We start from the raw sequence: 229117 nt of genomic DNA, 5'->3' as shown, positions 1-229117 counted from the left end.
AGGTGCGCCGCAGCCTGGCTCTGGACGTCACGCGCCATCTGGCCATCGCCGGCCGCCATCCGAAGTGGATGACCCTGCCTGACCGCTGGCAGACCTGGGCACTCAGTGCGATCCCGGCCGGACTGTCCATGATCCGCCGCCACCGTCCCCAGGTGATCTGGAGTACCTACCCGATCGCCACGGCCCACTGGATCGGCTATGCCCTGCATCGCCTGTCGGGCGTGCCCTGGGTCGCAGATTTCCGCGATCCCATGGTCGAGAAGGATGTGCGCACCGGCGTCATGACGCCGCATTGGCCGGCCCTGCTGCGCGCCCGGCTGGCCATCGAAAGGCGCGCCGCCGCCCATGCCGATGCCCTCAGCTTTTGCACCGAGGGCGCCCGCAAGATCTGCATGGACCGCTATCCGGACGCAAGGCACGAGCGCTGGCGCGTCATGCCCAACGGCTTCGACGAGACCGCTTTCGCGGCCGCTGCCAGCGGCATGCCGGCATCGGGTCTGGCTGCCTCGCAAGCCGCTGATGCGCCCATCGTGCTGCTGCACAGCGGCACCATCTATCCCTCGCCGGACCGCGACCCTTCGCATTTCTTCAGGGCCCTGCGCCGGATGCTGGACAGCCGCCCGGCCGGCAGCCGTCCGCTCAGGGTGGTGCTGCGGGCTTCGGGCGTCGAGCAGGTCTATGCCGGTTTGGTCGGCGAGCTGGGCCTGCAGCAGGTGGTCGACTTCCAGCCCGGCCTGCCCTACGAGGCGGCGCTGCGCGAGATGCTGGCCGCCGACGGCCTGCTGATCTTCCAGGGCTACACCTCGAACCCGGCGGTCCCGGCCAAGCTGTATGAATACTTCAGGGCCCGGCGGCCCATCCTCGCGCTGGCCGATGCCGACGGTGATACCGCCGGCCTGATACGCCAGGAAAACGTGGGCACGCTGGCGCCGCTGGACGACGAAGCCGCCATCACCCAGGCCCTGGCAAGCTTCATCACCGGCATCGAATCAGACACCGCGACCGTGATGAGCCTGGACCGGGTCGCCGAGTTCGAGCGGACCCGCACCGTCGAGAAATTCGCCGCGCTGTTCGACAGCCTGGCGCTGGGCTGAACCTGGGCAAGAGACAACATGCAGCCCTTCTTCCTGGACAGTCCTTCCGGCGGCCACCGCTACTGCCTCTACCACCCGGCGAGGCGCAGCGAAGGCTCGCTCGGCAAGATCCTCTACCTGGCGCCGTTCGCCGACGAGATGAACAAGGCGCGGCGGATGGCCGCCCTGCAGGCTCGCGCCTTCGCCGCCGAAGGCTATGAGGTGCTGCAGCTGGATCCGCTCGGCTGTGGCGACAGCAGCGGCGATTTCGGCGATGCGAGCTGGCAGGCCTGGCTGGACGACGTGAAGCAGGCGAGCGACTGGCTGATGGCCCAGCCTGGTGGCCGGACGCTCTGGCTCTGGGGTCTGCGTGCCGGTTGCCTGCTTGCGGTCGAAGCGCACAAGACCCTGCCCTATCCGAGCCAGCTGTTGCTGGTGCAGCCGCCGGCCTCCGGCAAGACCTTGATGCAGCAGTTCCTGCGGCTCAAGGTGGCCGGAGAAATGCTGGACAGCGGCAGCAAGGGCCTGATGGCCAGCCTGCGCAGCGAGCTGGACCAGGGCCGTTCGGTCGAGGTGGCCGGCTACCTGCTGCCGGCTGCACTGGCCAAGGGACTGGAAGCCGCGCCGCTGACGCCCCCCGAAGGAGACGGAGCCGGCCGCCGCCTGGTCTGGATCGAGGTGAGTTCGCGCGAAGCGCCCGAATGGACACCGGTGGCCCTGCAAGCCCAGCAACGCTGGCGCGATGCGGGCTATGCGGTCCAGAACGGCTTCGCCCAGGGCCCGGCGTTCTGGCAGACCACCGAGATCGAGGAACTGCCCGACCTTGTGCAGACCGGCTGCCGGCTGCTGCGGGAGGCTGGTGCATGAGCGTTACCGAACGTGCCGTCAGCTTCGACTGCCAGGGCGAACAGTTGCTTGGCATTCTTGCCGAGCCGGCCCAGCCCAGTGGCGTGGGCGTGGTCGTCATCGTCGGCGGCCCGCAGTACCGGGTCGGCAGCCACCGGCAGTTCACCCTGCTGTCGCGCGCGCTGGCCGCGCAAGGTCACCACTGCCTGCGTTTCGACTACCGGGGCATGGGCGACAGCGAAGGCCCCCTGCGCTCGTTCGAGGACGTGGGCAAAGACATCGCGGCCGCGGTCCGCAGCCTGCGCGAGCAATGCCCGGCGGTCCGCCAGGTCGTGCTCTGGGGCCTGTGCGACGGCGCTTCGGCCGCCCTGCTCTACGTCGATGGGCAAGCAGCCGACGGCGACATCGCCGGCCTGGTCCTGCTCAACCCCTGGGTCCGCTCCACCGAAAGCCTGGCCAAGACCCAGGTCAAGCATTACTACGCCCAGCGACTGATGCAGAAGGAGTTCTGGCTCAAGCTGCTGAGCGGGCGCACCGGCTTGAAGGCGCTGAAGGAATTCCTGGCCAAGCTGCGCACGGCATCGCGCGCCAAACCCGCCAGCGCCGACCGCCTGGGCTTCCAGGCCCGCATGGCGCGCGCCTGGAAGCGCTTCCCCGGTCCGGTGCTGCTGCTGCTCAGCGGCACCGACTATGTGGCCAAGGAGTTCCTCGACCATGTCAAGGCCAGCCGCGAATGGCAAGGCCTGATCGATCGCCCCACCACGACCCGGCGAGACTTCGCCGAGGCCGACCACACCTTTTCGTCCGCGCCCTGGCGGGCCGAGGTCGAGCAGGCGACGAACCACTGGCTGGCCACTGCCCTCCGGCCATCCGCTTCAACACAGGCTGAGCTGATGCGATGAGTTGGACCCTTCATCCGCTGCAGGGCAGCCTTGGTGAACACGCGACGGCCTGGGACACCCTGCGGCGCCGCCTGTTCGCCCCCAACCCCATGCTCAGCAGCCGTTTCGTCAATGCGCTGCTCGGCAATTTCGCCACCGGCGGCGAATACCTTTGCGTGCTGACGCTCGAGGACCAGGTGGAAGGCATGTGCGTGGTGCAGCAGCACGGCAGCTTCTCCTGGCGCAGCTTCCTGCCGGAGCAGGCGCAGTTGGGTCCGACGCTGCTGCATGACGCGAGCCATGTCGAGGACCTGGTCCGCAGCCTGCCGGGCCTGGCGGCCGAGCTCGACCTGCTTTGCTGCGACCCGCATTTCGGCGACCTGGCTTCGACCGGCCTGTTCTCCAGCGACAGCGTCGACCAGGCCCTCACCATGGACATCGCGCTGACCGGCAGCTTCGACGATTACTGGCGGTCCCGCCCCAAGAAGCTGACACAGAACCTGGAACGCTACCGGCGCCGCGCCCAGGCCGACGGGCTGAGCGAGCGTTTCGTAACCATCACCGAACCGGAGCAGATCGCCACGGCCGTGGCGCGCTACGCGGCGCTTGAAGCCGCCGGCTGGAAGGGGTCGCGCGGCACGGCGGTGGGCAGCAGCCCTGTCCAGGAACGTTTCTACCGCGACGTCATGTGCCAGCATGCAAAGGACGGTCTAGCGGTCGCCTGGGAGCTGTGGCTGGACGATCAACTGGTGGCCGCGCGCCTGGCCATCATCGAAGACCGCATGCTGGTGATGCTCAAGACAACCTACCTTGAAAGCGCCGCCTCGTATGCGCCGGGCCGCGTTCTGTTGCGGCTGGCCATCGAGCACTGCTTCGGCCTGCTGCCGGAGGGCCGCATCGAGTTCTATACCGATGCCAGCGATGAGCAGCTGAAGTGGTCCTCCGGCCATCGCTGGATCAGACACCTGGGCTTCTATCGCAACGCCGTCGCGAGGACGACGGCCCGGGCGACGCGATCCGGCCTGCGACTGATCCGCGGCTCGCGCGCCCGCGGCGACGCGACCGGTCCGGTCGGCGTGCGCTGCTACAGGCATCCTTCGGAGTTTCCGGCCGAACTGGTCCGCTTCCTGACCGAGGCCGAGGACGACTCGATGCAGTTCGGCGTCGGTTGGTACACCAACCTGGTCGACCAGGTCTTCCCCGAGCATGCCGGGGTCATGTTCTACGTGCTGGAGCACGATGGCCGTCCCATGGCCGTGCTGCCGCTGCTGCTGACGGCCCGAACCCTTGACGCCAAGGTCCAGTCGCTGGCGAACTACTACACGGCCCTGTACGCACCGGTGCTGGCGCCCGGACTGACCGATGTGCAGCTGTCGACCCTGATCCGCGCCATCCAGCGCGACCACCGTGGGCTGAGCTCGTTCCAGTTCTTCCCCATGGCCATCGAGGCGGCCAGCTTCCGGACGTTGCAATCGGCCCTGCGCCTGGCCAATCTGATCAGCTTCCCTTACTTCTGTTTCGGCAACTGGTATCTGGCGCAACAGGAGAGCTGGGCCGCGTATCTGGCGCAGCGCAGCAGCAAGCAGCGCAACACCATTTCCCGGATGACCAAGAAGCTGCAGGCCGATGGGGGCCGGGTGGAAATCATCATCGAGGACGACATCGAGCGCGGCATCGCGGCCTACGAAGTGGTCTACGCGGCAAGCTGGAAGCAACCGGAGCCCTACCTGGGCTTCGTGCCCGGCCTGATCAATTTCTGCCGCAGCCGCGGCTGGCTGCGCCTGGGCGTGGTCTGGCTGGGCGACAAGCCGATCGCCGCGCAGATCTGGATCGTCGCCAATGGCCGGGCCGACATCTACAAGGTGGCCTACGACGAGGGCTACAAGAGCTATTCGCCGGGCACCGTGCTGACCGCCGCGCTGATGCAGCACGCACTGGACGTGGACCGCGTCCACGAGGTGGACTACCTGATAGGCGACGACCCCTACAAGCAGACCTGGATGTCGCACCGGCGCGAGCGCTGGGGTCTGGTGGCCTACAACCCGCTGTCGCTCATCGGACTCAAGGACTTGTGCGTCGAGGGCTGCCGCCGCGGCATCAAGGCCCTGGTCCTGAAGTTGCGCGCCGCGCGGCCGGCCAACGCAGACCCCCATGAATAGCGCGGCGGGCCGGGCCAGCCAAAAACCCTGCTGCACAATTCATCCAGCAGACCATCTTCGGAGCACGCCATGAAGTCGACTTCCCTTGCCGCCCTCGCGCTGATGGCGCTGAGTTCCGGTCTGCAGGCCCAGACGCTGCCGGCCGGTTGCGGCCATTTCGAGATGGCCTGGGGGCCCTTCGACTACCGGCCCGACCACTACATTCCCGAGAACACCTACCGCTCCCACAAGGCCTTGCTGCATGTGGTCGAGGTCGAGCATTTCACGCCCGAAGTCGAAGCCGGGCTGCGCGGCAAGCTGGTCAAGAACCCCGGCAAGGACCTGGCCTACACGCTGGCCGTGTTTCCCAACCACCACCGTGCCCTGGTCTCGCTGTCCAACCTGGCGATCCGCCTGAAGACGACCCAGCCGGTGGAGACCAAGTACTCGGTCGACTGCTACTTCATGCGCGGGGTGGCCTTCCGTCCCGACGACACGCTGGTCAAGCTGCTGTTCGCCAACCACCTGGTGCAGACCGGCCGGCCGGCCGAGGCAGAAGCGCAGATCGATGCCGCCGCGGCCCAGGTCAAGGACAACCCTTTCACCCAGCGCAACATTGCCGCCCTGTACCTTGACGTGGGCAAAACCGACAAGGCCCTGACGCATGCGCACAAGGCCCAGGAACTGGGCCTGAAGATCGACGGCCTGGTCGAGCGCCTGCAGAAGCTGGGCGCCTGGCGTGACGCTGCCGCTCCAGTGGCTGCGGCGGCCTCGGCCCCATGACCGTCGAGCGCCAGTTCCTGCAAGGGCTGCGTTGGACCGCAGCCAGCCGCTTGGGCTCCCAGATCATTTCCTGGGTCGGCACCATCTATGTGATGCGGACGCTGTCGCCGCAGGACTATGGCCTGTCGGCAATCTGCACCGCCGTACTCTCCATCGTCGCCATGGCGGCCGAGTTCGGCATAGGCGCCGGCATCGTGCAGGCCGAGCGGCTGGACAAGGCCCAGATGCGCAGCATCTTTGGCGCGTCCATCTTGTTTTCGCTCAGCGGCGCCGCCCTGGTCGCTCTGCTGGCGCCGGCACTTGCCGCCTTCTACCAGGCGCCCGAAGCCGCGCCGCTGATCCAGATCGCGGCCCTTCAGCTGGTGATGGCGCCGCTGTCGGCCATGTCCGATGCCCAGCTGCGCCGCGACCTGCGATTCCGCGGCAGCTCGGTGATCGAGGTGGTGGTGGCCCTCGCCGCAACGCTCACCACGGCCGGCATGGCCTGGAAGGGTTACGGCGTCTGGTCGCTGATCATCGGACCGCTGGCCGGCACGCTGGCTCGCGTCGTGCTGTTGAACCTGCTGGTGCCGCTGAACCTGTGGCCCAGCTTCAAGCTGGGCGCCGCCAAGGGCCTGATCGGCTTCGGCTTCAAGGTCGCCCTGTCACGGGTGGCCAGCTATGTGTTCGGCCAGAGCGACGTGCTGATCGCCGGCCGCATGCTGTCCAAGAATGCTCTCGGTGAATACTCGGTCGCCATGCATCTGGCCATGCTGCCGGTCAGCCGGGTGATGTCCGTGGTCAACCAGGTGACCTACCCGGTGATCGCCCAGCTCCACCGCGAGGCTGCGCCGCTGAGGCCGGCGCTGCTGATGGGGCTGCGTCTCGTTGCGTATGTCGTGGTGCCAGTGCTCTGGGGCTTGGCGGCGCTGTCGCCCTGGCTGATCCCGGCCCTGCTCGGCCCCAACTGGGGCGGCGCGGTTGCACCGCTGCAGATCGTCTCCGTGGCCCTGCCGCTGCGCCTGCTCAGCGTGCTGCAGTCCAGCGCCATCCAAGGCACGGGCCATGCCGGCATCGACCTGCGCAACAGCATCACCGGCGTGATCCTGATGCCCTGCTGCTTCCTGATCGGCGGCTATTTCGGCGCCCAGGGCCTGGCGCTGGCCTGGCTGATCGGTCTGCCGCTGCTGGTGGGACAAAACATCCAGCGTTCGTCGGCGGTGCTTGGCATCGGCATTGGCGATGCCTTGGGTGCGCTGGCCAAACCGGCGGCCTTCAGTGCCGCCATGGCCGCGGCGGTCGTGGCCACCGGCACTGGCTGTGACGCCATCGGCCTCCCGGCCTGGCCCAGCATTGTCCTGATGATGGGCGTGGCCAGCCTGGTCTACCTGGGCCTGCTGTTCGGCCTGGACCGCGACAGCGCCCGGCAATTGCTGAAGCTGGTCCGACCTTCGTCGGCGCCGGACTCGCCGGCCGCGTGACGCGCGCAGCAATGCAATACGCCACTTTCGACGCAAAACTGTCGGGCCCTGGCGTCGTGGGCTGTAGAACAATCGCGCCATCCACGCCATCGATGCGGAATACCCAATGACTGTCTTCGCCGGTGCTTATTGTTTGGACGCTGCGGCCCGGATACCGGCGGCCCTGGCGGACGACCTCCGCCGAAACCTGCGCAGCCGCGATGACGAACGTGGCGAGCGACAGCGCTACGAAGCCCCCGGCTTCTGCCTTGAAAGCTGGGACTCCGGTGCCTTCGCCGAACGCAGCTGGAGCGAGGGCCCGCAAGGCGTGCTGAAGCTGGCCGGCGACCCGCTGCTCCAGGATGCCCCGCCCTCGCGGGCCGAACAGACCGCCCGGCTGGGCCAGGCCCTGAGGCAGGGCAATCTCGAGCTGCTGGCCGGCTGCCGCGGCTCCTTTGCCCTGGTGGACTACGAGCCCGGCAAGCACGCGCTGACCCTGGCCACCGACCATATAGGCCTGCGCTCGCTCTACTACGCGGTGCAGGATGGCGTGCTGGTGTTCGCCACCGCGCAGCGCATCCTCGAGAACCTCGGCTGGCTGCGGCGCAGCCTGTCGCCGCTGGGCATGGCCGAACTGAGCGCCTTCGCCTTCCCACTGGCCGAACGCACGCCTTACCGCGAAATCAGCATCCTGCGTGAGTGCGAGGTGCTGAGTGCCCGCTCGGGCAAGACGAGATTGCAGCGCTACTACGACTGGTCGCAGGCCGAGCCGCCACCGAGCACCACCGAGCTGTACCAGCTGTTCCAGCAGGCCGTGTCCCTTCGAGCTGGCCAGGACCGCAATGTCTACAGCTTCCTCAGCGGCGGCATGGACTCGCGCTCCATCGTGGCGACGCTGCTGGAAGGTGACAGGCACATAGAGGCGCTGAACTTCTCCGCCAGCGCCTCGCAGGACCAGATCTTTGCCCAGCAACTGGCCGCGACCATCGGCCCGCGCTTGAGCCTGCACTGCCTGGCCGGCGGCAACTTCCCCAATTTCTCGTTCCTGGCCCTGGCCGCCAAGACCGGGCTGGAGCAGCGCGAATCCCTGGACGTCGACCGCCGGCAGTTCATCTGGTCGGGCGACGGCGGCAGCGTGGGCCTGGGCCATGTCTACATGGACGAGGCCATGCTCGACATCGCCGAGCAACAGGGCCTGGACGCGGCAACGCGCTACTTCATGACGTTCAACCGCATCGCCCTGCCCACCAAGGCGATGTCACGTTTGGCGGCCCGCGAGCTGCCAGCTCAGCTGCATGCGGCCGTGCTGGCCGAGATGCAGCGCTACCCGCGCAAGGACGTGGGACGGCAGATCTATCTGTTCCTGCTGTTCAACGACCAGCGCCGTCACCTGTTCAAGCATTTCGAGACCATAGACCAGCATGGCCTGGAGCTGCTGACGCCGTTCTACGACGCGGCCTTCCTGAAGGCCATTGCGGCGACGCCGGCCCGCCAGGGCATCCTGCACCGCCTGTACGCCGAGTGGTTCGAATGCCTGCCGGCGTTTGCGCGCAGCACGCCCTGGCAGACCTACCCCGGACACGTGCCCTGCCCGATCAGCTCGGCCGATGTCGGCAGCTACCAATGGGCCGCCAAGGACAGCAGCCACCGCGTGCCCTTGGGCGAAAGGCTGTCGGTGGCCGGCAAGCTGGTCCAGGCGCTGGCCGCCGCCAAGCCGTCAGAGGCCTTCTCGACCACCGGCGTGGGCCTGGCCGCGCTCTCGCATGCCACCGGCCTGCGCGACTGCCAGCATGTGCTGGCGGTGCTTGAGACCTATGCGCGGCATGTGGGCCTGGTGAACCCGGGCACCGCCTGAGGCGGCAGCGGCCCGCCGGCCGGCGGGCAGGCTCAGGCCGAGCGCCGCGCCTGCTGCAGCATCAGTGCATCCAGGAAGTACTTGGTCGCCCAGTTCGGATAGCCGGCGCGCATGTAGGCGCCGAACAGCGGGAAGGAGCCGGCGATGGCGCCAACCACGTTCGGATCCTCCGAGCGGGTCAGCTGCAGGTCCTTCAGATAGTCCACCAGCTTGTCGGCGGCCTCCGCATAGCGGGCCTCGCCCAGGTGCTGGCTGAGGCGGTAGGCGACAACAGCGACCTGTGCCGAACCGGTGAGGCAGGACCAGAGCGCGGTCGGCGCCCAGGTCGCGTCGAAGCGCCCGGCCAGGAAGCCGTCGGCCTTCATCTGGGGCAGCAGGCTGTCGAGGGTGCGCCGCACCGAGTCCACCAGATCGGAACGACCGGCCAACAGGCCCACCTCGAGCACGCCTTGCAGCGTGTAGCCGATGGTGTGGGTCAGCGGCGCCTCGGAATGCGTCAGGCAGTTGTGGGCGAACCAGCCATTGGCCTGCTGCTGCTTGAGCGCCGCCTCGATCGAGCGCAAGGCCGCTGCCTTGTAGCCTTCCTCGCCGCTCAACACGCCGAAGCGGTAGACCGCCCAGGCGCAGAGGCAGGTGTAGGTCTTGATCTCGCCGCTGCTGACGAAGGCGCCGTTGGTCTTGTAGTAGCCCTCTTCATCCAGGTCATTGACCAGGAAGTCGGCCGCGCGACGCGCCGCGTCGAAAAGTCTCTTGTCGCCCGTCTGCTCGGCGGCCGAGCACCAGCCGTCCAGCACCATGCCGGTGTTGAAGGCCGCCGCCGTCTGCTTGTCGGGGGCGCAGACCGGGCCGCCCTGCACCGCGCCCGAGGCCATCTGCACGTCGACCTCCCAGTGGGCCATGCGCAGGGCCGCCTCGGCCGCGGCCGGGTCACCGTTCAGCTTCGAGTAGGCCAGCAGCGAGGTGATGATGTAACCCGTGGTCTCGGGATAGGACACGCGCCAGCCGGTACCGCTGCCGCCGTTGTCGCAGGGAAAGTAGCCCAGGGCCACGCCGTGGTCCGGCGTCGCCGCCTGGCCGCGCAGGATCCAGTCCACGGCAGCACGGGCGCGCTCTTCGGTCTCTCCATTGACCGGTCGGACAGCGCCGGTCATGAAGCGCCATTGATTGCGCCAAACCTCGGTCCGGAAGGCGCCGCGGCCGGGTGCCCAGAGCGAGCTCAGTTCGGCGAACAGGTGGGAGGCGGCCCAGTAGCGGGCTCGCAGCTTGTTCTTGATGGAAGTGTTGCCGGTGCTCAATCGCCGCCCCTTGCTCAGATCATGGTTTGTCCGCCGGTCACGAACACGTTCACGCCCGTCATGAACGCGCTGTCGTCGCCGGCCAGGTAGGCCACGCTGTTGGCCACATCGGCCGTCGTGGCAATGCGCTTGAGCGGCGTGCGGGCCGCTTCCATCTTGAAGATGCGCTCGTGGTAATGCTGGGTCATCTCGGTCCGCGTCAGTCCCGGCGACACCATGTTGACCCGCACGCCGTCGTCGGCCCATTCGGCCGCCATGGCCTTGGACAGGCCCAGCAGTGCGGTCTTGGCGCTGACGTAGTCGGCCAGGCCGGTGGCCGGCGCCCCACCGACGACCTGGGACAGCAGGTTGACGATGGCACCGCCGCCGGCCGCCTTCATCAGCGGCTGCAGGCTCTGGCAGGTGTTGAGCACGGCCTTGAGCTGGTAGTCCAGGTGGGCCTCGAAGTCGGCCCAGCGCAGCTCGGTGATAGGCCGGTTGGCGAATTCACCGACGGCGGAATTCACCAGCACGGTCGGCGTGCCAAGCTGCTCCACCACCTGGGCGGTCATGGCCTGCACCGCCGCGGCATCGCGCACATCGGCCTGGAAGGCCGCGGCCACGCCGCCGGCCTGCACGATCTCGCTCACCACGGCCTCGGCCCGGTCGGCGCTGCTGAAGTAGTTCACCGCCACCGCATAGCCGCGGCGGGCCAGCGTGCGGGCGATCTCGGCACCCATGCCGCGCGAGGCGCCGGTGACCAGGGCGACCCGGCGCACCTGTCCCGGTTCCACGGGAGCGGCAACCACCGGCGCGGCGGCAGGCTCGCGAACCTGGTCGCGCACCTTGACCTTGGCCGTGCCCATCACCACGACCTTGTCATCGGCGCTGCGGATCTCGGTGTTCAGCACCAGGGTGCTGGTGGCCTCGCTCTTGGCCGTGACCTTGGCGATGGCGCGGATGCTCTCGCCCACCAGCACCGGCCGGCGGAAGGTCAGGTCCTGGCCCAGGTAGAGCGCATGCTTGCCCGGCACCCGCATGCCCACCAGCTGCGAGAACAGCGAGGACAGCAGGATGCCGTGAACCACGCAGCGGCCGAACTCGGTCCCGGAGGCGTACTCGGCGTCCACGTGCAGCGGGCTGTGGTCGCCACTGACCGCGGCAAAGGCCTGGACGTCCTCTGCGCTGAAGCTGCGCTCCAGCTCGAAGACCTGGCCGATCTCTATGTCGTCGAAGCCGAGCTCGGCGGCCTGGGGCCGGCTGCTGCTCACAGCTTGGCTCCGACCACGCCGACGATGTCGAAATAGCTGCGCATCAGCTCGAACTCCGCCACCTCGAAGGAAATGCTGAACTCGTCCTCGAGGGCCAGCACCAGGTTGATGTGGTTGGCCGAGTCCCAGCCCGGCGTGTTGTCCATCGAGGTGTCGTCGTTGATCGCGTTGGCGTCGATGTTCAGCACCACGGCCATCACTTCCTTGATGGTCTGCTCGACGTTCTTAGACATGCTTCAGGACTCCGATTGAGAAATTCATTGATGCGGCCATTTCCTCAGCCACGGACAAACCAGTCCGGAAAGGCGATGGGCGAGATGCCCAGGTCCAGCTGCCAGCGGCTGTTGCCTTCGGCGTCCTCGGACTGCTTGCTGAAGCCGTGGCGCTCGAACAGGTCGCGCGCCGGCTGGTTCTTGGCCGTGGGCCGCAGCTGGCCGCTCAGGCGCGCCAGGCCGCGCTGGGCCGCCGCCTCGCAGAGCTGGGCCAGCATGGCGGTCTCGACGGTGCGACCGATCACGCGACAGCTCAGCAGGAAGGTGTCTATCTCCAGCCGGTCGCCCTGCTGCTGGGCCATCACGATGCCGACGATGCCGTTGTCGCCGAAGCGGTCGCGCACGCCCACGGTGAGCAGCAGCCAGCCCTCGTCGGCCATGCGCTCGGCGACATCGGCCTCGGAATAGCGGAAGGTGGTGAGGTTGAACTGGTTGGTCTTCTGCGTCAGCTGGGCGGTTCGGGCCATGCTCGCGGCGTCTACCGGGGCAACGTTGAGCACCATGTCCAGGCTGCGGTAGTAGTCCTCGAGGCTGCCGCCGCTGGCCGCACGCATGCTCTCGGCCTGGGCGCGCTGCTGGTAGAGCGCGCCGCGGCGGCGATCCTCGTCGGACAGGCCCAGCGTGTCGAACAGGCCCTCTTCGAGCAGCGCGTCGACATAGGCCTCGGGCCGCTTGGGCAGCTGGATCACGGTGACCATGGGCAGCTCGAGCCGCACCTGCTCGCATTCGACCGGGTTGTCGTCGACAAAGACCATGTGCTCCAGGCCGATGTTCAGCTGGCTGGCGATGCGCTTCAGCGATTCGGCCTTGGGCTCCCAATGCACCTGCGAGGCCGCGAACTGCTCAGGCTTGAGCTGCATGAAGGAATGCTGGGCGAACACGGCATCGACATCGGCCGCATTGTTCTTGCTGGCCAGCGCCAGGATCACGCCGCGCTGGGCCAGCGAGCGCACGGCGCGCTGGAATTCGACGAAGGCACTGCCCGGGTAGTTGGCACCGAGCTGGATGCCGTCCAGGCCGTCCTCGCCGATGACGCCACCCCACAGCGTGTTGTCCAGGTCCAGGACCAGGCATTTCTTGCTCAGGCCGGTGAAGGCCCGGGCGTATTTCATGTACTCGCGGCTCAGAGCGCCCAGCATGGCCGAGGCGATGGGCGCCTTGGCGTACAGGCGCATCCGGGCGTCGTACCAGTGGCGGGCGCCCTGCTGGCTGACCAGGGCGGCGTAGTCGAACACATAGCAGTCGACCACCTCGGTCAGCGCCTGGGCCAGGCCCTGGTTGAAGCCGGCCAGCAGGGCCTGCTGCGAAGCCGCCAGGCGGCCGTCGGCGATGCCGGCGCTGCGATGGGCCGGCTGGGCAAAGTTGTGCACCAGCAGCGGCTTGCTGGCGCGGCTGCGGAACTGACGGGCCAGCTCGGCAATCTCATCGCGGCAGCGCGTCGTGGCCTGGGCAAGCTGGTCGGAGCCGGGATCGGCGTCCATGAAACCGGCATAGAGCTCGGGCAGCCAGTCCTCGCCTTCGACAGCCAGCACGGTCAGGTCGGGCGCAAAGGCATAGAGGCCGCTGGCCGGGTTCAGGATCTCCTGCCGCACCTGGCCGAAGCCGCTCTGGTAGATCTCGACCGCCAGGCCGTTTGCAAAGCCCTGGGCGATCAAGGCATCGTGAATGAACTCGATCGAGAACGAGGACAGCAGGGCCAGCTTGAACGGCTTGAGGCCGGGCGTGGTCACGGCCTGGGCCTGCTGGCGCACGAAGCGCTGGTTCAGCGGCGTGCCCTGCTCGTTGAGCAGCAGCCGGGCAGCTTCAACAGCCGCCTGCAGGCGGCCCTCGGCCAGCAAGGCCTGGATCTGGCCCCGCCCCTCGGGCCTGGCAGCGGGTGCGGCCGGCGCGGGACGTGCTGCGGCTTCAGTCATAGCAGTAGATACCTTGGTCGGTCAGTTCGCCCACGGCCGCATCGACTGCCGGCACGTCAAGCAGGATCAGCTGCAGGCGGCCAATGCGCGCTTCGCGCCAACCACCAGGCTGGCGGCGGATCGCCGGCTCCAGCTTCTGCAGATTGCGCCGGCGCGACATCGCGGGTTCGTAAAGGCGGTTGCGGGTCTCGAGCACCTGCCCGTCGGCCGTCCTGGACTTGAATTCGAAGACTTCCTGCGTGAACGGACTCTGCGGCCAGCGCGGCTCGAAGATTTCCTCGAGGTGGTGGTAGTAGGTCAGCACGCCCAGGCCGGTGCCCAGCAGCAGGATCTTGCCGCGCTGGTGCGACAGGAATTCGAAAGGCGTGCCGCGGCCGCAGGGCGTGCGGCTGAGGTGGTGGTCCTGCGCAGCCAGGCCGGCGTCGCGGCCCCAGCAGGCGATGGGATGGGTGGGATGGACGCTTCGCACCACGCCGGGCGTGCGCCGGAACAGCTCGCTGACCAGGCCCATGCGCGAAGGCGTGCGCTTGACGTCGAACAGCGTGCCGGAACGGGCCCATTCGATGGCCGAACCGGTGAAGCCCATGGTCGGCATCAGCAGCAGACCGTCGGGGCCGACCCGGGCCTGCAAGGCCGTGATCACGTCATTGGCCTTGCCCTGGAAACCCTCGAAGGCATCGAAGGAGCTGTGCACCAGCACCGCATCGCCGGTTGCCACGCCCAGCCCTGCCAGGGCGGCCTGGAACTGCTCCGGCGTGAACGCGTGGAAGCGGTCCATGTACCGGCGCCGGAGGGACTTCAGTTCTTTCTTGACGGTGTTCTTGAGGCGGGCGGTCAGGGCCATCCCCGCACTATAACGAGCGCCCATGGCCGCCCTGGAGCCCGGGACAGGCGACGCGGGCCCCGGCCGCCATCCCCGTGCGATGGTTCTCGCTTCGCCGCCAGCCGCCTCAGCGAGAAGGCGACAGCGCCACTTCCTCGAACAGGCGCGCCATGGCCTCGGCGCGCCCCAGGCGCGAAGCCGCCTTCACCGCTTCGGGCCGCGGCAGCGGCAGCAAGCCGGCGCGCCAGCGATCCACCAGCCCGGGCAAAGCCGCGGCAATCGCCTCGGCCGAGTCCAGCGGCACGATGTCCGGAACGGCCGCCTCGCGCAGCACGCCGGCGGTGTCGCCCGCTGGGTCGGTCAGGCCGACGATGGGCCGGCCAGCCCGCAGGTATTCGTAGATCTTGGCCGGGATCTGGGCATTGCAATTGGCCGCCTGCATCACCAGCAGCACATCGGTGCCGACCATTTCCGTCAGGGCATCGCGATAGGGAATCGCCGGGCAGATCTCGATGAACTCGCTCGCACCCTGCTGCTGGGCCAGGTCGCGCAGCATGCTTTCGTTCACCGCGGCACGGAAGCGGATGCGCAGGTCTTGCGGGCCCAGTCGGCCGCTCTGGCGCAGCCGGCCCAGTGCGGTGAACAGCGGAGTCGGATCCCGTTCCGTCGCATAGACGACGCCGCTGTGCAGCATCACCATCGGCCGACCGGCCGACGGCGCAAGGCCGGTGACCGGCAGCCGGGCGAAGCTGTCCTCGTCGTAGCCGTTCTCAATCACGCGCATGCGATCGGCGGTGTCCGGGTAGCGCTCACGGTACAGCGCGGCAGCGCCCGGTGCGGTGAACACGCAGCGACTGGCCTGGCGCACCACGTCCTGCTCGACTTCCAGGAAGCGCTGCCAGGTCTTGGGGTCTTCGGGATAGCCGTCGTGCGCCATCGGGTCGCGGAAATCGGCCACCCAGGGCAGGCCGGTCCTGCGATGCAGGGCGCTGCCGATCACATGGGCGCTGGCAATGGGGTAGGTGGACCAGATCAGGTCGGGCTTGAACTCGCGCGCCAGCCTCAGGCCCTGGCGCAGGCCGTCGAAGCGCCAGCTGATCCAGCGGTCGGGCCGGGCCATCCAGCCCAGGTAGCGGCCACCGAGCTGCAGGTGGCGGGCCGTGTCCAGCGCAAACGCGCGGCGCACCGGGGTGCCGGCGGGAATCTCGTTGGCCGGGTCCTCGCTGATGCGTTCGTAGGCCCGCAGGTCGGTGCTGAGCACGGCAGCCTGCCAGCCGAAACGCGGCAGGTCCTGCACGAGGCGCAGCGTGCGCTGGATCCCACTGCTGCCCGCCAATGGCGGAAAGTGGTAGGCGATCATCAACACGCGCTTCATGCGGTTTCGTTTTCCGTGGCTTTGCCCGCAGGAGGCGCCAGCGGTGCGGCATGCTATCACCGCCAGTTGCAGCACTCAGGCGTAGCCCGCAGAATCGCCCGCTGCGCGCCGAGCCTCGGTGCTCATATGTGCATCACCGGGTCCATGTCGCCGCGATTTCTCCGCTCCTCCCTTGTTCTGATCGGCAGCCTGCTCTGGGCGGCGACCTGGGCCCGCAACGAATCTGGCCGGCTTCAGGTGGGGCCCGGCCGAGAGCTGACCACACTGGCCCAGGCGGCCGAGGTCGCCAGTGAAGGCGAGCTGATCGAGGTCGACGCCGGCGAGTATTTCGGCGACACCGCCGTCTGGACCCAGAAGAATCTGCGCCTGGTGGCCGTGGGTGGGCGGGTCCGCCTGAACGCCGGCGGCCAGGCGGCCGAGGGCAAGGCGCTGTGGGTGGTGCGGGCCGAGGGCCTGCAGGTGCGCGGCTTCGACTTCATAGGCACACGCGTGCCCGACCGCAACGGCGCCGGCATCCGGCTGGAGCGCGGCAGCCTGCTGGTCGAGGACTGCCTGTTCATCGCCAACGAGAACGGCATCATGACCAGCAACGACCCCACGCTGGAGCTGGAGGTGCGCGACAGCGAGTTCGCCTACAACGGCGCCGGCGACGGACTTTCACACCATCTCTACGCCGGCGCCATCGCGAGGCTGACCGTGCGCGGCAGCTACTTCCACCATGCCAATGTCGGCCACCTGCTCAAGAGCCGGGCCCAGCTCAACGACATCCGCTACAACCGGCTGACCGACGAGGTCGGCGGCCGGGCCAGCTACGAGTTGAACCTGCCCAATGGCGGACTGGCCTATGTGATCGGCAACCTGATCCAGCAGAGCGCCAGCACCGAGAACCCGACCCTGGTCAGCTATGGCGAGGAAGGCTACCGCTGGCCGCGCAACGAGCTCTACCTGATCAACAACACCCTGGTGGACCAGCGGCGCAGCGGTGGCAGCCTGCTGCGGGTGGCGCCAGGCAACACCCAGGTGACGGCGGCCAACAACCTGCTGGCCGGCCTGCAGCCACTGGATGCCGCGGCCAGTGGAAATTTCCGCAACAACACGGTGATCGTGTCGGCGGAACTGGTGTCACCCGGCTCCGGCGACTACCGACTCAGGCGACACTCGCGCCTGCGCGGCACGGCCGTGCAAGTTCCACCGCAGGACGGCGTCGTGCTGATGCCCGAAGGCGAGTACAGCCACCCGCACCACTGGATTCCCCTCAAGGGCCCGGCGCGCCAGCCCGGTGCCCTGCAAGCCACGGAATGACACCCCTCGCCTACCCGATGTCCGACCCCATGCAAGCACAAGACCCGTCTTTCGCCACCGGCGCGCCGCGCTTTGCGGACGCTCGCCTCGCAAGCCTCGCGGCCAGCGAAGGCGTGCTGGCCACATGGAAGCAGGCCTTCTCCGCCGGCCGCTCGCCGGCCGAGGTGCTCAAGGCCGTCAGCGGCCGCTTCTCGGTCGGCCTGCGCCTGCCGGATGGCCGCTGCGTGCTGGCGGTCGACCGCTTCGCGGTGGACAGCGTCTGCTACCGCGCCGAAGCCGGCGGCTTGAGCTTCGCGCCGCGCGCCGATGCGCTGGCCGGCGCCGAGCCGGACCTGGATCCGCAGGCGATCTTCGATTACCTGTACTTCCACGTCATCCCGGCGCCGCGCACCATCTACCGCGGCATCCAGCGCCTGCCGGCCGGCCATGTGGCGGTGTTCGAGCAAGGCCAGCTGCGCGTGGAGCCCTACTGGGTGCCGACCTTCCAGGAGGGCGGTCGCGATTCGTTCGACAGCCTGGCGCAGGAATTCCGCGGCCTGCTGCGCGAGGCCGTGGCCTCGCAGCTGGACGGCAGCAAGCCGGCCTGCTTCCTCAGCGGCGGCACCGACAGCTCCACCGTGGCCGGCATGCTCGGCCAGGTGGCGAACCGGCCCGCCGCCAGCTACTCAATAGGCTTCGACGCCGAAGGCTATGACGAGATGGAGTACGCCCGTCTGGCGGCCCGCCATTTCAAGACCGAGCACCACGAGTACTACGTGACGCCGGCCGACCTGGTGGCCAGCATCCCGGCGGTGGCGGCGCATTACGACCAGCCCTTCGGCAACTCCTCCGCCCTGCCCGCCTTCTACTGCGCCAAGATGGCCCGCGAGGATGGCGTCAACCACATCCTGGCCGGCGATGGCGGCGACGAGCTTTTCGGCGGCAACACCCGCTACGCCAAGCAGAAGGTGTTCGGCTGGTACGGCAGCATTCCCGCGGTCTTGCGCCAAGGCTTGCTGGAGCCCATCAGCAGCCTGGGCCTGGTGCGCAGCATCCCTCTGATCAAGAAGGGCGCCAGCTATGTGAACCAGGCCAAGGTGCCCATGCCCGACCGCCTGATGACCTACAACCTGCTGTTCCATCTGGGCCTGCATGATGTGCTGACACCGCAGCTGCTGGCAGCGGTCAACATCGAGGGGCCGGCCGAGCAGCAGCGCGCGCTCTGGCCCCAGGCCCAGGGCAAGGACCTGGTCAACCGCATGCTGGCCTTCGACTGGCGCTACACCTTGGCCGACTGCGACTTGCCCAAGGTCGTAGGCACGACCGGCCTGGCCGGCCTCAGCGTCGGTTTCCCCATGCTGGACGACGGCCTGCTGGCGTTCTCCGAACGGCTGCGCCCGGACTTCAAGCTCAAGGGCCTGCGCCTGCGCTGGTTCTTCAAGGAAGCGCTGCGCGGCTTCCTGCCGGACGAGATCCTCACCAAGAAGAAGCAGGGCTTCGGCCTGCCCTTCGGCGTCTGGACCGCCCGACACGACGGCCTCAAGGCCCTGGCGGGCAAGTCTTTGCACGGCCTGGCCGACCGCGGCATCGTGAGGCGCGAATTCGTGGGCAGCCTGCTCGACGAACGGCTCAGCCAGCACGCCGGCTACTTCGGCGAGATGGTCTGGATCCTGATGATGCTGGAGCAGTGGCTCGCGGCCAAGGCGCCGAACTACCGCATGGCCTGAGCTGCGGGCCTGGAACTCAGGCCCGGCGCAGGTTGGCCAGCATGCGCCAGCCGAAGCGGCTCAACGACCGGTCCCAGGGCGTGAAGCGGTAGATCTGCATCAGGTCGTCGCCCTGGCGGCTGGCGCCCCAGGCGGTGCTGACCGCCGCATCGAAACCCAGGCGGCGCGTCAGCTCGACATTGGCCGGCGAGTAGTCCTCGCCCGGCTTGCCGTTCGGATAGGCGAACAGGCCGACCCGCTCGCCGAGCAATTCTTCCAGGCGCTGCTTGCTGCCCAGGATCTCGGCCTCGGCCGCCGGCTCATCCAGCTTGGCCAGGATGGGATGGGACAGGGTGTGGGCGCCGATCTGCATGCCGGCACGGCGCAGTTCGACCACCTGTTCGGAACTCATCATCAGATCGGTCGGCAGCTCGACCTGCGCCAGCTGGGCGATCTGCCCGCACAGCTCCAGGCGCCGCGCCACCGGCTGGTACTTGACCTGGCCGACCAGGCTGCGGACCGCCGCGCGACGGTCCTCGATGCTGGCGAGCGGATGGCGGCCCAGGTCCAGCGAGCTGAGGTCCAGCTCGGCCAGGCGGCAGGCCCGTACCGTCTCGATCAGGCTGTCGTTCCACATGCGGCCACCGTCCAGGAACCCGGTGGAGATGAAGAAGGTGGCGGTCAGGCCATGCTTCTGCAGGATGGGCAGGGCCACCTCGCGGTTGTCGGCGTAGCCGTCGTCGAAGGTGATGCTGAGCGGGCGGCTCGGCAGGCTGCCATCGGCCAGGCGGCGCGCCGCCTCGTCCAGCGGCAGCACATGGAACCAGCGGGCGAGCCGGCCGCACAGCTCGTCGAAGCGGGCCGCGTGCATCTCGTCGGGGAACAGCGGGTCCACCTCGGGCACGACCCGGTGGAACATCAGCACCGACAGGCGCGAGCGCGGGCCGGCGGGCGCCGCCCAGGCGAGCAGGTTGCGAAGCAGCATCAGCCTATCCTCAAGCCGAACAGCGTCTTGCGCTTGCCGACGGTTGCCGGGTCGGCCGCCTCGGCAGCCTCCTCCATCCAGGCCTTGCGGGCCATCCAGCGGCGCGCCAGCACCACCAGCACCATGATGTTGTATGGCAGGTCGTAGTAGGACAGGCTCAGGAAAGCCCCCCCCACCGCATAGCCGGCCAGGCTCACCTGGGCCATGGCGCCCAGCGGCGCCAGCCAGGCGGTCTCGGCCTGCCTGGCCGCCTCGACACGCAGCTTGCCCGCCGAGCGCCAGACCAGGAACCAGAAGACCAGGAACAGGATGAGGCCGATGAAGCCATGCTCGCCCAGCACCATGAAGTAGATGCTGTGGGCCGCCCGGCAGTCGGTGGGGATCGGCGAATACACGGCGCAGACCTCGGGCACCGAGACCATGAAGCCGGCGCCGAAAAGGCGGTCCTTGGCGATGTTCCAGGCCATCATCCAGGCGTTCAATCGCTGGTTCGCCGAATCATCCTGGTCATAGGTCTTGATCGTGGACATGCGCTCGGTCCACGAATCGGGCATGAAGATGATCACGAGCACGCCCAGGGCCAGCATGACCAGGCCGGCACGGGCCCGGTGTGGGCCACGCCACCACATGACCAGGGCCATGGCCGTGATCGCCAGCAGAGCCCCCCGGGACTGACTGCCGATGGCGGCCACCGCGCAGAGCACCATCGAGGCCACCAGGCCGCGGCGCACCCACAACTTGTCGCTGGTCATCTGCAGGAAGCGCATCAGCGGGATGACCATCACCAGCGCCAGCGCCACCTCGTTGTTGCCATAGATGTAGGTGCCGTCCGGACCCCACACGCGGTACGTACCCCCGGTAGCCAGGGTGAAAAGACCGCCCTTGACGCCGTAGATGCCGACCGAACCCACCATCACCCAGGCCAGCGCCACGATGTGCTGGCGCGAATACAGGACGAACAGCGCGACCAGGATCATCAGGTCGATCTTCATCACGCGGTTCCACAGCGCGAAGCTGGGATCGAAGCGCATCGAGAACGGCAGCGTGATGCACATCCAGGCCATGAACATCGACAGCACCACCATCTCGGGGCTGAAGCGGAAGTTGCGCCGGTCACTGGTCGCCAGCAGGCCGATCAGCGTCGACACCGCCATGATGGCGGCCACCGGCGCATCGGCCAGCCGCCAGGTCAGCGCATGCGGGTTCATCAGGCTGATCCAGGTCCAGCCCAGCACACCCAGGGCAGGATGGCGCAGGCCCAGGAAGGCCAGCGTCGCGATGGCGGCCACCACGGCCAGGGTGAACATGGCTTAGCGGCCTATCGGCAGGTATTCGATACCCATGGCGCGGACCAGTTCGGGCTCGTACAGATTGCGCCCGTCAAAGATCACAGGGGTACTCAGCTCTTGCTGGATCGCATCGAAATCCGGGCTGCGGAACTCCTTCCACTCGGTCACGATCAACAAGGCATCGGCGCCCTTGATCGCGTCCATGGCGCTCTCCACGATGCTCAGCCGCGGCGTGCCTTCCAGCACACGGGCGGCTTCCTGCTGCGCCACCGGGTCATAGGCCCGGACCGCGGCGCCGCGGCGCACCAGCTCGTCGATGATGACGCGGCTCGGAGCCTCGCGCATGTCGTCGGTATCGGGCTTGAAGGCCAGGCCCCACAGCGCAAAGGTCTTGCCTTGGAGGTCCTCGCCGAAGCGGCGCACCACCTTGTCCACCAGCAGGCGCTTCTGCGTCTCGTTGACCGATTCGACCGCGCTCAGCAGTTCCAGCGGCATGCCGCAATCGGCGGCGGTGCGGACCAGGGCCTTGACGTCCTTGGGGAAGCAGGAACCGCCGTAGCCGACGCCGGGATAGAGGAACTGCGTGCCGATGCGCGGGTCGCTGCCAATGCCCTGGCGCACCAGCTCGATGTCGGCGCCCAGGCGCTCGGCCAGGCGCGACAGCTCGTTCATGAAGCTGATGCGCGTGGCCAGCATGGCGTTGGCGGCGTACTTGGTGAATTCGGCGCTGCGCGGATCCATGACCAGCAGGCGGTCGCGGTTGCGCACGAAGGGGGAGTACAAGGCTCGCATCAGCAGGGTCGCACGCTCGTCGTTGCTGCCGACGATGACGCGGTCCGGCCGCATGAAGTCGGCCACGGCCGCGCCCTCTTTCAGGAACTCCGGGTTGGACACCACGGCGAAGTCGAGCTTGACGCCGCGCTTGTCCAGCTCGGCCTGGATGGCGGCCTGAACCTTGTCGGCCGTGCCCACCGGCACCGTGCTCTTGTCGACCACGACCTTGTAGTCGGTCATCAGGCGACCGAGGCTGCTGGCCGCGGCCAGCACGTATTTCATGTCGGCCGAGCCGTCTTCGTCCGGCGGCGTGCCGACGGCGATGAACTGCAGCGTGCCATGGGCCACGGCGCGCTCGGCCTCGGTGGTGAAGTCCAGGCGGCCGGCAGCCATGTTCCGCTGCACCAGCTCATGCAGGCCGGGCTCATGGATGGGGATGCCCCCTTCCTTGAGGATCTTGATCTTGGCCGGGTCGACGTCCAGGCACAGCACATGGTTGCCCATCTCCGCGAGGCAGGCGCCGGTCACCAAGCCCACATAGCCTGAACCAATGACGGTAACTTTCATCTTGCTCGATCCGGTTCTTTGTTCCCGCGCGAGTATCGCGCCTCGGGCCGCCTGGCTCGCCCAGGAAGCTCACGGCAGGTCGCTGTGTCGCTGCCCAGCGTGAAATCCTTCAGGCGCGCCCTGCCCTGGCCAGGCGCGTAAACAACTCGCGCTGGGCGTCACTGGTCGCCTGCCAGCTGAATCCTTCGGCATAGCGGCGCACCAGGCCGCGGTCCGTGGCCTTGGCCAACTGGGCCGCAATGCCCTCGGCAAAGGCCGGGCCGGTGCGTTGCTCGACCAACTGCCCGACCCGAGGATCGGTCACGACTTCGGGCGTGCCCCAGATGCTGCTGGCCACCACCGGCGTTCCGCAGGCCATGGATTCCAGCAGCACATTGGCCCAGCCCTCGCGACTGCTCGCCAGCACGAACAGGTCAGCTGCGCTGTACCAGCGGTAGAGCTCGGTATTGGGCTGCGGGCCGGCGAAGATCACGCGGTCGGCCACGCCCAGCTGCTGGGCCAGCGCCCGCAAGGCACCCTCTTCCTCGCCCTGGCCGACAAAGACCAGGCGGGCCTCCGGCAGCCGGGGCGCGAGCTGGGCCAGCGCCTCTATCGTCAGGTGATGGCCCTTGCGCTCTATCAGGTAGCCGACGCTGATGATCCAGGGCCCCGGTCCCTTGAGGCCCAGCGCTTCGCGGGCCTCCTGGGAATCGACCGGCCGGAAGCGCTCGAGGTCCACGCCGTTGCGGAACACATTGAGCTTCTGCTCGGGCAGGCCCCAGCCGCGCAGCACGTCCATCAGCGCATTGCAGACGCCGATGGAGGCATCGGCCTGCAAGGCCGCCTCATGGATGCGGCGCTTGGCGCGTGGGTACGCGGGGATGAGGTTCAGGTCGGTGCCGCGGGCCGTGATCGTCAACGGTTTGCCGTAGCGCTTTGCCAGCTGGGCCGCCGCCACGCCATCGGGGTAGTAGTAGTGGGCGTCGATGACGTCGAAGTCGAAGCCCTCGTCGAGCAGCTGGTCGATGGCGCGGATCGCGGCACGGGCCAGCGAATCCGGCGCCATGTACATGCCGACCTTGGGCGGCAGCAGGTAGCGCGGATGCAGCACGTCCAGGCCGTTGCGCTGCTCGCGCCTGGGCGTGGCCGCCATCTTGGCGTACTCGCCGAAGCGCGGATGGGTGAACGGAAACCAGGGCACGGGCGCCACCACCTTGGCCTCGATGCCACCGCCCTTGAGCAGCTCGCGCAACCGGGTCTCGACGAAGATGCCGTGGCCCGGCCTCACGCTGCTCGGGTAGAGCGTGGAGAAGGTCAGCAGACGCAGCGGACGGTTGCTCATGATGCTTTGACAGCCCGCAGGCCGTCGAACAGGCCGACGACGCGGCGGGCATGCTGGCTCCAGGTCAGGCCGCGGCGAGTGATGACCGCGCTCGCGTTTGCTGCCACCTTCTCGCGCAGGCCGGCATCGGCCAGCAGCGCGTCCAGCGCCTTCTCTATGCCCTGGTCGTCGTCGGGACGGTAGAGCACCGCATCCTCGCCGTCGCTCAGGATCTCGTGGTGGTTGGGCTGGTCCGGCGCCACGATGGCCTTGCCCAGCGCCAGGTACTCGAACAGGCACAGCGGCGAGGCATATGGCACCAGGGCCGTCTGCAGCGCAATGTCGAAGGCCATGGACAGGGCCGGCACGCGCTCGCGCGGCACGGCGCCGGTGAAGCTCAGCTGCTGCGGCACTCCCAGCTCGGCCGCGCAGGCCTCGATTTCCGCGCGGGCCGGACCGTCGCCTATCACCAGCAGATGCACGTTCTGCCTGGGGTCCTGGGCCGCCACCCATTTCATGATGCGGTCCAGGCGGTCCCATTCACGGACGAAGCCGGTGAAGCCCACGACCAGGCGGCCCTCCAGGCCCAGCTCGGCCTTGGCAGCAGCCGACGTGGGCAAATGCTCGAAGTGCGCCGGGTTGATGCCGTTGGGGATCACATGGATGCGGGCGGGATCGACACCGATGCTGACCATGTAGTCGGCCAGCACCTGGGTCACGGGCAGGATGCAGTCAGCCTGGCGCCAGACATAGCGCTCGATGCGGTGAGCCAGGCCCGGCATGGCCAGGCCGCCGTACTGTGCGCGCTCCACGGCCATGGGCGCATTGACCTCCAGCACCAGCGGAATGCCGAAGCGCTTCTTCGCCCAGACGCCCGCCAGCAGGAACAGGTTGTAGCGCTCGTACAGGCCCTCGGGCTTGTGCTCGCGGATGACCTGCGCGAGGCGGCGGTAGGCGACGAAGGAATAGGCGATCTCGGCCAGCTCGTAGACCGGTCGGGGCAGCCAGGTCTTGAGCCGGCCGACCCAGCCGGCGCTGCCACCGCTGGCCGAGGCCGCCGCGGCATGGACGGCCGGCGCGCTCTCGACCACGGTATGGCCGTTGGCCCGCAGGCCGCGGATCATCTCCTCGATGTGGGTCGACTGGCCGTCGCGCGACGCGGTGCGGTGGTGATAGACGATTCTCATGGGGTCGGTGCCGGGCTCAGGCCGCGCGCGAGACATTGCGCAGGAAGGCGTCGAACATCAGCAGCGTCCACAGCGGCGTGCTGTGGTCGTGCAGGCCGCTCTCGTGCTGCTCGACCAGGCGGGTGATCTCCTGGCGGTTGAACCAGCCGGTCTGGACCAGTTCGCCGCCGTCGTCCAGCAAGGCGCTGCGCACACGCTGTCGCAGCGGACCGCGCAGCCAGCGGGCCAGCGGCACGGCAAAGCCCATCTTGGGCCGGTACAGCACGTCGTTCGGCAGCAGCGGCTCCATGGCCTTCTTGAAGAACATCTTGCCCTCGCCGTTGCGCAGCTTCAGGTCCGAGGGCAGCGTGGCCAGCCATTCGATCAGGTGGTGGTCCATCAGCGGCTCGCGCACTTCCAGGCTGTGGGCCATGCTGGCGCGGTCGACCTTGGTGTTGATGTCGCCGACCAGGTAGGTCTTGTAGTCGATGTACTGGATCAGGGCCAGCGGATCGTCGGTGCCGGCCTTGGCCGCATGCCGCTCGAACAGTTCGATGGCGTTGTAGCCCTGCAATTCGCGGTGCAGCTCGGGGCTGAACAGGCGCTGGCGCGCGGGCTCGCGCACCAGGCCCATGGTGTTGAAGTAGGCCTGTACCGAGTTGCGCGCCATGGCCTGGAAGGTGGTCTTGGCGCGGAACATGCGCGGCGCCCAGTCGGCCTTGGGATAGATCTGGCCCAGCATGCCGAACAGCGGGCGGCGCAGCCCGGCCGGCAGGCTGCTGCGCATGCGCTCTTCCATCATGTGCAGCTTGTAGCGGCGGTAGCCGCCCATGCTCTCGTCCCCGCCGTCGCCGCTCAGGGCCACCGTCACATGCTTGCGCGCCAGCTGGCAGACCCGGTAGGTCGGAATGGCCGAGCTGTCGGCATAGGGCTCGTCGTACAGATGGGCCAGCGTGTCTATCAGGTCGAAGTCGTCGCTGCCGACGATCTCCAGCCGGTGATTGGTGCGGTAGCGGTCGGCCACCATCTTGGCGAATTCCGACTCGTTGAACTGCGGATCGTCGAAGCCGATGGAGCAGGTGTTGACCGGGTCGTCCATCAGCCCTGCCATCGCCGCGACCACGGCGCTGGAATCGACTCCGCCGGACAGGAAGGCGCCCAGCGGCACTTCCGACTTGAGACGCACCTTGACCGCCTCGGTGACCCGGTCGCGCAGCTCGGCGCTGGCATCGGCCAGGCCGATCTGGCGGTCCAGCGTGAAGCGCACATCCCAGTAGGCCCGCGGCGTCGGTGCCGACTTGCCGCGCTCGAACAGGATGCAGTGGCCGGGCTCCAGCTTGCGCGCCTGCTTGAACACACAGCGCGGCTCGGCCACATAGCCCAGCGCGAAATACTCTTCAAGGGCCAGCGGGTCGATGGTGCGCGGCAGGCCGCCATGCGCCATCAGGCTCTTGAGCTCGGAACCGAACAGCAGCCAGCCGTCGTCCAGCAGCGCGTAGTGCATGGGCTTGACGCCCATGCGGTCGCGGGCCATGAACAAGCAGCCGCGGCGCCGGTCGTGGATGGCGAAGGCGAACATGCCGCGCAGGTGCTGCACGCAGTCTTCGCCCCAGCGCTCCCAGGCGCGGACGATGGTCTCGCTATCGCTCTTGGTGCGGAAGCGGAAGCCCTCGGCCTGCAGCTCGGCCATCAGCTCCTGGTAGTTGTAGATCTCGCCGTTGAAGACCAGGCTGACCGAGCGGTCGTCGTTGAAGATCGGTTGCTGGCCGGTAGCGATGTCGATCACCGACAGGCGGCGGTGGCCAAAGCCCAGGCCCGGCTCCAGGTGCAGGTCGCCTTCGTCCGGGCCGCGGTGGTGCTGCGACTCGTTCATCCGGTGCAGTCGCTCCCGCTCCGGCAGGCGCGACTCACGCGTATCGAAAAGCCCGGTAATGCCACACATGTCTTGGGTCCTCAGCGGCGCGGCGCGCCGTCGTAAATCGCCTGGTAGGCCGCCACCATGCGGCCCAGGCTGAACTGTTCCTGGACACGGCGATGGGCGGCCTGCCCAAGCGCCGCTGCCCGCTCGGGACGGCTGAGCAGGGATTCCAGCGCCTCGGCCAGCGCCTCGGCATCGGCCGGCGGCACCAGCAGGCCCTCCTGGCCGCTTTCAAGCAGCTCCGGCGTACCGCCGACGGCCGTGGCCACGATGGGCCGGGCGCAGGCCATGGCCTCCAGCACCGTGTTGCTGATGCCCTCGGCACGCGAAGGCAGGGCATAGATGTCGAACCAGCGCATCAGCCGCGCCACGTCGCTGCGGTCGCCCGGCAGCCAGCACAGCTCGGCCAGGCCGGCCTCGGCCAGGCGCTGCCGCGCGGCTTCGAGCTGCACACCGCCGCCCAGCATGGCCAGGCGGACCCGGCCCGCCAGTTCAGGCGCGCGCTGCAACAGCAGGATGAAGGCCTCGACGAGGTTGAGCGGATCCTTGATCGGATGCATGCGGCCGACCGCGCCGATGACCAGATGTTCGCCCGGCTTGAACGGCCAGTCGGCCGGCGGTGTTTCGCCCGGGTCGCGCGGGGCGAACTTGGCGGTGTCCACGCCGTTGTAGAGCTGATGGACTCGCTTGGGCGCCACGCCCACGCGCTCGGTCAGGTAGCGCTGCAGGTCCTTGGACAGGGCGATGAAGCCGTGGACAAATGGTGCGTACAGGCGCCGCCAGCGACGCGGGCCGGCCGCCTTGCCGTCGGGGTCGGAGATGTCGTAGCCATGCTCGCCATGAAGCCGCAGCGGCACACGCGCGGCCCAGGCCGGCACAGCGAATTCCAGCGCTCCCAGGTTGCGCGTGTGGACCACGGTGGGCCGCAGCTCACGCAGCAGGCGGTACAGACGCGGATAGAGCCAGAAGCCCTGCCCCGGCTGCTTGCCCAGGCCGAAGAACTGGGTGCCCGGCGCGGTCACGCGCTCCTTGAAGGCCGTGACCTCGGTCAGCGCCACGACCGCGTGGCGGTAGGCCGTCATCCCGTTGATCAGGTTGACGACCCCGTTCTCCAGGCCACCGGTATCGAATCGATGCAGCACATGGACAACCAGCGGGCGCGTATCGACCGACACCACCATTGCCGCTGCCTCAGAGGCGCCACACCTTGTAGCCTGCCTCGCCCAGGGCCTTGGCGTCGAACGCCGCCTTCACGTCGATGAAGGCGCCGCCCTTGACCAGCTTCTTGCCAATGTCTTCCATCGACAGGCCGGCGTATTCCTTGTGCGAGACCGCGGCCACGATGGCGTCGGCGCGCGGCAGCTCGTCCCAGGACAGCAGGCGCACACCGTACTCGTGCATCGCTTCCTCGGCTTCGGCTTGGGCGTCGGTCACGCAGACCTCGACGCCATAGCTCTGCAGTTCCTTGATGATGTCGATCACCTTGGAGTTGCGCAGGTCGCCGCAGTTCTCCTTGAAGGTCAGGCCCAGCACATTGACCTTGGCGCCCTTGATGTAGCTGCCGGCGGCGATCATGTGCTTGATGGTCTGCTCGGCGATGAACTTGCCCATGCCGTCATTGATGCGGCGGCCGGCCAGGATGACCTGCGGGTGGTAGCCCAGCATGTCGGCCTTGTGGGTCAGGTAATACGGGTCCACGCCGATGCAGTGGCCGCCCACCAGGCCCGGCTTGAACTTCAGGAAGTTCCACTTGGTGCCGGCGGCTTCCAGCACCTCGGAGGTGTCGATGCCAATCTTGTCGAAGATGATGGCCAGCTCGTTCATCAGCGCGATGTTGAGGTCGCGCTGGGTGTTCTCGATCACCTTGGCGGCCTCGGCGGCCTTGATGCTGGAGGCGCGGTGCACGCCGGGGATGATGATGGTCTCGTAGAGCTTGGCCACCTTGTCCAGCGTCTCGGCCGTGTCGCCGGAGACGATCTTCAGGATCTTGGTCAGCGTGTGTTCCTTGTCGCCCGGGTTGATGCGCTCGGGGCTGTAGCCGACGTTGAAGTCCTGCTTCCACTTCAGGCCCGACTCGCGCTCCAGCACCGGGATGCAGACCTCTTCGGTGGCGCCCGGATAGACCGTCGATTCATAGACGACGGTGACGCCCTTCTTCATGTGTCGGCCGACGCTGGTGCTCGATCCGATCAGCGGCTTGAAATCGGGGATATGGGCCTCGTCCACCGGCGTGGGCACGGCCACGATGATCATGTCGGCCTCGGCCAGCAGGGCCGGGTCGGCGGTGTAGACCGCGTGCTTGGCTTCCTGCACCTGCTCGTCGGTCAGCTCGCGCGAAGGGTCGGTGCCGCGCTGGCAAGCCTCCACCTTGGGCACCGAGATATCGAAGCCGATGGTGCGCATGTGCTTGCCGAATTCCACCACCAGGGGCAGGCCCACATAGCCCAGGCCGATCACTGCAACCGTCGTCGTCATCTTGAATCCTCTATCTCAACTTCTGTTCTTGCAAAACTTTGAGCCCGGCGCCGGGCACTTCAGGGTCGGCTGCCGCGCGACGCCTGCAACTGCCGTTCGATGGCCGGCCAGTTCTCGCTCAGGAACTGCCGCAGGCGCTGCTCGGAACGGCCGCTATTTTCTTCGTCCTTGTCGGTATACACGGTGACAGCGGCCGAATCGTCACCGCGTCCCAACAAACGGGAGGCCGCCGTGTAAAGCTTGACGCGGATGTCGCTGCTGGTCACATGGCCGTCGACCCAGAAAAACTGCCAGACCACCAGGCGGGAGTCGCCGAGCTGGGCCAGCGGACGCAGCTCACCGGTGCGCACGGCCGTGCTGCCGGAAAGAGGCAGTTCAAGGCGCGTGGCCGATTCGCTGACCCGGGCCCATTGCTTGTCGTAGGACAGGACCAGCATGTTCTGCGAATTGGCCAGCTTGCTGTCGTAGCCCTGCTGCCGGTAGTAGGCCAGGTGCAGGCCGACACGCTCGCTGCCGCGGCCATAGACCGTCTGCAGCGTACCGGCCGGCTTCTGGAATACCGGTGACCAGTCGCCCAGCGCGGCGGCGCCGGATCGCCAACCGGCCAGGGCTGGGGCGCTCAGCAAAATGTCCCGCGGACCGGTCTGGCGGTTCAGCCAATCCAGCGCCAAGCGGGTGCCCAGCAGCCCCAGCAGGGCCGCCAGCATCCAGGGCCAGATCGACGCGGCAGCCCCGGCTGGCACGACGGGCAGGTCCGAGGCGGTCACCAGTTGCTCGTCCGGGTCGCTGAAGCGGGCGCCGATCGAGAACATGGCCAGCATGACGATGCCGAAGAACACCCAGCCGTAGATCAGGTGGTCCACGCCCACCGCCAGCTTGTTGCCCGAGACATGGCCCAGCATGACGATGCCGTAGGCCCGCATCCAGTTGGCGACGATGGGCAGCAGGATGGCCACGCCGATGAAGATCAGGCGCTTGCGCATCGAGCGGTAGTTCAGGTACGCGAACAGCGTGCCGACCATCAGCGAGGCAATCAGGTAGCGCACGCCGCTGCAGGCCTCGACCACCGACCAGTTGCCCGATGGGATCACGAACTGCAGGCCTTCACGGTAGACCGGAATGCCGGTGAATCGCAGGGCCGCCACGGTGAAGTCGGCCGTGCTCTCCATCAGCATGGGCATCATGAATTCGCCGATGGGCACGCAGAAGAACAGGAAGCCCAGCGGGAACGCGATGTGCCAGGCGACCTCGCGGCCCAGCACCAGCGGCACGGCCATCACGATCATGGCCACCACGGCCAGTTGCGTCACCGAATTGGTCGACACCAGCTCGCCCAGCAGCCAGCCCACGGCCAAGAGGGCGAGCGGCAACACCATCAGTGGCCAGGCCTTGGGCACCAGGGCAGCCAGCGATTGGCGGCGGCGCCAGATCAGCCACAGCGAGATGGGCGGCACGACGAAGGCATGGGCGAAGGTCTCGGAGCGCTCCCAGATCACGACCATGGCCATCAGCGTGTCACGGAACAGCCAGCCCAGTCCCAGCAGCAGCACGAGCAGCGCTGCCAGGGGCTGGCGCCAATGCGGCGGAATCCCGGCAATGGCGGGCTTGGGCATCACACGGCTCATAGGGCCATTTCCTCGGGCGAGCGGTTCAGATAGGAATCCAGGCCGGACAGCTGTGCGGTCCAGGCATAGGACTGCAGCACGCGCTGGCGTCCGGCGGCGCCCACGGCGACGGCTTCGGCACGGGCGTCAAGCAGCCGCTCGACCTCGCGGACATAGTCCTCGGTCGTTTCGGCAGCAATCAGTTCGCGACCTTCAACGACGTCCAGCGCCTCGACACAGCTGCGCGCAGCAACCACCGGGCGGGCCATGGCCATGGCCTCGAGCACCTTGTTCTGAACGCCGCGCGCCAGCCGCAGCGGCGCGACCACCACGGCCGCATGCTGCAACCAGGGCCGCACATCGGGCACGGTGCCGGTCACGTTGACATGCTCGCCGGCCAGGGCCTGGACCGCGGGCGTGGGGCTGCGGCCGACGATATGGAAGCGCAGCTGTGGCCGGCGTTCGCGCAGCCGCGGCAGCACCTCGGTGGCGAACCACTGGACCGCGTCCACATTGGGCCAGTAGTCCATGGCGCCGGTGAACACCACCGGCGTCTCGCCCGCGGCATAGGGCGACTCGCGGCCCTCGGCCGGCTCGAAGAACTGGGCATCGACGCCATTGCACAGGGCCTTGACCGGGGCCTGGGCCGATTGCGGCGAAAGGCGGCGGAACAAGGCCACTTCCTTGTCGGTCACGAAGAAGGAGCAGCGCGCCTTGGCGGCGACGGCCGACTCGTAGGCCAGCAATCGCTCGCCTTCGCGGCGATACAGCCAGGACATCGGCCAGGCATGGGCGGCGCCGTAGTCGGTCCACTTGGCCGAATCGACGTCGACGAAGTCCACCAGCATGGGCAGCTGCGGCAGCAGCTCGGCGTACTGGGCCATGGACGAGGAGAACACGACGACAGAATCGATCTTGCCGCTGGCGCCCAGCTCGCGCACCCATTGGGCGAGGCCGGCATCTCGGTAGTACGGCAGGCTCAGCGCCTCGCCCGACAGCAGTCCGCGCAGGCTGGCCAGCTTGGCACGCGAGGGGTGCAGCCGGGCCACGTGCAGGCCGGCGCACATGGCACGCAGCGTGTCCACATGCTGCTCGTCTTCCGGGTCGTCGACGAAGGTGCCCAGATAGACCTGGTGGCCGGCCAGCAGGTGCTTGAGCAGGTGGAAGGAGCGCACCTTGTCGCCCTTGTTGGGCGGGTAAGGCAGGCGGTGGACTAGCAGCAGGACGTTGGCCATGACTATGCGGGCGTCAGCCGAGGCTGCGCACGATCTTGGGCCCCAGCCAGTTGGCCACGCCAATGGGCAGGCGGCGCCAGGTCTTGATCAGGAGCTGGTACTTGGCGTTGTTGGGGTTGTTCTGCGGAATCGCCTCGCGCTTGTAGAGGCGGTATTCGTAGACCAGGGGCGTGGGCTCGAAGCCCCAGTTCTTCTTGAACGAATAGGAACCCGTGCCCTGCTTGCTGCGGCCATAGTCGAACAGCTTGAGGCCGCGCTCGCAGGCGCGGCGCATCAGCTCCCAGTACTTGAAGTCGTTGGCCGCCAGGTCGCGCGCCGCCTCGTCGTCACCGGCGTAGTAAGGCAGGACCTCATCGCGGAAGTAAAAGCTCAGCACCGAGCTGAGCGGCCGCCCGTTCGCGTCGCTGACGGTCAGCACCTCGGCGTCGGCGCCGAATTCCTTCAGCAGCGCCTCGAACCAGCGGCGTGGCATGGCCGGCGTGCCGTGGCGGTGGACGTTGTCGGCATAGAGGGCGAAGAAGCGGCCGGCGTCGGAGTCGACCTGGCTCTGCAGGCCGTTCTTGATGCCCTTGCGCACCATTGCGCGCTGCTTGCGCGGGATGGCATTCATATTGGCCTCCTCGGTATCGAGGATGGGCTTGCGGAAGGTGACGTAGAGGTCCTGGCGCGGCCAGTCGTCGTGACGGCCCTGCATCTGGCGCATCTCCAGATGCTCGGCACCCACCCCGCGAGCAATCCTGTCGGCCTCGGCCTCCAGCGCAGCGGCGGCTTCGTCGTCCAGGGCCAGCACGCCGCCATAGACCGCAAACGGCAGGCTCGCGACCGAATGGCCGAACAGCCGGCTCTTGACCTCGGCCAGCGGCAGCACGCCCACCACCTGCCCTGCCCTTTCGGCGAACAGGAAGAAGCAGGCATGGCCCCAGACCTCGCTGATCACCTGCTGCCAGCCGCCGCGGTGGAAGAAGGTGGCTTGAGGCTGGGCAAGCACGAACTCGTCCCAGCGACGCAGGCTCTCAGCGTCCTGCAGCGGCAGGCGCTTGACGACCGTGGCGGTGCTCATGTCGCCGCCGCGGGGCTCAGCGACTCGGCGCGACGACCCAGGAAGATCTCATCCATGCGCCCCCACTCGAAGTCGCGCAGCAGCCGGGCGATGCGGCCTTCCATGCGATCGATGTTGACGTAGTGGCGGAAGCGGGTCTTGGCGTCAATGCCGGCGACACGCGGCTGGCCGGCGTCGATCTCCCAAGGATGGAAGTAGAAGATCGCCGACTGCTGCTCGCCCTCGTTGACGCGACCCACCATCCAGCGCGACAGGGCGTAGGGCAGCAGGCGGAAATAGCCGCCGCCGCTGGACGGCAGGTTGCGGCCGGCCAGGCGCAGCGTGGTGGGAGGAATCTCGAGCAGGCCTTCGCGCACCGGATAGGCGAAGCGCGGGGCGTCGGGCATGCCGTAGTGGTCGTGTCGGACCGGGTAGACGCTGGAGCTGTAGCGGTAGCCTTCTTCCAGCAGCACGTCGAAGGCCCAGAGATTGGCCTCGCCGATGGAAAAGCTCGGCGCGCGATAGCCCAGCACCTGCACGCCGCCAATGTCTTCCAGCAGCTTCTTGGCGCGACCGACATCGTCGGAGAAGGCCGCGCGGTCCAGGTCGCTGGCGCGCTGGTGGCCATAGCCGTGGCTGGCCAGCTCGTGGCCGCCCGCCACGATGTCCCGCACCAGCTGCGGATAGCGTTCCGCCACCCAGCCCAGGGTGAAGAACGTGGCCTGCCGACCGGTTTCGGCCAGCAGGGCCAGGATGCGCTGCACGTTGCGCTCGACGCGGCATTCGCGGGCGTCCCATTCGCTGCGGGCGATGTAGGGCGCCATGGCAGACACCTGGAAGTAGTCCTCCACGTCAACGGTCATCGCATTGCGCACTCGGGCGCCATGCTGGGTGGGCATCAACATCTCGACAGCCTTGTGGTTTGTGCTCTGGGCCGGGCCAACCACTGCCACAGGTCGGCAGCGATGCGTTCGGCCGTGTGACCGTCCCAGTACTCGGGCACGCGGCCGCGCTTGCCCTGGCCGGCCAGGATCTCGGCCACGCCCCGCAGGATGGCCTCGCGGTCCAGGCCGACCATGGTGTTGGTGCCCTGCTCCACCGTGATCGGGCGCTCGGTGTTCTCGCGCGCGGTCAGGCAGGGCACGCCCAGGGCGGTGGTTTCTTCCTGCAGGCCTCCGGAGTCGGTCAGCACCAGGGTGGCGCCGGCCATCAGGCCCAGCATCTCCAGGTAGCCCTGCGGCGGCAGCACGGCCACGCGGGTCGGATCGAGCAGGCCCTTGAGACCGAATTTCTCGATGTTGCTGCGGGTGCGTGGATGCATGGCGAACACGATGGGCAGGTCGCGCGACACCGTGTCCAGCACCTCCAGCAGATGCGTCAGCGACTCGGCCGTGTCCACGTTGGACGGCCGGTGCAGCGTGACCACGGCATAGCCCTTGGGATGCTGCAGGAGGCCCGGATCCAGGTGGTGCGCGGCCAGGGTCTCGGCCGGCGGACGGGCATGGGGACGGCTGGCCTCCAGTGAATCGATCATCACGTTGCCGGCGAAGACCACGCGCTCCTCGGCAATGCCTTCGCGGACTAGGTTGGCCAGGGCGCTGCGCTCGGTGGTGTACAGCCGATCCGCGACCTGGTCGGTCAGCAGGCGGTTGATCTCCTCCGGCATCTTGCGGTCGTAGCTGCGCAGGCCCGCTTCGACATGCGCGACCGGGATGTCCTTCTTGACCGCCACCAGCGTGCAGGCCAGCGTGGAGTTCACATCGCCGACCACCAGCACGCAGCTGGGCTTGTGTTCGTCCAGCGCCGGCTCGAAGCGCTTCATCACCTCGGCCGTCTGCACCGCATGGCTGCCCGAGCCCACTTCCAGGTTGATGTCCGGCGTCGGCAGGCCCAGGTCGACGAAGAGCTTCTTGCTCATGTCGGTGTCGTAGTGCTGGCCGGTGTGAACCAGCAGCGCCGGGATGGGCGGCTGGTGCTGGGCCAGCGCGCGCAAGATCGGCGCCATCTTCATGAAATTGGGACGGGCACCGACGATGCACATCACCGGGGCCATCGTCAGGCGGCTCGCTTGCTGCTCGCTCATTCGCGTGTCTCGGTCGTGGTGGGCCGCACGGCCTTCACCAGCTTCTGCAACAGACCCAGGGTCTGCAGATTGATCTTCTCCAGCCGTTGCAGGCTGGCCTCCAGCCGCTGGAATCGCTCCAGTTGCTGGCTTTGGCTCATGGCCGCCAGCTCGCCGTCCAGCCGGCTCATCTCGCTGTCGCGCAGATCCAGGTCGAGCTCGATGTCGCCGGTCAGCGACTCGACCTCGTCCAGCTTGCTGGACAGCGATTTCTTGGGCGTGGCAGTTTCGGCTTCGATGTCGCGCAGCACTTCCTGCACATCGCCGGCTTCCAGGTGGGTCTTGCCGGCCATGAAACCCAGCAGCAGCAGCCGGTCGCACAGCGAGTTGATACGGCGCGGAATGCCCTGGCTGGCCTTGTATATGGCCGGGAACGCCTCGGGTTCGAACGAAGGCTTGCCGGTGCTGCCGGCGCATTTGAGGCGGTGCTCGATGTAGCGCTGGGTCTCATCCTCGTCCAGCGGCCCGATGTGGCAGGTCGCCGCCACACGCTGGCGGAACTGCTCCATTTCGGGTCGCTGCAGGATGCCTCGGAATTCGGGTTGGCCGACCAGGAAGGTCTGCAAGAGCGACTGGTTGCTGAACTGGAAGTTGGACAGCATGCGCAGTTCCTCGACCGCGCGTGCGCTGAGGTTCTGCGCCTCGTCGACGATCAGCAGGCAGCGCTTGCCCTGGCTGACCTGGCTGACGAAGAAGGCCTCCAGCGTCATCAGCAGCTCGGACTTGGGCAGGTCCTTGACCCGCACGCCGAAGGCCGCGCCGACCATGCGCAGCGTGTCCTCGGCGTCGAGCTGCGTCGTGACCAGATTGCCTATCACCACGTTGCTGCGGTTGAGGCTGTCCAGCAGGCCGCGCAGCAGCGTGGTCTTGCCGGCACCGATCTCGCCGGTGATGACGATGAACCCGTCGTTGCGCAGCACGCCATAGTCCAGATAGGCCTTGGCCCGGCGGTGCTGCTTGCTGCCGAAATAGAAGTTCGGATCCGGGCTCAGCTGGAAGGGCTTGCTGCTGAGGCCGTAGAAGGCTTCGTACATGGACGGCTAGAACTGCTGAGTGAGGGTGGCGGTGGCGGCGTTCTCGCGGTAGGCCCGGAGATTGCTGTTGAACCGTGAATGCCGCAGGCCCAGCGAATAGGACAGGCGCTGGTTCAGGCGGCCGGTGAAGTTCCCGAGCAGGCTCTTGAGATCGCTCGACTGGCTGCCCGAGGCATTGTCGTTGCGCTGGTCGGCGAGGGTCAGGCTGATCGAGTTCGAGGTCGTCAGCTTGTGGGCCAGGCTGAGGCTGGCCGAGCGCAAGCGGACATTGCCGAAGCGGCCGAGGTCGTCGGTCGCCTGGCTGAGCGGGTCCAGGCGGCGGGTCTTGGACTGATTGATCGACACCGTCACCGTGCTGCGCAGCCCCATCAGCGAGAAGGCGGCCGACTGGGCTCGCGTCATCGTGGCCGAGGCAGCCAGGAAGCCTTCGTTGGAAATCGCGTCGGCATTCAGGCCCACGGCCTGCAGGTAGGCACGCACCAGCAGGTCCCGCTTGACCGGATCCGCTTCCAGCGCCGTGAAGATCGCGTCGTAAAGAGCGTAGTTCGTCTGCCTGGCACTGGCCCCCACCGCGCCCGGACCGTTGACAGCCTGGGTGTCGGTGAATCGCCATGAGGAGCGTGCCATGCGGTGCGTGAAGCTCAGCGTGTGTGAATTGCCATAGCTGTGCTTGCGCCAATCGGCGTTCAGCTGCGTCCGCGGCGAGGGCGTCCAGTCCATGGCCACCGTGTAGGTGCTGCTGGTGACCGGATCGATGGTGACGAAATTGGTGCGCTCGGCGCCGGCCTGAGCCTGGAAGGACCAGTCCACATCCGGACGGTAGCTCAGACCCAGCAACGCATATTCCGTGGTCAGACGACGGGTCTGCCCACCGGTCTGCCGCTGGGCTTGGCCGGTCAGGTTCCAGTTCAGCAGTCGTTGGGAACCGCCCAGTCCAGACAGGTGCAGGCCGATCTGGGCCGATTTGCTGTCTCCAACCACGGAATCCTTGACCCGGTTCTCGGTGCCAGTCGCATTCAGCTGGTAGCTGGCAATGCCGCCCAATTGCCCCATCAGCCGCGGGCTGATGGTCAGCGTGGCCAGCTGCGAACGATTGGTTTCGGTCAGCGAGGTACTGCCGGACTGGGCGACACCGAAGGCAGACTGAGCCTGCTGGCCCAGCGTGGCCCGCATGTCGACCGCGAACCGCCCATCCCACAGCGCCACGGTGCCCTGCGACGACAGACGGTGCTGAGCACGGTCGCCATACGAGGTCTTGTAGTACATCAGCCCGTCCATCGCGTAGTCCAGCGATCCCCGCAGCAGCCCGGTATTGGCTCGCAGGCTCAGACCCGGCGACAGGATGCCGACGACGGCCTTGTCCTTGCCGGCATTGACGTCATCAAGGCGCAGGTTGTCCGTCGCTGTCGTGCTGACACTCAGCGAGGGCTGGATGCTGAAGCTGCGGCGATCGTTGCCGCCACCGTCGCTTTGGGCGCAGGCGGTGCCGGCGATGCCGATCAGGCAGACCGCCCGGGCCAGCCGCGTCAACAGGTGAAAAGGGCCGAATTCACTCTTGCTTGGGCTCATTGCCATATCCATAGCCATAGCCATAGCCGTAGCCATAGCCGTAGCCGTAGCTGCCTTCAGAGCTGGCATGAGCCTGGTTCAACAGCATCATCTTGACCGGGCAGGTCTCGATGCTGGCCAGGGCCTGCTGAATGGCGCCTTGCAGCGTCTTGTCGGCGTGCACGACCACCACGATCTGGCCCATGTGCGAAGCCAGCGCCCGGGACTCGGTGGTCAGCAGCAGCGGTGGCGAATCGAAGATGATGATCCGGTCGGCATAGCGCTTGGCCATGTTCTCCAGCAGGGCCGTCATGGCGTCGCTGGCCAACAGCTCGGTCGCGCGAGGATGCGGCGTGCCACTGGGCAGGATGGTCAGCTTGTCGACGTTGGTGCGCATCAGCACGTCGGCCATGTCGACCTGGTTCTCGAGCACGTCCAGCAGGCCCGGTCCCTGCGGCAGGCCCAGCATGCGCAGAACCGAGGGACGCGCGACGTCGGCATCCACCAGCATCACCGTGTTGTCCAGCTCGGCGGCAATGCTCAGCGCCAGGTTCAACGAGGTGAAGCTCTTGCCCTCGCCTGCGAGCGCGCTGGTCACCATGATCAGGTTGCCGTGCGGCAAGGCTTCCGTGCCCTTGCCCATCGCGTTGCGAATCAGCGGCCGCTTGATCACTCGGTATTGGTCGGCAATGACGGTACGCGGCGCGGTGGGGACCAGGAATCCCTGGGCCGCCAGCGCCACGAGATCCAGGTCGACCCGCTTGGACTGGGCATGCGAGACGTCGGCTGGCGCAGCTTGCACGGGCACCGGTTGCGCTGCCACGTGCTGCGGAGGCACCTCCGGCGACTCCGCCGGACGGGCGGATGCATCCGGCAGCACGACGCCGGCTTGTCTCAGCTGCTCGAGCCGCTGGGCTGCTTGTTCGATCAGGCTGCTCATCTCAACTCACCTGCTTGCTCATCAGAATGGCCATGATCGACAGGCCGACCGCAAAGATCGCGACCAGACCGCCACTTGCTACGCCGAACCGCACCAGGTCCAGGCGGTCGCGCCGCCTCTCGGCGTCACTGACCAGCTTGGACACCACGCCGAGCACCGGCAATTCCGTACGCAAGCGCAATTCACCGGCATCATGGAAGACCGGTCGCAGCTGCGAGCCCACGAACGCGGTGAACAGGCCGGCCACCAGGGTCAGCGCCAGCACGGCAGCCAGCAACAGCAGTCGGTTCGGCGCCACCGGCTTGGGATTCGCCCGCGGCGGATCGATCAGCTTGAAGTCGGCTACGCCGCTGGCCACATCCAGCTCGCCCGAGATCGAAGCCGACTCGCGACGGGCCACCAGGTCTTCATAGTTCTTCTTGTGAATCGCATAGTCGCGATTCAGCTGGGCCTGTTCTGCTTCGAGCTGCGGTGCGGTCTTGACCGCCGCCAGCGCCGTGGCATACCGGGCCGAGTACTCGTCCACACGGGCGCGCAGTCCCGCCACCTGCACTTCGGCCGCCGCCAGCATGCGACTCATCTCCTGCTGTGCCAGCGAAGCATTGCTGCCACCGGCGCCTGCGGCCGGCGCATTGATGGCCTGCTTGCGCAATTCAGCGACTTCCTTGCGCTTCTGCTCTTCGAGGTCCTTGAGCAGCTTGCGACCGGCGACGATGTCGGGATGCTGCTCCGTATAGCGTTGCAGCAGGCCGTCGAGAGCGCGCTTGACGTTCTCGATCCGGCCATCCAGTTCGGGCGTTGACACCGACTGCGAGGATTCCTGCAGCAGGCTGGCCGTGGTCGAGCTGGCATTGCGCGAACGCTCGGCGTCGAGCTGCGTGCGGGCGGCATCACGGGCCTGCACCGCCTCGCGCAACTCCAGCCTGGAGCGCTCCAGTTGCCCGCTGATCTCGGCCAGGCGGCCGGCGGAGTCCTTGCCGTCGGCGCTCATCAGCTTCAGATTGCGCAGGCGGAATTCCTTGAGCCGGCCTTCGGCCTCTTCAAGCTTGGCCTCGTAGTTCTTGATCTGGTCGGTGATGAAGCTGGCGGCCGTCGCGGTGTCCTTGCGCTGGGCGCCCAGGCTGGACTCGACGAAGATCGTGACCAGCGACTGGACCGCGCGCTTGGCCGTCTCGGGATCGGCATCACGATAGGTCAGCGTAAACAGGTTGTCGCGGCCGGCGCTGACGATCTTCAGTTCGGTGGACACCTTGTCGATCAGCGCCTCCACCTCGGCCTTGGTCTGGTTCTGCCCCTTGAGGTCCAGATCGGCCATGCGAACCAGCTTCTCGACATTGGGTCGGCTGATCAGCGTCTTGCTCAGCATGCCGACCTGCATGTCCACGTTGGGTTGCACGGCCATGCCTGCCATCAGCGGCTTCAGTATGGATTGGGTATCGACGTAGATCCGCGCGCTCGCCTCATAGCGGTCCGGCATCATGAAGACAAGCAGCGCGCCCACCACGCCGGTTGCCCAGGCCACCACGAGGCCGTACCAGCGGTACTTCCACATGCGCCTGGCAATTGAGAAGAACTGAGCAAGCAGCAAATCCATGGGTCGGACTTCAATCGTTAGGCGCGTGGCGCCAGTAGCAGGACGCCGACCCCGAGGCCGGCAGCAGGTCCATCTCTAGAACACGGACCGTCGTCGTATCAGAAGAAGCTCTGCGGAATGATCAGGATGTCGCCCGGACGCATCTCGACATTGGCCGACACGTCACCGCGCTTGATCAGGTCCTTCAGGCGCACCGAATATTGCTTGTTGCCTTCAGACGAGCGCAGGATGGTGGCGCTGTTGCCGGCCGCAAAATCGGTCAGACCGCCGACGGCGATCATCACGTCCAGCAAGGTCATCTTCTGCTTGAACGGCAGGAACTGCGGCTTGGCGGCTTCGCCGACCACGCGAATCTGCTCGCTGAACGGACCCACGAAACTCGTGACGATCACGGTGACGACCGGGTCGCGGATGTATTTGCTGAGCTGCTTCTCAATATCCCGGGCAATTTCAACCGAATTCTTGCCCTGCGCCACCATCTCGTCGATCAGCGGCGCCGAAATCTTGCCATCGGGCCGCACCGGCACCGACATCGACAATTCAGGGTTGCGCCACACCAGGATATTCAGGTTGTCCCCCGAACCGATGATGTAGCTGTAGTCCTGGTTGCCCGCCGTGGCCGGGGCCGGCGGGATGCCGCCCTGGCTGGCACAGCCGGCCAGCACCGCCGCAAGCAAGGCGGCAAAGCCGATGCGGATGAGTTTCGATATTCCGATATAGCTTTTGTTCACGTCGAACTCCTCTAGATTTCCGACACTCACGCCATCGCATCCAGCCCGTCGTGACGTGCCCTGACTGTCGAGCGGCATCATGCCATAGCGACATGGCGCCACAGCCCCTGCGAACAGGGGACTTTGCCGGGCCTGCGCAAGCGGTCACGAAATCTGGCATGGCCACCGGCCCAGGTACAACAACTCAATGAAAAGCGCCGACGGACGGCATCACAACGGGCAAAAAAAAACCCGCCGGAGGCGGGTTTTTACTGAGACCGGACAAGCCGGCTGTCAGATGTCTTTAGGCAGCTTGCTTGCGGCGGCGGATGACACCGGCACCGATCAGGCCCAGACCGACCAGAGCCAGCGAGGCAGGCTCAGGAACGCTGAACGTAGCGCTACCGTCATGCTGAGCACCGTCGATCAGGAAGGTCGCGTTGCCGTCAGCATCGAAGCCGTTGAAGCCGACCGAACCCAGAATGTCCGGATCGGTGTTGAAGTCGCCACGGAAGCTGATGGCCAGGTCACCCGGGGGGTTCGAACCACAGGTGCTCCACAGCGAGTAGAAGCCGGACTGACCACCGCACGAGTACGTGGCCGAGTGGAACAGGTTCTCGTAACCGGTCAGAGCCAGACCCGTGAAGTCGACCTTGCCGTTCAGGATGGTGCCGCCGGTACCCGACTGGCCACCGGTGATGTTGATGTTCATGAAGTTGATCGGCGAAGTGAAGCCGTCAGCATCGGTGAACAGGTACATCTTCAGGACCGAACCACTGTTGTAGGTGATTTCCGGGCCCGTGCCGAAGCTGGAGACCTTGCCGGTCAGGTTCTCGATGCCGAACGACAGGTACCAGTGATTGACGTAGCCGTTGTTGCTGTTGTTGGCGCCAATCTGGTTCGGCGAAAAGCCCGTCACGTTGTTCAGGCTGGTATCCGTGTGGAACGGATTGGCCGAGGTCGGGATGTAGCCGGCGCTGGTGTTCGTGGTGTCACCGACACTGATGCCGAACGAAGTGTCCTTGTCCGTGAACACGGTCGACGACACGTATTGGAACGTCATCTGCTTCTTCACCGAGGTGGAGTTCGCATTGACCTGACCACCGGCCGGACCATACGAAGCGCCGATGTCCATATAGAACATGCCGGCATTGGCCGTAGCGGAGGCAGCAACGACGGCTGCTGCGCAGATCGCCTTCAGTGCAACTTTGATAGACATGTGGATTTCTCCTGCGTGTTGAATATCGCGTCGCTGCATCTGCTTGCGATCGCTCGACACATCATTCGCAAGGGCCGTGCCAGGTTTGTTAACTTGTTGATTCACAACGGATTCAGTCGCAACCTCAGGCCCTGGCATCAGCGACTGTAAAAGCTCCCGACAAGGTTCCGGGGGGCCTGTCAGCCCTTGGCCTGTGCCCGGGCCCGGTCCAGCATGCGGCGGATGTACCAGAACATGAAGCGCTGGAGCGGATTGCGGTTGCCGAATGGACGCCAGGTCTTGACCAGTGAATTGCGGTAGGCGTCAAAGTGCAGGCCCCGCGGCGCCACTACCACATCGCCTCGCTTGAGCATCAGCTTGATCCCATTGGCGCAGGCAACGCCGGCCGCCATTTCAATACCGACTGCGGTCGACGGGACCTTTTTCTTGAACAGGTCGACTGAACTGCGATCGACCAAGTAATGCCTTTGCGACATCGACGGCGAAACTCCGACGATGAATTTCAGGACCTTGTCCTCGAATCCATAGCCATCGAGCGCGAAATACTCTTCGAAACTCATGCCGGTAGGGCTGAAGGCCAGAAAGGCCGTCCCCATGCCCATGGGGGCGGCTGTCACTGCAGGAATCCCCAGCTCACGACAGCGTGCAAACACCTTGCGGCGCAGTTCCAGCGCGAAGATGTCGAGGCTGTCCACGTAGAGGTTGGCACCACTCAGGAACTCGTCGATGTTGGCCTCGTTGATGCCGCCGGGCATCAGGTGCAGTTGCACTTCCGGATTGATGTCGGCCAACATCTCTGCCGTGGTGTCCAGCTTGGGCTGGCCAATCGTCGATGCAAATGCGCCGGCCTGGCGGTTCATGTTGGGCCAGTCGAAGGTATCGAGGTCCGAAATCGTGAACCGGCCGACGCCCAGCCGCGCCAGCGTCAGCGCGTGGGCACCGCCCACGCCACCCAGGCCACCGATGGCGACCCGGCAATTCTTCAACTGTGCCTGCTCGGCCTCGGTCACCCATCCAATGTTCCGGGAGAAGGCGAGGTTGTAGTCAAAGACCCCGATGTCCGGCATGAGCGACTCCTTGAATGCGACGGCAGTCCCGGACGATAACTCGCTCAAGCGGTCTGCGCGGCGATTCCGTGCAGGCCGTTGACAAAGCTCGACATCAGAGCTTGGCGCGCAGTTCCTTCACCTTGTCCTGCTGCGGGAAGGCGGGGCCCAGCTTGGCCAGCACGTCAAGGTGCTTGCGTGCCTCCACGGGCTGTTTGGCGGCCACGTAATACTGGGCCAGCTTCATCCGGAATGGATGGGCCGTGGGCTCCGCATCGACGGCGGCCAGTTCCGATGCGATGGCCCCGGTCAGGTCGCCCCGTCCGGCCAGGATTTCGGCCTGCGTGTCCAGCAGCGTGGGCTGGTTCGGCGCCAGCTTGAGGGCGCGGCGGATGGTATCGAGTGCCTCTGGCTTGCCCTGGCGGGCCAGCACCCAGGCCAGGTTGTTCAGCACAACCGGGAGGTCGGTCCGGACGCCCAGCGCCTTTTCATACATCTGCTGGGCCTGACCCAGTTCGTTTCGCCGCACAAGGGTGTCCCCCAGATGCTGGATGAATGGCACGTCTTTCGGATTGCGCGAAAGCCATTCCCTCGCATGCCGGTCGGCCTCAGCCCCCTGCCCTGCGCCGAGGAGCGCCGTATGGAGCTTGATGCTGACGGCCGAACCCGGTGTCTTCGCCAGGGCCATCTGCAAGACCTTGACAGCACCCGTCCAATTCTTCTGGTGCATCAGCAGGTCGCCCTCGAACACATGGCCGATGGCTTCGCCGGGGTACTGGGCTTGCACGTTCCTGGCAATGACCAAGGCCTCGCCGAAACGCCCGTCGTCGTCGGCCATGGCAATGAGCTGACTCTGGGCCTGGACGTTCCTGGGATCGATTGCCACTGCCTTCTTGTAGGACTGGATGGCAGCGGCCCGATCACCCTTGTTCAGCTGCAACTGCGCCATTTCCAGATGGGGCAAGGGCGACTTGGGCGCACTCAGGGCCAGGCGGCCAAAGCTTGCAATGGCCTGATTCAGGTCCCCGGTCAGCGCCTGCGTGCGGCCCAGGGCCGTCAGCATCTCCAGGCTGTCAGGCAAGGCAGCAACGCCCTGCTGTGCGGCCTCGAATGCCAGCTTGTAGTCTCGCTTGGCCACCAGTTCCTGGATCTGGGCCAGGCGAAGTTCGGCATTGGTCGGCACTGCCTTGATCGATTGCTCAAGCAGTTCCAGCAGTTCGGCCTGCGACGCGCCGGCCAGGCGGCGGATCGAGATCAGGGCCAGCCGGGCCCGCCCGTCAGCCGGATCAGCGGCGATCACCTTCTTGATGCGGTCGACCGCCGCGTCCGCCTTGCCCTCGGCCACATCCAGATTGGTCAGGTGCAGTTGTGCCTGCGCATTGCCAGGCTCCAGCGTCACCGCCTTCTCAAACGCAGCTCTGGCCTTGGCCAGGTTGCCGGACTGGAGTTCGATCTGTCCGCGCAGCATCGCGGCCAACGCCAGCTTCGGCTGCTTGCGCTCCAGGCCCTCGAGGGCCTTGGATGCAGCCGCCAAATCCTTGCGGCGCAGATGCGCGGCGATCAGGGTGAGATCGGCCAGTGGCTGAGGATCGTTGGCCGCCGCTGCACGCAGCTCCTCCATCCCCTTCTCGACCTGCCCCTTGTCCATCAGCGCGACGGCCAGGCCGGCCTTCACTCGCGAATCATTGGGGTCGATGGCCTTGGCCTTCGCAAAAAGGGTCTCGGCCTTGCCGGCATTGCCCTGCAAGAGCTCGGCCTCGGCGAGCAAGGAGATGGCTTCGGCGTTGGGAGGTTCGACCGAGGTCAACGGTTGCAGCGTCTTGGCCGCCTTGGCGCCCTCCCCCATGCGCAACTGGGTGCGCGCGAGCATCAGGCGCGGCCGAGGATTGTCGCCAGACAGCGCGGTCGCCTTGCCGAACGCCGCCTCGGCCGACACCAGCTTGCCAAGGCGCAGATCGACCGAGCCGCCGAGTATCAGGGCCGGCGGATTGTCAGGCGCCAACTTGAGCAGTTGCTGGACCGACTCGTTGGCCTTCTTCAGGTCACCCTTGTCCAGGGCCAAGAGGGCGGTCAGGTAGCGCGAGGTCGGATGCCGGGACGCCACCTTGTTCAGCCCGGCAACCAGCGCCTCGGCCGCCGGGATGTCTTTCTTGCCGAGGGCGAGCCAGATCTGCGCCACATAGCCAGGTACATACTTGGGATCGACCTTTACGGACTCCGCATAGGCCGCCTGCGCCGCGGCCAGGTCAGGTCCCTTGGCCATCCACAGGTCACCCTGCAGCTTGCGAACCTCGGCGACCTGAGGACCTGCGTCGGCAGCAATGACCAACAGGGCGAAGGCCTCGTCGAGCTTCTTCTGTGCGCCCAGCAGGCGCGCCTTCAGCATCAGCGCGTCGACCTGTCGCGGATTGGCCGCCAGGGCTGCATTGACCAATTCCATGGCCGCGTCCGGCTTGTCCTGTGCCACGTGGGCCAACGCCACTGTGGTCTTCAGCGCAGCAATGGCCGGCTTGGTCACGAGCTTGCGCTCGGAATAAGTGGCGATCACCTTGGCGGCATCGCCATTGAGGTAGACCGCATGGGCCAGGGCGGGCACAACCTGCTCGGGGTCGTATGCGAGGTCGTAGGCCTTCTGCAACTCGATCAGCGCGCCCTTGGCGTCACCCGAATCGGCCAACAGGCGCCCCAGAAGATACCTAGCTTCCGCGTGCGTGCCGTCCTTCTGCAGTGCGCTCTTGAGCTGGACAAAGGCGGTCCTGGTATCGCGACTTGCAATGGCGGTCTTGGCATTGGCCACCAGCGTGTCCGGCGAATCGCCCAAGCACCCGGCCAGAGCCAGGGTGAGAACTGCTGCGTAGGCGGGCTTGAACCTGAGGAACTTCATCTGCGCGTCCTGTGATTTGTCTGGCTGCCGCATGGCCGGTCGGCCGAATCCGCCACCATAGGTCGGTATTGCAGCCCTGCATCGGCATTACTGCTCGATGCCTCCGGTCTGCACGGCCCTGGTTGCACTTCGGAGACACGCCGGGTCTCGCGCGGCATTGTCATGGATTGCCCTTGGCATCGGGGGCGGTGTTCAGCAACGCCTGCAGAGCCGCTACGGGAATCGCATAGGAGATACCCGAGGGTTGGCTCAACGCCGACTCATGGCCGGCCTTGACGAGCACCATGTTGACTATGCCTATCACCTCGCCGCTCTGGGCATCGAGCAGCGGGCCGCCGCTATTGCCCGGATAGGCCACGGCATCGAGCTGCAGCAGGTCGATGGCTTCGCCGCGCAGGGCTGCCACGGCACTGCTGCTGAGCCCCCGTCCACTGGCCGCGGGAATGGCCATGCGGGTGCGGGCGGAGATCATGCCGCGATGGGTCACCAGCGAGTAGCCAAGTGCACCCGCCAGCGGGTAGCCCATCAGCAACACTTCCTGCCCCGCACGCGGCTCGCGCGCACTGGCCAGCGACAGCCGGTTCTCCAGCGACGGGCCATCGAGCAGGCGCAGCACCGCCAGGTCGCGCGCGCGGTCCATGGTCTGCAGTTCCAGCACGCGGATCCGCCCTTCGCCGGCCGGCTCGCGGACCAGCACCGCCATGCGTCGCCCCGCCTCCAGCGATGGAGGCAGCACATGCACGTTGGTGACGACCTGGCGACCGTCGCCGATGGCAAAGCCGGTCCCGCGGAACTGGAAGCGAGGGCTGTCAGTAGCGGCGAAAGTGCCCACCGGCAACACCGCCGACGAAGCCCGCTCGATCAGTGCCTCGCGACTTGACTGCGCACTGGCCAAGACAGGGACGGCAAGCGACAGCGCCAGCAGATCGCGCCGGCGCATCAGCCCAGATCCTGGTAGGTCTGACCCATCTCCAGTGCGGCAATGCAGTCGCGCCAGTTCTTGTCCGATTCGTCGAAGGCAAAGCCGTAGAAGACTCCGGTGTCGGTCTGCTTGCGGCGTACGGCCTTGGCACGCAGCATCGAGGTGGTCGCATCTCCCAGCTCGATCGTGGCATCGCCCTCGGTCTGCAAGGGCAGCTCCGAATCGCATTCGGCCTGGAAGCCAGCGAAGGAAATCTCGATCACGTCCAGGAAATAGTCGTGCGGCCCGGCCCCGTTCATCAGGACGACCTTGCCGGGGCAACGCATCGAGAACCGGCGATGCCGGCGAAGCGGATGGTGGTCAGGGTCGGCCACACCGCCCAGCAGGGGCAGCACGGCCCGGTACTCGGGTTGGTCGTAGATGGACCACAGCAAGGCCTTCTTGCGGTTGTCCATGCGCTCGAAGACGTTGCTGGCCTTGCTGAAGAAATGATCCAGCAACTGCGGCGTCATCACCGGATCGTTGGTGGTGTGGTACCGCCGCTGCGGCCAGCGGAAATTGGACATGGTCACTTCAAAGAAGAAGTGGTGCAGGTTCTTGCTGGCCTTGCGCTTGCCATAGCTGCTCCTGAACAGCTGCGGTGCCCGGTCCAGGTCCAGCGAGGCGCCGACGGCCGGCGCACCGTTGGCAAAGTCGTAGTTCTCCACATGCACCTCGGTCAGGCGCTCGAAGCTCAGCAGGGCCTCGTAGAGCTCGATGCGATCCGGGTTGACCGCGATCACCAGGTGGCGCGTATCGAAGTACCGATGGCAGTACTCGTGCATGTACTTCATCATCGGGAACAACACCGCACCGCCGGTCTTGCGGAACGTGGGAGCCACGGCCAGCGCTGAGATCTCGGCGATCTGGCCACCGCGCGCGCGCACAGGCTCCAGGTCAAAGATCGCCTGCAGCGGAAAACCGAATACACCCTCGCGGATGATGGAGATGGTGCCAACGACCTGGCCGTCGAACTTGGCGCACAGCGTGGTCGTGGTGGGCAGCGCGTGATAGACCGTCACCCGCATGCCCGAAGGATCAGGCTGCATGAAACCTGCCCCGACGTAGGCGTCGTGGAGGATGCGGAAGCAGGCTTCCAGTTCCTCCTGGGTTTCGGCAATCTTGAATTCCAGCCGCGGATCGGGCTTGGGGTCGCACGACACCATGTTCCGGATCAGGCCGAACCTGAGCCTGCGCGGCAGCACAGAGAACAAGCGGCGCAGCAGCACGTGGAGGCGCTTGCGTGCACCGGATCGCTGGATTTTGCTCATGAACTGCTGGACCTGGCCCCGACCATCAAGACCTTCACGAGGCTAACAGAGCCTCCCGGGCAAGCAAAGCCCGAATGCAGGAGAAACGAGTGACGGCCGCCGACCGACGGCCATCGCCGGTTCAGCGAGACTTGCCGCCCACTTGCTCCAGCAGGCGCTGGACCTCGGCTTGCTGGGCGAAATCCTTGCCCAGGTCCGCCAGCTGACTCAGCTCGCGACGAGCTTCGTCCTTCTTGCCGCCAGCGAGTAGGAACTGAGCCAGATGCAGGCGATGCAGATGCAGGTCAGGCGCCAGGGCAACGGCCTTTCGCTGGAGCTCGAGCGCCTTGTCCTTCTGCCCGCCACCGGCATAGACGCCGGCCACGGTGTCCAGCACGGCCGGCGCGTTGGGCGCCAGAGCCAGCAGCTTGTCAGCCTGAGCCTTGGTCTCCGGATCCTTGAGGCGATCCATCACCCAGACCAGGTTGTTGAGCGCCAGCAGGCTGCCCGGCTGCGACTCCAGCACCTTGCGGTAAAGGGCTGCAGCCTGCTTGAGGTCGCCGGTGGTCATCGCCCGTTCAGCCACGACCGACAGGAAGCCGGCGTCGCTGGGATGCTTGGCAAGCCAGCTCGACTCCAGGGCCTGAGCTTCCTTGTCCCTGCCGAGCAGGCGGTAGCTGTGATAGAGCTTGGCCGCCAACTCACTGGACTCCTGCTTGGCCAGGCCCGCCTTGTAGGCGTCAGCGGCGGCGGCAAAGTTGCGGGCAGCGGTCTCGACGTCTCCGGCCAGGGTCAAGCCGACGACCTCGGTCTGCGGCTGTTGCTGCAGGCTCTTGGCGATCTGGCGCGCCTCGGCCGACTGACCGGCGGAGGTGAGCAAGGATGCCAGCAGCGTCTTGGCCGGCAGGTAGTCGGCCTTCAGCGCCAAGGCCTTGCGCAGCAGCGAAATGGCACCCGGGTTGTCCTTGAGCCGCACTTGCACCTCCGCTTGGCGCAACAGCGGCACCGGCGACTGAGGTTGCATGCGAGCATGTTCGGCAAATGCGCTCACCGCCTGGTTCAAGTCCTTGTTGGCCACCTGAGCGCGGCCGAGCAGATCCAGGAAGGACGCATTGCCCGGAAAGGTCTGGCGCCCCTTCTGGGCGACGGCAATCGCATCGCCCGCCCGCCCTGCTTCCACCAGGGTCGCCCCCTGAGCCAGCAAGGGCGCGGCCTCTTTCGGAAACTCCTTGACCAGGGCTTCCAGGTCAGCGATCTGCTTGTCGCGCGTGCCACCGTTCTGCATGCGCAGGCCGATGACCGCCAACCTGGCGTCGACCGACGAAGGGTTGGCCTTGGCCACCCCCTCGAAGCGCTTGAGCGCGTCCTCGCGCTTCTTCTCCAGCAGATCGAACCCGGCCAGCGCCGTGGCCGCCGGAAGATTGGCCGGGTCCAGCTTGAGCGCCTGCTCATAGGCCAGCTTGGCCTTGTCGGGATGGCCACTGGCCGCCTCGACACGCCCACGCAGCATCAGCGGCAGCGGCTTGCCTGGCTGCTTGCGCTCGAGTTGGTCGATGGCCTGCAGTGCCGGACCGAATTCCTTGCGGTGCAACAGCGCGTTGATCAGCGCCATGTCCGCCTTCACATCAGTGGCTTGGTCCTTGGCCATCGCACGCAAGGCGTCCAGGCCTTGCTGCACATTGCCACGCTCGATCTGCGTCTGGGCCACGGCAATGCGTCCCTGGGCGTTCTTGGGGTCCAGCTTGAGCAGCTTGGCATAGAGCGCCTGTGCCGCGGCCGGGTCACCCGACTGCTGATAGGCCTCGGCGGCCAGCGCAAAGGCCTCGGGCACGCCATTGGATTCAGACAGCAGCGGTTCCAGCGTCTGCAAGGCCTTGGCCGGGTCGCCCGTATGCAGCTGGGACTGGGCCAGCAACATGCGGACCGCGGGATTGGCGCCGCCGCCCTGCAAGGCCATGCCCAACTCGGTCGTGGCCTTCTGGTAGGCGCCCAGCTGGAAATCGACCATGCCGGCCAGGTGCAAGGCCTGCGGGCTGTCCGGCACGGCCTTCAACAGCAGCTGAGCCTGCTCCTCCGCCGCCTTGAGGTCGCGCTTCTCCAGCGCAATCATCGCCGCGTGGTAACGGGTCTGGGGATGGTTGGGCGCCACCTTCTGCATGGCTTCGAGCTGCTTGGCCGCACCTGCGGCATCGCGCTGCTGCATCAGCAAGCCGACCAGGCCTGCATGCGCCGCCACATCCTTGCCGTCCAGGTTGAGCGCCTGCCGATAGGCTTCCATGGCCTCCTTGCGATGGTCACCCGGCTGCACCTGGAGCAGTTCAGCCTTGGAGCGCCAAGCCTGGACATTCTTGGGCTGCTGCTTCAGCAGGTCGTCCAGCGCTTGCAACGCACCGGGCAAATCCTTCTCGGCGACCAGCAGCCTGGCCTTGGCCAGGCCGGCCGAGGCACTGCGCGGATCGTCGCGCAGCGCTGCCTCGACCAGGCGACGCGCCGATTCCAGGTCACGCTTGGCCATGTGGGCGCCTGCCTGCACGACCGACAATTCGGCGCGCTGGACCGGGTCCTGCAGGGTCTTGGGGTCGAACTCGGTCAACACCCGATCGACCTCGCCCTTGGCCAGCAGGGCCCTGGCCATCAGGGCCTTCAGCTCGTCGCTGTCATAGCCGCCTTGCTTGGCCTTGGCCAGTTCGATCAGAGCACCGGGAACGTCGCCACCCAACATCAGAGCCTTGCCAAGCAGGAAGCGGGCCTCGGCCAGCGAGTTCTTCTGCTGCAGCGCATTCTTCAACTGGATGATCGCCGCCTTGGGATCATTCTTTTCGAGCAACTTCTTGGCCGAGACCACCTGCTGCTCGGGCGATTCGCCGAAGCAGCCGCTGAGCAAGCTGGTCGCGACCGTCACGCTGGCAATCAGCGTCGCGGACTTGCGGTATAGGGGCTGCTTGGCAGCATTCGTCGAGGTCTTGTTCATTTGATTTGCAGTCGATTCATCAGGTCGTACAGCGTCGGTCGGCTGACGCCGAGCAGCTCGGAGGCCTTCACGATATTGCCGTCGGTGCGTGACAGGGCCGCGATCACGGCGGCCCGCTCGGCCCGCTCGCGCACGGTACGCAGGTCCAGCGACGGCTCCTCGCCCTCGCCTCGATCAGGAACCGCCAGGTTCAGGTCTTCGGCGGTGATGCGGTCGCCGTCGGCCATGATGGAGGCCCGCTTCACCAGGTTCTGCAACTCGCGCACATTGCCCGGCCAGCCGTGGGCCTCGATGGCGCGCACCGCGTCGTCGGCCAGTGACGGCACCGGACGACGCATCTCGGAGGCGTAGCGCCGCAGCATCGCGTGGGTCAGCAGCACCGCATCGCCGGCTCGGTCGCGCAGCGGTGGTATCTCCACCACGATCTCGGCCAGTCGGTAGAACAAGTCTTCACGGAAGCGCCCTTCCGCGATCAGGCCCTTGAGGTTCTGGTGCGTGGCACCGACGATGCGGACGTCGACCGGAATCTCCTGGCGGCCACCCAGCCGCTCAATCGAGCGCTCCTGCAGGAATCGCAGCAGCTTGGCCTGAAGCGGCATCGGCAGGTCGCCGATTTCGTCCAGCATCAGCGTGCCGCCATTGGCAGTCTCGATCTTGCCGACCGTGGTCTTGGTGGCGCCGGTGAAGGCGCCGCGCTCGTAGCCGAACAGCTCGCTCTCGAGCAGGGTCTCGGGAATGGCGGCGCAATTGATCGCAATGAAGCGGCCCTTGCGGCGCGAGGCGTCGTGCAGGCCCTGGGCCAGCAACTCCTTGCCGGTACCGCTCTCGCCGAGCAGCAGCACCGTAGCGTCGCTCGGCGCCACCTTCTCGACGGTGCGGCAGATCCGTTGCATGCCCGGGTCGCGGGTCACCAGGCCACCCAGGGCCTCGGCGTGTTGCTGCATCTGCAGTCGGCGGTTTTCCTGTTGCAGCTCATGCAGGCGGAAGGCCCGCTCCACCGTCAGGGCGAGCACATCGGGATCGACCGGCTTGGCAAGAAAGTCATAGGCACCCAGGCGTATTGCACGCAGGGCGTTGTCCTGGTCGTTCTGGCCGGTCAGCACGATGACCTTGACGCTGGGGTTGAGCTCGATCAGCTTCTCCAGCAGCGCGAATCCTTCAGTGACCGAATCCTGGTCGGGCGGCAGACCCAGGTCCATGGTGACCACGGCCGGGCTGTGGCGCCGGAACTGCAGCAGGGCGCTGGGCGCATCGCTGGCCAAGGCAGATTCGAAACGATCGAGCGACCACTTGAGCTGCTTCTGTAGAGCCAGATCGTCCTCGACGATCAACAGCGTAGGCAGGCGTTCGGCACTCATCGGGCGTTCATCAGGCCAAGGTCGGAGGCGGCGCTGGCATGGAACAGCGGCAGCAGCAGCGTGATGCGCGTGCCACGACCGGGCTCGCTGGCTACATCGATCTTGCCGCCCAATTCCTGCAGGTATTGGTAGCTCTCGTAGGCGCCTATGCCCATGCCGCTGGACTTGGTGGTGCTGAAAGGCTTGAACAGCTTGTTCTCTATGAAATCGCGCGTCATACCGCAGCCAGTATCTCCCACTTCAACCCGGGCATTGCTGCCACTGGCTTCCAGAGTCAGCCAGACGCGACCTTGTACCGGAGTTGCGTCGAAGGCGTTCTGAACCATGTGGCCGATCACACGTTCCACGCGCTCTTCATGTCCTCGCGTCGAGACACCGGCCTGCACCCGCAGCTCGAGTTCGCGGCCCTTGCCGGCAGCCGCAGCGGCCAGTCGTCCTGCAATCGCGCTCAGGTCCACACCGCCTGCCACGCCGTGGGGACTCGCTCCTTCGCGCAGCTGCAGCATCAGCTGGCGCATCTTCTCGAGCGAGTTCTCGACCGTGTCCAGCATGTCCTGCTGGAACTCCGGGTTGTCGCGCAGGCGCTTGGCGTTCTTCATCATCAGCGACAGCTGGGTGATGATGTTCTTCAGGTCGTGCACCACGAAGGCCGACATCTTGTTGAAGGCATCGAACTTGCGCGACTCCAGCAACGCTTCGGTCGCCTGCATCTGGGCCAGAAAGGTCGCGGCCTGGCTACCGGCGGTCTTGAGCAGGTCGCGCACTTCCCAGTTCAGCTCAACCTGGGTCCGCGGACGGCCAAGTACCACAAAGCCCGTCAGCTGCCCGGCTGCCAGCAGAGGCACGACGAGCCAGTAGCGCACGTCCGCGACCAACCATTCGGGCAAGACCAGGCCCTGATAGGAGGTCGAACCGCGCCGGAATTCGTCCAGGTCGATGATCCAGGCCCGCTCGCGCAAGTACGCACAGAGCTTGGACTCCGCACCCTCGGGCTGGTGTTGCTCAGGCAGGTTCCAGCTCAGCGCCTGCCGCCAGTCGCCCCGGTCGCTGCGGGGCAGCCACAGCGCGCCTGCCGGACTCTCGACGAGGTCAGCCAATGCCCGCACCACCGACTCCCCCATCTCCTCGGGTGTCGTCGCCGACAGCATGGCGGTGAAGCGCAGCCACTCCTCGCGATAGTCATAGCGGTAGCTGAAGAAGTTCTTGCTGATGTAGACCCGCAGCTTGGAGCGCAGCGCTCCGGACAACAGCAGCATCGCCAGCATGACCAGGGCGACGAACACCAGCGCCACCTGCAAGGCGCGGCCCCAATCGCCGCCTGTGTAGCGGACGTAGTAGCCGACCGCCGATACCAGCAGCAGGTAGACACCAACCAGCAGCAGCGTGGCCGAATGGAAGACCGCCGCACGGGAGACGTGCAGCTTGCCCAGCCAGTTCTGGTCGCGGCGGGCCGCGAGGTAGAGCAAGGGAACGGCCACGGCATGCGCGGCCGCACGGATGTCCAGCGCGTCACTGTCGAAGCGCTGGAACAGCGCCGCCTGCGAGTAGATGAACAAGTCGAACACGAAAATCGCGCTCAGGCCCAAGCAGACCGGCTTGGCATTCCAACGCGCGTCGGTCCGGGAGTTGCGCAACAACTGCTCGACCAGGACCAGGCCGCAGACCGCCATTGCCAGCGAGGCAAAAGCCATCTGCTGCTGGAAAGCCAGGGGCTGGTAACCCAACAATTCCCGCAGCAGCAGCAGCGCCGGCAGGCTAAGGCTGGTCAGGCAGGCCCAGATCCGCAGCCTGCCGGGCTCGGCTCGGCCCGGAATGACCAGCAAGCCGAGAATGAAGAGGAACAACAGGCCATAGCGCGTTGCATCGGCAAGCGGCAACAGCACCGAGCCCAGGCGGGGTGAGCCCGGACCACGGAAATAGAAGCTGAGCAGGGCCCAGACCAGCGAGGCGGTCAGGGCAGCCAGCAGCCGTCCCGTCAGGCCGATAGCCTCGGGTTCCCTGGGGCGGACCAGCATGGTCGCGACCACCAAGGCGAAAGCGCCATAGGAAAGCGCTGCGAGCAGATCGCTCGCCGCAGCAAGATTGAGCATGCGCTATTCGATCATCGGGCCGGCGCCGACGACTATCGGCGCAAACGCTAGGCCCGGGACGGCGGCCCGCCGCAGTGTCTTAGCGGGCGCCCTTGCCGGTCAGCACCACGGCCACGGTCTCGAGCAGGATCAGCAGATCCAGGAACAGCGTGTGGTTCTTGACGTAGTACAGGTCGTACTGCAGCTTCTCGACCGAATCCTCGATGGTCGAGCCATACTCGTAGCGCACCTGGGCCCAGCCGGTGACACCCGGCTTCACGCTGTGGCGCACGGCGTAGTAGGGAATCTTGGTGACCAGGTCGTCCACGAAGAACTGGCGCTCCGGACGCGGGCCAACCAGGCTCATCTCGCCGCGCAGCACGTTGAGCAGCTGGGGCAGCTCGTCGATGCGGACCTTGCGGATGAACTTGCCGACGCGGGTGACGCGGTCGTCGTTCAGCGTGGCCCAGCGGGGCTTGCCGTCCTTCTCGGCGTCGGTGCGCATCGAGCGGAACTTGATCACCTCGAAGACCTCGCCGTTCAGGCCGACGCGCTCCTGGCGGTACAGCACCGGACCACGAGATTCAAAGCGGATGGCCAGTGCAGTGACCAGCATCAGCGGCAGGCTCAGCAGGAGGATGGCCGACGAGAACAGCACGTCGAAAATGCGCTTGACGACGGTGCGGACCACGCCTTGGTTGAAGCCGTCGCCGAAGATCAGCCAGCCGGCGTTGACGTGGCTGACCTTGATCTGGGCCAGGGTCTTCTCGAAATAGGTCGCGATGTCGACGACGCGGATACCGTAAAGCTTGCAGTCCAGCAGCTGACGCAGCGGCATGCTGCCACCACGGCGCTCGGACAGGGCCACGACGATCTCGTCCACGCCCAGGGCCAGGGCAGTTTCGGTCAGCGAGCCGCGCGGCTCGACCAGCGAGGCACGGGCCACTTCGGGATGCTCTTCATTGGGGCCGGCGAAGTAGCCAATGATCTCGGCATGCGGATCGGCTGCGGCCAGGGTACTGCCCACGGCCTTGGCGGCGGCGCCAGAACCGAAGATCAGGATCTTGGTGCGATTGCGCGACTGGGAAACCGTATGGGCGGCGTAGACGCGATGGGCGAGCACGGCAGCCACGGCGCCCATGGCAGCGTAGGTCACCAGCTCACGGTTGGCGGCGTCGGTGGGCAGCAGGCCGAAGATGGCGTAGGCCAGCGGCAGACCCAGCAGCAGAGCCAGCAGGGCACGGGCACAGGACTCGGTGACCGACCGGTTGTGCACATGTTGATAGAAGCCGGTGGCGGAGTTGATGACGAACATGCCGCCAGCCAGCGACAGGCCGTGCGAGGCCGCGAACGGGATCACCTGCTGCGCAGTGCCACCCTGGCTCAGCACGACGGCAATGACGGCGAAGACGATCAGGCCGACGTCGAAGAAGACCTGTAGCAAGGTCTGCTTATGCAGGTAGTGATTGAAAATCCGAATCATGCTGTTCCCCGCTCAGGGCCTTGGCTGGGTCGGTCACACCCGCCGCGGTCTGAAGTCGATACTGCCGAACACATCTGCAATGTCTGTTTGGCCGAGCCTGCGAGCCTGCCCGCCTGCGAAATCCTGCAACCTTGAGCTCCGCACCGCTGAGGTGCCTCTCTCTCGGAGGGTGCTTCGTTATGGGTCCGGATCATGCCCGCCCCCCCTGCTCTTGAAAGCCCCCTGTTTGGAGGGGCGCCAGAGCTTGAAACGTGCATTCCGAACGCTCCGTTACACAGTCTCCGCTTGCCATATTTCTTGCCGATGAACGAGCCGCGAGTAGATATCAAGCGGGCACGGTTCGCGCAGCAATAGCCAGCCCGCCCCGTGCGCTTTTCAACGGGGATTCAAGAATGCTGGACCAAACCCCGGCGGGTGGTTATTCGCGGTGGCCGCGCGACCATGAAAAACGCCCACCGAGGTGGGCGTTGCAGAGGAAGAACGGGGGTCCCGCGGCCTATCGCACGACGGCAATTTGTTCACGTTTTCCGGCCTTGTAGGTAAACAAGGTCAGGGCGCCATTCTTGATATCGCCCTTGGCATCAAAGGTGATATTGCCGGTAATCCCCTTGTAATCGGTGGTCTTGGCCAGCACCGGCAGATATTTGGCCGGCTCGGCCGAACCGGCCTTGACCATGGCAGCGACCAGCACATTGACCGCGTCATAGACATAGGGGGCATAGATCTGCACCTCGACGTCGTACTTCTTCTTGAAGGCGGCCTTGAAGGCGTCGGTGGACTTCTTGGCTTCGCCCTCGACACCGCCGGCTTCCGCACAGACCACCTGGCCGTCGCTCATGGCGCCGACCGACAGCTCGGGCAGCTTGGCCGAGCAGATGCCGTCGCCGCCCATGAACTTGGCTTCTATGCCCAGCTTCTTCATGCCCAGCAGCAGGGGGCCGGCCACGGCGTCCATGCCACCGAAGAAGATCAGGTCCGGCTTCTTGGCCTTCAGCTTGGTCAGGATGATGGAGAAATCGGTGGACTTGTCGGTGGTGAACTCATGGCCGACCACCTTGCCGCCGGCGGCCTTGACCGACTTCTCGAATTCCTTGGCCACGCCCTGGCCGTAGGCCGTGCGGTCATCGATCACGGCGATGGACTTGGCCTGCACCGTGCCGACGGCGTACTTGCCGAGGGCGCCGCCCAGCAACGTGTCGTTGGCCACCACGCGGAACGCGGTCTTGTAGCCCTTCTGCGTGTAGGCCGGATCGGTGGCCGAAGGCGAGACCTGCGGGATGCCGGCGTCGAAATAGATCTTGGAGGCCGGGATCGATGTGCCCGAGTTGAGGTGGCCGATCACGCCGTTGACCTTGGAGTCCACCAGCTTCTGGGCGGCCGCCGTGCCCTGCTTCGGGTCACTGGCGTCGTCTTCGGGCAGCAGCACCAGCTTGACCTTCTTGCCGCCGATGACCACGCCCTTGGCGTTCAGCTCGTCGATGGCGAAGCGGGCGCCGAGCTCGTTGTCCTTGCCCAGGTGGGCGCCCGTGCCGCTGATGGGGGCGACATGGCCGATCTTGACTTCCTGCTCCTGTGCCAGGGCGGCACCACCCAGTGACAGGGCGGCGGCGGCAACGATCAGCTTCGTCTTGGCTTGCATCTTCTATGACCTCCGAATTGGGGAAACAGCCCAGGAAATAGGGCTGCAACGGCGCCGGACCTTAACCGAATTGGCGGCGGCGCTCCAGCGAAACAAACCCTGTGCCCTGGCCCAGTGGGACCACGGCTCAGGCGTCCTTGACTTCGTGGTGATCGAGCGCGTGGCCCAGCTCCTTGTAGCGCCGAAAACGCTGACGCCCCAGCTGGACCTGCTCCGGGTCGCGCGACAGCACTTCCAGCACCCGCTCGAAGGCCTCGATGTCGACCGGCAGGTCGGGCCCGAGGTTGAGCAGCACCGGCCAGCCGCGCAGCTGCTCGGCCCGCTCGGCCAGCAGCAGCGGCGTGGCTGCCATCTGCGCCTGCTTGCCGGCCTGGTAGCGCATATGGGGCACGAATTCGGTGGCCTCGAAGCTCCACAGGGCCGCATCCAGGCGCTCCAGCAGAGCCGAAGGCGCCAGCACGCCGACCCTGGCGCCGTTCTGCTGTGCCTTGCGCAGCAGCCGGCAGCAGTAGGCCAGCCGGTCCGGCACCCCGGTGTAGAAGCTGACCTGGGTCATGAGCAGAACCGGCTTATTTCGCCTGCGACAGCACGAAGTGGGTCAGCAGGCCGACCGGACGGCCGGTAGCGCCCTTGGCCGCGCCGCCCTTCCAGGCGGTACCGGCGATGTCAAGGTGGCCCCAGCGGTACTTGCTTGCATAGCGCTGCAGGAACTTGGCGGCGGTGATGGAACCACCGGCACGCGAACCCACGTTCGCCATGTCGGCGAAGTTGCTCTTGAGGCCTTCGTCGTAATCCTCGTCCAGCGGCAGGCGCCAGCAGGGGTCGAGCGCCGCGTCGCCGGCCGCCGACAGCGCGGCCGCCAGTTCATCGTCGCTGGCATACATGCCGCTGCGCACGCCGCCCAGGGCGATCACGCAGGCACCGGTCAGCGTGGCCACGTCGACCACCACGGCCGGCTTGAAGCGCTCCACATAGGTCAGCGCGTCGCACAGGATCAGGCGGCCTTCGGCGTCGGTATTCAGGATCTCGATGGTCTGGCCCGACATCGAGGTGACCACGTCGCCCGGCTTGACCGCGCGGCCGCTGGGCATGTTCTCGCAGGCCGCAATCACCACCACCAGGTTCAGTTTGGGCTTGAGCTCGGCCACGGCACGCAGCGTGCCCAACACCGAGGCGGCGCCGCCCATGTCGAACTTCATCTCGTCCATCTCGGCGCCCGGCTTCAGCGAGATGCCGCCCGAGTCGAAAGTGATGCCCTTGCCGACCAGCACCACCGGCGCCACCGCCTTGGCCGCGCCTTCGTAGCGGGCCACGATGAAGCGCAGCGGCTCGTCCGAGCCCTTGGCCACGGCCAGGAAGGAACCCATGCCCAGCTTCTCGACCGCCTTCTGGTCCAGCACCTCGACCTTGATGCCATGGTCCTTGCCCAGGGCCTTGACCTGCTCGGCCAGGAAGGTCGGCGTGGCGCAGTTGCCCGGACGGTTGGCGCATTCGCGGGCCAGCTCGATGCCGGCCGAGATCGCTTCGCCGCGGGCCAGGCCGGCCTTGGCGGCCTTGGCTTCATCCTTGCTCGCCACCAGGCTCAGCTTGCTGAGCGCACCGGCCGCCGGGGCGCTGGGCTTGGTGTGGCGGTAGACATAGACCGATTCAGCGGTGGCCTGCACGGCCTGCTCGGCCAGGGCCTCGATGCCTGCATCGAAACCGACGAAGGCCACGGCCGCATGGGCAGCACCACGGCCCTTGAGCTGGCCCAGGGCCGCGTTCAGCGCAGCGCGTGCCGCCTTGAGCGAGCCCTTGCCGGCCGCAGCCAGCACCAGGCGCGTGGCCTTGACGCCGGCCGGACGATGCAACGTCAGCGCGCGGCCGCCCTTGAAGTCGAAATCGCCCAGCTTGACCGCATCGGCAGCCAGGGCCGCGAGGGTCTTGTCGAAGCCTGCCGGCAGCTTGTCGCCGGCCACGACCAGCAGCAGCGCGTCGGCACTGATGCCGGCCAGGGCGTCCTGCGACGCCGCCAGGGTACGGAAGTCCATAATGTCTTGCTGTAGAAGATAAAAAGTGAGCGGATGTTATTCGATTCCACTCTGCGCAAAGAGCTGGCCCGCAGCTTCGGCGTGACCCTCGTCGTGATCCTCACCATCGTCCTGACCATCATGCTGATACGCACGATAGGCCAGGCGGCCGTGGGCACCGTGGCGCCGCAGGACGTGCTGCTGATGATGGGCTACCTCGCGCTCGGCCACTTGCCGACCATGCTGACGCTGTCGCTGTTCGTGGCCATCGTGGCCACGCTGGGGCGCATGTACCGCGAGTCCGAAATGACGATCTGGTTCGCCAGCGGCATTGGCCTGGTGCGCTTCGTCAAGCCGGTGCTGCGCCTGGCCATCCCGGTGATCCTGGCGGTGATCGTGCTGGAGCTGGTCGTCTGGCCCTGGGGCAACCGCAACAGCGCCCAGCTGAAGGAACGCTATGAGCGCCGCTCCGACCTGTCGCGCGTAGCACCGGGCAAGTTCCAGAGCTCGCGTGACGGCTCCAAGGTCTTCTTCATCGAGCGCGGCGGCGACGACCAGCAGACCGGCCGCAACGTCTTCATCCTGGCCGAGCAGTCCAGCCGTGAATCGGTGACCACCTCCCACCAGGGACACATCGAAGTCGCTGACGAAGACCGCTATCTGGTGCTGGACAAGGGCCAGCGCAACGAGATCAACCGCGACAACGGCGAGAAGACCCTGGCCCGTTTCGACCAGTACCGCGTGCTGACCGACCGCAAGGTCGTGCGGCCCACCGACCAACTGCCGCCCAAGGCGCGCGGCACGCTGGAACTGCTGGCCGAGCCGACCCCCAAGAACCGCGGCGAGCTGACCTGGCGCCTGGGCCTGATCCTGGGCTGCGTCAACATGACGCTGCTGGGTATTGGCATGTCGGCCACCAACCCCAGGCGTCCCAGCAACTGGAGCATGCTGTTCGCGCTCTTGAGCTTCGTCGTCTACTTCAACCTGATCAATCTGAGCCAGTCCTGGGTCGGCAGCGGCAAGGCCAGCATGGGCGGTGCCCTGCTGGGCGTGCATGGCGGCGCCCTGCTGCTGGCGCTGAGCCTGATCTGGCTGCGTGAGCAGGGCAACCGCCTGGGCATGGTCCGCCGTGCCAAGGGGGCCACGGCATGAGGACCGTCCGTCGCCTGCTCTACCGCGACATCGTCGGCTCGGTGCTGTTTGTCGCCCTCGCCTTCCTGTCACTGTTCTATTTCATCGACTTCGTCGAGGAGCTCGACCGCATGAGCCGGGCCGGCGCCGGTGCCGGCCGCGCGGCGCTGCTGGCCCTGCTGGAACTGCCGGGCCATTTCTACGAGCTGTTCCCCATCGCGGTCCTGATCGGCAGCATCTACGCGCTGGCTCGCATGGCCCAGTCCAGCGAATTCACCATCCTGCGCACCGGTGGCCTCGGCCCCGGTCGCGCGCTGATGCTGCTGGCCACGCTGGGTCTGGGTTTTGCCGCCCTGACCTTCTTCGTCGGCGACTATGCCGCGCCCTGGTTCGAGCGCCAGGCCGAGCTGACCCGGGCCAAGGCCAGCGGCGGCATCGCGCCCAGCCGGGCCGGCGCGTGGCTGAAGGACCGCGAGGGCAATGGCGAGCACAGCTACTCGGTCCATGTGCGCCAGGCCAGCGCCAACGGTGAACTGCGCCAGGTTCGCATCTTCGAGTTCGACGCCAGCGGCGGCCTGCTCAGCCGCCTGGCCGCGACCACCGCCACTGTGGATGGCAAGGGTCTCTGGCAGCTGCGCGACGTGCAGCGAACCCGCTGGAGCAAGGATGCGGTGCAGGAGGATCGCCTGCGTGAGCTGACATGGCAGAGCACGCTGAATTCCGGCGTGGTCGCCGCGGCCGTGCTGCCACCCAACACAATGACGACGACCGAGCTGTACCGCTACACCCAGCACCTGTCCGCCCAGGAGCAGTCGGCCCAGGCCTACCAGATCCAGTTCTGGCAGCGCGCCTTCAAGCCGCTGGCCTGCCTGGTGATGGTGGCCCTGGCCCTGCCCTTCGCCTATCTGCATGCGCGTGGCGGTGGCATCAGCTTCAAGGTCTTCGGCGGCATCATGCTGGGCATCAGCTTCTCGCTCTTGAACAGCCTGGCCGGTCACCTGGGCCTCTTGCAAGACCTGACCCCCTGGGCCGTGGCCGGTGCGCCCAGCCTGCTGTATCTGCTGATGTCGCTGGCGGCCTTCGGCTGGCTGGTGCGCTACCGATGAGTGCCGGCCTGCTGCTGTTCGCCCACGGCGCGCGGGACCCGGCCTGGGCCGGCCCGTTCCAGGCCGTCGTTGCCTCGCTGGCGGCGCAGCAGCCTGGCCTGGTGACGCGGCTGGCTTTTCTCGAATTCATGTCGCCCGGCCTGGAGGAAGCGGCCCGCCAGCTGGTGGCGGCCGGCTGCTCCCGCATAGACGTGGTGCCCCTCTTCCTGGGCTCCAGCGGCCATGTGCGCCGCGAGGTGCCGCCGCTGGTCGAGGCGCTGCGCCAGCAGCATGGCCCTGCCGTGCGGTGGCGGTTGCACGAGGCGATAGGCGAGCACCCGCTGGTCGTAGCGGCGATGGCCACGGCCACGCTGGACTGGCTAAAAAACTGAAGACGGCAAGACCATGAACCTGCACCAGTTCCGTTTCGTCCAGGAGGCGGCGCGCCGCAACCTCAACCTGACCGAGACGGCCAAGGCCCTGTTCACCTCGCAGCCGGGCGTCTCCAAGGCCATCCTCGAACTCGAGGAAGAGCTGGGCATCGATATCTTCTCGCGCCACGGCAAGCGGCTGCGCCGCATCACCGAGCCGGGCCTGCAGGTGCTGAAGTCGGTCGAGATCATCATGCGCGAGGTCAACAATCTGAAGCGCATCGGCGAGGAATATTCCAAGCAGGACACCGGCACGCTGTCCATCGCCACCACCCATACCCAGGCCCGCTACGTGCTGCCCGGTCCGGTGGCCCAGCTGCGTCGCCAGCTGCCCCTGGTCAAGGTCAGCCTGCACCAGGGCACGCCCGACCAGGTCGCCCGCATGCTGCTCGACGACAGCGCCGACGTGGGCCTGGCCACCGAGTCGCTGGCCCAGGTCGACGAGCTGGTCACCCTGCCCTGCTACGAATGGCAGCATGTGCTGGTGCTGCCGGCCGGCCATCCGCTGGCCCAGGAGAGCCATGTCTCGCTGGAACAGCTGGCGGCCGAACCGCTGGTGACCTACCACCCGACCTTCACCGGCCGCACCCGCATCGACAAGGCCTTTGCCGCGCGCGGCCTGCATCCGCAGATCGTGCTGGAGGCCATCGACTCGGACGTGATCAAGACCTATGTCCGCCTCGGCATGGGCGTGGGCATAGTCGCCGAGATGGCGGTGCGCGAAGACCCGCCGGGCGGCGACCTGGTGTCGCGGCCGCTGGGTCATTTGTTCGGCCAGAACGTGACCCGCATCGCCTTCAAGCGCGGCGCGTACCTTAGAAATTATGTTTATGCTTTCGCCGAACTGCTGTCCGACCGTTTGAACCGCCCGCTGCTGGAGCGTGCGATGAGCGGCGAGGCCAGCGACTACGGACTCTGACCCCCGCCATGCCCCTGAGCCTGCAAAGCCGATTGCCCCATGTGGGCACCACCATCTTCTCCACCATGTCGGCCCTGGCCACGCAGCATGGCGCCGTCAACCTGGGCCAGGGCTTCCCGGACTTCGGCTGCGATCCGAAGCTGATCGAGGCGGTGGACGCAGCCATGCGGGCCGGCCACAACCAGTACCCGCTGATGAACGGCGTGCCGGCGCTGCGCCAGGCCGTGGCCGACAAGATCGAGCGCCTGTACGGCCACCGCTATGACGCCGACCGCGAGGTCACCATCACCGCTGGCGCCACGCAGGCCATCTTCACCGCCCTGCTGGCCGTGGTCCATCCGGGCGACGAGGTGATCGTGCTGGAGCCCTGCTACGACAGCTATTCACCCAACATCGACCTGGCCGGTGGCCGCGTCGTGCGCGTGCCGCTGGACCCGGACAGCTACCGCCCCGATTTCGAGCGCATAGCCGCTGCGCTGTCACCCGACACCCGGGCCATCGTCATCAATACGCCGCACAACCCCAGCGCCACGGTCTGGACCGAGGCCGAGATGCGCCAGCTGGAAGCGCTGCTGGATGGCAGCGAGGTGATCGTGGTCAGCGACGAGGTCTACGAGCACATGGTGTTCGACGGCGCGGCGCACCAGAGCGCTGCCCGGTTTCCGGGCCTGGCCGAGCGGACCTTCATCGTGTCCAGCTTCGGCAAGACCTATCACGTGACCGGCTGGAAGGTCGGCTATGTGGCCGCGCCGGCCGGCCTGATGGCCGAGTTCCGCAAGGTCCACCAGTACAACGTGTTCACGGTCAATACGCCGATGCAGCACGGCCTGGCAGCCTACATGGCCGATCCGGCTCCTTACCTGGACCTGCCGGCCTTCTACCAGGCCAAGCGCGACCTGTTCCGCCAGGGCCTGGCCGGCTCGCGGCTGCGCCTGCTGCCTTCCGAAGGCAGCTACTTCCAGTGCGTGGACCATTCGGCCATCAGCGATCTCAGCGACGCCGAGTTCTGCGGCTGGCTGGTGCGTGAAGTGGGCGTGGCCGCGATTCCCATGTCGGCCTTCAGCGTGGAAGCACCAAGGCGGCAGGTGATCCGCTTCTGCTTCGCCAAGACCAAGGCAACGCTTGAGAAGGCGCTGGAGAAGCTGGCGCGACTCTGACCGAGCGCCGCTGTTACTGGCTGGTGGTGTCGCTGGTCAGGTCCAGGTCCAGTCCACCCAGATCACCGCCACCATCCAGCGGGAGGATCAGGTCCACCGCCTCGGCGGCCGAACGGGCCGGATGCTCGGCCAGGTCTCGCGCCACCAGGAACAGCGACAGCATGTCGCGCATCAAGGCCAGGTCATGCAGCACTTCGGCCGGCAGCTCGACACGGCCGCCCTGCCATTCGCCGTCACGCACCAGCATGCCGCGCAGATAGTCCATGCTGGCGGCGTTGTCGATCCAGATCTTCTGCAGCGTGTGCAGCAACTCCGGGCAGGCCGCGAGGCCGGGGCCGTCGCCCAGCGGCATTTCCCAGGCTGGCGGGGCCACATTGAACTGGTGGGCATAGGTTTCGCCGACCAGCTCGAAGGCCGCCATGTCGCCCTGGCGCTGGTAGACCTCAAGCAGCAGCAGATAGGGCCAGGGGCTGCTGGCGCCCTGCAGCTTGCCGGACAACAGCTCGATGGCCGCATCGTCCTGGCCCAGCAACATGAAGAACTCGGCCTGCTGCTCCAGATCGACCAGGGTGCTGACCGACAGCGGCGCTGCGGGCCTGACCGCCCGGATGTCCAGCGGCTGGGTCTGCTCGACCAATTGCACCGACAGCGGTTCTCCGGCGAAACCGCCGCGGATGGCCGGCGACGCCGGCATCAGCATGGAGTCACTGACGAAATCGCCCAGCTGCGGAATCGCCACGGTGGAATGGCCGCCGTTGTCTTCTTCCGGCGTCTCGACGGCGCGCAGCAGATCGGTCTGGTCCAGCTCGGCGCTGACACGCTCGGCCAGGCTGGGCGTCGCCACGGCCGGCGTCGAACGCGCTATGGTCGGTATCTCGTCGTCCTCAAGCGGCATGGGCACGCTGACGCCGGCCATGCCCATGGTTTCAGGCTCCCGGGTCACGCGGCGGCTGTGCGGCAGTTGCTCGCGGGCATCCTCCCACCAGGCCGCCTCATGCATGGCCCGGTCGCGGGCGCGGGCGCGCCAGAGGTAGACACAGAACGCGGCCAGGCCGGCCAGCAGCACGGCCAGCACATAGACCACCGGATTCTGGAAGCGGGCCGAATGCTCCTGCTCCAACTGGCCGCGCAGCAGGCTCAGCTTGTCGCTGGTCTCGCGGTTCTGGGCCTGCATGCGCTGCAGGCTTTCTTCCAGGCGCTTGATACGGTCGGACTCGGGATCGGGCACGGCAACGCTCGCTGCTGGCAGCGGAGCCGAGGCGGCGGCCTGCAAGGTATCGAGCGCTTCGGGCGGTTCCAGCTGCAGTCGCGGCCGGGCCACAGCCGCGGGCTTGGCAGCCGGCTCCGGCGCTGCGTTGGCGACGGTCGCGGGCGGCTGCTTGCGCGCAGGCTTGGGGCTGGTCGGCTTGGCCGACGAGGCCGGCCTTTCCGGCGCGCTGGCCGCTTCGGGGCTGCCGGCGGCGGCCACGGTCGTTTCGACCGGGCGGGTCGGCCGGCGCGGCGGCTTGGGCGCCGGGGAGGGTGTCGGTGCCGAGGCCGCCTCGTTCGGCAGCTGAGCCAGCTGCGGGGCCGGTTGGGCCGGCTGGGCCAGCAACTGCGCCGGCTTGGCTTCGGCCGTTGACAGCGCGGCCCGCAGCTGCGGCGAATAGTTCTTGACCGTGGGCTCGGGCAGCGGCGCCTGTTGCGCCAGCTCGGGCCGCAGGCTGGGCGGATCGATGAAGGCGGTGAACTGGCGGGTGAAGCGCGAGGGGCAGCCAAGGCTCAGGCTCACGGTCACCAGCGGCTCGTCGATCTGCACCAGGCTTTGCACACGCACGGCGCGCACCGTGGTGTCGCTCTCGCCTTCCAGTTGCACCTGCACCAGGCTGGGCGGAACACGGGACTCGCCGGCAATGACCTCGGCCCGCGCGCAATCCGGCGACAGCGACTCATCGCCGGAGAGCTGGACAGGGAAGACAAGGTTCAGCGGCTGGCCCAGCGCGGAAAGCGTCAGCGGGCGCCCTACTCCCAGGGCCTGGGCCTCGCTCTGCGCGCCCAGTAGCAAGACGCCCAGCGCCAGCGGGGCGAGTCGGGGAAGCTCGAAATGGCTTGTATGCGCGCGGATGACGGGCTCCATGCCAAGGGGCAATGCCGGAATGCCGGGCACTCTATCACGCCCGGTTACAGCTTCCGTGCGAGCTGTGGCGTGTTCAGCAGTCGTAGCCGGGCAGCCGCCTGTCCAGGCGACGCAAGAGGCCCGGCCAGGCCAGCGCACTGCCCTGGCCCTTGGTCGCCTGCCTGGCCTGTTCCTGGGCCGTGGCGATGATCTCGGGTGCGATGGCAGTCAGTTCGCCACCACCGGCCTGAGCCCGGACCTGGATGGTGCAACTGGCCTCGAAGAAGTACATCGCCTGCACCGCGTCCGCCACGCTGCGGCCCACGGTCAGCAGGCCGTGATTGCGCAGCATCAGGTAGTTGTTGCTACCCAGGTCGCGCACCAGGCGCGGCTTCTCGTCGTCACGCAGCGCGACGCCCTCGTAGTCGTGATAGCCGAGGCTGGACAGCACGAAGATCGAATGCTGGGAGATCGGCAGCAGGCCGGCGGGTTGGGCCGACACCGCAATGCCGTTGAGCGAATGCGTGTGCAGCACGCATTGCGCATCGGGCCGCGCCGCATGGACGGCGCTGTGAATGGTGAAGCCGGCCGGGTTGACCGGGAACGGCGAGTCTTCCAGCTTGTTGCCCTGCATGTCGATCTTCACCAGGCTGGAGGCTGTGATCTCCTCGAACATCAGGCCGTAGGGATTGATCAGGAACTCGTCATGCCGGTCCGGCAGCCGGGCGCTGATGTGAGTGAAGACCAGATCGTCCCAGCCGAACAGCGCAACCAGGCGGTAGGCCGCGGCCAGGTCGACCCGCAGCGCCCATTCCTCGGGGCTGACCGATTCGCGGCGGCAGGGGATTTCTGGCAAAGCATGGGACATGGGTCGCTCCGTGACAACGGGCCTGAGGATGGACGAGGAAGGGCTCATGGACAATAGGCAAGGACGGCAAGCCCTTGCTGTCACGTCAGCGACAAAGCATGAACAGCACGGCTCTTACCGCATCCGAACGCGCCAACATCGAAGCAGGCTCGTGGTTCTCCAAGCTATCGCCGGCCCTGCGCGGCGACATCCTCTCGCGCGCCAGCGTGCGGCGGCTGAACGACGACGCCCTGCTCTCCTGCCGCGGCGAGCCGGCCGAGGAATGGTGCGGCGTGGCCAAGGGGGCGGTGCGCATCAGCTCGGTCTCGCTGTCGGGCAAGCAAATCACCCTGACCTATGTGGAGCCCGGCACCTGGTTCGGCGACATTGCCCTGTTCGACGGCCTGCCCCGCACCCACGACGCCGCCGCCCATGGCGAGACCACGCTGCTGGTGATACGCAAGCCCGATTTCAAGGACCTGCTGGCCAAGCATTCCGAGCTCTACGAAGCGTTGCTGCGGCTCAACTGCCGCCGGCTGCGCCTGATGTTCGACGTGGTCGAGGACCTGAACACCCGCCCGCTGGCCGCCCGCCTGGCCAAGCAGATCCTGCTGCTGGCCCGCTCCTACGGCATCGCCCAGGGCGAGGAAGAAATCCGCATCGGCCTGCAGCTGGCCCAGGAAGACCTGGCCCAGATGCTAGGCGCTTCGCGCCAGCGAGTGAACCAGGAACTCAAGGGCTTTGAACGCGACGGCGCCGTGCGGGTGGAGCCGACCCGGCTGGTCGTGCTGAACAAGGACAAGCTGCTGGCCATCGCCAGCAAGTAGCCGGTAGGGCCGGCCGTCGCCGACGCGACTGACCGGCGTCAAGGCCGCTGCCCACAATCGCCAACCGATTGGAGTTGCATTCGAGATGGACGAGAACACCGGCACCCGCGCCCCTTCCCAAGCCCTGGACACCGAGGCCCTGGCGGCCTGGCTCACGGCCCAGGTGCCCGGCTTTGCCGGCCCGCTAAGCATCGAGCAGTTCAAGGGCGGCCAGTCCAACCCGACCTACAAGCTGATCACTCCGACGCGCAGCTACGTGATGCGGGCCAAGCCCGGCCCGGTCGCCAAGCTGCTGCCCTCGGCCCATGCCATCGAACGCGAATACGCCGTGATGAAGGCGCTGCGCGGCACGGCCGTGCCGGTGCCCGAGATGCTGGCCTTGTGCGAGGACGAATCGGTCATAGGCCGCGCCTTCTACCTGATGGAGTTTCTCGAGGGCCGGGTGCTGTGGGACCAGTCCCTGCCCGGCATGAGCCGCGAGGACCGCGGCGCCCACTACGCCGAGATGAACCGCGTGATCGCGGCCCTGCACCAGGTCGATTTCGCCGCCATTGGCCTGGCCGGCTATGGCAAGCCCGGCAACTACTTCGAACGCCAGATCGGGCGCTGGAGCAAGCAGTACCAGGCCTCGATCACGCAGCCGAACGAGGCCATGGACAAGCTGATCGAATGGCTGCCCGCCCACATCCCGGCCTCGGCCCGGGACGAGGCCGAAGTTTCCATCGTCCATGGCGACTTCCGGCTGGACAACCTGATGTTCCATCCCACCGAGCCGCGGGTGATCGCGGTGCTCGACTGGGAGCTGTCAACACTGGGCCATCCGCTGGCCGACTTCAGCTATCACTGCATGTCCTGGCATATCCAGACCAAGGGCGCGGCGCGCGGCATTGGCGGGCGCGACCTGGCCGAGCTGGGCATTCCCGACGAGCTCAGCTATGTGCGGCAGTACTGCGAGCGCACCGGCCGAAGCGACGTGCAGGCCGTGATGCGCGACTGGAACTTCTACCTGGCCTACAACCTGTTTCGCATTGCCGCCATCCTGCAAGGCATTGCCAAGCGCGTTGAGGCCGGCACGGCCTCGAGCGAGAAGGCCCGCGAAGCCGGCGCCGGCGCCCGGCCCATGGCCGAGCTGGGCTGGCAGTTCGCGCAGGCGGCCGGCGCCTAGGCCGGATCACTGGGCGGCGGCGGGCTGGTGGGCTCGTCTTCCGGCGGCTGGCTCTGCCAGGCGATGGACGAGGTGGTCTGCCAGGCGCCGGTCTCGCTCAGCCGGTTGTTGACCTGCCTGGCCTCACGGGCGGCGGCCTCCATCAATTTGACGAAGGACTGGATCTCGTCCAGGTCCGGCACTTCCATGGCGGTACGCAGGTAGGCATTGCCCCGCATGGTCAGCATCACGAAGGGTCGGCCCTGGGGCAGCAGATCCTGGCTGGCCTGGGCCAGGGCCGTACTCAGGTCGCCGTCAATCCAGGCCGCGGTCAAGTCCTTGTTGACGCCGACGGCACCGAAGCGCGAGCGAACCAGCTTGGAGGCGATAGGACCCGGCTTGGGAAACATCACCAGCCAGCGCATCTCTTCCGGCGTGTCGGTATCGACGCGGGTCTTGAGCGTGTCGGTATAGGCCTCGAACACCGTGGTCTCGAGCTGCTCCATCAGGTCGCGCGCCAGCACCATCATCTGCAGTTCCGGGCTGAGCTTGAGCTCGCAGCGCAGGCGCAGCTCGCTGCCGCTGATGTAGCTGCGCTGTGAAGGCCCCCATTCCACGCGCAGCGGTCCGACCGAGGTCTTGGGCAGCTCGATCACGAAGCCGCGGCCGTCGCGGATCTGTTTGAACAGACCGTTGCGGGTATCGGCCCAGTCCGCGATGCCGCGCCAGCGGGCTGCATTGGCACGGGCGACGAACCAGCTTTTGACTTGCTTAATTACCATGAGTCGGGACAATGCATTGGCCAGGCTTGAACCGCTGGTGAAGGAGCCGCGCAGCAGGTTTGCCGGACCGGATGGAGACCGCCAAATGATCGAAGTTTATTCGTGGGCCACGCCCAATGGACACAAGGTCCACATCATGTTGGAAGAATGCGGCCTGCCCTACCGGGTGATCCCTGTGGACATAGGCACCGGTGCGCAGTTCGACCCGGGGTTTCTCGCCATCAGCCCGAACAACAAGATCCCGGCCATCGTCGACCCGGCCGGACCGGACGGCAAGCCCATGTCGATGTTCGAATCCGGCGCCATCCTGCTGTACCTGGCCGGCAAGACGGGTCAGCTCTTGCCTGCCGACACCCGCGGCAAGTACGAGGTGCTGCAGTGGCTGATGTTCCAGATGGGCAGCGTGGGCCCCATGCTGGGCCAGGCCCATCATTTCCGCATCTATGCGCCCGAGAAGATCGCCTACGCGGTGGACCGATACACCAACGAGGCACACCGCATTTACAACGTCATCAACAAGCGGCTGGGCCTGAGCCCCTACATCGCCGGCAAGCAGTACAGCATTGCCGACATCGCCGTCTTCCCCTGGCTGCGCTCCTGGAAGAACCAGGGCGTCGACATGAAGGACTATCCGCACCTGAAGGGCTGGTTCGACGAAGTCGCCTCACGGCCGGCCGTGCAGCGCGGCGTCGAGGTGCTGGCAGACCGTCGCAAGCAGTTGCTGGACGAACGCGCCCGCGAGGTGCTGTTCGGGGAGACGCAGTACAAGCGTCACTGAGGGATGCGGGGTTGGCCTGCCCGGAGGGACTCGAACCCCCGACCTGCTGCTTAGAAGGCAGCTGCTCTATCCAGTTGAGCTACGGGCAGCGCGAGCGGAATTCTCGCATGGGGCCGCCTCCCGGCAGCCCCTGCTTCATGCTCAGATCAGCACGTTGAGGATGGCGTTGCCAATGCCCATCAGCGCAGCGCCCGAGATCAGGCCGGCACAGATAGGCTCGCAGCATTCGACCCAGATGCGGTGGCCCATCGAGCCCTTGTTCTTGCCGTGGCGCAGGCCCATCAGCCAGAACAGCAAGGCGCCGGCGAACATGGCGAACACCGACTCGGGCGGCAGCACCACGCCGAGGCCAATGGCCACGGACGAGAGCTTGAACCTGCCCTTGCTGACGATGCGGGTCACTTCCATCACCAAAGCCACGACGGCGGCGATGGCCATGGCGACCACGGCCGAGCTCGGCAGGCCCTTGACGCCCTTGGCGATCAGCTCGGCCACGCCCTTCCACTGCATCACGGCCGGCATCGCGAACTGGTCGGAAATCATCGAAGCCGTGCTGCGCACGCCATTGGCATCCGGCTGCAGGAACAGCAGGAAGAACAGCGGCACGCAGGCCATCACGCCGGCAAAGATGCCGATGATGTGGCCCACGACCTGGTGGCGCGGCTTGCCGCCGAGCATGTAGCCGGCCTTGATGTCCGACAGCAGATTGCTGGCGTTGGTGGCCACCTCGGCCGTCATCGCAGCAGGCAGCAGGTTGCTGGCCGGGTTGCTGCTGTCGATCGCGCCCATCGAGAACTGGGTGATCTTGGACAGCGAGCCGGTCGGCGTCCACGAGGTCAGAGCCATCGAGTTCACGCAGATCACGGTCAGGATGAAGATCAGCGGCAGCGAAACAAAGCACAGCAGCCAGGGCACGCCGAAGAACTCGTGGGTCAGCCAGACGCCGATCACGCTGAAGATGGGCACGCCGACGTAGGAGATCCACAGCGGCACCTCGACGCCGGCCAGCACGTCCGACTTGGAGGTGGCGGCGGCGCCGTCCTTCTTGCCCATGATGGACTTGAAGGCGCCGGTGAACAGCTCGGGCTTGGCGGCCAGGCTGACCATGGCGCCGACCACCATCATGGTGACGCCCCACCACAGCGACCACTGGTTGACGATCTCGACCCGGTTCAGCGGCACCAGCTTGCCGCTGGGTGCGATGCGCGGTGCGATGTCGCCGAGCTGGATCATCAGCGGCGCCAGCAGAACGAAGTTGACGACCGCGCCGATCATGCAGCTGGTGGCCACGGCGATGCCCATCAGGCCGCCGGTGCCTATCATGGCTACGTCCAGCGTCAGGCGCAGGCCCAGCACGCGAAAGTCGGTGCCCAGGATCTTGGGGATGGCCCATTCCAGCTTGGCGGCCGCCTGGTAGTAGTAGGTGTCGATGCGCTCATGCAGCACCCAGGCGGCCTGGGCGCCGAAGGCCTTGACCTGCAGCAGCTTCATCCAGCCGTCGCTGATGATGGCCTGGTAGATCGCGGCACCGAGGGCGGTGAAGCCCAGGATGCGGGCCTTGAACATGCCTTCGCCGGCATCGCCGGTGTAGAGCGAGTCCAGCACCACGCCGCTGGCACGGCCTTCGGGGAAAGGCAACTGCTCCTCGTTGATGAAGCGGCGCTTCATGGGGAACGCGACCAGCACGCCCAGGATGGCCACGATGATCATCCAGGCCATGATCTGCCACCAGGGCGGGATGTTGCCGGTGACCAGCATGTAGGCACCGAGGCCGGCGTACAGCGGGCTCACCACATAGCCCGAGGCCGTGGCGATGGACTGGGTGCAGTTGTTCTCGAGGATGCTGAAGTCCGATCCCAGGCCAGCGCCGTGCAGGATGCGGAAGAAGGCAAAGGCCAGAATCACCGAGGTCAGGCCCACGCCCAACGTGATACCGGTCTTGGCGCCTATGTAGAGGCCGGTGGCGGACAGGATGCCGCCCAGCAGGAAACCCATGATGGCCGAGCGCAGCGTCAGCTGGGCCATGTCGGCACGGTAGACGGTCGAATGCCACCACTGATCCTTTTGCGCCCGGGTCCAGGTGCGGATCTGTTCATCACTCAGCTGATGGATTGCCATGGGTCTCGCCTTTCGAGGCTTTTGAAACAGCTCTTATCAAAAGCAAAAGCCCGCACCGGACGAACCGGTGCGGGCTTGGCAAAAAGGTCTTGGTCGGGGCGGCGGGATTCGAACTCGCGACCCTCTGCTCCCAAAGCAGATGCGCTACCAGGCTGCGCTACGCCCCGACGAAGCTGCGCATTCTAGCCGGTTTCGAGCAGCTTCCCTTCGGCCGTGATGAAAGCGGTGCGGACACGCTCGCCCGGCTGCAGGGTTTGCACCGCGCGGCGGTAGCGATCCAGCTGCGCGAGGTACTCGGGCTTGCGCTGCGGCGCCGGGTTGAGCTTGTAGTCCAGCACCCACCAGACCGGCTGGCCCTGCTCCTGCAGACAGACCAGGCGGTCGATGCGCTGGTCCAGGCCATCGACGCTGACGGCCACCTCGTTGCCGGCCCACTGCAATTGGTCGGCAGCGAAGAAGCGCGCGCAATCGCTGCTGCCCAAGATGGCCGCCACGCTGCGCTCCAGCAACTCGGTGCGCTTGGCATCGAGGCCGTACATCTGCGCGGCGCTTGCCATCAGGCGTGGCAAGGGCTGGGACGCTGGCCCGCTCGCCCATTCCAGTACCCGGTGCAGGGCCTCGCCGAGCTGGGCACTGGCGGCGTCGTCGGCCTCGCCGGTGCTCGAGGCGGCACGCGGGGGCGGCAGTGGTGGCGCCGACGGGAGGTCGAGCCAGCGCGCAGCCGAAGTCGCGCTCGCCTGGACAGGAGTCGGAGCGGTCTGCCATGGCGTTGCCAGCGGCCCCAGGCGCGACCACCAGGTGGCCCGGCTGCTGGTTTTCAGGGCCGGCGTGCGGCTGATGACCAGGCGCGCCCGGGCTCGCGTCAACGCCACGTAGAGCGCATTGAGCTCTTCACGCTGGCGCTGCAGCTTTTCCTCGTCCAGCAAGGGCTGCAGCGCCGGTGGCGCCTTGCTCTCTGAAGCAAGAAAAGCGACCCGCGAAGGACGCTCGGCCTGCACAGGCCAGTCGATCAGCAGCGTGGCGCTCTCGGCGCGGGCCGAACCGGCCTCGCAATCGAGCAGGAACACGACCTCGGCCTCCAGGCCCTTGGCGCCGTGCACCGTCAGCAGTTGCACCGCCTCACTCTCAACCGGCGCCGACAGCTTCAGCGCCCGGCTCTTGAGCGCGCGCACGAAGCCGTAGAGATTGGCATAGCGGCCACCATCGAGATCCAGTGCCAGCGCCAACAAGGCCTCGACGGCATGGACCCGCGTGCGGCGCTCAGATGGCGGCACCACGGCCAGCATCCGCGGCACCAGCTCGCCCTGATGAACGACGCGATCCAGCAGCTCGTGAGGGCTGCAGCGACCGACTTGCAGCAACCAATCGGCCAGCAGACGACGGGCCCTGGGCAGGCTGCCCTCCGGCAGGTCGTCAGACTGCAGCGCCCGCCACCAATCGCCCTCCAGTGTTTCGGCCCGCGCAGCCAGCCACAGCAACTCGTCCTCGCTGGCACCTAGCAGCGGGCTGCGCAGGGCATGGGCCAAGGAGAGCTTGTGGCTCGGCGATGCCAGCGCATCGAGCAGGGCCAGCAGGTCGCGGACATCGGGCGCATCCAGCAGGGCCTGGTCCTCGGGCGCCGCATGGGCGATACCGGCCGCCTTGAGCGCCTGGGCCAGCACCCGCAAGGGCTCGCGCTTGCGTGCCAGCACGAAGATCTGGCCCGGCCGCAAGCCGTGTCGACCCAGCAGTTCGGCGATGGCCGCCACCACGGCCTGGGCCTCGGCCGCGCGCCTGTGCAGTTCGGGTTCGCGCCGCGGCTCGCTCAGCGAAGGGCGCCAGCGCTGGTCGTCCGGCTCTTGCGCCTCGACAGACTCGGGCTGAATCACCTCCAGCTGGAACAGCCCATCCAGAGCACCGGGCTCGCCGACCTCGGTCGTGTGGATCCGGAAGTCCGGGTACTGCTGGGCCGCACGCGCCGATTCGAAAACCTCATTGACCGCCGCCAGCACCGGCGCCGCATTGCGCCGGGTGTGGTCGCAGGCCAGCACCGCGCCGGCCAGCGCTTGCTGGACGAAATCACGGGCCGCCGCGAACACCCTTGGCTCGGCCCGCCGGAAACGGTAGATGCTCTGCTTGGGATCGCCAACGATGAACACCGAAGGCGCATCGGCACCAGCACCGGCATAGGAAGACAACCAGCCGTACAGCGCATGCCACTGCAGCGGGCTGGTGTCCTGGAATTCATCGATCAGCAGATGGCGCACCTGCGCGTCCAACCGTTGCTGCACCCAACCCGACAGCTGCGGGTCGGCCAGCAGGGCCAGGGCACCGCGCTCCAGGTCGTTCATGTCGACCAGGCCACGCTGGCGTTTGAGCTGCTCGAACTGGGCGATCAGGACCAGGGCCAGGCGCGCCATTCGCCGATGGTCATCGCACGCGCGCTGCTGGGCGCAGGCACGCCAGAGCTTGTCAAGCTCGTCGAGGCAGGCCGACAGCTCGGCGTCGTCGCCCAGGTTCTTGCGAGGCTCGCCCCTGGCCGTGAACAATGCAGCGCGAACCGCGTCGAAGGCGGCGGCATCGTCGGCACACGACAGCCCTTGCTCCATCGATGTTGCCGCCTTGCGCGGGGTCGCCGCCTTGGCGCCACCCAGGCTCACCGCCAGCGCAGCCAGCCTGGACCTGAGCGACGGGAAATACTCGAGCGGATGGGTGAGGCTCACGAACTCGGGGCCGATGGATTCGGCGCCGGGCATGCCCTCCATCAGCTGAGCCTCGCCGAGCCGGATCTCGACCCGCTTCTCGAAGGCCGATTCAAGCCAGCGCTGCAGCGTGTTGCGCCCGCGTTCGGCCACCAGCTGGCGGTAGTCGGCCAGCAAGGCCTCGTCAGCCAGGACCGCTGCATGGAAGCGCTGCCAGAGCTGAGGCAGCAGATCGGCCTCGTCTTCCAGCAGCTGCAGTTCGGCCGAGATACCTTGGCGCTGAAGCAGCTCCAGCGGCGCGACGCGCAAGAGCTGGGCGAACCAGGCGTGAAAGGTACGGATCTCGACGGATCGGCCCTGCCCCAACAGGCGCTCCTGCAGGCCGGCCAGCAGCGGCTCTGCTGTTCTCGCCTGCTCAAGCGTCATGCCGCGGGCTTGCAGCTCATCGATGCGACGCTCGGCACTGCAACGCGCGAACTCATGCAGCCATTCCGACAGGCGCTGCCGCATCTCGCCCGCAGCCTTGCGGGTGAAGGTGATGGCCACGATGTCTTGCGGGGCCACGCCGTCCAGCAGCGCACGCAGGATGCGCGAGACCAGCATCCAGGTCTTGCCGGCACCGGCACAGGCCTCGACCACCACGCTGCGCCGCGGATTGCAGGCGATGGCATAGAAGCGGCCGCGCTCGACCAGGGCGCCATCGACGGTGTAGGCGGCCCGGCTCACAGCGCCACCTCCTGCCAGTCGTCGCGCCGGCACAGGCCGCGCATCTCGCAATAGCCACAGGCGCGGCCTTCGCCCAGGGCCGGCATCTCGGCGCCACCCTCTATGGCGAGCAGGTCCTGCTCAAGTCCCAACAGCAGCAAAGCGGCGCTGTGCTCGACGTCGGCATGCGGCACGGCGATCACGGCTTCGCGTTCGTCCAGGGCCAGGTATTGCGCGTGGATCGCGGCCTCGCCCTTCTCAGGCTGAACCAGCGCCGCATAGACGGCCAGCTGCGTGTCCTCGACCGGGTGCGCGACCTTGTCCTTCAGGCCGGTCAGGCTGCCGGTCTTGTAGTCGATCAGCAGCAAGCTGCCGTCGGGCTGGCGGTCCATGCGGTCCAGCCGCCCCTTGAGCTTGAGCGGTGCCAACGCATGGCCCGAGTCGGCCCAAGGTCGGGATTCGCGATCCTGCTCGCCGGCCTCGTAGCGCGCGCCCTCGGCCTCATGGCCGGCCAACCAGGCCAGGTAGCGCTGGACGAAGCCATCGAAGCCGGCCCGGAACGGCAGGAACTCGGCCGGCGACAACTGCTTGGCCAGCTCATCGGCCAGCTCGACCAGCAACTCGGCATCGGGACGCTCACCACGGCGGTCGTGGAAGTCATGCAGCAAGGCGTGCAGCCAGCTGCCGTAGTCGCTTTTGTCGAGTTCAGCTTCGAGTTCGGGCGCCTCGCGCAGCTTGAGCAGGGCGCGTGCGAAGAACTGATAGGGGCAGTCGCGGAGCGATTCGATGGCGCTGGCCGAAAGCGTTGCCGGCAACTGTCCAGGTGCTTTCGCAGCGGAGCGATGCTGAGGCCGGCTCGGCACTTGGGAAGCGATTCGGGCATCGGTCCAGGCCTGCAAGCCCGGTTGCCCTGCACGTTGCAGCGCCAGGGCAAGCCTATCCAGCAAGGGGCTTGCGGCCAGCGGCTCGCTGCCTTGGCGTGTGCAGCGCAAAAGGGTCAGGGCATCGGCCCTCAGCAGCTGCGTGAATGCCAGGGTATGGGCCTCGCGCCGCTGCTGCAGCGTGGGCAGACCGAGCCGGGCGGCCAGGCGGTCGCTGATCAAGGCGGGCGGCGCTGTCACAGCGCCAAGCTGGGCATCGGCACCGGGCAGCACGATGGCCCCAAAGGGCCGCAGCATCGCACGGGCCAGTGGCGTCACCAGCACCTGCGGCTGCTCGGGCGCCGGGGGCAGGTATTGCTGGGCTTCCAGGGTCTGGTCGACCCAGGACAGGAAGCCCGCCTGGTCCAGCCGGGTCTGCTGCAGCATGTATTCATGAGCGCTGCCCGGCCAGGGCTGGCGCTGCAGCCACAGCACATCCAGCAGGGCCTGGCCGGCATCGAGCTGCAGCAAGGGCTCTTCGGCCTGCAGGCGCTGCAGCACTTGCTTGAGGGCATCGATCCACTCCTGCAGGCTGCGTTCGGAGGCACCCTCGTTGAACTGGCGCACAGCACTGCGAGCCAGGCGCCAGAGGCTGAGGCTGGCCACGTGGAGCTCCTCGAATCGCACCGACTGCGGGCTCCGCCATCCCTTTCTGCGGCAGACGGCTTCCAGGGCCGGCAAGGCTTCCGTAGCGAGGTGGCCGCGCAGGGTCTGGCACAGGCCGCTTTTCAGCAGGGCCAGCCATTCATCCAGCGTGGATTGCGGAGCGCAGGCCTTGAGCAGGCCCATCAGCTGCGCGGCGGCCGGCGAGGTGGCCAGGGTCCAGCCGGTTTCGTCCAACAGACCCACACCGCGACGCTCAAGCAGGGCCCGCACCCGACGCAGCAAAACGCGGTCCTGCGCGATCAGTGCGACCGGCGCACGGCCGGCATTCAGGTGGGCGAGCACGGCCGCCGAGCTGCACTGGGCCTGGTCTTCGAAGTCCTCGCACAGCGCCTGTTCCAGCAGCGCCGGCGCATGGCCGACCTGGTCAAGCTCAACGTCAGCCCTCAGCTTCAGCACAGGCACCTGCCGCTGCTCTGCCCTGGCAAGCAGGGCTTGGGCCAGCGGATCCGGACCACCGGCCTCCAGCACCAGCCAGGCGCTGGGCTGCCAGTCGAACAGCACGTCGGTGGCCGCCGGTCGGTGGTCGGAGGAGGCCCAGGCCAGGGCGACCTGGCTCAGCGCTGCCTCCAGGCGGCCCGGCGATTCGGCGGCGAACGCCGCACGGGCCTCGGTCCAGAAACCATCCCGGTCCTCGGGCACCCGCTGATGGGCGGCCCGCAAGAGTTGCTGGGCCGCTTCGACCAGCCTACCCACGGCCAGCTCGTAGGCCCTAGGGTCCTGGCGTCGGAGGGCCTGGGCCCAGGTCTGCTGAACAAGCAGGGCCTTGGCGCTGAGCGAGTCCATCGCGGCATCGAAGCTGATCTGCAAAGCCTCCGCCAGGCCGGCCGGCGCCAGGGCCGAAGCCAGGCTGTGGGTGGTTTCAATCCTCGGCAGCCAGCGTCCCAGTTGCATCCAGGCTCGCCGCGCCGGGGCCAGATGCTGGGCAAACGGCAGGATCAGCACGGCATCACGCGCCTCTAGGCCCTGGCCCTCCAACCATTGGCCGGCCTGCTCGGCCACGCGGGTCCAGACCTGACCCGCCCCGTGCCGCCCGTCCAGCGGCAAGCTCACCGTATGCATGAATCCCCTTGCCCCGCCTGCCCTGAGGGCTTGAAACCTTGTGTCAGAATCATTGTGCATTGAACCCCGGCCGGCTCGGCCCGCCCAAGGACCTTCCATGAGCAGCGAACTGATCAAACATATTTCCGACGCCTCTTTCGACGCCGACGTACTGCAGGCCGACAAGGCAGTGCTGGTCGACTACTGGGCCGAATGGTGCGGCCCCTGCAAGATGATCGCCCCCATCCTGGACGAGGTCTCCAAGGACTACCAGGACAAGCTGCAGATCACCAAGTTGAACGTGGACGAGAACCGCGAAGTCCCGGCCAAGTTCGGTATCCGCGGCATCCCGACCCTGATGCTGTTCAAGGGCGGCCAGCTGGCCGCCACCAAGGTCGGCGCCCTCTCCAAGGCGCAGTTGACGGCCTTCCTGGACGCCAATCTATAATCCGCCCCAACCTGTCGCCGCGGGGCGCTTTCTTTCCACAGTAGGCCCCGCAGTGACAGCAGAATTGCCAACACGCCCCTCGCGGCGCGTGGACTCGGCTCCCAAGCTTCCCGTGTTCTTGTACTGAAGGTTCGTGCCGCGCATCTGCCGGCTTGAGTCCTTGCAGCGCTGGTGGCCGAGTGATCCAGCCCCCGGTTCTTGGCAGAACCCGCGGGCCACCCATTAGGGTTAATCCATGCATCTTTCCGAACTGAAAGCGCTTCACGTCTCGGCCCTGATCAAGATGGGCGAAGAGCTCGAGATCGACAACGTCGCCCGCCTGCGCAAGCAGGAGCTGATGTTCGCGATCATGAAGAAGCGCGCCAAGGCCGGCGAACAAGTGTTCGGCGACGGCGTGCTCGAAGTGCTGCCCGACGGCTTCGGCTTCCTGCGCTCGATCGAAGCCAGCTACATGGCCTCGACCGACGACATCTATCTGTCGCCGAGCCAGATCCGCCGCTTCAACCTCCACACCGGCGACATGATCGAAGGTGAAGTGCGCGTGCCCAAGGACGGCGAGCGCTACTTCGCGCTGGTCAAGGTCGACCGCGTGAACGGCATGACGCCCGAGGAGAGCAAGCACAAGATCATGTTCGAGAACCTGACGCCGCTGTTCCCCAAGGAACAGTTCAGGCTCGAGCGCGACATCAAGGGCGACGAGAACACGGTCGGTCGCATCATCGACCTGATCGCCCCCATAGGCAAAGGCCAGCGCGCCCTGCTGGTGGCTCAGCCCAAGACCGGCAAGACGGTGATGATGCAGCACCTGGCGCACGCGCTGGTGGCCAACCATCCCGACTGCCACCTGATCGTGCTGCTGGTCGACGAGCGTCCGGAAGAAGTTACCGAAATGCTGCGCACGGTGCGCGGCGAGGTCATCTCCTCGACCTTCGACGAGCCCGCCGCCCGCCACGTGCAGGTCGCCGAAATGGTGATCGAGCGCGCCAAGCGCCTGGTGGAGCTGAAGAAGGACGTGATCATCCTGCTGGACTCGATCACCCGCCTGGCCCGCGCCTACAACAACGTCCTGCCCTCGTCAGGCAAGGTGCTGACCGGTGGCGTGGACGCCAACGCCCTGCAGCGCCCCAAGCGCTTCTTCGGCGCGGCCCGCAATGTGGAAGAAGGCGGCTCGCTGACCATCATCGGCACGGCGCTGATCGACACGGGCAGCCGCATGGACGAAGTCATCTACGAAGAGTTCAAGGGCACCGGCAACTGCGAAATCCACCTGGATCGCCGCATGGCCGAGAAGCGTGTCTATCCGTCGATCCTGATCAACAAGTCCGGTACCCGCCGCGAAGAGCTGCTGCTCAAGCCCGAGATCCTGCAAAAGAGCTGGATCCTGCGCAAGCTGCTCTACAACATGGACGAGATCGAGGCGATGGAGTTCATCCTCGACAAGATGAAGGCCTCCAAGAACAACCTCGACTTCTTCGACATGATGCGTCGAGGGGGCTGATCTTGAAGGCCTCTGCGCCGGCCCTGCCGGCGCCTCGGAAGCGCCCCATGGGGCGCTTCTTGCGTTTCTGGCTATAATCGCCGTTTTTCCGCCGCCAGAAAGTGCGCTTGCGTGGTGCGAGCGTGGCTCCCGGCACTGAAACAGCTACGGCGAGAGGTTCCCATGAAAGACGGCATTCACCCCAATTACCGCGACGTGGTCTTCATTGACCAGTCCAACGGTTTCCAGTTCGTGACGCGTTCGACCGTCCAGACCAAGGACTCGATCGAGATCGACGGCAAGACCATGCCCCTGGTCAAGCTGGAAACCACCAGCGAATCGCACCCCTTCTACACCGGCCAGCAAAAGAGCGTGGACAACCTCGGCGGCCGCGTCGAGAAGTTCCGCAACAAGTTTGCTCACCTCAAGAAGTAATCCGGCGCTGCCTGCGGGCAGTCGAGGATTCCTCGCAAAAAGGCAGCCCCGGCTGCCTTTTTTTGTGCCCGCCCGATCTGCGGCATGATGCCGACCACAAACACAAGAGCCGTCGTCCCGTGAACCTGCCGACCCCTGCCATCGTGGCCGAGCGTGGCGCCCAGCGCCTGCCGCGCCTGGCCCTGCTGCTGCTGGGTGCCGCCTATGTGCTGCCCGGCGTCTTCGGCCGCGATCCCTGGCGCAATGCCGACCTGACGGCCTTCGGCTTCATGGCCAGCATCGCCCAGGGGCACGCTCCCTGGTGGCAGCCTGCCATCGGAGGCATTCCCGCCGACGGCGGCCCGCTGCCGTTCTGGCTGGGAGCGCTGGCGATCAAGGTCCTGCCCTTCCTGGACCCGGCCCTCGCGGCCCGCCTGCCCTTCGCCCTGGTGCTGCTCGGCGTGTTCGTACTGGTCTGGTACAGCAGCTTCCATCTCGCCCGCACCGAAGCGGCCCAGCCCGTGGCCTTCGCCTTTGGCGGCGAGGCCCAGACGACGGACTATGCCCGCGCCATGGCCGATGGCGCCCTGCTCGCCCTGATGGCCAGCCTTGGCCTGCTGATGCTGGGCCATGAGACCACGCCGGAACTGCTGCAGTTGCTGGCTTGCTCGGCCTATCTTTATGGCCTGGCGGCCGCGCCATTCCGTGCAGTGAAGTCGAGAGTCGCGGTGCTGCTGTCCCTGCCCATGCTGGCCGCCAGCGGCGCCCCGGCGGTGGCCATGCTGTTCGCTGGTCTGGGTGCCTGGCTGTGCCAGCGCTCCAGCTACGACGACGTGCGCGGCCTGACGATGTGGGTGCTGGTCGCGGGCCTGCTGGGCGCGCTGTCAGCCTGGACCTTTGATGCGTGGGCCTGGCGAGTCCATGTGCCGTTCGGCGCGGACTATGTGCTGCAGCAACTGAGCCAGTTCAGCTGGTTCTGCTGGCCGGCCTGGCCGCTGGCTTTCTGGACACTGTGGCGCTGGCGCCAGCACTGGCCGCGCCGCCACATCCTGCTGCCGCTGATCGTGTTCACCGTGCCGCTGGTGGCCTCGGTAGCCATGAACGGCTCGGACCGCGCCTTGCTGCTGACCTTGCCCCCGCTGGCCGTGCTCGCCGCATTCGCCCTGCCCACGCTCAAGCGCAGCTTTGCGGCCGCGGTCGACTGGTTCTCGGTCTTCTTCTTCAGCGCCGTGGCCCTGTTCTTCTGGGCCTATTACCTGTCCATGCAGCAGGGCTGGCCTCCCAAGCTGCTGGCGAATCTGCAGCGACTGGCCCAGGGCTTCCAGCCCAGCTTCCATCCACTGGCCTTGCTGATAGCAGCACTGGCGACGCTTGCCTGGCTGGCCCTGGTCCGCTGGCGCACGGCCCGCCATCAACATGCGCTGTGGAAAAGCCTGGCCCTGCCAGCCGGGGGCGTGACGCTGGCCTGGCTCCTAGCCATGACACTGATGCTGCCGCCGCTGGACTACGCCCGCAGCAACCGGGCCCTGGTGGAACGCCTGAAGACCCAGGTGCCGGCCGGGATGAATTGCCTGGCCGTCCCGGGTCAGGCGATGTCGCTGATCGCCTCGCTGGAGTTCCAGGGCGGATGGCGTGTCGACGGCCGCCTGCCGCTCTCGCACACGAAGTGCAATCACGCCTTGCGCTATGTACAGGGCCAGGAGGCCTCGCCGGCCGGTTGGCGCCTGATCGCACTGGTCAAGCGACCGACCGACCGCGGCGATCAGGGCTACCAGCTGCTGGCGCGCTGAACCGGATCAGGCTTGCTCGGCCGGCTGGGCTTGTTCCAGCTGACGGGTGCGGACCCGCGCCGCCGGAAACTGCAGCTTGAAGCGGCTGCCCTTGCCGACCTCGCTCTCGATCTGCAACTCGCCGCCGTGGCGCTGCACCACGTGCTTGACGATGGAAAGCCCCAGGCCCGTGCCACCGCTCTCGCGTGAGCGGCTGCCGTCGACGCGATAGAAGCGCTCGGTCAGACGCGGGAGATGCTCGCGGGCAATGCCGGGCCCGGTATCGGCCACGCAGAGCTCCCCCGAACCATCCGCCAGCTCGCGCCAATGGACGTCGATGCCGCCGCCTTCCGGCGTGTAGCGCACCGCGTTCGACAGCAGATTGCCGATGGCGCTTAGCAGTTCGCCCTCCACGCCGGCGAGTTCAATCTGGGTGTCGGCTATGACCGTGATCCTGTGCCTACCCGTCGAGAGCGCCGTGGCGTCGCTGCGAACCCGCTGCAGCAGGTTGTCCAGTGGCACCCAGCGATCCGGCGCCGGACGCGGGCTGCCTTCCAGCTGCGCCAGTGTCAGCAGATCGGCCACCAGGGTCTGCATGCGCTGCGTCTGCTGCTGCATCAAGCTAAGCACGCGGCGGCGCTCCGGCTCGGTGAGCGGCAGGTTGTCCATGGTCTCGATGAAGCCGGCCAGCACGGTCAGCGGCGTACGGATTTCGTGCGAGACGTTGGCCACGAAGTCGCGCCGCATCGCATCGGCCCGCTCGCGCTCGGTCACATCGACCGACAGGATGAGCTTGCGGCCATCGCCGTAGCCGCGGACCACCACCGACAGGCTGCCCCGCCCCCGCGCGCCAATGGTCAGCATCAGCGGCTCTTGGTACTCGCCGGCCTGAAGGTAGGCGACGAAACTCGGCGCTCGCACGAGGTTGGTGATGCGTTGCTGCAGATCGCGCTGGGGATCCAGCGAGAAGTGATCGGCCGCCACCCGGTTGCACCACTGGATCTGGTCGTTGTCGTCCAGCATCAGCACGCCATTGGGCGAAGCCTCGATGGCGGACAGGAACTGTTCCAGCCAGAGGCGCTCCCGGGCCAGGGCCTGTTCGCGCTGGCGCAGTGCACGCTCGACGCGATAGCCGATCTCACCCCAGAACCCGCGGTCACGCGGTGCTGCCTCCTGCTGCGAACCGCGCAGCCATTCCATCAGGCGGTGGGCACGGAGCGAATCAAAAAGTGCGAACAAGCCAACGGCCGTGCCGGCGCCCATCAGCTCGGCCACCAGTGGCGTGGCGAACTCGCGTCCTGCCCACCAGCCCACCGCCGCGCCCACCAGCAAGGCCAGGGCGATCAGCAACAGGCGCGCAAGAAACCAGGTCAATGCAGCGTCCTCGTCAGCTGGACAGCGCCGCCTGCTGCTGCGTCAGCCGGTACCCGGCGCCGCGCACCGTTTCGATCATGCGCTGGCAATGCACCTTTTCCAGGGCCTCACGCAGGCGCTTGACGTGGACATCGACCGTGCGCTCCTCGATGAACACATGGTCGCCCCAGACACGGTCCAGCAGCTGCGAGCGGCTGTGCACCCGCTCGGGATGGGTCATGAAGAAGTGCAGCAGGCGGAACTCGGTCGGGCCCAGCTTGACCTCGGTGCCGTCGCGGCTGACGCGACGGGTGCCGGGGTCGATGCTCAGGCCCCCGACTTCGACCACCGAGTCCAGCGCCTCGGGGGCACGACGGCGCAGCACGGCGCGAATACGCGCCAGCAACTCGTTGGTCGAGAACGGCTTGCTCAGATAGTCGTCGGCACCGGCGTCCAGGCCCGCGATCTTGTCGCTCTCGTCGGCCCGCGCGGTCAGCATGATGATGGGCAGCTCCTTGGTCCGGGCCGCACCACGCCATTGGCGGGCCAGAGCCACACCGCTCTGACCGGGAAGCATCCAGTCGAGCACCACCAGATCGGGCAGCACGCGGTCCACCTCGTACTGGGCCTGGTCGCTGCTGGCCGCCAGCGTGACCTCGAAGCCTGCATGACGCAGGTTGATGGAGATCAGCTCGGCAATTGCCGATTCGTCTTCCACCACCAGGATTCGACTCATTCCTCTCTCCTCATTCTTGCTTCAACTGCTTTTCGCCGGTCCGTTCAGCGGACCATGGTCTCGACTTCCTCGGGCGTGTTGTGTCGCACGTCGGTGCCCTTGACCACGTAGATGATGACCTCGGCCAGATTCTTGGCATGGTCGCCCACGCGCTCGATGGCCTTGGCCACGAAGACCAGGTCGATGGAGGCCGAGATGGTGCGCGGGTCTTCCATCATGTAGGTGATCAGCTTGCGCAGCAGGCCGTCGAACTCCTTGTCGATCTGGTCGTCCTGCTTCAGCACCTCAAGCGCGCGCTCAACGTCCAGACGCGCAAAGGCGTCCAGCGCCTTGCGCAGCAGGGCCACGGCCAGCTCGGATTCGAAGGCCAGGTCCGACATCGGAAGGCGCAGCCGGCTGGACACGCCGGCATTGATCAGTCGCTGCACGGTGCGCGCCACGCGAGCCGCCTCGTCGCCGACCCGCTCCAGATTGGCGATCGTCTTGGAGATCGCGATCAGCAGGCGCAGGTCGCGCGCCGTGGGCTGGCGCCGGGCGATGATGGTCGAGAGATCGCGATCGATCTCGACCTCCATCGCATTGACCCGCTCCTCGGTCTGCAGCACGCTGGTGGCCAGCTCTCCGCTGAATTGCACCAGGGCCTCGACCGCCTGGGCCACCTGGGCCTCGACGATGCCGCCCATCTCCAGCACGCGAGTCGAGATGCCGCTCAGCTCGGCGTCGAATTGGGTGGACAGATGCTTGTCGCTCATTGCTTGTGCTCCCCGCTCAGCCGAATCGGCCGGTGATGTAGTCTTCCGTATCCTTGCGCTTGGGCTTCATGAACAGCTCGCCCGTGGGGCCGAACTCGATCAGGTCGCCCAGGTACATGTAAGCCGTGTAGTCCGAGCAGCGCGCCGCCTGCTGCATGTTGTGGGTGACGATGGCCACGGTGTAGTCGCTCTTGAGCTCGTGGATCAGTTCCTCGATCTTGCCGGTCGAGATCGGGTCCAACGCCGAGCAGGGCTCGTCCAGCAGCAGCACCTCGGGCTTGATCGCAATGCCGCGGGCGATGCAAAGACGCTGTTGCTGGCCACCGGAGAGGCCGGAGCCGCTCTGGTTCAGCTTGTCCTTGACCTCGTTCCACAGTGCCGCCTTCTTCAGCGCCCATTCCACGCGCTCGTCCATCTCCACCCGCGGCAGCGTCTCGAACAGGCGCACGCCAAAGGCGATGTTGTCGTAGATCGACATCGGGAACGGCGTCGGCTTCTGGAACACCATGCCGACCTTGGCGCGTATCAGCGAGACGTCTTCGCGGCTGGACAGGATGTCTTCGCCGTCCAGCAGAATCTGGCCTTCGGCGCGCTGCTCAGGGTAGAGCTCGAACATGCGGTTCAGCGTGCGCAGCAGTGTGGACTTGCCGCAGCCCGACGGGCCGATGAAGGCGGTGACCTTGTTCTCGGGAATGTCCAGGTTGATGTTCTTCAGCGCGTGGAAGCTGCCGTAGTAGAAGTTCAGGTTGCGCACCGAGAGCTTGGCGCGCTCGGTGATGGGCATGTCGACTTTCGCGTCCATGGTCGTTCTCTCGCTTGTTCAGTGCTTGTTCTTGAAAAACACGCGCGCCAGGATGTTCAGCAACAGCACGCCTATGGTGATGATGAAGACGCCCGCCCAGGCCAGCTTCTGCCAGTTCTCGTAGGGGCTCATCGCGAACTTGAAGATGGTCACCGGCAGGCTGGCCATGGGCTCGCCCAGCGACGAGGTCCAGAACTGGTTGGACAGCGCGGTGAAAAGCAGCGGCGCGGTCTCGCCCGAGATGCGGGCCAGGGCCAGCAGCACGCCGGTGATCACGCCGGAGCGGGCCGCCTTCAGCGTCACCGCCATGATGACCTTCCACTTGGGCGTGCCCAGCGCGTAGGCCGCCTCGCGCAGCGCATTGGGCACCAGGCTCAGCATGTTCTCGGTCGTGCGGATGACCACCGGAATCACGATCAGGGCCAGGGCCAGGATGCCGGCGAAGCCCGAGAAGCTCTTCATCCGCGTGACCACCACGGCGTAGATGAAGAGGCCCACCACGATGGATGGTGCCGACAGCAGGATGTCGTTGATGAAGCGCACCGAGCTGCCGAGCCAGGTCTTCTGGCCGTACTCGGCCAGGTAGACGCCAGCCAGGATGCCGATAGGCGTGCCGACCAGGGTGGCAAGGCCGACCATCATGGCCGAGCCGAAGATCGCGTTGGCCAGGCCACCACCCTCGGCCTGCGGAGGCGGGGTCATCTGGGTGAAGGTGGCGAGGTTCAGGCCACCGAGGCCCAGGCGTACGGTCTCGACCAGGATCCAGATCAGCCAGAACACGCCAAACGCCATGGCGGCCAGCGACAACGCCAAGGCAATCTGGTTCACGCGCTTGCGGCGCGCATGCATGGCCTGGCGGGCCGTTGAAGTCGCGCTCATGCCTTGGCTCCTTCGTTCTTCTTGAGCTTGTTCAGCAGCAGCTTGGAGCAGGCCAGCACCACAAAGGTGATGAAGAACAGCACCAGACCCAGGTAAATCAGCGAGGCCTGGTGCAGGCCTTCGGCCGCCTCGGCGAACTCGTTGGCCAGTGCCGAGGTGATGCTGTTCGCCGCCTCGAAGACCGACAGCGAATTCAGCTGGTTCATGTTGCCGATCACGAAGGTGACCGCCATGGTCTCGCCCAGCGCACGGCCCAGTCCCAGCATCACGCCGCCGACCACGCCGGTCTTGGTGTAGGGCAGCACCACCTTCCAGACCACCTCCCAGGTGGTCGAGCCGAGGCCGTAGGCCGATTCCTTCAGCATCGGCGGGGTGACCTCGAACACGTCACGCATCACCGAGGCGATGAAGGGGATGATCATGATGGCCAGGATGATGCCGGCCGACAGGATGCCTATGCCCACGGGCGGGCCCGACACCAGGGCGCCCAGGTAGGCCACGCCGTTCAGCGCAGCCTGCAGCGGCTGCTGCACATAGGTAGCCAGGATGGGCCCGAACACCAGCAGGCCCCACATGCCATAGACGATGGAGGGCACGGCAGCCAGCAGTTCGACCGCAATGCCCAGCGGGCGCTTCAGCCAGTTCGGCGACAGCTCGGTCAGGAACAGGGCAATGCCGAAACTGACCGGCACGGCGATCAGCAAGGCGATGAACGAGGTGGCCAGCGTGCCGTAGATCATCACCAGGCCGCCGAACTTCTCCTGCACCGGATCCCAGTCGGTCGACAGCAGAAAGCCCAGGCCGAACTTCTGGATGGCCGGTGCGGCGCCGAACAGCAGCGAGACGATGATGCCGGCCAGCAGCAGCAAGGTCAGCCAGGCCGCGCCATGGGCCAGCAGCGAGAACAGCGTGTCGGCCCAGGGGGCCACGCGACGGCGTGCCGGTGGCCCACCTTGCGGGCGGGACAGCTCGGCGGCGCGGCCGGCCAGGGGTTCAGCGGGAAGAATGGCTGCCATGGTGCTTGTTCGGTGGGTGGTTTCTTGTAGCCAGTCTGTTCTTGCAAGAAAGCCCGGCGAGGTCTCGCCGGGCTGCTTGCCTTTGCGTCAGTCGCAGGTCACTTGTAGCCAACTGCCTTGCCGTCGGCGCCCTTGATCTCGCCCCATTGCTTGCGGATCAGGTCCTTGACGGCAACCGGCAGGGCCACGTAGTCGAGGTCGTCGGCCATCTTGTCGCCGCCTGCCGCATAGGCCCAATCGAAGAACTTAAGGGCAGCAGCCGCGGAACCGGGCTTCTCCTGGGCCTTGTGCATCAGGATGAAGGTGGCGCCGGTGATGGGCCAGCTGTCCTTGCCGGCCTGCTCGGTCAGCACCTGGTAGAAGCTCTTGGCCCATTCCGCACCAGCGGCGGCAGCCTTGAAGGCGTCATCGCTGGGAGCGACGAAGTTGCCGGCCTGGTTCTTCAGCAGCACATGGGACATCTTGTTCTGCTTGGCGTAGGCGTACTCGACGTAGCCGATGGAGTTCGGCAGGCGTTGCACATAGGACGAGACGCCCTCGTTGCCCTTGCCGCCGGCACCGGTCGGCCAGTTCACGGCCGTGCCTTCACCGACCTTGGACTTCCACTCGGCGTTGACCTTGCTCAGGTAATTGGTGAACAGGAAGCTGGTGCCCGAGCCGTCGGCGCGGCGCACCGGGGCGATGGCGGCGTCAGGCAGGGTCAGGCCGGGGTTCAGCGCAGCGATGACGGGGTCACTCCACTTGGCGATCTTGCCCAGGTAGATATCCCCCAGCACCTGGCCGGTCAGCTTCAGCTGGCCCGGGGCCACACCCTTGACGTTGACCACCGGCACCACGCCGCCGATCACGGTGGGGAACTGGACCAGGCCGTCCTTGGCCAGCTCGTCGTCCTTCAGCGGCGCGTCCGAAGCGCCGAAGTCGACCGTCTTGGCCTTGATCTGGCGGATACCGGCACCGGAGCCGACCGATTGGTAGTTGATGCGAGCACCCGTGGCCTTGTGATAGGCGTCGGCCCACTTGGCATAGATGGGGGCGGGGAACGAGGCGCCGGCGCCGGTCACGTCCTGGGCCGAGGCGGCCGTCGTGGCGGCCAGGGCGGCGGCGAACAGAAGACCTTGAGCGAGACGGGTGAGATTCATGGCTTGGCCTGTCACTGTGCTTTGGTTGACGATGCCCGGCATGCTAGGAAGCCAATGTGACAGCGTAGTGACATCAGAAGACAAGTTCCAGCGCCATGTCCGGCCGTCACCCGGACTGTCACATGAAGTTCACCGGTCTGTCACATCGACTTTCTACAGTCCACGGCACCGGGCGCTGGCGCCCTGCTTTCCTGGAGAACCCCCATGTTTGACCGAGCCCTGATCCGCTGGACCGGCAGCGCCCTGCTGGCCCTGACCCTGGCGGCCTGTGCCAGTGCCCCGGCGCCGGCCCCTCTGACCGAAACCCTGGCCCGCGCGCCGCAGCTGAGCACCTTCAACCGCCTGGTGGCCGAAGCCGGCCTCAGCGAAGAACTGCGCGCCGCCGGGCCGCTGACCGTGTTCGCTCCTAGCGACGAAGCCTTCGAGGCCGTGCCAGCCAAGACCATGGAAGCCCTGCTGGCCGACAAGGCCCAGCTCAAGGCCGTGCTGAGCTACCACATCGTGGCCGGCAAGCTGCCGGCAGCCGAGGTGCGCAACAGCAACCAGAAGACCCTGCAGGGCGCCAGCCTGGCCCTGGCACGCGCCGGCGACTTCGTCACCGTCGAGGAAGCCATGGTCCAGCAGGCCGACATCAGCGCTACCAACGGCGTGGCCCATGTGGTCGACCGCGTGCTGATGCCGCCGAAGAAGTAAGCCGAGCTGGCCTTCGACAGGCCTCGCCAATGCAAAAGGCCGCCAGTGCTCACGCACGGGCGGCCTTGATCTTTTGCGGGGACCAGCTCAGGCGCGCACGGCCTCGGCCAAGCGCTGGGCACAGGTTTCAGCCAAACCAGCGTCGCTGGCCTCGACCATGACCCGCAGCAGCGGTTCAGTGCCCGAGGCACGGATCAGCACGCGGCCGCGCTGACCCAGCTCGGCGGTCACCTCGGCCTGCTCTTGTGCCAGGCGGGCATTGCCCTTCCAGTCCTGGCCCGGCTGCAGCCGCACATTGATCAGGGTCTGCGGGAACAGGTCCACGCCGGCCAGTTGCTCGGACAGGCTGCGGCCGCTGCGGCTGATCGCCTGCAGCACCAGCAGGGCACTGACGATGCCATCGCCGGTCGTGTGCTTGTCCAGCGCCAGCAGGTGGCCCGAGCCTTCGCCACCCAGCTCCCAGCCGCGCGCGACCAGCTCTTCCAGCACATAGCGGTCGCCGACCTTGGCGCGGACGAAGTCCACGTCACGCGAACGCAGAGCCAGCTCGACCGCCATATTGGTCATCAGGGTGCCGACGGCGCCCGGTACGCGCAGGCCCTGGCTCAGGCGGTCGGCCACCATCACGTAGAGCAGCTCGTCACCGTTGTAGAGACGGCCCTGGGCATCGACCAGCTGCAGGCGGTCGGCATCGCCGTCCAGGGCGACGCCATAGTGAGCGCCATGCTTCTTGACCGCCTCGACCAGTGCCCCTGGCGAGGTGGCACCGAATCCGGCATTGATGTTGTAGCCGTCGGGGCTGCAGCCAATGGCGATGACCTCGGCACCCAGCTCATGGAAGACGTCCGGAGCGACGTGATAGCCGGCGCCGTTGGCCGCATCGACGACGACCTTCATGCCCTTTAACGTCAGGTCCGAACCAAAGCAGTTCTTGCAGAACTCGATGTAGCGCCCGCGGGCATCTTCCAGACGCCGGGCGCGGCCCAGATTGGCCGAGTCGACCCAGACCGGCGGTTCTTCCAGGGCGGCCTCGACGTCCAGTTCCCAGGCATCGGGCAGCTTTTCGCCCTTGCTGGAGAAGAACTTGATGCCGTTGTCGGCGAAGGGGTTGTGTGAAGCCGAGATCACCACGCCCAGATCCTGGCGCAGGGCCCGGGTCAGGTAGGCCACGCCCGGTGTGGGCAGCGGGCCGGTGAGCTTGACGTCTACCCCGGCCGAGGCGAAGCCGGCTTCCAGCGAGGATTCCAGCATGTAGCCCGAAATGCGGGTGTCCTTGCCGATCAGCACACTGGGGCGCGCCACCTGGCGCTTGAGCACGCGGCCCACGGCATGGCCCAGGCGCAGCATGAAGTCGGGGGTGATCGGCGACTGGCCCACGGTGCCGCGGATGCCATCGGTTCCGAAATAGGTACGGCTCATCGAGAGCTGCCTCCAGATTCTTAGATGCCGCTATTGTCGGCGAACAGCGCACCACGCCCGCCGCCAGCGACCCAGACCTTGATCGCGTCGCTTGTCGCCGCGACATCGTGCACACGCAGGATGCGGGCGCCATGCGACAAGGCGAGCAAGGCCGCGGCCACGCTGGCGTGCACGCGTTGGTCGACCGGCCGGCCGGTCAGGTCGCCCAGCGTCCGCTTGCGCGACAACCCGACCAGCAGCGGATAGCCCAGCGCCAGCAATTCGCGCTGTCGCCTCAGTAGTTCGAGGTTGTGCTCGGAAGTCTTCGCAAAACCGTAGCCGGGATCGAGCGCGATGCGTTCCGGAGCAACGCCCGCTGTACGCAGCACGTTTGCGCGATCAGCCAGGAAGGTGCCGACCTCGCGCACCACGTCTGCATAGTCGGCCAGCGCCTGCATGGTGGATGGGTCGCCCCGCATGTGCATCAGGCAGATGCCGGCATCTGGATGGGCCAGCAAGACCTCCAGCGCACCAGCTCGCTGCAGGGCCTGGACGTCGTTGACGATGTCCACGCCCGCATCGAGGGCACGAGCCATGACCGAAGGCTTGCAGGTATCGACCGAGACCGGCACGCCCAGCTTGACCGCGGCCTTGATGACTGGCGCAATGCGGCGCCACTCCTCGTCGTCCGGCAGAACGGCTGCGCCCGGTCGAGTTGATTCGCCGCCGATATCGAGGATGTCGACCCCCTCCTCCACCAGCCGCTCGCAATGGGCGATGGCGCTGATAGCTTCGCCGTGCTGGCCGCCATCGGAGAAGGAATCCGGCGTGACGTTGACGATGCCCATCAACCTGGGCCTGGCAAGGTCCAGGCGGAAGCGGCGGGTCTGCCAATGTTGCTGCATCGCGAGTCGAGTAAGGCTGTGTCAAAGAGAAACGGGGCCAGTCCTGAGACTGGCCCCGCTGCGGAAGCTAACCAGGGCCTCAGGCCGTGGCAGGCGCTCCATCGGTGCTGACCGAGGGACCGCCATCGGTGCGGCCCCCAGCCGGCGGTGTCCAGTCCTTGGGCGGACGCGGCGGCCGGCCGTCCATGATGTCGTCGATCTGCTCGCCGTCTATGGTTTCCCATTCGAGCAGGGCCTTGGCCATGACGTGCATCTTGTCCTGGTTGTCTTCGATCAGCTTGCGGGCGATCGAGTACTGCTCGTCGATGATCTTGCGGATCTGCTGGTCGACCTTGCGCATGGTCTCTTCGGACATGTTCGTGGTCTTGGTAACCGAACGGCCGAGGAAGACTTCGCCTTCGTTGTCGGCATAGACCATGGGGCCCAGTTCGTCGGTCATGCCGTAGCGGGTGACCATGTCACGGGCGATGGCCGTGGCGCGCTCGAAGTCGTTGCTGGCGCCGGTGGTCATCTGGTTCATGAACACTTCTTCGGCAATGCGGCCGCCGAACAGCACCGAAATCGTGCTCAGCATGCGGTCCTTGTCCATGCTGTAGCGGTCGCCTTCCGGCAGTTGCATGGTCACGCCGAGTGCACGACCACGCGGGATCACCGTGACCTTGTGGACCGGATCGGTCTTGGGCATCAGCTTGGCCACCAGGGCATGGCCGGCCTCGTGATAGGCGGTGTTCTTGCGCTCTTCCTCGGGCATGACCATGGACTTGCGCTCGGGGCCCATCATGATCTTGTCCTTGGCCTTTTCGAAGTCCTGCATCTCGACCACGCGGGCATTGCGGCGCGCGGCGAAAAGGGCGGCTTCGTTGACCAGGTTGGCCAGGTCGGCACCGGAGAAGCCCGGCGTGCCGCGAGCCAGGATGTCGGCCTTGATGTCTTGGCCCACCGGCACCTTGCGCATGTGGACGTTCAGGATCTGCTCGCGGCCACGCACATCGGGCAGGGTCACATAGACCTGGCGGTCAAAGCGGCCAGGACGCAGCAGGGCCGGGTCCAGGATGTCCGGACGGTTGGTCGCGGCCATCACGATCACGCCGAGGTTGGTCTCGAAGCCATCCATCTCGACCAGCATCTGGTTCAGCGTCTGCTCGCGCTCGTCGTTGCCACCGCCCAGGCCCGCGCCGCGATGGCGACCGACCGCGTCGATTTCGTCGACGAAGATGATGCAAGGAGCGCTCTTCTTGGCCTGCTCGAACATGTCCCGCACCCGGGCGGCGCCGACGCCGACAAACATCTCGACGAAGTCGGAGCCCGAGATCGAGAAGAACGGCACCTTAGCTTCGCCGGCAATCGCCTTGGCCAGCAGCGTTTTGCCGGTGCCCGGAGGGCCGACCAGCAGTACGCCACGGGGGATGCGGCCGCCCAGCTTCTGGAATTTCTGCGGATCCTTCAGGAAGTCGACCAATTCCTTGACCTCTTCCTTGGCCTCGTCGCAACCAGCCACGTCGGCAAAGGTGGTCGAGTTGTTGGCCTCGTCCAGCATGCGGGCCTTGCTCTTGCCGAAGCTGAAGGCACCGCCCTTGCCACCGCCCTGCATCTGGCGCATGAAATAGATCCAGACGCCGATCAGCAGCAGCATCGGGCCCCAGCTGATCAGGAGGCCAAGCAGCATGCTCTGCTCCTCGCGCTGCTTGACGCTGAACTTGACGCCGTTGTTCAGCAGGTCGCCATAGAGGCCGCGGTCGTACGGCGGCGCGATGGTCTTGACCGCCTTGTCGTCGGTGCCCAAGGCCACGATCTCGGTGCCGCTGGCCGTTTCCTGCAAGGTAACCTGCTTGATGCGGCGAGCCCGGACTTCGTCGATGAAGTCGGAGTAGCCGATCTGGTTGCCCTGGCTCGTGCCTCGATCGAACTGCTTGACGACGGTGAACAGCACCAGGGCGATCACCATCCAAACAGCTATCTTCGAGAACCACTGATTGTTCACCGCGACTCCTTCAATTCGATTCCATTGGCCCGACCCGGTTGGGCGGGCGATGCACGGCAGTTGGGGTTGATTCTAGGTCAGTCAAGTCCCCATCCATGATTGGCAATCCCATTCACAGCGATAGAGATTTGACGCAAATCGTCACTTCAGGCCGATGCCGACCAGGAAAGTCTCAGAGGAACGGTCCCGGGAGGCCTTGGGCTTGATCGGCTTGACCTTCTTGAAACTTTGCTTGAAAAGCTCGACCAGCTCGTTGTAGCCGCTGCCGTGGAAGACCTTTGCCACCAGGGCCCCGTCCGGCTTCAGGTGATGCTGGGCGAAATCTATTGCCAGCTCGATCAGGTGCTCGATACGGGCGGCGTCCGTAGTCGCGATCCCGGAAAGATTGGGCGCCATGTCCGAGACCACCACATCCACCGGCCGCCCGGCCAGCGCGTCCTCCAGTTGCTTGAGCACGGCTTCCTCGCGGAAGTCGCCCTGGATGAACTGAACCCCTTCGATGGGCTCGAACTCCAGCAGGTCCAGCGCAATGATGGTGCCGTTTAGCGCGCCGACGCCAGCGCCTTCGGGTGCAAAGCGGCGCCGCAGGTATTGGCTCCAGGCACCGGGCGCGGCCCCCAGATCCACCACCACCTGCCCGGGCCGGATCAGCTTCAGCTCCTCGTCGATCTCCTTGAGCTTGTAGGCGGCGCGGGCCCGATAGCCCTCTTTCTGGGCCAATTTCACATAGGTATCGGAGACATGGTCATGCAGCCAGGCCTTGTTGACTTTCTTGCTCTTGGTTTGAGTTTTCATGTTGCACTGATAATGCGCGAATGCCTGCGATTCAATTGACCCCTGCCCAGCGCAAGGAAAGACGTGCCGACGCCCACCATCTCGACCCGGTCGTGATGATAGGCGGGGACGGCCTGACGCCCGCCGTCGTCAAGGAAACCGACGCCGCCCTGAAGGCCCATGGCCTGATCAAGGTGCGCGTACTGTCCGACGACCGCGAGAACCGCGAGTCCATCCTTGCCGCGCTGGCCGACCAGCTCGACGCGGCCCCAATCCAGCACATTGGCAAATTGCTGGTGCTGTGGCGCCCGATGCCCGAGAAGGTCAAGGCCGAACGTGAAGACGCCCGGCCGGGCCCCAGGGAAGTCAAGATCGTCAAGTTCTCCAAGAGCGGCAACAACCGCCCGCAGATCAAGAAGGTCCAGGTGCTGGGCAACCAGCGCGTCGCCCAGGGTGGCGAAATCAAGCGCGCCAAGCGCAAGATGACCAGTACCAAGAAATCCAGCCAGAACAACTGAGCCGGCAGCAGCCCGCCCGCTCAGGCCTTGGGCGCACCACCGGCGCGCCAGGCCAGCAACAGCACGGCGAGCAGCTTGATCACAAAGAAACCGCTCGAAATGGCGTGCAGGGCACCGAAAGACAAGCTGCCCTGCCCCACTCGAGCCGCCTCCATGGCGGGTTGCACCCCATAGAACCCGGCAGCAGTGCAGAAGAGCGCTAGCAGCGGGAGCAGCAGTCCAACACTCATGACCTGGCCGCCCTGATCGCGCTGCAGGCGACGTTCCATCATCACCAGCAACAGACCCGCCGCCAGCGAGACCTGGGCATCCAGCTCGAACAAGCCCCCGACATACTTGCCGGCCTGGGCCCGCTCCAGCACCGCAAAAGCTATGGGCGCGGCCGTGGTGGCGACGCACAAGAGAAAGCCGCCCCAGAGGGCGGCCAGCAAGAATCGGGCTCGGGCCAGTGTGTCCACGTCAGACGTAGCGGACTTCGACGATTTCGTAGCGCTTGACGCCGCCGGGCGCCTGCACCTCGGCCACGTCGCCGGCTTCCTTGCCGATCAGGGCGCGGGCGATCGGCGAGCTGATCGAGATCAGGCCCAGCTTCAGGTCGGCCTCGTCGTCGCCGACGATCTGGTAGGTCACCTCGTTGCCGCTGGCTTCTTCTTCAAGATCGACCGTGGTGCCGAACACCACCTTGCCGCCGGCGTCGACAGCCGACGGGTCGATGACCTGGGCGGCCGCCAGCTTGCTTTCGATCTCGAGGATGCGGCCTTCGATAAAGCCTTGCTTGTCCTTCGCCGCCTCGTATTCGGCGTTCTCGGACAAGTCGCCCTGGGCGCGGGCTTCTGCGATGGCCTGGATCACGGCATGGCGTTCGACCGACTTCAGTCGTTGCAGTTCTTCCTTGAGCTTTTCAGCGCCGCGCTTGGTCAATGGGATCGTGGCCATGAGTCTAGAAACCTTGAATCACAAAATGAATCCGCCGCTGCGGCCCGGGAGGCCCCCAGGCTGCTGCGGCGGAATCGTGTAGGCCTGGATTTTAGGCGAGTTCGGCGTGCAGTTCCTGCAGGGATTGCACCAACAGCCCCTCCTGGTGCTTCATGCCTTCCACCGCCGCCTCACAACCGGCCATGGTCGTGTAGTAGGTGATGCGGTTGGCCAGGGCGGCCTGGCGGATGTAGCGACTATCGGCGATCGCAGTGCGGGTTTCGTCCACGGTGGTGAACACCAGCTGGATTTCGCCGCCCTTGATCATGTCGACGATGTGCGGCCGGCCGTCCTTGATCTTGTTGACGAACTGGGCCGGCACGCCGGCTTCCTGGATGGCTGCCGCGGTGCCACGGGTAGCCACGATGCCGAAGCCCAGCGCGTGCAGGTCCTTGGCCACCTTGATGGCGCGGGCCTTGTCGGCGTTCTTCACCGTGATCAGCACATTGCCCTGGCGCGGCAGGCGCGAACCGGCGCCCAGCTGGCTCTTCAGCATCGCTTCGCCGAAGGTGCGGCCGGCACCCATCACCTCGCCGGTCGAACGCATTTCCGGGCTCAGGATCGGGTCCACGCCAGGGAACTTGTTGAACGGGAAGACGGCTTCCTTGACGCTGTAGTACGGCGGCACGACCTCGCGCGGCACTTCACCCTTGCGATCCTTCTGGTCCTTCAGCTTGACGCCAGCCATGCAGCGCGCGGCGATCTTGGCCAGTTGCTGGCCGGTGGCCTTGGAAACGAAAGGCACGGTCCGCGAGGCCCGCGGGTTCACTTCCAGCACGTAGACGGTGCAGGCCGACAAGCCCTTGGTCACGTCGCCCTGGATGGCGAACTGCACATTCATCAGGCCGACGACCTTCAGGGCCTTGGCCATGGCGGCCGTCTGGCGGCGCAACTCGTCCTGGATGTCCGCAGCCAATGTGTACGGCGGCAGCGAGCAAGCCGAGTCGCCGGAGTGGATGCCGGCCGCCTCGATGTGCTCCATGATGCCGCCGATCATCACGTCGGTCCCGTCGCTGATGCAGTCGGCGTCGACTTCAACGGCGTCTTCCAGGAAGCGGTCCAGCAGCACTGGAGACTTCTCGGAGACGCGCACGGCTTCGCGCATATAGCGCTCCAGGTCCTTGTCGCCGTGCACGATTTCCATCGCGCGGCCGCCCAGCACATAGCTCGGGCGCACGACCAGCGGATAGCCGATTTCGTTGGCCAGGGACACGGCCTGCTCTTCCGTGCGCGCCGTCCGGTTCGGCGGCTGCTTCAGACCCAGCTCATGCAAGAGCTTCTGGAAGCGCTCGCGGTCTTCGGCCATGTCAATGGAGTCAGGGCTGGTGCCGATGATGGGCACACCAGCGCGCTCCAGGTCCAGCGCGAGCTTGAGCGGCGTCTGGCCACCGTACTGCACGATCACGCCGACCGGCTTTTCCTTGTCAACGATCTCGAGCACATCTTCCAGCGTCACCGGCTCGAAGTAGAGGCGGTCGCTGGTGTCGTAGTCGGTCGACACGGTTTCGGGGTTGCAGTTGACCATGATGGTCTCGTAGCCGTCTTCGCGCATGGCGAGAGCGGCGTGGACGCAGCAGTAGTCGAACTCGATGCCCTGGCCGATGCGGTTCGGGCCGCCGCCCAGCACCATGATCTTCTTCTTGTTCGTTGGCTCGGCTTCGCATTCCTCGTCATACGTGGAATACATATAGGCCGTCTCGGTGGCGAACTCGGCGGCGCAGGTGTCCACGCGCTTGTAGACCGGGCGCACGCCCTGGGCCCAGCGTGCATTGCGGATCTCGTGCTGGTTCGTGCCCAGGAGCTTGGCCAGGCGCTTGTCCGAGAAGCCCTTCTGCTTCAGGAGGCGCAGCTCTTCGGTCGAGAGGCTCGCCAGCGTGCGGCCGACCAGCGACTTCTCGATCTTCACCAGCTGTTCGATCTGGGCCAGGAACCAGGGGTCCACGGCCGTCTCCTCGAACACTTCTTCGAGGCTCATGCCGATGCGGAAGGCGTCGGCCAGGAAAAGGATGCGCTCGGGGCCGGGCTCGCCGATTTCCTGGATGATTTCCTCGCGGTCGCTGGAGCGCTCGGTCAGGCCGTCGATGCCGGTCTCCAGGCCGCGCAGCGCCTTCTGGAACGATTCCTGGAAGCTGCGGCCCATGGCCATCACTTCGCCCACCGACTTCATCTGCGTCGTCAGACGCGAATCGGCCATCGGGAACTTCTCGAAGGCGAAGCGCGGGATCTTGGTGACGACGTAGTCGATCGAGGGCTCGAACGAAGCCGGGGTCACGCCGCCGGTGATGTCGTTCTTCAGCTCGTCCAGCGTGTAGCCCACGGCCAGCTTGGCCGCGATCTTGGCGATAGGGAAGCCGGTGGCCTTGGAGGCCAGCGCCGAGGAACGCGAGACGCGCGGGTTCATCTCGATCACGACCATGCGACCGTCGCGCGGGTTGATCGAGAACTGCACGTTGGAGCCGCCGGTGTCCACGCCAATTTCGCGCAGGATGGCGATCGAGGCGTTGCGCAGCAGCTGGTATTCCTTGTCGGTCAGCGTCTGGGCCGGGGCCACGGTGATCGAGTCACCGGTGTGGATGCCCATCGGGTCCAGGTTCTCGATCGAACAGACGATGATGCAGTTGTCGGCGCGGTCGCGCACGACTTCCATCTCGTACTCTTTCCAGCCGATCAGCGATTCTTCGATCAGCAGCTCGTTGGTCGGCGAGAGGTCCAGGCCGCGCTTGCAGATCTCTTCGAACTCTTCCGGGTTGTAGGCGATGCCGCCGCCTGTGCCGCCCAGCGTGAAGCTGGGACGGATCACCATCGGGAAGCCGCTGCCGCCGATATCGGCATGGATGCGCTTTTGCACGCCCCAGGCTTCTTCCAGCGAATGTGCGATGCCGGAGCGGGCCGAGCCCAGTCCGATCTTGGTCATCGCGTCCTTGAACTTCAGGCGGTCTTCGGCCTTCTCGATCGCGTGCTCATTGGCACCGATCATCTCGACCTTGTACTTCTCCAGCACGCCGTGCTTGTGCAGGTCCAGCGCGCAGTTCAGCGCGGTCTGGCCGCCCATGGTGGGCAGCACCGCGTCCGGGCGCTCCTTGGCGATGATCTTCTCGACCACCTGCCAGGTGATGGGCTCGATATAGGTGACGTCGGCCGTGTCCGGGTCCGTCATGATCGTGGCCGGGTTGCTGTTGACCAGGATGACGCGGTAGCCCTCTTCGCGCAGCGCCTTGCAGGCCTGGGCGCCGGAATAGTCGAACTCGCAGGCCTGGCCGATGATGATGGGGCCGGCGCCGATGATGAGGACGCTCTTGATGTCGGTACGTTTTGGCATGGTGTGCTCCCGTTCAGGCCTTGCTCATCAGACCGATGAAGCGGTCGAACAGGTAGGAAATGTCGTGCGGGCCGGGGCTGGCTTCCGGGTGCCCCTGGAAGCAGAAGGCGGGCTTGTCAGTGCGGGCCAGGCCCTGCAGCGTGCCGTCGAACAGGCTGATGTGCGTGGGGCGCAGATTGGCGGGCAGCGAGTCGGCGTCGACCGCGAAGCCGTGGTTCTGGCTTGTGATCGAGACGCGGCCGTTGTCCAGGTCCTTCACCGGATGGTTGGCGCCGTGGTGGCCGAACTTCATCTTGAAGGTCTTGGCGCCGCTGGCCAGGGCCATGATCTGGTGGCCCAGGCAGATACCGAAGGTCGGGATGCCCGATTCGATCAGCTGGGCTGCGGCCTTGATCGCGTAGTCGCAAGGTTCCGGATCGCCGGGGCCGTTGGAAAGGAACACGCCATCGGGTTCCAGGTCGAACACGGCGCTCGCCGGCGTCTGCGCCGGCACCACGGTGATCTTGCAGCCGCGCGAAGCCAGCATTCGCAGGATGTTGCTCTTGACGCCGAAGTCGTAGGCCACGACGTGGAACTTCGGAGCGGTCTGCTCGTCATAACCTTTGCCGAGCGTCCATTCGGTCTGCGTCCAGCGTTCGCTGTCGGTACGGCTTACTACCTTGGCCAGATCCAGGCCGGCCATGCTCGGAGCGGCCTTGGCCTTGGCAATCGCATCGGCAATGTGGGCTTCGGTGATCTTCTCGCCGGCCGGCAGCGCCAGGATGCAGCCGTTCTGTGCGCCGGTCGTGCGCAGCACGCGGGTCAGGCGGCGGGTGTCGATGTCGGCGATGGCGACCGTGCCCTCGTCCTTCAGGTACTGGACCAGGCTGCGCGACTTGCGGAAGTTGGAATCAAGGACCGGTGCTTCCTTGATGATCAGGCCAGCGGCATGGATCTTCTTGGCCTCGACGTCCTCGTCATTGACGCCGTAGTTGCCAATGTGCGGATACGTCAACGTGACGATCTGCCTGCAGTAGCTGGGGTCGGTGAGGATTTCCTGATAGCCGGTCAGCGAGGTGTTGAACACCACTTCGCCAACCGTGTGGCCAGCGGCGCCGATGGCGCTGCCCTTGAAGACCGTGCCGTCTGCCAGGGCAAGAATCGCGGGGGGATGATTGAGCAGATCGGGCAGCACGGGTAACTCCGTTATTGTGCGCGCGCCCAGCTCTGCTCCGAGATCGACCGCAGCGCGGCCGAGGAGCCTGAATCCGGTAGGGGAAACGGGGGGAGTTTCGCTTGGGTGCGGTGGGTTTCGGGTAAACCTGTGGAGTATATCCGAGCAGGGTTATCCCCGAGCCCCGCGGCCTGGTAAAACTTTCGTCAAACGAGCGCCGCAACACCAGCTCGGGCGACCTGCGCATCCTCGATGGACTTGACACCACTGACACCAACGGCACCAGCACAATGGCCTTCGACCAGGATAGGAACACCACCTTCAAGAAGGCCGTTCAAGCCGGGCGCGCTGAGGAAGGAAACGCGTCCCTGGTTGATCATGTCCTCGTAGACCTTGGACTCCCGACGCCCCAAAGCCGCAGCATGGGCCTTGGCCGGCGCAATCTGGGCCGAAGCCGGCGAGGCACCGTCCAGACGCTGCATCCACAGCAGATGGCCACCATCATCGACGATGGCAATGGTCACCGCCCAGCGGTTGGCCAGAGCCTCGGCCTCGGCTGCAGCGGCGATCCGCTTGACGTCATCCAGGCTGAGATAGGGTTTCTGGTTCATGAGGTGCTCTTGAATTCCGAGGGAAAGCGCGCACTTTAGCCGGGCGGATCCACGCGCGCGAGCTTTGTTCGTGCGCCTAGAATTTCAGCATCCAGTTCCCTGTGGAGGAATCATGAACGAAAGCCTGCAAACTCAATACGGCCAAGGCTATGACACTGACCTTGCCGCCCAGCAGCAGCGCGTGCTGCGCAACACCTATTGGCTGCTGGCCCTGTCCATGGTGCCGACCGTTTTGGGCGCCTGGGTGGGCGTCAGCACTGGCATCGTGGCCAGCCTGGGCATGGGCATCAGCACCCTGGTGTTCTTCGTCGGCGCCTTCGGCCTGATGTACGTGATCGAACGCACCAAGGAGTCAGGCGCTGGCGTGGTCGCTCTGCTCGGCTTCACCTTCTTCATGGGCCTGATGCTGTCGCGCCTGTTGATCCCGATTCTCGGCTTCCGCAACGGCGCGTCGTTGATCATGACCGCTTTCGGCGGCACGGGCGTCATCTTCGCCGTCATGGCCTCGCTCGCCACCGTGGTCAAGCGCGACCTTTCGGCCATGGGCAAGTTCCTGTTCGTCGGCGTGCTGCTGATGATCGTGGCCGGCCTGGTCAACCTGTTCCTGCAGTCCAGTGCCCTGATGCTGACCTTGATGGTGCTGTCCATAGCGATCTTCTCAGCCTTCATGCTCTACGACATCAAACGCGTGATCGATGGCGGCGAGACCAACTACATCAGCGCAACACTGGCTATCTACCTGGACCTGTACAACGTGTTCCAGAGCCTGCTGTCGCTGCTGGGCATTTTCGGCGGCGAGCGCGACTGAACGTCTCGCCCATGGAATGAAGAACGGGGCCCTAGCGCCCCGTTTTGCTTTTCAGTCCCGCTCGAAGACCGCAATGCTCTCAACATGCGACGTGTGCGGGAACATGTTCACCGCACCGGCTGAAGTACAGCGATAGCCGCCCACGTTGACCAGCAAACCCGCATCGCGCGCCAGCGTGGCCGGGTTGCACGATACGTAGACGATTCGTCGTGGCGGCATCCAGCCAGCGGCCAGCGACGGATCCTCGTGGATGTCGGCCAAGGCCTTGGCCAGCGCAAACGCGCCTTCGCGCGGTGGATCGACCAGCCAGCGGTCGGCATTGCCGTCAGCCGCCAGCAACTGCGGCGTCATCTCGAACAGGTTGCGGGCCACGAAGCTGGTCTTGTGGTCCAACCCGTTGCGCTTGGCGTTCTCTCGAGAACGCTGCACGAGCGCCTCACTGCCCTCGATGCCCAGGACTTCACGGGCCTGCGTCGCCAGCGGCAGCGTGAAGTTACCCAGACCGCAGAACCAGTCGATCACCCGCTCGCCCGGCTGCACGTCGAGCAGCCGCAGCGCGCGCCCGACCAGCACCGTGTTGATCTTGTGATTGACCTGAGTGAAGTCGGTCGGCTTGAAGGGCATGAGCACACCGAACTCGGGCAGCTGATAGGCCAGTTCGGGCCCGCCTTCGTCCAGCAGATGGACCGTATCCGGCCCCTTGGGCTGCAGCCACCACTGCACCCCATGCTTGGCAGCGAAAGCGCGAAGCCTCTCTTTGTCGGTGTCCGGCAGCGGGTTCAGGTGACGTAGCACCAGGGCGATCACCAGACCTTCGTTGCGTTCCCCTATGGCCAGCTCGATCTGAGGCAGCCGATCACGCTCGTCCATCGAGGCGATCAGCTCGCGCAGCGGCATCAGCATTGCGCTGACGACCTCGGGCAGCACCTTGCAGACCTGCATGTCTGCCACATAGCGGCTCTTGCGCTCGTGGAAGCCAACCAGCACCACACCCTTCTTGGCCACGTAGCGAACCGACAGGCGAGCTCGGTAGCGATAGCCCCAGGCAGGGCCTTCAATAGGCCGCAGCAGCGTCTCTGCCTTGACCTTGCCCAGGTGCCAGAGGTTGTCTTCCAGTACCCGCTGCTTGATGGCCACCTGGCCGGCCGGATGCAGATGCTGCATCTTGCAGCCGCCACAGGCGCCTGCATGAAGACCGAAATGGGGGCAGCCCGGCTGAACGCGCTGCGAGCTTTCGCGCCGCATCGCCGTCATCTGGGCCTGCTCCCAGTTGTTCTTCTTTCGGCCGGCCTGCTGGACCTGGACCTCTTCACCGGGGAGAGCACCTTCGATGAAGACGACCTTGCCTTCGCTGTTTCGAGCAACGCCCTGCGCTTCCAGGTCGAGCGCATCGACCTTGAGCCATTCCAAACTTTGAGTCATGCGGGCAATTATCTCTTTGGCCGCCAGGCCGACTTTGGGCTTGGCCCAGCAAGCAAAGCCCGCCGCCTAGAAGATCGCGTCCCGATTGATGCCGTGGCGCATCATGTTTCGCTTGAGCTTGCCCAGCGCTTCGATCTGGATCTGGCGGATGCGCTCCCGCGTCAGCCCCAGGCGAATCGCCAGCACGTCCAGCGTCTCGGGCTCGCGGTCGCTGAGTCCGTAACGCCCGGCCAGCACCTCACGCTCGCGATCATTAAGGGTCGCCAGGCCATGAGCCAGCAACTCCTCCAGCTCATGACTCAGGCGCAGGCCCATGGGATCGATGGCCTGCTCGTCGGCCACCAGGTCCATCATCGACTCACCGCCCTCGCCATTGCGGTCCACCGGCGAATCGAGCGAGCTCGGAAGCTCGGCATAGGCCAGCAGTTCGGCCACCTCATCGATGGGTCGACCCAGGGCCGTGGCGATGTCTTCTGCCCGGACCACGCCCTCACCGCCGCGCTGGCTCTGCAGGGCCTCAAGCGCCCTTCGAGCCTTCAGCACATGGTTGAGTTCGCGGACGATGTGGACAGGCAGGCGCACCAGCCGCGCCTGATGCATCAGCGCGCGCTCGATGCTCTGACGTATCCACCAGCTCGCATAGGTCGAAAAGCGAAACCCACGCTCGGGCTCGAACTTGCCAATGGCGTGCATCAGGCCCAGGTTGCCTTCCTCGATCAGGTCGCTCATGGGCAGACCGCGTCCGAGGTAGTTCTTCGCGATGCTGACCACCAGCCGCAGGTTGTGCTTGATCATCGCCTGCCGGGCGTCAAAGTCACCGGCGCGGGCGCGACTCGCGGTTTCAAATTCCTGCTGAGAGCTCAGCAGCGGTGTACGACGGATGTCGCGCAAGTAAGCCTGCAGCGCGTTGCCCAATTCCACGTCGCCCATCGTCGCCGCACCGTTGCGAAGCAACTGGGCATCTTCGTCTTCGCCGTTGGGTTCGCGCGCGAGTCCTTCAGGAATGGGTTCCGGCGGCGCGACAGCGTGGTTCTGGTGCGGCGCGGCGGGCTTCATCGAGGCATCCCATCGTGATCGCGCGCCGCATCGCTCTAGCGAGAGGGCAGCAGCTTGGCCGGGTCGAGCGGCTTGCCCTGCTTGCGGATTTCGAAATGCAGCTTGACCTGGTCTGCTTCCGTATTGCCCATCTCGGCAATGCGCTGACCCTTGCGAACGAACTGCTGCTCCTTGACCAGAAGACTCTGGTTGTGAGCATAGGCCGTCAGATAGTTGGTGCCGTGCTTGATGACGATCATGTTGCCGTAGCCTCGAACGCCGCCTGCGCCAGCATACACCACCTGTCCGTCGGCAGAGGCGTAGATCGGGTCCCCTGCCTTGCCACCAATGTCTATGCCTTTGTTGCGCGGCTCGTCGAAGCCGCCGACCACCGGACCGAAGGCCGGCCAGGCCCAGACGAAGTCTTCTTCGGGATTGCTGGCCACAGCTTGCGATGGCGTCGCCGCCGCTGACGCGGCAGACGCTGCGGGGGCCGCTGGATCAGGCTTGCCGTTGGAGGCTTTGCCCTCCAACGGACGGCGCTCGACCTTGGCCGTCGTCACCGGACGCGTCGTCACGCCGGGAGCGTCGGGCACGGCGCCAGGCGGGATCACACGCAAGACCTGACCCACCTCGATGCGATCAGGGTTGTCGATGCTGTTCCAGCGTGCGATGTCGCGGTAGTTCTGCCCGTAGTCCATCGCAATACGGATCAGGGCATCGCCTGGTTTGACCGTGTAATAGCCCGGCTTGCCCGCGTTCTCCGCTCCTTGCTTGGGCGCTTCGGGCGCCGAAGCTGCCGATGCCGGAGCGACTGGCCCGGCGGCCACGGGGGCAGGTCTTGACTGCGAGACCGGTCTGTCTTCGACCGGTGCGCGATGCACGGTCGACGAGCAACCGCTCAGCACGGCCAGAAGCAGGCCAGACATGGCCAGCAGGGCTGCGCGGATCGATGGGGAAGCAATGGAATTCTGGTGCATGCGCTCTCAGCAGGGCTAAGGAGGGACCGCTTGTTTCTGTAGCGGACGTCGCTTACATGACGCCGGATTTTAGGGGCACGAACTGCACAGCCTCCTGGGTGCTGCGCAGGAACTGACTGTGCCCGCCGATCAGCACATGATCAACCACCACGAGCACCTGGCCCCGACCCCCTGGCGCCGCCATAGGAGCCACCAAGCGACCACCCGGCGCAAGCTGCGCCAGCCAGGCGCCCGGCACGTCTTCTCCGCCCGCAGCCGCCACGATGCTGTCGTACGGCGCTTGAGGCGCATGGCCCAATTTGCCATCGCCGTAGAGCAGGCGGATCCGGTGGCCTCGCAGGGCCGCCAGGTTGAGCACAGCCTTGTCATGAAGGGGCTTGAGCCGCTCTATGGAGACCACCTGGCGCGAAAGCTCAGCCAGCACCGCCGCCTGGTAGCCGCAGCCAGTGCCGATCTCGAGCACACGTCCCAGTTCGCCGCGCTCACGCGCACCAGCGCCAGCAAACAGCAACTCGAGCATGCGTCCGACGACCGAGGGCTTGGAAATCGTCTGACCATGTCCGATAGGCAAGCTGGTGTCTTCGTAGGCCTGTATGGCCAGGGCCGTATCGACGAACTGATGACGAGGTACGTGGGCCAGAGCCTGCAGCACTCGCTCGTCAGAGAGGCCTTCTTGCTTGAGCCGCTGAACCATGCGCTGACGCACGCCGGCCGAGTCCAGCCCCAGGCCGCTGGGCGCCGCCTGCCGGGCCGCGTCCTCTGCAGCAAGTTGCAGATGTCGCTGGGGTCTTAGCACCTCACCACGAACCGCACCGCCCTGCCGTGTCGCCGGCAGCGCTTTGTCCAGCGACAGCGGGAAGCGTTTGCCTCCCTTGGGCGCACCTTCGCTCATCAGCGGCGGTCCAGGCGCGCCGCCCAGGTCGGCAGCGAGGCATGGTCACTGAGGTCAACCTGCAAGGGCGTGATCGAGACCATGCCCTGGTTGGTCGCATGAAAGTCCGTGCCCTCGCCGGCTTCGCGAGCATCGCCGGCCGGGCCGATCCAGTAGATGGGTTCGCCGCGCGGACTGGTCTGCTGGATCACCGGCTCGCTGGCATGGCGTCGGCCCAGGCGCGTGACCCGCAGAGGCAACGAAGCGGCATCGGCACGGTTCGGAATGTTGACGTTCAGCAGAAAGGCCTGTTTCAGGCCGTCTGCAATCACTTGCTCGACCAGTTGACGCGCCAGTTGAGCCGCCGCGTCCAGTTCGCCCCAGCCCTTGTCGACCTGGGAGAACGCAATCGAGGGTATGCCGAACAGGAAGCCTTCGGTAGCCGCAGCGACGGTGCCCGAATAGAGCGTGTCGTCACCCATGTTGGCGCCATTGTTGATACCCGACAGCACCAGGTCTGGCTTGTAGTCCAGCAAGCCCGTCAAGGCCACATGGACGCAGTCCGAGGGCGTGCCGTTCACGTAACGGAAGCCGTTCTGGGCGCGAAACACCGACAAGGGCCGGCTGAGGGTCAGCGCGTTGGAGGTACCGCTGGCGTTCTGCTCCGGGGCGATCACTTCGATCTCGCCCAACCCTTCGCAGGCCTTGACCAGCGCATGTAGGCCGGGAGCCAGGTAACCGTCGTCGTTGGCAATCAGAATTCGCATGGCGGCATTGTAGGCAGGCACGTCGCCTTGGCGACCGCTGGGCCTGCCCTGCCTGCCTATCATCCGCCCACCCGAGAGACCCGAAATAGGAGCGCTGCGATGAAAGCCTGGCTGTGCGAGAACCCCGCCGGTGTCGCTGCCCTGCAGTGGAAGGAGCTGGCAACACCCGAGCCTGCGGCCGGCCAGATCCGCATCGCGATCAAGGCTGCCAGCTTGAACTTCCCGGACCTGCTGATCATCGAGAACAAGTACCAGATGAAGCCGCCCCTGCCCTTTGTCCCGGGCACGGAGTTCGCCGGCGTCGTCGATGCGGTCGGCGAAGGGGTCAAGGGATTCAAGCCAGGTGACGCGGTGGCAGCATTCGCCGGGACCGGCGGCTTTGCGAGCCACGCCTGCATTCCGGCAGCGCTGGCGATGCCGCTACCGCCTGGCTTTGCTTTCGAAGATGCCGCCGCTTTCATCTGCACTTATGCCACCAGCCACCACGCGTTGATCGACCGGGCCGCACTGAAGCCAGGAGAAACAGTTCTGATCCTGGGGGCTGCCGGCGGCGTGGGCACGGCCGCGATCCAGATTGCAAAGACAGCCGGCGCACGCGTGATCGCGGCGGCGAGCTCCGACGACAAATGCCAGCGCTGCTTGCAACTGGGCGCGGATGCGACCATCAACTACAGCGGCGGCAATCTGCGCGAAGAGCTGAAGACCTTGACCGAGGGACGAGGACCTGACGTGATCTACGACCCTGTGGGCGGCGACCTGGCCGAACCGGCCTTCCGCTCCATTGCCTGGCGTGGTCGCTACCTGGTGGTGGGCTTCGCCCAGGGGCAGATCCCCAACCTGCAGCTAAACCTGGCCCTACTCAAGGGGGCCTCGCTGGTCGGCGTGTTCTGGGGGGAGTTCGCCAAGCGCGAGCCCAAGCACAATGCGGCCATGCTGGGTGAACTGGCAGGCTGGTACGCCCAGGGCAAGATCAAACCGGTGCTGGACCAGGTGCTTCCCATGGAACAGCTGCCGGCCGCCTTCGAGCGCATGGCAAGCCGGCAGGTGATCGGAAAGCTGGTGCTCCGCTACACCTGAGGCCGACAAGCCACAAAGCCGAACCGACGATCACATGCCCTGCTTTCGCGGGGCATTTGAGGCCCCCGACGTGCGCTAGGATGGACGCGACAGCGAATCCTCCTCCCCATGGCCGTCAAAGTACTGATCGTTGAAGACAACCCGGTGGCGCGCAGCTTCCTCTGCCGCGTCGTGCGTGAGAGTTTCAGCGATGCGATGGAAGTCACCGAGGCCGGTGATCTTGAGGGCGCTCGCCGGTCGGTTGCCAAGTACGCCAACCTAGGCCCTGAAGGCGGCTTCAAACTGATCCTGGTGGATCTGGAGTTGCCGGACGGCAATGGCATGGAGTTCCTCACCGAGCTTGCCGGTCTGTCAGCGGTAAAGATCGTCACGACGCTTTACTCGGACGACGACCATCTCTTCCCGGCGCTGCAATGCGGTGCCGACGGCTACCTGCTTAAGGAAGACCGCTTCGAGGTGCTGGTCGAGGAATTGCAGCGCATCGTGCGCGGCCAACCGCCGCTTTCTCCGGCCATCGCCCGCCGGCTGCTCTCACATTTCCGCCCCGGCTCCACGGGTGATAGTGGCCCCATGGGCCTCAACTCGGGCTTCGGTCCTCTGACGTTCAGTGCGCCGGCACCCAACAGTCGCTCGGTGGCACTGGATCCACCTCCTGAATGGGAGCGGCTCACGCCACGTGAAAACGAGGTACTGACCTATCTCAGCAAGGGCTTCACGATCAAGGAGATCGCGAACCTCATGGGCATCAAGTGGTTCACCGTGAACGATCACATCAAGAGCATCTACAAGAAGCTCAATGTGTCCAGCCGTGCCGAGGCTGCGGTACTGGCCAGCAAGCAAGGCCTTGTCTAAAGCCTGACATTAGGCACCCGCCGGCTGAGCAACACCCGGTCGGTCAACTGCGCAAAGAAAAACGGCGACCTCGAAAGGTCGCCGTTTGCGGTGTCTTGGGGTGGCTAATGGGACTCGAACCCACGACAACCAGAATCACAATCTGGGACTCTACCAACTGAGCTATAGCCACCGCAGAGCCTAAGAGTATAGCGCGATATTCCGATCCTTCGGCCAGTTCGCGCCACTTTTTTACTTGGCCGGTGCCGACGCCGCGTCGGCACTCACCTTGACCTTGAGCTCGGTTTTCAGGTGGTTGTAGTACGACAGCGCTTCCGCGTCGGTCCACGCCCGAGCGTACTGCTCAGCTGCCCGCTTGGCGTCAATAGCAGCGGCGTCGCGCGGCAGCAGACGGTTGATACGGAATACCACATAAACGCCCTCGCCACTGTCGACACCAGCGTCGGCCGGAAGCTTGGAGACGTCGACACCCAACATCTCGCGCAACACCTTTCGCGGCACGTTGGCCGCCTTTAGTCGCGACACGACCTGCGATTCGCCGAGGCCAGCCAGATCGGTCGGATTCTTTTTCAGCGCTTCCAGGCGAGCCTTGCCAGCCGCGACAGCCTGCTCAAGTGCCAACTTGCTGACCAACAGGCCTCGCGCCTGTTCGCGCACCTGGTCAAAAGACTGCAAGCGCGCCGGGTTGTGCTTGACGACCCGTGCCGAGACCATCTGGTTGGGCGCTGGCTCAACCGCCTCGGTGTTGCGCTTGTTGTGCAGAGCCTCATTGCCGAACACCTCATCCAGCAGCTTCTGCGAGGCAAGCGCACCGGCAGCGGCAGGCAAAGGCTTGCGCTGCACCGAAGCCGTCTGGATCGCAAGCTTGAACTTGTCGGCCACAGGTTTGAGGCTGTCGGACTGCTCGTACACCATGTTGCGGAAAGCTTCCGCCTGCTCGGTGTATCGCTTCTGGGCGAGTTGCTTCAGCACCTCGCCCTCGATCTCGGCTCGCACCTGATCGAAGCTCTTCTTTTCGCCGCCGCGCTTGCCGGTCAGCTGGATGACATGGAAACCGAACTCCGACTCGACCACCTCGCTGATTTCACCCTGCTTGAGCGCGAAGGCCGCATCTTCAAAGGGCTTGACCATGGAACCACGACCGAAAAAGTCCAGGTCCCCGCCATTGACAGCCGAGCCCTCGTCTTGCGAGTTCTTCTTGGCCAGATCGGCAAAGCCGGCCGGGTTCTTGCGCGCCTGGGCAAGCAGTTCCTCGGCGCGCGCCTTGGCTTTGGCGCGATCGGCCGCAGCGGCGCCCTTCTCCGCCTTGATCAGGATGTGACTGGCGCGACGCTCTTCCGGCACACCAAATCGAGCCTGGTTGTCGTCATAGAACTTGCGCAGCTCGTCGTCGCTGGCCGTGACGGTCTTCTTGAGCGCCTCCAGATCCAGGACGACGTATTCGATGTCAGCGCTTTCGGCCAGTTGGAAGTGGCTGGCGTTCGCCGAATCCTTATAGAAGGCTTCGATCTGCGCATCGCTCGGCTTGATGGTCGCAGCAAAGTCCTTGGCATCGAATCGTTGCAGTTGCACTTCCCGCTGCTGCAGCAGCGTGTCGAAGGCAAGCCTGGCGTTCTCCTGGCTCGCCAAGCTGCTGCCACCCACGCCCAGCATGACCTGACGCATGCCCAGGTCTTCGCGCAGGCGCTGCATAAAGCCCTCAACGCTAAGACCCTGAGCAGCCAGCATGGCACGATTGATGGAACCGTTGGGGTTGCGCAGGAAGGCCAACTGCGGATCGGCCAAAAAAGCTGCCTGAAGCTTTTCATCTGTCACCGTCAGATGCTGCCTGCCTTGCGCAGCGCGAATCACACGTTCGCGTATCAGGTTGTCGAGCGTGCCTTGTCGGGCCTGCGGCGTGTCGAATTCCTTGGCGTCGAGATTCGGCATCTGCGCCCGCATGCGCTCAATCTGGCTGCGATGCGCCGCGTCGAACTCGGCTCGCGAGATCTTTTGGCCGTCTACCTTGGCCACGCCGGAATTGCTTCCATCCATGAAGCTGCTGTAGCTCTGCACCCCGAAGAACACGAACGAAGGCAGGATCAGGATCAGCAGGACAGTCTGAAACAAGCGGTTGTGCTTGCGAACGAAATCGAACATCGGAGTACCTCTGATTGGCCCTCAGGCCATCGAGTGCTGGAAGCGGATATGCAAAGGTGACCGGCTCGTCGCCAATCACAGACCGCAGACACGACAAAGGCGAACCTAGGTTCGCCTTTTGACTGCTCGGCCATTGTAGCCCTGCCCTGTTGCCCCGGGGCCGGGCGGCGATGAGTGGTGGGTGCTAACGGGCTCGAACCGCTGACATCTTCCGTGTAAGGGAAGCGCTCTACCAACTGAGCTAAGCACCCCTCATCGCGAAACACTGATCCGTCAGTTGACGGCGTCCTTCAGGGCCTTGCCCGGACGGAATTTGGGAACCTTGGCCGACTTGATCTTGATGGTATCGCCGGTGCGGGGATTGCGACCCGAACGGGCTGCGCGCTTGGTCACGCTGAAAGTGCCGAAGCCCACTAGGGACACGCTGCCGTTTTTCTTCAGCGTGGTCTTCACGCCACCGATCAGCGCTTCGAGCGCGCGCCCGGCAGCCGCCTTCGAAATGTCGGCCTGCTTGGCAATGTGCTCGATCAATTCGGACTTGTTCACGAAGTTACCCCCTCAAAAGGATGCGCGAAAACGCGCGACGGCATGTCTGGCCCACGGCAGTTTCCAGCATGTGGATTGATGCGGCTCGGCGCGCGGGGAGACGGATTCTATGCCCATTCAATCGCGCTCCCGAGCAGGGAAAAGTCCCGATATAAACGGGCCCGCCAAGGCACGCCCGGCGCCCGGTTTTGTGACCGATTTCTCAGCGCGCCTTGGCGCGGATTTCCGGCAAGGCCTTTTGCAGGTAGTACGCCATGGACCAGATGGTCAGCACCACCGCTGCCCAGATCAGCCAGGTCCCGACCCTTTGCGTGTCGATCAGGCCGAACAGCTTCCCGTGGAACAGCAGGAAGGGGATGGCCACCATCTGCACCGTGGTCTTGAGCTTGCCCACCATGTGGACCGCCACGCTGCGCGACGCACCGATCTGGGCCATCCACTCGCGCAGCGCCGAGATGGCAATCTCGCGGCCGACGATGACCAGGGCCACCATCGCATTGACACGGCCCAGTTCCAGCAGGATCAGCAGCGAAGCGCAGACCAGGAACTTGTCGGCCACTGGGTCCAGGAAGGCCCCGAAAGACGAGGTCTGGTTCAGCTTGCGCGCCAGGTAGCCGTCCAGCCAGTCGGTCAAGGCCACCACCACGAAGAGCACCGTGGCGCAGAGGTTCTGCAGGCCGGGCTCCAGTTCCAGATAGAACACGCCGACGATCAGCGGAATCGCGACGATTCGGGCCCAGGTGAACAGGGTTGGCAGCGTGAAGAACATGGGCGGCATTGTGCCCAAGAACGGTGCGTCGGCACCGCCCTGGCCGCCCAAGTTTCCTACGGTGTGGCGTAAATCAGATATCGAGCGTGCGAGGCTTGAAGCGACGCTCGTTGTTGAACAGGAAGGTCTCGCTGAACTTCCACGGCCTGGGCAGCCGGCTCACGTCCCCGAACGGTGCCGCCCGGTGCAGCGCATCGATAGCCATCTGCAGGGTCTCGGGCGCCTGGCCCGGCCGGCGCAACACATCGACCTTCTTGATGCTGCCATCGGCATGCAGTTCAACCTCGAGCACCGGGATGGCGAGCAGGATGGGAGGGACCACGCCGCCGTAGACGCGGTCAGGGTTGGCGACCATCAAGCGCTGGGCCGCCTGGCGCCTCAGTTCATCGTGGTTGCGTACCGGCCCAGGCGGAGGCAGTTTGGGGCCGACCGCGACGTGCGGCGGGGGAGCGGCTGGCGCCGGGGGTTTGGCCTCGACGGCCGGCGGCTTCGGAGCAGCGACCGGTGTCGGCACTGGCGGCGCCTGGGTCTTGGGTGGCGTCGAGCACCCAGCCAGCAGGACCAGCAAGGTCGCTGCGTTGCGCAGCGGACGATGCGATGCCGGCTCGGCGCCCTGCCCTTCCTTTGGCCGCTGCTTGCTGCTCATCGCGGACCTCCTAATGAAGAACTCGATAGATCTCTTCCGCCAGGTCCCGGGAGACACCCTTGACGCTGGCCAACTCTTCGACGCTCGCCGCCGCCACGCCGCGCACGCCACCGAATCGTTGCAGCAACTGTGCGCGCTTCTTGGGGCCAACGCCGGCGATGTCCTCGAGCCGACTACCGCCGGTGCGGGCCGACGCCCGCTTGGCCCGCATCCCGGTGATGGCAAACCGGTGCGCCTCGTCGCGGATCTGCGCCACCAGCATCAGGGCCGCAGAGTCCTTTCCAAGATAGACCTTCTCACGGCCATCGGCGAAGACCAGTTCCTCAAGGCCGACCTTGCGGCCTTCGCCCTTCTCCACGCCGACGATCAGACCGAGGTCCAGGCCCAGTTCCTCGAAGACCTCGCGCGCCATCGACACCTGGCCTTTGCCACCATCGACCAGCACCAGATCAGGAAGGCGTGCCGTGCCAAGCTGCGCACCTTCGGCCAGCTTGCTATAGCGCCGGATCAGCACCTGCCGCATAGCGGCATAGTCGTCGCCGCCGGTGATGCCCTCGATGTTGTAGCGCCGGTACTGGCTGCTCTGCATCTGGTGGCCTTCGAACACCACGCAGGAGGCCATGGTCGCTTCGCCCGCGGTGTGGCTGATGTCAAAGCACTCGATGCGGAACTTGTCGATCTCGGCCACGTTCAGATCCAGCGAATCCAGCAGCGCGCGAGTGCGGGCCTGCTGCGAGCCCTCCTCCGAGAGCAGGCGGGCCAGGGCCAGCTCGGCGCCCTTGATGCACATCTCCTGCCAGATGCGGCGCTGGCCGCGCGGCTGCGCTTGCGCCGTCACCTTGTAGCCGGCCTGGCTCGAAAGGGCCTCGGCCAGCGCGTCGTCGACCGGCTCGCTGACGACGAGCAGGGCAGGGACATGGGCATCGAGGTAGTGCTGGGCCATGAACGCCTCCAGAACTTGCCGCTCGGCCGAGGCCTGGGGCCGGCTGGCTTCGTCAGGGCCCTCATCATCCGCCAGCACCACCGCAGTGGCATCGTCGACATGCTTCGGAAAGTAAGCTCGGTCGCCCAGATGGCGCCCACCCCGCACCATGGCAAGGTTGACGCATGCGCGCCCGCCCTGGACCTTGACCGCCAGGATGTCGACATCGCGATCCCGGCCGGTGGCACTGCTCTCGTCCACCGCCTGCTGTTGAAGGACCTTGGCGAGCGACTGGATCTGGTTGCGAACCTCGGCCGCCTGCTCGTACTGCAGTGCTTCAGCGTGCGACATCATCAGCGCCTGCAGGCCGTCCATCACCTCCTGGGTCTCGCCGAGCAGGAACCGCTCGGCATTGCGCACATCGCGCGCATAGTCGTCGTCGCTGCAGGCCTGGACACAAGGCCCCGAGCAACGCCGGATCTGGTACAGCAGACAGGGCCGGCTGCGGTTGTTGAACACCGTGTCCTCGCAGGTGCGAAGCCGGAACACCTTCTGGATCAGCTGGATCGACTCCTTGACCGCCCAGGCACTGGGGAAGGGCCCGAAATAGCGGTGCTTGCGATCGACCGAGCCCCGGTAGTAGCTGACCCGCGGATAGGCATGGCCGCTGAGCTTTAGGTAGGGATAGCTCTTGTCGTCCCTGAATAGGATGTTGAAGCGCGGGTTCAGCGCCTTGATCAGGTTGTTCTCGAGCAGCAGGGCCTCGGCCTCGGTGCGCACCACCGTGGTCTCGAGCCGGGCGATGCGCGCCACCATCAGGCCTATGCGAGTGCCCCCGTGGTCCTTATGGAAGTAGCTGGAGACCCGCTTGCGCAGGCTCTTGGCCTTGCCCACGTAGAGCACATGGTCCTGGGCATCGAAGTAGCGGTAGACCCCAGGGAGCAAGGGCAACGCGGCCACCTCGGCCAGCAGCTTCTCGCGCACCTGCAACGCCACCTTCTCGACCTCGGCGACCCGCGAGGCTTCGGCACTTTCGACAGCCTCTCGTTCGCGGGCCCAGTCTTCCATCAGCTGCGTACCGACCTCGGAGGCGGACTTCGGATCATCAGTGGCGGCCGGGGTGGTCGACGCGGGCTTCTTGGGCATGGCCGGCATTGTGCCCTTGGGATAATCGACGCCATGCAATGGGACCTGTTCTGCCGCGTGATCGACAACTACGGCGATGTGGGCGTCTGCTGGCGGCTGGCCCGCGACCTCGCCGCCCGTGGCGAGACCGTGCGTCTGTGGCTGGACGATGCCCGCGCGCTGGACTGGATGGCTGGCGATTCGCGGCCGGACGGTATTCAGGTCAGAGCGTGGAACGAGGCCGATAGCGAGCCCGTCGTAGGCGATGTGGTGATCGAGAGTTTCGGCTGCGAGCTGCCGGCAGCGTTCGTCGGGCGTATGGCCGCGCGGCAGCCCGCTCCGCGCTGGATCAATCTGGAGTACCTCAGCGCCGAGTCCTACGTCGAGCGCAGCCACGGCCTGCACTCGCCGCAGTTCACCGGCCCCGGCGCGGGCCTGTCCAAGCGGTTTTTCTATCCGGGCTTCACGCCTCGCACCGGCGGGCTGCTGCGCGAACCCGGCATGATGGCCGAGCAGTCGAGCTTTGATCAAGGCGCCTGGCTCGCCGCCCAGGGCATTGAGGTCCAGCCGGGCGAAAGGCTGGTCAGCCTTTTTGCCTACAAGCTGTGGCCCGAGCTGTTGCCGCTGCTGGCCGAGCAACCGACGCTGGTCCTAGCCTGCCCCGGCACGGTCCAGCAGCAGCTGGCGGAGCAAGCCATGCCTCCAGGCCTGCGCTGCCAGGCCCTGCCCTTTCTGCGCCAGCCGGACTACGACCGCCTGCTCTGGCGCTGCGAGCTGAACCTGGTCCGAGGCGAGGATTCCTTCGTCCGAGCCCAATGGGCAGGCAAGCCCTTCGTCTGGCAGATTTACGAGCAGGATGACGGCGCTCATGGCCCCAAGCTTGAAGCCTTTCTGGACCGCTATCTGGCCGATGCCGATCCAATGGATGCAGTACCGACCCGCCAGCTATGGCGAGCCTGGAACGGCCTGAGCCCCTGGCCATCGGCCCTGCCGGTTGCGACCAGCCAGGCCCTTCGCTGGCGCGATCAATTGCTCGCCCAGACCGACCTGGCCAGCCAGCTGCTGAGCTTCGTCGCCGAATCAGGCTAAAATCGCCGGCTTTGCCGCGCCTCCAGGGAGCCCTTGGCGCGCGCCAGAGGGGCGATCGACACCGTCAAACACCGTCGCCGCCCCCACCCAGGACCACCCCAAGCTCCCCATATCGGAACCTCAATGAAGATCGCTCAAGAAATCCGCGCCGGCAACGTGATCATGCAGGGCAAGGACCCCATGGTCGTGCTGAAGACCGAATACAGCCGTGGTGGCCGCGGCGCCGCCACCGTGCGCATGAAGATGAAGAACCTGCTGAACGGCGCAGGTGCCGAAGTCGTCTTCAAGGCCGACGACAAGATGGACCAGATCATTCTGGACAAGAAGGAATGCACCTACACCTACTTCGCTGACCCGATGTACGTGTTCATGGACACCGAGTACAACCAGTACGAAGTCGAAGCCGAGAACATGGGCGACGCCCTGTCGTACCTGGAAGACAGCATGCCGGTGGAAGTGACCTTCTACGACGGCAAGGCCATCTCGGTGGAACTGCCGACCTCGGTGGTCCGCGAAATCGAAACCGAACCGGCCGTCAAGGGCGACACCTCGGGCAAGGTGATGAAGCCGGCCCGCCTGAAGGGCACCGGTTTCGAGATCCCTGTGCCGCTGTTCGTCGAGAACGGCGACAAGATCGAAATCGACACCCGCACGCACGAATACCGCAAGCGCGTCTGAGCCCTCGGGGCCCAGCAAGACAAAAAGGGCACCTCGGTGCCCTTTTCGCTTTTCTAGTTATCAAACGACTGCGTACTACCGCTTCTCCTCCAACAACTCCTCATAGACCCGCTCGGCCGACAGCCAGATCTCGTTGTGGGGCGCGCCGGCCGGCATCATCGGAAAGCAGTTCTCCTCGCTGCTGACCGCCGCATCGAGGAAGAACGGCTCGGCGCTATCCAGGCATTCAGCCAGGGCCGCATCCAGTTCATCACGCCGTTCAACGCGGCGCGCGCGCCAGCCGAAGGCCTTGGCCAGCGCGACGAAATCCGGCAGCGCCTCGGTATAGCTGTGGCTGTAGCGGCCTCCATGGATCAGCTGCTGCCACTGCCGGACCATGCCCATGCGCGAGTTGTTGCACAGCACCAGCTTGACCGGCGTGCGGTGCTGGACTGCGGTCGACAACTCCTGGATGTTCATCAGCACCGAAGCATCGCCGCTGACGCAGACGACCAACTCGTCCGGATTGCCGATCTGGGCACCAATCGCCGCCGGCAATCCGTAGCCCATGGTTCCAGCCCCGCCGGAACTGAGCCAGCGTTGCGGCCGCCGCGGCGGCAGATGCTGCGCCGCCCACATCTGATGCTGACCGACATCGGTGGCGACGATGGCATCGCGGCCTCGCAGGGCCAGGCCCAAGCGGCTCATCAGGGCCTGCGGAAGGATTTGCGCCGAGCTGTCCACAAAGCCCAGGCAACGCTCAGCGCGCCAGCGGTCGATGCGACGCCACCAGGACGACAGGTCGGCGCCGGACGTCCACCCACGCAACAGCGCGCGCAGGCTGGCCGCGCAGTCGCCTACCAAGGCCACGTCGGCCTTGCGGACCTTGTCGATGGCACGGGGATCGATGTCCAGATGGATGACCTTGGCCCGTGGGCAGAAGGCATCCAGCTTGCCGGTCACGCGGTCGTCGAACCTGGCACCCACACAGACCACGAGATCGGCCTCGTGCATAGCCAGGTTGGCTTCCAGCGTGCCGTGCATGCCCAGCATGCCCAGGAACTGGAAATCGTCGGAGTCGAAGGCACCCAGGCCCAGCAAGGTCAACGTGCAAGGTGCGCCGCTGGTCTTCACCAACTGGGTGAACAGGCTGCAGGCCTCGGGGCCGGAGTTGATCAGGCCGCCGCCACCATAGAACACCGGCCGGCGAGCCTGGGTCAGCAGTTCGTGCGCGGCGGCAACAAGCTTGTCTGCTGGAGCTCCGTTCGATGCAGCTTCGGCCGCCAGCGGTTCCGGCACCCTCCAGTCCTGCAGCCCGGCCAGTTGCACGTCTTTGGGAAAGTCCAGCAGCACTGGCCCCGGCCGCCCCTCCAGGGCCGTGCGGCAGGCCATGCGAACCCGGTCGGCAACGGCATCCGCTTGCCGCAGTTGCTCGCAATGCTTGGTCACCGGCTTGGCCAGCCCCAGCGCATCACATTCCTGGAATGCATCCGTGCCTATGGCGCAAGTCGCCACCTGGCCGCTGATGCAGAGCAGCGGGATGGAATCGCACTTGGCGTCGAGCAGGCCAGTCACGGTATTGCTCATGCCAGGCCCCGACGTCACGAACACCACGCCCAGCCGGCCAGTGCTGCGGGCATAGCCCTCGGCCGCATGGACCGCGGCCTGTTCATGGCGGACCAGCACATGCCGCAAACGCGGCTCGGCGTGGAGCGCGTCGTACAGCGGCAAGACCGCCCCACCCGGATAGCCGAAGACGGTTTCGACACCCAGGGCCAGCAAAGAAGCGATCAGTGCCTCGGCACCATTGCGCGGCGCAGCGCGAACGACGGGAATTGGAGCAAACGCGGTATCGAAGGCCAGAGACATGCCCGGCACTGTGCCCGTTCAGGCAAAGAAAAGGCTTCCGAATTTGCCGCGATAAATCAAAATCTCGGAAATTCCTTCCGAAACAAATCAGTATCACAGCATGAAGCTAGACAAATTCGACCTCGAAATCCTCGCTGCCCTGCAGCAGGACGCGCGCCTCAGCCTGCAGGAGCTCTCCAGCAAGGTGGGGCTGACCAGCTCACCCTGCTGGACCCGTATCAAACGAATGGAACAGGCCGGCGTGATCGAAGGCTATTCGGTGCGCGTCAATCCGGCGGCTGTCGGCCTGGCCGATACGGTCATCGTCCAGGTCACGCTGGACAGCCATTCGGACGAAGCCCTGTTCGAGTTCGGCCGGACGCTGGAGCAGATCCCTGAGGTGCTGGAGGCCTTCCTGGTCTCGGGCGACTACGACTATTACATCCGCATAGCTATTGCCGACACGCGCGACTACGAGCGGCTGCTGCGCGAGCGGCTCTACAAGATCCCCGGCATACGCCACAGCAAGAGCAGCTTCGTGCTGCGCCAGCTCAAGCAGAGCCAGCTGCCACTACGACGCTAGCCCAAGGGCGGCTCAGTGGACGGCCGGCTTGGCGGCCTTTGCCTTGGGCACCTTGTGCAGTGCCTTGGCGCTCGGCTTCTTGGGCGCCTTCTTCGCGGTCTTCTTGGTCTTCTTGACCACCTTCTTCTTGACCGCCTTCTTGGCCGGTGCCTTGGGTTGCTGCTGTTGCTGTTCCACAGGCACGCTAGTCTGGGCTTGCACGGCGCTCACGTGGAAGCCGCACAGCAGGGCGGCCGCCAGGGCCATCAGCTTGAATGAGTGGAATTTGTTCTTCATCGTCTTTCGCTCCTGTCGTTGTCAGCCTATTCGAACAGCCCTTCTCGCATCCATTTGGTCGCCACCCATTTCTGGCCGGCCTGCACCGGTGAACCGCCGTGCAAGGTGCGAGTGCTGGGATGGGGCTTGTCATAGCTGAAGAAGACGGCGTTGCCGCGCACCGGCATCACCTCCAGCCCGATGTCCGGAAAGATCGTCGAACCGCCACGCTCGGGCGTGTTGAGGTACATCACCACCGTGCCGACCCGCTGGCCGCCGCGCTTGAGGATGGTCGCCGTACTGGCGTGCTGGGGATCAAAGTAGTCGTAGTGCGGCAGGTACTCGGCACCGGGGCGGTAGCGCAGCACCTGCAGGCCTTCGCCGTTCTCCAGTGGCCAGTTCAGCAAGTTGGCGAGCCGCGTTTCAATGCGTTGGCAAAGCTCGTTCTCGCCACGATCGAAGAACATGCCATCGCTGGTACGAGCCGAGTTCACCTCGCTGCCATCCTGCGTCAGCGTGACCGTCTCGGACCGCGCCAGGCGGCTCTCCGACAGCGCAATCATGGCTTCGCATTCCTCGTCCGACAGCAGGCCACCAAAGACCACGATGCGCGGATGTTTCATGCTCAGCAGGATGCCGACCTCGCGGTCACCGGCCCAGAGCGTGGTGGGAGCATCTTGCATCGCCGGCTCGGGCACCGGCACCGGCTTGGGCAGGTTCGGATCCTGAAGTGGGGTCAGGCCCAAGGCTCGCTGCAAGGTCTCTTCCAATGCGCGGATGCTGACCGGGTCTTCCCAGCCGCTGCTGCGCATCGCGGCAAGGGTCTGCTCGGGGCTGACGCCGGCGTCGGCCTGTTCGAGGATCCAGCGTCGGAGTTCGGGCGTGATGACTTGCATGCTCATGATTGGGGGCAAATTCTGCCTTGGCCGCAGCCGTTTTCCCTGCCCGACATCAATCTTCCAGGCGCCGCCTGAACAGCAGGCGATCCGGCGTTGATTCGCTGGCCGCCAGGTGGTAACCGTCGACGGCGAAATCCTTCAGCCCCTCGGGCCGGTCGATGCGCTGCTCGATGGCAAAGCGGGCCATCAGCCCGCGGGCGCGCTTGGCAAAGAAGCTGATCACCTTGTAGCGGTCGCCCTTCCAGTCCTCGAACTGGCAGTCAATCACGCGCGGCTTCAGGGCCTTGCGGTCGGCCGCCCGGAAGTACTCCTGCGAGGCCAGGTTGATGATGACCGGCACAGTCTCCGCCGCGGCTCGCTTGTTCAGATGCTCGGCAATCCGATCACCCCAGAAGGCATAGAGGCTGGCGCCAGCCGGGTTGGCCAGGCTTGTGCCCATCTCGAGCCGGTAAGGCTGCAGCAGGTCCAGAGGCCGCAGCACACCATACAGGCCGGAAAGAATCGCCAGGTGCTGCTGCGCCCAGTGCAATTGGTCGAGCGACAGGCTGCTGGCTTGCAGGCCCTCGTAGACGTCGCCATTGAAGGCCAGCACCGCAGGTCGGCTGTTGTGCGCTGTGAAGCGCGGGCGCCAGGCCTTGTAGCGCTTCACATTGAGCTCGGCCAGCGCGTCCGACAGGTCCATCAACTCGGCCACATCGGCCACGCTGAGCTCGCGCAGCAGGTCTATCAATTGCTGCGAATCAGCGACGAACTGAGGTCGGGTTGCCAGCGCTGCGACGGCGGCAGGAACAGGGGTTTCATAGTCCAGCGACTTGGCCGGCGAGAGCAGATAGAGCATGCGCTCATTGTGCCGTGCAGGCCGCGCCCAAAAAGCAAACGCCGGCCGCGCCGTGAGGCGGGGCCGGCGTCCGGCACTGGACTGTACGAGCTGCGCTTACTTGACCAGCAGGACGTTGATCGCGCCAATGTCCTCGGGCTTGAGCTGGCCCGCGGCCTGGCGCAGCTTGAGGCCGGTGACCAGCACGTCATAGCGGGCCTTGGCCAGGTCGCTCTGGGTCGAGTACAGCTGGGTCTGGGCGTTCAGCACGTCCAGGTTGACGCGCACGCCAACCTTGTAGCCCACCTGCGTGGCTTCCAGGGCCAGTTTGCTCGAGGCCTCGGCAGCTTCCAGCGCCTTGACCTGGGCGGTCAACGACTGCACGCCGAAGAAGCCGCGGCGGGTGCTCTCGTTGACCAGGCGGCGCACGTAGTCGAGGTCGTTGCGCGACTTCTCTTCCAGCTTCATGGTCTCAAGCACGCGGTTCTGGCTGGCGCCGCCGGTGTAGAGCGGATAGGTGATGCTGACACCGACGCTGGCACTCTTGGAGGTGCCGGCACCGGCCGCCGCCGCGGCCGCACCGCTCAGGCTGTTGTGCACGTTCTGCAGGCCGACCGAGCCGGTCATGTCCACGGTCACGCCATCGGCGACGCGGGCCTTCTTGGTCTCCAGCTGGGCCACTTCCAGGCCCAGGCGTGCCTTGCGCACGCTGGGGTTCTGCTCGTCGGCCTGGGCCACCCACGGGTCCAGCGTCAGCGGCAGCAGGGCCGGCAAGGCCACCGGCTGCACCAGCGGCTTGGGCTCGACGCCATTGCGGCCGACGATCTGGTCGATCGCGACACGCTTGACGCGCAGGTCGTTCTCGGCAGCAATCTCCTGGGCCACTGCACGGTCGTAGCGGGCCTGGGCTTCACGGGTGTCGGTGATGGTCGAGGTGCCGACCTCGAAATTGCGCTTGGCCGAGGCCAGTTGCTCGGCGATGGCCTTCTTGTTGGCCTGCGTGCTGGACAGCACGTCTTGCGCGCCCAATACGTCGAAGTAGGCCTGGGCCACGCGGACGATCAGGTCCTGCTCTGCCGTTTCCAGATCGGCCTTGGCCACGCCGAGACTGCGCTGGGCCTGCTCGATGGTGAAGCCATTGGCACGGTTGTAAATCGCGTAGCTGCCCTTGAGACCAGCGGTCGTCGTGGTGGACGACACACCAAGGCCCGAAGGAGCCTCTGCGCGAGCCAGCGTGGTGCCGGCACCCAGACCCAGGGCCGGTCGACCCAGCGCGTCGGCCTGGGCCGCACGGTACTCGGCCGATTCGGCCGCCGCGCGGGCCGACAGGTAGGTGGCGTCGTAGGCGCGGGCCGCGTCGTACAGCTGCTGCAGGCTCTGGGCCTGGGCGCCGGCGCTGGCGAAGACGCCCAGGGCGATGGCGGCCGCCAGGCGGCTGTAGCGTTGACGCAGGACGGGTGCGCGGTGGTCAGACATGAATTTCCTTTTCGCGGCGGTTGACGACGCGTGACATGGTTCCGGGATTACTGCGGCGACTTCTTCTTCGTTCTCTTGTGAATCAGTATCGAGGCACGGCGGAATCCACCGCCAGCGACCAGGCATCGATGCCGCCGGCGAGGTTATAGACGGAGTCCAGGCCCTGCTGCCGCAAAAATGCGACGACTTGCAGACTGCGGACGCCGTGGTGGCAATAAACGACGACAGGATGCAACGGATCCAGTTCGGCCAGCCGGGCCGGCACCTGACCCATGGGAATGTGCAGGCCAGGGCCTTGCGGCGCCTCGATGCGGCAGTGTTCGCGCTCCCAGACCTCACGCACGTCCAGCAGCAGCGGCACCGGGCCGGCCGCGCCTTGCAGCATGCGTTGCAAATCAGGAGCCGAGACCTGGACGCCGCTCATGCGGGAGGCGATCAGAACTGGAAAGCCGGCTTGTCGGTGAAGCCGGCCAGGCGCGGCGCCACCGTGTCGAACAGCTCGCGGCGGCTCACTTGGCCGTCGGCCTGGCGCTCGTAGCGCGTGGCCTGCATCACCGGGCCGCTGCCGACGATGGCGATCAGGCGGCCGCCGGCCTTGAGCTGGTCCAGCAGCGCCTGCGGAATTTCCTGTACCGAGCCGCTCAGCAGGATGGCGTCGAACGGCGCCTCGCCGGCCAGGCCCTGGTTGCCATCGGACTCTCGCACCACCACGTTGTTCAGGCCGGCCTTCTTCAGGCTCTTGGTGGCCCGGGCCGCGAGGGTCGGGTCTTGCTCCAGGGTGACCACCTGGCGGGCCTGGTGGCCCAGCAGCGCGGCGACGTAGCCGGAGCCGGTGCCGATCTCCAGCACCTTGTCCTGGCGGCTGACCCGCAGCTCCTGCACCAGGCGCGCCTCGACACGCGGCGCCAGCGTCTGGCGGCCACCGCCCAGCGGCAGCTCGGTGTCCATGAAGGCCAGGGCGCGCTGGGCCTCGGGCACGAAGTCCTCGCGCTTGACCTGGCCCAGCAGTGCCAGCACGCCCGCGTCCAGCACATCCCAGGGGCGGATCTGCTGTTCGATCATGTTGAAGCGGGCCTGTTCGATGTCCATGTCAGTCGATCCTTGGGTTTTCTTGGGCAATGCGGCCACCCTCTGCCGGGCAGCGAATGGCGGATTCTATTTCGGGCTTCAAGAGGCGGACCGTGCCAAAAGCGGCGACGCCAACAGGCCGTGCAGCATCAGGTCCAGCTGCAGCTCGAGCACCCTCATGGCGTCCATGCCGGGGTCTAGCAGCGCGCAGGCGCCGAAGGAATGCTGGTGCAGGGTCAGGTGCAGCATGGGCGCGATCAGCACATGGATCGCATCCTCGACCGGCACCCGGCGGAACTCGCCGCTGGCCATGCCCTTTTCCAGGATGGCGCCCAGCAGTTGGTGCGTGGGAACGATGACCTCGTCCAGGTAGAACTGGGCCAGCTCCGGGAAATTGCGGGCCTCGGCCACCATGATCTTGGTGATGCCGCCGGCCGGTCCCAGACCCACGCGCTGCCACCATTCATGCAGCACCTGGCTGAGCAGTTCGGCCATGGCGCCCTGGTGCTCGGCCAGCATCTGGCGGCCGTCGGCGATGTGGCTGGCCAGGTTCTCGCGGACCACGGCCTTGAACAGCTCTTCCTTGCTCGGGTAGTAGAGGTAAAGCGTGCCCTTGGAGACACCGGCCCGGGCCGCCACCTCCTCGGAGCGCGTGGCCGCAAAGCCTTTCTCGACGAACAGGGCCAGCGCGGCGGCCAGCAGCTCCTGCGGCCGCGCCTCCTTGCGGCGCTGGCGCGCCGGAGGGCTGCTGGAGCGGTTGGGACCCGGGGCGAGGACGGAACTCATGGCTGCAACTGACTGACCGGTCAGTAATGTAAGCCTAGGGGCCGGCCACGGGCAAGGCGGCGTGCGCCTGGCGGCTATCATCGCGCCCTTTGAAATTCCCGCTGGAGCCGCGCGTGGACCTGCTGTTGCTGATCAAGGCCGCCGTGATGGGCCTGGTCGAAGGCCTGACCGAATTCCTGCCGATCTCCTCGACCGGCCATCTCATCCTCACCGGTTCCCTGCTAGGCCTGACCGACGCCAAGTCCAAGGTCTTCGATGTAGCCATCCAGAGCGGCGCCATCCTGGCCGTGCTGATCGTCTACTGGCAGCGCCTCTCCAGCGTGTTGCTGGAGCTGGGCAGCAGCGTCCGAGCCCGCCGCTTCGTGCTCAACGTCGCCATCGGCTTTTTGCCGGCCGCCGTGATCGGCCTGCTGGCCTACAAGACCATCAAGGCCCATCTATTCAATGCCCCGGTCGTGGCCGGCGCCTTCATCGTCGGCGGCCTGATCATCCTGTGGGTGGAGCGCAATGCCACCCAGCGCCGCGCTCGCATTGACGACGTGGACGAGATGGACGTGCTGGACGCCCTCAAGGTCGGCCTGGTTCAGTGCCTGGGCATGATCCCCGGCACCAGCCGCTCGGGCGCCACCATCATCGGCGGCATGCTGCTCGGCCTGTCGCGCAAGGCGGCCACCGATTTCTCGTTCTTCCTGGCCATTCCCACCCTGGTCGGTGCCGGCGCCTACAGCCTCTGGAAGGAGCGCCATGCCCTGTCCATGGCCGATGCGCCCATGTTCGGCGTCGGCTTCGTGGTCAGCTTCCTGGCTGCCTGGGTCTGCGTGCGCTGGCTGCTCCGCTACATCTCCAGCCACAGCTTCGTGCCCTTTGCCTGGTACCGGATCGCCTTCGGGCTGGTGGTCCTGGCCACGGCTTGGAGCGGCGCGGTGGTGTGGGCGGACTGAAACCTTGCCAGCGCTCCGGCTTGCCGTGAAGCACTAAAATCGCGCCCCTATGACGATCACGATCAAGAGTGCCGCCGACATCGAAGCGATGCGAGTGGCCGGCCGGCTGGCCTCCGAAGTACTGGACATGCTCACGGCCCACGTGAAGCCGGGCATCACCACCGACCAGTTGGACAAGCTGGCCCACGACCACATCGTGAACGTCCAGAAGGCCATCCCCGCGCCTCTGAACTACTGCCCGCCCGGCTACACGCCCTACCCCAAGTCGATCTGCACCTCGGTCAACCACCAGGTCTGCCACGGCATCCCGAACGACAAGGTCCTGAAGAACGGCGACATCGTCAACATCGACGTCACCGTGATCAAGGATGGCTGGCACGGCGATACCAGCCGCATGTTCGTGGTCGGCGAGGGCTCGATCGCCGCCAAGCGCCTGTGCCAGTTCACCTACGACGCCATGTGGAAGGGCATTGCCAAGGTCAAGCCCGGTGCCCGCCTTGGCGACATCGCACATTCAATCCAGACCTTTGCCGAGAACGCCGGCTTCTCCATCGTGCGCGAGTTCTGCGGCCATGGCATAGGCCAGAAGTTCCATGAAGAGCCGCAGGTGCTTCATTACGGCCGCCCCGGCACGCTGGAAGAGCTGGTGCCCGGCATGGTGTTCACCATCGAGCCCATGATCAATGCCGGCCGCCGCGAAATCCGCGAGATGGGCGACGGCTGGACCATAGTCACCAAGGACCGTTCGCTGTCGGCCCAGTGGGAACACACCATCGCGGTCACCGAGACCGGCTACGAGGTGCTCACGGTGTCCGCCGGCAGCCCGCCGCCGCCCGCCTTCATCACAGGCTAAGCGATTGACCGCCGATCTTTCTGAACTGCGCCGCCAGTTCAAGAGCGGCAAGCAGGCGCTGATCGCGGGCTTCATGCAGGCCCGCCCCACCGTCACCTCGGCGCGCCAGCTGATGGGCAGCCTGGCCCTGCATGTGGACGGCACGCTGCAGCAGCTCTGGGCCAGAGCCGGCCTGCCCGGCGAAGCCTGTCTGCTGGCCGTGGGAGGCTACGGCCGCGGCGAGCTGTTCCCCCATTCGGACGTCGACGTGCTGCTGCTGCTGCCGGACGGCGTCGAGCCCTACCAGCCCGGTCCGCTCAAGAGCGCCATCGAGCATTTCGTCACCAGTTGCTGGGACACCGGCCTCGAGATCGGCTCCTCGGTGCGCACCGTTGACGAATGCGTGCATGAGGCCTCCGGCGACGTCACCATCCAGACCGCCCTGCTGGAAGCCCGCCTGCTGGTCGGCCCCAAGCCGCTCTACAAGCGCTTCGAGCAGGCGCTGCGCAAGGCCATGGACGCCAGCGCCTTCCTGCGAGCCAAGACGCTGGAGATGCGCCAGCGCCACACCAAGTACGACGAGACGCCCTATTCGCTGGAGCCCAACTGCAAGGAAAGCCCGGGCGGGCTGCGCGACCTGCAGCTCTTGATCTGGATCGCCCGCGCCGCCGGTCTCGGCAAGACCTGGCCCCAGCTCGCGGCCAAGGGCCTGATCACGCCCTTCGAAAGCCGCCAGCTGCAACGCAACGAAGGCTTGCTGAGCCTGATACGCGCCCGGCTGCATGCCGTGGCCGGCCGACGCGAAGACCGCCTGGTCTTCGACCTGCAGACCGCCGTGGCCACCAGCTTCGGCTACCAGGCCCAGGGCGGCCAGCGCGCCTCGGAGCAGTTGATGCGCCGCTACTACTGGGCAGCCAAGGCGGTGAGCCAGCTGAACCAGGTGCTGCTCCTGAACCTGGAAGAGCGCATCAATGGCTCGCAGCAGGACCTGCTGCGGCCTATCAACGCCCACTTCGTCGAACGCGCCGGCATGCTGGAGGTGCTCAGCGACGACCTCTACGAGCGCCAGCCCCAGGCCATCCTGGAAACCTTTCTGATCTACCAGCAGACGCCGGGCATCAAGGGCTTCTCGGCCCGCACGCTGCGCGCGCTCTACAACGCCCGCGAGCTGATGGACGGCGCCTGGCGCCGCGACCCGGTCAACCGCCGGCTGTTCCTGCAGATCCTGGAGCAGAAGGAAGGCCATACCCACGCCTTCCGGCTGATGAACCAGACCTCGGTGCTGGGCCGCTACCTCTGGGTGTTCCGGCGCATCGTCGGCCAGATGCAGCATGACCTGTTCCACGTCTACACGGTGGACCAGCACATCCTGATGGTGCTGCGCAATGTGCGGCGCTTCTTCATCCCGGAGCACGCCCACGAATATCCGTTCTGCTCGCAGCTGGCGGCCCAGTTCGAGAAGCCGCACCTGCTCTACATCGCCGCGTTGTTCCACGACGTGGCCAAGGGCCGTGGCGGCGACCATTCCGACCTCGGCGCCGTCGAAGCCCGGCGCTTCTGCCGCGCCCACGGCCTGAGCAAGCAGGACGCCGAGCTGGTGGTCTTCCTGGTCCAGCATCACCTGACCCTGTCGCGGGTGGCGCAGAAGGAAGACCTGTCCGACCCCGAGGTGGTGCAGTCCTTCGCCCGCAAGATGGGCGACGCCCGCCATCTCACCGCGCTCTACCTGCTGACCGTGGCCGACATCCGCGGCACCAGCCCCAAGGTCTGGAACGCCTGGAAGGGCAAGCTGCTCGAAGACCTCTACCGGCTGGCCCTGCGCGCCCTGGGCGGCGCCAAGCCCAACCTGGATGCCGACATCGAGGCCCGCAAGCAGGAAGCCCGCGAGAAGCTGGCCCTGCTGTCGGCCCTGCCCGGCACCGAAGAGCCGCTGTGGAAGACGCTGGAGCTGAGCTACTTCGCCCGCCATGACGCCGGCGACCTGGCCTGGCATGCGCGGGCGCTCTGGCGCCATATCGAAAGCGCCGTGCCGGTGGTGCAGGCGCGGCCCTCGCCGGTCGGCGAAGGCCTGCAGGTGCTGGTCTATGCACCCGACCAGCAGGACCTGTTCGCCCGCATCTGCGGCTACTTCGACATGGCCGGCTTCAACATCCTGGACGCCAAGGTCCACACCACGCGCAACGGCTACGCGCTGGACACCTTCCAGGTGATCAGCCCCGACCTGGACCTGGAGCAGCGCGACCTGGTGCCGCTGGTGGAGTCCAAGCTCTCGCAGGTGCTCAAGGACCAGGGTCCGCTGCCGGAGCCGCGCCGCGGCCGGCTGTCGCGCCGGGTCAAGAGCTTCCCGTTCACGCCCCGCATCGCGCTCAAGCCGGACGAGAAGGCGCAGCGCTGGTTGCTCTCCATCAGCACCAGCGACCGTGCCGGCCTGCTCTACGCCATCGCCCGCGTACTGGCCCGCCACGGCATCAACCTGCAGCTTGCCAAGATCTCGACGCTGGGCGAGCGGGTGGAAGACACCTTCCTGGTCGACGGCCCGGCCTTGCAGCAGAACAAGCTGCAGCTGCAAATCGAGAGCGAGCTGCTGGACGCCGTGTCGATTCCGCAATGAGCTACACGGTCACCATCGAACAGGCATTGGCCGAGCTGCCCCGCTTCGACGCCATCGTCGACGTGCGCACGCCGGCCGAGTTCGACGAAGACCACATGCCCGGCGCGATCAACTGGCCGGTGCTGAGCAACGAGGAGCGAGCCACGGTCGGCACGCTGTACGCCGAATCGCCGTTCGAGGCGCGCAAGCTGGGCGCGGCCCTGGTGGCCCGCAACATCGCCCGCCACCTGGACGAAAGCACCCAGGACCTTGAGAAAGGCTGGCGCCCGCTGGTCTACTGCTGGCGCGGCGGCCAGCGCAGCGGGGCGATGAACTGGTTCCTGGGCCAGATCGGCTTTCGCTCGCGCCAGCTGGTCGGCGGCTACAAGGCCTACCGCGCCCAGGTGCGGGCCGACCTGACCGAACTGCCCGGCCGTTTCAATTACCAGGTGCTCTGCGGCCGCACCGGCAGCGGCAAGACCCGCCTGCTGCAGGCGCTGCAGGCCGAGGGCGCCCAGACCCTGGACCTCGAAGGCCTGGCGCGCCACCGCGGCTCGGTGCTGGGCGGCCTGCCCGGCGACGCCCAACCCAGCCAGAAGCGCTTCGACAGCCTGCTGTGGGAGCAGCTGCGCAGTCTCGATGCCGATCGGCCGCTATGGGTCGAAAGCGAGAGCCGAAAGATCGGTCGCATCGCCCTGCCCGAGCAGTTGTTGAATGCGCTGCGGGACCGCGGCGAATGCCTCTGGATCGCCCTGCCGGATCAGGAGCGGGTCCAGCTGCTGCTCGAGGACTACGCCCATTTCGCCGCCGAGCCGGAGGGCTTCTGCGCCCTGCTGGAAGGCCTGATCGAGCTGCGCGGCAAGGAGACGGTCCACCGCTGGCAGGCCCAGGCTCGCGCCGGAAACTGGGCCGAGGTCTTCGGCGAGCTGATGCGGCTGCATTACGACCCGGGCTATGAGCGCTCGCTGCGCAACCACTATCCGCAACTGGACCAGGCCCGCGAGGCCGCGCTTGACAATGCTCAGCCCGAAAGCCTGGGCGCGATGGCACGGAGTCTGATCGCGGGCCTACACTGAGCCGACGACATCGTTGGGGTTCCCATCCATGAGCTGGAAAGCAAGGCTGTTCAGCGCCTGGCTGGCCGTTGCCATTGGCGGAGGCGCGGCCGCGCAGACGGTCACCATCGGGGCCGAGGACGACTGGTTCCCGTACTCGGGCCTGATCGACGGCAAGGTCCAGGGCATTACGCTGGACGTGGTGCGTGCCGCCTATGCGGTGGTCGGCCTCGAGGTGCGCTACGAGGTCATGCCCTACGCCCGCTGCCTGGCCCAGACCCGGGCCGGCATCCTCGTCGCCTGCTTCAACACGCTGCGCAACGCGGCCATCGAGGACGAGTACCTGTGGCACAAGCCGGCCATGTTCCCGGTCCAGTACAAGATCTACGCCCGCGCCGAGTCGATTGAACAGAACCTGAAGCCCAAGGACCTGGAAGGCCGGCGGGTCGCCGTGACCCATGCCTACGAGTACGGCGCCGAGTTCGATGACAACAGCAGGATCCAGCGGGTCTACAGCCCGCGCGACGAGAGCAACTTCCGCATGCTGCTGCTCGGACGGGCCGACTTCACGCTGGCGCTGGAAATCAACACCCGGATGCTGATCCAGCGCCGCCCCGACCTGGCCGGCCGCATCAAGATGGTCGGCGCCGTGGCCGAGTCCGGCGTCTACATGGCGTTCTCGCGTGCCCATGCCGACGCGCCCCGACTGATGGCCCGCTTCGAGGAAGGCCTCCGAATCATCGGCAAGAACGGCCGACTGCAGGCCATTCACGACGAGTGGTGGCTGCGCCTGGTCGGCAGCAAGGCCGATCCGGTCCTGCGTTGACCGCCATCAAGGCCTGTCCCGGCGCGTCCGGGCAGCATGGCTGTCAACGATGAAAAGCACCGACCCAGCCCTCCGCGAATCGCGCCAGTTCGGCGTGCGCGCCGTGCCCGTGCTCAGGCCCCTGGGCTGGCTGGCGCGCGGATGGCGCGACCTGATGCACTGCCCCGGCCTGTCGCTGCTGCACGGCCTGGCGCTGGCCCTGGGCGGCACCCTGATCTTCTGGCTCGCGCGCGACCGCTTCTGGCTGCTGGCTGGCGCCTTCAGCGGCTTTCTGCTGGTGGCGCCGGTGCTGGCCACCGGCCTCTATGCGCTGAGCCGCGCCATCGAGCGGCGCGAAGACGCCTCGCTGGCCACCGTGCTCGCAGCCTGGCATCCGGGTGATACCCGCCTGGTGCGCTTCGGCCTGCTGCTGGCCCTGGCCGGCACCGGCTGGGTCCTGACCTCGGCCTCGCTGATCACGGCTTTGGCACCGGGCGTGGTGGCCAAGCCATTTGACTTCCTGCGCCAGGTGGTGCTGAACGACCAGAGCCATCTGTTCGAGGTCTGGCTGGCCCTGGGCGCCTTGCTGGCCGCCCCGGTATTCGCCTCCAGCCTGGTCGCCATCCCGCTGTTGCTGGACCGGCCGGTCAGCGTGCTGGGCGCGGTCTTCACCAGCTGGCGCGTGGTGATGGAGCATCCGGCGCCGGTCGCGTTCTGGGCGCTGCTGATCATGGGGCTCACCCTGCTGGGCATGGCCACGGCCATGCTGGGACTGATCGTGATCCTGCCGTGGCTGGGCCATGCCAGCTGGCATGCCTACCGCGACCTGGTGCGCGCAGCGGGCTAGAGCAATGTTCGGCTACAGCGAAGAGCAGATCGCCCAGTTCGGCCTCACCTTCGGCGTGGCGGCCTTCATGCTCTACATGGTCTTCATCATCCTGCAGCTGGCGCGCGAATCCAAGGCCGGCCGCTTCGGCACCTTCGTGCTGCTGCTGGGCCTGGGCTTCGGCCTGGTCGGCTTCGCTGCCAAGGGCCTGATCAGGTTCTTCCTGTCGGGCCTGGGCGATTGAGCAGGGCTCCCGGGTTCTTCCCGGGTTCTAATCGGCGCATGCCCGACACCCACTCCCTGCTGCTCTTCATGTTCGCCGGCTGGCTGCTCAATCTGACGCCTGGTCCGGATGTGCTCTACATCGTGACCCATTCGATGCGCTCCGGCGTCAAGGCCGGCCTGGTGGCGGGTCTGGGCATCACGACCGGCTGCTTCGTCCATGTGTTCGCTGCCGCCCTGGGTCTGGGCGCCCTGCTGGCCACCTCGGCGGCAGCCTTCGTGTTCGTCAAGCTGGCCGGTGCGGCCTACCTCTGCTGGATAGGCCTCAAGGCCCTGCTGGCCAGGGCGCCCGAGGCCTCGGCTCCCAAACCGGCCGAGGCAGCCTCGCTGCAGGCCATCTATCTGGGCGGCTTCTGGACCAATGTGCTGAACCCCAAGGTGGCGATCTTCTTCCTGGCCTTCCTGCCGCAGTTCGTTGCCGCCGATGCTGACCACAAGACCGTGGTCTTCGTCGCCTTAGGCCTGCTGTTCAATTTCAATGCCATGCCCATCAACGCCGGCTACGCCTGGTCGGCCGCCTGGATGGCCCGGCGGCCTGGCGTGCAGCGCGGCATGCACTGGCTGGAAAAGGCCGCCGGCGCGATGTTCATCGCCTTCGGTGTCCGGCTGGCCCTGAGCGGCCGCCCGGCCGACTGACGATGGAGATGCCAATGACCGAGAGCCCGGCGGACGATCCCATGCCCCAGCCGCCGTTCCAGCCCGACCTCGATGCCTGCTGCGGCAATGGCTGCGAGCCCTGCATCTTCGACCTGCACGACCTGGCGATGGACCAGTACCGCCAGGCGATGCGTGCTTGGCGGGCCCGGCATCCGGAGGTGCCAGCGGCCTGAGCCGCGGCCCCATCACATCGACAGCGAGCCCTCGCGGAACTCGGTCTTGTCGAGCCAGACATTGATCAGAACCGGCCTGCCGTGCCTGGCGGCATCACGGGCGCGGGCCAGCGCCTGCGGAATCTCGTCGGCACGCTTGAGTTCGATGCCGACAGCCCCAAAGCCGGCCGCCACCTCGTGATAGGCGGTGCGGGCCAGCACCGTGCCCACGTCATCGTTCAGCATCTTGACCTGCTCGCGGGCGATCTGGTTCCAGCCGGCGTCGTTGCCGACCACGGCGATCACCGGGATGCGGTGGCGCACGAAGCTGTCGAACTCGGCCAGGGCCCAGCCGCAGGCTCCATCGCCCAGCACGATCCAGGTCTCGCGGTCCGGCCGCGCCAGCGCCGCCCCCAGGGCAAAACCGGCACCGACTCCCAGCGTGCCGAACACCCCCGGGTCAAGCCAGCTCAGCGGCGAGCGCGGATGCAGCACATAGGAGGCCGTGCCGACGAAGTCGCCGCCATCGGCTATGAAGAGCGCGCCCTCGCCGGCCTCCTGCTCCAGCGCCTTCAGAAGTAACAGAGGATTGACGAACTCGCCGCCGGCCGATGCCTGCTGACTGATCTCGGTCTCGCGCTGCGCATCGCGGGCTTCAAGCGAGGTCTTCCAGGCGCTCCAGTTCTTGCCGCCCGCCCAGGCCGCGGCCAGCTCGCGCAGGAAAAGGCCGGCATCGCCCAGGGCCGCGATGTCGGGCCGGCGGTTCAGCTTCGCATCACGCTTGCTTCGGTTGGCAGCCACCAGGGTGGCGCTGCGGCGCACGTGGCGGCCGTAGTCCAAGCGGAAATCGCAGGGCACGCCGGCCAGCAGCACCAGGTCAGCCTCGCGCAGCGCCTGCCGACGCTGGTGACGGTGCTGCAGCGGATGCTCGCGCCCCAGCAGACCGCGTGCCATGCCGCTGAGGTAGACGGGCACGCCCAGTCGTGTGATCGCCTCGGCCAGTGCCTCAGCTTCAGCCGCCTCGCTCAAGGCCTGGCTGCCGATCACGAACAGCGGCCTCTCGGCGCGAGTCAATGCGGCCTTCACCTTGTCAATGACCGGGCGGCCGGCGCGCGGCAGCTCCGCCTTGCGCGGGGCCGGCGGTGCGGCATCGCTGCCGCCGAACATCTTCTCCACATGGCGATTCAGGTACCAGCGCAAGGCCCGCTCCGGCAGCGAGCTGCCCTTGCCGGCCGCGTCGGCATACCACTGGCGGATCGAGGCCTCGTCGTAGAGCAGGTCCACCGGGCATTCGATGAAGACCGGACCCGGCACGCCTTCAAGTGCCACGGCAAAGGCCTCGTGCACTGCCGGTGCCAGGTCTCTCACGCGGCGCACCATCAGGGCCCGTTTCACATGCGGCGCCACCAGCGGCCGCTGGTCTATGTCCTGCAAGGCACCGCGACCCTGCAAGGCCGTGGGCGCCGCACCGCCTATGACGATCACGGGCGACTGAGCCAGCTGCGCGTTCTTCAATGCCGTGATCGTGTTGGTGATGCCCGGCCCGGCGGTGACTGCGGCCACGCCGGGGCGGCCGGTGAGCCGCGCCATCGCATCGGCGGCGAACAGGGCTGTGGCCTCGTCCCGCACATCGACGATGCGAATGCCGCGCGCCTTGGCGCCCGACAGGATGGGCGAAATATGGCCACCGCAGAGCGTGAACAGCGTGCTGACGCCCTGCTCCTGCAGGGCCTCCGCGACCCGGTCGCCGCCAAGTCGCTGCGCTGCCAGGGCCGTCATGCCCAGACCACCGGCTCGCGGCGCGCGAACCAGGCGTCGCGCTGGGCTTCCACCGCCGCCTCGATGCGGTTGCGCCGTATCTTCATGGTCGGCGTAAGCGTGCCGGCCTCGATGGACCAGGGCTCGCGCATCACCACCAGCATCTGCAGGTGCTCATGCTCGGCGCGCCGGGCATTGACCGCCTTCAGCAGGCTGGCAAGCTCAGCCTGGACCTGGCTGCGGGTCTCGGCCTCGCCCTGGCGCGGGCGAACCGCTTCAGCCAGCACCACCAGCGCATAGGCCGAGGCCTGGCCCACGCCCGAGACCACCGACAGCTCGATCAGCGGATGGGCGTTCAGGTCGTTCTCTATGGGTGCCGGCGCCACGTACTTGCCCTTGGCCGTCTTGAACAGCTCCTTGAGCCGGCCGGTGATCTTGAGCAGGCCATCGCTGCGCCGCTCGCCCAGGTCGCCGGTGTGGAAGAAGCCATCCTCGGTGAACGAGGTCGCGGTCAGTTCCGGGTCCTTGTAGTAGCCGCTGAACTGGCCCGGCGACTTGATCAGGATCTCGCCCTCCTCGCTGAGCCGCACCTGCACGCCTGGCATGGGCACGCCCACGTAGCCGGGTTCGTTGGACTGGGCGTTGGACGAATGCGAGTAGGAGTTGTCCTCGCTCATCGCATAGCCCTCGAACAGGCTCAGGCCCAGGCGGCGGTACCAGCGGATCAGGTCCGGCGGTATGGGCGCCGAGCCGCTGCCGGCGGACACCACCTGATCCAGCCCCAGGCCGCGCAACACCTTGCGCGCCACCACGCGGCCCAGCAACGGAATGCTGAGCAACCGGTCCAGCTTGGCCGGCGGCATCTTGGCGAAGACGCCCTGCTGGAACTTGAGCCACAGTCGCGGCACCGAGATGAACAGCGTGGGCCGGGCGCGCTGCAGGTCCTGGATGAAGGTGTCCAGCGACTCGGCGAAGAACAGATGCGTGCCCCCATCCACCAGCGAGGCCGCCTCGACCCAGGAGCGCTCGAAGCTGTGGGCCAGCGGCAGGTAGGACAGCATGCGACTCTCGAGCTGGTGGCCGACCCGCGAGCGCACATCGGCGGAAATGCCCTCTGCGGCCCGCGTGATCGCTCCAAAGCTGCACATCACGCCCTTGGGTCGGCCGGTCGAGCCCGAGGTGTAGAGCAGCATGGCCAGGTCGCCGCTGTCGCGTTGAATAGCGCCTGGCAGAGGCGCGGTGCGGGCGATGATTTCATCCCAGCGCGGATGCTCGTTGGGCGGCGCCAGCGGCAGGGCTATGCAGGGCATGCCGGCCGGCACCGCGCTGCGCTGCTGCTCCCAGAGGTCGAGCTTGCCGACGAAGAGCAGGCTGGCCTCGCTGTGTTCCAGCACATAGGCCACGGTCTCGGCGGTCTCGGTGGGAAAGATCGCCACCGTGGTGTAGCCCGCCATCCAGATCGCCAGCTCGGTCATGATGAAGTGGGCGCAGTTCTTGGACAGCATGGCGATCCGCGCCCCCGGCGGAAATCCCTGACTGCGCAGATGTGCGGCCATGCGGCGCGCCTGGTCCACGGTCTCGGCCCAGCGGTAGTCGATCACCCGGCCAGCGCCCACGGGCTGGCTCAGGAAGACCGTGCCGGCGCGGCCGGCCTCATGCTCGTACACATAGTCCAGCAAGGTCTTGGCCATGGCTGTGAGTTCCTCATCGCTGAAAACCCGCTGCGGACGACCGGGCCGGCGCAGCACCCGGCGCTACTGTGCGCAGGAAAGCGGGCGCTGGCACTAGGGATTCTGGGGAGGGCCTGTCCCAGGAAATGCGCGAAATGCGCACAAAACTCCTCATTTGGGCGGGGGCAATCGGCCCGGTGCGACCCCCAGTTTTCTCGCCAATGGCTTACGCTTGCCTCGTTAATTCAACAGACTGGCCAAACAGGACCCAGGTCTGATCTCCGCCTCGCAGCGCCGTACCCAGCCGAGGAGCGCCCGACTGTCATCCGGGCCATCACCAGAAAACGGACGCATGAGGCGGAGCCCGACCATCCAGGGACCTGCACGTGCCTCAAGGAGGTCTGATGGACACGACAAGCACCTCAAGCGCGATCCTGCATCGCCCCTGGCCGGTGGGCCGCTCGCTGGAGCCGCCGGCCCTGCTGATACAGAGCATGCAGGCCATACGCCGACACATGGCCATGGACGTGGCCTTCATCTCCGAGTTCGCCGAAGGGCGGCGCGTATTCCGTTACCTGGACTCGGCCGACCCCGACCCGCCGATCCGCGTGGGCGGCTCCGATCCGCTGGAAGAGAGCTACTGCCAGCGGGTCGTCGACGGCCGACTGCCCGAGCTGATGCGGGATGCCTGCCAGAACATCGAGGCCCTGACCCTGCCGGCCACGCTGGCCCTCAACATCGGCGCCCACCTGAGCGTGCCCATCCGGCTCAAGGACGGCAGTGTCTTCGGTACCTTCTGCTGCTTCTGCACCCGGCCCAACAGCGCCCTCACGCAGCGCGACGTGGCCACCATGCGGGTGTTCGCCGACATCCTGGCCGGGCACTTCGAACGGGAACTGCAGCAGCGCTCGTCGGCCGACCAGATGGAACAGCGCATTGACCAGGCGATGACGCCGGGCTGCATGCGCCCGGTCTATCAGCCGATCTTCAACCTGCCGCAGGGACGCGCGGTCGGCTTCGAGGCGTTGACGCGCTTCGACTGCGAGCCCCGGCGATCACCCGATCAATGGTTCAACGAAGCGGCCGGTGTGGAGCGTGGCGTCGAGCTGGAGCTGCATGCGATTGAGCTGGCGCTGCAGGGCCTGGAACAGATCCCGCGCAGCCTCTATGTCGCGGTCAACGCCTCGCCTCACACGGTCATAGACAGCCGCTTGCCACAGCTGCTGGCGCGCCATCCGCTGGACCGCATCGTGCTGGAGGTCACCGAGCATGAGGAGGTCGAGCAGTACAGCGAGATCGCCCGCGTGGTCAATCCGCTGCGCATGGCGGGTCTGCGCGTGGCGGTGGACGACGCCGGCGCCGGCTATGCCTGCTTCAAGCACATCCTCAACCTGGCGCCGGACATCATCAAGCTGGACAACAGCATCACCCGCCACATCGATGCCGACCTCAAGCGCCAGGCCCTGGCCGCCGCCCTCGCCCGCTTTGTCGAGACCACCGGGGGCAATCTGGTGGCCGAGGGCGTGGAGACCTCGGACGAGATGGCTGCGCTGCACCGCATAGGCATCATGTTCGCCCAGGGTTATTCGCTGGGCCGGCCGGGACCGCTGGTCGACGCGCTGAGCCTGGCTCGCGGGCTCGGCGAGCAGCGCTCCGGAGCAGTCAGGCGGCATATCAACTGAGCCCTGGCTGCATCGGGACTTGTCTGGAGACAGTCGGTCCGGAGCACTCGGTACCCTTGCCAGCACACCTGCTGGAGACGTGCCGTGCCAACACCAAGCCGCCTGATCCTCTCGCTCGCTGCCCTTGCCATGCTGGGCAGCTGTGCCAGCACCACCATGGTCCCGGAGGAGCCCCGCCCACACGACAGCCGCAGCTTCACGCCGGAGCCGGCCGCCACGGCGCCCTTCCCGCCGCTGGCCGCCGCGGCGGGCGACAAGGTCGACATGAGTAGCACCAGCCGCTGGACCGGCATGCTGGAGGGTGCCGCCTACCGCATCGAAGTGCCGGCGCAATGGAACGGCCAGCTGGTGATGTACGCCCACGGCTATCGCGGCACCGGGCCGAATCTGCGCATCAGCAATCCGCCGATCCGCCGCTACCTGATCGAGAACGGCTACGCCTGGGCCGCCTCGAGCTACTCGAAGAACTACTACGACGCCCGCACCGGCGTGGAAGACACCAACGCGCTGGCACTGGCCTTTGGCACCATCGCCGCTCAGAACGGCCGCCCGCTGGCGCCGCCATCCAAGCTCTTCATCACCGGGCACTCGATGGGCGGCTACATCTCCGCGCTGGCCGTCGAAGCCGAGACCCGCGCCACGGCTCGGCACAAGGTCGAGTACCAGGGCGCCGTGCCGCTGTGCGGCACCGTGGGCGACGAATACCTGCACAACCACCTCGCCGCGCTGCAGACGGCAGCCCAGGCGGTGGCCGGCGTGCCGAGCTACCCCTTCACCCAATGGGCCGAGATCAAGGGCCTGGTGACCCGGGAGCTGTTCAGCAGCTTCCCCAGCGAATCGGCGCCCAATACACCGATCACGCCCACCGAGAAGGGTCGCCAGTACCTGTCCATCGTCAAGCACCTCAGTGGCGGCGAACGGCCGCTGTTCGCGGAGGCGATCACGATCGGCAACAGCTTCCCATCGCCGTACGGCCTGTTCGGCGGCGACGGCACGGCGGCCGGCGTGCTGACGCAGAGCATTCTGGATACACGCGACATCAGCTTCAGCATTGACGGAGACCCGATGCTGTCAGCAGCCCTGAACAAGGCGGCACTGCGGCTCGTACCGGTGCCCGACGCCAACCGGCTGCGCCGCGACGGTCTGCGCTGGGTGCCGCATGTCAACGGCGAGTTCAAGGTGCCAGTGTTGAGCCTGTACACGCTGGGTGACTTGTTCGTGCCGTTCAGCGTCGGCCAGGTCTACCAGCGCCGCGCCGCGGCCAAGGGCAGCAGCGGCTGGCTGGTGCAACGGGCGATCCGCGGCGCCGCGCATTGCGACTTCAGCGTGGCCGAACAGGTCCGCGCCTTTGCCGACATGGTGCACTGGGAACGTACCGGCAGCCGCCCTGCGGGCGACGACGTGCTGACCCCGGCCACCGTGGCGGCCCGCGACTACGGCTGCGCCTTCACCGACAACAGCGTGTCGCCCGACGAATATGCCGGCACCACGGCGCTGCGGCAAAAGATCCTCGCAGCGACGCCCAAGTGCCCCTGAACGCAGGACCCAGGCCTGAGACCTTGCCGACTACCGGGCCATGCCCCACTGATCCAGCATGAAGGCATAGACCTTGGCCCGCTCCTTCAGCGCATCGAAGCGGCCCGAGGCACCGCCGTGGCCGGCCGACAAGTTGATGTCGAACAGCAGCGGATTGCCGTCGCTCTTGAGCGTGCGCAGCTTGGCCACGTACTTGGCCGGCTCCCAGTAAGGCACCTGGCTGTCGTTGATGCCGGTGCGGGTCAGGATGGACGGGTAGGCGCCGGCCTTAAGGTTGTCGTACGGGCTGTAGGCGCGCATCCAGGCGTATTGCTCGGCGATCTTGGGATTGCCCCACTCGATGAATTCCTCGGTGGTCAGCGGAATGCTCTCGTCCAGCATGGTGTTGATCACGTCGACGAAGGGCACCTCGGCCACCACGGCCTTGAACAGTTCGGGCCGCAGGTTGACCACCGCGCCCATCAGCAGGCCGCCGGCGCTGCCGCCGTTGATGACCAGCTTGTCCCGCTGGGTCCAGCCCTGCTGGATCAGGGTCTCGGCCACGGCGACGAAGTCGGTGAAGCTGTTCATCTTCTTGGCCAGCTTGCCCTCCAGGTACCAGCGCCGGCCGAGGTCGCCGCCGCCGCGGATATGGGCGATGGCCACGACCACGCCGCGGTCCAGCAGCGAAAGGTCGTTGCCGTTGAAGCGCGGGTCCGACGGAATGCCATAGCTGCCGTAGCCGCGCAGCAGCAAGGGCCGCGGGCCCTCGCCGCGCAGGGCCTTGGCATAGACCAGGGAGATGGGGACCTGCGTGCCGTCCTTGGCTGTGGCGACCAGGCGCCTGGATTCGTAGCGCGAAGCGTCGTAGCCGATCACCGGCTGCTGCTTGCGCAGCGTCAGCTGGCCGCTGGCCAGGCCGTAGTCATAGACCGAGGCCGGCGTCGTCATCGACTGATAGTTCAGGCGCAGCGTGTCGCTGTCCGACTCGCGGTTGTCGCCGACCAGGGCGGTGTAGACCGCCTCGCTACCAACCGCCACATCACGCGACTTGGCTCCGGCCTTGAGCCGGGCCGGCTGGTCGAACACGCGCAGCTTGACCGAGCCCTGCTCGCGCACCTGCAGCACCAGGTGCTGCTTGAAGACGGCCAAACGCTCCAGCGCCGCATCCTCGCGGTGCGGCAGCAGCTCCTGGGCCTGGGCCAGCTGGGCCGCCGTGAGGCTCAGCGTCTTGGGCATGGGCAGGGCCGCCAGGCGGAAGTTGGGGCCGCGGTCGTTGATGCGCAGGAACAGCCGGCCCGCATGATGCTCGGCCGCATATTCGACGCCGCTCTTGCGGGGCAGCAGCACCTGCCATGCGCCCATGGGCTTGTCGGCCGCCAGGATGCGGACCTCGGTCGTGTCCTTGGCGATGCTGGTCACCGTCAGGTAGCGGCGGTCGGCCGTGCGGCCCAGCATCAGGTTGTAGAGCTCGTCCTTCTCTTCGTAGATCAGCTGGTCCGGGCCCTGGCCGTCCAGGCTGTGGCGCCAGACCTGGTTGCGACGGCGCGCCTCGTTCGAGGTGATGTAGAAGATCGTCTTCGAGTCAGCGGCCCAGACCGCACCGTCGGTGCGCTTGGCCACCCAGGGCAGGTCCTGGCCCGTGGCCAGGTCGCGCACCTGGAGCTGGAAGTCGCGGGCGCCGGTCTCGTCCAGCGAATAGGCCAGGCGCCTTCCGTCCGGGCTGGCCGAGGCCTGGTTGACCGCCAGGAACTTGCGGCCCTTGGCCAGCTCGTTCAGGTCCAGGATCACCTGCTCGGGCGCAGCGGCGTCATAGGCCCTTGCCTTGCCCTGCGCGGCGCGGCGGATGAACTGCGGGTACTGCGCGCCTTCCAGCGTGCGGCTGCTGTACCACCAGGCGCCATCGCGGGCCGGCACGCCTTCGTCGGCCTGCTTGATGCGGCCCACCATCTCGGCATACAGCTTGTCGCGCAGGCCTTCCAGCGGCTGGTAGTACCGGGCCGTGTAGTCGGCCTCGGCCTTCAGATAGGCCATGACCTCGGGCTTGTCGCGCTCGCGCAGCCAGAAGTAGTCGTCGATGCGCTTGTCGCCGTGGACCGTCACGTCCTTGGGTACGCGGGGCGCTACCGGCGCATCGCCGGCAGTCTGCGCCAGAGCCAGGCCGGTGGCGGCCAGGGCCGAACAGAAAAGCAGATGGCGGGCCCACTGGCCCGCCCGGTTCGTCATCGTCTTCGTCAGCAAGATCGTCTCCCGTGATGGCCGTGCTCGAGGCGGCCGGTGCGGCGATTGTGCCTAGCGGGAGACGGGTCGCCGCACTCCTGAACCCAGGGTGCGGGACGGCCCGGCGATCGTCTTAGAACTTGTAGCTCGCGCCCAGCGAGAACATGCCGGTGCGGGCTTTGCCGACGTTGTTGTACTTGGCCTGCGTGACGTCGTAGTCGGCGTTCAGCGAGACCTGCTTGTTCAGCGCATAGCTCATGCCCAGGCCGCCCATGGGACGCCAGGCCTCGCGGTCCTCGACCCCACCGGGCAGGCTGGCCTTGCCGCGCACATAGGCCAGGCCCAGCTTGCCCTTGAGCGAGAAGTCGCCGTTGACCAGGAAGGGCACCACGCCCTGGACGCCCACACCGGTCGTGCTCAGGTGGCCACCAGTGAATTGGCCGTTGTTGGCTCGCAGCGTGCCATCGGCGCCCTTCATGCCGAAGGCCACGCCCTCGATGGCAAAGCTGCCGTAGTCCAGGCCGCCGTAGATCCTGCCTCCCCAGCTGCCGGTGCGGTCGCAGGCAGCGCCGGCACTGCAGTCCAGCGAGTACTTGTTGTAGGCGCCGACGCTCGCACCGGCGTAGGGGACAGGGTTGGCCGTGCTCTGGGCCGAGGCGGCAACCGCGGTGCCGGCCAGCAGCGTGGCGGCGATCAGGCGGGCGATGGTGTTGCGGTTCTTCGTCTTCATGGTCAGATCGATCTCCAGGTTCCTCCCGGCCTATCCGGGATGGTCCCAGTGTGTCCAGCACCAGCACCAGGTATCGCATCAATGGACCATGTAGCATTCACGCGCCGCCGAGGTACTGTTTTCCTGTACTTACATTCCTTTACGCCAAGCATGACTGCTGACACTGCGCCATGAGCAGCCCCGAAAGACTCCTGCAGGTGCTGCGCGCCGAGATGCGTGCCGCCGGCGTCACCTACCGCGAGCTGGCCCAGCGGCTGGAGCTCAGCGAATCCAGCGTCAAGCGCATGTTCTCGCTGAAGGACATGACGCTCTCGCGCCTGGCCGAGATCTGCAAGGCCATAGGCCTCAGCCTCGACGACCTCCTGCGGCAGGCGGCCGACGCCAGCGCGCCCGACAGCGACACGCTGACGCTGGAGCAGGAAACCGCCCTGGTCAGCGATCCCGTGCTGATGCTGGTAGCGATCAGTTGCCTGGGCCACTGGACGCTGGAGCAGATCATCGAAACCTACGAGCTCAGCGAGGCCGACTGCATACGCCACCTGGCCCAGCTGGACCGGCTGGGCCTGATCGAGCTGAAGCCGCTGAACCGCTACCGTCTGCGCGTGGCCCGGGCGTTCCGCTGGATGCCGGACGGGCCGGTGCAGCGCTTCCTGCGCAAGTACGTCATCGCCGACTATTTCGCCGGCAATTTCGACGGCCGTGGCGAGACCCTGATGCTGGTCCACGGCCGGCTCACCGGGGCCAGCGCCCAGGAGATGGTGCAGAAGATCCAGCAGCTGGCCGCCGACCTGGCGCGCCTGCATGCCGAGGACCAGCGCCTGCCGAGCGACACCCGCGACGGCTTCAGCCTGCTGGTGGGCCTGCGCTCCTGGGAGTTCGCCCAGTTCACCGCGATGCGCCGCGAGGTGGAAACCGGCTGAGGCCTAGTGCAGGTAGTCGTAGCCGATCACCAGGGCCGCAAGCCCGAACGGCGCGGCGGCGCCGGTGGCGATGATGGAGCGGCTCAGATCGCGCAGCCGCCGCTCGTCGGTCTCGCGAGCACGGCGCCGCACCAGCGGAATGCAGATCACCTGCGCCGCAATGGCCACCAGCGCGAGGCCCACCTTGGTCCACAGCAGCGGCGAGGCCGGCCAGGCACGGGCCAGCAGCAGGCCGCCGGTGACCACCACCAGGGCCACGAGCGGAATCTCGAACAAGCGGTCTGTCCACAAATGGGCCTGGGCGACGAAGCGGCGCGTCCCCGCGTCGCCCGGCGTCAGCTCCAGCACGAATTCACCGGCCACCAGGCCGAGCCAGGCACACACGGCGGCGGCATGCAGTTGAACGAGGGTCATGGTGTCGTGTCCTTGGTAGGCAGATGGCTGATCGCCAGCTCGGTCATCGCGGCGATCGTCAGGCTCGGGTTGACGCCCGGGTTGGCCGGCACCACCGAACCATCGCACACGAGCAGGTTGCGGTAGCCAAAGACCCGCTGGCGCGCATCGACGACACCGCTGGCCGCATCGCGGCCGATCACGGCACCGCCGAGGATGTGGGCGGTGGTCGGCACGTTGAACAGCGTGTCGGCCAGGGTCGAGCGCGCGACGCCGCCGCTGCGCCGTGCCAGCCACTCGGCCATGCGGTTGGCCAGCGGATAGAAGCTGGGCAGTGGCCGGTCGGCATCCTGGCTCGAGTCGAGCCTCACTCCACCGCCCAGCCAGCGCCGGCGGGCGACGAAGCGGATCGCGTTGTCGCTGGTCTGCATCAGGCCTACCAGCAGCGTGCGGCGCGACCAGCGCCAGGGCCACAGCAGGTGGCCGATAGACGCCAGCGGGCGCCGCAGCGTGCGCACCAGGCCTTGCAGCGGGCGCGTCAGCCGCGTACCGGCGCCGACCAGCGGACCGTAGTTGAACGCGAACGCGTCCATGGCCGGGCCCAGCGTCACCGCCTCGATGTGCGTCTGTGCGTCGGGGAACAGGCTGCCGGTGATGCTGACCGAACGGTCCAGCGCCGCGTCGCCCGGCATGGTGACGGCCAGCATGGTCTCGCTGTTGGTGCGCACCAGTTCGCCCAGGCGATCGCTCAGCTGCGGCAGGCTGCCGGCGAGCTTGCAGCGCGCGAGCAGCTCGTTGGTGCCGAGCGCGCCGGCCGCGAACACGACGCCGCGCACGCGCAGCGTCTGCCGGTCGCGCCGCCAGCCCCAGGCGCCGCTGCGCTCATGCGTCACCAGATAGCCGTCGCTGCCGTCGGCCGCACCCAGGGGCCGCACGTCGACGACACGGCGCAGCGCATGCACGGCCACGCCGCGACGCTCGGCCAGGTGCAGGTAGTTGCGCACCAGCGTGTTCTTCGCTCCCACCGGGCAGCCGAGCATGCAGCTGCCACAGCGGGTGCAGCCGGTGCGCTGCGGGCCCTCGCCGGCGAAGAAGGGGTCGGCGATCGTGCGTCCGGCCTCGCCGAAGAAGATGCCGACACGGGTGCGCCTGTAGGTGTCGGCGCAGCCCAGCTCGGTGCCGATCTGCTTCAGCCAATGCTCGGCCGGACTGTCGAACGGCACCTCGGTGACGCCCAGCATGCGCTCCGCCGTGTCGTAGTGCGGCCCGAGCAGCGACTCCCAGTCGGCCAGGTCGCGCCATTGCGGATGCTGGAAGTAGTCGCGCGGCGCGCGGTACAGCGTGGCGGCATAGACCAGGCTGCCGCCGCCCACGCCGGCGCCGCTGAGGATGTTGACGTCGCGCAGGCGGGTAATGCGCAGGATGCCCTGCAGGCCGAGCTTGGGCGCCCATAGGAAGCGGCGCAGCTGCCAGGCGCTCTTCGGGAGTTCGCCGTCGGCGAAGCGCCGCCCCTGCTCAAGCACCGCGACGCGGTAGCCCTTCTCGGCCAGGCGCAGCGCCGAGACGCTGCCGCCGAAGCCCGAGCCGATGGCGAGCCAGTCGAGGTCGAACGCGGTGTCGAGGCTCACTTGGCAGCGGCCTTGTAGACGACGTGCACGTCGGTGATGGTCCCGTTGAAGGCGAACGGCGCGGCGTCGAAGTAGTCGAGCGACACCGGCGAGCCGAGGTTGCGGCCGACATTGAAGCTGCCGGTGGCGGTGAACAGCAGCGGCGGCGTGAAGGGCGTCGTGCCGCTGGCCAGCTCCAGGCCGTCGACGCGCAGCGTCAGCCGTGCCGGGCTGCCCGGCTTGCTGGCCAGCATGGCGGTCTCGACCTCGATGCGATGCGATCCCGCGGCCACCGGCCCCGAGCTGCGCAGCCGCGTGCGGGCGAAGCCGACGGCGTTGTACTCGTAGACCAGATGCCCGTCCTTGGCGTAGAGCGTCACGCCGCCGCTGGCGCCACCCAGCGAATACAGCACGCCGCTGGCCTGTGCCGGCAGCTCGGCCCGCACGGTCACCACGCTGTCGCGCGAGCGCAGATTGGGCGCGATGATCTCGGGCAGGCGCTGGGTCTGCGCGTCGAAGCGCCATTCGCTGCGGGTCGAGCCTATGCGCGCTTCGGGATGCAGGAAGGGGAAGAACGAGGCGCCCAGCGGATAGACCTGGTTCGCCGCCGCCTGCTCCTCGAAGCGGCGCCTGAGCTGGGCCAGCCTCTCAGGATGCTGGCCCGACACGTCGACGGCCTGCGAATAGTCGTCGCCAAGCTTGTGCAGGGTCCAGCGGTCCTGGTCCGGATGCCAGGCAGCGAGCTGCGGGCCCGGGCCTATCCAGGGCGTGACGGGCCCGAACACCGAGGCCATCCAGCCATCCTCGTAGACGCCGCGGCTGCCCATCATCTCGAAGTACTGGGCGCCCTTGCGGCCCGGGGCACCTGCGTCGGCGAAGCTGTAGCGCATGCTGACGCCGTCCAGCGGCTGCTGGGCCACGCCGTTGACGCTGGGCGGCGGCGTTAGGCCGAGGATGTCGTACAGCGTGGGCACGATGTCGTTGACATGGTGGAACTGCGGCCGCACGGCCTTGTCCGCGACGATGGCCCTGGGCCAGGAGATCGCGAGCGGCGTGCGCGTGCCGCCGAAGTAGCCGGCGCTGAGCTTGGTGCCGACGAAGGGGCTCTCGCCCGCCCAGGCCCAGGCCGCGTGGTACATGTTGCTCAGCTTCGGGCCGCCCAGCGCGGCCAGGCCGCCGTACTGCGACTGCAGCACCTGCATCTGCTGGGTGGCCGTGGTCGGAATCATGTTGATGTTGACCAGCTCGTTGATCGTGCCGGCGCGGCCCTCGCTGGAGGCGCCGTTGTCGGACAGCACATAGAGGATCAGCGTGTTGTCGCGGATGCCCTCGCGCTCCAGTTCGTCGATCAGCCGGCCGGCCTGCGTGTCGGTGTGCTCCAGGAAGCCGGCATAGACCTCCATCAGCCGGGCCTGGAACTGCTTCTCCTCGGCCGACAGGCTGTCCCAGGCGGGCAGCGTGTCGGGGCGCGGCGTCAGCTGCGTGTCCTTGGGGATCCAGCCCATGGCCTTCTGGCGCTGGAAGGCCTGCTGGCGGTAGGCGTCCCAGCCGCTGTCGAAGCGGCCCTTGTACTTGTCCGACCAGGACTGGAAGACCTGGTGCGGCCCGTGCACCGCGCCCGGTGCCCAGTACATGAAGAAGGGCTTGTCGGGCGTCAGCGCCTGGCGCTGGCGCAGCCATTGCACGGCCTCGCCGGCCAGGTCCTCGGTCAGGTGGTACTTGGGGTCGCGCGGCGGCTCGACCGGCGTGGTGTTGCGGTACAGGCTGGGCGAGTACTGGTCGGTCTCGGCGCCCATGAAGCCGTAGAAGGTCTCGAAGCCGTAGCCGGTCGGCCAGCTGGCAAAGGGGCCGGTCGGTCCGGTGGCCCGTGCCGAAGTGCTGTGCCATTTGCCGAACAGGGCCGTGCTGTAGCCGTACTGCTTGAGCACCTCGGCGACGGTGGCGCTGCTCTTGGGGATCTCGCCGGTATAGCCGTCGAAGTCCGAGGCGAACTCGGTGACCGTGCCGCTGCCCACCCGATGGTGGTTGCGGCCGGTCAGCAGCGCGGCGCGAGTGGCCGAGCTGATGGCCGTGGTGTGGAAAGCGTTGTAGCGGATGCCGGTGTCGGCAACGCGCTGCAAGGTGGGCGTGTGGATCGCGCCGCCGACGGTATCGGCCTGCGCGAAGCCCACGTCGTCCAGCATGATGATGAGCACGTTCGGCGCGCCGGCCGGCAGCGTCTTGGCGCCCTGGCGCCACTGGTGCCTAGACTCCTCCAGCGTGCGGCCCGCGGTGCTGGCCGTGGGCGTGCCCGGCAGTGGCAGCGACTGGGCGACCGCCAGCGCGGTCTGCAGGGCGAGGCTCAGCGCGGTCAGGCTGGGCACGAGATTCTTCTTGGACATCGCAGGTCTCCGATGAAGGGGGATCAGCCGCGCCGCAGGCGCAGCAGGCGCTCGATGCGCGGCACCGAAGCGGGGACGAAGGGCGGGCGCAACAGGGCCAGCGGGTCCAGGCGAGGTGCCCGGTAGACGGCGCGGGGATGGCTGAAGGCGCGGAAGCCGAACTCGGCGTGGAAGGCCCCCATGCCCGATTCACCGACGCCGCCGAAAGGCAGGTTCTCCTGCATGCCATGGCTGATCACGTCATTGATGGCCACGCCGCCCGAACGCGTGCCAGCCACCACCCGCTCGGTCGCCGCGCGGCCGCCGAAGCAGTACAGGGCCAGCGGATGCGGCCTCGCGTTGACGTAGGCGATGGCCTCGTCCAGCGAGCCGTAGGCCTTGACCGGCAGCAACGGGCCGAAGATTTCCTCGCGCATCAGGCGGCAGCCGTCGTCGGGTTCGACGACCAGGCTTGGCACGATGCGCCGCGTCGTGTCCGGACGGCCTTCGCACACCGGCACGATGCGCGCGCCGCGCTCGCGTGCCTCGTCCACGCAATCGCGCAGCCGCTCGGCATGGGCTTCGCTGACGAGCGCCGTGGGGCCGCCCTCGCCCAGCGGCTGCGGAAACTGGCGCAGCATCTCGCGGCGCAGCAGCTCGACGAAGCCATCGCGCAATGCCTCGGGGACGAGCACGTAGTCGGGCGCAATGCAGGCCTGGCCGCCATTCACCAGCTTGCCCCAGGCAATGCGCCGAGCCGCTAGCTCAAGATCGGCGTCCTGGCAGACCAGGGCCGGCGACTTGCCGCCCAGCTCCAGCGTCACCGGCGTGAGGTTCTCGGAGGCGGCGCGCATCACCATCCGGCCCACGCGCGTGCTGCCGGTGAACATCAGATGGTCCAGCGGCAGCGCGGCGAACGCGGCGCCGGCCGTCGCGTCGCCGCTGAACACGGCGACCTCCTCGAGGTCGAAGGCCGCGCCGATCAGGCGCTCGGCCAGCGCGGCACTGGCCGGGGCGAACTCGCTCATCTTCAGCATCACGCGGTTGCCGGCGGCCAGCATCGGAGCCAGCGGGCCGAACAGGCCCAGCGCCGGGATGTTCCAGGGCACGATGTTGCCGACCACGCCCCTGGGCTCCCAGCGGATCTCGCTGCGCGCGCCGAGCAGGCCGAACGGGAAATTGCTGGCGCGCCGTTCGGGCCTCATCCAGCGGCGCAGATGCCGGATCGAATGGCGCAGGTTCTCCAGCGGAATCAGCACGTCCACCAGCAGCGACTCGGCCGCATGGCGGCTCGAGAAGTCGGTCGACAGCGCCTCGCACCAGTCGTGCCGATGATCGACGAGCAGGCCGATGGCGCGCTCCAGGCGGTCACGCCGCAAGGCCTCGTTCGCCGTGCCTTCGCGCGCCAGCGCGGCGCGCTGCAGCGCCAACACCTGGCGCATCGTCGACGCAGCGCCTGCCGCCTCAGTGGACATGGCGTTCCCGTCCGGCCCAGTAGGGCTGCTTGACCGCCCGGCGCAGCACCTTGCCGACCGGAGACAGGGGCAGCGCGGCCACGATGCGGACCGACTTGGGCACCTTGTAGGCGCTCAGCGAGGCCTTGGCATGCTCGATCAGCTCGGCCTCGCTGGCACTGGCGCCCGGGCGCAGCACCACCTCGGCATGCACGGCCTCGCCCCATTCCTCATGCGGCACGCCGACGACGGCCGACATCTGCACCGCCGGATGGGCGTTCAGCGCCGCCTCGACCTCGACCGCGTAGACATTGAAGCCGCCGGTGATGATCATGTCCTTGAGCCGGTCGACCAGGGTCAGGAAGCCGTCCTCGTCCAGGTAGCCCAGGTCGCCGGAGCGCCAGGCGCCGTCGACGAACTCGGCCGCCGTGCCCTCGGGGTTGCCGTAGTAGCCGGCGATGGTGGCGCGGCAACGGATGCGGATCTCGCCGGTCGCCCCCACCGGCACCGGCCGGCCCTCGGCATCGGTGATGAACACCTCGACGCCGGGATTCACGCGGCCGGCCGAGCCCAGGTGGCGGCTGGGTGTGCCGTCGGCATTCAGGTGGTCGCGCTTGTTCAGCACGGCGATGAACATGGCCGCCTCGGTGGCCGCATAGCCCTGCACGAAGACATTGCCCAGGGTCGCCACCAGCGACCCCATCTTGCTCGGACTCATGGGCGCCGCGCCATAGACCACGGTGCGCAGCGAGCTCAGGTCGCGCGGCTGCTGCTGCTGCAGGTCGAGCAGCCGGTAGAGGGCCGTGGGCACCAGGAAGGAATGGGTGACGCGCTCGGCCTGGACCAGGTCCATCCAGCGCGGCAGGTCGACCTGGTTCATGGTCAGCGTCGTACCACCGGCGAACAGCGTGGCCAGGAACAGGATCAGGCTGCCATGCGACAGCGGCGCGATATGCAGGCAGCGCGTGCTCTCGTCATAGCCGAAGTCACGCTCGATGTAGCTCGCGTCCCGCGTGCCCATCAGGTTGTCGAAGCTGTACATCGCGCACTTGCCGCGCCCGGTGGTGCCGCCGGTGAACCGCAGCAGCCGGGTGTTGTCGTGCACGTCGATCTCGACCTCGTTGTCCTCGGCGCTGGCCCGCTCCACCAGGTCCCAGAAATACAGCACGCCCTCCTGCGCCTGCGGCGGCGGGTCCATCACGACGATGGTGATGCCGCGTTCGCGCAGCATCGGCGCATAGCGTTCCAGCAGCGCCAGCTCGATGAACACAAGGCGTGGCTTGACCAGGTCCAGCTGCCAGCGGTGCTCATCCATGCTCTCGCGGTAGTTGGTGAACACCGCCGTGGCCTCCTGCTTGAAGAAGGTGGGGAAATGCAGCAGCGCGAGGTTGTCGTTCTCGACGATGGTGAAGAAATGCTCGCCGCGCGCGAGGCCGAGTTCGCCGCGGATCGCGTTGGCAATGCGGTTGGTGAGCAGGTGGTACTCGGAAAAGCTGTAGCGACGGCCGCGCTCGGTATTGACCAGGGCCTCGCTCGCCGCATGGCGCAGGGTCAGGAGCCGCATCACCCGGCAGAAATTCGTCTTCATGTCTGGGTCTCCAGGGTTCAGCGGGCGCGCAGCCGCGAGGCGGCATCCAGGCGGACGGTCTCGCCGTTCAGGTAGGCGTTCTCGACGATGAAGGCGCAGCAATGCGCGAACTCGCGCATGTCGCCCAGGCGCTTTGGCGCCTCGACTTGCGTCATCAGCGCCGCCATCACCTTCTCGTCCATCTGCGAGGCCATGGGCGTGAGGAACAGCCCCGGGGCGATCGCATTGACGCGGATGCCCAGCGCACCCAGCTCGCGCGCGGCCGGCAGATTGATGCCGATGACGCCGGCCTTGCTGGCCGCGTAGGCGACCTGACCTATCTGCCCCTCGTAGGCGGCGCCCGACGAGATATTGATGACGACGCCGCGCTCCTCACCGGCCTCGGGCTCGTTCAGGGCCATGCGCTCGGCGCACTTGGACATCAGGTTGAAGATGCCGTTGAGGTTCACCGCCATCGTCTGCGCGAACCTGGCCAGGGGCGTGGCCTTGCCGTCCTTGCCCAGCACCTTGCAGGGGCCCAGCAGCGCGGCACAGTTGATGTTGACGTGCACCGCGCCGTAGCGCGCCATCACGGCGTCGACCGCGGCCTGCACCGAGGCCTCGTCGGCGACATCGGTCTTCACGAAGAAGGCGCGTTCGGCGCCGATGGCGGCCACGGTCTGGGCGCCGGCCTCCTCGTTGAGGTCGAACAGGGCGACCCGGGCGCCGAGTTCCTCGGCGAAATAGCGGGCCGTGGCCTGGCCCAGCCCGGAAGCGCCGCCGCTGATGATGACGACCTTGTTGTTGATCAGCATGGAAACTCCTTGTTCAGAACGCCGCGACGCCGGTCAGGGCGCGGCCGATGATCAGTTGCTGCATCTGGGTCGTGCCCTCGGGGATGGGGCAGACGATGGCCTCGCGGGCCAGCTTCTCGACCAGGAATTCGCGCGTCACGCCATTGCCGCCGTGGATCTGCACCGCCTGGCGGGCAATGGTCACGGCGGCCTCGCAGGCGAAGTACTTGGCCATCGCCGCCTCCATCTCGGCCGGAAGGCCGGCGTCGATAATTGCGGCGGCGCGGTAGGTGAGCAGCCGCGCGGCATCGACCTGGGTCGCCATCTCGGCCAGCATGGCGGCGATCAGCTGGTGGCCGGCGATCAGCTTGCCGTGCTGGCGGCGCTGCGTGGCATAGAGCACCGCCTCGTCCAGCGCGCGACGCGCGATGCCCAGGCCCTGGGCCGCGACGAAGACGCGCGAGCGCTCGAACAGGGCCAGCGTGTTCTTCAGGGCCTCGCCCTCGCCGCCAATCGTGTTGGCGACCGGCACTCGCACGTCGCTGAGGAAGATCTGGGCGGTGGACTGGCTGTTGAACGCGATCTTGTGGATGTCGCGCACCTCGTAGCCATGCTCGCGGCGGTCGACCAGGATGTGGGTCAGGCCGCGGCGCGGATCCTCGCCGGTGCGGCAGGTGCAGATCAGGAAGTCCGAGTAGCTGCCGTTGCTGATCCAGGTCTTCTCGCCGTTGATCACCCAGTGGTCGCCGTCGCGGCGCGCGCGGGTGCGGATCTCCAGCACGTTGGAGCCCACGTCGGGCTCGGAGATGCCCATGCTGACGAAGCTGTCGCCGGCCACCAGGCCTGGCAGGTAGCGCTCGCGCAAATGCTCGGGCGCCAGCGTCTCCAGCAGATGGGCGCCGAAGGAGTTGATCAGCACCGGCACCGACAGGTCGGCCGAGGTCGCAACGATTTCCTCGTACAGCATCAGCGTGGTCTGCCAGTCGAGGCCCAGGCCGCCGCGAGCCTCGCTGACCACGCCGCTGACCAGGCCGAACTCGGCCAGGCGGCGCATCAGGCCTGCCATCACCTCGCGCGGCATGTAGCGGTCGCGGTACTCCTTGTTGAACAGCGGGTCGATCTCCGCCGCCAGGAAGGTACGCAGCGCATCGACCGCCATGCCCTGCTCTTCGGTTCTGAATACATGTCCCACGGGACCTACTCCTTGCAAAGAATGCTCACGCCGACCACGGCTTCCTCGATGCCGATCAGGCCGCCGCCGTTTTCCTGGATGGCGATGCGCGCAGCGCCCACCTGGCGGCCGCCGGCCTCGCCGCGCAACTGCGTCACCAGCTCATGCAGCTGGGCCAGGCCGGTTGCGCCTATCGGATGGCCCTTGGATTCCAGGCCGCCCGAGGGATTGATGGGGATGCGCCCGCCGATCGTGAAATCGCCGCGTTCGGCGGCCGGGCCCGAGGCACCGAAGGGCACCAGCATCAGGTTCTCGGCATTCAGCAGCTCGCCCATGGCGGAGGCATCGTGGACCTCGGCCACATCGATCGCGTCCGGACCCACGTTGGCCTGCTCATAGGCGGCCAGGGCCGCCAGATGACCGATGCCCAGCTGCGGCTCGTCGGGGCTGTGCTCGATGCCGGCGCGCACCACGCTGGCCAGCACGGTCACGGCGCGGGCGCGGGCCGCGGACAGCTTCTCCAGGCCCTGCTCGTTGCAAAGTACGAGGGCTGCGGCACCGTCGCTGATGGCCGAGCACATGGGCAGGGTCAGCGGCCAGGCAATGGCCGGCGCGGCCAGCACCTGCTCCACCGTCATGGCCTCGCGGAACTGCGCCAGCGGGTTGTGCACCGAGTGCTGGTGGTTCTTGGCGGCCACCGCGGCCAGTGCGCGCTGGGTCGTGCCCCAGGTCTTCATGTGGCGGCGGCAGAAGGCGGCGTAGACGTCCATGAAGACGCTGCGGGGCTTGTCCGAGTCGCCGCCCGGCGGCACGGTCATGCCGTCGCCCAAGGCCAGCAGCGTGGCCTTGTTGGCCTCGACGGTGGACACATCCCAGCCGCCGTCGAACACACCGAACATGCGGGCCTTGTCGGCCACGTTCATCTTCTCTGCGCCGAAGGCCAGGGCGATGTCGCAGCTGCCCGCCTTCAGCGACTGCACGGCCAGGTGGAAGGCGCTGGTGCCCGAGGCGCAGGCGTTCTCGACGCTGAACACCGGAATGCCCTCGATGCCGCAGCGGCGCAGCGCGATCGGGCCGGGGATCGAGGTCTGCCCCTGCAGCGAGCCGCTGGTCACGCCGCTGTAGAAGGCCGCGCCAAGCTCGGAGCGGCTGCAATGCGCGTCCTTCAGCGCCAGCTCGACCGCTTCGGCCGCCAGGTCGTACTGGCTCTTGTCCGGCCAGCGCCCGAAGCGCGTCATGCCAATGCCGACGATGTAGATCTTGTCCATCGGATGGGGTCCTTGACGGTTCAGCGCCCGGTGAAGACCGGGGCGCGCTTTTCGATGAAGGCCGCCAGGCCCTCCTGCAGATCGGCCGAGCGCAGGTGCTGGCGCAGCAGCACCTGTTCATGCAGCAGGGCGTCGGCGGCGCTCTTGTCCATGCTGTGCCGCGCCACCTGCTTCATGCGGGCCAGGGCGGCCGGGCTCTTGTCGGCGATGCCGCGAGCCAGGGCCAGTGCGGCCTCGGACAGCTCGACGGCCGGATGGATTTCGCTGACCAGGCCGTGGGCCTGCATCTGTGCCGCGCTCAGCGCCTTGCCGGTGAACAGCAGGTACATCGCCAGCTGCGGCGGCAGCACGCGTGGCAGCAAGGCCGCACCGCCGGCGCCCGGGAACACACCGTAATTGGCATGGGCATCGGCCAGGCTGGCGGTATCGGCGGCGACGACGATGTCGGCGCACAGGGCCAGCTCCAGCCCGCCCGCCATGGTCACGCCGTTCAGCGCAGCGATCACCGGCCGTGGAAATTCACGCAGGCGTGTCAGCACCGCGCCGGCACGGTCCAGGAAGTCGGGCTCGCCAGGCGCCGCATCGCGGCCGGCCAGCAAGGCCTTGAGGTCGGCTCCGGCGCAGAAAGCCGGGCCCTCGCCGGTGAGCAGCAGCACGCGGTTCGCAGCGTCGTTGCCGGCCTCGTCCAGCGCGCGGTCCAGCGCGTCCAGCAGGGCCAGGTTGATGGCGTTCATCGCCTTGGGTCGAGCCAGCACCAGGCGGGTCACCGCCCCCAGCCGCTCGACCCGCAATACGGAGTCTTGGGTCGTCATGTCTGCCTTGCCATCGATGGGCTTGTTCATGGATGGCAAGACTAGGGACGAGGCCCGAAACGCGCCGGTCCGTGCAGAGAATTCGCTGGTCCTCAGGGACCGGTCCGAACCCGGTGGTCGGCCCCGGGGGGCGCGTGTATGCTGGCCCGCATCCACCATGAACGCCTCTGCTGCCAGTGAATCCGTCGACCGGCGGCCGACCACGATCGCCGGCTACGCCGTGGCCATGCGCAAGGCGCTTGAAGATCGCGGCGTCGACCCGGTGCGGGTGTTCCGCGCGGCCGGCGTCTCGCAGGAGCTGAGCAACGATCCGCTCAACCGCCTGAGCATCGACGAGGTCACGCGGCTGTTCCGGGTCTGCGTCGAAGTCACGCATGACCCCTACTTCGGCCTGGTCGTGGCCAAGTTCCTGCATGCCTCCAATCTGCATGCGCTGGGCCATGCGCTGCTGGCCAGCACCAGCCTGCTGGACTTCTGCCGGCGGCTGGAACGCTACTTCCGCCTGGCCTCGCAGGTGGCAACCATCGAAGTCGTGGAGCGGCCGGGCGAGGTGGCCCTGGTCACGCATCCGCTGTTCGACGCCTGCGCCGAAACCGAGGACGCCTGGCTGGCCATCGTGGTGCGCTTCATGCGCGAGATGTTCAAGCGCGACTACCGGCCGATCTATGTGCAGTTCCGGCACGAACGGCCGCCGGGCGGGGCCGGGCCCTACGAGCGGTATTTCGGCTGCAAGGTGGACTTCGGCAATGCCGATGCGACCCTGGTCTTCGACCGCGCCGAGATGGACCGGCCACTGCCCGGCGCCTGCCCCGAGATCGCCCAGGCCAACGACCAGCTGGCCGCCACCTACCTGGCCAAGATCGAGCGCAGCGACACCGTGGCCATGGTGCGTTCCACCATCGTCGGCCTGCTGTCCACCGGCGACTGCACCCGCCAGCGCGTGGCCGATGCGCTGCACCTGAGCGAGGCCACGCTGCAGCAGCGCCTGGCCCAGCGCAACACCAGCTTCCAGGCCCTGCTGGACGAGACGCGCCGCGAGCTGGCCTGCAACTACGTGCAGCAGGCCTCGATGTCGGTGACCGAGATCACCTTCCTGCTCGGCTTCACCGACGTGAGCAACTTCACCCGCGCCTTCAAGCGCTGGACCGGCAAGTCGCCGACCAGCTACCGCAAGCCCGGGTTGTAGACGCCAGGCCGGCCCGCGGCTGGTCCCTGGGACGAAATCGCCGGTCATCGCCCTTCCCGATTTGCTCGCATGGACGCCAGGGGCGGCTGCGCTGACGATGACGGCAGATCGATAGCGCCGCCCAGCCACCATGGACCAGACCCCGCATGAACCCGCAGCTTCACGGAGCCCTCGCCCCGCGAGTGCCGCCAACCGAGGCATGCCGGCGCGCTACTTCGCTCCGCTGCGGGACCTGCTGCGCGAGCAGGGCGTCGATCCGGCGGCCTGGCTGCGCACCGCCATGATTGCCGAGCCGCGCCTGGACGATGCCCAGGCCATGCTCGGGCTGGACGAGGTCGAGCGCCTGGTCGAGGCAGCCCGCCGACTGAGCGGCCGCGCCGACCTGGGCTTCGAGCTGGGCCGGCTGACCAAGATCACCTCGCACGGGCTGCTGGGCTACGGCATGCTGAGCTGTGCCACCGTCGACGAGGCCCTGCGCCTGCTGGCGCGCCACCATCACTCGACTACCGAGCTGTTCGTGCTGCGATACCGGCGCTGCGGTGCTGCGGCCGAAGCCGTCTACACGCCCCGGCTCCGCATGCCGCTGGAGACCTTGCGTTTCCAGTACGAGCAGCTGGCCCTGGCCCACCTGAGCCAGCTCTCGACCCTGCTCGGATCCGGCCCGCCCGCCTGCGAGATCCGCCTGGCCATGCCGGCACCGGCCCATGCCTCGCGCTATGACCGTCTGGCCCCGGCACGCTTCGTCTTCGACGAGCAGGCCCTGCCCGGTGTGCGGGTGCTCATGGACGCCGACCTGCTGGACCGGCCCCTGCCGCTGGCGGATCCGCGCATGGTGCGCGAGGTCGATGCCCGGTGCAGTAGCCTGCCGCGCCGACCGCTGGCCGGCGAACCGGGCTGGGGCGACTATGTGGCGATGATGTTGGGCCAGGAGGACGGCGTTCTGGTCACGCTCGAAGACCTGGCGCGGCGGGTCAATCTCTCTTCGCGCACCATAGACCGCTACCTGCGCAAGGAAGGGCTGCGCTTTCGCGCCATCGCGACGCGGGTCCGCCTGCAAAGGGCGCGGGCCCTGCTGAGTGCTCCCGGCATGACGGTCGCCCAGGTCGCCAGCATGCTGGGCTTCAGCGACGTCTCCAACTTCTCCCGCTCGTTCCGACGGGCCACCGGCTGCCCGCCGGTCGCCTATCGCAACCGCCTGGCCTGCCTTCAGCCCGGCTGAAGATCCCCCGCCAGGCTGGCCAGCGCCTCGGCCGCGATGTCCACATGGGCCGGGTAATGCCGGTGGTCGCAGCCCAGCTTGACCCGCGCCCCGGCGCGTATCGCCTCGCGCGCGGCCGGCGGGAACTCGAAGCGGACGAAGTGGACCGACGAGGTCTTTTCCTCGTTCTCGCGGTCCAGGTCCTCGTCGGCGATGGCATAGACCCGCTCGTGGCCCTCGACCTCGACGAACAGCCGGTCTTCCACGCCTATCAGCCGCGCCAGCTCGCGCTTGCGCTCATGCGGGTCGGGGTACTCGATCAGCATCGTGGCCTTCCAGTTCGAGCCGTCGGGCACCAGAGGCGCATAGGCGTCGATCTCGCCCTGTATGCCCTCCTCTTCGAAGATCTTCTCGATGCGCAGCATCTCCTGGATCTGGTAGCGGATGGTCTGCTCGTCCTCGAACTGCAGGTTCAGGTGCTCGCCCAGGCGCACGCTGCGCAAGCGCCGGTGGGCGATGACCTCGGCATGGCGGGCCTTGCGGAACTTGGAATAGGCCTCCAGCGTCATCAGGCTGTCGGGGGTGATCGTGCTCATCGTGGTCTCACTCATTCGATGCCATAGGCCAGCCGGACCAGACTGAGCGGATGCTGCAGGTCGCGGGCCGGCGTACCCGCCTGGGCCATGCCCTGGGCGATGTGGTGGCCGGCCAGGGCGCAATCGCTGGCAATGTGGTCGGGGTCGTCCTTGGCCATGGCCTTGAACACCGGCTTGCCTATCTTCATCGCCACAGGGTGATAAGGCGTCTTCACGCCATAGGTGCCGGCATGGCCGGAGCAACGCTCCACCGTGTTCAGCTTGACCTCGACCGTCTGGCCGATCAGCTTGAACATCTCCTCGGTCTTGCGGCCTATCTTCTGCACCCGGCCATGGCAGGGGATGTGATAGCTGACCTTGCCCAGCGCGTTCCTGAAGTCCAGCTTGAGCAAGCCGTCCTTGTGGCGAGCGACCAGGTATTCGAACGGATCCCACATCGCTTCCTGGACCTGCTGCACCGCCGCCTCGCCGGGGAACATCAGCGGCAGCTCCTGCTTGAACATCAGGGTGCAGCTGGGGATAGCGCTCAGCAGCGCATAGCCCTCGGCCGCGTACTTGGCCAGGACCGGGATGTTGGCCTCCTTGTGCTGCTCCACGCTGTCCAGGTCACCCAGTTCCAGCTTGGGCATGCCGCAGCATTTTTCCTTCTCGACGATCACGTAGGGGATGGCGTTGTGGGCCAGGACCTTGAGCAGGTCATGGCCTATGCCGGGCTCGTTGTAGTTGATGTAGCAGGTCGAGAAGATCGCCACCTTGCCCGGCGTGCGCTCGCCGTGGGTGACCACCTGGGCCGGACTCCTGGCGGCGCCCCAGCGGAAACGCCAGCCCGCCAGTTCCGGCATCCAGGCCTCGGGATGGACGCCCAGCGCCGAATCCAGGGCCTTGCGCGCCAGGCTGGTCTTGTTCACCGCATTGACCGCCTGAACGACGATGGGGATGCCGGCGAACTGGCCATGCACGTCGGTCGAGGCCAGGAACTTCTCGCCGCCGCCGACCTCGCCCTTGCGGAACTTGATCGCCTTGGCCCGCAGCATGGTGTGCGGGAAGTCCAGGTTCCAGGCATGCGGCGGCACGTAGGGACACTTGGTCAGGTAGCAGAGGTCGCACAGATAGCACTGGTCGACCACCTTCCAGAAGTCCTGCTTGTTGACACCGTCCAGCTCGCCGGTCGGGCCCTCGTCGACCAGGTCGAACAGCGTGGGAAAGCTCTGGCAGAGGCTAACGCAGCGGCGGCAGCCATGGCAGATGTCGAAGATGCGCTCCATCTCGTGGAGGCAAAGCTCCTCGTCGTAGAACGCCGGGTTCTTCCAGTCCAGCGGATGACGGGTCGGCGCTTCCAGATTGCCTTCACGATTGCTCATGACCAGCCCCAGTGAGGCGCGGCGTCCGAAGACGCCGCGGTGCTTGTTGTCGGCTCTGCGATCAGTCGACCAGCGCGTCGAGCGCCTTTTGGTAGCGGTTGGCATGCGAGCGCTCGGCCTTGGCCAGGGTCTCGAACCAGTCCGCGATTTCGTCGAAGCCCTCGTCGCGCGCGGTCTTGGCCATGCCGGGGTACATGTCGGTGTACTCGTGGGTCTCGCCGGCCACGGCAGCCTTGAGGTTGTCGCGGGTCGGCCCTATCGGCAATCCGGTGGCCGGGTCGCCGACCGCTTCCAGGAATTCCAGGTGGCCATGCGCATGGCCGGTCTCGCCTTCGGCCGTGGAGCGGAACAATGCCGCCACGTCGTTCTGGCCCTCGATGTCGGCCTTGTTCGCGAAATACAGGTAGCGACGGTTGGCCTGCGACTCGCCCGCGAATGCGTCCTTCAGGTTCTGCTCCGTCTTCGATCCTTTCAAGCCCATGATCACTCTCCAAGTTGAGTCAGTGGATGGATAGATAGATGGTCGGTCGTCGGCTGGCACCAAGTCGAACAGCAGTGGGCTGGAGTCCAGCGCGAGGCAACGCTAACTCAAGGCCCGGCTCGTCGCAAATACAAAGCCTCAATCCACCTCATAGCAGGCCGCTATGCCAGCGCAGGCCCAGCAGGTGGCGGGCCATGCGGTGGACCCGGCTGTCCGGGTCGCAGAGCTCGTGCAGCACATTGAAGTGATGGCAGCCGGGCACCTCCTCGCAGACCGGCACCGCCCGCGCGCCCCAGGCCTCGCGTATCGCCAGGTTCTGACGCTTGAATTCCTCGCTTTCATCGCCGCCGACCAGGGCGAACAGCGGCGACTCCGGCGCCGGGAAGCGCACCGGGCTCAGCCGCTTCACTGCGTCGGCATCGAGGCGAAGGTCCTTCTGCAGGAACGGGGTCTGCATCAGCGGCGCCAGGTCGTGCAGGCCGGAGAGGGACATGGCGCCCTTGACCAGGTCGCGCGGCAACTCGGCGCCGACCGCCTTCCAGTCGCAGCAGCTCATCATGGCAGCCAGGTGTCCGCCGGCCGAATGGCCGACCACGACGATTCGACTGGAGTCGCCACCGTGCTCGTGGGCATGGCGCCAGACCCAGGCCAGGGCCTGCGCAATCTGCAGGGCGATGCGCTCCATGCTGACAGCAGGGCACAGCGCGTAGTTGGGCACGACCACCAGGGCACCTTCATCGGTGAAGACCGGGGCAACGAAGCTGTGGTCCGACTTGTCCAGCGCCCGCCAGTAGCCGCCATGGATGAAGACCAGCACCGGCGCGTTGGGTGCGGCAGCCGGGAACAGATCCAGCGTCTCGCCGGCTTCGCTGCCGTAGCGCAGGTCCAGCCGGCATTCGGTCTGCGAGCGCGCCAGCGCCGAGGCTTCGGCCCAGCGGCCCAGCAGCACGGCGGCCTCCGGCACCCGGGCCCGGTTGTTGTACTGCGCATCGAACCAGGCAGTGTCATGGCGGGCCATGGAATGCTCCGAGCGAAGGACCAAAGCAAGCAGTGTCTCAGCGCCACGAGGTGCGCCGTCTTGCAGTAAACCCGCAGCGCCGGTCGTCCCCTCTTCGAGCGACCTTGCTGGCCATCGCTTGTTGCGCCTGTTACCAGTTGGGGATAGGCGCGGGCCGCTGCCCTCGCCTAGTCTGGTGCCGCAGTACTGATAGAGACGGACGTAGCGACATGGATCCATTGCTGGGCGTGCATTCGGAACTCGGGCGCCTGCGCCAGGTGCTGGTCTGTCGCCCCGGACTGGCGCAGCGGCGGCGCCAGCCCGGTGCGCTCGGCACCGGCCTCTTCGACGCCCAGCCCCTGGTCGACCAGGCCATCGAGGAGCACGGCCGTTTCTGCGCTGCGCTGCGGCTGCTCGGCGTCGAGGTGCTGGACCTGCACCAGCTGCTCAGCGACACCCTGGCCCGCCGCATCGCCCGCAACTGGCTGCTTGACCGCTGGCTGGCGCCGGGCCGGGTCGATGCCGAACTGGCACAGACGCTGCGCCCCTGGCTGCAGGACCTGCCGGCGGCCGACCTGGCCGAGCGCCTGATCTCGGGCTGGCAGCGCGCCGAGCTGCCCTTCGAGATCAGCGAGCCTCAAGGCCTGCAACTCGCGGCCGCGCTGCCGAGCACGCCGCTGCTGCCGCCCCTGCCCTACAGCGTGCTGATACGCGATGCCAGCGCCTGGATCGCCAACGGCGTGGCCCTGGCCCGCAGCGAGCAGGCCGAGCGGCGCGACGAATCGCTGCTGCTCGGCGCGGTCTACCACTTCCATCCCCGCTTCGTCGGCTGCAACACCGGCTGGTGGGGCGAGGCCGAGCAGGATCCCGGCCAGGCCTGGCTGTCGGGCGGCGACGTGATGGCCTTGAACAAGGACCTGGTGCTGCTCGGCATAGGTCCGGCCAGCACCATTCAAGCGGTGAGCCAGCTGGCCCGCAACCTCCTGACCCGCGGCGGCGCCGAGCGCGTGCTGGTGGCGCAACTGCCCATGCAGCCCCCGGGCCTGCAGCTGGACCGCCTGCTCTGCTTCTGCGACCGCGACCTGGTGGTGGTCTCCGGCAGCCTGCTCAATGCGGTGCGGACTTTCAGCCTGCGCCGCGGCAAGCGCGACGACGCCATCGAGGTGCACGCCGAGCCGCATCCGCTGCTGCAGGTGCTGGCCGATGCGCTGGACCTCAAGCAGCTGCGCGTGGTGGTCAGCGGCGGCGACCCCGGCGGCCCCTGGGAAGACGGCGGCCAGCTGCTCGCCACCGCCCCGGGCCAGGTGCTGGCCTGGCAGCGCAACGTCCACACCAACGCCCTGCTGCGCGAGGCCGGCATCGAGGTCATCGAGCTGCCCGGCGGCAGCCTGGGCCGGGCCGGCAGCCATGCCTATGCCTGCCCGATCAGCCGCGAGCCGCTTTGAGCGCCACGGAAAAAAGCACCGCTATACTTTTTTCCGTTGTCGGGGGGGTAGCTCAGCTGGGAGAGCGCCGCGTTCGCAATGCGGAGGTCGGGAGTTCGATCCTCCTCCTCTCCACCACCACAACACCGGGGCCCTGTCGCGAGACAGGGCCTCTTTCTTTTCGGAGGCCTACTCGTCGTGCTTGGCCCAGAGCGAAGGCGCGGCCACACGGGGGCTGCTCTTGCGGGTCCTGAGCACCGCCTCGAAACCCTGCTGCCCGCCGTTCCAGGCGGCCGTCACCAGGCCGGCGAGGTCTTCGAGTGACAGCTGGGCCAGGTCGCTGCGGAACCTCTTGATGGCCGGCACCAGATTGCCGCGCGGCACGTCGGGATGCGTGACCAGCACGGCCTGGATGGCGCTGTAGGCATCGGGGCTCTGCTGGCAGATCTCGCGGATGCGGCGCAGCGATTCGCGCGGGTCGGCCTGGCGTTCGGGCGACAGCCAGGGCAGCTCCTGGGTCGCCTGCTCGCGTTCGGCGCGCGCCAGCCGGCAGGCCACCAGCAGGTATTCGCAGTCGCCGGCCTGCAGTGCCTGCTCCTCGATCTCGGCCTCGGCCAAGTCGCCTGGATACCGCACCCCAACGATCTGGCGGAGCTGTTCGCGCAGCTCCTGCACCCGGGCTTGAAGTTCACTGCTCATCGCGCCCTTTCCCCGGCTGCGGCCGGGATGGCCGATCTTGCCGCCGAACAGTCGCCGCTTGCAACAACTGAAACCCGCGAACCAAGCACCCGATACGACAGTGAAACGGCAGCGGCCGACAGTCACTCCCGTCGAGACCGAACCGGAGACCGCCATGTTCACCACCAAGCCTCAAGCCGCCGCACCGCTGCTGCCCCCGCTGGGTCGCAGCGAGGCTTTCGCCGAAGACCTGCAGGAGCTGCTGGCCGAACCGCAGGCCCACTGGCGCCGCGAGCTGGCCCTGCTGCTGGCGCCGTTCGGACTCGCCGTGCTGGGCGGCACCCTGCCGCTGATGTTCATCATTGCCTGAAGACCCCTGGAGAAGCCGCCATGACCCTGACCCGCACCCAGATCGACCTTGTCCGCCACAGCTTCGCCCTGGTCGAGCCCATCGCTCCCCAGGCCGCCGCCCTGTTCTACAGCCATTTGTTCGCCGCGGACCCGATGCTGCGGCCCATGTTCCGAGGCGACATGCAGATGCAGGGCCAGCGCCTGATGCAGATGATGGCGGCCGCCGTCTCGCTGCTGGAGATGCCCGAGCAGCTGAACACCGCCCTGCGCAAGCTGGGCCAGCGCCATGTGGGCTACGGCGTGCAGGACCAGCACTACCCCACCGTCGGCGCCGCGCTGATCCGCACGCTGAGCGACGGACTGGGCGAGCAGTTCACGCCCGAGGTCCGCGCCGCCTGGGTGACGATGTACGCCATGGTCAGCCAGGCCATGATGGACGCGGCCCGCGAGATGGAGCCGGCCGCGGCCTGATCCGTAGCTTGACTGAAACATTTGAAACCCGGCCTGAAACCGGGCTGTTACCCGCAGCCGCCATGCTGGTTTCCATGACCAGTACCGAGATACTCCCTGGCTATGATTCTGCCGACCCGGCAGCGCAGAGCGGCAACACGATGACCCAGCAAGCCCAGGTGATGGTGGTGGACGACGAGCCCGAGCTGCGCACGCTGCTGGGTGAGTATTTCCAGCGCCATGGCCTGCAAGTGCTCACCGCCGGCGACGCTGCCGAGGCCCGCGAACTGCTGCAATCTCAGGCGCCGGCCCTGATGGTGCTGGACGTCAATATGCCGGGCGAGTCGGGCCTGTCCCTGGCCCGCTGGCTGCGCGAGACACGGCCGCAGATCGGCATCGTGATGCTGACCACGGCCAGCGACCCGGTGGACCGCATCGTGGGCCTGGAGCTGGGGGCCGACGACTACGTGCCCAAGCCCTTCGAGCTGCGCGAGCTGCTGGCCCGCGCCCGTGCCGTGATGCGCAGGCTGGCCGAGCGAAGCGCGCCGGCGGCCCAGGCCGTTGCGCCGGCCGAGACCGGCCGCGTGGCCTTCGGCGCCTGCCGGCTCGATCTGGAGCAGCGCCGGCTGTACAACGGCGAAGGCGGCGAGATCGAGATCACGGCGGCCGAGTTCGACCTGCTGGCCCTGTTCGCCCGCCACCCGAACCGGCCGCTGAACCGCGACCAGATCATGGAGCAGGCCCACAACCGCGGCTGGGACGTGTTCGACCGCTCGATCGACCTGCGCATCATGCGGCTGCGCCGCAAGATCGAACGCAACCCCGACAAGCCCGAGCTGATCAAGACCGTGCGCAACGTCGGCTACGTCTTCATTCCGCAGGCCTGAAGCGCCGTGGCCGACGCCCTGCCCCTGCGCCTCCCCACCCTGCCCGGTTGCGGCAGCCTGGAGGCGCTGGGCCAGGTCACGCTGCCCATGCTGACGGCCCTGCTCGACCAGGTGCCGGCCCGTGTCGTCGCGCTCGACCACGAGGAGCGGCTGGTCTACGCCAACGACGAATTCTTCCGCTTCACCGGCCTGGCGCCCGCCCAGGTGCTGGGCCAGCACATCGCCCGCATCATCGGCTCCGCCGCCTATGGCGCCTACCAGCCGCTGAAAGACCAGCTGCGCCGCGGTGAATCCGTGGGTTGGGAAGGCTGGATCGAACTGGCGGCCCGAGGCCGCCGCTACATGCGCGAGCACCTGATACCGACCGGCCCGCCCGAGGATCCGCTGCGCTCCCTGGTCATCATCAGCCTGGACTGGACGGCGCTGCAGCAGCGCGATGCCGAGCTATCGGCCAAGCTCGAGGAGCTCGAGACCACGCAGGCCCTGAAGGCCTCGATCGTCGACCATGCGCTGGCCGCCCTGGTCTCCACCGACGAGCACGGCTTGGTGGTCGAGTTCAACCCGGCTGCCGAGGCCATGTTCGGCATCCGCCGCGAGCAGGCGCTGGGCCAGCTGGTGGCCGCGCTGATCATTCCCGAGCGCTACCGCCAGGCCCACAACGAAGGCATGGCCCGCCTGGCCGGCGGCGGCGCGGCACGGGTCATTGGCCGGCGCATCGAGATGTCGGCGCTGCGCGCCGACGGCACCGAGTTCCCCATCGAGATGGTGCTGTGGCGCACCTCGGTGGCCGGCCGCGCCTATTTCACCGCCTCGATGGCCGATCTGACCGAGCGGCGCAATGCCCAGGCCGAGATCGAGCGCCAGCGCGAGGCCCTGCGCCAGAGCGAGAAGCTCACCGCCATGGGCAGCCTGCTGGCCGGCGTGGCCCATGAGCTGAACAACCCGCTGGCCATCGTCATGGGCCGCGCCGCCCTGCTCGAGGAAAAGCTGCACGGCCATGCGCTGGCCGGCGACGCGTTGCGCATCCACGAGGCCGCCGAGCGCTGCGGTCGCATAGTCCGCACCTTCCTCAACATGGCCCGCCAGCGGCCCACCGAGCGCAGCATGGTGGCGCTGAACGAGATGGTGCGCGCCGCCGTCGAGCTGATGCACTACAGCCTGCGCAGCCACGGCATCGAGGTGCAGCTGGCACTGACGCCGGAGCTGCCGCAGGTGCATGCCGACCCCGACCAGATCGGCCAGTTGGTGCTCAATCTGCTGGTCAATGCGCAGCAGGCCATGGCCGCCAGCGAGGGCCGGACCCGCAGCCTCAGCATCAGCAGCGGCCTGGAAGACCGCCGCTTGGACCGCGCCCAGCGCATCTGGCTGCGGGTGCAGGACAGTGGCCGCGGCGTGCCCACCGAGCTGCAGGAAAAGATCTTCGCGCCCTTCTTCACCACCAAGGCCGACGGTGCCGGCACCGGCATGGGCCTGTCGGTCTCGCGTTCGATTGCGCGCGAGCATGGCGGCAGCCTGGTGCTGGAGAGCAGCAGCGACAGCGGCGCCAGCTTCCGGCTCAGCCTGCCGGTCAGCGGTCTGGCTGAGGTGGTCACCGCCCCGACCCCGCTGGAGGCGCTGGACCAGGGCGCCGAGGCCCGGGTGCTGGTGGTCGACGACGAAGCCGAGATCGCCGACCTGATGCGGGCTTTCCTCGAGGGCGCCGGCTTCGAGGTGGCCACGGCCGAGTCCGGCGCCGTCGCCCTGGCCCTGCTGCAGGAGGCGCAGTTCGACCTGATCGTCTCCGACCTGCGCATGCCCGACATGGACGGCACGGCGCTCTGGCGCGCGGTCAGCGAGCTGTCGCCGACCCTGGCCCGCCGCATGGTCTTCGTCACCGGCGACACGCTGTCGGCCACGGCCCGCAGCTTTCTGGACAAGACCCGCTGCCCCAGCCTGGACAAGCCCTTCACCAAGCCCGAGCTGCTGGCCGCCGTGCGCCGCCAGCTCGAAGGCGACAAGGCCTGAACGGCCCCGGCGGCGGCATCCGTCCGCCGCGCGCAACACCCTGGTAGCAACCCTCTGGCAGGGCGCATTGCGCCCGATACGCTCGCTGCGCGCGCAGACGCACCAGAAGTGCGCAGGGACGCGCCACCAAACCCGTCAGCCAATCAAACGAATACGAGGGCCCCATGCGAATCCTGCCGAAACACGCGATGAATTCCCGTCCCGTCCTGCGTCCCAGCCTGCTCGCCGTGGCGGCAGCGCTCGCGGCCCTGCCCGCGCTGGCGCAGGACGCCAAGCCGGCCGACGACAAGGCCAAGAGCCTGGAGCTGGTCACCGTGACCGGCAGCCGGGCCTCGATCCGCAGCGTGGCCGATTCAACCTCGCCGGTCGATGTGATCGACGGCGCCACCATCGCCGCCAGTGGCGCGGTCGAGCTGGGCCGGCTGCTGCAGGAGCTGGCGCCCTCGTTCAACTTCCCGCAGAGCTTCGTGTCGGACGGCACCGACCTGATCTGGCCGGCCTCGCTGCGCGGCATGGGCCCCGACCAGGTGCTGGTGCTGGTCAACGGCAAGCGCCGCCACCAGCAGGCCCTGGTCAACGTGCAGCAGAGCATTGGCCGAGGCTCGGCCGGCACCGACATCAACACCATCCCGGTCTCGGCCATCGAGCGCATCGAGGTGCTGCGCGACGGCGCCTCGGCCCAGTACGGCTCGGATGCCATCGCCGGCGTGATCAACATCGTGCTCAAGCGCACCAAGGAAGGCGGCTCGGCCAGCGGCGAATACAGCCAGACCAGCAAGGGCGACGGCGACAGCTGGCGCATTGGCGCCAACACCGGCTTCCGCGTGGGCAATGGCTTCCTGAGCCTGACCGCCGAATACCTGGACCGCGGCGAGACCAACCGTGCCGGCCCCGATTCGCTGCGCGTCTCGCCGGCCAAGGTCACGCAGCGCATCGGCGATGCCGCCACCAAGAGCAAGCTGCTGTGGCTGAACGCCGAGGTGCCCATCGACCAGCTGGAGTTCTACGTCTTCGGCGGCCTGTCCAGCCGCGAGGGCAATTCCTCGGGCTTCTACCGCTCGGCCGGCGACGGCCGCACCATCCCGGCCCTCTACCCCAATGGCTTCCTGCCTACGTTGCTGACCACCACCGACGACTGGTCGCTGGCCGTGGGCCTGCGCGGCCAGTTCGCCAAGGAATGGAGCTGGGATGCCAGCCTCAACCAGGGCCACAACCAGTTCGAGTTCGCCTCCAGCAACACGGCCAACGTCAGCTGGTACTACGAGCCCAAGCCGGGCGGCGGCATCTACGCCGACACGCCGACCTCGGCCAAGGACGGCACGCTGCGCTTCCGCCAGACCACGGCCAACTTCGACGTCAAGGGCCAGCTCGATTGGGGCATAGGCAAGGAGCCGCTGTACGTGGCGGCCGGTGCCGAATGGCGCACCGACGGCTTCCAGATCGTGGCCGGCGACCCGGTCTCCTACGCCTATGGCCGCACCAACAACGGCAACATCTTCATCGCCAACCAGACCGGCAGCGCCGCGGCCGCCGGCATCCAGGGCTTCCCGGGCTTCACGCCGGGCACCGAGGTGGACAAGTCGCGCCACAGCCTGGGCGTTTATGCCGATGCCGAATCCTCGGTGACCGACAGCCTGGTGCTGGGCGCGGCGATGCGCTTCGAGGACTACTCGGACTTCGGCAAGAACGCGACCGGCAAGCTGTCCATGCGCTTGCGCGCCAATGAGGCCGTGGCCTTCCGCGGCTCGGTCAACACCGGCTTCCGCGCGCCCGGCATCCAGCAGCAGTACTTCAGCCAGGTCTCGACCACGCTGGGTGCCCAGGGCAAGCTGACCGACACGGTCACGGCCCGCCAGGGCAGCCCGCTGGCCGCGGCCTTCGGCATCCAGCCGCTGAAGGACGAGCGCTCCAAGAGCGCCACGCTGGGCATGACCGTGACGCCTGCGCCGGGCGTCTCGCTGACGGCCGACTTTTACGACATCCGCGTCAAGGACCGCATCGTGTTCTCCAGCGAGATCGGCCCCGAGGCCAACTCGGACAACTGTGTCGATGCCAAGGTCTGCCCGGTACGCGTGATCCTGCGCGGTCTGAACCTGGGTGCTGCCACGCTGTTCACCAACGCCATCGACACCAAGACCACCGGTGCCGACATCGTGGGCCAGTACACGATGAAGCTCAGCGGCGGCGACACGCTGCAGATGGATGCCTCCTACAGCTACAACAAGACCAAGGTCACGGCCATCCACTCGCAGAGCTCGGTGCTGGCCAGCAGCGTGCTGTTCGACCAGACCCAGCGCACCCTGATCCAGGAGGCGCTGCCGCATCACCGCGCCATGCTGGGCGGCACCTGGCGCACCGGCGCCTGGCGCATCAACCTGAACAACACCTACTACGGCGAGGTCAGCGGCCAGGGCTTCACCGGCGTCAAGCAGACCTGGAGCGGCAAGTGGCTGACCGACCTGTCGGTGGGCTACAAGTTCAGCAAGCAGTTCGAGGTGACGGCCGGCGGGCAGAACATCTTCAATGTCTATCCGGACAAGTGGAGCGATGCCGCCGGCTTCCCGCTCAATGCCCTGGGCTTCACCTACGGCTGGGAGACCCTGCCCTTCGGCCTGAACGGCGCGCGCTACTTCGTGCGCGGCAAGTACAGCTTCTAACGGCAGCATGGCGCGATGGGCCGTACCATCGCGCCCATGTCGAGATTCCCGTTTTTTCTCTCCCTGGTCCTGCTGGGTTCTGCGCTGGCCGCCACGGCCAGCCAGGCCCAGATCTTCGCGGCCGACCAGGCCCGCACACCGCAAGTCGAAGTCCGGCTGCTGAGCGATTCCGCCAGCGTGCAACCGGGCCAGCGCCTGGTGCTGGCGCTGGAGCAGCGCATAGCGCCGCACTGGCACACCTACTGGAGCAACCCCGGCGATTCCGGCCAGCCCACGGCCATAGCCTGGAAGCTGCCGGCCGGCGCCACGGCCGGTCCGATCCTGTGGCCCACGCCGGAGCGCATAGACATTGGCCCGCTGGCCAACTACGGCTATTCCACCCAGGTCCTGCTGCTGAGCGAAATCCAGCTGCCCAAGGACCTGCAGCCGGGCCGCGACCTGGCTTTCGAGGCCGCCGTGACCTGGCTGGTCTGCAAGGACATCTGCCTGCCGCAGGAAGCCAAGCTCAGCCTGCATCTGCCGGTGGCGGCCAAGGCCCAGGCCTCGGTGCAGGCAGACAGCCTCAAGGCCGCGCGCACGGCCCTGCCCGGCAAGGCGCCCTGGCCGGTACAGGCCCAGCGCGATCCGCAGGGCAAGCTGCTGCTGAGCTGGCCGGCCAAGGGCGAGGCGCCCGGCCAGGCCCAGTTCTTCGCTGCCCAGTGGGGGCCGGTCCGCCACGCCGAGGTGCAGACGCTGAGCCGCGAAGGCCAGCAATGGCAGCTCAGCCTGGCGCCGGGTGAGTCGCCGCTGGCCGCGGGCCAGAAACTGCAAGGCCTGCTGGTGCTGGGCGAAGGCGCGGACCGCAAGGCCTACCAAGTCGACCTGCCACTGCGTGCCGCATCCGCCGAAGGATCCACGAGCAACGGCGAGGTCGTTGCGCTGCTGCCTGCGCTATTGCTGGCCCTGGTCGGCGGCCTGGTGCTGAACCTGATGCCCTGCGTGTTCCCGGTGCTGTCCATCAAGGCCTTCAGCCTGGTGCAACAAGCCCATGGCCATGCCGACGAGGCCAGGCGCCACGGAGTCGCCTACACCCTGGGCGTGCTGGCCAGCTTCGCCGTGCTGGGTGCTGTGCTGCTGCTGCTGCGCGGCGCCGGTGCCGAGATCGGCTGGGGCCTGCAGTTCCAGTCGCCGCTGTTCGTGCTGGGCGTGGCCTGGCTGCTGTTCGGCCTGGGGCTTTCGCTGTCGGGCCTGTTGGAAGTCGGTGCCGGCCTGGGCGGCGTTGGCAGCAGCCTGGCTGAGAAGCGAGGCCTGGCCGGCAGCTTCTTCAGCGGGGTGCTGGCCGCCGTGGTGGCCACGCCCTGCACCGCGCCCTTCATGGGCGCCGCCGTGGCCTATGCCTTGCAGCAGCCGGGACCGCAATTGCTGGCCGTCTTCCTCAGCCTGGGCCTGGGCCTGGCCCTGCCCTATCTGCTGCTGAGCTGGTGGCCGGCCCTGCAGAGGCTGATGCCGCGCCCCGGCGCCTGGATGAATGTGCTCAAGCAGGGCCTGGCCTTCCCCATGTATGGCGCGGCCATCTGGCTGGTCTGGGTGCTGGCCCTGCAGGGCGGAGCGCAGGCGGTGCTGATCGCGCTCTGCGGCATGGCCCTGATTGCGCTGGCAGCCTGGCTGCGACAGGTCAGCCGCCATGCCCGCAGCGCACCGTGGCGGCGACTGGGCCTGGCCTCGGCCCTGGGCGCCCTGATGGCGGCCCTGATGCTGGGCGCAGGCCTGCCGGTGGCGGCACCGCAGAGCGCGGCGGCCGGCGTCGCCGAGGCGGGCTTCGAGCCCTATACGCCCGAGCGTCTGACCGAGCTGCGCGCCGAGGGCAAGCCGGTCTTCGTCAACCTGACCGCGGCCTGGTGCATCAGCTGCCTGGTCAACGAGAAGGTGGCCCTGTCGCGGCCCGAGGTGAAGGCGGCATTTGCCGAGCGCGGCATCCACTACCTCAAGGGTGACTGGACCCACCAGGACCCGCGCATCAGCGCCCTGCTGGCCGAGCATGGCCGCAGTGGCGTGCCGCTCTACCTGTACTACCCGAGCGGCGCCGAGCCGCGTATCCTGCCGCAGCTGCTGACGCCCGGTCTGGTGCTGGACGAACTGCGCGCCGACAAGAAAACCTGATCCACCGCACCCCTTCATCCCTCAAGGAGTTCGAGATGATGACCCTGCCCGCCACCCGCCGCCTGCTGATCGTCGGCGCTCTGTCCCTGCTGTCGGCCGGCCTCGCCCAGGCCCAGGCCCAGCTGGACCAGGCCGCCCCCGGCTTCAGGGCCCAGACCGCCGACGGCAAGACCGTGGACCTGGCCAGCCTCAAGGGAAAGACCGTGGTGCTGGAATGGACTAATCACGACTGCCCCTATGTCCGCAAGCACTACAACAGCGGCAACATGCAGGGCCAGCAGAAGGACGCCGCCGCCCATGGCGTGGTCTGGCTGCAGGTGATCTCGTCGGCACCCGGCGAGCAGGGCTATGTGGAAGGCCCGCAGGCCCTGGAGCTCAACAGCAAGCGCGGCGCCGCACCCAGCGCCACGCTGCTCGACCCCACGGGCCAGATCGGCAAGGCTTACGGCGCCCAGACCACGCCGCACATGTACATCGTCAACCCCGAGGGCCAGCTGGTCTACAAGGGCGGCATTGACAGCATCCCCAGCAACAAGGTCGAGGACCTGGCCCGGGCCGAGCCCTATGTGAAGCAGGCCCTGGCCGAGATGGCGGCCGGCCGCAAGCCCAACCCGGCGAATACGCGGCCCTACGGCTGCTCGGTGAAGTACGCCAAGGGCTGAGGCGGGACCAAGGACAGGCCACTGCGGCCTGTCCGACGCCCGCCGAGGGCCCAGCTGCATGCAGGCAGCTGGGCTGAGGCGGCGCATGGACCTCGGAAGAGGTCAATGGCTGCCGAAGGCCCGGCTGCGATACCAGCAGACGGGCTGGGGCGGGACCGAGTGCGCCTTAGCCGCCCGATTGCTGTTCCAGCGCCTGCGCCCACTTGTCGGCCCAGCCGCGCAAGGGAGCAATGCAGCGTAGCAATTCCTGCCCCATCCCGGTCAGCACATAGCCCCCTTCGCCCGGCTCGATCAGACCCACCTCGCGCATCTCGCCCAGACGGGCGTTCAGGACGCTGGACGACACCTGGTCGCAGCAGGCCTGCAGGTCACGAAAGCTACGCGGCTGCTGTCCGAGTTCCCAGAGGATGCGCATGGCCCAGCGCCGCCCGAGCAGGTCCAGCAGCGCCATGATCGGACGACCCGTGGTCGAGCCACGGGCGGATGTTCCGGGTCGGGGGATTGACTTCATCTTGGCTGCTTCTAAAATAGAAGCGTCTTGTTTCTTGCCCATTTTGGCGACCCCATTGTCCGGAGTGTTCGATGTTTCTTGTTGATCTGACCTTTGTTAAACCACTGGAACTCGTGGATCTCCAGGTGCAGGCGCACCGCGAGTATCTGCAAGGTTTTTATGAGCGCGGCGACCTGTTGCTGGGCGGGCGCAAGCAGCCCAGGACCGGCGGCATCATCTTGTCGCGCCAGGCGACGCTCGAAGACGTCAAGGCCGTCTTCGATGCCGACCCGATGGTGGCCGGTGGATTGGCCGAATACGCCGTCACCGAGTTCCTGCCCGTGATGAAGGCGAAGGCCCTGGAAAACCTGGTCTGACCGTCGACCGCAAGACCAACGCGGCGAACACCAAGCCGCAAGTCTGCTCACTGAAGTAGGCCAAGGGGCGAGAAGCGCTCAGGAGGCGGCCTCGAGCCGCCTCGCTGCCGAGGCCAGCAGCGCCCGCGAATACAGCTTGTGAAAGCCCAGCAGTGCACTGAACATCCAGCCCATGCTCGCTTGGCCGGTGGCCTTGTCGACATGGGGCACGACGGCTGAACCGAACAGCAGCCGGGTGCCCCGCCCCTCGGACAGCGGTTCGACCATCAACCAGGAGCGCGTGCGGCCGGCGATGTCGCAAAGCAGCAGCTGGTCGGTCGCCCGTCCTTCGACACGCCAGGCGGCGAAATGCTCAAGCCGGCCCGCGCCCAGCGCTCGTGCATCGGCGTCGCTGGCCGGCCGCTTCAGCAAGCAGGCGATCAGCCAGCGTTCCAGCTTGAACAAAGAGGTCGAGTAGAAGGCCGCCACGAAGTCGGCATGGCTGTGGCTGCTGGCCAGCTCCGTGGCATAGCAGTCGGTGAAGGCACCCGACTCCCGACAAGCCTGCAGCAGCGCTTGAGCTGGCAGCTCCGCCGGCCTCACGCGGCCCTTGGCCGCGCTCATTTCTTGGCGTAAACGATCTTCTTGGTCCCGCCTTCGCAAGTACCGACCTGCTTCTTGTCCGAGGCCTGGTCCAGCGGCAGCACCTCCAGCACATGGTCCTTGACGCCCTTGGCATCGAGCTTGGCGGCGATCTCCGATTTCAGCTCTTCGCAGGGCTTGCCGGCCGCCAGAACCTGGCCGGTCGCGGCCGCAGCCAGCACAAACAGGACGACATGTTTCATGAAATCTCCAGAGGATGGAACTGCGAGGATGGGTTGCGCGACGTCTCGGCCAAGCCCTAACGTCGACATGAAAGGCCAGTCTACCCGGGCTCAACGGCCGGGCCGCCGCGCCCGCTGCTTCACCGACACCGCGCGGATCACGGTCCGCAGCGGTGGTGCTGCGGACAGCGCCGCCTCGCTGGGCTGGATCGCGGCCCGTATCAGGGCCAGCACATCGGCATTCTCAAGATCGGCCGGCTCGGCCAGGCGCAGGCTGCGCACCTGCTTGCCCTCTCCCTTTAGCAGGCCCTTGGGATCCGGCAGCTTCACGCCCCAGAGAAGACACAGGGTCACCCAGCGCGGAAAGCAGGCCAGCGACAGCACGGCCTCCGAAGCGCGTTCGTTGGGACCGTAGCCGAAGACCAGGGAGTTGTAGTTGTCGTAGACGAACTCGATGCCGCGCGGAAACAGGGCCTGCATGCGGCGCCGGCAGTCGGCGATCTCCTCGATCATGCGGGCGTCGTAGGCGGCGATGAAGCCGGCGATGCGGGCCTCGGTGTCGTCGACGGCGACCGCCTGCTTGCCCATGTCCTTCAGTCGGTAGCGGTGAAGGAGCCCGGGTCGACATCACGAACCACCCGGTTGCGCCCCCCTTCCTTGGCCGCATAGAGCGCCTGGTCGGCCTGCTTCAGCAGGCCTTCGGCGATCAGGCGCGGCTCGCGCAGCTTCGGGTCTATGCGCAGCATGGCCACGCCGATCGAGGCGGTGACCGGCAAGCTGCCGCCACCGGGCAGCGGCAGCGGCCGGGCGGCGATGGCGACACGGATGCGCTCGGCAATCTCGGCGGCATGCGCGGCATGGGTGCGCGGCAGCAGCACGACGAATTCCTCGCCGCCCCAGCGCGCGATCGTGTCGCCCAGGCGCAGCTGGCCCTGGATCAGCTGCCCCATCTGGCGCAGCACGGCATCGCCGGCGCCATGGCCATGGCCGTCGTTGATGCGCTTGAAGTGGTCGACGTCCAGGAACATGCAGGCCAGCGGATGGCGATAACGGATCGCCAGGCTGATCTCGACCATCTGGCGGTGCTCGAAATAACGCCGATTGTGAACACCCGTCAAGGCATCGGTCAGACCCGCCAACTTGACCCGCTCCTGGTTCAAGGTGCTTTCCAGGCAGACCGCAGTGATAGCACTGAGCCGTTCCAGGAAGTGCGTACCGGTGCCGCTCTCGTAGCGCTGCGGGTCGGCACTGCCGAAATGCAGGCTGCCTATCAGCTGGCCATGGCGGCTCAGCGGCAGCAGGGCCACCGAGCGCAGCACGCGGGCCGGCACTTCGTCGAACAGGGCCGAATGCCGGACCGACTGGTACGGCCCCAGCCAGGGCTTCCAGGGCAACTCGTGCATCTGCTGCAGCGGCGCCGCCGAGTCCAGCAGGCGCAGGCCGGTCTGCATCAGGGCCACCAGGGCCGGCGGGTCGCCCTCGAACAGGCGGCGCAGCTCGCCTTCGCGGTCCACCAAGCTCAGGCTGATCTGCTCCACGCCGAAGGCCGAACGGTATTCGCCCAGCAGCAGCTGCAGCAGGGCCGGCAGCGTGTCGGCCGCGATCAGCGCCTGCTCCAGCTGATCGAAGCGCCTCATCTTTTCGTCGTTGGATCGCGCCGCGGCCAGCAGCGAATCCAGCTGGCGGCGCAGCGCTTCGTTCTCGGCCTTCAGTTGATCGACGAGCATGGGCTGGTGGACAGAGGACAGACTCGGGCCGCGAGTATGCCCTTGTTCGGCCCTTGCTCAGCCCAGCTTTTGCTTGAAGAAGCTGATCGTGCGATCCCAGGCCAGCTTGGCCGCGGCGGCGTCGAAGCGCGGCGTGGTGTCGTTGTTGAAGCCGTGCTGGGTCCCCGGGTAGACATGGGCCTCGTAGCGCACGCCGGCGGCCTTGAGCGCTTCCTCGTACTTGGGCCAGCCGGCGTTCACGCGCTCGTCGTTGGCAGCGTAGTGCAGCTGCAGCGAGGCCTTGATCCTGGCGGCCTCCTCGGCTGGCGCCTGGCCGCCGTAGAAAGGCACGCCGGCGGTCAGCTCGGGCAGCTGGGTGGCCAGGTAATTGACCACGCCGCCGCCGAAGCAGAAGCCCACGGCGCCCAGCTTGCCGTTGCATTCGGCCAGGCCCAGCAGGCCGCGGGCGGCGGCCACGAAGTCGGCGCGGGTCTTGGCGGCATCCAGCTTGCCGAACAGATTGCGGGCCGAGTCCTCGTCGCCCGGATAGCCGCCCAGCGGCGCCAGCGCATCGGGTGCGAAGGCCAGGAAGCCGTCCAGCGCCAGGCGGCGGGTGATGTCCTCGATGTGCGGATTGAGACCGCGGTTTTCATGCACCACCAGCACGGTGGGCAGCTTGGCCTGGGTGTTGAACGGCCGCGCCAGGTAGCCGACCACCTGGCCGTTGCCCTGCGGTGAATCGAAGCTGAGCTTGCGGGTGGCGATGCGCGTGTCGTCCGGCTTGACCACCTGGGCGGCGGCAAATTGCGGGCTCAGCGCCGCCAGCGCGGCCGTGGCCGCCGCCGTGCCGCCGGCCACGCGGGCCGCCTGGTCTATGAAGCCGCGGCGACTGAGATCGCCATGCACATAGAGGTCGAAGAGCTTGAGCAGTTCGGGCTGGAAGTCCTGGGCGGTCAGTCTTTGCATGCGCGGCCTCCGTGGGCGTTTGAGGAGAAGACGAAGTGCGAACTTTGTCACGAATCGCGACCAGCCTACCCGGACGGCGTGCGCCCAGCGACCGGCGGTCACCCGCGATTGCACCTGCGACCTAAGCTGGGGCCACCTCCTTCCTCCGCCACGGAACGCCGCCATGAAGTACCCCGCCCGCCTGCTCCCCCTCTTGTGTCTTGCGCTGGCCGCCCCGGTCGCGAGCGCCGGCCCACTGCAAGTGCAGTGGACCGATCCGGCCGGCGACACCAGTTCGGTCGGCGACCTGCGCAAGGTGCAGCTGAACTTCGACGGCGTAACCGGCGCCTGGACCGCCCATTGGTGGGCCGACGCAGCGAATCCCTTCACCGGCAATGTGCGCTTCAACCTCAATCTGTTCGACATGGCCCTGGGCAATCTGGGCACGGCCGTGGCGCCCCAGCTCTCGCTGTCGGCCATGCATGACTTCGGCGCCGGCTCGGCGCTGGAATACAGCTACGGCGGCACGGCCGCCTATCTGGCGAACTGGCATCTGGGCGACCCGGTCAGCACCGGCAACGGCACGAACTTCTATTCCGGCCTGGTGGACCTGAATGCCCCCGGCAGCCGCGACATCCTGCTGACCCAGGCCACCATCACCGGCGAGCTGCCCGAGCCGGCGCTGCCGGCGGCGCTGGGCCTGGGCCTGATGTTCTGGGTCCGCCAGCAGCGCCGCAAGCAACGCTGAACGCCCGCGGCCCGGGCCGGTCCGGTTGGCGCTGTCCTGGCGCTTGGCTATGCTGCGCGCCAAGCCAATCCCTACGCCACGGACCTGCCATGAACCGCCTCCTTGCCCGCTACTGCCGCCTCGGCGCCCTGCTCGCCCTGTCCCTGGGCCTCGCCAGCCCGCCGGCCCAGGCCGACCAGCTGGCCGACATCAAGCAGCGCGGCGAACTGGTGGTCGGCGTGCTGGGCACGGACGAGCCCAACAGCTTCATCGACCCCAAGACCCGCGAGATCATCGGCTACGAGGTCGACCTGGCGCGCGCCATCGCTGCCAAGCTGGGAGTCAAGCTGACGCTCAAGCAGATGGCCGTGGCCGCCCGCATTCCCGAGCTGCAGCAGGGCCGCGTGGACCTGCTGGCCGCCTCGCTGACCCACAACAAGGAGCGCGAGGCCGTGATCGCGTTCTCGCTGACCACCTTCGTGACCGGCCAGCAGGCCATGGTCAAGAAGAGCAGCGGCATCACCGCCCTGGCCCAGCTGGCCGGCAAGAAGGTCATCACGGTCAAGGGCGGCACGCAGGAGCCCAACACCCGCAAGGCCATCCCCAATGTCGAGGTGGTCACCTTCGACAACGGCCTGCTCGCCTTCCAGGCCCTGGCCCAGGGCAAGGGCCTGGCCTTCGTCAACGACGAGGTGTCGCTGCTGCGCCAGTTCAGCAACCTGGGCCCGGCCAAGGACCAGTACCTGATCCTGCCGCAGAACATCAGCAACGAGCCGCTGGCCCTGGGCCTTCGCAAGGGCGAGGCCGGTTTCAAGGCCCTGGTCGACGAGGTGCTGCGCGGCCTGGAAGGCTCGGGCGAGGCCGAGCGCCTGTTCATGAAGTGGTACGGCCCGGCCAGCAAGCTGCAATACCCGAAACGGACCTACAAGATAGACAGCGACAAGGTCGCCGACTGAAGCCCGCCGCGTCCGCATGCCCCATCTCGACTTCGGCCTGCTGCTGCGTGGCGACTATGCCGACTGGCTGCTGGCCGGCTGGCTGTTCTCGCTGCAGCTGACCGGCCTCACCCTGGTCTTCGCCCTGCCGCTCGCCACCGTGGTCGCCCTCTTGCGGCTCTCGCCCTTCGCGCCGCTGCGCGCGCTGGGCTGGGCCTATGTGGAGGCGATACGCAGCGTGCCCCTGCTGGTCCATCTGCTGTTCTGGTATTTCGGCGCGCCGGAAGCACTGCCCGAGAGCGTCAAGAGCTGGCTCTATGCCGGCAATGTGGAAGCGGTCAGCGCCGTCATCGCGCTGACGCTCTACACCGCCGCCTACATGGGCGAGGACATACGCTCCGGCCTGCGTGCCGTACCCAGCGGCCAGGTCGATGCGGCCCGCGCCCTGGGCCTGTCCTGGGGCTCGGCCATGCGCTGGGTGATCCTGCCCCAGGCCTTGCGCATCACCGTGCCACCGCTGATCTCGCAGACGCTCAACCTCTGGAAGAACACCAGCATCGCCACCGTCATAGGCACGGCCGAGCTGATGACCCAGGCCCAGCGCGTGGAGTCGGCCAGCTTCCGCGGCTTCGAGACCTTTGCCGTCGTCACCGGCGGCTACCTCATGATCTCGCTCCTGATCACGGCCCTGGCCGAGGGATTTCAGCGTCGCTATCCCGTGAGGCTGAGCCACTGAGATGTCCAGCTTCACCGAACTCGTCGATACCTACTGGCTGTACTTCCTGGTCGGCCAGTATCCGAACGGGCCGCTGGGCGGCCTGGCCCTGACCCTGGTGCTGGCCAGCCTGGGGCTGATCCTTGCGCTGCCGCTGGGCGTGCTGCTGGGCATTGCCCGCAGCAGCGAGCGCGCCTGGCTGCGCCGGCCGGTCTCGGCCCTGGTCTTCGTGGTGCGCGGCACGCCGCTCCTGATGGTGGTGTTCTGGGCCTATTTCTTTTTGCCGGTGGTCACCGGCCAGAAGACCGACCAGTTCGCCACCATGCTGACCGCCCTGGTGGTGTTCGACGCGGTCTACCTGGCCGAGATCGTGCGCGCCGGGCTGCAGGCCCTGCCCCGAGGCCAATGGCTGGCGGCGCGCTCGCTGGGCCTTTCGGAGGGCCAGGTCTTGCGCCTGGTGATGCTGCCGCAGGCGCTGCGCCACATGCTGCCCTCGCTGGTCAACCAGTTCGTCTCCACCATCAAGGAGACCTCGCTGGGCACCATCATCGGCCTGTCGGAGCTGAGCTTCGTGGCCGGCCAGATCAACAACCAGGTCCTGACCATGCCGCTGCAGGTCTATGGCTGCCTGGCACTTTGCTACTTCCTGATGTGCTTCGGCCTTTCGCGCCTGGCCTATGCGCTGGAAGCGCGGCAGCGCCGGCCCGCGTGATCCAATACCGGCCATGGACAAGGACGACAAGCTGCAGGCCCTGGAAGCGCGCATCACCGAGCTGGAGATCAAGGCCAGCTTCAACGAGGACCTGGTCGACCACCTGAACGAGCTGGTCAGCAGGCAGCAAGCCCAGATCGAGCTGCTGCTGCGCGAGCTGCTGCAACTGCGCACGCAGCATGGCGAGGCCGGCAGCGGCACGACGCGAAATCTGCGCGACGAGCTGCCGCCGCACTACTGAAGAGAACCCGCCGGCTTATCAGCCCGGCTCATTTGCTTATTCCGGATAAGCAAATTCAAAAACTGTTCTTCGTCGAATAAGCGCGCGGCGGCAGGATGCGGTCCTTCGCAACCCGGCCCGCCCCGATGACCGCCCTCGCCCTGCCCCGCAACGATGACGCAGCTGCTGCGCCCCAGCGCAAGCGCAGGCCGCGCCGCGTGCTGCCCGGCTTTGCGCCCACGCTGGGCTACACGCTGTTCTACCTGTCGCTGCTGGTGCTGATCCCGCTGTCGGCGGTGTTCATCAAGTCGGCCGGCCATGGCTTCGATGCCTTCTGGGCCGCCGCCACCTCGCCGCGGGTGCTGGCCTCATACCGGCTGAGCTTCGGTGCCGCGCTGATCGCTGCCGCCATCAATCTGGTGTTCGGCCTGATCCTGGCCTGGAGCCTGGTGCGCTATGAATTCCCGGGCAAGAAGATCGTTGATGCGCTGATCGACCTGCCCTTCGCCCTGCCCACGGCCGTGGCCGGCATTGCGCTGACCGCGCTGTATGCCAAGAACGGCTGGATGGGCCAGTGGCTGGAGCCGCTGGGCATCAAGGTGGCCTTCACGCCGCTGGGCGTGCTGGTGGCCCTGATCTTCATAGGCCTGCCCTTCGTGGTGCGCACGGTGCAGCCGGTGCTGGAAGACCTGGAGACCGAGCTGGAAGAAGCCGCCGCCTCGCTCGGCGCCCGGCGCTGGCAGACCTTCCGCCTGGTGCTGCTGCCCATGCTGCTGCCGGCCCTGCTGACCGGCTTCGCCCTGGCCTTTGCGCGGGCCGTGGGCGAATACGGCTCGGTGATCTTCATCGCCGGCAACATCCCCCTGGTCAGCGAGATCACGCCGCTGATGATCATCTCCAAGCTGGAGCAGTACGACTACGTGGGCGCCACCGCCATCGCTGCCGTGATGCTGGTGTTCAGCTTCACGCTGCTGCTGGGCATCAACGGCCTGCAGGCCTGGAGTGCCCGCCAGAAATGACCCACCCCCTACGCGCTTCGCGCGCCCCCTCAAGGGGGCACGTCCGCAGGCCCGGCAAAGCCGGATCCTCGGACGCCGCTTGATTCCGCTGCTCAATTGCCATCATCTCAATGAGTGCATCCCTCTCAATGTCGCCAGGCCTCCGCGGCCGGGTCCGCTACCAGGCCAACCCGGCCACGCGCGAATCGCCCTGGGTGCGCCGCGCGCTGCTGACCCTGGGCCTGGGGTTTTTCGGCCTGTTCCTGCTCCTACCGCTGGTGGCCGTGTTCGCCGAGGCGCTGCGCAAGGGCTGGGAGGTCTACTTCGCCGCCCTGGTCGAGGCCGATGCAGTCTCGGCGATCCAGCTGACCCTGCTGGCCGCCGCGATCTCGGTGCCGCTGAACCTGGTGTTCGGCGTCAGCGCCGCCTGGGCCATCGCCAAGCACGATTTCCGCGGCAAGCAGTTGCTGATCACGCTGATCGACCTGCCGTTCTCGGTCTCGCCGGTGGTGGCCGGCCTGGTCTATGTGCTGCTGTTCGGCGCGCAAGGCTGGTTCGGACCCTGGCTGCAGGAACATGACTGGAAGATCGTCTTCGCCGTGCCCGGCATCGTGCTGGCCACCGTCTTCGTCACCTTCCCCTTTATCGCCCGCGAGCTGATACCGCTGATGCAGGCCCAGGGCCGCGACGAGGAAGAGGCCGCCACCGTGCTGGGCGCCAGCGGCTGGCAGACCTTCTGGCGCGTGACCCTGCCCAACATCAAATGGGGCCTGCTCTACGGCGTCATCCTCTGCAATGCCCGCGCCTTCGGCGAGTTCGGCGCGGTGTCGGTGGTGTCCGGCCATATCCGCGGCCAGACCAACACGCTGCCTCTGCATGTGGAGATCCTCTACAACGAGTACCAGTTCGCCGCCGCCTTTGCAGTGGCCTCGCTGCTGGCCCTGCTGGCCCTGGTGACCCTCGTTCTCAAACAGTTTGTCGAATGGCGTGCCCACGCCCCAGTCAAGGAAGCGCCATGAGCATCCAGGTCAAGAACATCCACAAGAGCTTCGGCAGCTTCACCGCCCTGGGCGACGTCACGCTGGACTTCCCGACCGGCGAGCTGGTCGCCCTGCTGGGCCCCTCGGGCTGCGGCAAGACCACCTTGCTGCGCATCATCGCGGGCCTGGAGACGGCCGACCGGGGCCAGGTCTTGCTCGACGGCGAGGACGCCTCCGAGACCCATGTGCGCGAGCGCCAGGTCGGCTTCGTGTTCCAGCACTACGCGTTGTTCCGCCACATGACCGTGTTCGACAACGTGGCCTTCGGCCTGCGGGTCAAGCCGCGCGGCCAGCGGCCCGGCGAGGCCGAGATCCGCCGCAAGGTCCACGAGCTCTTGCAGCTGGTGCAGCTCGACTGGCTGGCCGACCGCTACCCGCCCCAGCTCAGCGGCGGCCAACGCCAGCGCATCGCCCTGGCCCGCGCCCTGGCCGTGGAGCCGCGCGTGCTGCTGCTGGACGAGCCCTTCGGCGCGCTCGATGCCAAGGTGCGCAAGGAACTGCGCCGCTGGCTGCGCCGCCTGCACGACGAGCTGCACATCACCAGCATCTTCGTCACGCATGACCAGGAGGAGGCGCTGGAAGTGGCCGACCGCGTGGTGCTGATGGACCATGGCAAGGTCGAGCAGGTCGGCACGCCGGCCGAGGTCTACGAGCGGCCGGCCACGCCCTTCGTCTACGGCTTTCTCGGCGCCGCGAACCGCTTCGCCGACGCCGGGCGGCAGTCCTTCGTCCGCCCTCACGAGATGCAGGTCCACACCGAGGCCGGTGCGACCGGCTGGCCGGCCACCGTCGCGCGCGTCCTGAGCTTCGGGCTGACCAGCCGCGTCGAGCTGGTCGGCGCCGATGGCGGCCACCTCGAAGCCGAGCTGCCCCGCCCGCAGGCCGAGGCCTTGCAACTGGCGGTCGGCCAGGCGGTTCGCCTGACGGCCAGCCGCGAGCAGGTCTTCAGCGCATGAACTTCCAACAGCTGCGCATCATCAGCGAGGCGGTCCGGCAGAACTACAACCTGACCGAGGTCGCCAACGCGCTGTTCACCTCGCAGTCCGGTGTGTCCAAGCACATCAAGGACCTGGAGGATGAGCTGGGCGTGGAGTTGTTCGTGCGCCGCGGCAAGCGCCTGCTGGGCCTCACGGCGCCGGGCAAGGAGCTGGCCCAGATCGTCGAGCGCATGTTGCTGGACGCCCGCAACATCAAGCGCCTGGCCGGCCAGTTCGCCGATGCCGAGTCGGGCCAGCTGACCATTGCCACCACCCACACCCAGGCCCGCTATGCCCTGCCCCAGGTGGTGGCCCGCTTCAAGGCCGCCTTCCCCAAGGTCCATCTGGTGCTGCTGCAGGCCAACCCGGCCGAGATCGTCGAGCTGCTGCGCAGCGGCGAGGCCGACATAGGCATTGCCACCGAGGCCCTGGACCAGGACCCGGGCTTCGTCACCTTCCCGTTCTACGAATGGCAGCATGCGGTCGTCGTGCCGAGCCACCATCCGCTGACCGACGCACGCGAGCTGACGCTCGAGCAACTGGCCGAGCAACCGCTGATCACCTACCACGAGGGCTACACCGGCCGCGGCCGCATTGACGCTGCCTTTGCCGAGGCCGGCCTGGCGCCGGACATCGTGCTCTCGGCCCTGGATGCCGACGTGATCAAGACCTATGTGCAGGTCGGCCTGGGCGTGGGCGTGATCGCCGCCATGGCCTTCGAACCGCAGCGCGACCCGGGCCTGCGGCTGATTCAAGCCGAGCACCTGTTCCCTACCAACACCACCCGCATCGCCCTCAAGCGCGGCCACTACCTGCGCGGATTCGCCTACCGCTTCCTGCAGGAATGCCGGGCCGAGCTGGACGAGGAAACGGTGCGCGCCGCGCTGGGCGCCGAGGGCTGAAGCGGGCTTAGTCGCCGCCATGCGCCAGACGAGGAAGCAGCCTCGATTCGCTTCGTTCACCACTTGATGAACGCCTCCTAGTCTTGAGGCCTGATCCAACTCGGAGAAAGCGATGTACCGACAACCCCGTTTGCTGATCATTCCCGGCCTGCGCGACAGCGGCCCCACGCATTGGCAGAGCTGGCTGCAGCGGCAGTACCGCGATGCCCGCCGCGTGGTGCAGCGCGACTACGCCACGCCCGACCTGGATCGCTGGGCCACGCGCTGGGGCGCCCACTACACCAACCTGGGCGACGTGGGCCATATCAACAGCGAAGCGGGCTTCGGCCCCCTGCCGCTGGCCAGGCGCTGGGTGGAGGCGGCACGTTCGCGGGCGGCGCGTGCCCAGCGGCCGCTGCACGCCGAATTCCGCGAATGGAATTTCGCCGTCTGAGGCATTGCTTCGCAGAATTTCTTGGAGGACAGGCGAGCGGCGGCTGGCAAGAATGAAATCTGCATAACGAGATTTCTACCTGCCTCCTCTTTGCCATCGTGAACTTCCAGCAACTGCGATCCGTCCGCGAAGCCCAGCGCCGCGGCTTCAACCTGACCGAGGTGGCGCAAGCCCTGCACACCTCCCAGCCCGGCGTCAGCCGCCAGATCCGCGAACTCGAGCAGGAGCTGGGCATTGCCATCTTCCACCGCTCCGGCAAGCGCCTGACCGGCCTGACCGAACCGGGCCGCCAGGTGCTGCCCATCGTCGAGCAGCTGCTGGTCCATGCGGAGAACCTGCGCCGGGCCGGCGCGGACTTTGCCCAGGCCAGCCAGGGCCTGCTGCGAATCGCCGCCACCCACAGCCAGGCCCGCTATGCCTTGCCGCCGGTGGTGCGCGATTTCCGCGAGCAGCATCCCGAGGTGGAACTGAAGCTGCAGCAGGGCTCGCCGCAGCAGGTGGCACGGCTGCTGCTGGACGGCGAGGCCGACGTTGGCATAGCCACCGAAGACCTGGCCCTGCATCCCGAGCTGCTGGCCCTGCCCTGCTACCGCTGGACCCACAGCCTCATCCTGCCGCAGGGCCATGAGCTGTCGCAGGGCGAGCTGACGCTGGAGCGGCTGGCCGCCTACCCGGTCATCACCTACGAGCTGGGCTACACCGGCCGCGGCCACATAGACGCGGCATTCAGCGCCGCGGGCCTGCCGCTCAAGGTGGTGCTGGCGGCCATGGATGCCGACGTGATCAAGACCTATGTGGAGCTGGGCCTGGGCGTGGGCATCGTCGCCTCCATCGCCTACGACGAGGAGCGCGACCGCCACCTGCATGCGGTCGATGCCCGCCATCTGTTCGCCGACAACCTGACCCGCCTGGCGGTGCGCCGCGACAGCTATCTGCGCGACTACGCCTATGCCTTCATCGAGACCTTTGCGCCACCGCTGGACCGCCGGGCCGTCGATTCCGCACGGCAGTGAAGCGCTGCAATGAAGCGCTGCAAAGCAAAGCAGATCTTCTTGGTTCACGCCGGACGGCCTGCTCCCCAGAATCCGATCAACCCAAACGCAACCCAGCCCAGAGACCCATGAAAGCCACCCGCACCCTGCTCGCCGGCCTGCTGGCCGCCACCACGCTGATCGCCTCCAACGCCCAGGCCGGCGCCGCCCTGCTCAACGTCTCCTACGACCCGACCCGCGAGCTCTACCAGGACTTCAACAGCGCCTTCGCCAGGCAGTGGAAGGCCAGGACCGGCGAAGAGCTCGCGGTCAAGCAGTCGCACGGTGGCTCGGGCAAGCAGGCCCGCTCGGTGATCGACGGCCTGGAGGCCGACGTCGTGACCCTGGCCCTGGCCTATGACATAGACGCGCTGCACGACAAGGCCAAGCTGATCCCGGCCGACTGGCAGAAACGCCTGCCCAACAACGCCAGCCCCTACACCTCGACCATCGTGTTCCTGGTGCGCAAGGGCAACCCGAAGCGGATCAACAACTGGCCGGATCTGGCCCGCAGCAGCATCGAGGTGATCACGCCCAACCCCAAGACCTCGGGCGGCGCCCGCTGGAACTACCTGGCGGCCTGGGGCTATGCGCTGCAGCAGCCGGGCGGCAATGCCGATTCGGCCAAGGCCTTCGTCAAGCGCATCTATGCCAACACCAAGGTGCTGGACTCGGGCGCCCGCGGCTCGACCACCACCTTCGTCGAGCGCGGCATAGGCGATGTGCTGATCGCCTGGGAGAACGAGGCCTACCTGGCGGTCAAGGAACTCGGTCGTGACAAGTTCGAGATCGTCACGCCCAGCGTCTCCATCCTGGCCGAGCCGCCGGTGGCCGTGGTGGACAAGAACGTGGACAAGCACGGCACCCGCAAGCAGGCCCAGGCCTACCTGGACTATCTGTACAGCGCCGAGGGCCAGGAAATCGCCGCCAAGAACTACTACCGGCCGCGCGACGCCAAGGTGGCTGCCAAGTATTCGAAACAGTTCGCCTCGGTGAAGCTGTTCACCATCGACGAGCTGTTCGGCGGCTGGCGCAGCGCCCAGAAGACCCACTTCGACGACGGCGGCGTGTTCGACCAGATCTACACGCCGGGCCACTGATCGGTCAACGGCCGGCTCAAGGTGGGGCGCGGCGCAGGCGCTCCCGCATGTCGTTCAAGACAGCCTCGCTGACACCGAGGCTGGCCGCGTTGAAGGCCCGGGCATCCGAGGTGTGCAGCAGCAAGGCCTGCATCTCGTTGACCATCAGCTCCTCGTCGGCCAGGTTGTAGTGCTGGGCCGCCAGATAGCGGCGCCACTGGGCTCGCTCGGCTTCGCTGAAGCGCTCGCGCCAGACCTGCCAGCAATGCGCCGCATAGTCGGGTCGGGTGAAGAATTCGCCATGGCTCAGTTCATGGCGAAGCACCGAGGCCCGGCGCACCGCATCCAATCCTTCGTCGGCCGGCGTGGCCGGGTCGTCGGCCTGCTCGGCCGTGAAGGTGATCAGGGCCTGCGCCGAGACCGCCTGCCAGACGCCATCGACCTCACGCAGCAAACCGGCATGCGTCAGCAGGCCGCGCAGGCGCAGCTCTTCGGCATTCAGCTTCACCGTCCTCGAGAGTCGGAAGAAGCGGGCCAGGCGCGCGGCCGGATAGTCGTGCCCTTGCAGGAAGCTGCCGACCGTGTCGCCACTGCGTTCCAGCAGCTGCACCAGCTCGGTATCGCCCAGCAGTCGCTCGCGCTCGCCGCCGACCTTCTCCACCCAGGCTGCCATGCGGTTCAGGGCCATGCCCTGGGCGGTCAGGTTGGGGAACTCGATCACGAGGATGGCGGGATTGCTGCGCAGCCGCCGCATCCGCCAATCGCTGCTGCGCGCCGCCAGCAGCTCATCGACGTCTTCAGCGGCAACGGCCTCCAGCTGCAGGGCGGGCCGTAGCGGACCGGGCAGCGATTCCGCCGGCCACAAGCGCCAGGCCAGGACCAGGGCCAGCACCAAGCCCAGGAGCACCAAGGCCGCCCAGCGCTGACGACGACGCGAAGATCCGGGCGCCGACTTGCGCCGGTAGCCCGGCCCGCTGAGATTGGGCGGGGCGTGGCGGCTCACGGCCGAGCGCCTAGCGACGCGTGACTATGGTGACGCGGCGGTTTTCGGGCGCATCGACCTTGCTCAGATTCATCGGTTCGGACGAACCCTTGCCAATGGCCTCGAGCCGCTCGGGCAGGATGCCGAAGCGCGAGCTCAGCATGTTGACCACCGATTCAGCGCGCGCCTGCGACAGCTTCAGGTTGCGATCCGCATCGCCGCGGGCATCGGCATGGCCTTCCACGCGGAACATGAAGCCCGCCAGCGCATCGGACTGCAAGGCCTTGGCCACCACTTCCAGCGCCGCCTGCGATTCGGTGCTCAGCTCGGCCGAATCGGTGCCGAAGGTGATCAGCAGGCTGGCCTTGCCCGGCCCCGCCTTGACCGGCGCACCGCCCTTGGCCGCCGGACGGAAGCCGCGCGTGGCGCCGCTGGCACCCTCGGGCGGCTCCAGCGCCAGCGCGTCAATCAAGGCCGATTCGGTGACCTGGGAGGCCTTCAGCACCGGCGGTGCCGACGCGGCGGTCGGCTGAGCCTGGGCGCCCAGATTCATCAGCAAGGCGCCGAACAGCACCAGCAAGAGCTTCTTGGACATCATCGTCACTCCTTCAAGGCTTGGGCGATTGTGCGGCTTCCAGCTGACGTTGCTCAAACAGGTAATCCCCCCCAGTCTGGTGTCCGGCCGACGCCGAGGCGCCATAGCGCGGGCGCTGCGGCATTTCGCGCGCCACGGCAAAGCGGACCCGCTCGAACACATTGCCGCCGACCTGCCAGTTCGACACCTGCTTCAAGGTGTTCATCAGGCTCCAGGCGAACGGTGAATGGCCCTGCTTGCCCTCGTCGGACACCGGCTCGTTGCCGCCCGACGACATGACGACCACGGACTTGCGCGCCAGCAGCTGCGCCGGATCGGGCTTGCCGGCCATCACGCGCACCCTTTCGTCGGAGACCAGGGAACCGGAGTAGCAGCTGTCGGAGATCAACGCCACCTGGCTCGCGCCGATGTTGGCGATGGCCCTGGCGATGTCGGTGTTGGAGAGCCAGGTCTCCGGCCGCTTGGCATCGCTGTCGGACAGCTGCCAGTAGCCCTGGCCGGTGGCCTCGACCAGCTCGCCGTGACCGGCGTAATAGACCACGACCGAGTCCCGGGGACCCATTTCCAGCGCCAGCTTGTTGAGCGTGGTGACCACCGCCTGCTTGCTGGCGTTCTCGACCACCACGGTTTCATAGCCCAGGGCCGACTCGAACATGGCCGCCACGGCGCGCGCGTCGCCCACGGCATTGGACAGCTGCGGAATGCTGCTGTCCGAGTAGCTGTTGACGCCGATGAAGACCGCCACCTTGCGCTCGATCTGCGGCAGGGCTGCCGTGGTGACCTTGCGCCTGATCGCCAGCGGCGTGGGCGCGGCCTTGGCCACGACGGCCGGTGCGGCCGGCTTGGGCGCCGCCGCCTGGGCCGGGGTCGGCGCCGGTGCCGCCGCAGGGCCCGGAGCCGGTGTCGGCGGCGCCGACACCACCGCACCTTCGGGCACGGTCAGCCGTTGTGCCGCCGCCTGCATCTCGCGCTTCATGGTTTCGCCGATCAGGCAGGTACCGGCCTGGGCGTCCTCGATGCGCTGGCATTCGCCCACGTCGGCCAGCTTGGGATCCTGGGCCAGACGGGCCGAGGCCTGGGCGAACAGGTTCTTCATGTAGCGCTCGCGGGCGGCCAGCAGCGATGCCAGGGCGTCCTGCGTCATCGCACCCACGTTGACGGCCGCGAAGCGCCCTGCCTGGGCAGCAATCGCATCGGGCGATGCCACGGCGCTGGCCGGCGGCTGGGTGGTGTCGAGCAGGCCGGCGCTGGCGGGGTCCTTGCTGCCTTGCTGCTGGCTGCCCAGCGATTGCAGGCTCAGGCTCAGCGATGCCGTGGCGTCGCTGGTCAGGTTGGCCGTGGGCCGCGGTCCGCCGACGGTCAACGCCTTGACGTTGGACACATCCTGGATGAAGACATAGTTCGACGACTGCAGCCCCGAGCCGACCACCGCATTGATGCCGGGTACCAGGCCCCCTTCCGCCGACAGCGAGAAGCGCAGCGTGCCGGTCGTCGAGTTGGCCACGTTGTCGCCGCCGAAGAAGCCGACGACGGACCCGGAAAGCACCGGCAGCGGGTCGTCGCTGAACATGATCAGCGGATCGACCAGGTAGCGCAGCGTGGCCGGCGTGATGCTGGCACTCAGCGTGGATTGGCCCACCGCCGTGTAGTTGCCACCGTCGGCCCCGCCCAGGACGAAGCCGCCGCTGGTCACCGGCTTGGCATTGCCGACGTTCTTGTCGGCAAAGATGCCGACGCCGCCGCTGACGGTCACCTGGTCGTTGCCCAGCGGCGTGAACAGGCGCTGGCCGGACAGCGTCGTCGTGGTGGTGGCGTCGTAGACCTTGTCATTGGCCGTGACGCCGGTGACCGCCAGCGGTGCCGGCGTGATGGTGGCGCGCACCACCGGCTGCAGCAGCGTGTAGTTGCCGGCGTCCGCACCGCCCAGCGTCAGCCCGCTGGTCAGCACCAGCTTGTTGACGCCGGCGTTCTTGTCGGCAAAGACAGCCTGCAATTGGCCGCCGAGACTGAGTTGGTCGCCGCCCAGGGCGGCGATGACCGGCGATCCGGTCAGGCTGACGCCGGTGGTCGTGTTGTAGACGCGGCTGAGCGCACCGACCCCGGTCACCTGCAGCGGCGCCGGCGTGATCGAGGCCACCAGGCTGGGCGCGGCCTTCACCACGTAGTTGCCGGCATTGGCACCGGACAGGGTCAGACCGCTGAGCACGATGGGCTTGTTCTGCCCGACGTTCTTGTCCATGAAGTTGCCGATGGCCACGCCACCCAGCACGACCTGCTCGCCCGGCAGGGCCGCGTACGCCGGCGTACCCGTGAGCGTGGTCCCCAGACCGGCGTCATAGACCTTGCTGGCCGCCGTCAGTCCGGTGATGTACAGGATCATTGGCGTGATGTCGGCGAACAGGGCGGGATAGGCGAGCGTGTAGTTGCCGCCGTCGGCACCGGCCAGGACCAGGCCGCCCAAGGACACGCTCTTGCCGATGCCGATGTTGCGGTCCACGAAGGCGCCGAAGGGCTGACCCACCAGGCTGACCTGGTCGTTGCCGAAGGCGGTCACCGTGGGCTGGCCCAGGAAGGTGACCGTGGTCGTTCCGTCATAGGCCTTGCTCTGCGCCGAGACGCCGGACACCAGCAGGGCCGCCGGCAGGATGTCAGCCGACAGCGCGCCGGCCAGCTGCAGGGTGTAGTTGCCGGCATCGGCACCGCCCAGCACACCGCCGGTCAAGGTCACCGGCTTCGAGGTACCCACCTGCTTGTCGGCGAAGCTGCCGCTAAAGGCACCTTGCACCGTCACCTGATCGCCCGCCAGCGGCGTGAACTGCGCCGTGCCGGTCAGGGTGGCGGCGGTGTTGCCGTTGTAGGTCTTGTTCTGCGCCACCAGGCCGCTGACCGTCAGGGCGAGCGGCGTGATCGAGGCCGTGACATTGCCCACCGGCTGCAGCAGGTAGTTGCCGGCATCGGCACCTGCCAGCACGAGGCCACTGAGGTTGATCGGTTTGTTCTGGCCGACGTTCTTGTCGACGAAGCTGGCGCTGGCCAGGCCGGACAACGAAACCACATCGGTGCCGAAGGCCGTGACGAAGGGCGCGCCGTTCAGCGTGGCCTGAACCGTCGCGTCGTAGACCTTGTTGTTGACCGACAGGCCCTGGACCACCAGCGTCGCCGGCGTGATGTCGGCGCTGCTGCTGGCCGGGCCTGAGAAGCTGTAGTTGGCCGCCAGGCCGCCGTTGGCGCCATCCTGCACCTGGTAGACCAGCGAAACCGGCTTGGCATTGCCGACGTTCTTGTCCAGGAAGTTCGCCGTGGCGGTGACGTTGACCGTCTGCGTGCCGACCAGGCCGGTCAGGGCCGTGACGTTGGCGCTGCCGATGAGATTGCCGTTGTAGACCTTGTTGGCGGCGAGCACGCTGCCGCTGATGGTCTTGGGCGTGATGTCGCCGAACAGATTGCTGGTGACACCGTAGCCGTAGACCGGCTTGCCTTGGGCGTCGTGCATGCTGACCGGATCGTTGCCGCTGAGGATCACCGGCTTGAGAGCGCCTGCATTGGGGTTGTTGAAATTCAGCACGGCCGTGCCGGACAGCACGCCCGAATCGCCCAGTACGCCCGTGGCACTGCCACCGACGAAGCTGGCCAGGGTGCTGCCGTCATAGACCTTGGGCTGCACGGTCAGCGTGACCGTGGCCAGCTGTGACACCTCGAAGACCAGGCCGTTGCCTGAATCTCCGGCCCAGCTGCCGAAGGCGCCGCCGTAGCGCTTGAAGTCGTGCACCAGGCCGCCGGGCTGGAAATTGGCGACGTCGGTGATGTCGTGTCCGAACACGATCCAGCGACCCGCCGACGTCTGCAGTGCGCTCGCGCCTGCCGCATTGGTGAAGCTGCTGAGGCCGGCATCGGACGAGCTGGCCAGGGTGATCGCATCACCGCCGGCGTCCGAGCGCAGCTGCGTGCCGTTGCTCAGCGAGATCGAATCGGCGCGCAGCCGCAGGGCGCCCGTGCCCTGGGTGAAGGCCTGGCTCATCTGCAGGCTGCCGGCACCGTTGAGTGTCAGGCCACCCGACGGCATGTGGATGCCGGTGCTTTGCACGAACATGCCGCCGGATCCTGGTGCCGCGGTCAGCACGGCCGTCGTGCCTCCCTGGGCATCGATGAGATCCTGCGGCGCGCCGGAATTGCCGATCAGCAACACGGCCGGTCCGCCCCCGGCATTCGCGCCCATGATGTTCAACGCCCCGCTCAGGCCGTACAGCATGGAGCCTTCACCATTGGGCGAGCTGAACATCACGCCGTAGCCATTGCCGGTGCTGCGTCCGGACAGCGAAGCCGTCTGGGCCTGAAGCGAGGCGAAGTCCATCAACGCAATACCGCCGGTCTGGCCGCGGCCCCGCAGATCCAAAGATGACCCGGCATCAACGCTGCCGCTCACCACCACGCCGCGCCCGGCACCGCCGTCGCCGACGATGGCGACCTGCGAGCCCTTGACCAGCGAGCTGCCGTCCACATACACGCCGATGCTGTTGGCCGACTGGCTGGCGCCCGCGATGTTGACGCTGCCGTTGAATGTCTCCAGCGACACGCCACTGATCTCGACGCCAAACAGACCCGCCGGACCGGCCGACGCCGCCGCATGCGAACCCCCATTGGCATCCAGCGCGGTGCCGAAGCCGGTCAGGTTGATGTTGCCGCCAGCCAGCATGATCGAGGTATTGCGCAGGCTGATCGCACCGGAGCCCGCCCGTCCCGCCTGCATCGTCAGCGGCATGGCCCCCAGGCTGCTGTGCAGATTGCTGTTGGTGAACACGATGTCCCGGTCGGCAATCAGGGTCAGACTGCCGGGCGTCAGCGCCGTCACGCTGATGTTGGCGCCCGAGAAGGTAATGTCGCCCGCCTGTGCCCCGCCATTGCCGGTGGTGAGGGTCACGTTGGTGCCCGCATTGAGAGCCGCCAGCAGCGTGGCCGAGGCCATGGTCGCGTTGTTGCCGATGGCCGAGAAACTGAAGTCAAAGCCCAGATCGATGGCGTTGTCGGTGACGGTGAAGTTGAAGGGGTCCAGCAGCCAGTTGCCCGCTGCACCGCGCCGCGCCGACACATCGATGAAGCTGGGGCGCGCATCCAGGTAGCCGCCCGAGGTCTCGACAAAGCCGCCGTCGCCTCCCAGGGCGCCGCCCCGCGCGCTGAAGCTGCCGAAGGCGCGCGTGGCCTGGTCGCTCCAGACGATCAGCCGGCCGCCGTTGCCCAGTCCGGTGGCATCGGCGTTCAGCATGGCCTGCGGCGCGATGTAGACCGCCTCGGCATTGGGCACTGACGCGTCCTTGCCCTGGGCACCGCCGCCGACCAGGGCCTGGCCGCCGCCGGTTGCGCCCGACACGTCGACGCTGGCGCCCGCCAGAAGGCCGACCTGGCGGCCGAGCAGGCTCACCTGCCCGCCCTGGCCCGCCTGGGCACTGGCATCGACGCGGCCGCTGACCAGCAAGTCGTCGCTGGCACGCAGCACGATGCGGCCGCCCGAGCCGGCCTCGAGGGCATCGGCCCGCACCAGGCCCTGCTGGTTGACGCTGGCCGCATGGATGTCGATCTGTCCTCCGGACGCCGCCAGCGTGCCCAGGTTCAGCACCTGGCCCGCCTTGACCGCCACGCGCACGCCGACGTTGGGCGCCCCGGAATCCAGCAGCTCGATGCTGTCACCGGCTGCCACCAGCACCTGGCCGCCGGGCGCCTCGACCGTACCGCGATTGACGACCTCGGCCCCCAGCAGCATCACGCTGCCGCCCAGGCTGGTGCGGATCTGGCCCTCATTCACGATGCTGGCCGGATCGGCGCTGCCACGACCGAACCGGTAGTTGCCGCCCAGCCAGTCGATGTCGTTGAGATTGAGCGTGGACGTGACCAGGCCGGCGACGTCGACCCGGGCGCCCTGTCCGAACAGCACGCCGTTCGGATTGATCAGCCAGACACGTCCGTTGCTGCTGAGGCTGCCGAGGATGGACGAGGGATCGTTGCCGACCACCCGATTGAGCACCTGGCTGGATGCGCTGGCCTGCTCGAAGCGCACGCTGTTGCCGGCGCCGATCGAGAAGCTGTTCCAGTTCAGGATCGCGTTCGGGCTGTTGAAGATGGTCAGGCCGTTGGCCGTCTGGCTGGTCTGGGCCTGGCCCGAGACCACGGTCATGCCGGTGGGAAGAGTGCCTGCACCGCTGCTGCCGCAGGACCAGGCCGCCAGCATGGCCGCGACGGCCATCCGGCCAAGCACCGGCTGGCGGCTTGCAGGGCGCACCCCGGCTTGCGAGCGCTTCGTTGAACCGTTCATGGTGTTACCCCTCGTGGTCTCAGCGGAACGAATACGTGGCTGCGAAATGGACCCGGTCGTCGCCGCGGTCCGTGCGCTGCCCCTGCCTCAGGGCATGCGCGACGTCGAGTCGCAGTTGCAAGGCCTGCCCGCCTATCCTCAGGCCCAGGCCGATCGAGGCAAGCGGGCATTCGGTGTTGAGCTGGCGGCACGGCGTGCCGAGCCGGTTCCAGACCTTGCCCGCATCGACAAAACCGAGCAACCGCGCCGACCCGAGGGCGTCGCTGATCGCCATCGCGGGTCCCATCAGCTCCACCGATGCAATCACGCCGACATCGCCCGTCACCTCGCGCTCCTCGTAGCCCCGCAAGGTGGTGGCCCCGGCCAGTCCGAACTGCTCGCCGGTGACCAGGGCGTCAGGCGTCCATTGCGCACTCAGGCGCAGCTGAGCCTGCCACTGCTTGCCGATCGGCATCGAGACATTGCCGCCGCCACGAATCACGCTGTAGCGTCGTGTGGCGCCCTGGCGCACGGCGTTGAAATCGGCGACCGAGCCGTTCGCCCCGCCCAGTCCCAGGTTGCTGCTCAGCGATGCATTGGCGTAGAAAGGCAGGTCGCCGCTGCGCTGCACGCTGTATTCGACGGTCAAGGGTTGCACCGCGACGCTCGCGCCGGCACTGCCGCAGACGCCGGGAGGCAGGCCCGCGATGGAGCAGTCGTTCAGAAAGGATCTGTGTTCCAGCGCAACGCCGACCCGCTGCTGCATCTCGCGCCAGCGTTGCAGGGGCTTGCCCAGGCGCAGCCCGAACACGTTGCCGCGACCGCTGAACTGCAGTGGACCCACGGCCGTGCTGGTGGTTCCGCCGTCCACATTGCTGTAGGCGCCGAAGGCGTCGAGGGTCAGGCCTTGCTCGTAGAACGGAACCCGGTAGTTGAGGCTCAGGACCTGCACCGCCTTGAGGTGATCGGGCGAGGTCTGGAACTGCAGGGCCAACTGATGATCCAGCCCCCACAGCGCCGCATGCATGACGCCCAGATTGGCCCGCCAGCGGCCGGTGTTGGCGTTGCCGATGTTCTCCAGCCCCGCATTCAGCCGCAGGGCCTCCTGCTCGCTGACCTGCACACGGGCGTCCACCTCGCCAGTTTTCGCGCCAGGCTCCAGTGTGACTGCGACCTGGCGCGCCGGGTTTTCGTTGGACAGCGCAATGGCCGCATCCAGCTCGCGAATCATGGGCGTGGTGCCGGTCTTCAGGGCCGGCAGGCTGCGGCGCACGTTGTCGTCGTCGAAGGCCTTGTTGCCGGCAACGATGACCCGGGCGATGCGCCCTTCGACCACGGCGATCGTCGCTATGCCGTCGGCGCTGTTCTGCGCCGGCAGGTAGGCGATCACCGCGCCATAGCCGGCGTCGGCATACAGGCGCTGCACCGCCGCCGCGGCCTTCTTCAGTTCCGCCAGGCTTCGCTGCCCTCGATGGGGCGCCAGCTCGGCATCGATCACCGATTGCGGCAACAAGGTGTTGCCTGTGACGCGGAAATCCTTGACGGTCACTCGCGTTTCGGGTGCCTGCGCCTGGGCCCCGGGGGCCAGGACTAGCGACGCGAGGGTCAGGGTGCCTAGAAGCGCTCTTGCTTTCATCGTGTCTTCCCATCAAGCCACGGGCGATACGCAGTGTTACATCGCTTGGTGACAAGCTGTCACGCCTTTTCAGGCGCCTTGCCCCCTGTTCTAGGGATAGGCGTGTCTTCCACGCCGATGCGTTGTGCAGCCTCCTCACATGCCGCAGAATGCCGCGTCCATCCTCCTCGTCCATGAGCAGCCAGCCGCCTGACCCATCTCGAGCAGACAAGGCGCCCGCCGTCGGCAGTGGCAATGCCCTGCCCCTGGGTACCTACCTCAGCGAATTCGAACTGCAGAGCGTGATCGGCGAAGGCGGCTTCGGCATCGTCTACCGCGCCTGGGACCATTCGCTGCAGCGACGCGTGGCCCTCAAGGAGTACATGCCGGACAGCCTGGCCGCGCGCACCGACGGCCAGCATGTGGCGGTCAGGTCCGAGGCCTTGCGACCCACCTTCGAGATCGCCCTGCGCAGCTTCGTCAATGAAGCGCGCATGCTGGCTCAGTTCGACCATCCCTCGCTGGTCAAGGTCTACCGATTCTGGGAAGCCAACGGCACGGCCTACATGGTCATGCCCTTCTACGAGGGCCAGACGCTGAAGGAGAAGCTGCGCAGCCTCGAGGGTCCGCCCGACGAGGCCTGGCTGATGAGCCTGCTGGACCCGCTCACCGACGCGCTGTCGGTCCTGCATGCCGAGCGCTGCTATCACCGCGACATCGCACCCGACAACATCATGCTGCTGGCGCCGACCGGGCGCCCGCTGCTGCTGGATTTCGGCGCCGCGCGCCACATCATCGGCGACATGACCCAGGCCCTGACCGTCATGCTCAAGCCCGGCTTCGCCCCCATCGAGCAATACGCCGAGGTGCCGCACATGAAGCAAGGGCCGTGGACCGATGTCTACGCGCTGGCCGCCTCCGTCCACTTCGCGCTGATTCGCAAGACCCCGCCACCGGCCGTCGCCCGCCTGGTGTCCGACAGCTACAAGCCGATCAGCCAGCAGCTGGCCGGCCGTTACAGCGAACGCCTGCTCGGCGCCATCGACAAGGCCCTGCGTTTCGGGCCCGACCAGCGCACCCGCTCGGTGGCGCAGTTCCGTGCCGATCTGGGCCTTGCCGACCTAGGCGCGGCGACCACCCGCCCCACCGAGCCGACCACCACCCTACTGCCCAGCGAGCCGCTGCCGGCCACGCAGATCCTTGCGCCGAGCGAGCCACTGCCGGCCACGCAGGTCCTGCCCGCCGGCGAGGCCTTGCCCGCCACCCAGGTCCTGCCTTCCGGCGGTGCCCTGCCCGCGACCCAGATTCTCGAACCGACGATCGAGCCGACCCGGGTCGAGCCGCGCACCGATTTCCCGGCTACGCAACTGGAAACGCGCACCGACTTCGCTCCCACCCGCGTCGAGGCCAGGCCCCCGTTCGAGGCCACACGCATCGAGTCGCGCACCGAGTTCGAACCGACCCGGCTGGAGCCACGAACCGCCGCTGCTGCGGACAAGACGGTCGCTCCCATCATCGAAAGGATGACGCCAACGCCGACGCCCGGTCCGGCTCCATCCCCGCCGGCGCCTGCCAAGCCCGGCCGTCGTGCGATCTGGCTGATCCTGCTACTGCTGCCGGTGCTGGGCGCCGGACTGGCCTATTGGCTGCAGGGGCGGCGCGAGCCGGCGCAGGTTCAGCCGGCCGCGTCGGCGGCATCGCTGCCGCCAGTGGCCGCCAGCTTCGATGCGCAGGCCGCATTCGACCAACTGCTGGCGGCCCGCACGCCCGGCTTCGAGGTCAAGGTCCGCGTGGCCAAGCAGCAGCTGCGCATCGGCCGGGACCGTCTTGGCTTCGAGCTCAGCGCCTCGCGCGACGGCTTCGTGCAGGTCCTGGTCCTGGGCCCCGACGGCAGCCTGCAATTGCTGCTGCCCAACCAGCAGGTGCCCGAGCAACGCATCAAGGCCGGTCAAACCCTGACCCTGCCGCAGGAAAGCTGGGCGCTTGAAACCGCCGAGCCGACCGGCAGCGAGCACTTCATCGTGCTGGTCAGTGCGGTCGCCCGCGACTACTCGGCACTTAGCCAGGAGCGTGTGGAAGGCTTCCTGCAATTGCCGACAGGCGAACGAGCCGGGGCGCTGCAAAGCCGCTGGGCCGAGCGCACACCGATGCTGCTCGGCCGCAGCGCCGGCTGCGACCAGGGTCAGGACTGCCAGCAATATGGCGCCGCACGCTTCACGGTCGAAGTGCTGCGCTAGCGAGCTGCGCATTCAGGGGCTGCGCAGGCGCAAGCGGCAGTTGTATGCTGCGAGCAGTCCTTGGCGGGCCGCCGTTTTTCCGGCTTGTCAGGCGGCCTCGAGGGGCCAGCAGAGGTCGAGTACAGCCAATGACCACGTTGACGCTTGTCTCCTTCAACAGCGCTGCCAAGGACGCCGCGCTGTCCGCACGTTTCGACGAAACGGGCGGGAGCATCGGCCGCTCGAAGTCCAATCACCTGGTGCTGCCCGACCCGGACTTCACGATTTCGCGCGTGCATGCGCAGATCATCTTCCGCGACGGCAGCTTCTGGATCGTCGATCAGGGCAGCAACCCGGTGATGGTGAACGGCCATGCCGTGGGCGTCGCCGGTGAGCGCCTCCTGCACCACGGCGACCTGCTGCAGATCGGCAGCTATGTGCTGAGGGTGCAGAGCGCGCCGGCCGAGGCCTTGCTGTCGCCAGCGCATGCGGCCAATGCACCGATCAGTCCAACCCTGGCCTCGATCTATCCGCGTCATGGCGCCGATGTGCCGCAGGCCTGGAGCCGCACCGAGGCCCAGGCCCGCCCCGGCCAGGAGCCTCCGGTCACGGCCGAGGCCATCGCACCTGATTCCGCCGAAGCCGTGCTGGTCCAGGCCCTGCTGAAAGGCCTGCAGATGCCCCAGCTGCAGCTTCAGCATCTGACGCCCGAGCTGTTGCACCTGATCGGCGAGCTGCTGTACGAAGCCGCCTCAGGCACCGTGGAGCTGCTGCAGACGCGCGCCGCCACCAAGCGCGACGTCCGGGCCGAGACCACGGTCATCACCGCAAGAGCCAACAATCCTCTGAAGTTCTCTCCATCCGCCGAGGCTGCGTTGCAACATCTGCTGGCGCCTCCGTCGCGCGGCTTCATGCCTGCGGTGCCGGCACTTCGCGATGCCTATGCCGATCTGCGGGCCCATCAGTTCGGCTTCGTGGCGGGCATGCGCGCCGCACTGGAGAACCTGCTGCAGCGCTTCGACCCGCGGGACTTCGAAGCGCAGCTGGACACGCGCCCGGGCCTGCTTCCAGGCCTGCCCGGCAGCCAGCGGGCCCGGCTGTGGGAGCTGTACGTCGAACGCTACGAACAGATCAGCGCAGCCGCCGAAGCCGATTTCCACAGCCTGCTGGGTCAGGCCTTCCAGGCCGCCTACGACGAGCAGGTCCAAGCGCTGAAGCGGAGCCCTGACTGATGGACAGCCAGAGCGCACCGCTCACCGACTCGCTGCGCGACGTGGGCGCGCTGCCGGCGCTGGAACTGGCCATGCTGTCGCGGCGCGGCGGGCGCGACCACAACGAAGATGCCTGCAGCCACTGGCATTCGGAGCGCCACCTCTGCGTCGTGGTGGCCGACGGCGCCGGCGGGCATGGCGGCGGGGATATCGCCTCGCAGCTCGCCGTCTCGCATGTGATCGAGCAGTTCTCCAAGGCGCCGGTCTCCGAGCCCGAGCAGGTGGGCGACCTGCTGTTCGGCGCCAACGAGGCGATCCTGAAAAACCGTGAGCGGTCCGGTGCGCGGGCGCAGATGTACACCACCGTGGTGTGCCTGCTCATCAACTTCGAAAGGGCCGAAGCGCTCTGGGGCCATGTCGGCGATTCGCGGCTCTACCGCTTTCGGGGCGGCAAGCTGCTGGAGCGCACCCGTGACCACAGCCTGATGCAGTCGCTGGTCGATGCCGGGCTGCTGACGCCCGAGCAGACGCGCAATCATCCGCGTCGCAGCGAGCTGCTGTCGGCGCTGGGCAGCGAGCCCGAACATCTGGTGCTGAGCAGCAGCGAAAAGGCCTGGCCCTTGCAGACCGGCGACGCGTTCCTGCTTTGCACCGACGGCGTCTGGGAGTATGTCGACGACGACGCCATGGCCCTCAGTCTGGCCGCTGCCGCGACACCGCTGGCCTGGCTGAAGCTGATCGAGCAGACGGTGCTGAGCCAGGCCGCCGCTGCCGGCAAGGCGCGGCACGACAACTTCAGCGCCGTCGCCGTCTGGATAGGCGCGCCCAAGAATTCCTGAGGACCCCTGACTGATGAGCACCACGCCGCCCGACGACAGCGACCGCACGGTGGTCACCCGGCCCGGCGCCGTGACCGCGGCCCCGGAGGCCGGCGGCAGCGGCAACGCCCTGGCCACAGGCACCTATCTGGCCGAGTTCGAGCTGCAGAGCGTGCTCGGCGAGGGTGGCTTCGGCATCGTCTACAAGGCCTGGGACCATTCGCTGGAGCGATCGGTGGCGCTGAAGGAGTTCATGCCGGCCGCGCTGGCCGCGCGGGGCGGTGACAGCCAGGTCCAGGTGCGCAGCGCCCGTCACCGCGAAACCTTCGAAGCCGGCCGCCGCAGCTTCATCAATGAAGCCAAGCTGCTGGCTCAGTTCGACCATCCCTCGCTGCTCAAGGTCTACCGCTTCTGGGAGGCCAATGGCACGGCCTACATGGTCATGCCCTTCTACGAGGGCATCACGCTGAAGGAGCAGCTGCGCCGCCTGCCGGAGCCGCCCGACGAAGCCTGGCTGATGGGCATGCTGGATCCGCTGACCGCGGCACTTTCGGTGATCCATGCCGAGCACTGCTTTCACCGCGACATCGCGCCCGACAACATCCTTCTGCTCGCAGGCAGCGGTCGGCCGCTGCTGCTGGACTTCGGGGCGGCGCGCCGCGTCATTGGCGACATGACGCAGGACCTCACCGTCATCCTCAAGCCCGGCTATGCGCCCATCGAGCAGTACGCCGAGGCGCCGCAGATGAAGCAGGGCGACTGGACCGACGTGTATGCGCTGGCCGCCTCGATCCACTTCGCGATCACGGGCAAGACGCCGCCGGCGGCCGTCGGGCGGCTGATGGGCGACAGCTACGAGCCGCTGGCGCAAGTGGCCGCCGGACGCTATTCGCCGGCCTTCCTGGAAGCGCTGGACCGGGCGCTCGCGGTGCGGCCCGAGAGCCGCACGCAGACGATGGCCGACCTGCGGCGCGATCTCGGCCTGGCGCCCTCGTCGGCGCCGATGTCGACCACGCAGATGCCGACACTGATACGGCCCCGTGAAGAGCCGCCCGCAAGCTCATTGGCGCCGGCACCGGTCGCGGCGGCACGGTCCGGCAGCAGCCGGCTGCCGCTGGTGCTGGGTGCCGCGGCCCTGGTCGGCCTGGGCGCCGGCGCCTACCTGCTGCTGGCTGGCAAGCCGGATGCAGTTCCGGCGCCGGCGCCAGCACCTGCGCCTGCCCAGGCGGCGGCTCCGGCCCAGAAGCCGCCGCTTCGCTTCGATGCGGTCACCGAATTCGACAAGTTGCTGGCCGGCCAGACGCCCGACTTCGGTGTCACGGCCAAGCCCGCGGCCACGCGGCTGGGCATAGGCCGTGACCGGCTGGCCTTCAGCGTCAGCTCGGCTCGGGCGGGCCATGTCTACGTGATGGTGCTGGGGCCCGATGGCAGCCTGTCCCTGCTGTTCCCCAACTCGCAGGTGAGCGACAACCGGATCCGGGCCGGTCAGACCTTGCAGCTGCCGCAGAACAGCTGGCTGATGGACACGTCGGAGCCGGCGGGCGCCGAGCATTTCCTGGTCCTGGTCAGTGCCGAGCCGCGCGACTTCAGCCTGCTGAGCAGCGAGCGCGAGTACTACTTCCTGAAGCTGCCCACCGGCGACAAGGCCAGCGCCCTGTTGAATGCCTGGACCCGCCCCACCCCGCTGCTGCTGGGCGGCCCCGGCAACTGCCAGGGCGACGGCTGCGATGCCTATGGCGCGGCGCGCTTCTCGGTCGAGGTCTTGCGCTAGCTCAGAGCAGGTCGCCCAGGCCCTCGCGCGCCAGCAGCTTCTCCAGCGCCGGCAACAGGGCACCCAGCCTCTCCTCGACGGTGGCACGCACTGTGTCCACCAGCACCTGGGTCTGGCGCTCGATCTCGATGTTGAGCGCCGACCCTTCGGCCTTTTCGCCGAAGGTGGTCATGCGCAGGGTCTCGGGGATCAGCCAGACCTCGAACCAGCCCGAGCCATCGGCATTGCGGCCGGCCTCGGCCACGGTCAGACTGGCGCCGTTCACCGCGATGTACCCCTTGGCGAAGATGTAGCGCATCCAGGGCGCCGGCACGGCGATGCGCAGCACATGGTTGTTCTCCGGCCGGCGGATGCTCTCGACGCGGGCCATGAAGTCCACATGGCCGGACAGTGGATGGCCGCCGATCTCGGCCCCGTCGCGCGCCGCGCGCTCCACATTGATGCGGCTGCCGAGCTGCAGGCCGGAGAGCGTGGTGAGGTTCAGGCTCTGCTGCATCACGTCGAAGTCGGCGCGGTCGCTGCCATGCAGGGCCGTGACGGTCAGGCAGACGCCATCGCTGGAGACGCTGGCGCCTATCTCCAGGTCCTGGCAGAAGCCCTGGGGGAACTGCAGCGTGAAGCTGCGCAGGCCGGGCCGCTCGGTAATGGCTGCCACCTGGGCCAGGCCTTGGACTATGCCGGTGAACATGCGGGCCTCACTCCTTGCCGTGCGAGGCGAACAGCGCCTCGTTGAAGCCTATGCTGAGCCGGCCGTCGGCCCATTGCACGACCGGGCGCTTGATCACGCTGGGCTGCTCATGCACCAGGGCCGTGGCCGAGGCGGCATCGACGACGGCGGCCTTCTGGGCCTCGTCCAGCTTGCGCCAGCTGGTGCCGGCGCGGTTGACCACCTTCTCCCAGCCGAATTCCTTGAGCCAGCGCGCCAGCGGCTCGGCCGGCACGCCGGCCTTCTTGAAGTCGTGGAACTGGTAGGCGAGGTCATGCTCGTCCAGCCACAGGCGGGCACGCTTGACCGTGTCGCAATTGGGAATGCCGTAAAGGGTGATGCTCATGGTGGGCCGGACGTTACCATCGGCGCCCATGATTCCCTGGCTGGACGAGCGCGACCTGGACTTTCCGCCCACCTCGCTGGCCCTGGGGCCGGACAGCGATGCGCCGGGCCTGCTGGCGGCCGGTGGCGACCTCAGTCCCCAGCGGCTGCGCCGGGCCTACGAGCGCGGCATCTTCCCCTGGTATGCCGACGGCCAGCCCATCCTCTGGTGGAGCCCCGAGCCGCGCATGGTGCTGGCGGTGGACGAATTCAAGCTCTCGCGCTCTCTGCGCAAGGCCCTGCAGGCCTTTGTGCGCACGCCGGGCTGCGAGATCCGCATCGACAGCGCTCTGCCCGCGGTACTCGCCGCCTGCGCGGACAGCCCGCGCGAGGGTCAGAACGGCACCTGGATCCTGCCCGAGATGCAGCAGGCCTATGCCCGGCTGGCCGGCGAAGGCGTGGTCCACAGCGTCGAGACCTGGGTGGACGGCGAACTGGCCGGCGGCCTCTATGGTCTCAACCTGGGCCGCATGTTCTTCGGCGAGTCGATGTTCATGCGCCGCACCGACGCCTCCAAGATCGCGCTGGCGGCGCTGATCTGCCTGTGCCGGCGCCACGGCATCCGCTGGATTGACTGCCAGCAGAACACCTCGCACCTGGCCTCGCTGGGCGCCCGCGAGCGGCCGCGTGCCGACTTCGAACAGCACCTGGCACTGACGGTGCACGAGCCGGCCCCCTCGGATTGGCGTTTCCGCGCCGCCGACTGGGCCCTGCTCGATGCCAGAATCGGCTCTGACTGAACTCCATCGCCTCCTAGCTTGATAGCCCCGTGAGCACGCCCAAGGAACTCCCGCTCGCGCAACTGCAGTTCTATGCCACCGCGCCCTATCCCTGCAGCTATCTGCCGGGGCGGATGGCGCGCTCGCAGGTGGCCACGCCCAGCCATCTGATCCATGCCGACGCCTATTCCGGCCTGGTGGCGGCCGGCTTCCGGCGCAGCGGCATGTTCACCTACCGGCCGCATTGCGACGGCTGCCGCGCCTGCACGCCGCTGCGACTGCCGGTGATCGATTTCCAGGCCTCGCGCAGCCAGCGTCGCGCCTGGAAGCAGCACCAGCATCTGGTCGCCCGGGTGATGGCGCTGAGCTTCCAGCCCGAGCATTACGAGCTCTACCTGCGCTACCAGGCTGGCCGCCACTCCGGCGGTGGCATGGACCAGGACAGCGTCGACCAGTACACCCAGTTCCTGCTTCAAAGTCGCATCAACTCGCGCCTGGTCGAGTTCCGCGAGCCCCTGCCCGGCGGCGGCCTGGGGGCGCTGAAGATGGTCTCCATCCTGGATGTGCTCTCGGACGGGCTGTCCGCCGTCTACACCTTCTACGAGCCCGAGGACGAGGCCAGCTACGGCACCTACAACGTGCTGTGGCAGATCGAACAGGCCCGCGAACTGGGGCTGTCCCACCTCTACCTGGGCTACTGGATCGCCCAGAGCCAGAAGATGGCCTACAAGGCCAACTTCCGTCCGCATGAAATGCTGATCGACGGTCGCTGGCAAAAGCAGGGGTAAACCCGGGCGCCCTGTACGCAGGGCGCCACAACACCCCCAACGCGGGTCGAAATGGCTGCGCGAAATACGCACGCTTTTGAACGGATTCGAGCCGACGTGCGACAAACGCCCGCGTTTTCCCGATGCGCCGCGCGCCGACTCGCCACACACTCCGCTCCCACAACGAAGCCGGCGTGAAGTACCAGCGACCGGCTTGACATTACAAGAGCTCGTCGCAGGGTCCGGTCGCCGGCATGCGAAGCAGTCAGGGAGCTCCGTCATCAACGGGACCCGGGTCGAAGAACCCAGGGGACAGGAGCAAGAAATGGTGCAGAACATGGGCGCGGTGGGAGCGCCGAGACGGGTCCTGGTTGTCGACGACAGCAGGGCGATCCAGGCCATCATCCGCCGCATCCTCGAGTCCGAGGACATGGATCCGGTGCAGGTCCGCACGGCCAGCAACGGTGCCGAGGCGCTCGACCAGGTCGAGAGCTTCCAGCCCGACCTGGTGCTGTCGGACTGGCACATGCCGGGCGGCAGCGGCATAGAGATGCTGCAGACGCTGCGGCAGATGGGCCACAAGGACATGGCGGTCGGCTTCATCACGACCGAGACCGCGGCCGACTGCATGAGTCAGGCTCGCAGCAACGGTGCCGCCTTCGTGCTGCACAAGCCCTTCGAGGACCGCGCGCTGCGCAATGCCGTGGCCCACTGCCTGCGCGGCGGCAACAACACACCGGCGCCGGTGCCGGCAACCGCGCGCCCTGCCGCCGTGGAATCCGTGGCCCAGCTGCAGCAGCTGCTGTTCACCCATCTGGGCACGCGCAGCTACGAGCTGAACAAGAGCTTCGAGGACGCCGCCTGGGTGGAGCAATGCCCGCAGCTGGTCGCCCTTTACAGCAGCGCTGGCCGCAACGGTGCCTATGCGCTGGGCCTGCTGGATGCCGCCGCGGTCTGCCTGATAGGCGGCATGGCGGCCGGCAGTTCGCCCGAGGAGATCCGCCAGGCGCGCGCCAATGCACGGCCCACCCAGGCCCATGTGGACAACGCCAAGCGCTTCATGCTGGCGCTGGCCGGCCAGCTGCGCAAGCGCACCGCAACCGACGTGCCGGCCTTCAATGCCGCCAAGCTCAGCAGCCAGCCCTTCGACAAGCTGGCCGCCCTGCTGGAGCGCAACAACGGCCGCAGCGACTTCGAGCTGCGCCTGCCCGGCATAGGCGAAGGCCGGATCAGCATCTTCCTGACCTGAAGCCATGGCCATCAATCTCGAAAGCCTCGCCAGCATCGGCGTGCTGACGGCCAATGGCGTGTTCATGGTGATCGCCGTGGCCGGCTACCTGAAGATGAACGCCCATGAGCTGCGCCGCCAGCAGTACATCGCCCATGCGCTGGGCGAGTCGCGCGATGCCGGCCACATGCTCAGGAACACGGCCATCGAGCTGATGCGCATGATCGAGCGCGCCGAACGCGCGGTGGCCTGGCAGCGCCAGGCACTGACCCAGCCGCAGCAGAACGGAGAACCCAGCTTCGAGCTCGACGAGCCCGAGCCCGATACCGAGCGGCTGCGTGCCCTGGATTCGCTGGAAGGCGTGACCGAGCAGCGCTACGAGGAATGGAAGCGGCTGCAGGAAGTGGAGCTGGAGCGGCTGCTGAGCCAGCGCCGCCGCCTGCTCGCCGAACTGGAAGCCTCGCGCAAACGGGCCGACGAGGCCGAGCGCCAGGCCGGCCGCTCGCGCACCGAGCAGGGCCTGCAGCAGCGCAGCCAGATCAAGGCCATGCAGGACCAGCTCCAGCAGGTCCAGGCCCTGCTGGCCGACAGCAAGAACATGCTCAAGCATGCCGAGCACCGCGCCGACTCGTCCGAGGCCGAGGTGCAGACCCACCGCGGCGAACTGGAGCGGCTCAAGGCCCAGTTGCAGGAGCAGATCCAGCGCATGGAACGCGACCGGGTCGAGAAGGACTTCATCGAGGACCACCTGCTGGCCCTGGACAAGCTGGCGCGCCGCCAGCAGAGCGAGGCCACAGCGCTGGCGAGCTAGGCTCCCAGCAGCAGCTCCAGGCTGCTGACTGCGGCCGCATCGGGACTGAACTCGCCCAGTCGCGCCACCACCTCGTCTGGCTTCAGGGCGAGGAAATTGCTGACCTCGCCATCACGGTTGACCGGCTGGAAGCCGGCCGGCAGCTCCAAGGAATAGACATGCAGCAGCTCGTCATGCAGGCCGCCGGCCTCGACGCGGCGCGCATGGACCAAGCCGCGCCAGCTCAAGCCCACGCGCTGCGAAAGCGGCAGACCCGCCTCTTCCCACAGCTCGCGCCGCGCGCAGGCCAGCGGCGCTTCGTCGGCCCCCAGTCCGCCGGCCGCCAGGTTGTCCAGTGCGCCAGGATCGGTGGCCTTGCTCAGCGCGCGACGGCCACATAGCAGCTGGCCTTGCAGGCTCCAGCCATTGACATGCACCGCCCGGCTGCGCAAGCCGAAGAAGCGGAAGGCCGAGCGTTCCAGCCGGAACAGCGCCCGGCCCCGCGCCGCGCCGCGCGCATCGGCCTCGCAGCGGTAGAGTTCGTTGCGCCAGCCGGTGATCTCCCCGAGAGCCTGCAGACTTTGGGCGACCGCCCCAATCTCCGCCGACAACTCGGCCGCGGTCCGACCGCGCGAGCGCCACTGCAGGCCTTCTTCATCCAGGATCAAGGCCGGCCAAAGCTCACGCAACACGACGGCCCTGCGCTGGTCCAGCCAGCCCAGCGGGCGACCGTCCAGCAGCAGGCGCTGGCCGCCATCGGGCAAGGGCTGGCAGATGCCGGCCAGCTGACGCTGAAGCCGCAGACGGTGCTCGGGAATCATGGGCGCACGATACTGCGAGACCGCAGGCCGGCCCGGCCGGCGGATTCAACGACAGGGAGTTCCGAGCGATGAGCGAAGCCACGGTCAGCATCGAGCTGCGACAGCAGCACGACTACCAGTTCCTGGTCGAGTTCGGCAACGGCGTGATACCACTGCTGGCCGACGAACCGCCGCCGCTGGGCCAGGCCGGCGGCCCCTCGCCGGTGCAGTTGCTGGCCGCGGCCGTAGGCAACTGCATGTCCAACTCGCTGCTGTTCGCGCTGCGCAAGTACAGGCAATCGCCCGAGCCGCTGAGCAGCCGCATCACGGCCCTGCTGGGCCGCAATGCCGAAAACCGGGTGCGCGTGGTCGGCCTGCAGGCCGAGCTGCGCCTGGGCGTGCCGGCCGCCTCGCTGCAGCACCTGGACCGTGTGCTGGCCACGTTCGAGGACTACTGCACCGTGACCCGCAGCGTGGCCGCCGGCATTCCGGTCACGGTCAGCGTCTACGACTCGACCGGCACCCAGCTCAAGTAGCGGATCGGTCAGACGCTGAAGACCTGGACCGCCTGGGCCAGCCGCCCGGCCTGGTCCCTGAGCTGCTCGCTGGACGCCGCCATCTCCTCGACCAGGGCCGCATTCTGCTGGGCCACGCGGTCCAGCTCGCGCACCTGCAACTGCAGCTCGCTGATGTCCTCGTTGTCGCGGCCCGAGCTCTGGTCCAGGCTCAGCATCAGCGAGCCCAGGCACTCGATCTCGGCCACCATCTGCTGCAGCGTCTGACCGGTGGCATCGACCTGCTGGGAACCGCCGGCCGTGCGCTCGGTGGCGTCGCCGATCAGGTCCTTGATCTCGCGGGCCGCCGTGGCCGAGCGCTGGGCCAGGGCCCGCACTTCCGAGGCCACGACGGCGAAGCCGCGGCCCGACTCGCCGGCCCGCGCCGCTTCCACCGCGGCATTCAGCGCCAGGATATTGGTCTGGAAGGCGATGCCGTCGATGGTGGCGATGATGTCGCCGATGCGGCGCGCCGAATCGTCGATGCCGCGCATAGCATGGATCACCTCGCTCATCTGGCTGCCGGCCTGCCGCGCCACGTCACGCGTGCCCTCGGCCAGCTTGCGGGCCTCGGCCGCGTGGCCTATTCGCGAACGCAGCCGCTGCATCACCTCGTCCAGCCGCGCGCTGGCGCGCTGCGTGGTGGCGGCGGTCTCCTCGGTACGGCCCGACAGGTCGATATTGCCCTGGGCGATCTGGCCCGAGGCGGCGTTGAGCTCGTCCACATTGGCCCTCACCTCGCCGACCAGCGAAGCCAGGCCACGCTGCATGCTGCTCATGAAGGCCATCACGCTGCTCTGGTCGCCCTGGCGCAGCCGCACCCGCTGGTTCAGCGCGCCGCCGGCAATACCCTCGGCGATTTCGCGCACCTCGCTGGGTTCGCCGCCCAGCGACCGCATGATGCGGCTGGTGATCAGCACGGCCACCGCCAGGCCCACGCCGATGGCGGCCAGCAGCCCCAGCCAGGTCGCCAGCCGGGCATCTGAATAGCGCTGCAGCCCGTCCTCGTACTCCTGCTTGGCCACCTTGAGCTGCAGGTCGACCAGGGCACCGAGCTTGTCGGTCAGCGGATCAATGGTCTGGTACAGGCGATCACGGGCCAGGCGTTCCAGCTGGGCTTCGTTGCCCAGGGCCGCGAGCAGGTCCTGGCGCAGCAGCTCGGCCTGCACCATCAGTGGCTGGACCTGGGCGACGAGGACCTTCTCGTCGGGCACCAGAAAGGTCTCGGTGTAGGCGCGCCAGACCTGCTGGACCTGGCTGCCGGCCGCGTCTATCAGCCGCCTCGCCTCGTCCGGCGACAGCTGCTTCATGCGCAGCTTGTGCGTGGTGTCGACGATATTGACCGCATACAGGTCCGAGGCGGTCTTGAGCTGCTGCAGGGGCACGACGCGGTCATCGTAGACCGTGCGCAGCGATTCGTTGGAGCTCTCCAGCAGCCTGAGGCTGTAGAGGGCGAGCGCCGCCATCAGCAGGCTGAGGATGGCGGTGAGCAGGAACAGGCGGGCGCGCACGCTGGGCACGCGCGCGAACAAGGCGTCTAACAACATGGATTACCTCCCTAGAGATGCCCGTTCCCCCGCCCCCGAATCTGCGTCGGGTGGCGGACAGGCTGAGGCGACCCACTATATCGGCGCCCGGTGACGCCGCATGTCCTCAGTTCGAGGCGGCCGAGGCCGGGGCGCTGGCCGCGGAGGCCGGTTCTGCGGCCGAGGCAGCGGAAGCCGCCGGCTCGGCATGGCTGCCGAGGTCATGCTTCTCGCCGCCCATGTCGATATTGCCGCCGCGCGACAGGATGAACAGGGCCAGGGCGGCAAAGGCGATGAAGCCGACGAGCACTTTCCACATGACAGGATCCTCAGGGTTTGGAAATCGTAGAAGCCCCGATTCTGGCCGTGCTGCCTGACGCTGAACTGAGCGGCGACCAGACAAAAAAAGGCGGCCCGCAGGCCGCCTCAAGCTTCGTCAGATCGGGTCTGTCTCAATCGTGAGCGTAGATGTCCACGTCCTTGGTTTCCTTGACGAACAGCGTGCCGATCACCAGGGTGACGGCGGCGATGACGATGGGGTACCAGAGGCCGTGATAGATGTTGCCGTTCTGCGCCACCATCGCGAAGGCGATCGTGGGCATCAGGCCGCCGAACCAGCCGTTGCCGATGTGGTAGGGCAGGCTCATCGAGGTATAGCGGATGCGGGTCGGGAACAGTTCCACCAGCATGGCCGCGATCGGGCCGTAGACCATGGTGACGTACAGCACCAGGATGGTCAGGATGGCGACGATCTTCCACCAGCCGGACGAACCGAACGGGATCGGATCGGCCTTGGCCGGATAGCCGGCGGCCTTCATCGACTCGGCCACGTCCTTCTTGAAGGCGGCGATGGCCTTGGCGCTCTCTTCCGAGAACTTGTTGCCGCCGGCGATGGTGGTGGCGGTCGGAGCGGCGATTTCCTTGTCGCCGATCTTGACCACGCCCGGAGCGCCGGCCTGTTCCACCGTCTTGTAGCTGGCCGACGACTGGGCCAGCGTGCGCTTGGCGATGTCGCAGGGGCTGGTGAAGTCCACGTCACGCGAGACCGGGCTGCCCTGGAACGAGCATTGCGTCGGGTCCACGGTCACCACGATCTCGGCCGACTTCTGGGCGGCGGCGAGCTTGGGGTTGGCCGCTTCGGTCAGCGCCTGGAACAGCGGGAAGTAGGTGACGATGGCCAGCAGCAGGCCGCCCATGATGATGGGCTTGCGGCCAATGCGGTCGGACAGGGTGCCGAAGATCACGAAGAACGGCGTGCCTATCACCAGCGAGACCGCGACCAGGATGTTGGCCGTGGGGCCGTCCACCTTGAGCACGTTCGACAGGAAGAACAGCGCGTAGAACTGGCCCGAATACCAGACCACGGCCTGGCCGGCGGTCAGGCCCACCAGCGCCAGGATCACGATCTTCAGGTTCTTCCACTGGCCGAAGGACTCGCTCAGCGGCGCCTTGGAGGTCTTGCCTTCCGACTTCATCTTCTTGAAGGCGGGCGACTCGTTCATCGACAGGCGGATCCAGACGCTGATGCCCAGCAGCAGGATGGAGACGATGAACGGGATGCGCCAGCCCCACTTGGCGAACTCATCCTCGCCCAGCGAAGTACGGGTGCCCAGGATCACCATCAGCGACAGGAACAGGCCCAGCGTCGCCGTGGTCTGGATCCACGAGGTGTAGGCGCCGCGCTTGCCATGCGGAGCATGCTCGGCCACATAGGTGGCAGCACCGCCGTACTCACCACCCAGGGCCAGGCCCTGCAGCATGCGCAGGCCGATCAGGATGACCGGGGCGGCCACGCCGATGGAGGCATAGCTGGGCAGCAGGCCGACGATGAAGGTCGACAGGCCCATGATCAGGATGGTCACCAGGAAGGTGTACTTGCGACCGATCATGTCGCCCAGGCGGCCGAACACCAGCGCGCCGAAGGGGCGCACGATGAAGCCCGCGGCAAAGGCCAGCAGCGCAAAGATGAAAGCGGCCTGCGGGTCCAGGGCGCTGAAGAACTGCTTGGCGATGATCGGCGCCAGCGAACCGTAGAGGTAGAAGTCGTACCACTCGAACACGGTGCCCAGCGACGAGGCGAAGATGACCTTCTTTTCCTCGCCGGTCATCGGCGTGTTGGTGGAAACCGCGGATGCAGTTGCCATGCTTGTCTCCGGTAGAGCTTTCATATTGCGTGAACCACCGCCCGGTGATTCCACGCCGCGATCTTGGTCGCGCGCTCTGACCGGTCTCTGACGCCAAGCTGAACCCTGGCTGACAAACCCGGCAGCAACCCTAGGGTTGAATTTCTCGATGTGAGAAATAGTGGGCAGGCGCGGGTTTGTCCCAGGCCGCCTGCCCGGCCCCGTCAATGTCTGACCACACCTGGCCGTGGCGCCCCGGCAGCGTCCCAATCAGGACCCTCGAACCAGGCGTCGCCGCGCAAGGCTGCGGCCACCATGGGCAGCGAATCCAGGCCCCAGAAGAGGCGGCCGTCCAGCTCTATCGTGGGCACGCCGAACACGCCCTTGAGCAGCGCCTCCTCGGTGGCTTCGCGCAGCCTGACCTTGATCGCCTCGCTGGCCGGATCCTGGCGCGGGGCCAGGTCTTGCCTGAGGGCCGCCAGGCGCTGCGGATCGGCCGCATCGGCACCACCGGAACGCCAGACATGCCGGAGGATCTTCTCGACCTGGTGGCGATTCGGCGTGTTGCCCGGCTCGCCGCAGGCCCAGGCCAGGCGCAAGAGCGGCAGCGGGTTGAACGGATGCTGGACCGGCGTCTGCATGGGAATGCCCAGCTGCTGGGCTGCCCAAGCGATCTGGCGGAAGGTCCACTTGCGCTTGCTCTCGATCTCGGCCGGGCCCTTCTGGCCATGGGCCATCAGGAGGCCGGCGAACAGGATGGGCACATAGTCGACCTGGTAGCTGCCGCAGTCGGCCAGCGCTTCGGGCAGGCGCTCGAAGGCCAGGGCGGCGTAGGGCGAGATCGGGTCGAAATAGAAGCGCAGAGTCTTGATCGTCATGGCAGGTCTTCCTCGGCGGCAATGAACACACCCTGCCCGGCCAGGTGCTCGCGGCGCGCCGGCAGCAGGGCCCAGACGGCACGCTTGCCGGCATCGTCCATGCGCGACCAGCCGGCGATCTCGTCAATGGTGCGGGCGCAGCCTTCGCACAGGCCGCTGGCCGCATGCATGCGGCAGATGTTGATGCAGGGCGAAGCCACGCCTATGGCCACGGGGGGTGGGCAGGGATTCATCATGCGGCCACCTGAACGACGTCGATCACCGGCGCACCGGTCAGCGCTTCCAGCTCGGCCGGTGTCATCTTGAACACACCGTTGGGATGGCCGGCGGCGGCCCAGATGACGTCGAAGCGGAACAGCTCCTGATCGACGAACAGCTGCGGCACCGCATGGCCCTCGGCCGGTGCAAAACCCAGCGGCGAAACGCCGCCGATCGAGAAGCCTGTGCGTGCCTTGACGAAGTCGGCATCGGCACGCGACAGCGGGCCGGTCAGTGCCTTGAGCTTCTTCTCGTCGACCCGGCGGTCGCCCGAGGCGATCACCAGCACGGCCTGGTCGTCGGCCTTGCGGCGGAACACCACGGACTTGGCGATCTGGCCCAGGCTGACGCCCAGCGCGTCGGCCGCTTCCTGCGAGGTACGGGCGGCGACTTCCAGCCAAAGCGGCTGATGGGGATGGGACTTGCCGGTCAGCGCCTGGCTGACCCGCTGAAAGCCCTCGGGGCGGTTCGTATTGACTGTCTCGTCTTGCATGGGCGGCATTCTCGCCCGGTCGCTTCAAGCCTGCAGGGCGGCCAGCACCTGCTTGAGGATCACGTCCTCGGCCGCCTTGAAATCGTCGCCGTCCAAGGCCGGCTTGCCCAGCAGGATGGCGAACTGTGCACCCAGGTCGGCATAGGCCTGGGTGCTGGCCCAGAGGCTGAACATCAGGTGGCGGAAGTCCAGGCTGGCGATGCGCCCTTCACGGGCCCAGCGCTCGAAGGTCTTCACGTCGGCATTCAGGGCCGGCAGCACGCGGGCCTCGATGGCGTCGCGAAAGCGCGGAGCGCCGGCCATCACCTCGCGGGCAAAGACCTGGGAGCCGGCCGGCCGCTCGCGCGAGAAGCGCAGCTTGGCTGCCACGTAGTCGCGCATCGCCGCTTCGGGGTCGGTGCCGGCGACTATGCCGTCCATGCGCGCCAGCCATTCGGCCAGCACGTCTTCCAGCACGGCACGGTAGAGGCCGTCCTTGCTGGGGTAGTAGTAAAGCAGGTTGTGGCGGCTCAGGCCCAGGCCGGCGGCGATCATCTCCAGCGAGCTGCCCTCGAAGCCGTACTGGGCGAACTGGCGTTCGGCCTCGGCACGGATCTGGGCTTCCTTGCGGATGCGCGCCTGGCGCGGCGGGCGGGGACTGCTGGCGGTCTTCTTGGCAATCGAGGGCATGGCGCGGATTATCTCGACAGCGGATCAGGCCCCGATCTCAGCACGCCATCCGCTGTACGCCATGCGGGAATTTACCAACTGGTGATTTTTTACTAATCAGTAAATTATTCACTTGTTGCGGCTGCGGCCGCGCAAGCCCAGCCAGGAGCCCTTCGATGGACCAGAACCAGCCAGGCCTGCATCCCGGACGCCTCGCGCCCGAGCAGTATGCAAAGAACTTCGGCGATGCCCACCCGCCGCTGAACCGCACCCAGGCGCTGATCGAGGCCGAGCGTTGCTACTACTGCTACGACGCGCCCTGCACCACCGCCTGTCCCACGGGCATAGACATCCCCAGCTTCATCCAGCGCATCGCCCAGGACAATGTCCGCGGCGCGGCGCAGACCATCCTGGAGGCCAATCCGCTGGGCGGCATGTGCGCCCGGGTCTGCCCCACCGAGGTGCTTTGCGAGCAAGGCTGCGTGCGCAACACCAACGAGAGCAAGCCGGTCGAGATCGGCATGCTGCAGCGCTACGCGACCGACGGGTTCTTCGCCAAGCCCGGCGCTCCGCTGTTCACCCGCGAGCCCGCCACGGGCAAGAAGGTGGCCGTGGTCGGCGCCGGCCCGGCCGGCCTGGCCGCCGCCCATGGCCTGGCCCGGCGCGGCCATGCCGTCACCCTGATAGACGCCAATCCCAAGCTCGGCGGCCTGAACGAGTACGGCCTGGCCACCTACAAGACCGCCGGCGACTTTGCGCAGAAGGAAGTCGAATGGCTGCTGTCGATCGGCGGCATCGAGGTGCGGCACGAGACCGTGCTGGGCCGCGACGTCACGCTGGCCCAGTTGGTCGAGCTGCATGACGCTGTCTTCCTGGGCCTGGGCCTGGCCGGCGTCAATGCGCTGGGCATCAACGAGCCTTCGGTCAAGGGCCTGGCCAATGCCGTGGACTTCATTGCCGAGCTGCGCCAGGCCGACAAGCCGGACAGCGTGCCGGTGGGCCGCAAGGTCATCGTCATAGGTGGCGGCATGACCGCGGTCGATGCCTCGGTGCAAAGCCGCTTGCTCGGTGCCCGCGAGGTGACCATGGTCTACCGCCGCGGCGAGGAAGGACTGAGCGCCTCAGGCTACGAGCAGGACTGGGCACGCAAGAACGGCGTCACGCTGCGACTCTGGGCCACACCGAAGGAGATAGTCGCCAGCGGCGGCAAGGTCAGCGGCGTGCGTTTCGCCGTCACCAAGACCGAGGGCGGCAAGCTGGTCGAGACCGGTGAGGAATTCGTGCTCGAGGCCGACATGGTGCTGAAGGCCATTGGCCAGAGCTTCGAACCGGCCGACGTTCCCGCCATCGAGCTGAAGGGCGGCCGCATCGCCACCGACGAGCAGGGCCGCACCAGCCATGCCAAGGTCTGGGCCGGCGGCGACTGCCGCTTCGGCGGGCGCGACCTGACGGTCGAAGCCGTGGAGCACGGCAAGCAGGCCGCCATTTCCATTGATGCCGCATTGAGGAGCTGAGCCATGGCCGACATCAGCAGCAATTTCCTGGGCATCAAGAGCCCGAACCCGTTCTGGCTGGCCTCGGCGCCGCCGACGGACAAGGAGATCAACGTCAACCGCGCCTTCGAGGCCGGCTGGGGCGGCGTGGTCTGGAAGACGCTGGGCGAGGACCCGCCGGTGGTCAACGTCAGCGGCCCGCGCTACACGACGCTGATGAGCCAGGACCGGCGCGTGATCGGGCTGAACAACATCGAGCTGATCACCGACCGGCCGCTGCAGGTGAACCTGGACGAGATCGCCCGGGTCAAGCGCAATTGGCCGGACCGCGCCCTGATCGTGTCGCTGATGGTGCCGTGCCTTGAAGCGAGCTGGAAGAACATCCTGGTGCGCGTCGAAGACAGCGGCGCCGACGGCATCGAGCTGAACTTCGGCTGCCCGCACGGCATGAGCGAGCGCGGCATGGGCTCGGCCGTGGGCCAGGTGCCCGAGTACATCCAGATGGTCACGGCCTGGTGCAAGCAGTATTCCAAGCTGCCGGTGATCGTGAAGCTGACGCCCAACATCACCGACGTGCGCCACCCGGCCCGTGCGGCCAAGGCCGGCGGCGCCGATGCCGTGTCCCTGATCAACACGATCAACTCCATCATCGGCGTGGACCTGGACCGCATGGTGATGAACCCCAGCACCGACGGCTGGGGCTCGCATGGCGGCTACTGCGGTCCGGCCGTGAAGCCGATCGCGCAGAACATGGTGGCCGAGATCGCCCGCGACGCGCAGACCGCCGGCTTGCCGATCTCCGGCATCGGCGGCATCACGACCTGGCGCGACGCGGCCGAGTTCATCGCCCTGGGCTGCGGCACGGTGCAGGTGTGCACCGCCGCGATGGTCTATGGCTTCAAGATCGTGCAGGACATGTGCTCTGGCCTCTCGAACTACATGGACGAGAAGGGCTACAAGAACATCGACGAGATGCGCGGCCTGGCCGTGCCCACGGTCAAGAACTGGAACCAGCTCAACCTGAACTACACCGAGAAGGCGGTCATCAACCAGGACAGCTGCATCCAGTGCGGCCGCTGCCATGTGGTCTGCGAAGACACCTCGCACCAGGCCATCTTCGCGACCAAGAATGGCAAGCGCCACTTCGAGATCAACGAGGCGGAATGCGTGGGTTGCAACCTCTGCGTCTCGATCTGCCCGGTGCCCGACACCATCACCATGCGCAAGCTGGCCCCGGGCGAACTGGACCAGCGCACCGGCCAGCCGGTGAAGGCCGAGTACGCCAACTGGACGACGCATCCGAACAACCCGATGCGCTCGACCGCCTGAGCCGGGTTTACCGCCTAGCGCCAAGCACAGACAGGCACAAACATTGCGACGCCTCGTGACACCCTTATAGGAGCGGACGGATGACGCAGCAGACCAGCCAGCAACTCTGGAACGAAGACCTGGCGCCCACCACCCAGGCGCAGCGGACCTGGCGCTGGTACCACTTCGCGGCCCTGTGGGTGGGCATGGTGATGTGCATCCCGGCCTACACGCTGGCCGCGAGCCTGATCGACTCGGGCATGAGCGCCTACCAGGCCGTGCTGACCGTCTTCCTGGGCAATGTCATCGTGCTGGTACCCATGCTCTTGATCGGCCATGCCGGCGCCAAGTACGGCATCCCGTACGCGGTGCTGGCACGAGCCTCGTTCGGCACCCAGGGGGCCCGGCTCCCTGCCCTGCTGCGCGCCCTGGTCGCCTGCGGCTGGTACGGCATCCAGACCTGGTTCGGCGGCATGATGATCTACACCCTGCTGGGCGTGCTGATCGGCCATCCGCTGGAGGGCGACAAGCTGCCGGGCCTGGGCATCAACCTGGGGCAGCTGCTGTGCTTCCTGGGCTTCTGGCTGGTGCAGTTCTACTACGTGGTCCACGGCATCGATGCGATCCGCAAGCTGGAGACCTACACCGCGCCGATCAAGATCCTGATCTGCTTCGTGCTCTTGTGGTGGGCCTATGACAAGGCCGGCGCTGCATCTGGAGGATTGGGCCCCATCCTGGACCAGCCCTCGCAATTCGTCGAAGGCGGCAAAAAGGCCGGACAGTTCTCCGCCGTCTTCTGGCCGTCTCTCACGGCCATGGTCGGCTTCTGGGCCACGCTGGCCCTGAACATCCCCGACTTCACCCGCTTCGCCAAGTCGCAGAAGGACCAGGTCGTCGGTCAGGCCATCGGCCTGCCCGGCCCCATGGGCCTGCTGGCAGCGCTGGCGGTCTTCGTAACCTCGGCCACCGTGGTGATCTACGGCAAGGCGATCTGGGACCCGGTGGACTTGTCCAGCCGCATGACCGGCGCCGCCGTCCTGATCGCCTTGATCGTTCTCTTGATCGACACGGTCAGCGTCAACCTCGCGGCCAATCTCGTCGGCCCGGCCTACGACTTCTCGGCCCTGAACCCCAAGGCCATCAGCTACAAGACCGGCGGCTACATCACGGCCGGCATCGCCATCGTGATGATGCCCTGGAAAATCCTCGAGTCGACCCAGGGCTACATCTTCACCTGGCTGATCGGCTACTCGGCCCTCTTGGGTCCGGTGGCCGGCATCCTGATCGTCGACTACTACCTGCTGCGCAAGACCGAGCTGAAGGTGGACGAGCTCTACCGCGACAACGGCCGCTACCGCTACTCGAACGGCTGGAACTGGGCCGCCGTCGCCGCCTTCGTGCTGGGCGTGGCGCCCAATGTGCCGGGCTTCCTGAATGCCGCTTTCCCGGCCGCATTCCCCGAGGTGGCGATGGTCTTCAAACAGGTCTATACCTATGCATGGTTCGTGGGACTGGCGATTGCCGCCGTCGTCTACTACGGGGCCATGGCGATGAAACGCAAGGAGTGATGTCATGACTGCAAAGGCCCTGCTGATACGCGGCGGCACCGTCGTCAATGCCGACCGGGAGTTCACTGCCGATGTGCTTTGCGTGGACGGCCAGATCGCCGCCATCGGCGAGCGCGCCGCGCGCGAAGCGCCGACCGGCTGCGAGACCCTGGACGCCTCGGGGCAGTACCTGCTGCCCGGCGGCATCGACCCGCATACCCACATGCAGCTGCCTTTCATGGGCACGGTGACACAGGACGATTTCTTCAGCGGCACGGCCGCGGCGCTGGCCGGCGGCACCACGTCCATCATCGACTTCGTGATCCCGAATCCGCAGCAGCCGCTGATGGAGGCCTACCAGCAATGGCGAGGCTGGGCCGAGAAGTCGGCCGCCGACTACGGCTTCCATGTGGCCGTGACCTGGTGGAGCGAAGGCGTGCACGCCGACATGGGCAAGCTGGTGCACGAGGAAGGCATCAACAGCTTCAAGCACTTCATGGCCTACAAGAACGCCATCATGTGCGACGACGAGACCCTGGTGAACAGCTTCAAGCGCTCGCTGGAGTTGGGGGCCATGCCCACGGTCCATGCCGAGAACGGCGAACTGGTCTACCTGCTGCAGGCCGAGGTGGCCAAGATGGGCATCACCGGGCCCGAGGGCCATCCGCTCTCGCGGCCGCCCATGGTCGAAGGCGAAGCGGCCAACCGCGCGATCGCGATTGCCGATGTACTGGGCGTGCCGATCTACATCGTGCATGTGAGCTGCATCGAAGCGGCCGAGGCCATCGCGCGTGCACGGGCTCGTGGCCAGCGGGTCTACGGCGAGGTCCTGGCCGGCCATTTGCTGATCGACGACAGCGTCTACCGCCATCCCGACTTCGCCACCGCGGCGGCCTATGTGATGAGCCCGCCGTTCCGCCCCAAGATCCACCAGGAGTTCCTGTGGCGCGGCCTGCAGTCGGGCCAGCTGCACACGACGGCGACCGACCACTGCACCTTCTGCGCCTCGCAGAAGGCCGCCGGCAAGGAGAACTTCGCCAAGATCCCCAACGGCTGTGGCGGCGTCGAGGAGCGGCTGGCGGTGATCTGGGATGCCGGCGTCAACAGCGGCCGGCTCACGCCCAGCGAGTTCGTCGCCATCACCTCGGCCAACACGGCCAAGCTGTTCAACATCTATCCGCGCAAGGGCTGCATCGCCGAGGGCGCCGATGCCGACCTGGTGCTGTGGGATCCGCAGGGCACGAAGACCATCTCGGCCAAGACCCATCGCTCGAGGAACGACTTCAACATCTTCGAGGGCCGCCAGGTGCGCGGCATAGCCAGCCACACGGTTTCGCAGGGCAAGCTGGTCTACGCCAACGGCGACCTGCGCGCGGTGCAGGGTGCCGGCCGCTACATCAAGCGCCCGGCCTTCGGCCCCAACTTCACCGCCGCCAAGGCCCGCTCGCAAGACCTGGCACCGACCGCCGTCGCGCGTTGAAAGGAATTGCCATGGACATGAAGACCAAGCCTGCCTTGCAAGACCTGCGCATCAACGGCCAGCGCCTCTGGGACTCGCTGATGGAGCTGGCGCAGATCGGTGCCACGCCCAAGGGCGGCGTCTGCCGCCTGACCCTGACCGACCTAGACAAGCAGGGCCGCGACCTGGTGCTGGGCTGGGCCCGCGAGGCGGGCATGACGGTCACCATCGACAAGATAGGCAACGGCTTCATGCGCCGCCCCGGCCGCAACAACGCCCTGCCCCCGGTGATGACCGGCAGCCATATCGACACCCAGCCCACCGGCGGCAAGTTCGATGGCAACTACGGAGTGCTGGCGGGCATCGAGGTTGTACGCACACTCAATGACCTTGGCATAGAGACCGAGGCGCCCATCGAGGTGGCTTTCTGGACCAACGAGGAAGGCTCGCGCTTCGTGCCGGTGATGATGGGCTCAGGCGTGTTCGCCAAGGCCTTCACGCTGGAGCACGCCTATGCCGCGACAGACACCGAAGGCAAGACGGTCAAGGGGGAACTGGAACGAATAGGCTACATCGGCGACGAAGAACCCGGCGCCCATCCCATAGGCAGCTACTTCGAGACCCACATCGAGCAAGGGCCGGTGCTGGAAGACCACGACGTCACCATCGGCGTGGTGACCGGCGTGCTGGGCATCAAGTGGTACGACTGCGTGGTCACCGGCATGGAAGCGCATGCGGGCCCCACGCCGATGGCGCTGCGCAAGGACGCGCTGCAGGTTGCTACCAAGCTCATGCAGGAAGTGGTGGCCATTGCCCACCGCTATCCGCCGCATGGCCGCGGCACGGTCGGCATGGTCCATGTGCATCCGAACAGCCGCAACGTGATACCGGGGCGTGTCAAGTTCAGCATCGACCTGCGCAACGCCACCGACGAACTGGTCGAGCGCATGGATGCAGACATCCGCAAGGCCGTGGTTGATGCCAGCGCAGAGAGTGGCCTGCCGATCACGATAGAGCTGGTGTCGCACTACCCGGCCGCGCCCTTCCATGCGGATTGTGTGGCCGCCGTCGGCAAGGCCGCGGCAGCGCTGGGCTACTCGAACATGCCGGCCGTTTCAGGCGCGGGACATGACGCCGTCTACATGGCGCGGCTGGCGCCGGCCGGGATGATCTTCATTCCCTGCAAGGACGGCATCAGCCACAACGAGATCGAGGACGCCAAGCCCGAGCACATCACCGCGGGCTGCAATGTCTTGCTGCACGCCATGCTGGAGCGCGCCGGCATCGCCGGCTAGGCAGATTCGGCCAAGCGCCGACGCATGTCGGCGTAGGCCGCGGCGATCAGCGCCTTCACGGCGCCCTCATCGATGGGCTCGCCCGGCCGCAGCTTGATGTGCCGCATGAAGCGGCCACTGCCCTCCAGCAGGCCCTGAGGATCGGGCAGTTCGGCACCGCGGAAGAAGCCCAGGTTCAGATGGGCTGTGAACACATTGACGTAGGCGAAGCCGGCGTCGCTGACACAGGCCGTGGGATGGCCGTCATGCAGCAGTTCCATCACCTCGTCGCCGCAGGCGCGGACGACGGCGAACCACTGCCCGGCCAAGGCGCCCAGTTCGCCGGCATGGGCCTCAAACCAGGCCCGCACGTCCGGGTCTTCGCGCCGGCCATCGGGGAACATCAGCAGCCGGCGTGTCAGGGCGGCGGTTTCAGCGGTCGTCGCGGTCCTTGCCATGGCCCTTGCCGTGGCCCTTGCCCTTGCCATGGCCGCGGTCGTCATCACCGCGCCGGTCGTCACGGCGGCCATCACGCCGGTCGTCCTCGCGCCAGCGGCCGGCGTCGCGGTCGTAGTGGTCGCGGTAGCGCGGCACGTATTCGCGCTCATACCAGTCGTCGCGGACGAAGTAGACCGGCACGCCACAGGCGTTGTAGTGGTGGCAATGCTTGCGCCAGTCCTTCTGGTGGCCGGGCGGCACGCGCAGGTAGATGGGCGCCGGGCGCACGGCCACGCGCTCGATGATCATCGGCTCCACGTTGTAGTAGCGCGGCTGCATGTTGCCGATATCGATGCGGCCATAGAAGCCGGGTTGGCCGATGCTGATGGACACGCCGACGTCGGCAGCCATGGCGGCCGAGGCGCCCAGCAGCATCAGGGAGGCAAGAACAAGACTGCGTTTCATGGTGGTACTCCTGTGCACGCAATTTTCAACGCCGCCATGCGCATCCGGTGGACAGGGAAACGATTCGATACGACTCGGCCTAGCGTCGTGCGATCTGCGAGCGGATCCAGTCCTGCATCCTGCGCTCCAGCAGGTCCAGCGGCAAGGCCCCCGCGCCGAGCAAGTGGTCATGGAAGGCCCGCAGGTCGAAGCGCGAGCCCAGCGCCTTCTCGGCCTGGGCCCGCAGCTCCAGCACCTTGAGCTGGCCGATCTTGTAGCCCAGGGCCTGGCCCGGCCAGGAGATGTAGCGGTCGACCTCGTTGATGATGTCGGCCTCGGCCTTGGGCGCCTTGCTCATGAAGTAGTCAATCGCCTGCTGGCGGCTCCAGCGCTTGAGGTGCAGGCCGGTGTCGACCACCAGGCGCACCGCGCGCCACATGTCGTAGCTCAGCTGGCCGAAGCGCGAGTATGGGTCCTTGTAGAGGCCCAGCTCATAGCCCAGCCGCTCGGAGTACAGCGCCCAGCCCTCGACGAAGGATGTGTAGCCGGCACGGCGGCGGAACGGCGGCAGCTCGCCCAGCTCGTTGGCCAGGGCGACCTGCAGGTGGTGGCCGGGCACGGACTCATGAACGGTCAACACCTCGATCTCCCACTTGGGCCGCACCTCGGGACGGTAGAGGTTGACGTAGTAGTAGCCGGCACGGCGGCCGTCCAGCGAGGGCGGGCTGTAGTAGGCCGTGTAGGTATGGGGCGCCGTGATGTCGGGGATGGCTCGCACGCCGAAAGGCGTGCGGTAGAGCTTGCCGAACAGCTTGGGCAGCTCGGGCTCGATCTTCTTGGCCGCCAGCACATAGGCCTCGTAGAGCTTCTGCGGCTCGCTGAAGAAATGCTGGGGATCGGTGCGCAGCCAGTTGAAGAACTCGGCACGCGTGCCCTTGTAGCCGATCTCGGCTGTCAAGCTATCCATCTCGGCCTCGATGCGCGCCACTTCCTTGAGGCCGATCTCGTGAATCTGTTCCGGCGCCAGGCTGGTGGTCGTGTAGTGCCGGGCACGGTTGGCGTAGAGCTTGCCACCCTCGGGTAGATCCCAGGCGCCGACGGTCTCCCGGCAGGCCGGCAGGTATTGCTGGCTGAAGAAGCTCGCGAAACTGCGGTAGGCCGGCAGCAGCTCCTTCTCGATCAGGGTCAGGGCCTCGGCACGCAGGGCTGCGCCCTGCTCTGCTGAGACGGACGCTGGCAGGGTCTTGAAGCGCTTGTAAAAGCTGCTGTCCTCGGGCTTGGCGAGCTGGGCCAGCAGCGAGTTCAGCTGCTCCTGCACCCGCGTCATCAGCACCCGCGGCGGCACGCGGCGTTCGGCCATGCCTTGCTGCAACAGCGCCTGGGTCTGGGCGATGTAGCGCGGCAGGGCGCGCAGCCGCGACAGCCAGTTGCGGTAGTCCTCCAGCGTCTCGAAGGGCATGTTCTCGGCCCATTCCGCCGCGGTCTGCACGCCGCCGCGCGGGCCTATGGCTTCGAGGTAGAGCTTGAACGGCGCCGCGTCCAGTTCCTCCTGCAGCTCGCGCTCGAACAGCTCATGGTTCAGCTGCTCGGCCGGCGGCAGCTTGGCCTTGGGAATGGCGCGCAAGGCGGCCAGCCGCTCGCGCACCAGCTTCAGGTCTTCCTCGATATGGGCCAGGCTCAGCTCGGGCAACTGGCCGTTGAGGCGGCGCTCGCCGTAGTAGGTGGCCGACAGCGGATCGCGTGCCAGGTCTTGCTCCCAGCTGCGCTGGAACAGCGCGTGCATCTGTTCGGTCGGCGTGGCGGCCTGGGCGCTGGACATCAGGGCAGCCAGGCTCAGCAGGCAGGGGGCGATCAATCGTCTTTTCATTGAGGCGGGCCTAGGACGGTGGCGCGGCGATGATAGGCCGCCCGAGCCTGCCATCAAGCCGGGGCAATCCGGTAGGCGCAACGCCGCGCATCGGCCAGCAGATGCTCGGTGCGTTCCACGCTCACCTGGGGCCCCAGCAGCTCGCGGAACAGCTGCAGCTCGGAGCGGCAAAAGCCCTGGCATTGGCTGGCGGCGGCGCAGATCGGGCAATGGTCCTCGATCAGCAGCCAGGCCCGGCCCTCGGCCTTCTCGATCCGCGCCAGATAGCCCTCCTCGGCGCGCAGCTCAGCCAGGCGCTGCACCTTGGCCTGCAGGCTGCGGGCGCTGCGCAGGCGTTCGCCATAAGCCACCGCCATGTCGCGCTCGCGCGCCGCAATCAATTGGTCCAGCGCCTGCTCGCCGAGCACGGCGGCGGCCTGGCGGATCAGCTGCACGGCCAGCTCGCCATGGCGATCCGGGAACCTGCCATGGCCCGATTCGGTCAACCGCCAGATGCGCCGCGGCCGGCCCGGCCCCTGGATCTCGTCGTCCGCTTCGACCAGGCCCTGCTCCTGCAGCGACTGCAGCTGCTTGTGCGCTCCCATGGGCGTGATGGCGCAGGCCGCGGCCAGCGTGGCGGCGCTCTGCGGACCGCGGCTCTTGAGCTGGTAAAGCAGGCGCTCGGCCGTCTGACCGCCCCTCATGGCCGCTGCTCCTCGCGGCGGGCCATGCGCAGCAGCAGGAGCGCGGCCGTGATGCAGGTCAGGCCACCCAGGGCCATGATCCAGCGCGTGGAGAGCAGCGAGATCAGGCCGCCGGACAGGGCCACCATCACATTGGCCAGGAAGAAGACCGTGGACAGCAGGCCCATCACCCGCCCCTGGCCGTGGACGGCGAATCGCTCCGACATCCAGGCCGGCAGCACCGCGTTGTAGAAGGCCAGCGGCACGCCCAGGCCGACGATGGCCACCACGCCGCCCCAGCCCGGCAACAGGGCCAGGGCCGTGAGCCCGAAGGAAGCCAGCAAGGCCATCACCGCAGCGCGCCGCAGGGGCCTGTGGCTGCGGGGCAGCTTGCCGGCCAGCAGGCTGGCCGAAGTCATCGCAAAGCACTGGGCCGCCGTGACCCAGGCAATGCCGGAGCTGTCCAGGCCCAGGTTCTCCAGCATCCACAGCGGCGCGAACTCGTAGAGCGAGTTGATACCGAAGCTGTAGCTCAGCTGCATTGCGAACAGCGCGGCCAACACCTTGTCCTGCTTCAACAAGCCCAGCGCCTGCTTCTCGCGCATGGCTTGCAGCAGGTTCAGCGGGCCGTCGCGATGCGGCGATGGCGGTACGGCCAGACCGAGTATCAGCAGGCAGGGAAGCATGGCCAGCCCCGCCAGCACGAAGGGCACGCCATCACCCAGCGGCAAGGTCAGCCCACCGACCAAGGGCCCTATCAGCCAGCCCATGTAGAGGCAGGCATTGAGCGCGGCGAAGGCCTGGGTGCGGTCTATGTGCTCGTGCAGGTCGGCGATCAACGCGCGGGCCACGGCGATATTGCCCTCGGTCAGCCCGGTGCCGAAGCGCGCCAGCACGAACAGCAAATACCAGCGCTGGTCCAGCGCGACGGCGGTCAGCAGGTAGCCGACCAGGTTGCAGCTCAGGGTCACGCTCAGCACGGCGCGCCGGCCGTAGCGGTCGGACAGCGGGCCCACGAACAGGCTACCGACCAGGATGCCCAGCGGATTGGCCGCCAGGGCCAGGCCCATCAGCAACTTGGGATCCAGGCCGGCGAAATGGGTGAAGCCATCGACCGGCCCACCGACAAAGATGGGCGCCAGGATGGGATAAGGCATGGCCACGCCCATGGTGCTCATCAGCGCCAGGGCACAGACCGCGAGCAGCACCAGACGCGGGTGCTTCACCGGCGCCGACGAGTTCAGCACGGCAGCCTCGCTCATTGCGCTGCTCCTTCGGCCTGCAGGCACAGGGCATAGCCCGGCCAGCCGCGATGGCGCCATTCCTCGCGCGAGGCATCGGCCAGCTTGATGCGGTGGTCGTTCAGGCTGCCGTACAGGGCCGGCAACTGCCGTTCCCAATCGGCTTCGCTGGCCTCGCCGGCATGGACCAGGGCCCAGGCCAGGGCCGGGCGGCCCATCGACACATAGCCGGCCAGCCAGGCTCGCCACAGGTGGCGCAAGACCTGGCCCTCATCCGCCTCGGGGCAGTGCACCATCAGCACGCGGACTGCATGCAGGCCCGTGACCAGGTGCAGGGCCGTGAAGTCCCGCGTCGCCAGGTAGAGCGCCAGCGAGGCTTCGGCCAGCGTGTCCAGGCTGAGCTTCGGCAGCGCGAGGTAGCGGCTGAATGCCGGCAACGCGGCGGCGGCTTGCATGTCGGTGGTGATGAGGCTGGGCTGCGGAGGAAGCTGAAAGCTCAGGCCGGCGTCGGCGCGCACCTGGTCCAGCGTGCTGCGCAGGTCCTGCGTGCCTTTTTCAGACGCCAGCTTCGGGCCTAGCGCCAGACGCTCACGCGTCCAGTAGGCCAGCGCCGCCACCTGTTCGCCGGCATGGCCAGCCTCCAGCGCATAGGCCAGCCGGATCGCTCCGTGGAAGGAGGCCGTCTCGGGCGACAACAGCAAATCCTGCAACGGCAGGCTTTGAATCGGTGCCTCGTTGGCCGGCGGCAGCAGCCTGGTCCAGTGCTGCAGATGCAGGTCCAGCGCTTGCTCGGGCGCATCGAGCCGGGCCAAGGCAGTCAGCACCATGGGCAGATGGCTGCTGAGCCTCAGTCCACTCGACTCGCGGCTGCCGCCAAAACGCAAGGACTGGTCCAGGGCCTGCTTCAAGGCCGCTTGCTCATTCAGCCGCATGGGCGCCCTCCCCCGGTTGGCTCCAGGCCGGCCCTTTGAGCTCGACCACATTGCCGTCCGGGTCGCTGACGTAGAGCGAAGGGCCCTCGCCTTCGGCCCCATAGCGCGAGCCGGCCTCGCCGATGACCACGCCGGCCTCGCTCAGTTGCTGCCGCAGGGCCTGTTCGTCGTACTCGGCAATTCGCAGCGCGAAGTGGTCGACATTGCGGCCTTCAGCGCCAGGTCCGGCACCGCCGACGCGGCCCAGCTTGCCATCCAGCGGCAGAAGGTCGATCAGCGAGTTGCCGGCGCGCACCTGGATCAGGCCAATGGCTTCCTGCCTCTTCTCCAGCGTGCAGCCCAGCAAATCGATGTAGAAATGCAGGGCCGCATCCAGATCGCGCACCCGCAGCACGATATGGTCCAGGCCCAGCGGTCGGATCTTCATGGGGCTGTCTCCTTGTCAGTGCCCGCATGATGCGCCGGATTCGGCAATTTAGAAACTTAACGTTTATAAACCACGAGCCCACCAGGCTCTTGAGAACGGGAACTTGCGATGCGCGTGAGCGACTGCAACTGGATGAGGATCGAGCAGTACCTGAAGGACGGCGGCGACCTGGCCGTGCTGCCGCTGGGCTCGGTCGAGCAGCATGCCTATCTGTCGCTGGCCGTTGATGCACTGCTCGCGGAGGCCATCGCCGTCGAGGCGGCCGAGCCACTGGGCGTGCCGGTGTTTCCGGCCCAGGCCTACGGCCACACACCGACCTACATGGCCTATCCCGGCACCATGAGCCTGAGCTTCCAGACCTTGTTGGCCGTGCTGCGGGACCTGGTGGGTTCGCTGCATCATCATGGCTTTCGCCGCGTGCTGATCGTCAACGGCCATGGCGGCAACGGCCCGGCCGCCGGCTTCAGCGCCGAGCTGCAATCGCAGCTGCCCGGACTGCAGCTGAAGTGGCACCACTGGTGGGCCGCGCCTCGCACCATGGCCTTCGTGCGCGAGCAGGACCCGCAGGCCTCGCATGCCTCCTGGATGGAGAACCTGCCGGGCCTGACGCGGCTCGCCGGGGTCACGCTACCGGAGCAACCCAAGCCCTTGGTCGACTACGGCCGCATGGCCCTGATGGATCCTGTGGCCAAACGGGCCTACCTGGGCGACGGCTGCTACGGCGGCCACTACCAAATGCCCGACGAGGTGACCCAGCAGATGTGGGCCATCGCCGTCGAGGAGACCCGGGCCGCGATCCAGGCGCCCTGGCTGATCGGACAATAGCGCCATGGCTTTTCGATCCGTCCAACTGCCCTCTTCCACCCGCGGCGGCCTGTGGCTGCAATCCATGCCCGGCCGCCTTGAGGCCTGGGGCGATTTTCTCGACGAGGCCAGGCTGCGCCAGTTGAACCTGGTCTGCTGCCTCAATCCGCTGGAGGAAGTGGCCCAGCTCTCGCCGGCCTATCACAAGGCCATCGCCGAGGGCCGCCTGCCCTTCCGCTGGCAGCATCTGCCCATGCGTGATTTCGGCCTGGGCTCGGACCCGGCGGAGTTCCGTCATGGCGTGGAGCAGCTGGCCCACAGCCTGGTGCTGGGCGAGCAGGTGCTGCTGCATTGCGCCGCCGGCATTGGCCGCACCGGCACGGTGGCGGCCTGCGCGCTCAAGCATCTGGGCGAATCGACCGAAGCCGCGCTGGCCGCGGTCCGAGCTGCCGGCTCGAATCCGCAGTCGGCGGTCCAGTCGGGCTGGATAGAACGCTTCTGACTCAGCCGGACTGGCCTGGCGGGACCCTTGCGTCCTGCGGGCCTGTGCCCGGTCAACCGACCAGATTGGCCAAGGTCAGCAAGGCCAGCAACAGCATCCACAGCACCACCGAACGCCAGACCAGGCCCACCACGCTTTGC

General features: G+C 67.0%; 202 protein-coding genes and 5 tRNA genes (2 of these 207 only partly in view). 81 read left to right on the top strand and 126 right to left on the bottom strand.

Translation table 11 applies throughout. The features are described from left to right. The 7 genes from QT382_RS02325 to QT382_RS02295 form a co-directional block, all read left to right on the top strand. Positions 1-1094 carry the 3' portion of a glycosyltransferase gene (locus QT382_RS02325; protein WP_289252433.1) on the top strand. It extends 190 nt beyond the left edge of the window, so only the last 1094 of its 1284 coding nucleotides appear in the window; its start codon lies beyond the left edge, outside the window; the stop codon is at positions 1092-1094. Positions 1095-1112: 18 nt separating this feature from the next. Further along, a complete protein-coding gene (locus QT382_RS02320; RefSeq protein WP_289252432.1) occupies positions 1113-1940 on the top strand; it encodes a hydrolase 2, exosortase A system-associated in 828 nt (275 codons plus the stop codon). Continuing rightward, on the top strand, positions 1937-2821 hold the full coding sequence (locus tag QT382_RS02315) for a hydrolase 1, exosortase A system-associated (protein ID WP_289252431.1): 885 nt from the start codon (positions 1937-1939) through the stop codon (positions 2819-2821). Before QT382_RS02320 ends, QT382_RS02315 begins: the two co-directional genes overlap by 4 nt. Beyond that, on the top strand, positions 2818-4959 hold the full coding sequence (locus tag QT382_RS02310; RefSeq protein WP_289252430.1) for a GNAT family N-acetyltransferase: 2142 nt from the start codon (positions 2818-2820) through the stop codon (positions 4957-4959). Before QT382_RS02315 ends, QT382_RS02310 begins: the two co-directional genes overlap by 4 nt. Before the next feature lie 69 nt (positions 4960-5028). Beyond that, positions 5029-5721 (top strand): hypothetical protein, encoded by a 693-nt coding sequence (locus QT382_RS02305; RefSeq protein ID WP_289252429.1) that lies wholly within the window; start codon positions 5029-5031, stop codon positions 5719-5721. Then, positions 5718-7181 carry a lipopolysaccharide biosynthesis protein gene (locus QT382_RS02300; protein ID WP_289252428.1) on the top strand — a complete coding sequence of 488 codons (1464 nt, stop codon included), beginning with the start codon at positions 5718-5720 and terminating at the stop codon, positions 7179-7181. Before QT382_RS02305 ends, QT382_RS02300 begins: the two co-directional genes overlap by 4 nt. 106 nt (positions 7182-7287) lie before the next feature. After that, positions 7288-9015 carry an asparagine synthase-related protein gene (locus QT382_RS02295; protein ID WP_289252427.1) on the top strand — a complete coding sequence of 576 codons (1728 nt, stop codon included), beginning with the start codon at positions 7288-7290 and terminating at the stop codon, positions 9013-9015. 32 nt (positions 9016-9047) lie between these two features. Here QT382_RS02295 and QT382_RS02290 read toward each other — a convergent pair whose 3' ends face one another. From QT382_RS02290 to QT382_RS02265, 6 genes are all read right to left on the bottom strand, one after another. Further along, the gene (locus QT382_RS02290) at positions 9048-10310 is read right to left on the bottom strand and encodes a glycoside hydrolase family protein (RefSeq protein WP_289252426.1); all 1263 of its coding nucleotides are present in this window, start codon (positions 10308-10310) and stop codon (positions 9048-9050) included. A gap of 14 nt (positions 10311-10324) precedes the next feature. After that, positions 10325-11560, bottom strand: coding sequence for an SDR family oxidoreductase (locus QT382_RS02285; protein WP_289252425.1), 1236 nt, complete (start codon positions 11558-11560; stop codon positions 10325-10327). Beyond that, positions 11557-11793 (bottom strand): acyl carrier protein, encoded by a 237-nt coding sequence (locus tag QT382_RS02280; RefSeq protein ID WP_289252424.1) that lies wholly within the window; start codon positions 11791-11793, stop codon positions 11557-11559. The genes QT382_RS02285 and QT382_RS02280 overlap by 4 nt, the downstream gene beginning before the upstream one ends. 44 nt (positions 11794-11837) lie before the next feature. After that, positions 11838-13745: an HAD-IIIC family phosphatase gene (locus QT382_RS02275; protein WP_289252423.1), complete on the bottom strand. Its 1908-nt coding sequence runs from the start codon at positions 13743-13745 to the stop codon at positions 11838-11840. After that, positions 13738-14589, bottom strand: a complete 852-nt coding sequence (locus QT382_RS02270; protein WP_289252422.1) for an AAC(3) family N-acetyltransferase — start codon at positions 14587-14589, stop codon at positions 13738-13740. Before QT382_RS02270 ends, QT382_RS02275 begins: the two co-directional genes overlap by 8 nt. Positions 14590-14695: 106 nt before the next feature. Beyond that, positions 14696-15943, bottom strand: coding sequence for a glycosyltransferase (locus tag QT382_RS02265; RefSeq protein WP_289252421.1), 1248 nt, complete (start codon positions 15941-15943; stop codon positions 14696-14698). Positions 15944-16087: 144 nt separating this feature from the next. Here QT382_RS02265 and QT382_RS02260 point away from each other — a divergent pair, with 144 nt between their 5' ends. Beyond that, positions 16088-17245: a right-handed parallel beta-helix repeat-containing protein gene (locus QT382_RS02260; protein ID WP_289252420.1), complete on the top strand. Its 1158-nt coding sequence runs from the start codon at positions 16088-16090 to the stop codon at positions 17243-17245. Positions 17246-17274: 29 nt separating this feature from the next. After that, positions 17275-18951, top strand: a complete 1677-nt coding sequence (locus QT382_RS02255) for an asparagine synthetase B family protein (protein ID WP_289252419.1) — start codon at positions 17275-17277, stop codon at positions 18949-18951. Between the two features lie 16 nt (positions 18952-18967). On the opposite strand, the gene QT382_RS02250 is transcribed toward QT382_RS02255, so the two are convergent. The 30 genes from QT382_RS02250 to QT382_RS02105 form a co-directional block, all read right to left on the bottom strand. Then, the gene (locus QT382_RS02250; protein WP_289252418.1) at positions 18968-19915 is read right to left on the bottom strand and encodes a polysaccharide deacetylase family protein; all 948 of its coding nucleotides are present in this window, start codon (positions 19913-19915) and stop codon (positions 18968-18970) included. Then, entirely contained in the window at positions 19915-21222 is a 1308-nt protein-coding gene (locus QT382_RS02245; RefSeq protein ID WP_289252417.1) for a putative O-glycosylation ligase, exosortase A system-associated, read from the bottom strand. Before QT382_RS02245 ends, QT382_RS02250 begins: the two co-directional genes overlap by 1 nt. Before the next feature lie 3 nt (positions 21223-21225). Next, positions 21226-22545: a UDP-glucose dehydrogenase family protein gene (locus QT382_RS02240; protein ID WP_289252416.1), complete on the bottom strand. Its 1320-nt coding sequence runs from the start codon at positions 22543-22545 to the stop codon at positions 21226-21228. A 109-nt stretch (positions 22546-22654) separates the two neighbouring features. Then, complete coding sequence (locus QT382_RS02235; RefSeq protein ID WP_289252415.1) at positions 22655-23866, bottom strand: glycosyltransferase family 4 protein; 1212 nt, start codon at positions 23864-23866, stop codon at positions 22655-22657. Then, the gene (locus tag QT382_RS02230; RefSeq protein WP_289252414.1) at positions 23863-25032 is read right to left on the bottom strand and encodes a glycosyltransferase family 4 protein; all 1170 of its coding nucleotides are present in this window, start codon (positions 25030-25032) and stop codon (positions 23863-23865) included. The genes QT382_RS02235 and QT382_RS02230 overlap by 4 nt, the downstream gene beginning before the upstream one ends. A 16-nt stretch (positions 25033-25048) precedes the next feature. Continuing rightward, positions 25049-26953, bottom strand: a complete 1905-nt coding sequence (locus tag QT382_RS02225) for an XrtA/PEP-CTERM system amidotransferase (RefSeq protein ID WP_289252413.1) — start codon at positions 26951-26953, stop codon at positions 25049-25051. 11 nt (positions 26954-26964) lie between these two features. Further along, positions 26965-28110, bottom strand: coding sequence for a TIGR03088 family PEP-CTERM/XrtA system glycosyltransferase (locus QT382_RS02220; RefSeq protein WP_289252412.1), 1146 nt, complete (start codon positions 28108-28110; stop codon positions 26965-26967). Between the two features lie 10 nt (positions 28111-28120). Continuing rightward, positions 28121-29404 carry a nucleotide sugar dehydrogenase gene (locus QT382_RS02215; RefSeq protein WP_289252411.1) on the bottom strand — a complete coding sequence of 428 codons (1284 nt, stop codon included), beginning with the start codon at positions 29402-29404 and terminating at the stop codon, positions 28121-28123. A 59-nt stretch (positions 29405-29463) separates the two neighbouring features. Beyond that, positions 29464-31029 (bottom strand): exosortase A, encoded by a 1566-nt coding sequence (gene xrtA, locus QT382_RS02210; RefSeq protein ID WP_289252410.1) that lies wholly within the window; start codon positions 31027-31029, stop codon positions 29464-29466. Continuing rightward, a complete protein-coding gene (locus QT382_RS02205; RefSeq protein ID WP_289252409.1) occupies positions 31026-32243 on the bottom strand; it encodes a TIGR03087 family PEP-CTERM/XrtA system glycosyltransferase in 1218 nt (405 codons plus the stop codon). The genes xrtA and QT382_RS02205 overlap by 4 nt, the downstream gene beginning before the upstream one ends. Positions 32244-32256: 13 nt before the next feature. Continuing rightward, on the bottom strand, positions 32257-33303 hold the full coding sequence (locus QT382_RS02200) for a FemAB family XrtA/PEP-CTERM system-associated protein (protein WP_289252408.1): 1047 nt from the start codon (positions 33301-33303) through the stop codon (positions 32257-32259). Continuing rightward, positions 33300-34187, bottom strand: a complete 888-nt coding sequence (locus QT382_RS02195; RefSeq protein WP_289252407.1) for an XrtA system polysaccharide deacetylase — start codon at positions 34185-34187, stop codon at positions 33300-33302. Before QT382_RS02195 ends, QT382_RS02200 begins: the two co-directional genes overlap by 4 nt. After that, positions 34181-35365 (bottom strand): non-hydrolyzing UDP-N-acetylglucosamine 2-epimerase, encoded by a 1185-nt coding sequence (gene wecB / locus QT382_RS02190; RefSeq protein ID WP_289252406.1) that lies wholly within the window; start codon positions 35363-35365, stop codon positions 34181-34183. Before wecB ends, QT382_RS02195 begins: the two co-directional genes overlap by 7 nt. After that, positions 35362-36438 carry an XrtA/PEP-CTERM system-associated ATPase gene (locus tag QT382_RS02185; protein ID WP_289252405.1) on the bottom strand — a complete coding sequence of 359 codons (1077 nt, stop codon included), beginning with the start codon at positions 36436-36438 and terminating at the stop codon, positions 35362-35364. The genes wecB and QT382_RS02185 overlap by 4 nt, the downstream gene beginning before the upstream one ends. A gap of 6 nt (positions 36439-36444) precedes the next feature. After that, the gene (locus QT382_RS02180; RefSeq protein WP_289252404.1) at positions 36445-38007 is read right to left on the bottom strand and encodes a TIGR03016 family PEP-CTERM system-associated outer membrane protein; all 1563 of its coding nucleotides are present in this window, start codon (positions 38005-38007) and stop codon (positions 36445-36447) included. Next, positions 37988-38926, bottom strand: coding sequence for an XrtA-associated tyrosine autokinase (locus tag QT382_RS02175; protein WP_289252403.1), 939 nt, complete (start codon positions 38924-38926; stop codon positions 37988-37990). Before QT382_RS02175 ends, QT382_RS02180 begins: the two co-directional genes overlap by 20 nt. 1 nt (position 38927) lies before the next feature. Beyond that, complete coding sequence (locus QT382_RS02170; RefSeq protein ID WP_289252402.1) at positions 38928-40520, bottom strand: XrtA system polysaccharide chain length determinant; 1593 nt, start codon at positions 40518-40520, stop codon at positions 38928-38930. 98 nt (positions 40521-40618) lie between these two features. Further along, entirely contained in the window at positions 40619-41197 is a 579-nt protein-coding gene (locus QT382_RS02165; protein ID WP_289254673.1) for an XrtA/PEP-CTERM system exopolysaccharide export protein, read from the bottom strand. Between the two features lie 337 nt (positions 41198-41534). Beyond that, a complete protein-coding gene (locus QT382_RS02160) occupies positions 41535-42449 on the bottom strand; it encodes a PEP-CTERM sorting domain-containing protein (RefSeq protein ID WP_289252401.1) in 915 nt (304 codons plus the stop codon). Positions 42450-42628: 179 nt separating this feature from the next. After that, on the bottom strand, positions 42629-43516 hold the full coding sequence (locus tag QT382_RS02155; RefSeq protein WP_289252400.1) for a ThiF family adenylyltransferase: 888 nt from the start codon (positions 43514-43516) through the stop codon (positions 42629-42631). Positions 43517-43610: 94 nt separating this feature from the next. Next, positions 43611-46379, bottom strand: coding sequence for an XrtA/PEP-CTERM system TPR-repeat protein PrsT (prsT, locus tag QT382_RS02150; protein WP_289252399.1), 2769 nt, complete (start codon positions 46377-46379; stop codon positions 43611-43613). 160 nt (positions 46380-46539) lie between these two features. After that, entirely contained in the window at positions 46540-47319 is a 780-nt protein-coding gene (locus QT382_RS02145; protein ID WP_289252398.1) for a S1C family serine protease, read from the bottom strand. Beyond that, positions 47319-48611 carry a GNAT family N-acetyltransferase gene (locus QT382_RS02140; protein ID WP_289252397.1) on the bottom strand — a complete coding sequence of 431 codons (1293 nt, stop codon included), beginning with the start codon at positions 48609-48611 and terminating at the stop codon, positions 47319-47321. Before QT382_RS02140 ends, QT382_RS02145 begins: the two co-directional genes overlap by 1 nt. 121 nt (positions 48612-48732) lie before the next feature. Then, on the bottom strand, positions 48733-51561 hold the full coding sequence (prsT, locus tag QT382_RS02135) for an XrtA/PEP-CTERM system TPR-repeat protein PrsT (protein WP_289252396.1): 2829 nt from the start codon (positions 51559-51561) through the stop codon (positions 48733-48735). After that, a complete protein-coding gene (gene prsR / locus QT382_RS02130) occupies positions 51558-52919 on the bottom strand; it encodes a PEP-CTERM-box response regulator transcription factor (RefSeq protein ID WP_289252395.1) in 1362 nt (453 codons plus the stop codon). The genes prsT (QT382_RS02135) and prsR overlap by 4 nt, the downstream gene beginning before the upstream one ends. Then, a complete protein-coding gene (prsK, locus tag QT382_RS02125) occupies positions 52916-55009 on the bottom strand; it encodes an XrtA/PEP-CTERM system histidine kinase PrsK (protein ID WP_289252394.1) in 2094 nt (697 codons plus the stop codon). Before prsK ends, prsR begins: the two co-directional genes overlap by 4 nt. 79 nt (positions 55010-55088) lie before the next feature. Then, positions 55089-56471 (bottom strand): TIGR03013 family XrtA/PEP-CTERM system glycosyltransferase, encoded by a 1383-nt coding sequence (locus tag QT382_RS02120; RefSeq protein WP_289252393.1) that lies wholly within the window; start codon positions 56469-56471, stop codon positions 55089-55091. 496 nt (positions 56472-56967) lie between these two features. Beyond that, the gene (locus tag QT382_RS02115) at positions 56968-58110 is read right to left on the bottom strand and encodes a branched-chain amino acid ABC transporter substrate-binding protein (RefSeq protein WP_289252392.1); all 1143 of its coding nucleotides are present in this window, start codon (positions 58108-58110) and stop codon (positions 56968-56970) included. Between the two features lie 127 nt (positions 58111-58237). Next, positions 58238-58666, bottom strand: coding sequence for a DNA polymerase III subunit chi (locus tag QT382_RS02110; RefSeq protein WP_289252391.1), 429 nt, complete (start codon positions 58664-58666; stop codon positions 58238-58240). 13 nt (positions 58667-58679) lie between these two features. Continuing rightward, positions 58680-60140, bottom strand: coding sequence for a leucyl aminopeptidase (locus tag QT382_RS02105; RefSeq protein WP_289252390.1), 1461 nt, complete (start codon positions 60138-60140; stop codon positions 58680-58682). Positions 60141-60173: 33 nt separating this feature from the next. Here QT382_RS02105 and lptF point away from each other — a divergent pair, with 33 nt between their 5' ends. Genes lptF through QT382_RS02080 form a run of 5 tightly spaced genes read left to right on the top strand, consistent with a single transcriptional unit; the run spans position 60174 to position 64842 of the window. Then, positions 60174-61271 (top strand): LPS export ABC transporter permease LptF, encoded by a 1098-nt coding sequence (lptF, locus tag QT382_RS02100; RefSeq protein ID WP_289252389.1) that lies wholly within the window; start codon positions 60174-60176, stop codon positions 61269-61271. Continuing rightward, on the top strand, positions 61268-62356 hold the full coding sequence (gene lptG / locus QT382_RS02095) for an LPS export ABC transporter permease LptG (RefSeq protein WP_289252388.1): 1089 nt from the start codon (positions 61268-61270) through the stop codon (positions 62354-62356). Before lptF ends, lptG begins: the two co-directional genes overlap by 4 nt. Continuing rightward, the gene (locus tag QT382_RS02090; protein WP_289252387.1) at positions 62353-62727 is read left to right on the top strand and encodes a sirohydrochlorin chelatase; all 375 of its coding nucleotides are present in this window, start codon (positions 62353-62355) and stop codon (positions 62725-62727) included. Before lptG ends, QT382_RS02090 begins: the two co-directional genes overlap by 4 nt. Positions 62728-62740: 13 nt before the next feature. Further along, complete coding sequence (locus tag QT382_RS02085) at positions 62741-63685, top strand: CysB family HTH-type transcriptional regulator (protein ID WP_289252386.1); 945 nt, start codon at positions 62741-62743, stop codon at positions 63683-63685. Between the two features lie 8 nt (positions 63686-63693). Then, positions 63694-64842: a pyridoxal phosphate-dependent aminotransferase gene (locus QT382_RS02080; RefSeq protein WP_289252385.1), complete on the top strand. Its 1149-nt coding sequence runs from the start codon at positions 63694-63696 to the stop codon at positions 64840-64842. Positions 64843-64855: 13 nt separating this feature from the next. On the opposite strand, the gene QT382_RS02075 is transcribed toward QT382_RS02080, so the two are convergent. Together QT382_RS02075 and QT382_RS02070 are read right to left on the bottom strand one after the other, a co-directional pair. Next, a complete protein-coding gene (locus tag QT382_RS02075; RefSeq protein ID WP_289252384.1) occupies positions 64856-66958 on the bottom strand; it encodes a type IV pilus assembly protein FimV in 2103 nt (700 codons plus the stop codon). Between the two features lie 73 nt (positions 66959-67031). Continuing rightward, positions 67032-67805: a class II aldolase/adducin family protein gene (locus QT382_RS02070; protein ID WP_289252383.1), complete on the bottom strand. Its 774-nt coding sequence runs from the start codon at positions 67803-67805 to the stop codon at positions 67032-67034. A 98-nt stretch (positions 67806-67903) separates the two neighbouring features. Here QT382_RS02070 and QT382_RS02065 point away from each other — a divergent pair, with 98 nt between their 5' ends. Both QT382_RS02065 and QT382_RS02060 read left to right on the top strand, forming a co-directional pair. Continuing rightward, on the top strand, positions 67904-68611 hold the full coding sequence (locus QT382_RS02065; RefSeq protein WP_289252382.1) for a Crp/Fnr family transcriptional regulator: 708 nt from the start codon (positions 67904-67906) through the stop codon (positions 68609-68611). A gap of 85 nt (positions 68612-68696) precedes the next feature. Next, on the top strand, positions 68697-69776 hold the full coding sequence (locus tag QT382_RS02060) for a phosphotransferase (protein ID WP_289252381.1): 1080 nt from the start codon (positions 68697-68699) through the stop codon (positions 69774-69776). Here QT382_RS02060 and QT382_RS02055 read toward each other — a convergent pair. Beyond that, positions 69773-70537, bottom strand: a complete 765-nt coding sequence (locus QT382_RS02055) for a hypothetical protein (protein WP_289252380.1) — start codon at positions 70535-70537, stop codon at positions 69773-69775. The two genes, QT382_RS02060 and QT382_RS02055, sit on opposite strands and share 4 nt — an antisense overlap. A gap of 85 nt (positions 70538-70622) precedes the next feature. Here QT382_RS02055 and QT382_RS02050 point away from each other — a divergent pair, with 85 nt between their 5' ends. After that, positions 70623-71315 (top strand): glutathione binding-like protein, encoded by a 693-nt coding sequence (locus QT382_RS02050; RefSeq protein WP_289252379.1) that lies wholly within the window; start codon positions 70623-70625, stop codon positions 71313-71315. A 12-nt stretch (positions 71316-71327) separates the two neighbouring features. Here QT382_RS02050 and QT382_RS02045 read toward each other — a convergent pair. From QT382_RS02045 to QT382_RS02025, 5 genes are all read right to left on the bottom strand, one after another. Then, positions 71328-71404, bottom strand: a tRNA-Arg gene (locus QT382_RS02045). 52 nt (positions 71405-71456) lie between these two features. Then, entirely contained in the window at positions 71457-73433 is a 1977-nt protein-coding gene (locus QT382_RS02040) for an OPT family oligopeptide transporter (protein ID WP_289252378.1), read from the bottom strand. 90 nt (positions 73434-73523) lie between these two features. Continuing rightward, positions 73524-73600, bottom strand: a tRNA-Pro gene (locus QT382_RS02035). A gap of 15 nt (positions 73601-73615) precedes the next feature. Further along, positions 73616-76840: a UvrD-helicase domain-containing protein gene (locus QT382_RS02030; RefSeq protein WP_289252377.1), complete on the bottom strand. Its 3225-nt coding sequence runs from the start codon at positions 76838-76840 to the stop codon at positions 73616-73618. After that, entirely contained in the window at positions 76837-79464 is a 2628-nt protein-coding gene (locus QT382_RS02025) for a PD-(D/E)XK nuclease family protein (protein WP_289252376.1), read from the bottom strand. Before QT382_RS02025 ends, QT382_RS02030 begins: the two co-directional genes overlap by 4 nt. 97 nt (positions 79465-79561) lie before the next feature. Here QT382_RS02025 and trxA point away from each other — a divergent pair, with 97 nt between their 5' ends. The 4 genes from trxA (at position 79562) to QT382_RS02005 (ending at position 83572) form a co-directional block, all read left to right on the top strand. Further along, the gene (gene trxA / locus QT382_RS02020) at positions 79562-79891 is read left to right on the top strand and encodes a thioredoxin TrxA (protein WP_289252375.1); all 330 of its coding nucleotides are present in this window, start codon (positions 79562-79564) and stop codon (positions 79889-79891) included. Positions 79892-80126: 235 nt separating this feature from the next. Then, the gene (gene rho / locus QT382_RS02015) at positions 80127-81389 is read left to right on the top strand and encodes a transcription termination factor Rho (protein ID WP_289252374.1); all 1263 of its coding nucleotides are present in this window, start codon (positions 80127-80129) and stop codon (positions 81387-81389) included. Between the two features lie 162 nt (positions 81390-81551). Then, positions 81552-81803: a type B 50S ribosomal protein L31 gene (locus tag QT382_RS02010; protein WP_289252373.1), complete on the top strand. Its 252-nt coding sequence runs from the start codon at positions 81552-81554 to the stop codon at positions 81801-81803. A gap of 119 nt (positions 81804-81922) precedes the next feature. After that, positions 81923-83572, top strand: coding sequence for a hypothetical protein (locus tag QT382_RS02005; RefSeq protein ID WP_289252372.1), 1650 nt, complete (start codon positions 81923-81925; stop codon positions 83570-83572). Between the two features lie 6 nt (positions 83573-83578). Here QT382_RS02005 and phoR read toward each other — a convergent pair whose 3' ends face one another. From phoR to pstS, 7 genes are all read right to left on the bottom strand, one after another. Continuing rightward, complete coding sequence (gene phoR / locus QT382_RS02000) at positions 83579-84925, bottom strand: phosphate regulon sensor histidine kinase PhoR (protein WP_289252371.1); 1347 nt, start codon at positions 84923-84925, stop codon at positions 83579-83581. A 13-nt stretch (positions 84926-84938) separates the two neighbouring features. Then, the gene (phoB, locus tag QT382_RS01995) at positions 84939-85640 is read right to left on the bottom strand and encodes a phosphate regulon transcriptional regulator PhoB (RefSeq protein WP_289252370.1); all 702 of its coding nucleotides are present in this window, start codon (positions 85638-85640) and stop codon (positions 84939-84941) included. A 44-nt stretch (positions 85641-85684) separates the two neighbouring features. Continuing rightward, entirely contained in the window at positions 85685-86392 is a 708-nt protein-coding gene (gene phoU, locus QT382_RS01990) for a phosphate signaling complex protein PhoU (RefSeq protein ID WP_289252369.1), read from the bottom strand. Between the two features lie 16 nt (positions 86393-86408). Further along, positions 86409-87194, bottom strand: coding sequence for a phosphate ABC transporter ATP-binding protein PstB (pstB, locus tag QT382_RS01985; RefSeq protein WP_289252368.1), 786 nt, complete (start codon positions 87192-87194; stop codon positions 86409-86411). An 18-nt stretch (positions 87195-87212) separates the two neighbouring features. Next, positions 87213-88073 carry a phosphate ABC transporter permease PstA gene (pstA, locus tag QT382_RS01980; protein WP_289252367.1) on the bottom strand — a complete coding sequence of 287 codons (861 nt, stop codon included), beginning with the start codon at positions 88071-88073 and terminating at the stop codon, positions 87213-87215. Then, on the bottom strand, positions 88070-89089 hold the full coding sequence (pstC, locus tag QT382_RS01975; protein WP_289252366.1) for a phosphate ABC transporter permease PstC: 1020 nt from the start codon (positions 89087-89089) through the stop codon (positions 88070-88072). Before pstC ends, pstA begins: the two co-directional genes overlap by 4 nt. A 98-nt stretch (positions 89090-89187) precedes the next feature. Then, positions 89188-90228, bottom strand: coding sequence for a phosphate ABC transporter substrate-binding protein PstS (gene pstS / locus QT382_RS01970; RefSeq protein ID WP_289252365.1), 1041 nt, complete (start codon positions 90226-90228; stop codon positions 89188-89190). Between the two features lie 204 nt (positions 90229-90432). On the opposite strand from pstS, the gene QT382_RS01965 reads away from it, so the two are divergent. Then, the gene (locus tag QT382_RS01965) at positions 90433-90921 is read left to right on the top strand and encodes a fasciclin domain-containing protein (protein WP_289252364.1); all 489 of its coding nucleotides are present in this window, start codon (positions 90433-90435) and stop codon (positions 90919-90921) included. Positions 90922-91008: 87 nt separating this feature from the next. On the opposite strand, the gene glmM is transcribed toward QT382_RS01965, so the two are convergent. From glmM to QT382_RS01945, 4 genes are all read right to left on the bottom strand, one after another. Continuing rightward, positions 91009-92340: a phosphoglucosamine mutase gene (gene glmM / locus QT382_RS01960; protein WP_289252363.1), complete on the bottom strand. Its 1332-nt coding sequence runs from the start codon at positions 92338-92340 to the stop codon at positions 91009-91011. A 20-nt stretch (positions 92341-92360) separates the two neighbouring features. Next, on the bottom strand, positions 92361-93167 hold the full coding sequence (gene folP, locus QT382_RS01955; RefSeq protein ID WP_289252362.1) for a dihydropteroate synthase: 807 nt from the start codon (positions 93165-93167) through the stop codon (positions 92361-92363). Between the two features lie 136 nt (positions 93168-93303). Beyond that, positions 93304-95205: an ATP-dependent zinc metalloprotease FtsH gene (gene ftsH / locus QT382_RS01950; RefSeq protein ID WP_289252361.1), complete on the bottom strand. Its 1902-nt coding sequence runs from the start codon at positions 95203-95205 to the stop codon at positions 93304-93306. Between the two features lie 141 nt (positions 95206-95346). After that, a complete protein-coding gene (locus QT382_RS01945; RefSeq protein ID WP_289252360.1) occupies positions 95347-96000 on the bottom strand; it encodes an RlmE family RNA methyltransferase in 654 nt (217 codons plus the stop codon). Between the two features lie 20 nt (positions 96001-96020). Here QT382_RS01945 and yhbY point away from each other — a divergent pair, with 20 nt between their 5' ends. Further along, a complete protein-coding gene (gene yhbY, locus QT382_RS01940) occupies positions 96021-96497 on the top strand; it encodes a ribosome assembly RNA-binding protein YhbY (RefSeq protein WP_289252359.1) in 477 nt (158 codons plus the stop codon). Between the two features lie 20 nt (positions 96498-96517). Here the strand turns inward: yhbY and QT382_RS01935 are convergent, their stop codons facing one another. The 5 genes from QT382_RS01935 to QT382_RS01915 all read right to left on the bottom strand — a co-directional run bounded on the left by QT382_RS01935 (position 96518) and on the right by QT382_RS01915 (position 102555). Further along, positions 96518-96928 carry a DUF4149 domain-containing protein gene (locus tag QT382_RS01935; protein ID WP_353957249.1) on the bottom strand — a complete coding sequence of 137 codons (411 nt, stop codon included), beginning with the start codon at positions 96926-96928 and terminating at the stop codon, positions 96518-96520. 28 nt (positions 96929-96956) lie between these two features. Next, the gene (greA, locus tag QT382_RS01930) at positions 96957-97433 is read right to left on the bottom strand and encodes a transcription elongation factor GreA (protein WP_289252358.1); all 477 of its coding nucleotides are present in this window, start codon (positions 97431-97433) and stop codon (positions 96957-96959) included. Between the two features lie 91 nt (positions 97434-97524). Continuing rightward, the gene (gene carB, locus QT382_RS01925) at positions 97525-100791 is read right to left on the bottom strand and encodes a carbamoyl-phosphate synthase large subunit (protein ID WP_289252357.1); all 3267 of its coding nucleotides are present in this window, start codon (positions 100789-100791) and stop codon (positions 97525-97527) included. A gap of 13 nt (positions 100792-100804) precedes the next feature. Next, positions 100805-101965 (bottom strand): glutamine-hydrolyzing carbamoyl-phosphate synthase small subunit, encoded by a 1161-nt coding sequence (carA, locus tag QT382_RS01920; RefSeq protein ID WP_289252356.1) that lies wholly within the window; start codon positions 101963-101965, stop codon positions 100805-100807. A gap of 185 nt (positions 101966-102150) precedes the next feature. Continuing rightward, positions 102151-102555, bottom strand: a complete 405-nt coding sequence (locus tag QT382_RS01915; RefSeq protein WP_289252355.1) for a GlcG/HbpS family heme-binding protein — start codon at positions 102553-102555, stop codon at positions 102151-102153. Positions 102556-102667: 112 nt separating this feature from the next. Here QT382_RS01915 and QT382_RS01910 point away from each other — a divergent pair, with 112 nt between their 5' ends. Further along, a complete protein-coding gene (locus tag QT382_RS01910) occupies positions 102668-103363 on the top strand; it encodes a Bax inhibitor-1 family protein (protein WP_289252354.1) in 696 nt (231 codons plus the stop codon). A gap of 51 nt (positions 103364-103414) precedes the next feature. Here QT382_RS01910 and rlmD read toward each other — a convergent pair whose 3' ends face one another. The 5 genes from rlmD to surE all read right to left on the bottom strand — a co-directional run bounded on the left by rlmD (position 103415) and on the right by surE (position 108438). After that, entirely contained in the window at positions 103415-104785 is a 1371-nt protein-coding gene (rlmD, locus tag QT382_RS01905) for a 23S rRNA (uracil(1939)-C(5))-methyltransferase RlmD (protein WP_289252353.1), read from the bottom strand. 66 nt (positions 104786-104851) lie between these two features. Then, entirely contained in the window at positions 104852-105841 is a 990-nt protein-coding gene (gene rpoS / locus QT382_RS01900) for an RNA polymerase sigma factor RpoS (protein WP_502929806.1), read from the bottom strand. A gap of 35 nt (positions 105842-105876) precedes the next feature. Further along, a complete protein-coding gene (locus tag QT382_RS01895) occupies positions 105877-106800 on the bottom strand; it encodes a peptidoglycan DD-metalloendopeptidase family protein (RefSeq protein WP_289252352.1) in 924 nt (307 codons plus the stop codon). Between the two features lie 52 nt (positions 106801-106852). After that, entirely contained in the window at positions 106853-107692 is an 840-nt protein-coding gene (locus tag QT382_RS01890) for a protein-L-isoaspartate(D-aspartate) O-methyltransferase (protein WP_289252351.1), read from the bottom strand. Next, positions 107692-108438 carry a 5'/3'-nucleotidase SurE gene (gene surE / locus QT382_RS01885; RefSeq protein WP_289252350.1) on the bottom strand — a complete coding sequence of 249 codons (747 nt, stop codon included), beginning with the start codon at positions 108436-108438 and terminating at the stop codon, positions 107692-107694. Before surE ends, QT382_RS01890 begins: the two co-directional genes overlap by 1 nt. A gap of 99 nt (positions 108439-108537) precedes the next feature. Here surE and QT382_RS01880 point away from each other — a divergent pair, with 99 nt between their 5' ends. After that, complete coding sequence (locus QT382_RS01880; protein WP_289252349.1) at positions 108538-109515, top strand: NADPH:quinone oxidoreductase family protein; 978 nt, start codon at positions 108538-108540, stop codon at positions 109513-109515. 108 nt (positions 109516-109623) lie between these two features. Then, the gene (locus QT382_RS01875; RefSeq protein ID WP_289252348.1) at positions 109624-110367 is read left to right on the top strand and encodes a LuxR C-terminal-related transcriptional regulator; all 744 of its coding nucleotides are present in this window, start codon (positions 109624-109626) and stop codon (positions 110365-110367) included. A gap of 96 nt (positions 110368-110463) precedes the next feature. Here QT382_RS01875 and QT382_RS01870 read toward each other — a convergent pair. The 7 genes from QT382_RS01870 to uvrC form a co-directional block, all read right to left on the bottom strand. Then, positions 110464-110539: transfer RNA gene (locus QT382_RS01870), tRNA-His, on the bottom strand. A 59-nt stretch (positions 110540-110598) separates the two neighbouring features. Beyond that, positions 110599-112506 carry a SurA N-terminal domain-containing protein gene (locus QT382_RS01865; protein ID WP_289252347.1) on the bottom strand — a complete coding sequence of 636 codons (1908 nt, stop codon included), beginning with the start codon at positions 112504-112506 and terminating at the stop codon, positions 110599-110601. 175 nt (positions 112507-112681) lie between these two features. Beyond that, a tRNA-Val gene (locus QT382_RS01860) sits at positions 112682-112757 on the bottom strand. 22 nt (positions 112758-112779) lie between these two features. Next, complete coding sequence (locus QT382_RS01855; protein ID WP_282825557.1) at positions 112780-113052, bottom strand: HU family DNA-binding protein; 273 nt, start codon at positions 113050-113052, stop codon at positions 112780-112782. Positions 113053-113254: 202 nt separating this feature from the next. Then, a complete protein-coding gene (pgsA, locus tag QT382_RS01850; protein ID WP_289252346.1) occupies positions 113255-113821 on the bottom strand; it encodes a CDP-diacylglycerol--glycerol-3-phosphate 3-phosphatidyltransferase in 567 nt (188 codons plus the stop codon). 73 nt (positions 113822-113894) lie between these two features. Then, on the bottom strand, positions 113895-114467 hold the full coding sequence (locus QT382_RS01845; protein ID WP_289252345.1) for a hypothetical protein: 573 nt from the start codon (positions 114465-114467) through the stop codon (positions 113895-113897). Positions 114468-114477: 10 nt separating this feature from the next. Then, a complete protein-coding gene (gene uvrC, locus QT382_RS01840; protein ID WP_289252344.1) occupies positions 114478-116535 on the bottom strand; it encodes an excinuclease ABC subunit UvrC in 2058 nt (685 codons plus the stop codon). Between the two features lie 33 nt (positions 116536-116568). Here uvrC and earP point away from each other — a divergent pair, with 33 nt between their 5' ends. Both earP and efp read left to right on the top strand, forming a co-directional pair. Beyond that, positions 116569-117603: an elongation factor P maturation arginine rhamnosyltransferase EarP gene (earP, locus tag QT382_RS01835; RefSeq protein ID WP_289252343.1), complete on the top strand. Its 1035-nt coding sequence runs from the start codon at positions 116569-116571 to the stop codon at positions 117601-117603. Positions 117604-117726: 123 nt separating this feature from the next. Then, positions 117727-118281 carry an elongation factor P gene (gene efp, locus QT382_RS01830; protein ID WP_289252342.1) on the top strand — a complete coding sequence of 185 codons (555 nt, stop codon included), beginning with the start codon at positions 117727-117729 and terminating at the stop codon, positions 118279-118281. Between the two features lie 75 nt (positions 118282-118356). On the opposite strand, the gene ilvB is transcribed toward efp, so the two are convergent. Continuing rightward, positions 118357-120129, bottom strand: a complete 1773-nt coding sequence (gene ilvB / locus QT382_RS01825; RefSeq protein WP_289252341.1) for a biosynthetic-type acetolactate synthase large subunit — start codon at positions 120127-120129, stop codon at positions 118357-118359. Positions 120130-120229: 100 nt separating this feature from the next. On the opposite strand from ilvB, the gene QT382_RS01820 reads away from it, so the two are divergent. Further along, positions 120230-120691, top strand: coding sequence for an Lrp/AsnC family transcriptional regulator (locus QT382_RS01820; protein ID WP_289252340.1), 462 nt, complete (start codon positions 120230-120232; stop codon positions 120689-120691). A 12-nt stretch (positions 120692-120703) separates the two neighbouring features. Here the strand turns inward: QT382_RS01820 and QT382_RS01815 are convergent, their stop codons facing one another. The 7 genes from QT382_RS01815 to QT382_RS01785 all read right to left on the bottom strand — a co-directional run bounded on the left by QT382_RS01815 (position 120704) and on the right by QT382_RS01785 (position 125992). Continuing rightward, entirely contained in the window at positions 120704-120967 is a 264-nt protein-coding gene (locus QT382_RS01815; protein WP_289252339.1) for a hypothetical protein, read from the bottom strand. Positions 120968-120993: 26 nt separating this feature from the next. Further along, positions 120994-121848 carry a 2OG-Fe(II) oxygenase gene (locus tag QT382_RS01810; protein WP_289252338.1) on the bottom strand — a complete coding sequence of 285 codons (855 nt, stop codon included), beginning with the start codon at positions 121846-121848 and terminating at the stop codon, positions 120994-120996. Between the two features lie 49 nt (positions 121849-121897). Further along, positions 121898-122683: a peroxide stress protein YaaA gene (gene yaaA, locus QT382_RS01805; RefSeq protein ID WP_289252337.1), complete on the bottom strand. Its 786-nt coding sequence runs from the start codon at positions 122681-122683 to the stop codon at positions 121898-121900. 96 nt (positions 122684-122779) lie between these two features. After that, the gene (locus QT382_RS01800; protein ID WP_289252336.1) at positions 122780-124138 is read right to left on the bottom strand and encodes a TolC family outer membrane protein; all 1359 of its coding nucleotides are present in this window, start codon (positions 124136-124138) and stop codon (positions 122780-122782) included. Between the two features lie 82 nt (positions 124139-124220). Next, positions 124221-124562, bottom strand: a complete 342-nt coding sequence (locus tag QT382_RS01795) for a rhodanese-like domain-containing protein (RefSeq protein WP_289252335.1) — start codon at positions 124560-124562, stop codon at positions 124221-124223. Positions 124563-124573: 11 nt separating this feature from the next. Then, on the bottom strand, positions 124574-125227 hold the full coding sequence (locus QT382_RS01790; protein ID WP_289252334.1) for a protein-L-isoaspartate O-methyltransferase family protein: 654 nt from the start codon (positions 125225-125227) through the stop codon (positions 124574-124576). A gap of 78 nt (positions 125228-125305) precedes the next feature. After that, positions 125306-125992 carry a TetR/AcrR family transcriptional regulator gene (locus tag QT382_RS01785; RefSeq protein ID WP_289252333.1) on the bottom strand — a complete coding sequence of 229 codons (687 nt, stop codon included), beginning with the start codon at positions 125990-125992 and terminating at the stop codon, positions 125306-125308. Positions 125993-126105: 113 nt separating this feature from the next. Here QT382_RS01785 and QT382_RS01780 point away from each other — a divergent pair, with 113 nt between their 5' ends. From QT382_RS01780 to QT382_RS01740, 9 genes are read left to right on the top strand one after another with little or no spacing between them, the layout of a single operon-like run. Beyond that, on the top strand, positions 126106-126933 hold the full coding sequence (locus tag QT382_RS01780; RefSeq protein WP_289254670.1) for an undecaprenyl-diphosphate phosphatase: 828 nt from the start codon (positions 126106-126108) through the stop codon (positions 126931-126933). Between the two features lie 49 nt (positions 126934-126982). Then, a complete protein-coding gene (map, locus tag QT382_RS01775; RefSeq protein WP_289252332.1) occupies positions 126983-127786 on the top strand; it encodes a type I methionyl aminopeptidase in 804 nt (267 codons plus the stop codon). Positions 127787-127790: 4 nt separating this feature from the next. Next, positions 127791-130376, top strand: coding sequence for a [protein-PII] uridylyltransferase (locus tag QT382_RS01770; protein ID WP_289252331.1), 2586 nt, complete (start codon positions 127791-127793; stop codon positions 130374-130376). After that, positions 130373-131431: a tRNA 2-selenouridine(34) synthase MnmH gene (gene mnmH / locus QT382_RS01765; protein WP_289252330.1), complete on the top strand. Its 1059-nt coding sequence runs from the start codon at positions 130373-130375 to the stop codon at positions 131429-131431. Before QT382_RS01770 ends, mnmH begins: the two co-directional genes overlap by 4 nt. Before the next feature lie 28 nt (positions 131432-131459). Beyond that, entirely contained in the window at positions 131460-132236 is a 777-nt protein-coding gene (locus QT382_RS01760) for a substrate-binding periplasmic protein (RefSeq protein ID WP_289252329.1), read from the top strand. A gap of 49 nt (positions 132237-132285) precedes the next feature. Continuing rightward, the gene (locus QT382_RS01755) at positions 132286-133062 is read left to right on the top strand and encodes a DUF2189 domain-containing protein (RefSeq protein WP_289252328.1); all 777 of its coding nucleotides are present in this window, start codon (positions 132286-132288) and stop codon (positions 133060-133062) included. Between the two features lie 4 nt (positions 133063-133066). Next, complete coding sequence (locus QT382_RS01750; RefSeq protein WP_289252327.1) at positions 133067-133285, top strand: DUF2788 domain-containing protein; 219 nt, start codon at positions 133067-133069, stop codon at positions 133283-133285. A 38-nt stretch (positions 133286-133323) separates the two neighbouring features. Then, positions 133324-133959 (top strand): LysE family translocator, encoded by a 636-nt coding sequence (locus tag QT382_RS01745; protein ID WP_289252326.1) that lies wholly within the window; start codon positions 133324-133326, stop codon positions 133957-133959. A gap of 8 nt (positions 133960-133967) precedes the next feature. After that, positions 133968-134153 (top strand): oxidoreductase-like domain-containing protein, encoded by a 186-nt coding sequence (locus QT382_RS01740; RefSeq protein ID WP_502929805.1) that lies wholly within the window; start codon positions 133968-133970, stop codon positions 134151-134153. A gap of 12 nt (positions 134154-134165) precedes the next feature. On the opposite strand, the gene QT382_RS01735 is transcribed toward QT382_RS01740, so the two are convergent. Then, complete coding sequence (locus QT382_RS01735) at positions 134166-135911, bottom strand: thiamine pyrophosphate-binding protein (protein ID WP_289252324.1); 1746 nt, start codon at positions 135909-135911, stop codon at positions 134166-134168. Next, positions 135908-137581, bottom strand: a complete 1674-nt coding sequence (locus QT382_RS01730) for an AMP-binding protein (RefSeq protein ID WP_289252323.1) — start codon at positions 137579-137581, stop codon at positions 135908-135910. The genes QT382_RS01735 and QT382_RS01730 overlap by 4 nt, the downstream gene beginning before the upstream one ends. 383 nt (positions 137582-137964) lie before the next feature. Here QT382_RS01730 and QT382_RS01725 point away from each other — a divergent pair, with 383 nt between their 5' ends. After that, positions 137965-139242 carry a sensor domain-containing phosphodiesterase gene (locus QT382_RS01725; protein WP_289252322.1) on the top strand — a complete coding sequence of 426 codons (1278 nt, stop codon included), beginning with the start codon at positions 137965-137967 and terminating at the stop codon, positions 139240-139242. 84 nt (positions 139243-139326) lie between these two features. Then, positions 139327-140778 carry an alpha/beta hydrolase family protein gene (locus QT382_RS01720; RefSeq protein ID WP_289252321.1) on the top strand — a complete coding sequence of 484 codons (1452 nt, stop codon included), beginning with the start codon at positions 139327-139329 and terminating at the stop codon, positions 140776-140778. Positions 140779-140808: 30 nt separating this feature from the next. Here QT382_RS01720 and QT382_RS01715 read toward each other — a convergent pair whose 3' ends face one another. Continuing rightward, on the bottom strand, positions 140809-142998 hold the full coding sequence (locus QT382_RS01715; RefSeq protein ID WP_289252320.1) for a S9 family peptidase: 2190 nt from the start codon (positions 142996-142998) through the stop codon (positions 140809-140811). Positions 142999-143110: 112 nt separating this feature from the next. Then, positions 143111-143707, bottom strand: coding sequence for an outer membrane beta-barrel protein (locus tag QT382_RS01710; protein WP_289252319.1), 597 nt, complete (start codon positions 143705-143707; stop codon positions 143111-143113). 170 nt (positions 143708-143877) lie between these two features. On the opposite strand from QT382_RS01710, the gene QT382_RS01705 reads away from it, so the two are divergent. After that, positions 143878-144627: a helix-turn-helix domain-containing protein gene (locus tag QT382_RS01705; RefSeq protein WP_289252318.1), complete on the top strand. Its 750-nt coding sequence runs from the start codon at positions 143878-143880 to the stop codon at positions 144625-144627. A gap of 3 nt (positions 144628-144630) precedes the next feature. On the opposite strand, the gene QT382_RS01700 is transcribed toward QT382_RS01705, so the two are convergent. The 9 genes from QT382_RS01700 to QT382_RS01660 are packed head-to-tail and all read right to left on the bottom strand — an operon-like array spanning position 144631 to position 156083. Then, positions 144631-145041, bottom strand: a complete 411-nt coding sequence (locus tag QT382_RS01700; protein WP_289252317.1) for a hypothetical protein — start codon at positions 145039-145041, stop codon at positions 144631-144633. Then, positions 145038-146648, bottom strand: coding sequence for a GMC oxidoreductase (locus QT382_RS01695; RefSeq protein ID WP_289252316.1), 1611 nt, complete (start codon positions 146646-146648; stop codon positions 145038-145040). Before QT382_RS01695 ends, QT382_RS01700 begins: the two co-directional genes overlap by 4 nt. Next, positions 146645-149008 (bottom strand): arylsulfatase, encoded by a 2364-nt coding sequence (locus tag QT382_RS01690; RefSeq protein ID WP_289252315.1) that lies wholly within the window; start codon positions 149006-149008, stop codon positions 146645-146647. Before QT382_RS01690 ends, QT382_RS01695 begins: the two co-directional genes overlap by 4 nt. 23 nt (positions 149009-149031) lie before the next feature. After that, complete coding sequence (locus QT382_RS01685; protein ID WP_289252314.1) at positions 149032-150462, bottom strand: aldehyde dehydrogenase family protein; 1431 nt, start codon at positions 150460-150462, stop codon at positions 149032-149034. Further along, positions 150452-152029 (bottom strand): class I adenylate-forming enzyme family protein, encoded by a 1578-nt coding sequence (locus QT382_RS01680; RefSeq protein ID WP_289252313.1) that lies wholly within the window; start codon positions 152027-152029, stop codon positions 150452-150454. Before QT382_RS01680 ends, QT382_RS01685 begins: the two co-directional genes overlap by 11 nt. A gap of 17 nt (positions 152030-152046) precedes the next feature. Continuing rightward, positions 152047-152823, bottom strand: a complete 777-nt coding sequence (locus QT382_RS01675; protein ID WP_289252312.1) for an SDR family NAD(P)-dependent oxidoreductase — start codon at positions 152821-152823, stop codon at positions 152047-152049. A 13-nt stretch (positions 152824-152836) separates the two neighbouring features. Then, positions 152837-153994 carry an acyl-CoA dehydrogenase family protein gene (locus tag QT382_RS01670; RefSeq protein ID WP_289252311.1) on the bottom strand — a complete coding sequence of 386 codons (1158 nt, stop codon included), beginning with the start codon at positions 153992-153994 and terminating at the stop codon, positions 152837-152839. Positions 153995-153999: 5 nt separating this feature from the next. After that, positions 154000-155241, bottom strand: a complete 1242-nt coding sequence (locus tag QT382_RS01665) for a thiolase family protein (protein ID WP_289252310.1) — start codon at positions 155239-155241, stop codon at positions 154000-154002. 20 nt (positions 155242-155261) lie between these two features. Beyond that, the gene (locus QT382_RS01660) at positions 155262-156083 is read right to left on the bottom strand and encodes an enoyl-CoA hydratase/isomerase family protein (RefSeq protein WP_289252309.1); all 822 of its coding nucleotides are present in this window, start codon (positions 156081-156083) and stop codon (positions 155262-155264) included. Between the two features lie 127 nt (positions 156084-156210). On the opposite strand from QT382_RS01660, the gene QT382_RS01655 reads away from it, so the two are divergent. Beyond that, positions 156211-157239: an AraC family transcriptional regulator gene (locus QT382_RS01655; RefSeq protein WP_289252308.1), complete on the top strand. Its 1029-nt coding sequence runs from the start codon at positions 156211-156213 to the stop codon at positions 157237-157239. Positions 157240-157438: 199 nt separating this feature from the next. Next, positions 157439-158458 (top strand): AraC family transcriptional regulator, encoded by a 1020-nt coding sequence (locus QT382_RS01650; protein ID WP_289252307.1) that lies wholly within the window; start codon positions 157439-157441, stop codon positions 158456-158458. On the opposite strand, the gene QT382_RS01645 is transcribed toward QT382_RS01650, so the two are convergent. From QT382_RS01645 to QT382_RS01630, 4 genes are all read right to left on the bottom strand, one after another. Then, on the bottom strand, positions 158446-159033 hold the full coding sequence (locus QT382_RS01645; RefSeq protein ID WP_289252306.1) for a DUF3501 family protein: 588 nt from the start codon (positions 159031-159033) through the stop codon (positions 158446-158448). The two genes, QT382_RS01650 and QT382_RS01645, sit on opposite strands and share 13 nt — an antisense overlap. Before the next feature lie 11 nt (positions 159034-159044). Continuing rightward, on the bottom strand, positions 159045-160394 hold the full coding sequence (locus QT382_RS01640; RefSeq protein ID WP_289252305.1) for a (Fe-S)-binding protein: 1350 nt from the start codon (positions 160392-160394) through the stop codon (positions 159045-159047). 61 nt (positions 160395-160455) lie between these two features. Then, positions 160456-160878 carry a rubrerythrin family protein gene (locus QT382_RS01635; RefSeq protein ID WP_289254669.1) on the bottom strand — a complete coding sequence of 141 codons (423 nt, stop codon included), beginning with the start codon at positions 160876-160878 and terminating at the stop codon, positions 160456-160458. Positions 160879-161023: 145 nt separating this feature from the next. Beyond that, on the bottom strand, positions 161024-161893 hold the full coding sequence (locus QT382_RS01630; protein ID WP_289252304.1) for an alpha/beta hydrolase: 870 nt from the start codon (positions 161891-161893) through the stop codon (positions 161024-161026). Positions 161894-162102: 209 nt separating this feature from the next. On the opposite strand from QT382_RS01630, the gene QT382_RS01625 reads away from it, so the two are divergent. After that, complete coding sequence (locus QT382_RS01625; protein WP_289252303.1) at positions 162103-163317, top strand: arginine deiminase family protein; 1215 nt, start codon at positions 162103-162105, stop codon at positions 163315-163317. Between the two features lie 41 nt (positions 163318-163358). After that, positions 163359-163434 (top strand) — tRNA-Ala (locus tag QT382_RS01620). A 51-nt stretch (positions 163435-163485) separates the two neighbouring features. On the opposite strand, the gene QT382_RS01615 is transcribed toward QT382_RS01620, so the two are convergent. Next, positions 163486-163995: a hypothetical protein gene (locus tag QT382_RS01615; protein ID WP_289252302.1), complete on the bottom strand. Its 510-nt coding sequence runs from the start codon at positions 163993-163995 to the stop codon at positions 163486-163488. A 154-nt stretch (positions 163996-164149) separates the two neighbouring features. Here QT382_RS01615 and QT382_RS01610 point away from each other — a divergent pair, with 154 nt between their 5' ends. From QT382_RS01610 to QT382_RS01580, 7 genes are all read left to right on the top strand, one after another. Next, positions 164150-164344 (top strand): hypothetical protein, encoded by a 195-nt coding sequence (locus tag QT382_RS01610; protein WP_289252301.1) that lies wholly within the window; start codon positions 164150-164152, stop codon positions 164342-164344. A 20-nt stretch (positions 164345-164364) separates the two neighbouring features. Continuing rightward, a complete protein-coding gene (locus QT382_RS01605; protein WP_289252300.1) occupies positions 164365-164796 on the top strand; it encodes a globin family protein in 432 nt (143 codons plus the stop codon). A gap of 140 nt (positions 164797-164936) precedes the next feature. Continuing rightward, positions 164937-165662, top strand: coding sequence for a response regulator (locus QT382_RS01600; RefSeq protein ID WP_289252299.1), 726 nt, complete (start codon positions 164937-164939; stop codon positions 165660-165662). Between the two features lie 6 nt (positions 165663-165668). Next, positions 165669-167666, top strand: a complete 1998-nt coding sequence (locus QT382_RS01595; protein ID WP_289252298.1) for a hybrid sensor histidine kinase/response regulator — start codon at positions 165669-165671, stop codon at positions 167664-167666. Between the two features lie 188 nt (positions 167667-167854). Continuing rightward, positions 167855-170323, top strand: a complete 2469-nt coding sequence (locus QT382_RS01590; protein WP_289252297.1) for a TonB-dependent receptor plug domain-containing protein — start codon at positions 167855-167857, stop codon at positions 170321-170323. 36 nt (positions 170324-170359) lie between these two features. Beyond that, positions 170360-172462: a protein-disulfide reductase DsbD family protein gene (locus tag QT382_RS01585; protein WP_289252296.1), complete on the top strand. Its 2103-nt coding sequence runs from the start codon at positions 170360-170362 to the stop codon at positions 172460-172462. 35 nt (positions 172463-172497) lie between these two features. Next, positions 172498-173124 (top strand): redoxin domain-containing protein, encoded by a 627-nt coding sequence (locus QT382_RS01580; RefSeq protein ID WP_353957248.1) that lies wholly within the window; start codon positions 172498-172500, stop codon positions 173122-173124. Between the two features lie 166 nt (positions 173125-173290). Here the strand turns inward: QT382_RS01580 and QT382_RS01575 are convergent, their stop codons facing one another. Next, entirely contained in the window at positions 173291-173635 is a 345-nt protein-coding gene (locus QT382_RS01575) for a winged helix-turn-helix transcriptional regulator (protein WP_289252295.1), read from the bottom strand. 71 nt (positions 173636-173706) lie between these two features. Here QT382_RS01575 and QT382_RS01570 point away from each other — a divergent pair, with 71 nt between their 5' ends. Further along, positions 173707-173991, top strand: a complete 285-nt coding sequence (locus QT382_RS01570) for a YciI family protein (protein ID WP_289252294.1) — start codon at positions 173707-173709, stop codon at positions 173989-173991. 78 nt (positions 173992-174069) lie between these two features. On the opposite strand, the gene QT382_RS01565 is transcribed toward QT382_RS01570, so the two are convergent. From QT382_RS01565 to QT382_RS01545, 5 genes are all read right to left on the bottom strand, one after another. After that, positions 174070-174594: a hypothetical protein gene (locus QT382_RS01565; RefSeq protein ID WP_289252293.1), complete on the bottom strand. Its 525-nt coding sequence runs from the start codon at positions 174592-174594 to the stop codon at positions 174070-174072. Beyond that, complete coding sequence (locus QT382_RS01560; protein WP_289252292.1) at positions 174591-174815, bottom strand: DUF1161 domain-containing protein; 225 nt, start codon at positions 174813-174815, stop codon at positions 174591-174593. Before QT382_RS01560 ends, QT382_RS01565 begins: the two co-directional genes overlap by 4 nt. 90 nt (positions 174816-174905) lie before the next feature. After that, the gene (locus tag QT382_RS01555) at positions 174906-175382 is read right to left on the bottom strand and encodes a DUF1801 domain-containing protein (protein WP_289252291.1); all 477 of its coding nucleotides are present in this window, start codon (positions 175380-175382) and stop codon (positions 174906-174908) included. Positions 175383-175387: 5 nt separating this feature from the next. Further along, a complete protein-coding gene (locus QT382_RS01550; RefSeq protein ID WP_289252290.1) occupies positions 175388-176521 on the bottom strand; it encodes a GGDEF domain-containing protein in 1134 nt (377 codons plus the stop codon). Between the two features lie 57 nt (positions 176522-176578). Then, positions 176579-177466 carry a dienelactone hydrolase family protein gene (locus tag QT382_RS01545; protein WP_289252289.1) on the bottom strand — a complete coding sequence of 296 codons (888 nt, stop codon included), beginning with the start codon at positions 177464-177466 and terminating at the stop codon, positions 176579-176581. 163 nt (positions 177467-177629) lie between these two features. Here QT382_RS01545 and QT382_RS01540 point away from each other — a divergent pair, with 163 nt between their 5' ends. From QT382_RS01540 to QT382_RS01485, 12 genes are all read left to right on the top strand, one after another. Continuing rightward, positions 177630-178193, top strand: coding sequence for a hypothetical protein (locus QT382_RS01540; RefSeq protein WP_289252288.1), 564 nt, complete (start codon positions 177630-177632; stop codon positions 178191-178193). A gap of 89 nt (positions 178194-178282) precedes the next feature. Beyond that, complete coding sequence (locus QT382_RS01535; RefSeq protein ID WP_289252287.1) at positions 178283-179128, top strand: ABC transporter substrate-binding protein; 846 nt, start codon at positions 178283-178285, stop codon at positions 179126-179128. Positions 179129-179144: 16 nt separating this feature from the next. Beyond that, positions 179145-179843 carry an amino acid ABC transporter permease gene (locus QT382_RS01530; protein WP_289252286.1) on the top strand — a complete coding sequence of 233 codons (699 nt, stop codon included), beginning with the start codon at positions 179145-179147 and terminating at the stop codon, positions 179841-179843. A gap of 1 nt (position 179844) precedes the next feature. Continuing rightward, positions 179845-180534 carry an amino acid ABC transporter permease gene (locus QT382_RS01525; protein ID WP_289252285.1) on the top strand — a complete coding sequence of 230 codons (690 nt, stop codon included), beginning with the start codon at positions 179845-179847 and terminating at the stop codon, positions 180532-180534. 13 nt (positions 180535-180547) lie between these two features. Further along, positions 180548-180775, top strand: a complete 228-nt coding sequence (locus tag QT382_RS01520; protein WP_289252284.1) for a SlyX family protein — start codon at positions 180548-180550, stop codon at positions 180773-180775. 125 nt (positions 180776-180900) lie between these two features. Further along, entirely contained in the window at positions 180901-181773 is an 873-nt protein-coding gene (cysT, locus tag QT382_RS01515) for a sulfate ABC transporter permease subunit CysT (protein ID WP_289252283.1), read from the top strand. A 128-nt stretch (positions 181774-181901) separates the two neighbouring features. Further along, positions 181902-182771 (top strand): sulfate ABC transporter permease subunit CysW, encoded by an 870-nt coding sequence (cysW, locus tag QT382_RS01510; RefSeq protein ID WP_289252282.1) that lies wholly within the window; start codon positions 181902-181904, stop codon positions 182769-182771. Continuing rightward, on the top strand, positions 182768-183748 hold the full coding sequence (locus QT382_RS01505; protein ID WP_289252281.1) for a sulfate/molybdate ABC transporter ATP-binding protein: 981 nt from the start codon (positions 182768-182770) through the stop codon (positions 183746-183748). Before cysW ends, QT382_RS01505 begins: the two co-directional genes overlap by 4 nt. Further along, complete coding sequence (locus tag QT382_RS01500) at positions 183745-184671, top strand: CysB family HTH-type transcriptional regulator (protein WP_289252280.1); 927 nt, start codon at positions 183745-183747, stop codon at positions 184669-184671. The genes QT382_RS01505 and QT382_RS01500 overlap by 4 nt, the downstream gene beginning before the upstream one ends. Before the next feature lie 112 nt (positions 184672-184783). After that, positions 184784-185104, top strand: coding sequence for an alpha/beta hydrolase (locus tag QT382_RS01495; RefSeq protein WP_289252279.1), 321 nt, complete (start codon positions 184784-184786; stop codon positions 185102-185104). Positions 185105-185202: 98 nt separating this feature from the next. Further along, the gene (locus tag QT382_RS01490; RefSeq protein WP_289252278.1) at positions 185203-186117 is read left to right on the top strand and encodes a CysB family HTH-type transcriptional regulator; all 915 of its coding nucleotides are present in this window, start codon (positions 185203-185205) and stop codon (positions 186115-186117) included. Between the two features lie 107 nt (positions 186118-186224). Continuing rightward, entirely contained in the window at positions 186225-187235 is a 1011-nt protein-coding gene (locus QT382_RS01485; RefSeq protein ID WP_289252277.1) for a sulfate ABC transporter substrate-binding protein, read from the top strand. Positions 187236-187251: 16 nt separating this feature from the next. On the opposite strand, the gene QT382_RS01480 is transcribed toward QT382_RS01485, so the two are convergent. From QT382_RS01480 to QT382_RS01465, 4 genes are read right to left on the bottom strand one after another with little or no spacing between them, the layout of a single operon-like run. Next, the gene (locus QT382_RS01480) at positions 187252-188217 is read right to left on the bottom strand and encodes a hypothetical protein (RefSeq protein WP_289252276.1); all 966 of its coding nucleotides are present in this window, start codon (positions 188215-188217) and stop codon (positions 187252-187254) included. Positions 188218-188227: 10 nt separating this feature from the next. Next, on the bottom strand, positions 188228-188791 hold the full coding sequence (locus tag QT382_RS01475; RefSeq protein ID WP_289252275.1) for an OmpA family protein: 564 nt from the start codon (positions 188789-188791) through the stop codon (positions 188228-188230). A gap of 13 nt (positions 188792-188804) precedes the next feature. Continuing rightward, on the bottom strand, positions 188805-195095 hold the full coding sequence (locus tag QT382_RS01470; RefSeq protein WP_289252274.1) for a YDG domain-containing protein: 6291 nt from the start codon (positions 195093-195095) through the stop codon (positions 188805-188807). A gap of 19 nt (positions 195096-195114) precedes the next feature. Continuing rightward, on the bottom strand, positions 195115-196710 hold the full coding sequence (locus tag QT382_RS01465; RefSeq protein ID WP_289252273.1) for a ShlB/FhaC/HecB family hemolysin secretion/activation protein: 1596 nt from the start codon (positions 196708-196710) through the stop codon (positions 195115-195117). A gap of 173 nt (positions 196711-196883) precedes the next feature. Between QT382_RS01465 and QT382_RS01460 the strand changes: the two genes are divergently transcribed. The 4 genes from QT382_RS01460 (at position 196884) to QT382_RS01445 (ending at position 202705) form a co-directional block, all read left to right on the top strand. Beyond that, positions 196884-198926, top strand: coding sequence for a serine/threonine-protein kinase (locus tag QT382_RS01460; RefSeq protein ID WP_289252272.1), 2043 nt, complete (start codon positions 196884-196886; stop codon positions 198924-198926). 137 nt (positions 198927-199063) lie between these two features. Next, positions 199064-200137, top strand: coding sequence for a type VI secretion system-associated FHA domain protein TagH (gene tagH / locus QT382_RS01455; RefSeq protein WP_289252271.1), 1074 nt, complete (start codon positions 199064-199066; stop codon positions 200135-200137). After that, a complete protein-coding gene (locus QT382_RS01450) occupies positions 200137-200955 on the top strand; it encodes a PP2C family protein-serine/threonine phosphatase (protein WP_289252270.1) in 819 nt (272 codons plus the stop codon). Before tagH ends, QT382_RS01450 begins: the two co-directional genes overlap by 1 nt. A gap of 13 nt (positions 200956-200968) precedes the next feature. Further along, positions 200969-202705 carry a serine/threonine protein kinase gene (locus QT382_RS01445; protein WP_289252269.1) on the top strand — a complete coding sequence of 579 codons (1737 nt, stop codon included), beginning with the start codon at positions 200969-200971 and terminating at the stop codon, positions 202703-202705. A 1-nt stretch (position 202706) separates the two neighbouring features. Here QT382_RS01445 and QT382_RS01440 read toward each other — a convergent pair whose 3' ends face one another. Both QT382_RS01440 and QT382_RS01435 read right to left on the bottom strand, forming a co-directional pair. Next, complete coding sequence (locus tag QT382_RS01440) at positions 202707-203393, bottom strand: riboflavin synthase subunit alpha (protein WP_289252268.1); 687 nt, start codon at positions 203391-203393, stop codon at positions 202707-202709. Positions 203394-203400: 7 nt separating this feature from the next. Next, positions 203401-203757, bottom strand: a complete 357-nt coding sequence (locus QT382_RS01435; RefSeq protein ID WP_289252267.1) for an ArsC family reductase — start codon at positions 203755-203757, stop codon at positions 203401-203403. A 28-nt stretch (positions 203758-203785) separates the two neighbouring features. On the opposite strand from QT382_RS01435, the gene aat reads away from it, so the two are divergent. The 4 genes from aat to QT382_RS01415 all read left to right on the top strand — a co-directional run bounded on the left by aat (position 203786) and on the right by QT382_RS01415 (position 207320). Further along, complete coding sequence (gene aat / locus QT382_RS01430; RefSeq protein ID WP_289252266.1) at positions 203786-204535, top strand: leucyl/phenylalanyl-tRNA--protein transferase; 750 nt, start codon at positions 203786-203788, stop codon at positions 204533-204535. 29 nt (positions 204536-204564) lie between these two features. Next, positions 204565-205302: an arginyltransferase gene (locus tag QT382_RS01425; protein ID WP_289252265.1), complete on the top strand. Its 738-nt coding sequence runs from the start codon at positions 204565-204567 to the stop codon at positions 205300-205302. A 304-nt stretch (positions 205303-205606) separates the two neighbouring features. Continuing rightward, positions 205607-206530 (top strand): response regulator, encoded by a 924-nt coding sequence (locus QT382_RS01420; protein WP_289252264.1) that lies wholly within the window; start codon positions 205607-205609, stop codon positions 206528-206530. Between the two features lie 4 nt (positions 206531-206534). Then, complete coding sequence (locus QT382_RS01415; RefSeq protein WP_289252263.1) at positions 206535-207320, top strand: hypothetical protein; 786 nt, start codon at positions 206535-206537, stop codon at positions 207318-207320. Here the strand turns inward: QT382_RS01415 and QT382_RS01410 are convergent. Further along, a complete protein-coding gene (locus QT382_RS01410; RefSeq protein ID WP_289252262.1) occupies positions 207317-208120 on the bottom strand; it encodes an NUDIX hydrolase in 804 nt (267 codons plus the stop codon). The two genes, QT382_RS01415 and QT382_RS01410, sit on opposite strands and share 4 nt — an antisense overlap. A gap of 68 nt (positions 208121-208188) precedes the next feature. On the opposite strand from QT382_RS01410, the gene QT382_RS01405 reads away from it, so the two are divergent. After that, positions 208189-208635 (top strand): OsmC family protein, encoded by a 447-nt coding sequence (locus QT382_RS01405; protein WP_289252261.1) that lies wholly within the window; start codon positions 208189-208191, stop codon positions 208633-208635. Between the two features lie 8 nt (positions 208636-208643). Here the strand turns inward: QT382_RS01405 and QT382_RS01400 are convergent, their stop codons facing one another. The 7 genes from QT382_RS01400 to QT382_RS01370 form a co-directional block, all read right to left on the bottom strand. Beyond that, a complete protein-coding gene (locus QT382_RS01400) occupies positions 208644-210200 on the bottom strand; it encodes a methyl-accepting chemotaxis protein (RefSeq protein ID WP_289252260.1) in 1557 nt (518 codons plus the stop codon). 106 nt (positions 210201-210306) lie between these two features. After that, positions 210307-210498, bottom strand: a complete 192-nt coding sequence (locus tag QT382_RS01395; protein WP_289252259.1) for a hypothetical protein — start codon at positions 210496-210498, stop codon at positions 210307-210309. 133 nt (positions 210499-210631) lie between these two features. Next, entirely contained in the window at positions 210632-212323 is a 1692-nt protein-coding gene (locus tag QT382_RS01390; RefSeq protein ID WP_289252258.1) for an MFS transporter, read from the bottom strand. A 203-nt stretch (positions 212324-212526) separates the two neighbouring features. Beyond that, positions 212527-213180, bottom strand: coding sequence for a 2-hydroxychromene-2-carboxylate isomerase (locus QT382_RS01385; protein ID WP_353957247.1), 654 nt, complete (start codon positions 213178-213180; stop codon positions 212527-212529). Next, positions 213177-213416, bottom strand: a complete 240-nt coding sequence (locus QT382_RS01380) for a DUF1289 domain-containing protein (RefSeq protein WP_289252257.1) — start codon at positions 213414-213416, stop codon at positions 213177-213179. Before QT382_RS01380 ends, QT382_RS01385 begins: the two co-directional genes overlap by 4 nt. Beyond that, the gene (locus QT382_RS01375) at positions 213413-213931 is read right to left on the bottom strand and encodes a YbaK/EbsC family protein (RefSeq protein ID WP_289252256.1); all 519 of its coding nucleotides are present in this window, start codon (positions 213929-213931) and stop codon (positions 213413-213415) included. Before QT382_RS01375 ends, QT382_RS01380 begins: the two co-directional genes overlap by 4 nt. A 24-nt stretch (positions 213932-213955) precedes the next feature. Then, complete coding sequence (locus tag QT382_RS01370; protein ID WP_289252255.1) at positions 213956-214600, bottom strand: TetR/AcrR family transcriptional regulator; 645 nt, start codon at positions 214598-214600, stop codon at positions 213956-213958. A 155-nt stretch (positions 214601-214755) separates the two neighbouring features. Here QT382_RS01370 and QT382_RS01365 point away from each other — a divergent pair, with 155 nt between their 5' ends. The 5 genes from QT382_RS01365 (at position 214756) to QT382_RS01345 (ending at position 221681) form a co-directional block, all read left to right on the top strand. Then, positions 214756-216093, top strand: coding sequence for an NAD(P)-dependent oxidoreductase (locus QT382_RS01365; RefSeq protein ID WP_289252254.1), 1338 nt, complete (start codon positions 214756-214758; stop codon positions 216091-216093). Positions 216094-216096: 3 nt separating this feature from the next. Next, positions 216097-217401, top strand: coding sequence for an NAD-dependent dihydropyrimidine dehydrogenase subunit PreA (preA, locus tag QT382_RS01360; RefSeq protein ID WP_289252253.1), 1305 nt, complete (start codon positions 216097-216099; stop codon positions 217399-217401). An 80-nt stretch (positions 217402-217481) separates the two neighbouring features. After that, complete coding sequence (locus tag QT382_RS01355; protein ID WP_289252252.1) at positions 217482-218948, top strand: NCS1 family nucleobase:cation symporter-1; 1467 nt, start codon at positions 217482-217484, stop codon at positions 218946-218948. Positions 218949-218952: 4 nt separating this feature from the next. Further along, positions 218953-220407, top strand: coding sequence for a dihydropyrimidinase (gene hydA, locus QT382_RS01350; RefSeq protein WP_289252251.1), 1455 nt, complete (start codon positions 218953-218955; stop codon positions 220405-220407). A gap of 11 nt (positions 220408-220418) precedes the next feature. Then, a complete protein-coding gene (locus QT382_RS01345) occupies positions 220419-221681 on the top strand; it encodes a Zn-dependent hydrolase (RefSeq protein ID WP_289252250.1) in 1263 nt (420 codons plus the stop codon). Here QT382_RS01345 and QT382_RS01340 read toward each other — a convergent pair. From QT382_RS01340 to QT382_RS01310, 7 genes are all read right to left on the bottom strand, one after another. Further along, positions 221678-222118 carry a DUF1801 domain-containing protein gene (locus tag QT382_RS01340; RefSeq protein ID WP_289252249.1) on the bottom strand — a complete coding sequence of 147 codons (441 nt, stop codon included), beginning with the start codon at positions 222116-222118 and terminating at the stop codon, positions 221678-221680. The genes QT382_RS01345 and QT382_RS01340 overlap by 4 nt on opposite strands. After that, entirely contained in the window at positions 222093-222563 is a 471-nt protein-coding gene (locus QT382_RS01335) for a hypothetical protein (protein ID WP_289252248.1), read from the bottom strand. Before QT382_RS01335 ends, QT382_RS01340 begins: the two co-directional genes overlap by 26 nt. A gap of 79 nt (positions 222564-222642) precedes the next feature. Next, complete coding sequence (locus QT382_RS01330) at positions 222643-224409, bottom strand: DUF885 domain-containing protein (RefSeq protein WP_289252247.1); 1767 nt, start codon at positions 224407-224409, stop codon at positions 222643-222645. A 53-nt stretch (positions 224410-224462) separates the two neighbouring features. Beyond that, positions 224463-225092 (bottom strand): helix-turn-helix transcriptional regulator, encoded by a 630-nt coding sequence (locus tag QT382_RS01325; protein WP_289252246.1) that lies wholly within the window; start codon positions 225090-225092, stop codon positions 224463-224465. Continuing rightward, positions 225089-226333: an MFS transporter gene (locus QT382_RS01320; RefSeq protein WP_289252245.1), complete on the bottom strand. Its 1245-nt coding sequence runs from the start codon at positions 226331-226333 to the stop codon at positions 225089-225091. Before QT382_RS01320 ends, QT382_RS01325 begins: the two co-directional genes overlap by 4 nt. Next, positions 226330-227244 carry a questin oxidase family protein gene (locus tag QT382_RS01315; protein ID WP_289252244.1) on the bottom strand — a complete coding sequence of 305 codons (915 nt, stop codon included), beginning with the start codon at positions 227242-227244 and terminating at the stop codon, positions 226330-226332. Before QT382_RS01315 ends, QT382_RS01320 begins: the two co-directional genes overlap by 4 nt. Next, entirely contained in the window at positions 227231-227671 is a 441-nt protein-coding gene (locus QT382_RS01310) for a VOC family protein (RefSeq protein ID WP_289252243.1), read from the bottom strand. The genes QT382_RS01315 and QT382_RS01310 overlap by 14 nt, the downstream gene beginning before the upstream one ends. 108 nt (positions 227672-227779) lie before the next feature. On the opposite strand from QT382_RS01310, the gene QT382_RS01305 reads away from it, so the two are divergent. Both QT382_RS01305 and QT382_RS01300 read left to right on the top strand, forming a co-directional pair. Further along, on the top strand, positions 227780-228496 hold the full coding sequence (locus tag QT382_RS01305) for a creatininase family protein (RefSeq protein WP_289252242.1): 717 nt from the start codon (positions 227780-227782) through the stop codon (positions 228494-228496). A 4-nt stretch (positions 228497-228500) separates the two neighbouring features. Then, positions 228501-228977 (top strand): protein-tyrosine phosphatase family protein, encoded by a 477-nt coding sequence (locus tag QT382_RS01300; protein WP_289252241.1) that lies wholly within the window; start codon positions 228501-228503, stop codon positions 228975-228977. 52 nt (positions 228978-229029) lie between these two features. Here the strand turns inward: QT382_RS01300 and QT382_RS01295 are convergent, their stop codons facing one another. Continuing rightward, positions 229030-229117 carry the final stretch of a CobD/CbiB family protein gene (locus QT382_RS01295; protein WP_289252240.1) on the bottom strand. It continues 902 nt past the right edge of the window, so the window shows 88 of its 990 coding nt (coding positions 903-990); its start codon lies beyond the right edge, outside the window; it ends in the stop codon at positions 229030-229032.

The sequence above is a fragment of the Pelomonas sp. SE-A7 genome (assembly GCF_030345705.1).
Taxonomy (GTDB): Bacteria; Pseudomonadota; Gammaproteobacteria; order Burkholderiales; family Burkholderiaceae_C; genus JAUASW01.
Note: the sequence above shows the minus strand (reverse complement) of the source record. Positions and strands in the feature narration are given on the sequence as shown.

Coding starts and splice junctions, on each gene's coding strand:
- QT382_RS02320 (WP_289252432.1), top strand. CDS start 1,113: ATGCAGCCCTTCTTCCTGGACAGTCCTTCCGGCGGCCACCGCTACTGC.
- QT382_RS02315 (WP_289252431.1), top strand. CDS start 1,937: ATGAGCGTTACCGAACGTGCCGTCAGCTTCGACTGCCAGGGCGAACAG.
- QT382_RS02310 (WP_289252430.1), top strand. CDS start 2,818: ATGAGTTGGACCCTTCATCCGCTGCAGGGCAGCCTTGGTGAACACGCG.
- QT382_RS02305 (WP_289252429.1), top strand. CDS start 5,029: ATGAAGTCGACTTCCCTTGCCGCCCTCGCGCTGATGGCGCTGAGTTCC.
- QT382_RS02300 (WP_289252428.1), top strand. CDS start 5,718: ATGACCGTCGAGCGCCAGTTCCTGCAAGGGCTGCGTTGGACCGCAGCC.
- QT382_RS02295 (WP_289252427.1), top strand. CDS start 7,288: ATGACTGTCTTCGCCGGTGCTTATTGTTTGGACGCTGCGGCCCGGATA.
- QT382_RS02280 (WP_289252424.1), bottom strand. CDS start 11,793: ATGTCTAAGAACGTCGAGCAGACCATCAAGGAAGTGATGGCCGTGGTG.
- QT382_RS02275 (WP_289252423.1), bottom strand. CDS start 13,745: ATGACTGAAGCCGCAGCACGTCCCGCGCCGGCCGCACCCGCTGCCAGG.
- QT382_RS02270 (WP_289252422.1), bottom strand. CDS start 14,589: ATGGCCCTGACCGCCCGCCTCAAGAACACCGTCAAGAAAGAACTGAAG.
- QT382_RS02265 (WP_289252421.1), bottom strand. CDS start 15,943: ATGAAGCGCGTGTTGATGATCGCCTACCACTTTCCGCCATTGGCGGGC.
- QT382_RS02260 (WP_289252420.1), top strand. CDS start 16,088: ATGTCGCCGCGATTTCTCCGCTCCTCCCTTGTTCTGATCGGCAGCCTG.
- QT382_RS02255 (WP_289252419.1), top strand. CDS start 17,275: ATGCAAGCACAAGACCCGTCTTTCGCCACCGGCGCGCCGCGCTTTGCG.
- QT382_RS02250 (WP_289252418.1), bottom strand. CDS start 19,915: ATGCTGCTTCGCAACCTGCTCGCCTGGGCGGCGCCCGCCGGCCCGCGC.
- QT382_RS02245 (WP_289252417.1), bottom strand. CDS start 21,222: ATGTTCACCCTGGCCGTGGTGGCCGCCATCGCGACGCTGGCCTTCCTG.
- QT382_RS02240 (WP_289252416.1), bottom strand. CDS start 22,545: ATGAAAGTTACCGTCATTGGTTCAGGCTATGTGGGCTTGGTGACCGGC.
- QT382_RS02235 (WP_289252415.1), bottom strand. CDS start 23,866: ATGAGCAACCGTCCGCTGCGTCTGCTGACCTTCTCCACGCTCTACCCG.
- QT382_RS02230 (WP_289252414.1), bottom strand. CDS start 25,032: ATGAGAATCGTCTATCACCACCGCACCGCGTCGCGCGACGGCCAGTCG.
- QT382_RS02225 (WP_289252413.1), bottom strand. CDS start 26,953: ATGTGTGGCATTACCGGGCTTTTCGATACGCGTGAGTCGCGCCTGCCG.
- QT382_RS02220 (WP_289252412.1), bottom strand. CDS start 28,110: ATGGTGGTGTCGGTCGATACGCGCCCGCTGGTTGTCCATGTGCTGCAT.
- QT382_RS02215 (WP_289252411.1), bottom strand. CDS start 29,404: ATGACGACGACGGTTGCAGTGATCGGCCTGGGCTATGTGGGCCTGCCC.
- xrtA (WP_289252410.1), bottom strand. CDS start 31,029: ATGAGCCGTGTGATGCCCAAGCCCGCCATTGCCGGGATTCCGCCGCAT.
- QT382_RS02205 (WP_289252409.1), bottom strand. CDS start 32,243: ATGGCCAACGTCCTGCTGCTAGTCCACCGCCTGCCTTACCCGCCCAAC.
- QT382_RS02200 (WP_289252408.1), bottom strand. CDS start 33,303: ATGAGCACCGCCACGGTCGTCAAGCGCCTGCCGCTGCAGGACGCTGAG.
- QT382_RS02195 (WP_289252407.1), bottom strand. CDS start 34,187: ATGTTGATGCCCACCCAGCATGGCGCCCGAGTGCGCAATGCGATGACC.
- wecB (WP_289252406.1), bottom strand. CDS start 35,365: ATGAGCGAGCAGCAAGCGAGCCGCCTGACGATGGCCCCGGTGATGTGC.
- QT382_RS02185 (WP_289252405.1), bottom strand. CDS start 36,438: ATGTACGAAGCCTTCTACGGCCTCAGCAGCAAGCCCTTCCAGCTGAGC.
- QT382_RS02180 (WP_289252404.1), bottom strand. CDS start 38,007: ATGAGCCCAAGCAAGAGTGAATTCGGCCCTTTTCACCTGTTGACGCGG.
- QT382_RS02175 (WP_289252403.1), bottom strand. CDS start 38,926: ATGAGCAGCCTGATCGAACAAGCAGCCCAGCGGCTCGAGCAGCTGAGA.
- QT382_RS02170 (WP_289252402.1), bottom strand. CDS start 40,520: ATGGATTTGCTGCTTGCTCAGTTCTTCTCAATTGCCAGGCGCATGTGG.
- QT382_RS02160 (WP_289252401.1), bottom strand. CDS start 42,449: ATGTCTATCAAAGTTGCACTGAAGGCGATCTGCGCAGCAGCCGTCGTT.
- QT382_RS02155 (WP_289252400.1), bottom strand. CDS start 43,516: ATGCCGGACATCGGGGTCTTTGACTACAACCTCGCCTTCTCCCGGAAC.
- prsT (WP_289252399.1), bottom strand. CDS start 46,379: ATGAAGTTCCTCAGGTTCAAGCCCGCCTACGCAGCAGTTCTCACCCTG.
- QT382_RS02145 (WP_289252398.1), bottom strand. CDS start 47,319: ATGCGCCGGCGCGATCTGCTGGCGCTGTCGCTTGCCGTCCCTGTCTTG.
- QT382_RS02140 (WP_289252397.1), bottom strand. CDS start 48,611: ATGAGCAAAATCCAGCGATCCGGTGCACGCAAGCGCCTCCACGTGCTG.
- prsT (WP_289252396.1), bottom strand. CDS start 51,561: ATGAACAAGACCTCGACGAATGCTGCCAAGCAGCCCCTATACCGCAAG.
- prsR (WP_289252395.1), bottom strand. CDS start 52,919: ATGAGTGCCGAACGCCTGCCTACGCTGTTGATCGTCGAGGACGATCTG.
- prsK (WP_289252394.1), bottom strand. CDS start 55,009: ATGCTCAATCTTGCTGCGGCGAGCGATCTGCTCGCAGCGCTTTCCTAT.
- QT382_RS02120 (WP_289252393.1), bottom strand. CDS start 56,471: ATGATTCGGATTTTCAATCACTACCTGCATAAGCAGACCTTGCTACAG.
- QT382_RS02115 (WP_289252392.1), bottom strand. CDS start 58,110: ATGCAAGCCAAGACGAAGCTGATCGTTGCCGCCGCCGCCCTGTCACTG.
- QT382_RS02110 (WP_289252391.1), bottom strand. CDS start 58,666: ATGACCCAGGTCAGCTTCTACACCGGGGTGCCGGACCGGCTGGCCTAC.
- QT382_RS02105 (WP_289252390.1), bottom strand. CDS start 60,140: ATGGACTTCCGTACCCTGGCGGCGTCGCAGGACGCCCTGGCCGGCATC.
- lptF (WP_289252389.1), top strand. CDS start 60,174: ATGTTATTCGATTCCACTCTGCGCAAAGAGCTGGCCCGCAGCTTCGGC.
- lptG (WP_289252388.1), top strand. CDS start 61,268: ATGAGGACCGTCCGTCGCCTGCTCTACCGCGACATCGTCGGCTCGGTG.
- QT382_RS02090 (WP_289252387.1), top strand. CDS start 62,353: ATGAGTGCCGGCCTGCTGCTGTTCGCCCACGGCGCGCGGGACCCGGCC.
- QT382_RS02085 (WP_289252386.1), top strand. CDS start 62,741: ATGAACCTGCACCAGTTCCGTTTCGTCCAGGAGGCGGCGCGCCGCAAC.
- QT382_RS02080 (WP_289252385.1), top strand. CDS start 63,694: ATGCCCCTGAGCCTGCAAAGCCGATTGCCCCATGTGGGCACCACCATC.
- QT382_RS02075 (WP_289252384.1), bottom strand. CDS start 66,958: ATGGAGCCCGTCATCCGCGCGCATACAAGCCATTTCGAGCTTCCCCGA.
- QT382_RS02070 (WP_289252383.1), bottom strand. CDS start 67,805: ATGTCCCATGCTTTGCCAGAAATCCCCTGCCGCCGCGAATCGGTCAGC.
- QT382_RS02065 (WP_289252382.1), top strand. CDS start 67,904: ATGAACAGCACGGCTCTTACCGCATCCGAACGCGCCAACATCGAAGCA.
- QT382_RS02060 (WP_289252381.1), top strand. CDS start 68,697: ATGGACGAGAACACCGGCACCCGCGCCCCTTCCCAAGCCCTGGACACC.
- QT382_RS02055 (WP_289252380.1), bottom strand. CDS start 70,537: ATGGTAATTAAGCAAGTCAAAAGCTGGTTCGTCGCCCGTGCCAATGCA.
- QT382_RS02050 (WP_289252379.1), top strand. CDS start 70,623: ATGATCGAAGTTTATTCGTGGGCCACGCCCAATGGACACAAGGTCCAC.
- QT382_RS02040 (WP_289252378.1), bottom strand. CDS start 73,433: ATGGCAATCCATCAGCTGAGTGATGAACAGATCCGCACCTGGACCCGG.
- QT382_RS02025 (WP_289252376.1), bottom strand. CDS start 79,464: ATGCATACGGTGAGCTTGCCGCTGGACGGGCGGCACGGGGCGGGTCAG.
- trxA (WP_289252375.1), top strand. CDS start 79,562: ATGAGCAGCGAACTGATCAAACATATTTCCGACGCCTCTTTCGACGCC.
- rho (WP_289252374.1), top strand. CDS start 80,127: ATGCATCTTTCCGAACTGAAAGCGCTTCACGTCTCGGCCCTGATCAAG.
- QT382_RS02010 (WP_289252373.1), top strand. CDS start 81,552: ATGAAAGACGGCATTCACCCCAATTACCGCGACGTGGTCTTCATTGAC.
- phoB (WP_289252370.1), bottom strand. CDS start 85,640: ATGAGTCGAATCCTGGTGGTGGAAGACGAATCGGCAATTGCCGAGCTG.
- phoU (WP_289252369.1), bottom strand. CDS start 86,392: ATGAGCGACAAGCATCTGTCCACCCAATTCGACGCCGAGCTGAGCGGC.
- pstB (WP_289252368.1), bottom strand. CDS start 87,194: ATGGACGCGAAAGTCGACATGCCCATCACCGAGCGCGCCAAGCTCTCG.
- pstA (WP_289252367.1), bottom strand. CDS start 88,073: ATGAGCGCGACTTCAACGGCCCGCCAGGCCATGCATGCGCGCCGCAAG.
- pstC (WP_289252366.1), bottom strand. CDS start 89,089: ATGGCAGCCATTCTTCCCGCTGAACCCCTGGCCGGCCGCGCCGCCGAG.
- pstS (WP_289252365.1), bottom strand. CDS start 90,228: ATGAATCTCACCCGTCTCGCTCAAGGTCTTCTGTTCGCCGCCGCCCTG.
- QT382_RS01965 (WP_289252364.1), top strand. CDS start 90,433: ATGTTTGACCGAGCCCTGATCCGCTGGACCGGCAGCGCCCTGCTGGCC.
- glmM (WP_289252363.1), bottom strand. CDS start 92,340: ATGAGCCGTACCTATTTCGGAACCGATGGCATCCGCGGCACCGTGGGC.
- folP (WP_289252362.1), bottom strand. CDS start 93,167: ATGGGCATCGTCAACGTCACGCCGGATTCCTTCTCCGATGGCGGCCAG.
- QT382_RS01945 (WP_289252360.1), bottom strand. CDS start 96,000: ATGAAAACTCAAACCAAGAGCAAGAAAGTCAACAAGGCCTGGCTGCAT.
- yhbY (WP_289252359.1), top strand. CDS start 96,021: ATGCCTGCGATTCAATTGACCCCTGCCCAGCGCAAGGAAAGACGTGCC.
- greA (WP_289252358.1), bottom strand. CDS start 97,433: ATGGCCACGATCCCATTGACCAAGCGCGGCGCTGAAAAGCTCAAGGAA.
- carB (WP_289252357.1), bottom strand. CDS start 100,791: ATGCCAAAACGTACCGACATCAAGAGCGTCCTCATCATCGGCGCCGGC.
- QT382_RS01915 (WP_289252355.1), bottom strand. CDS start 102,555: ATGAACCAGAAACCCTATCTCAGCCTGGATGACGTCAAGCGGATCGCC.
- QT382_RS01910 (WP_289252354.1), top strand. CDS start 102,668: ATGAACGAAAGCCTGCAAACTCAATACGGCCAAGGCTATGACACTGAC.
- rlmD (WP_289252353.1), bottom strand. CDS start 104,785: ATGACTCAAAGTTTGGAATGGCTCAAGGTCGATGCGCTCGACCTGGAA.
- rpoS (WP_502929806.1), bottom strand. CDS start 105,841: ATGAAGCCCGCCGCGCCGCACCAGAACCACGCTGTCGCGCCGCCGGAA.
- QT382_RS01895 (WP_289252352.1), bottom strand. CDS start 106,800: ATGCACCAGAATTCCATTGCTTCCCCATCGATCCGCGCAGCCCTGCTG.
- QT382_RS01890 (WP_289252351.1), bottom strand. CDS start 107,692: ATGAGCGAAGGTGCGCCCAAGGGAGGCAAACGCTTCCCGCTGTCGCTG.
- surE (WP_289252350.1), bottom strand. CDS start 108,438: ATGCGAATTCTGATTGCCAACGACGACGGTTACCTGGCTCCCGGCCTA.
- QT382_RS01880 (WP_289252349.1), top strand. CDS start 108,538: ATGAAAGCCTGGCTGTGCGAGAACCCCGCCGGTGTCGCTGCCCTGCAG.
- QT382_RS01875 (WP_289252348.1), top strand. CDS start 109,624: ATGGCCGTCAAAGTACTGATCGTTGAAGACAACCCGGTGGCGCGCAGC.
- QT382_RS01865 (WP_289252347.1), bottom strand. CDS start 112,506: ATGTTCGATTTCGTTCGCAAGCACAACCGCTTGTTTCAGACTGTCCTG.
- pgsA (WP_289252346.1), bottom strand. CDS start 113,821: ATGTTCTTCACGCTGCCAACCCTGTTCACCTGGGCCCGAATCGTCGCG.
- QT382_RS01845 (WP_289252345.1), bottom strand. CDS start 114,467: ATGAGCAGCAAGCAGCGGCCAAAGGAAGGGCAGGGCGCCGAGCCGGCA.
- uvrC (WP_289252344.1), bottom strand. CDS start 116,535: ATGCCCAAGAAGCCCGCGTCGACCACCCCGGCCGCCACTGATGATCCG.
- earP (WP_289252343.1), top strand. CDS start 116,569: ATGCAATGGGACCTGTTCTGCCGCGTGATCGACAACTACGGCGATGTG.
- efp (WP_289252342.1), top strand. CDS start 117,727: ATGAAGATCGCTCAAGAAATCCGCGCCGGCAACGTGATCATGCAGGGC.
- ilvB (WP_289252341.1), bottom strand. CDS start 120,129: ATGTCTCTGGCCTTCGATACCGCGTTTGCTCCAATTCCCGTCGTTCGC.
- QT382_RS01820 (WP_289252340.1), top strand. CDS start 120,230: ATGAAGCTAGACAAATTCGACCTCGAAATCCTCGCTGCCCTGCAGCAG.
- QT382_RS01815 (WP_289252339.1), bottom strand. CDS start 120,967: ATGAAGAACAAATTCCACTCATTCAAGCTGATGGCCCTGGCGGCCGCC.
- QT382_RS01810 (WP_289252338.1), bottom strand. CDS start 121,848: ATGAGCATGCAAGTCATCACGCCCGAACTCCGACGCTGGATCCTCGAA.
- yaaA (WP_289252337.1), bottom strand. CDS start 122,683: ATGCTCTATCTGCTCTCGCCGGCCAAGTCGCTGGACTATGAAACCCCT.
- QT382_RS01800 (WP_289252336.1), bottom strand. CDS start 124,138: ATGTCTGACCACCGCGCACCCGTCCTGCGTCAACGCTACAGCCGCCTG.
- QT382_RS01795 (WP_289252335.1), bottom strand. CDS start 124,562: ATGAGCGGCGTCCAGGTCTCGGCTCCTGATTTGCAACGCATGCTGCAA.
- QT382_RS01790 (WP_289252334.1), bottom strand. CDS start 125,227: ATGGACATCGAACAGGCCCGCTTCAACATGATCGAACAGCAGATCCGC.
- QT382_RS01785 (WP_289252333.1), bottom strand. CDS start 125,992: ATGAGTTCCGTCCTCGCCCCGGGTCCCAACCGCTCCAGCAGCCCTCCG.
- map (WP_289252332.1), top strand. CDS start 126,983: ATGACGATCACGATCAAGAGTGCCGCCGACATCGAAGCGATGCGAGTG.
- mnmH (WP_289252330.1), top strand. CDS start 130,373: ATGAGCTACACGGTCACCATCGAACAGGCATTGGCCGAGCTGCCCCGC.
- QT382_RS01760 (WP_289252329.1), top strand. CDS start 131,460: ATGAGCTGGAAAGCAAGGCTGTTCAGCGCCTGGCTGGCCGTTGCCATT.
- QT382_RS01755 (WP_289252328.1), top strand. CDS start 132,286: ATGAAAAGCACCGACCCAGCCCTCCGCGAATCGCGCCAGTTCGGCGTG.
- QT382_RS01750 (WP_289252327.1), top strand. CDS start 133,067: ATGTTCGGCTACAGCGAAGAGCAGATCGCCCAGTTCGGCCTCACCTTC.
- QT382_RS01745 (WP_289252326.1), top strand. CDS start 133,324: ATGCCCGACACCCACTCCCTGCTGCTCTTCATGTTCGCCGGCTGGCTG.
- QT382_RS01740 (WP_502929805.1), top strand. CDS start 133,968: ATGCCAATGACCGAGAGCCCGGCGGACGATCCCATGCCCCAGCCGCCG.
- QT382_RS01735 (WP_289252324.1), bottom strand. CDS start 135,911: ATGACGGCCCTGGCAGCGCAGCGACTTGGCGGCGACCGGGTCGCGGAG.
- QT382_RS01730 (WP_289252323.1), bottom strand. CDS start 137,581: ATGGCCAAGACCTTGCTGGACTATGTGTACGAGCATGAGGCCGGCCGC.
- QT382_RS01725 (WP_289252322.1), top strand. CDS start 137,965: ATGGACACGACAAGCACCTCAAGCGCGATCCTGCATCGCCCCTGGCCG.
- QT382_RS01710 (WP_289252319.1), bottom strand. CDS start 143,707: ATGAAGACGAAGAACCGCAACACCATCGCCCGCCTGATCGCCGCCACG.
- QT382_RS01705 (WP_289252318.1), top strand. CDS start 143,878: ATGAGCAGCCCCGAAAGACTCCTGCAGGTGCTGCGCGCCGAGATGCGT.
- QT382_RS01700 (WP_289252317.1), bottom strand. CDS start 145,041: ATGACCCTCGTTCAACTGCATGCCGCCGCCGTGTGTGCCTGGCTCGGC.
- QT382_RS01690 (WP_289252315.1), bottom strand. CDS start 149,008: ATGTCCAAGAAGAATCTCGTGCCCAGCCTGACCGCGCTGAGCCTCGCC.
- QT382_RS01685 (WP_289252314.1), bottom strand. CDS start 150,462: ATGTCCACTGAGGCGGCAGGCGCTGCGTCGACGATGCGCCAGGTGTTG.
- QT382_RS01680 (WP_289252313.1), bottom strand. CDS start 152,029: ATGAAGACGAATTTCTGCCGGGTGATGCGGCTCCTGACCCTGCGCCAT.
- QT382_RS01675 (WP_289252312.1), bottom strand. CDS start 152,823: ATGCTGATCAACAACAAGGTCGTCATCATCAGCGGCGGCGCTTCCGGG.
- QT382_RS01665 (WP_289252310.1), bottom strand. CDS start 155,241: ATGGACAAGATCTACATCGTCGGCATTGGCATGACGCGCTTCGGGCGC.
- QT382_RS01660 (WP_289252309.1), bottom strand. CDS start 156,083: ATGAACAAGCCCATCGATGGCAAGGCAGACATGACGACCCAAGACTCC.
- QT382_RS01655 (WP_289252308.1), top strand. CDS start 156,211: ATGAACGCCTCTGCTGCCAGTGAATCCGTCGACCGGCGGCCGACCACG.
- QT382_RS01650 (WP_289252307.1), top strand. CDS start 157,439: ATGCCGGCGCGCTACTTCGCTCCGCTGCGGGACCTGCTGCGCGAGCAG.
- QT382_RS01645 (WP_289252306.1), bottom strand. CDS start 159,033: ATGAGCACGATCACCCCCGACAGCCTGATGACGCTGGAGGCCTATTCC.
- QT382_RS01640 (WP_289252305.1), bottom strand. CDS start 160,394: ATGAGCAATCGTGAAGGCAATCTGGAAGCGCCGACCCGTCATCCGCTG.
- QT382_RS01630 (WP_289252304.1), bottom strand. CDS start 161,893: ATGGCCCGCCATGACACTGCCTGGTTCGATGCGCAGTACAACAACCGG.
- QT382_RS01625 (WP_289252303.1), top strand. CDS start 162,103: ATGGATCCATTGCTGGGCGTGCATTCGGAACTCGGGCGCCTGCGCCAG.
- QT382_RS01615 (WP_289252302.1), bottom strand. CDS start 163,995: ATGAGCAGTGAACTTCAAGCCCGGGTGCAGGAGCTGCGCGAACAGCTC.
- QT382_RS01610 (WP_289252301.1), top strand. CDS start 164,150: ATGTTCACCACCAAGCCTCAAGCCGCCGCACCGCTGCTGCCCCCGCTG.
- QT382_RS01605 (WP_289252300.1), top strand. CDS start 164,365: ATGACCCTGACCCGCACCCAGATCGACCTTGTCCGCCACAGCTTCGCC.
- QT382_RS01600 (WP_289252299.1), top strand. CDS start 164,937: ATGACCCAGCAAGCCCAGGTGATGGTGGTGGACGACGAGCCCGAGCTG.
- QT382_RS01590 (WP_289252297.1), top strand. CDS start 167,855: ATGAATTCCCGTCCCGTCCTGCGTCCCAGCCTGCTCGCCGTGGCGGCA.
- QT382_RS01585 (WP_289252296.1), top strand. CDS start 170,360: ATGTCGAGATTCCCGTTTTTTCTCTCCCTGGTCCTGCTGGGTTCTGCG.
- QT382_RS01580 (WP_353957248.1), top strand. CDS start 172,498: ATGATGACCCTGCCCGCCACCCGCCGCCTGCTGATCGTCGGCGCTCTG.
- QT382_RS01575 (WP_289252295.1), bottom strand. CDS start 173,635: ATGAAGTCAATCCCCCGACCCGGAACATCCGCCCGTGGCTCGACCACG.
- QT382_RS01570 (WP_289252294.1), top strand. CDS start 173,707: ATGTTTCTTGTTGATCTGACCTTTGTTAAACCACTGGAACTCGTGGAT.
- QT382_RS01565 (WP_289252293.1), bottom strand. CDS start 174,594: ATGAGCGCGGCCAAGGGCCGCGTGAGGCCGGCGGAGCTGCCAGCTCAA.
- QT382_RS01560 (WP_289252292.1), bottom strand. CDS start 174,815: ATGAAACATGTCGTCCTGTTTGTGCTGGCTGCGGCCGCGACCGGCCAG.
- QT382_RS01555 (WP_289252291.1), bottom strand. CDS start 175,382: ATGGGCAAGCAGGCGGTCGCCGTCGACGACACCGAGGCCCGCATCGCC.
- QT382_RS01550 (WP_289252290.1), bottom strand. CDS start 176,521: ATGCTCGTCGATCAACTGAAGGCCGAGAACGAAGCGCTGCGCCGCCAG.
- QT382_RS01545 (WP_289252289.1), bottom strand. CDS start 177,466: ATGCAAAGACTGACCGCCCAGGACTTCCAGCCCGAACTGCTCAAGCTC.
- QT382_RS01540 (WP_289252288.1), top strand. CDS start 177,630: ATGAAGTACCCCGCCCGCCTGCTCCCCCTCTTGTGTCTTGCGCTGGCC.
- QT382_RS01535 (WP_289252287.1), top strand. CDS start 178,283: ATGAACCGCCTCCTTGCCCGCTACTGCCGCCTCGGCGCCCTGCTCGCC.
- QT382_RS01530 (WP_289252286.1), top strand. CDS start 179,145: ATGCCCCATCTCGACTTCGGCCTGCTGCTGCGTGGCGACTATGCCGAC.
- QT382_RS01525 (WP_289252285.1), top strand. CDS start 179,845: ATGTCCAGCTTCACCGAACTCGTCGATACCTACTGGCTGTACTTCCTG.
- QT382_RS01520 (WP_289252284.1), top strand. CDS start 180,548: ATGGACAAGGACGACAAGCTGCAGGCCCTGGAAGCGCGCATCACCGAG.
- cysT (WP_289252283.1), top strand. CDS start 180,901: ATGACCGCCCTCGCCCTGCCCCGCAACGATGACGCAGCTGCTGCGCCC.
- cysW (WP_289252282.1), top strand. CDS start 181,902: ATGTCGCCAGGCCTCCGCGGCCGGGTCCGCTACCAGGCCAACCCGGCC.
- QT382_RS01505 (WP_289252281.1), top strand. CDS start 182,768: ATGAGCATCCAGGTCAAGAACATCCACAAGAGCTTCGGCAGCTTCACC.
- QT382_RS01500 (WP_289252280.1), top strand. CDS start 183,745: ATGAACTTCCAACAGCTGCGCATCATCAGCGAGGCGGTCCGGCAGAAC.
- QT382_RS01495 (WP_289252279.1), top strand. CDS start 184,784: ATGTACCGACAACCCCGTTTGCTGATCATTCCCGGCCTGCGCGACAGC.
- QT382_RS01485 (WP_289252277.1), top strand. CDS start 186,225: ATGAAAGCCACCCGCACCCTGCTCGCCGGCCTGCTGGCCGCCACCACG.
- QT382_RS01475 (WP_289252275.1), bottom strand. CDS start 188,791: ATGTCCAAGAAGCTCTTGCTGGTGCTGTTCGGCGCCTTGCTGATGAAT.
- QT382_RS01470 (WP_289252274.1), bottom strand. CDS start 195,095: ATGAACGGTTCAACGAAGCGCTCGCAAGCCGGGGTGCGCCCTGCAAGC.
- QT382_RS01465 (WP_289252273.1), bottom strand. CDS start 196,710: ATGAAAGCAAGAGCGCTTCTAGGCACCCTGACCCTCGCGTCGCTAGTC.
- QT382_RS01460 (WP_289252272.1), top strand. CDS start 196,884: ATGAGCAGCCAGCCGCCTGACCCATCTCGAGCAGACAAGGCGCCCGCC.
- QT382_RS01450 (WP_289252270.1), top strand. CDS start 200,137: ATGGACAGCCAGAGCGCACCGCTCACCGACTCGCTGCGCGACGTGGGC.
- QT382_RS01445 (WP_289252269.1), top strand. CDS start 200,969: ATGAGCACCACGCCGCCCGACGACAGCGACCGCACGGTGGTCACCCGG.
- QT382_RS01440 (WP_289252268.1), bottom strand. CDS start 203,393: ATGTTCACCGGCATAGTCCAAGGCCTGGCCCAGGTGGCAGCCATTACC.
- QT382_RS01435 (WP_289252267.1), bottom strand. CDS start 203,757: ATGAGCATCACCCTTTACGGCATTCCCAATTGCGACACGGTCAAGCGT.
- aat (WP_289252266.1), top strand. CDS start 203,786: ATGATTCCCTGGCTGGACGAGCGCGACCTGGACTTTCCGCCCACCTCG.
- QT382_RS01420 (WP_289252264.1), top strand. CDS start 205,607: ATGGTGCAGAACATGGGCGCGGTGGGAGCGCCGAGACGGGTCCTGGTT.
- QT382_RS01415 (WP_289252263.1), top strand. CDS start 206,535: ATGGCCATCAATCTCGAAAGCCTCGCCAGCATCGGCGTGCTGACGGCC.
- QT382_RS01410 (WP_289252262.1), bottom strand. CDS start 208,120: ATGATTCCCGAGCACCGTCTGCGGCTTCAGCGTCAGCTGGCCGGCATC.
- QT382_RS01405 (WP_289252261.1), top strand. CDS start 208,189: ATGAGCGAAGCCACGGTCAGCATCGAGCTGCGACAGCAGCACGACTAC.
- QT382_RS01400 (WP_289252260.1), bottom strand. CDS start 210,200: ATGTTGTTAGACGCCTTGTTCGCGCGCGTGCCCAGCGTGCGCGCCCGC.
- QT382_RS01395 (WP_289252259.1), bottom strand. CDS start 210,498: ATGTGGAAAGTGCTCGTCGGCTTCATCGCCTTTGCCGCCCTGGCCCTG.
- QT382_RS01390 (WP_289252258.1), bottom strand. CDS start 212,323: ATGGCAACTGCATCCGCGGTTTCCACCAACACGCCGATGACCGGCGAG.
- QT382_RS01385 (WP_353957247.1), bottom strand. CDS start 213,180: ATGACGATCAAGACTCTGCGCTTCTATTTCGACCCGATCTCGCCCTAC.
- QT382_RS01380 (WP_289252257.1), bottom strand. CDS start 213,416: ATGATGAATCCCTGCCCACCCCCCGTGGCCATAGGCGTGGCTTCGCCC.
- QT382_RS01375 (WP_289252256.1), bottom strand. CDS start 213,931: ATGCAAGACGAGACAGTCAATACGAACCGCCCCGAGGGCTTTCAGCGG.
- QT382_RS01370 (WP_289252255.1), bottom strand. CDS start 214,600: ATGCCCTCGATTGCCAAGAAGACCGCCAGCAGTCCCCGCCCGCCGCGC.
- QT382_RS01365 (WP_289252254.1), top strand. CDS start 214,756: ATGGACCAGAACCAGCCAGGCCTGCATCCCGGACGCCTCGCGCCCGAG.
- preA (WP_289252253.1), top strand. CDS start 216,097: ATGGCCGACATCAGCAGCAATTTCCTGGGCATCAAGAGCCCGAACCCG.
- QT382_RS01355 (WP_289252252.1), top strand. CDS start 217,482: ATGACGCAGCAGACCAGCCAGCAACTCTGGAACGAAGACCTGGCGCCC.
- hydA (WP_289252251.1), top strand. CDS start 218,953: ATGACTGCAAAGGCCCTGCTGATACGCGGCGGCACCGTCGTCAATGCC.
- QT382_RS01345 (WP_289252250.1), top strand. CDS start 220,419: ATGGACATGAAGACCAAGCCTGCCTTGCAAGACCTGCGCATCAACGGC.
- QT382_RS01340 (WP_289252249.1), bottom strand. CDS start 222,118: ATGGCAAGGACCGCGACGACCGCTGAAACCGCCGCCCTGACACGCCGG.
- QT382_RS01335 (WP_289252248.1), bottom strand. CDS start 222,563: ATGAAACGCAGTCTTGTTCTTGCCTCCCTGATGCTGCTGGGCGCCTCG.
- QT382_RS01330 (WP_289252247.1), bottom strand. CDS start 224,409: ATGAAAAGACGATTGATCGCCCCCTGCCTGCTGAGCCTGGCTGCCCTG.
- QT382_RS01325 (WP_289252246.1), bottom strand. CDS start 225,092: ATGAGGGGCGGTCAGACGGCCGAGCGCCTGCTTTACCAGCTCAAGAGC.
- QT382_RS01320 (WP_289252245.1), bottom strand. CDS start 226,333: ATGAGCGAGGCTGCCGTGCTGAACTCGTCGGCGCCGGTGAAGCACCCG.
- QT382_RS01315 (WP_289252244.1), bottom strand. CDS start 227,244: ATGCGGCTGAATGAGCAAGCGGCCTTGAAGCAGGCCCTGGACCAGTCC.
- QT382_RS01310 (WP_289252243.1), bottom strand. CDS start 227,671: ATGAAGATCCGACCGCTGGGCCTGGACCATATCGTGCTGCGGGTGCGC.
- QT382_RS01305 (WP_289252242.1), top strand. CDS start 227,780: ATGCGCGTGAGCGACTGCAACTGGATGAGGATCGAGCAGTACCTGAAG.
- QT382_RS01300 (WP_289252241.1), top strand. CDS start 228,501: ATGGCTTTTCGATCCGTCCAACTGCCCTCTTCCACCCGCGGCGGCCTG.